The sequence below is a fragment of the Myxococcota bacterium genome (assembly GCA_041389495.1).
Taxonomy (GTDB): Bacteria; Myxococcota_A; UBA9160; order UBA9160; family UBA4427; genus JAWKRT01.
This window is the reverse complement of record JAWKRT010000001.1, coordinates 1943233-2171841: the sequence shown is the minus strand read 5'-3', so window position 1 is coordinate 2171841 and position 228609 is coordinate 1943233. Positions and strand designations below refer to the sequence as shown.

201 protein-coding genes, 6 tRNA genes and 1 pseudogene (2 of these 208 cut by a window edge) are annotated in these 228609 nt (G+C 74.9%); 116 read left to right on the top strand and 92 right to left on the bottom strand.

All coding sequences use genetic code 11. The features are described 5' to 3' along the window. Positions 1 to 123, bottom strand: the beginning of a protein-coding gene (locus tag R3E88_09615; protein ID MEZ4216719.1) for a VacB/RNase II family 3'-5' exoribonuclease. It extends 1968 nt beyond the left edge of the window; 123 of the gene's 2091 nt are visible here — the first part of the coding sequence; its start codon is at positions 121 to 123; its stop codon lies beyond the left edge, outside the window. Positions 124 to 386: 263 nt separating this feature from the next. Here R3E88_09615 and R3E88_09610 point away from each other — a divergent pair. From R3E88_09610 to R3E88_09600, 3 genes are all read left to right on the top strand, one after another. Beyond that, positions 387 to 473, top strand: a tRNA-Leu gene (locus R3E88_09610). A 249-nt stretch (positions 474 to 722) separates the two neighbouring features. Then, positions 723 to 3143, top strand: a complete 2421-nt coding sequence (lon, locus tag R3E88_09605) for an endopeptidase La (GenBank protein ID MEZ4216718.1) — start codon at positions 723 to 725, stop codon at positions 3141 to 3143. 43 nt (positions 3144 to 3186) lie between these two features. After that, positions 3187 to 4365 (top strand): glycosyltransferase, encoded by a 1179-nt coding sequence (locus R3E88_09600; protein ID MEZ4216717.1) that lies wholly within the window; start codon positions 3187 to 3189, stop codon positions 4363 to 4365. 15 nt (positions 4366 to 4380) lie between these two features. On the opposite strand, the gene R3E88_09595 is transcribed toward R3E88_09600, so the two are convergent. From R3E88_09595 to R3E88_09565, 7 genes are all read right to left on the bottom strand, one after another. After that, complete coding sequence (locus tag R3E88_09595; GenBank protein MEZ4216716.1) at positions 4381 to 4947, bottom strand: PEP-CTERM sorting domain-containing protein; 567 nt, start codon at positions 4945 to 4947, stop codon at positions 4381 to 4383. Positions 4948 to 5068: 121 nt separating this feature from the next. Beyond that, positions 5069 to 6469 (bottom strand): undecaprenyl-phosphate glucose phosphotransferase, encoded by a 1401-nt coding sequence (locus R3E88_09590; protein ID MEZ4216715.1) that lies wholly within the window; start codon positions 6467 to 6469, stop codon positions 5069 to 5071. Beyond that, entirely contained in the window at positions 6450 to 8204 is a 1755-nt protein-coding gene (locus R3E88_09585; protein ID MEZ4216714.1) for a glycosyltransferase family 39 protein, read from the bottom strand. The genes R3E88_09590 and R3E88_09585 overlap by 20 nt, the downstream gene beginning before the upstream one ends. Next, entirely contained in the window at positions 8198 to 9430 is a 1233-nt protein-coding gene (locus R3E88_09580; protein ID MEZ4216713.1) for a glycosyl transferase, read from the bottom strand. The genes R3E88_09585 and R3E88_09580 overlap by 7 nt, the downstream gene beginning before the upstream one ends. A gap of 30 nt (positions 9431 to 9460) precedes the next feature. Further along, positions 9461 to 9823, bottom strand: coding sequence for a PilZ domain-containing protein (locus R3E88_09575; GenBank protein MEZ4216712.1), 363 nt, complete (start codon positions 9821 to 9823; stop codon positions 9461 to 9463). 87 nt (positions 9824 to 9910) lie between these two features. Further along, positions 9911 to 11026 (bottom strand): DNA polymerase IV, encoded by a 1116-nt coding sequence (locus R3E88_09570; GenBank protein ID MEZ4216711.1) that lies wholly within the window; start codon positions 11024 to 11026, stop codon positions 9911 to 9913. Then, positions 11023 to 13518 (bottom strand): penicillin acylase family protein, encoded by a 2496-nt coding sequence (locus R3E88_09565; protein ID MEZ4216710.1) that lies wholly within the window; start codon positions 13516 to 13518, stop codon positions 11023 to 11025. Before R3E88_09565 ends, R3E88_09570 begins: the two co-directional genes overlap by 4 nt. Before the next feature lie 302 nt (positions 13519 to 13820). Here R3E88_09565 and gap point away from each other — a divergent pair, with 302 nt between their 5' ends. The 6 genes from gap to R3E88_09535 all read left to right on the top strand — a co-directional run bounded on the left by gap (position 13821) and on the right by R3E88_09535 (position 18479). Beyond that, on the top strand, positions 13821 to 14819 hold the full coding sequence (gene gap / locus R3E88_09560; protein MEZ4216709.1) for a type I glyceraldehyde-3-phosphate dehydrogenase: 999 nt from the start codon (positions 13821 to 13823) through the stop codon (positions 14817 to 14819). A gap of 7 nt (positions 14820 to 14826) precedes the next feature. Further along, on the top strand, positions 14827 to 16011 hold the full coding sequence (locus R3E88_09555) for a phosphoglycerate kinase (GenBank protein ID MEZ4216708.1): 1185 nt from the start codon (positions 14827 to 14829) through the stop codon (positions 16009 to 16011). 4 nt (positions 16012 to 16015) lie between these two features. Next, positions 16016 to 16792 (top strand): triose-phosphate isomerase, encoded by a 777-nt coding sequence (gene tpiA, locus R3E88_09550; GenBank protein MEZ4216707.1) that lies wholly within the window; start codon positions 16016 to 16018, stop codon positions 16790 to 16792. Positions 16793 to 16854: 62 nt separating this feature from the next. Continuing rightward, positions 16855 to 17247, top strand: a complete 393-nt coding sequence (gene secG / locus R3E88_09545; GenBank protein MEZ4216706.1) for a preprotein translocase subunit SecG — start codon at positions 16855 to 16857, stop codon at positions 17245 to 17247. Positions 17248 to 17329: 82 nt separating this feature from the next. Further along, positions 17330 to 17416: transfer RNA gene (locus R3E88_09540), tRNA-Leu, on the top strand. Positions 17417 to 17825: 409 nt separating this feature from the next. Continuing rightward, the gene (locus tag R3E88_09535) at positions 17826 to 18479 is read left to right on the top strand and encodes a PEP-CTERM sorting domain-containing protein (protein ID MEZ4216705.1); all 654 of its coding nucleotides are present in this window, start codon (positions 17826 to 17828) and stop codon (positions 18477 to 18479) included. A 171-nt stretch (positions 18480 to 18650) separates the two neighbouring features. On the opposite strand, the gene R3E88_09530 is transcribed toward R3E88_09535, so the two are convergent. Further along, on the bottom strand, positions 18651 to 19343 hold the full coding sequence (locus R3E88_09530) for a DsbA family protein (GenBank protein MEZ4216704.1): 693 nt from the start codon (positions 19341 to 19343) through the stop codon (positions 18651 to 18653). Further along, positions 19340 to 19855, bottom strand: a complete 516-nt coding sequence (locus R3E88_09525; protein MEZ4216703.1) for a flavin reductase family protein — start codon at positions 19853 to 19855, stop codon at positions 19340 to 19342. Before R3E88_09525 ends, R3E88_09530 begins: the two co-directional genes overlap by 4 nt. 356 nt (positions 19856 to 20211) lie before the next feature. On the opposite strand from R3E88_09525, the gene R3E88_09520 reads away from it, so the two are divergent. Next, positions 20212 to 21240 carry a class I fructose-bisphosphate aldolase gene (locus tag R3E88_09520; protein ID MEZ4216702.1) on the top strand — a complete coding sequence of 343 codons (1029 nt, stop codon included), beginning with the start codon at positions 20212 to 20214 and terminating at the stop codon, positions 21238 to 21240. A gap of 86 nt (positions 21241 to 21326) precedes the next feature. Here R3E88_09520 and R3E88_09515 read toward each other — a convergent pair whose 3' ends face one another. The 5 genes from R3E88_09515 to dnaK all read right to left on the bottom strand — a co-directional run bounded on the left by R3E88_09515 (position 21327) and on the right by dnaK (position 28208). Beyond that, positions 21327 to 22628 (bottom strand): DUF4147 domain-containing protein, encoded by a 1302-nt coding sequence (locus R3E88_09515; protein MEZ4216701.1) that lies wholly within the window; start codon positions 22626 to 22628, stop codon positions 21327 to 21329. Beyond that, entirely contained in the window at positions 22625 to 23386 is a 762-nt protein-coding gene (locus tag R3E88_09510) for an OmpA family protein (GenBank protein MEZ4216700.1), read from the bottom strand. Before R3E88_09510 ends, R3E88_09515 begins: the two co-directional genes overlap by 4 nt. A gap of 34 nt (positions 23387 to 23420) precedes the next feature. After that, a complete protein-coding gene (gene lon, locus R3E88_09505) occupies positions 23421 to 25889 on the bottom strand; it encodes an endopeptidase La (protein MEZ4216699.1) in 2469 nt (822 codons plus the stop codon). Beyond that, positions 25886 to 26218: an Hsp20/alpha crystallin family protein gene (locus tag R3E88_09500; GenBank protein MEZ4216698.1), complete on the bottom strand. Its 333-nt coding sequence runs from the start codon at positions 26216 to 26218 to the stop codon at positions 25886 to 25888. Before R3E88_09500 ends, lon (R3E88_09505) begins: the two co-directional genes overlap by 4 nt. A gap of 79 nt (positions 26219 to 26297) precedes the next feature. Continuing rightward, positions 26298 to 28208 carry a molecular chaperone DnaK gene (gene dnaK / locus R3E88_09495; protein ID MEZ4216697.1) on the bottom strand — a complete coding sequence of 637 codons (1911 nt, stop codon included), beginning with the start codon at positions 28206 to 28208 and terminating at the stop codon, positions 26298 to 26300. A gap of 519 nt (positions 28209 to 28727) precedes the next feature. On the opposite strand from dnaK, the gene R3E88_09490 reads away from it, so the two are divergent. From R3E88_09490 to R3E88_09380, 23 genes are all read left to right on the top strand, one after another. Next, positions 28728 to 29645, top strand: coding sequence for a type II secretion system protein N (locus tag R3E88_09490; protein MEZ4216696.1), 918 nt, complete (start codon positions 28728 to 28730; stop codon positions 29643 to 29645). After that, positions 29642 to 32155 carry a type II secretion system secretin GspD gene (gene gspD / locus R3E88_09485; protein ID MEZ4216695.1) on the top strand — a complete coding sequence of 838 codons (2514 nt, stop codon included), beginning with the start codon at positions 29642 to 29644 and terminating at the stop codon, positions 32153 to 32155. Before R3E88_09490 ends, gspD begins: the two co-directional genes overlap by 4 nt. Then, entirely contained in the window at positions 32152 to 33936 is a 1785-nt protein-coding gene (gspE, locus tag R3E88_09480; GenBank protein MEZ4216694.1) for a type II secretion system ATPase GspE, read from the top strand. Before gspD ends, gspE begins: the two co-directional genes overlap by 4 nt. Positions 33937 to 33967: 31 nt before the next feature. Continuing rightward, entirely contained in the window at positions 33968 to 35224 is a 1257-nt protein-coding gene (gene gspF, locus R3E88_09475; GenBank protein MEZ4216693.1) for a type II secretion system inner membrane protein GspF, read from the top strand. Positions 35225 to 35266: 42 nt separating this feature from the next. Beyond that, entirely contained in the window at positions 35267 to 35776 is a 510-nt protein-coding gene (gspG, locus tag R3E88_09470) for a type II secretion system major pseudopilin GspG (GenBank protein MEZ4216692.1), read from the top strand. A 28-nt stretch (positions 35777 to 35804) separates the two neighbouring features. Continuing rightward, the gene (locus tag R3E88_09465; protein MEZ4216691.1) at positions 35805 to 36407 is read left to right on the top strand and encodes a prepilin-type N-terminal cleavage/methylation domain-containing protein; all 603 of its coding nucleotides are present in this window, start codon (positions 35805 to 35807) and stop codon (positions 36405 to 36407) included. Then, the gene (locus tag R3E88_09460; protein MEZ4216690.1) at positions 36394 to 37053 is read left to right on the top strand and encodes a hypothetical protein; all 660 of its coding nucleotides are present in this window, start codon (positions 36394 to 36396) and stop codon (positions 37051 to 37053) included. The genes R3E88_09465 and R3E88_09460 overlap by 14 nt, the downstream gene beginning before the upstream one ends. Then, positions 37053 to 38021 carry a hypothetical protein gene (locus R3E88_09455; GenBank protein ID MEZ4216689.1) on the top strand — a complete coding sequence of 323 codons (969 nt, stop codon included), beginning with the start codon at positions 37053 to 37055 and terminating at the stop codon, positions 38019 to 38021. The genes R3E88_09460 and R3E88_09455 overlap by 1 nt, the downstream gene beginning before the upstream one ends. Then, a complete protein-coding gene (gspK, locus tag R3E88_09450; GenBank protein ID MEZ4216688.1) occupies positions 38018 to 39079 on the top strand; it encodes a type II secretion system minor pseudopilin GspK in 1062 nt (353 codons plus the stop codon). The genes R3E88_09455 and gspK overlap by 4 nt, the downstream gene beginning before the upstream one ends. A 136-nt stretch (positions 39080 to 39215) precedes the next feature. Next, positions 39216 to 40784, top strand: a complete 1569-nt coding sequence (gspL, locus tag R3E88_09445) for a type II secretion system protein GspL (protein ID MEZ4216687.1) — start codon at positions 39216 to 39218, stop codon at positions 40782 to 40784. Beyond that, positions 40781 to 41338, top strand: a complete 558-nt coding sequence (gene gspM, locus R3E88_09440; protein ID MEZ4216686.1) for a type II secretion system protein GspM — start codon at positions 40781 to 40783, stop codon at positions 41336 to 41338. Before gspL ends, gspM begins: the two co-directional genes overlap by 4 nt. Positions 41339 to 41340: 2 nt before the next feature. Further along, a complete protein-coding gene (gene gspN / locus R3E88_09435; GenBank protein ID MEZ4216685.1) occupies positions 41341 to 42213 on the top strand; it encodes a type II secretion system protein GspN in 873 nt (290 codons plus the stop codon). Between the two features lie 41 nt (positions 42214 to 42254). Further along, positions 42255 to 43205 carry a metalloregulator ArsR/SmtB family transcription factor gene (locus R3E88_09430; protein MEZ4216684.1) on the top strand — a complete coding sequence of 317 codons (951 nt, stop codon included), beginning with the start codon at positions 42255 to 42257 and terminating at the stop codon, positions 43203 to 43205. Beyond that, the gene (locus R3E88_09425; GenBank protein ID MEZ4216683.1) at positions 43202 to 43960 is read left to right on the top strand and encodes an HAD-IA family hydrolase; all 759 of its coding nucleotides are present in this window, start codon (positions 43202 to 43204) and stop codon (positions 43958 to 43960) included. The genes R3E88_09430 and R3E88_09425 overlap by 4 nt, the downstream gene beginning before the upstream one ends. A gap of 84 nt (positions 43961 to 44044) precedes the next feature. Beyond that, positions 44045 to 45520 carry a metalloprotease TldD gene (gene tldD / locus R3E88_09420; GenBank protein MEZ4216682.1) on the top strand — a complete coding sequence of 492 codons (1476 nt, stop codon included), beginning with the start codon at positions 44045 to 44047 and terminating at the stop codon, positions 45518 to 45520. Then, positions 45517 to 46914, top strand: coding sequence for a metallopeptidase TldD-related protein (locus tag R3E88_09415; protein ID MEZ4216681.1), 1398 nt, complete (start codon positions 45517 to 45519; stop codon positions 46912 to 46914). Before tldD ends, R3E88_09415 begins: the two co-directional genes overlap by 4 nt. Then, positions 46911 to 47795 carry an MBL fold metallo-hydrolase gene (locus R3E88_09410; protein MEZ4216680.1) on the top strand — a complete coding sequence of 295 codons (885 nt, stop codon included), beginning with the start codon at positions 46911 to 46913 and terminating at the stop codon, positions 47793 to 47795. The genes R3E88_09415 and R3E88_09410 overlap by 4 nt, the downstream gene beginning before the upstream one ends. A gap of 535 nt (positions 47796 to 48330) precedes the next feature. Beyond that, positions 48331 to 48702, top strand: a complete 372-nt coding sequence (locus R3E88_09405) for a hypothetical protein (GenBank protein MEZ4216679.1) — start codon at positions 48331 to 48333, stop codon at positions 48700 to 48702. Positions 48703 to 48791: 89 nt separating this feature from the next. Further along, positions 48792 to 49232, top strand: a complete 441-nt coding sequence (locus tag R3E88_09400; protein MEZ4216678.1) for a DoxX family protein — start codon at positions 48792 to 48794, stop codon at positions 49230 to 49232. Between the two features lie 148 nt (positions 49233 to 49380). Further along, entirely contained in the window at positions 49381 to 50865 is a 1485-nt protein-coding gene (locus R3E88_09395; protein ID MEZ4216677.1) for a sulfatase-like hydrolase/transferase, read from the top strand. 106 nt (positions 50866 to 50971) lie between these two features. Continuing rightward, on the top strand, positions 50972 to 51397 hold the full coding sequence (locus R3E88_09390) for a rubrerythrin family protein (protein ID MEZ4216676.1): 426 nt from the start codon (positions 50972 to 50974) through the stop codon (positions 51395 to 51397). A gap of 157 nt (positions 51398 to 51554) precedes the next feature. Then, positions 51555 to 52841, top strand: a complete 1287-nt coding sequence (locus tag R3E88_09385; protein MEZ4216675.1) for a heterodisulfide reductase-related iron-sulfur binding cluster — start codon at positions 51555 to 51557, stop codon at positions 52839 to 52841. Beyond that, complete coding sequence (locus tag R3E88_09380) at positions 52838 to 53782, top strand: DUF3501 family protein (GenBank protein ID MEZ4216674.1); 945 nt, start codon at positions 52838 to 52840, stop codon at positions 53780 to 53782. The genes R3E88_09385 and R3E88_09380 overlap by 4 nt, the downstream gene beginning before the upstream one ends. 25 nt (positions 53783 to 53807) lie before the next feature. Here R3E88_09380 and R3E88_09375 read toward each other — a convergent pair whose 3' ends face one another. The 5 genes from R3E88_09375 to R3E88_09355 are packed head-to-tail and all read right to left on the bottom strand — an operon-like array spanning position 53808 to position 57503. Further along, positions 53808 to 54233, bottom strand: coding sequence for a DUF2203 family protein (locus R3E88_09375; GenBank protein ID MEZ4216673.1), 426 nt, complete (start codon positions 54231 to 54233; stop codon positions 53808 to 53810). Beyond that, on the bottom strand, positions 54226 to 55167 hold the full coding sequence (locus R3E88_09370) for an MlaD family protein (protein ID MEZ4216672.1): 942 nt from the start codon (positions 55165 to 55167) through the stop codon (positions 54226 to 54228). Before R3E88_09370 ends, R3E88_09375 begins: the two co-directional genes overlap by 8 nt. After that, complete coding sequence (locus R3E88_09365) at positions 55157 to 56056, bottom strand: ABC transporter ATP-binding protein (GenBank protein MEZ4216671.1); 900 nt, start codon at positions 56054 to 56056, stop codon at positions 55157 to 55159. Before R3E88_09365 ends, R3E88_09370 begins: the two co-directional genes overlap by 11 nt. After that, the gene (locus R3E88_09360) at positions 56053 to 56886 is read right to left on the bottom strand and encodes an ABC transporter permease (protein MEZ4216670.1); all 834 of its coding nucleotides are present in this window, start codon (positions 56884 to 56886) and stop codon (positions 56053 to 56055) included. Before R3E88_09360 ends, R3E88_09365 begins: the two co-directional genes overlap by 4 nt. Further along, complete coding sequence (locus tag R3E88_09355) at positions 56883 to 57503, bottom strand: hypothetical protein (GenBank protein MEZ4216669.1); 621 nt, start codon at positions 57501 to 57503, stop codon at positions 56883 to 56885. The genes R3E88_09360 and R3E88_09355 overlap by 4 nt, the downstream gene beginning before the upstream one ends. A 95-nt stretch (positions 57504 to 57598) precedes the next feature. Here R3E88_09355 and R3E88_09350 point away from each other — a divergent pair, with 95 nt between their 5' ends. The 10 genes from R3E88_09350 (at position 57599) to gcvPB (ending at position 66595) form a co-directional block, all read left to right on the top strand. After that, a complete protein-coding gene (locus tag R3E88_09350) occupies positions 57599 to 58240 on the top strand; it encodes a Maf family protein (GenBank protein ID MEZ4216668.1) in 642 nt (213 codons plus the stop codon). Further along, positions 58237 to 59070, top strand: coding sequence for a YggS family pyridoxal phosphate-dependent enzyme (locus tag R3E88_09345; GenBank protein ID MEZ4216667.1), 834 nt, complete (start codon positions 58237 to 58239; stop codon positions 59068 to 59070). Before R3E88_09350 ends, R3E88_09345 begins: the two co-directional genes overlap by 4 nt. Next, entirely contained in the window at positions 59067 to 59939 is an 873-nt protein-coding gene (proC, locus tag R3E88_09340; GenBank protein ID MEZ4216666.1) for a pyrroline-5-carboxylate reductase, read from the top strand. Before R3E88_09345 ends, proC begins: the two co-directional genes overlap by 4 nt. 142 nt (positions 59940 to 60081) lie before the next feature. After that, positions 60082 to 60630 (top strand): DivIVA domain-containing protein, encoded by a 549-nt coding sequence (locus R3E88_09335; protein MEZ4216665.1) that lies wholly within the window; start codon positions 60082 to 60084, stop codon positions 60628 to 60630. 132 nt (positions 60631 to 60762) lie between these two features. After that, positions 60763 to 61134: a zinc ribbon domain-containing protein gene (locus R3E88_09330; protein ID MEZ4216664.1), complete on the top strand. Its 372-nt coding sequence runs from the start codon at positions 60763 to 60765 to the stop codon at positions 61132 to 61134. Between the two features lie 111 nt (positions 61135 to 61245). Then, positions 61246 to 62124 carry a bifunctional methylenetetrahydrofolate dehydrogenase/methenyltetrahydrofolate cyclohydrolase FolD gene (gene folD, locus R3E88_09325; protein MEZ4216663.1) on the top strand — a complete coding sequence of 293 codons (879 nt, stop codon included), beginning with the start codon at positions 61246 to 61248 and terminating at the stop codon, positions 62122 to 62124. A 6-nt stretch (positions 62125 to 62130) separates the two neighbouring features. Next, complete coding sequence (gene gcvT / locus R3E88_09320) at positions 62131 to 63255, top strand: glycine cleavage system aminomethyltransferase GcvT (GenBank protein MEZ4216662.1); 1125 nt, start codon at positions 62131 to 62133, stop codon at positions 63253 to 63255. 48 nt (positions 63256 to 63303) lie between these two features. Further along, positions 63304 to 63702, top strand: coding sequence for a glycine cleavage system protein GcvH (gcvH, locus tag R3E88_09315; protein ID MEZ4216661.1), 399 nt, complete (start codon positions 63304 to 63306; stop codon positions 63700 to 63702). Next, entirely contained in the window at positions 63699 to 65066 is a 1368-nt protein-coding gene (gcvPA, locus tag R3E88_09310) for an aminomethyl-transferring glycine dehydrogenase subunit GcvPA (GenBank protein MEZ4216660.1), read from the top strand. Before gcvH ends, gcvPA begins: the two co-directional genes overlap by 4 nt. After that, complete coding sequence (gene gcvPB, locus R3E88_09305) at positions 65063 to 66595, top strand: aminomethyl-transferring glycine dehydrogenase subunit GcvPB (protein MEZ4216659.1); 1533 nt, start codon at positions 65063 to 65065, stop codon at positions 66593 to 66595. Before gcvPA ends, gcvPB begins: the two co-directional genes overlap by 4 nt. A 15-nt stretch (positions 66596 to 66610) precedes the next feature. Here gcvPB and R3E88_09300 read toward each other — a convergent pair whose 3' ends face one another. From R3E88_09300 to R3E88_09290, 3 genes are read right to left on the bottom strand one after another with little or no spacing between them, the layout of a single operon-like run. After that, positions 66611 to 67129 (bottom strand): hypothetical protein, encoded by a 519-nt coding sequence (locus R3E88_09300; protein MEZ4216658.1) that lies wholly within the window; start codon positions 67127 to 67129, stop codon positions 66611 to 66613. 27 nt (positions 67130 to 67156) lie between these two features. Then, positions 67157 to 68074, bottom strand: coding sequence for a tetratricopeptide repeat protein (locus R3E88_09295; GenBank protein ID MEZ4216657.1), 918 nt, complete (start codon positions 68072 to 68074; stop codon positions 67157 to 67159). Then, positions 68071 to 69327: a hypothetical protein gene (locus R3E88_09290; protein MEZ4216656.1), complete on the bottom strand. Its 1257-nt coding sequence runs from the start codon at positions 69325 to 69327 to the stop codon at positions 68071 to 68073. The genes R3E88_09295 and R3E88_09290 overlap by 4 nt, the downstream gene beginning before the upstream one ends. A gap of 116 nt (positions 69328 to 69443) precedes the next feature. Here R3E88_09290 and R3E88_09285 point away from each other — a divergent pair. Together R3E88_09285 and R3E88_09280 are read left to right on the top strand one after the other, a co-directional pair. After that, positions 69444 to 69542: transfer RNA gene (locus tag R3E88_09285), tRNA-Sec, on the top strand. Positions 69543 to 69795: 253 nt separating this feature from the next. Next, entirely contained in the window at positions 69796 to 70146 is a 351-nt protein-coding gene (locus tag R3E88_09280; GenBank protein ID MEZ4216655.1) for an HPF/RaiA family ribosome-associated protein, read from the top strand. A gap of 36 nt (positions 70147 to 70182) precedes the next feature. Here the strand turns inward: R3E88_09280 and R3E88_09275 are convergent, their stop codons facing one another. The 5 genes from R3E88_09275 to R3E88_09255 form a co-directional block, all read right to left on the bottom strand. Further along, positions 70183 to 71445: an EAL domain-containing protein gene (locus R3E88_09275; protein MEZ4216654.1), complete on the bottom strand. Its 1263-nt coding sequence runs from the start codon at positions 71443 to 71445 to the stop codon at positions 70183 to 70185. 48 nt (positions 71446 to 71493) lie between these two features. Continuing rightward, complete coding sequence (uvrA, locus tag R3E88_09270) at positions 71494 to 74253, bottom strand: excinuclease ABC subunit UvrA (GenBank protein ID MEZ4216653.1); 2760 nt, start codon at positions 74251 to 74253, stop codon at positions 71494 to 71496. A gap of 20 nt (positions 74254 to 74273) precedes the next feature. Then, on the bottom strand, positions 74274 to 75431 hold the full coding sequence (gene moeB, locus R3E88_09265; GenBank protein ID MEZ4216652.1) for a molybdopterin-synthase adenylyltransferase MoeB: 1158 nt from the start codon (positions 75429 to 75431) through the stop codon (positions 74274 to 74276). Positions 75432 to 75448: 17 nt separating this feature from the next. Continuing rightward, complete coding sequence (locus R3E88_09260; protein ID MEZ4216651.1) at positions 75449 to 75781, bottom strand: hypothetical protein; 333 nt, start codon at positions 75779 to 75781, stop codon at positions 75449 to 75451. Positions 75782 to 75831: 50 nt separating this feature from the next. Continuing rightward, positions 75832 to 75918 (bottom strand) — tRNA-Leu (locus R3E88_09255). 210 nt (positions 75919 to 76128) lie between these two features. Here R3E88_09255 and R3E88_09250 point away from each other — a divergent pair. From R3E88_09250 to R3E88_09230, 5 genes and pseudogenes are all read left to right on the top strand, one after another. Beyond that, positions 76129 to 76204, top strand: a tRNA-Ala gene (locus R3E88_09250). A 115-nt stretch (positions 76205 to 76319) separates the two neighbouring features. After that, a pseudogene (locus R3E88_09245) lies at positions 76320 to 77281 on the top strand (OB-fold domain-containing protein). 11 nt (positions 77282 to 77292) lie between these two features. Then, positions 77293 to 78360 carry a lipid-transfer protein gene (locus R3E88_09240; protein ID MEZ4216650.1) on the top strand — a complete coding sequence of 356 codons (1068 nt, stop codon included), beginning with the start codon at positions 77293 to 77295 and terminating at the stop codon, positions 78358 to 78360. A 1-nt stretch (position 78361) separates the two neighbouring features. Beyond that, positions 78362 to 79519 carry a thiolase domain-containing protein gene (locus tag R3E88_09235; protein ID MEZ4216649.1) on the top strand — a complete coding sequence of 386 codons (1158 nt, stop codon included), beginning with the start codon at positions 78362 to 78364 and terminating at the stop codon, positions 79517 to 79519. Between the two features lie 13 nt (positions 79520 to 79532). Continuing rightward, a complete protein-coding gene (locus R3E88_09230) occupies positions 79533 to 80336 on the top strand; it encodes a glucose 1-dehydrogenase (protein MEZ4216648.1) in 804 nt (267 codons plus the stop codon). Here the strand turns inward: R3E88_09230 and R3E88_09225 are convergent. Further along, positions 80333 to 81184, bottom strand: coding sequence for an LLM class F420-dependent oxidoreductase (locus tag R3E88_09225; GenBank protein ID MEZ4216647.1), 852 nt, complete (start codon positions 81182 to 81184; stop codon positions 80333 to 80335). The genes R3E88_09230 and R3E88_09225 overlap by 4 nt on opposite strands. Positions 81185 to 81339: 155 nt before the next feature. Here R3E88_09225 and R3E88_09220 point away from each other — a divergent pair, with 155 nt between their 5' ends. Further along, positions 81340 to 82578 carry a CoA transferase gene (locus R3E88_09220; protein ID MEZ4216646.1) on the top strand — a complete coding sequence of 413 codons (1239 nt, stop codon included), beginning with the start codon at positions 81340 to 81342 and terminating at the stop codon, positions 82576 to 82578. A gap of 70 nt (positions 82579 to 82648) precedes the next feature. Here R3E88_09220 and R3E88_09215 read toward each other — a convergent pair whose 3' ends face one another. Then, positions 82649 to 83479 carry an SDR family NAD(P)-dependent oxidoreductase gene (locus R3E88_09215; protein MEZ4216645.1) on the bottom strand — a complete coding sequence of 277 codons (831 nt, stop codon included), beginning with the start codon at positions 83477 to 83479 and terminating at the stop codon, positions 82649 to 82651. Positions 83480 to 83671: 192 nt separating this feature from the next. Between R3E88_09215 and R3E88_09210 the strand changes: the two genes are divergently transcribed. The 4 genes from R3E88_09210 to R3E88_09195 all read left to right on the top strand — a co-directional run bounded on the left by R3E88_09210 (position 83672) and on the right by R3E88_09195 (position 89074). Next, positions 83672 to 85786: an ATP-binding cassette domain-containing protein gene (locus R3E88_09210; protein ID MEZ4216644.1), complete on the top strand. Its 2115-nt coding sequence runs from the start codon at positions 83672 to 83674 to the stop codon at positions 85784 to 85786. After that, the gene (locus tag R3E88_09205) at positions 85783 to 87102 is read left to right on the top strand and encodes an HlyD family efflux transporter periplasmic adaptor subunit (GenBank protein MEZ4216643.1); all 1320 of its coding nucleotides are present in this window, start codon (positions 85783 to 85785) and stop codon (positions 87100 to 87102) included. The genes R3E88_09210 and R3E88_09205 overlap by 4 nt, the downstream gene beginning before the upstream one ends. Beyond that, positions 87099 to 88637 carry a TolC family protein gene (locus tag R3E88_09200; protein ID MEZ4216642.1) on the top strand — a complete coding sequence of 513 codons (1539 nt, stop codon included), beginning with the start codon at positions 87099 to 87101 and terminating at the stop codon, positions 88635 to 88637. Before R3E88_09205 ends, R3E88_09200 begins: the two co-directional genes overlap by 4 nt. A gap of 116 nt (positions 88638 to 88753) precedes the next feature. Then, positions 88754 to 89074 carry a hypothetical protein gene (locus tag R3E88_09195; GenBank protein ID MEZ4216641.1) on the top strand — a complete coding sequence of 107 codons (321 nt, stop codon included), beginning with the start codon at positions 88754 to 88756 and terminating at the stop codon, positions 89072 to 89074. Positions 89075 to 89102: 28 nt separating this feature from the next. On the opposite strand, the gene nhaR is transcribed toward R3E88_09195, so the two are convergent. From nhaR to R3E88_09180, 3 genes are all read right to left on the bottom strand, one after another. Next, positions 89103 to 90002 (bottom strand): transcriptional activator NhaR, encoded by a 900-nt coding sequence (gene nhaR / locus R3E88_09190; protein ID MEZ4216640.1) that lies wholly within the window; start codon positions 90000 to 90002, stop codon positions 89103 to 89105. Positions 90003 to 90440: 438 nt separating this feature from the next. Continuing rightward, positions 90441 to 92123 (bottom strand): class I adenylate-forming enzyme family protein, encoded by a 1683-nt coding sequence (locus R3E88_09185; protein MEZ4216639.1) that lies wholly within the window; start codon positions 92121 to 92123, stop codon positions 90441 to 90443. Positions 92124 to 92133: 10 nt separating this feature from the next. Continuing rightward, positions 92134 to 93327 (bottom strand): MaoC family dehydratase N-terminal domain-containing protein, encoded by a 1194-nt coding sequence (locus tag R3E88_09180; GenBank protein MEZ4216638.1) that lies wholly within the window; start codon positions 93325 to 93327, stop codon positions 92134 to 92136. A gap of 132 nt (positions 93328 to 93459) precedes the next feature. Between R3E88_09180 and R3E88_09175 the strand changes: the two genes are divergently transcribed. Continuing rightward, a complete protein-coding gene (locus R3E88_09175; protein MEZ4216637.1) occupies positions 93460 to 95097 on the top strand; it encodes a class I adenylate-forming enzyme family protein in 1638 nt (545 codons plus the stop codon). 22 nt (positions 95098 to 95119) lie between these two features. Here the strand turns inward: R3E88_09175 and R3E88_09170 are convergent, their stop codons facing one another. The 6 genes from R3E88_09170 to R3E88_09145 form a co-directional block, all read right to left on the bottom strand. Then, positions 95120 to 97372 (bottom strand): CHASE2 domain-containing protein, encoded by a 2253-nt coding sequence (locus tag R3E88_09170; protein MEZ4216636.1) that lies wholly within the window; start codon positions 97370 to 97372, stop codon positions 95120 to 95122. 48 nt (positions 97373 to 97420) lie between these two features. Further along, the gene (locus tag R3E88_09165; protein ID MEZ4216635.1) at positions 97421 to 98422 is read right to left on the bottom strand and encodes a type II secretion system protein; all 1002 of its coding nucleotides are present in this window, start codon (positions 98420 to 98422) and stop codon (positions 97421 to 97423) included. Positions 98423 to 98675: 253 nt separating this feature from the next. After that, positions 98676 to 98867 carry a ferredoxin gene (locus R3E88_09160; protein MEZ4216634.1) on the bottom strand — a complete coding sequence of 64 codons (192 nt, stop codon included), beginning with the start codon at positions 98865 to 98867 and terminating at the stop codon, positions 98676 to 98678. 313 nt (positions 98868 to 99180) lie between these two features. Next, a complete protein-coding gene (locus R3E88_09155; GenBank protein MEZ4216633.1) occupies positions 99181 to 99759 on the bottom strand; it encodes a hypothetical protein in 579 nt (192 codons plus the stop codon). Beyond that, positions 99756 to 100583 carry a lysophospholipid acyltransferase family protein gene (locus R3E88_09150; protein MEZ4216632.1) on the bottom strand — a complete coding sequence of 276 codons (828 nt, stop codon included), beginning with the start codon at positions 100581 to 100583 and terminating at the stop codon, positions 99756 to 99758. The genes R3E88_09155 and R3E88_09150 overlap by 4 nt, the downstream gene beginning before the upstream one ends. After that, positions 100580 to 101431 (bottom strand): GNAT family N-acyltransferase, encoded by an 852-nt coding sequence (locus tag R3E88_09145; protein MEZ4216631.1) that lies wholly within the window; start codon positions 101429 to 101431, stop codon positions 100580 to 100582. The genes R3E88_09150 and R3E88_09145 overlap by 4 nt, the downstream gene beginning before the upstream one ends. A 320-nt stretch (positions 101432 to 101751) precedes the next feature. On the opposite strand from R3E88_09145, the gene R3E88_09140 reads away from it, so the two are divergent. The 5 genes from R3E88_09140 (at position 101752) to R3E88_09120 (ending at position 106945) form a co-directional block, all read left to right on the top strand. After that, on the top strand, positions 101752 to 102003 hold the full coding sequence (locus R3E88_09140; protein ID MEZ4216630.1) for a hypothetical protein: 252 nt from the start codon (positions 101752 to 101754) through the stop codon (positions 102001 to 102003). Continuing rightward, positions 102000 to 102506, top strand: a complete 507-nt coding sequence (locus R3E88_09135) for a hypothetical protein (protein MEZ4216629.1) — start codon at positions 102000 to 102002, stop codon at positions 102504 to 102506. Before R3E88_09140 ends, R3E88_09135 begins: the two co-directional genes overlap by 4 nt. Further along, on the top strand, positions 102503 to 104455 hold the full coding sequence (locus tag R3E88_09130) for a ferric reductase-like transmembrane domain-containing protein (protein MEZ4216628.1): 1953 nt from the start codon (positions 102503 to 102505) through the stop codon (positions 104453 to 104455). Before R3E88_09135 ends, R3E88_09130 begins: the two co-directional genes overlap by 4 nt. A 73-nt stretch (positions 104456 to 104528) precedes the next feature. Next, a complete protein-coding gene (locus R3E88_09125) occupies positions 104529 to 106316 on the top strand; it encodes a VTT domain-containing protein (protein ID MEZ4216627.1) in 1788 nt (595 codons plus the stop codon). 137 nt (positions 106317 to 106453) lie between these two features. Then, positions 106454 to 106945: a YHS domain-containing (seleno)protein gene (locus R3E88_09120; GenBank protein MEZ4216626.1), complete on the top strand. Its 492-nt coding sequence runs from the start codon at positions 106454 to 106456 to the stop codon at positions 106943 to 106945. On the opposite strand, the gene R3E88_09115 is transcribed toward R3E88_09120, so the two are convergent. Continuing rightward, the gene (locus R3E88_09115; GenBank protein ID MEZ4216625.1) at positions 106942 to 107955 is read right to left on the bottom strand and encodes a TIGR03617 family F420-dependent LLM class oxidoreductase; all 1014 of its coding nucleotides are present in this window, start codon (positions 107953 to 107955) and stop codon (positions 106942 to 106944) included. The genes R3E88_09120 and R3E88_09115 overlap by 4 nt on opposite strands. Positions 107956 to 108094: 139 nt before the next feature. Here R3E88_09115 and R3E88_09110 point away from each other — a divergent pair, with 139 nt between their 5' ends. Beyond that, on the top strand, positions 108095 to 109270 hold the full coding sequence (locus tag R3E88_09110) for an acyl-CoA dehydrogenase family protein (GenBank protein ID MEZ4216624.1): 1176 nt from the start codon (positions 108095 to 108097) through the stop codon (positions 109268 to 109270). A 50-nt stretch (positions 109271 to 109320) separates the two neighbouring features. Continuing rightward, positions 109321 to 110433 carry an acyl-CoA dehydrogenase family protein gene (locus R3E88_09105; GenBank protein MEZ4216623.1) on the top strand — a complete coding sequence of 371 codons (1113 nt, stop codon included), beginning with the start codon at positions 109321 to 109323 and terminating at the stop codon, positions 110431 to 110433. 22 nt (positions 110434 to 110455) lie between these two features. On the opposite strand, the gene R3E88_09100 is transcribed toward R3E88_09105, so the two are convergent. From R3E88_09100 to R3E88_09070, 7 genes are all read right to left on the bottom strand, one after another. Continuing rightward, on the bottom strand, positions 110456 to 111376 hold the full coding sequence (locus R3E88_09100; GenBank protein MEZ4216622.1) for an SDR family NAD(P)-dependent oxidoreductase: 921 nt from the start codon (positions 111374 to 111376) through the stop codon (positions 110456 to 110458). A 43-nt stretch (positions 111377 to 111419) separates the two neighbouring features. Further along, the gene (locus tag R3E88_09095) at positions 111420 to 112595 is read right to left on the bottom strand and encodes a steroid 3-ketoacyl-CoA thiolase (GenBank protein ID MEZ4216621.1); all 1176 of its coding nucleotides are present in this window, start codon (positions 112593 to 112595) and stop codon (positions 111420 to 111422) included. Between the two features lie 48 nt (positions 112596 to 112643). After that, positions 112644 to 113813: a lipid-transfer protein gene (locus R3E88_09090; GenBank protein MEZ4216620.1), complete on the bottom strand. Its 1170-nt coding sequence runs from the start codon at positions 113811 to 113813 to the stop codon at positions 112644 to 112646. Positions 113814 to 113851: 38 nt separating this feature from the next. Next, positions 113852 to 114259, bottom strand: a complete 408-nt coding sequence (locus R3E88_09085) for a MaoC/PaaZ C-terminal domain-containing protein (GenBank protein ID MEZ4216619.1) — start codon at positions 114257 to 114259, stop codon at positions 113852 to 113854. Positions 114260 to 114368: 109 nt separating this feature from the next. Next, positions 114369 to 115334, bottom strand: a complete 966-nt coding sequence (locus R3E88_09080) for an OB-fold domain-containing protein (protein MEZ4216618.1) — start codon at positions 115332 to 115334, stop codon at positions 114369 to 114371. 17 nt (positions 115335 to 115351) lie between these two features. Further along, entirely contained in the window at positions 115352 to 115954 is a 603-nt protein-coding gene (locus R3E88_09075) for a TetR/AcrR family transcriptional regulator (GenBank protein ID MEZ4216617.1), read from the bottom strand. Between the two features lie 73 nt (positions 115955 to 116027). After that, positions 116028 to 116489 (bottom strand): MarR family transcriptional regulator, encoded by a 462-nt coding sequence (locus tag R3E88_09070; protein ID MEZ4216616.1) that lies wholly within the window; start codon positions 116487 to 116489, stop codon positions 116028 to 116030. Positions 116490 to 116571: 82 nt separating this feature from the next. Here R3E88_09070 and R3E88_09065 point away from each other — a divergent pair, with 82 nt between their 5' ends. Further along, entirely contained in the window at positions 116572 to 117378 is an 807-nt protein-coding gene (locus tag R3E88_09065; protein MEZ4216615.1) for a class I SAM-dependent methyltransferase, read from the top strand. Positions 117379 to 117411: 33 nt separating this feature from the next. Here R3E88_09065 and R3E88_09060 read toward each other — a convergent pair whose 3' ends face one another. Both R3E88_09060 and R3E88_09055 read right to left on the bottom strand, forming a co-directional pair. Then, positions 117412 to 117708: a MoaD/ThiS family protein gene (locus R3E88_09060; GenBank protein ID MEZ4216614.1), complete on the bottom strand. Its 297-nt coding sequence runs from the start codon at positions 117706 to 117708 to the stop codon at positions 117412 to 117414. Further along, complete coding sequence (locus R3E88_09055; protein MEZ4216613.1) at positions 117705 to 118820, bottom strand: sialidase family protein; 1116 nt, start codon at positions 118818 to 118820, stop codon at positions 117705 to 117707. Before R3E88_09055 ends, R3E88_09060 begins: the two co-directional genes overlap by 4 nt. Positions 118821 to 118977: 157 nt before the next feature. Here R3E88_09055 and R3E88_09050 point away from each other — a divergent pair, with 157 nt between their 5' ends. From R3E88_09050 to R3E88_09035, 4 genes are read left to right on the top strand one after another with little or no spacing between them, the layout of a single operon-like run. Then, positions 118978 to 119832, top strand: coding sequence for a DUF455 family protein (locus R3E88_09050; GenBank protein MEZ4216612.1), 855 nt, complete (start codon positions 118978 to 118980; stop codon positions 119830 to 119832). Continuing rightward, positions 119829 to 121136, top strand: a complete 1308-nt coding sequence (locus R3E88_09045) for a hypothetical protein (protein MEZ4216611.1) — start codon at positions 119829 to 119831, stop codon at positions 121134 to 121136. Before R3E88_09050 ends, R3E88_09045 begins: the two co-directional genes overlap by 4 nt. A gap of 16 nt (positions 121137 to 121152) precedes the next feature. Continuing rightward, positions 121153 to 122301 (top strand): endonuclease/exonuclease/phosphatase family protein, encoded by a 1149-nt coding sequence (locus R3E88_09040; protein MEZ4216610.1) that lies wholly within the window; start codon positions 121153 to 121155, stop codon positions 122299 to 122301. Beyond that, positions 122298 to 122999, top strand: a complete 702-nt coding sequence (locus tag R3E88_09035; protein MEZ4216609.1) for an HAD family phosphatase — start codon at positions 122298 to 122300, stop codon at positions 122997 to 122999. Before R3E88_09040 ends, R3E88_09035 begins: the two co-directional genes overlap by 4 nt. Positions 123000 to 123017: 18 nt before the next feature. Here the strand turns inward: R3E88_09035 and R3E88_09030 are convergent, their stop codons facing one another. Continuing rightward, a complete protein-coding gene (locus R3E88_09030) occupies positions 123018 to 124097 on the bottom strand; it encodes a ferredoxin--NADP reductase (GenBank protein MEZ4216608.1) in 1080 nt (359 codons plus the stop codon). A 482-nt stretch (positions 124098 to 124579) separates the two neighbouring features. On the opposite strand from R3E88_09030, the gene R3E88_09025 reads away from it, so the two are divergent. The 3 genes from R3E88_09025 to R3E88_09015 are packed head-to-tail and all read left to right on the top strand — an operon-like array spanning position 124580 to position 128339. Then, positions 124580 to 125617, top strand: a complete 1038-nt coding sequence (locus R3E88_09025) for an exosortase/archaeosortase family protein (protein ID MEZ4216607.1) — start codon at positions 124580 to 124582, stop codon at positions 125615 to 125617. Further along, the gene (locus R3E88_09020; GenBank protein ID MEZ4216606.1) at positions 125614 to 126318 is read left to right on the top strand and encodes a hypothetical protein; all 705 of its coding nucleotides are present in this window, start codon (positions 125614 to 125616) and stop codon (positions 126316 to 126318) included. Before R3E88_09025 ends, R3E88_09020 begins: the two co-directional genes overlap by 4 nt. After that, on the top strand, positions 126315 to 128339 hold the full coding sequence (locus tag R3E88_09015) for a sulfatase-like hydrolase/transferase (GenBank protein ID MEZ4216605.1): 2025 nt from the start codon (positions 126315 to 126317) through the stop codon (positions 128337 to 128339). The genes R3E88_09020 and R3E88_09015 overlap by 4 nt, the downstream gene beginning before the upstream one ends. A gap of 6 nt (positions 128340 to 128345) precedes the next feature. Here R3E88_09015 and hemF read toward each other — a convergent pair whose 3' ends face one another. The 3 genes from hemF to R3E88_09000 all read right to left on the bottom strand — a co-directional run bounded on the left by hemF (position 128346) and on the right by R3E88_09000 (position 131719). Then, positions 128346 to 129314: an oxygen-dependent coproporphyrinogen oxidase gene (hemF, locus tag R3E88_09010; GenBank protein MEZ4216604.1), complete on the bottom strand. Its 969-nt coding sequence runs from the start codon at positions 129312 to 129314 to the stop codon at positions 128346 to 128348. A gap of 64 nt (positions 129315 to 129378) precedes the next feature. Beyond that, positions 129379 to 129660, bottom strand: a complete 282-nt coding sequence (locus tag R3E88_09005; protein ID MEZ4216603.1) for a hypothetical protein — start codon at positions 129658 to 129660, stop codon at positions 129379 to 129381. Between the two features lie 1777 nt (positions 129661 to 131437). Beyond that, positions 131438 to 131719, bottom strand: a complete 282-nt coding sequence (locus R3E88_09000) for a hypothetical protein (GenBank protein MEZ4216602.1) — start codon at positions 131717 to 131719, stop codon at positions 131438 to 131440. A 313-nt stretch (positions 131720 to 132032) separates the two neighbouring features. Between R3E88_09000 and R3E88_08995 the strand changes: the two genes are divergently transcribed. The 3 genes from R3E88_08995 to R3E88_08985 all read left to right on the top strand — a co-directional run bounded on the left by R3E88_08995 (position 132033) and on the right by R3E88_08985 (position 135805). After that, positions 132033 to 133157 carry a phosphoserine transaminase gene (locus tag R3E88_08995; protein MEZ4216601.1) on the top strand — a complete coding sequence of 375 codons (1125 nt, stop codon included), beginning with the start codon at positions 132033 to 132035 and terminating at the stop codon, positions 133155 to 133157. A 63-nt stretch (positions 133158 to 133220) separates the two neighbouring features. Then, positions 133221 to 135056 carry a hypothetical protein gene (locus R3E88_08990; GenBank protein MEZ4216600.1) on the top strand — a complete coding sequence of 612 codons (1836 nt, stop codon included), beginning with the start codon at positions 133221 to 133223 and terminating at the stop codon, positions 135054 to 135056. Beyond that, a complete protein-coding gene (locus tag R3E88_08985; protein MEZ4216599.1) occupies positions 135053 to 135805 on the top strand; it encodes a single-stranded DNA-binding protein in 753 nt (250 codons plus the stop codon). The genes R3E88_08990 and R3E88_08985 overlap by 4 nt, the downstream gene beginning before the upstream one ends. Here the strand turns inward: R3E88_08985 and R3E88_08980 are convergent. Then, positions 135802 to 137109, bottom strand: a complete 1308-nt coding sequence (locus R3E88_08980; protein ID MEZ4216598.1) for a sodium:proton antiporter — start codon at positions 137107 to 137109, stop codon at positions 135802 to 135804. The two genes, R3E88_08985 and R3E88_08980, sit on opposite strands and share 4 nt — an antisense overlap. 203 nt (positions 137110 to 137312) lie before the next feature. Between R3E88_08980 and R3E88_08975 the strand changes: the two genes are divergently transcribed. Further along, the gene (locus R3E88_08975) at positions 137313 to 138086 is read left to right on the top strand and encodes a peptidylprolyl isomerase (GenBank protein ID MEZ4216597.1); all 774 of its coding nucleotides are present in this window, start codon (positions 137313 to 137315) and stop codon (positions 138084 to 138086) included. Between the two features lie 72 nt (positions 138087 to 138158). Here R3E88_08975 and R3E88_08970 read toward each other — a convergent pair whose 3' ends face one another. Further along, positions 138159 to 138566: a hypothetical protein gene (locus R3E88_08970; protein ID MEZ4216596.1), complete on the bottom strand. Its 408-nt coding sequence runs from the start codon at positions 138564 to 138566 to the stop codon at positions 138159 to 138161. A 210-nt stretch (positions 138567 to 138776) separates the two neighbouring features. On the opposite strand from R3E88_08970, the gene R3E88_08965 reads away from it, so the two are divergent. Together R3E88_08965 and R3E88_08960 are read left to right on the top strand one after the other, a co-directional pair. Further along, positions 138777 to 140453, top strand: a complete 1677-nt coding sequence (locus tag R3E88_08965; protein MEZ4216595.1) for a hypothetical protein — start codon at positions 138777 to 138779, stop codon at positions 140451 to 140453. Between the two features lie 106 nt (positions 140454 to 140559). Beyond that, positions 140560 to 142212 (top strand): hypothetical protein, encoded by a 1653-nt coding sequence (locus R3E88_08960; GenBank protein MEZ4216594.1) that lies wholly within the window; start codon positions 140560 to 140562, stop codon positions 142210 to 142212. Here R3E88_08960 and R3E88_08955 read toward each other — a convergent pair. Beyond that, positions 142209 to 143060, bottom strand: coding sequence for an alpha/beta fold hydrolase (locus R3E88_08955; GenBank protein ID MEZ4216593.1), 852 nt, complete (start codon positions 143058 to 143060; stop codon positions 142209 to 142211). The two genes, R3E88_08960 and R3E88_08955, sit on opposite strands and share 4 nt — an antisense overlap. Before the next feature lie 418 nt (positions 143061 to 143478). On the opposite strand from R3E88_08955, the gene R3E88_08950 reads away from it, so the two are divergent. Continuing rightward, positions 143479 to 144288 (top strand): TrmH family RNA methyltransferase, encoded by an 810-nt coding sequence (locus R3E88_08950; GenBank protein ID MEZ4216592.1) that lies wholly within the window; start codon positions 143479 to 143481, stop codon positions 144286 to 144288. A gap of 312 nt (positions 144289 to 144600) precedes the next feature. On the opposite strand, the gene R3E88_08945 is transcribed toward R3E88_08950, so the two are convergent. Together R3E88_08945 and R3E88_08940 are read right to left on the bottom strand one after the other, a co-directional pair. Continuing rightward, positions 144601 to 145134, bottom strand: coding sequence for a YdcF family protein (locus R3E88_08945; GenBank protein ID MEZ4216591.1), 534 nt, complete (start codon positions 145132 to 145134; stop codon positions 144601 to 144603). After that, on the bottom strand, positions 145122 to 147245 hold the full coding sequence (locus R3E88_08940) for an ATP-dependent helicase (protein ID MEZ4216590.1): 2124 nt from the start codon (positions 147243 to 147245) through the stop codon (positions 145122 to 145124). Before R3E88_08940 ends, R3E88_08945 begins: the two co-directional genes overlap by 13 nt. 229 nt (positions 147246 to 147474) lie before the next feature. On the opposite strand from R3E88_08940, the gene R3E88_08935 reads away from it, so the two are divergent. The 10 genes from R3E88_08935 (at position 147475) to R3E88_08890 (ending at position 155592) form a co-directional block, all read left to right on the top strand. After that, positions 147475 to 148044 carry a hypothetical protein gene (locus R3E88_08935; protein ID MEZ4216589.1) on the top strand — a complete coding sequence of 190 codons (570 nt, stop codon included), beginning with the start codon at positions 147475 to 147477 and terminating at the stop codon, positions 148042 to 148044. A 203-nt stretch (positions 148045 to 148247) separates the two neighbouring features. After that, complete coding sequence (locus R3E88_08930; GenBank protein ID MEZ4216588.1) at positions 148248 to 148847, top strand: hypothetical protein; 600 nt, start codon at positions 148248 to 148250, stop codon at positions 148845 to 148847. A 591-nt stretch (positions 148848 to 149438) separates the two neighbouring features. Further along, positions 149439 to 150248, top strand: a complete 810-nt coding sequence (locus tag R3E88_08925) for a DUF3450 domain-containing protein (protein MEZ4216587.1) — start codon at positions 149439 to 149441, stop codon at positions 150246 to 150248. 2 nt (positions 150249 to 150250) lie between these two features. After that, complete coding sequence (locus tag R3E88_08920) at positions 150251 to 151687, top strand: MotA/TolQ/ExbB proton channel family protein (protein MEZ4216586.1); 1437 nt, start codon at positions 150251 to 150253, stop codon at positions 151685 to 151687. A 1-nt stretch (position 151688) separates the two neighbouring features. Further along, positions 151689 to 152204, top strand: coding sequence for a MotA/TolQ/ExbB proton channel family protein (locus R3E88_08915; protein MEZ4216585.1), 516 nt, complete (start codon positions 151689 to 151691; stop codon positions 152202 to 152204). Between the two features lie 62 nt (positions 152205 to 152266). Further along, a complete protein-coding gene (locus R3E88_08910; protein MEZ4216584.1) occupies positions 152267 to 152668 on the top strand; it encodes a biopolymer transporter ExbD in 402 nt (133 codons plus the stop codon). A gap of 16 nt (positions 152669 to 152684) precedes the next feature. Next, entirely contained in the window at positions 152685 to 153296 is a 612-nt protein-coding gene (locus R3E88_08905; GenBank protein MEZ4216583.1) for an energy transducer TonB, read from the top strand. A 70-nt stretch (positions 153297 to 153366) separates the two neighbouring features. Beyond that, positions 153367 to 154680, top strand: a complete 1314-nt coding sequence (locus R3E88_08900) for a tetratricopeptide repeat protein (protein ID MEZ4216582.1) — start codon at positions 153367 to 153369, stop codon at positions 154678 to 154680. A 14-nt stretch (positions 154681 to 154694) separates the two neighbouring features. Beyond that, the gene (locus R3E88_08895) at positions 154695 to 155177 is read left to right on the top strand and encodes a MaoC family dehydratase N-terminal domain-containing protein (protein ID MEZ4216581.1); all 483 of its coding nucleotides are present in this window, start codon (positions 154695 to 154697) and stop codon (positions 155175 to 155177) included. Between the two features lies 1 nt (position 155178). Next, the gene (locus R3E88_08890) at positions 155179 to 155592 is read left to right on the top strand and encodes a MaoC/PaaZ C-terminal domain-containing protein (GenBank protein ID MEZ4216580.1); all 414 of its coding nucleotides are present in this window, start codon (positions 155179 to 155181) and stop codon (positions 155590 to 155592) included. Positions 155593 to 155630: 38 nt separating this feature from the next. Here R3E88_08890 and R3E88_08885 read toward each other — a convergent pair whose 3' ends face one another. The 6 genes from R3E88_08885 to R3E88_08860 form a co-directional block, all read right to left on the bottom strand. Further along, positions 155631 to 157169: a succinic semialdehyde dehydrogenase gene (locus R3E88_08885; GenBank protein MEZ4216579.1), complete on the bottom strand. Its 1539-nt coding sequence runs from the start codon at positions 157167 to 157169 to the stop codon at positions 155631 to 155633. A gap of 121 nt (positions 157170 to 157290) precedes the next feature. After that, positions 157291 to 158424: a phosphotransferase gene (locus R3E88_08880; protein MEZ4216578.1), complete on the bottom strand. Its 1134-nt coding sequence runs from the start codon at positions 158422 to 158424 to the stop codon at positions 157291 to 157293. Then, positions 158417 to 159940 carry a hypothetical protein gene (locus tag R3E88_08875; protein ID MEZ4216577.1) on the bottom strand — a complete coding sequence of 508 codons (1524 nt, stop codon included), beginning with the start codon at positions 159938 to 159940 and terminating at the stop codon, positions 158417 to 158419. The genes R3E88_08880 and R3E88_08875 overlap by 8 nt, the downstream gene beginning before the upstream one ends. Then, positions 159937 to 160560, bottom strand: a complete 624-nt coding sequence (locus R3E88_08870; GenBank protein MEZ4216576.1) for a hypothetical protein — start codon at positions 160558 to 160560, stop codon at positions 159937 to 159939. The genes R3E88_08875 and R3E88_08870 overlap by 4 nt, the downstream gene beginning before the upstream one ends. Continuing rightward, entirely contained in the window at positions 160557 to 162254 is a 1698-nt protein-coding gene (locus R3E88_08865) for an AMP-binding protein (GenBank protein MEZ4216575.1), read from the bottom strand. The genes R3E88_08870 and R3E88_08865 overlap by 4 nt, the downstream gene beginning before the upstream one ends. A gap of 7 nt (positions 162255 to 162261) precedes the next feature. Next, positions 162262 to 163701, bottom strand: coding sequence for an FAD-dependent oxidoreductase (locus tag R3E88_08860; GenBank protein MEZ4216574.1), 1440 nt, complete (start codon positions 163699 to 163701; stop codon positions 162262 to 162264). Between the two features lie 126 nt (positions 163702 to 163827). Between R3E88_08860 and R3E88_08855 the strand changes: the two genes are divergently transcribed. Continuing rightward, on the top strand, positions 163828 to 164250 hold the full coding sequence (locus R3E88_08855; protein ID MEZ4216573.1) for a secondary thiamine-phosphate synthase enzyme YjbQ: 423 nt from the start codon (positions 163828 to 163830) through the stop codon (positions 164248 to 164250). Here the strand turns inward: R3E88_08855 and R3E88_08850 are convergent. Continuing rightward, on the bottom strand, positions 164237 to 164674 hold the full coding sequence (locus R3E88_08850; GenBank protein MEZ4216572.1) for a hypothetical protein: 438 nt from the start codon (positions 164672 to 164674) through the stop codon (positions 164237 to 164239). The genes R3E88_08855 and R3E88_08850 overlap by 14 nt on opposite strands. 222 nt (positions 164675 to 164896) lie before the next feature. On the opposite strand from R3E88_08850, the gene R3E88_08845 reads away from it, so the two are divergent. Both R3E88_08845 and R3E88_08840 read left to right on the top strand, forming a co-directional pair. Then, positions 164897 to 165652, top strand: a complete 756-nt coding sequence (locus R3E88_08845; protein MEZ4216571.1) for a hypothetical protein — start codon at positions 164897 to 164899, stop codon at positions 165650 to 165652. 1 nt (position 165653) lies between these two features. Continuing rightward, positions 165654 to 165956 carry a hypothetical protein gene (locus R3E88_08840; GenBank protein ID MEZ4216570.1) on the top strand — a complete coding sequence of 101 codons (303 nt, stop codon included), beginning with the start codon at positions 165654 to 165656 and terminating at the stop codon, positions 165954 to 165956. A 49-nt stretch (positions 165957 to 166005) separates the two neighbouring features. On the opposite strand, the gene R3E88_08835 is transcribed toward R3E88_08840, so the two are convergent. Then, positions 166006 to 166515 carry a cupin domain-containing protein gene (locus R3E88_08835; GenBank protein ID MEZ4216569.1) on the bottom strand — a complete coding sequence of 170 codons (510 nt, stop codon included), beginning with the start codon at positions 166513 to 166515 and terminating at the stop codon, positions 166006 to 166008. Between the two features lie 130 nt (positions 166516 to 166645). On the opposite strand from R3E88_08835, the gene R3E88_08830 reads away from it, so the two are divergent. Next, complete coding sequence (locus tag R3E88_08830; GenBank protein ID MEZ4216568.1) at positions 166646 to 166816, top strand: hypothetical protein; 171 nt, start codon at positions 166646 to 166648, stop codon at positions 166814 to 166816. Positions 166817 to 167253: 437 nt separating this feature from the next. Here R3E88_08830 and R3E88_08825 read toward each other — a convergent pair whose 3' ends face one another. From R3E88_08825 to serA, 7 genes are all read right to left on the bottom strand, one after another. Then, positions 167254 to 170520 carry a hypothetical protein gene (locus R3E88_08825; protein ID MEZ4216567.1) on the bottom strand — a complete coding sequence of 1089 codons (3267 nt, stop codon included), beginning with the start codon at positions 170518 to 170520 and terminating at the stop codon, positions 167254 to 167256. 710 nt (positions 170521 to 171230) lie between these two features. Beyond that, positions 171231 to 171306 (bottom strand) — tRNA-Lys (locus R3E88_08820). A gap of 74 nt (positions 171307 to 171380) precedes the next feature. Then, the gene (locus R3E88_08815) at positions 171381 to 175097 is read right to left on the bottom strand and encodes a hypothetical protein (protein ID MEZ4216566.1); all 3717 of its coding nucleotides are present in this window, start codon (positions 175095 to 175097) and stop codon (positions 171381 to 171383) included. Continuing rightward, positions 175094 to 177364, bottom strand: coding sequence for a hypothetical protein (locus R3E88_08810; GenBank protein MEZ4216565.1), 2271 nt, complete (start codon positions 177362 to 177364; stop codon positions 175094 to 175096). The genes R3E88_08815 and R3E88_08810 overlap by 4 nt, the downstream gene beginning before the upstream one ends. A gap of 245 nt (positions 177365 to 177609) precedes the next feature. Further along, positions 177610 to 178302, bottom strand: a complete 693-nt coding sequence (locus tag R3E88_08805) for an endonuclease/exonuclease/phosphatase family protein (protein MEZ4216564.1) — start codon at positions 178300 to 178302, stop codon at positions 177610 to 177612. Between the two features lie 98 nt (positions 178303 to 178400). Further along, the gene (locus R3E88_08800; GenBank protein MEZ4216563.1) at positions 178401 to 179696 is read right to left on the bottom strand and encodes an adenylosuccinate synthase; all 1296 of its coding nucleotides are present in this window, start codon (positions 179694 to 179696) and stop codon (positions 178401 to 178403) included. Continuing rightward, positions 179697 to 181268, bottom strand: a complete 1572-nt coding sequence (gene serA, locus R3E88_08795) for a phosphoglycerate dehydrogenase (GenBank protein MEZ4216562.1) — start codon at positions 181266 to 181268, stop codon at positions 179697 to 179699. A gap of 378 nt (positions 181269 to 181646) precedes the next feature. On the opposite strand from serA, the gene aroA reads away from it, so the two are divergent. From aroA to R3E88_08775, 4 genes are all read left to right on the top strand, one after another. Beyond that, the gene (gene aroA, locus R3E88_08790) at positions 181647 to 182957 is read left to right on the top strand and encodes a 3-phosphoshikimate 1-carboxyvinyltransferase (protein ID MEZ4216561.1); all 1311 of its coding nucleotides are present in this window, start codon (positions 181647 to 181649) and stop codon (positions 182955 to 182957) included. Positions 182958 to 183120: 163 nt separating this feature from the next. Further along, the gene (locus R3E88_08785) at positions 183121 to 183882 is read left to right on the top strand and encodes an ABC transporter ATP-binding protein (protein MEZ4216560.1); all 762 of its coding nucleotides are present in this window, start codon (positions 183121 to 183123) and stop codon (positions 183880 to 183882) included. After that, positions 183879 to 184670 (top strand): ABC transporter permease, encoded by a 792-nt coding sequence (locus tag R3E88_08780; protein MEZ4216559.1) that lies wholly within the window; start codon positions 183879 to 183881, stop codon positions 184668 to 184670. The genes R3E88_08785 and R3E88_08780 overlap by 4 nt, the downstream gene beginning before the upstream one ends. Beyond that, positions 184670 to 186226, top strand: coding sequence for a DUF4350 domain-containing protein (locus R3E88_08775; protein MEZ4216558.1), 1557 nt, complete (start codon positions 184670 to 184672; stop codon positions 186224 to 186226). The genes R3E88_08780 and R3E88_08775 overlap by 1 nt, the downstream gene beginning before the upstream one ends. Positions 186227 to 186242: 16 nt before the next feature. Here the strand turns inward: R3E88_08775 and R3E88_08770 are convergent, their stop codons facing one another. Then, positions 186243 to 186671, bottom strand: a complete 429-nt coding sequence (locus R3E88_08770; GenBank protein MEZ4216557.1) for a biopolymer transporter ExbD — start codon at positions 186669 to 186671, stop codon at positions 186243 to 186245. Beyond that, a complete protein-coding gene (locus R3E88_08765; GenBank protein MEZ4216556.1) occupies positions 186671 to 187318 on the bottom strand; it encodes a MotA/TolQ/ExbB proton channel family protein in 648 nt (215 codons plus the stop codon). The genes R3E88_08770 and R3E88_08765 overlap by 1 nt, the downstream gene beginning before the upstream one ends. 533 nt (positions 187319 to 187851) lie before the next feature. Between R3E88_08765 and R3E88_08760 the strand changes: the two genes are divergently transcribed. From R3E88_08760 to rpiA, 4 genes are all read left to right on the top strand, one after another. After that, positions 187852 to 188814 carry a TonB C-terminal domain-containing protein gene (locus R3E88_08760; protein ID MEZ4216555.1) on the top strand — a complete coding sequence of 321 codons (963 nt, stop codon included), beginning with the start codon at positions 187852 to 187854 and terminating at the stop codon, positions 188812 to 188814. Further along, the gene (locus R3E88_08755; protein ID MEZ4216554.1) at positions 188811 to 192161 is read left to right on the top strand and encodes a hypothetical protein; all 3351 of its coding nucleotides are present in this window, start codon (positions 188811 to 188813) and stop codon (positions 192159 to 192161) included. The genes R3E88_08760 and R3E88_08755 overlap by 4 nt, the downstream gene beginning before the upstream one ends. A gap of 68 nt (positions 192162 to 192229) precedes the next feature. Further along, on the top strand, positions 192230 to 193954 hold the full coding sequence (locus R3E88_08750) for a transaldolase (protein MEZ4216553.1): 1725 nt from the start codon (positions 192230 to 192232) through the stop codon (positions 193952 to 193954). An 84-nt stretch (positions 193955 to 194038) separates the two neighbouring features. Next, positions 194039 to 194713 carry a ribose-5-phosphate isomerase RpiA gene (gene rpiA, locus R3E88_08745; GenBank protein MEZ4216552.1) on the top strand — a complete coding sequence of 225 codons (675 nt, stop codon included), beginning with the start codon at positions 194039 to 194041 and terminating at the stop codon, positions 194711 to 194713. 46 nt (positions 194714 to 194759) lie between these two features. Here rpiA and R3E88_08740 read toward each other — a convergent pair whose 3' ends face one another. Further along, positions 194760 to 196157: an MFS transporter gene (locus R3E88_08740; GenBank protein MEZ4216551.1), complete on the bottom strand. Its 1398-nt coding sequence runs from the start codon at positions 196155 to 196157 to the stop codon at positions 194760 to 194762. 132 nt (positions 196158 to 196289) lie between these two features. Between R3E88_08740 and R3E88_08735 the strand changes: the two genes are divergently transcribed. Both R3E88_08735 and R3E88_08730 read left to right on the top strand, forming a co-directional pair. Then, positions 196290 to 197483 carry a sigma 54-interacting transcriptional regulator gene (locus R3E88_08735; GenBank protein MEZ4216550.1) on the top strand — a complete coding sequence of 398 codons (1194 nt, stop codon included), beginning with the start codon at positions 196290 to 196292 and terminating at the stop codon, positions 197481 to 197483. Between the two features lie 426 nt (positions 197484 to 197909). Further along, positions 197910 to 198728, top strand: coding sequence for a helix-turn-helix transcriptional regulator (locus R3E88_08730; GenBank protein ID MEZ4216549.1), 819 nt, complete (start codon positions 197910 to 197912; stop codon positions 198726 to 198728). A 34-nt stretch (positions 198729 to 198762) separates the two neighbouring features. On the opposite strand, the gene R3E88_08725 is transcribed toward R3E88_08730, so the two are convergent. Next, on the bottom strand, positions 198763 to 200598 hold the full coding sequence (locus tag R3E88_08725; protein MEZ4216548.1) for a cholesterol oxidase substrate-binding domain-containing protein: 1836 nt from the start codon (positions 200596 to 200598) through the stop codon (positions 198763 to 198765). Between the two features lie 213 nt (positions 200599 to 200811). Here R3E88_08725 and R3E88_08720 point away from each other — a divergent pair, with 213 nt between their 5' ends. Both R3E88_08720 and yghU read left to right on the top strand, forming a co-directional pair. Beyond that, positions 200812 to 201423 (top strand): glutathione S-transferase family protein, encoded by a 612-nt coding sequence (locus R3E88_08720; GenBank protein MEZ4216547.1) that lies wholly within the window; start codon positions 200812 to 200814, stop codon positions 201421 to 201423. 203 nt (positions 201424 to 201626) lie between these two features. After that, positions 201627 to 202475 carry a glutathione-dependent disulfide-bond oxidoreductase gene (gene yghU, locus R3E88_08715; protein ID MEZ4216546.1) on the top strand — a complete coding sequence of 283 codons (849 nt, stop codon included), beginning with the start codon at positions 201627 to 201629 and terminating at the stop codon, positions 202473 to 202475. A 10-nt stretch (positions 202476 to 202485) separates the two neighbouring features. Here yghU and R3E88_08710 read toward each other — a convergent pair whose 3' ends face one another. Continuing rightward, positions 202486 to 203178, bottom strand: a complete 693-nt coding sequence (locus R3E88_08710) for a hypothetical protein (protein ID MEZ4216545.1) — start codon at positions 203176 to 203178, stop codon at positions 202486 to 202488. A 245-nt stretch (positions 203179 to 203423) separates the two neighbouring features. Between R3E88_08710 and R3E88_08705 the strand changes: the two genes are divergently transcribed. Beyond that, positions 203424 to 204857 (top strand): aldehyde dehydrogenase family protein, encoded by a 1434-nt coding sequence (locus tag R3E88_08705; protein MEZ4216544.1) that lies wholly within the window; start codon positions 203424 to 203426, stop codon positions 204855 to 204857. A gap of 54 nt (positions 204858 to 204911) precedes the next feature. Here R3E88_08705 and R3E88_08700 read toward each other — a convergent pair whose 3' ends face one another. Genes R3E88_08700 through R3E88_08690 form a run of 3 tightly spaced genes read right to left on the bottom strand, consistent with a single transcriptional unit; the run spans position 204912 to position 207252 of the window. Further along, positions 204912 to 206030, bottom strand: a complete 1119-nt coding sequence (locus R3E88_08700; protein MEZ4216543.1) for a 4Fe-4S binding protein — start codon at positions 206028 to 206030, stop codon at positions 204912 to 204914. Further along, positions 206027 to 206677 carry a class I SAM-dependent methyltransferase gene (locus R3E88_08695; protein MEZ4216542.1) on the bottom strand — a complete coding sequence of 217 codons (651 nt, stop codon included), beginning with the start codon at positions 206675 to 206677 and terminating at the stop codon, positions 206027 to 206029. Before R3E88_08695 ends, R3E88_08700 begins: the two co-directional genes overlap by 4 nt. Further along, complete coding sequence (locus R3E88_08690; GenBank protein ID MEZ4216541.1) at positions 206674 to 207252, bottom strand: TetR/AcrR family transcriptional regulator; 579 nt, start codon at positions 207250 to 207252, stop codon at positions 206674 to 206676. Before R3E88_08690 ends, R3E88_08695 begins: the two co-directional genes overlap by 4 nt. 224 nt (positions 207253 to 207476) lie before the next feature. Between R3E88_08690 and R3E88_08685 the strand changes: the two genes are divergently transcribed. The 6 genes from R3E88_08685 (at position 207477) to R3E88_08660 (ending at position 212070) form a co-directional block, all read left to right on the top strand. Then, positions 207477 to 208280 carry an enoyl-CoA hydratase-related protein gene (locus R3E88_08685; GenBank protein MEZ4216540.1) on the top strand — a complete coding sequence of 268 codons (804 nt, stop codon included), beginning with the start codon at positions 207477 to 207479 and terminating at the stop codon, positions 208278 to 208280. Then, complete coding sequence (locus tag R3E88_08680) at positions 208277 to 209440, top strand: acetyl-CoA acetyltransferase (protein MEZ4216539.1); 1164 nt, start codon at positions 208277 to 208279, stop codon at positions 209438 to 209440. Before R3E88_08685 ends, R3E88_08680 begins: the two co-directional genes overlap by 4 nt. Positions 209441 to 209485: 45 nt before the next feature. Beyond that, entirely contained in the window at positions 209486 to 209968 is a 483-nt protein-coding gene (locus tag R3E88_08675; protein ID MEZ4216538.1) for a Zn-ribbon domain-containing OB-fold protein, read from the top strand. A gap of 2 nt (positions 209969 to 209970) precedes the next feature. Then, on the top strand, positions 209971 to 210357 hold the full coding sequence (locus tag R3E88_08670) for a DUF423 domain-containing protein (protein ID MEZ4216537.1): 387 nt from the start codon (positions 209971 to 209973) through the stop codon (positions 210355 to 210357). Between the two features lie 98 nt (positions 210358 to 210455). After that, a complete protein-coding gene (locus R3E88_08665; protein MEZ4216536.1) occupies positions 210456 to 211751 on the top strand; it encodes an aromatic ring-hydroxylating dioxygenase subunit alpha in 1296 nt (431 codons plus the stop codon). Then, the gene (locus tag R3E88_08660) at positions 211744 to 212070 is read left to right on the top strand and encodes a Rieske 2Fe-2S domain-containing protein (GenBank protein ID MEZ4216535.1); all 327 of its coding nucleotides are present in this window, start codon (positions 211744 to 211746) and stop codon (positions 212068 to 212070) included. The genes R3E88_08665 and R3E88_08660 overlap by 8 nt, the downstream gene beginning before the upstream one ends. Positions 212071 to 212142: 72 nt before the next feature. Here the strand turns inward: R3E88_08660 and R3E88_08655 are convergent, their stop codons facing one another. The 5 genes from R3E88_08655 to R3E88_08635 all read right to left on the bottom strand — a co-directional run bounded on the left by R3E88_08655 (position 212143) and on the right by R3E88_08635 (position 217928). Beyond that, positions 212143 to 212991: a hypothetical protein gene (locus tag R3E88_08655; GenBank protein MEZ4216534.1), complete on the bottom strand. Its 849-nt coding sequence runs from the start codon at positions 212989 to 212991 to the stop codon at positions 212143 to 212145. A gap of 44 nt (positions 212992 to 213035) precedes the next feature. Beyond that, a complete protein-coding gene (locus R3E88_08650; protein MEZ4216533.1) occupies positions 213036 to 214649 on the bottom strand; it encodes a hypothetical protein in 1614 nt (537 codons plus the stop codon). Next, positions 214646 to 215365 (bottom strand): PEP-CTERM sorting domain-containing protein, encoded by a 720-nt coding sequence (locus R3E88_08645; GenBank protein MEZ4216532.1) that lies wholly within the window; start codon positions 215363 to 215365, stop codon positions 214646 to 214648. Before R3E88_08645 ends, R3E88_08650 begins: the two co-directional genes overlap by 4 nt. 317 nt (positions 215366 to 215682) lie before the next feature. Beyond that, the gene (locus R3E88_08640) at positions 215683 to 216297 is read right to left on the bottom strand and encodes a L,D-transpeptidase (protein MEZ4216531.1); all 615 of its coding nucleotides are present in this window, start codon (positions 216295 to 216297) and stop codon (positions 215683 to 215685) included. 29 nt (positions 216298 to 216326) lie between these two features. Continuing rightward, entirely contained in the window at positions 216327 to 217928 is a 1602-nt protein-coding gene (locus R3E88_08635) for a class I SAM-dependent methyltransferase (GenBank protein ID MEZ4216530.1), read from the bottom strand. A gap of 844 nt (positions 217929 to 218772) precedes the next feature. Between R3E88_08635 and R3E88_08630 the strand changes: the two genes are divergently transcribed. After that, positions 218773 to 220080, top strand: a complete 1308-nt coding sequence (locus tag R3E88_08630) for a hypothetical protein (GenBank protein MEZ4216529.1) — start codon at positions 218773 to 218775, stop codon at positions 220078 to 220080. Between the two features lie 20 nt (positions 220081 to 220100). Next, entirely contained in the window at positions 220101 to 223091 is a 2991-nt protein-coding gene (locus R3E88_08625; protein MEZ4216528.1) for a DEAD/DEAH box helicase, read from the top strand. A gap of 27 nt (positions 223092 to 223118) precedes the next feature. Here the strand turns inward: R3E88_08625 and R3E88_08620 are convergent, their stop codons facing one another. Further along, positions 223119 to 223520, bottom strand: a complete 402-nt coding sequence (locus R3E88_08620) for a hypothetical protein (GenBank protein MEZ4216527.1) — start codon at positions 223518 to 223520, stop codon at positions 223119 to 223121. A 210-nt stretch (positions 223521 to 223730) separates the two neighbouring features. Here R3E88_08620 and R3E88_08615 point away from each other — a divergent pair, with 210 nt between their 5' ends. Beyond that, on the top strand, positions 223731 to 223895 hold the full coding sequence (locus R3E88_08615; GenBank protein ID MEZ4216526.1) for a hypothetical protein: 165 nt from the start codon (positions 223731 to 223733) through the stop codon (positions 223893 to 223895). 38 nt (positions 223896 to 223933) lie between these two features. On the opposite strand, the gene R3E88_08610 is transcribed toward R3E88_08615, so the two are convergent. Next, the gene (locus tag R3E88_08610) at positions 223934 to 224311 is read right to left on the bottom strand and encodes a PilZ domain-containing protein (protein ID MEZ4216525.1); all 378 of its coding nucleotides are present in this window, start codon (positions 224309 to 224311) and stop codon (positions 223934 to 223936) included. Positions 224312 to 224497: 186 nt separating this feature from the next. Here R3E88_08610 and R3E88_08605 point away from each other — a divergent pair, with 186 nt between their 5' ends. Together R3E88_08605 and R3E88_08600 are read left to right on the top strand one after the other, a co-directional pair. Further along, positions 224498 to 225235, top strand: coding sequence for a 3-hydroxyacyl-CoA dehydrogenase family protein (locus R3E88_08605; GenBank protein ID MEZ4216524.1), 738 nt, complete (start codon positions 224498 to 224500; stop codon positions 225233 to 225235). 10 nt (positions 225236 to 225245) lie between these two features. Beyond that, positions 225246 to 226049 (top strand): Sir2 family NAD-dependent protein deacetylase, encoded by an 804-nt coding sequence (locus R3E88_08600; GenBank protein MEZ4216523.1) that lies wholly within the window; start codon positions 225246 to 225248, stop codon positions 226047 to 226049. A gap of 33 nt (positions 226050 to 226082) precedes the next feature. Here the strand turns inward: R3E88_08600 and R3E88_08595 are convergent, their stop codons facing one another. From R3E88_08595 to R3E88_08580, 4 genes are all read right to left on the bottom strand, one after another. After that, a complete protein-coding gene (locus R3E88_08595; GenBank protein ID MEZ4216522.1) occupies positions 226083 to 226769 on the bottom strand; it encodes a hypothetical protein in 687 nt (228 codons plus the stop codon). Positions 226770 to 226810: 41 nt separating this feature from the next. Beyond that, positions 226811 to 227629, bottom strand: a complete 819-nt coding sequence (locus R3E88_08590; protein MEZ4216521.1) for a class I SAM-dependent methyltransferase — start codon at positions 227627 to 227629, stop codon at positions 226811 to 226813. Positions 227630 to 227721: 92 nt separating this feature from the next. Next, positions 227722 to 228552 (bottom strand): LUD domain-containing protein, encoded by an 831-nt coding sequence (locus R3E88_08585; protein ID MEZ4216520.1) that lies wholly within the window; start codon positions 228550 to 228552, stop codon positions 227722 to 227724. Further along, positions 228549 to 228609 carry the end of a lactate utilization protein B gene (locus R3E88_08580; GenBank protein MEZ4216519.1) on the bottom strand. The gene runs 1373 nt beyond the window's last position, so only the last 61 of its 1434 coding nucleotides appear in the window; its start codon lies beyond the right edge, outside the window; the stop codon is at positions 228549 to 228551. Before R3E88_08580 ends, R3E88_08585 begins: the two co-directional genes overlap by 4 nt.

The window sequence follows — 228609 nt, the reverse complement described above, 5'->3', positions numbered from 1 at the left end:
CTCGTCCTCGAGCTCGCGCAGGATGCGGCGGAGGCGCTTCATCTCGCTGTGCGCGCCGAGTCGGATCAGGAGCTTGCGCGGATTCCACGGCGCGCCACCGCCGCTCGCGAGCAGGCGCAGCACGTCGTCGCGTCCGAACGCGACCGGCGGCGATCGGCGACGCGACCGGCCGTCGCCGCGCGAATGCGTCGCGGACCGCCGCTTCGGGGCATCGCGTCCGTCGCGCTCGGCGCGACCTCGGCGGCCGCCGCCGCGCGCCTTCGGGCTCCGGGGATCGCGGGGCTTGCGGGGCATGCGCCGCCAGTTCAGCACAGCCCCGGCGCGCGCGCGCGGGCGCGCGGGCTTCGTTGACTCGCCCATGCCCCCCGCCTAGTCTCCCGCGCCCTGCCCGGGTGGCGGAATTGGCAGACGCGCCAGATTCAGGATCTGGTGTTCGCAAGGACGTGCTGGTTCGAATCCAGTCCCGGGCACCACCGCAGCCTCGAGTCGATCGACGCGGCCGCCCGTTCCTCGGCGGCCGCCCCGCTCCCCGATCCCAGATGCGCAACCCAGGATGCGCGACCCAGATGCGCAACCCAGGATGCGCGACCGCGGCCCCGCGCCGGCACCGGCCGGGTGCGCCGCCGTGCGTTGACCCTCCGCGATGTGGCCCTAGGGTTCGCCGCCATTGCGTCCAGACCGGGCGTGCGTCGCGCTGCGGCGCGCGCCGCGAGGAGGTGCGGTTGAGCGACCGGGAACGCGACCCGAACGAGGAAGGCCAGGAGGAGTCGGCACCGCAGGCGCGTCAGGCGATCGTCGACGCGAACGCCGAGCGCATCGAGGTGCCGGGCGTCCTGCCCGTCCTGCCGGTTCGCGACATCGTCCTCTATCCGGGCGGCACCATTCCGCTGCAGATCGGCCGCCCGCGCTCGCTCGCGGCGCTCGAGGCCGCGGCCCGCCCGGAGGCGGGCGGCCTGCTCGTGATCGCCACGCAGTACGACCCCGCGACCGAGGAACCTCTCCTCCACGATCTCTATCCCGTCGGCACCATCGCGCGCGTCGTGCGCGTCGTGGAGCCGCGCGAGGGCGGGCGCCAGGCGCTCGTGATCGGCGTCGCGCGCGCGCGGCTCGTCGACCTCGCGGGCTTCGAGCCGTCGCTGCGCGCCCGCATCGAGGCGGTTCCCGACGCGCCGATCGAGACGCCCGAGGGCCACGCCGTCTGGCGGCGCGTCGCCGCGCTCGCCGAGCGCGTGATCGAGCTCCGCGACGACATGCCCGACGAGTGGAAGCAGTTCCTGTCCGGCATCCCGAGCGGCGGGCTGCTCGCGGACCTCGTCGCCTCGAACCTGCCGCTGTCGCGCGACGACAAGGCGCAGCTCCTGACACAGACGGACCCGGTCGCGCGCCTGCGCCGCGTCGAGGCCGCGCTCGAGCGCGAGGTCACGATCGCCGAGACGCAGCGCGCGCTGCGCAGCGAGTCGGAGCTCGAAGGCGCCGACCCGCGCGAGCGCGAGCGCACGCTGCGCCGGCGGATGCGCGAGATCCAGGACGAGATCGGCGAGGGCGACGGCGGGCTGCGCGAGGTCGACCAGCTGCGCGAGAAGCTCGACGCGAAGGAGCTTCCCGACGACGTGCGCGCCGCGGCCGAGCGCGAGCTGAAACGACTGTCCGCGATGCCGCAGCAGGCGCCGGACCGCCACATGCTGCGCACCTATCTCGAGTGGATCGCGGACCTCCCGTGGCTCGACGAGACGGAGGACGCGATCGACCTCGCGCGCGCGCGGCAGGTGCTCGACGAGGACCATCACGGCCTCGACGAGGTGAAGCGACGCATCCTCGAGTTCCTCGCGGTGCGCAAGCTCGCGCCCGACACCAAGGCGCCGATCCTCTGCCTCGTCGGGCCGCCGGGCGTCGGCAAGACGTCGCTCGGCCGCTCGGTCGCGCGCACGATGGGGCGCAAGTTCGCGCGCGCCTCGCTCGGCGGCGTGCGCGACGAGGCCGAGATCCGCGGCCATCGCCGCACGTACGTCGGCGCGATGCCGGGGCGCATCGTGCAGAGCCTGCGGCGCGCCGGCTCGCGCAACCCGGTCTTCCTGCTCGACGAGATCGACAAGCTCGGCGCCGACTTCCGCGGCGACCCGTCGTCGGCGCTGCTCGAGGTGCTCGACCCGGAGCAGAACACGACGTTCAGCGACCACTACCTCGACCTGCCGTTCGACCTCTCGCGCGCGCTCTTCATCGCGACCGCGAACACGCTCGCGACGATCCCGGGGCCGCTGCTCGACCGCATGGAGGTGATCGAGATCCCCGGCTACACGGAGCGCGACAAGCTGCGCATCGCGCGCGACTTCCTCGTTCCGAAGCAGCGCGAGGACCACGGCCTCTCGCCCGAGCAGGTGTCGATCGACGACGCCGCGCTCGACCGCCTCGTGCGCGAGTACACGCGCGAGGCCGGCGTGCGGAACCTCGAGCGGCGGATCGCGACGCTGATGCGCAAGGCCGCGCACCGCATCGCCGCGAACGGGCCCACCGAGCGCGTCGCGATCGACGCGGCGTTCGTCGGCGAGGCGCTCGGCGCGCCGCCGCACCAGCCGGAGACCGCGGAGCGCACGACCGTTCCCGGCGTCGCGGTCGGGCTCGCGGCGACCGCGCACGGCGGCGACATCCTGTTCATCGAGTCGAGCTTCACGCCCGGCGGCAAGGGCCTGCGCCTGCGGCTCACGGGCCAGCTCGGCGACGTCATGCGCGAGTCGGCGGAGGCGGCGCTCTCCTGGGTGCGCGCGAACGCGCCCGCACTCGGCATCCCGGAGACGGCCCTCGAGCCGGGCGAGATCCACCTGCACGTGCCGGCCGGCGCGACGCCGAAGGACGGCCCGTCCGCCGGCGTCGCGCTCGTGACGTGCCTCGTGTCGCTGCTCAAGAAGCAGTGCGTGCGCGGGACGGTCGCCGCGACGGGCGAGATCTCGCTGCGCGGACGCGTGCTCCCGGTGGGCGGCATCAAGAGCAAGCTCCTCGCCGCCGCGCGCGCGGGCATCGACACGATCGTGATCCCGCGGCGCAACGAGAAGGATCTCGCGGAGATCCCGGCCGACGTGCTCGAGCGTCTCGAGATCCGGCCCGCCGACACGATCGAGGACGTGCTCGCGGTGACGCTCCCGGGCTAGGCGCGGCGCCCGGGGAGCGGCGCGCGGGCTACGTTGCGCGGTCGTGCGCGTCGCGCTCGTCCACGACTGGCTGACCGGGATGCGCGGGGGCGAGCGCTGCCTCGAGCGCATCGCGGGCCTGTACCCGGACGCCGATGTGTTCACGCTCGTGCACGTGCGCGGCGCGACCTCGCCCGCGATCGAACGTCACGCGATCCGCGCGAGCGGGCTGTCGCGGCTGCCGGGCGCCGCGCGGCACTACCGCAAGCTCCTGCCGCTCTTCCCCGCCGCGATCGAGCGCTTCGACCTGCGCGCCTACGACCTCGTCGTCTCGACGAGCCATGCGGTCGCGAAGGGCGTGCGCACGGAGCCCGACCAGCCGCACCTCTCCTACTGCCTCACGCCGATGCGGTACGTGTGGGACCAGGCCGACGCGTACCTCGGGCGCGGGCTGCGGCGCGCCCTCGCGGCGCCGCTCGTCGCGCGGCTGCGGCGCTTCGACGTCGCGACCTCGACCCCCGCGCGCGTGACGCGCTTCGTCGCGATCTCGACGTGCGTGGCCGAGCGCATCGCCACCCACTACGGGCGCTCGGCGCGCGTCGTCTTCCCGCCCGTCGAGGTCGGCCGCTTCGCAATGGGCCCTGCGGAGCGGGAGGACTTCGACCTGCTCGTCGGCGGCTTCGTGCCGTACAAGCGCGAGGCGCTCGCCGTCGAGGCGTACCGCGGCACCGCGCGCCGCCTCGTCGTCGCCGGAGACGGGCCGCTCCGCGACCGCGTCGCCGCCCGCGCGCCGCGCAACGTCCAGTTCGTGGGACGCGTCGCGGACGCCGCCCTCGCCGAGCTGATGCGGCGCGCGCGCTGCCTCGTGTATCCGCAGCTCGAGGACTTCGGGATCGCCGCCGTCGAGGCGCAGGCGAGCGGGACGCCGGTCGTCGCATTCCGCGCAGGCGGCGCCCTCGACACGGTGATCGAGGGGGAGACCGGCGTGTTCTTCGACGCGCCGACGCCGGCGTCGCTGCGCGATGCACTCGAGCGTCTCGATCGGCTGCGCGATCGCGGCGCCCTCGCGCCGGGCGCGATCCGTGCGCACGCGCTCGCCTTCGGGCCCGAGCGCTTCGAACGCGAGCTGCGCGCGGAGATCGCCTCGGCGATCGCGGATGCCCGGCCGGAGCGCGCGAAGGGGAGCGACGCCGGGAGCGACCCCGGGAACGGCCCCGGGCGCGACCCCGGGCGCGCTCGCTAGGCCGCGCCGCGGATGCTAGGCGCGCCTGCCGCGGCGGAGGCGCGCGGCGGCGACCGTCATCCCGAGCCCCATCAGGAGCGCGGCACTCGGCTCGGGCGCGGCGGGCGCGTGCAGCTCGAGGCGGCGGACGTCGACGCGAGCATCGGGCGAGAGCTTGAGCTTGAGACGCACGTGGTCGGTGCCCGCCCAGTCGAGGCCGCGCAGGTCGACCCAGCCGTCGCCGTCGCCGCCGAGGCGCACGCGGCCGAGCTTGTGGCCTTCGGCGTCGTAGCGGATCGCGACGAGCGTGAGCCGGCCGCGTTCGGAGAGCGCGTCGATCCGCGCGCGGGCGATGTCGGGCTCGAGGAACGAGCGCGAGAAGAGGACGTTGGCGCGCGCGTTCGGCGACGCCTCGAGGACGACGCAGTCGGCGCCGGCCTCGATGCGCGCTCCCGAGCGCTCCGGGCGGTGCCAGCCGCTCTCGAAATCGAACACGTCGGCCTCGAAGAGGGGCGACGCCGCCGCCGGCAGCGCGAGCAGCAGGGCCGCCGCCACCCCCGCCATCGTGGAGATCCGGTCGCACCGCTCGCTTCGCTTCCGCATGTCGCGCACCTCTGCGGAGGAAGTGCCGCGCGCACGGGCGAGGTAACGGGAATCTTCACGATTTCGAAAGACGGCCGAGGCGCCGCACGCCGCGTGCGCGGCCGCTGCGCGCGACCTGCGCTCAGTAGGCGTTGCGCTGCGACGACGCGCGCACGAGCGTGAGCAGCAGGATGCGCACGTCGAGCTCGAGCGACCAGTTCTGGATGTAGTAGAGGTCGTGCTCGATGCGCTCGTGGAGCGACGTGTTGCCGCGCCACCCGTGCACCTGCGCCCAGCCCGTGAGCCCGGCCTTCACCTTGTGGCGGAGCATGTAGCCCGGCACCTCGCGGCGGAACTCCTCGATGAACGCGAGCCGCTCGGGCCGCGGGCCGACCAGGCTCATGTCGCCGCGCACGACGTTCCACAGCTGCGGGAGCTCGTCGAGGCTCGTGCGCCGCAGCCAGCTCCCGAGCGCAGTGCGACGCGCGTCGTCCTCGGTCGCCCACACGGGCCCGGTCTCGCGCTCGGCGTCGCGCACCATCGTGCGCAGCTTCCACATGCGGAAGACGCGCCCGTCGAGGCCCATGCGGAGCTGCGAGTAGAAGACGGGCCGGCCGCTCGTCGCCCACACCGCGAGCGAGATCGCGGCGATCGCGGGCGCGGCGATGGCGAGCGCCGCGCCGCCCAGGACGAGGTCGAACGCCCGTTTGCGCACGGCCGCCCAGCCGACGAGCGGCGTGTCGCGCAGGTGGATGATCGGAATGCCGCCGAGGTCCTCGACGGAGCTGCGCACCGACATCACGTGGAGCAGGTCGGGCACGATCTTCACGCTCGCGATCTCGTCGTCGAGGTCGCCGATGACCTTGTCGAGCGCGCCGACCTCGGAGCGCGGAATGGCGACCCAGACCTGATCGATGCGCTCGCTGCGCAGCAGCGGCTTGAGCGCGGCATAGCCTCCGACGACGGGCACGCCCGCGAGGTCGGCGCGCCGTCCGGCCGCCTCGTTCGACAGCACGCCCACGACGCGCAGGCCCGCCTCCGGGTGCGAGTGGATGCGCTCGATCACCTCGCGCGCGAGGTCGACGCCGCCGACGACGACCGCGAACCGCAGGTTGTAGCCGCGGCGGCGCGCCGCGCGCAGCGCGACGCGCAGCGCGGTGCGCAGCGCGATCACGCCCGCCGGTGCGAGCAGCGCGAAGCCGACGACGACGCCGCGCGAGTAGGAGTGTGACCGCACGAAGAACGACAGCGCCAGCAGCGCGACGAGGCCCGTCGCGGTGGCGCGCACGATGGCCGCGGCCTCGCTCCACATCGAGCTCGTGCGGTGCGGCTCGTAGAGCCCGCGCGCGCGGAACAGCACCCCCCACAGCGGCAGGATCACGGCGAGCGGACGCACGTACAGCATCGGGTCGGGAACGCCGAGCGGCGCATCGATGGGGCCGTGGAAGCGCAGCGCGTAGGCGCCGAGCCAGGCGGCCGCGACGAGCGCGAGGTCGGCCGCGACGAGCAGCGACCGGAAGATCTCACTGTGCCGATAGAGCACTCGGCCGCCCCTCTTCCGCGCCCGCTCCGTCCACTCCGTCCAATCCGTCCAATCCGTCCGCGCCGACCGCGACGGCGCGCGGTGGCTCGGCGATCGCCAGGACCCAGGCCTCGCGCCCGTGCGCGCGGGCGACGTGGAGCCGTTGCATGCCGAGCGCGATCGCCTCGCGCAGCCCCGCGTGGTCGTCGACGCGCGCGGCATCGATGACCGCGTAGCGCGCCCCGCTGCGCCGGAGGTGCTCGAGCAGCGACGCGCCAGCATAGCCCTCGACCGGAATCGGAACGAAGCGGGCGCGCGCGTACCACGCGTCGCGAAGGCGGCGCGACGCGACCGGCGGGACCGGGCTGCCGACGGTCTCGGCGAGCCACTCCGCGGCCTCGCGCTCCGCGACGCGATCGGTGCGGCGCGGGCCGAGGTCGCGCGGAACGAAGAACGCCGCCGCCACCGCGACGGCCGCGAGCGCGCCCGCCGCGCGGGCGCGTCCGGGCGCGACCGGCCCGCGGCCCGCGGCCCGCGCGAGCCCGAACAGGGTCGCCGCGCCGAGCGCGCGGCCGCCGACGGCGAGGTAGCCGAAGGCGAGAAGCAGCGGCGGCAGCGCGTGGCGACTGCTCACGTAGCCGGCGCTCGCGCCGAGCCCGAACAGCACGACCGTGTAGAGCGCGACCGCCGCGCCGACGAACAGCGCGCGCCGCCCCGGGCGCCCCCGCGCGACGAGCAGCCCGACGAGCAGGAAGCTCGCGATCTCGACGCGCAGGGCCGAGAGCGCGGCCGTCCCGAGCTCGTAGAGGCCCTCGCCGATGCGCGACGCGGGCGGCGCGGGCTCGGCCGCGAGGGCGGCGAGCTCGGAGCCCGGCAGCGGACCGTTGCTCGGAATCGCGCGCGCCGCGACCGCGCCGGCGGGCGCCGGCGGCGCCGGCGGCGCCGACGGCGACGCGACCGGCTCCGCGGAGCCTCCGGCAGCCGCGTCGAACGCCGGAATGTCGATCCCGACGAGCGCGGTCAGCGACTTCTTCTGGGTGAGCGCGAGCCCGCCGCCCTGCGCCCGGAGCGCGGCGGCGTAGGGCCCGGCGACCGCCGCCGCCGCGACCGCGAACGCCGCGCACCACGCGAGCGCGCCGCGCCGCCCCCAGCTCCCGACGAGCCCGAGCCACGCGCCCCCCGCGATGCCGGCGAGCGCGATCCCGAGCCCCTCCGGCCGCACGAGGTACGCGCCGCCCGCCAGCGCGCCCGCCGCCGCCGCCCAGCCGATGCGCGCGTCGCGCAGCCCGCGCCACGCGGCGACGGCGCTCGCGAGGAAGAGCGCCGCGTAGAGGGCGTCGCTCTGCACGTCGCTCGAGAACTCGACGCTCGGCGGGTGGAGGGCGAGGAGCGCGGCCGCGATCCACGCCGCCCCCTCGTCGAACGTGTCGCGCACGAACACGAAGAGCAGCGCGACCGCCAGCGCGCCCGCGGCGATCGACACGGCGACGCCGGCCACCTCGAGCGACGGCGCGACGCCGCTCGCGTACACCGCCGCGACCGCGGCCGGATAGCCAGGGTGATAGGGGTGTCGCAGCACGGCGCCGACATCGCCGTCGAGGAGGGCCTGCGCGAGGTAGAGGAAGACCGGGCCGTCGTCGAAGATCGCGCCGCTGCGCGCCCACGCGACGATGCGCACGACGGCCGCGAGCGCGACGAGCGCCGCGAGCCCGAGCGCGCCGCGCCGCGCGGACGCGTCGCGCGCCGCGCCTAGCAAGCGTCGCGCGCGTCGAGGTCGACCGCGCAGCGCAGCTCGTCGAGGAAGCCCGGCAGCGCGGCCACGACCCGGCTCCAGTTCGGGATCTGCGGCCCGCCCATCGGATCGCGCACGAAGTCGAGGCCGGCCGCGCGCAGCGCGCGCGAGAACGTCTCGACCGCGACCTCCTCCGCGTGGCGGTCGAAGCGGAGGCCGTTGAGCGCCGCGTCGTCGCTGTAGCGCGCGATCGCGTCCTGCGCGGTGCGCACGTAGGCCGCGATCGTGGTGTTGAGGAAGCCCGCGTCGAACTCGATGCCGTAGCTCGCGAGGTTGCGGATCAGCGACGCGGCGATGTCGCGCACCATGCGGTGCAGGCCGCGCGTCGCGTCGTCCTCCGAGAGGTCCTGGTGCTTGTGGTCGTAGTTGTCGACGATGTCGACCTGGCAGACGCGCTTGACCGAGCAGTTGCGGTAGACCTCGGCCAGCACACCCACCTCGAGCCCCCAGTCGGCCGGGATGCGGTTCACGCGCGCGAGGTCGGTGGTCATCGCGCACTCGCCGGCGAGCGGGTAGCGGAACGAGTCGAGGTACTCGAGCAGCGGCTGCGCGCCGAGCACGCTCTTCAGCGCGCGCAGGAGCGGCGTCATGAACAGGCGCGTCACGCGCCCGTGGAGCTGGTCGGTGACGCGGCCGTAGTAGCCCTTCGCGAACTCGTAGCTGAGGTTCGGATTCGCGGTCGGGTAGACGAGGCGCGCGAGCATCTCGGCGCGGTAGTCGAGGATGTCGCAGTCGTGGACGGCGACGACGCGCGCGGCGTGCGTCGCGAGCACGTAGCCGTAGGCGAGCCAGGTCGCCCTCCCCTTGCCGTCGTCGCCGGGCTCGAGGCCCTCCTCTCGAAGGCGCGCGAGCAGCGCGGCGACGCGCGGGCCCTGGTTCCACACGATGGTCGGGGGCGTGCCGGCGAGCGTCGGCACGCGCGCGAACAGCCGCCGCATCTCCGCGTACTGCTCGGCCGAGGCCGCACCCGAGAGGCTCACCACCACCTGCCGCAGGTAGGGAACGCCTTCGAGCGTCTCGACGATGCCCTTCAGCGCGGGGCCGTGCAGCTCGGTGTAGAGGCAGGGGAGCACGAGCGCGATCGGACGCTCGTCGCTGTAGGCGAGCAGCTCGCGCTCGAGGCGCCGCAGGTTCGGAGGCCCGAGGCGGTGGAGGGTGGAGATGACGCCGGTCTGGTGGAAGTCGGCCACCGCCGGACGGTCGCACTCGGGCCTCGGGTGTCAAGCGGACGGAAACGGCGTTTGGCCCGAGCCCTCGACCTCGTCGTGCGCCTCGATCGCGGCCTGGAGCAGCTCGAGGCCTCGCGGATGGATGTCGATGAACTCGAGCCCGATGTCGGTCGTGATGGCGTCGACGTCGGTCGCCCAGACGACGCGCCCGACCGCGACCACGGTCTCGTCGTCGACGTTGAACGTGACGCGCAGCGTCTCGCCGACCTCGAGCTCGCACCCGACGGTCTCGAAGCGGATACCGCCCGTGGAGAGGTCGCGCCCGACGGCGAGGCGATCCCGGTCGTCGAGCATCGCGAACGAGATCACCTGGTCGGTGGCGATGCGCGGGTACTTGCGGCGATCCGACGACAACGAGCGGCACCTCGAGGAGACAACGCCCGCGTGCCATCGGTGAGCGGGCGCGGTCGCTTGAGGTGCCGATCTGCGCGCGAACGGGCGTCACGCCCCGTCCGCACGGCCTCCGTCGCGCGGGTCCGGGCCGCCCTGCGCCTCGAACAGGTCGAGCTGCCCGTCGTCGCGCCGGCCGCCGACGAGTGCGCCGAGGTGGAGCCCGACCGTGCGCACGGGCCGCGCGCCGGCGTGCGTGCGCGCGAGCAGCGAGCGCGCCGCGCCCGCGAGCTCCGCGGCGGAGGCGATCGGCGGGTCGACGGTGCGGGAGCGCGTCGCCGTCTCGTGATCGGCGAAGCGCAGCTTCACGGCGACGCGGCGCGCGCGCAGCCCCTGCCGCGCGAGCGCCGCCGCGAGGCCCGTCGCGAGCCGCGCCGCGCGATCCTCGATCGTCGCGAGGTCTTCCTGCGGCTCCTCGAACGTCGACTCCTGGCTGAGCGTGCTCGGCGCGCGCGCGGCGCGCAGCGGCTGCCCATCGTCGCCGCGCGCGAGCTCGAGGATGCGCAGGCCGTGGTTGCCGAGCGCGGTCTCGAGCGCGGCGCGATCGACGCGCGACAGGTCGCCGACGCACTTCACGCCGAGGTCGCGCAGCGCGGCGACCGTGCGCGGACCGACGCCCGGGAGCGCGGCGACGGGCAACGGGGCGAGGAAGCGTTCCTCCTCGCCGGCCGCGACCTCGACGACCTCGCCGTCGCCCGCGCGCTCCGCCGCGACGCGGGCGAGGAACTTGACCGGCGCGACGCCCGCGCGCGCGACGAGGCCGAGCTCGTCGCGGACGCGCGCGCACAGTGCGAGGGCGAGCGCGCGCGGCGAGCGCCCGATGCGGCCGACGTCCGCGAAGGCGCCCTCGAGACCGACGGGCTCGAGCTCGCCGAGCTCGTCGCGCAGCAGCGCGCGCACGCGGCCCGCCACCTCGCGGTAGTGCTTCATGTCCGTGCGCAGCGCGCGCGCGCGCGGGCAGCGCTCGAGCGCCTCGAGCATGGGCATGCCGATCGCGACGCCCGCGGCGAGCGCGTCCGCGCTCGCCGACTGCACCTGGCCGCGCTTGCGCGGGTCGCCGCCGACGACGAGCGGGCGCGCGGCGAGATCGGGATGACGGAGCCGCTCGACCTGCGCGTAGAAGCGCGGCACCTCGACGTACGCGAGCGCCCGCACGCCCGCGTTCACCGGGGCGCGGGCTCCAGCACGAGCACGCGGTCCTCGGCCGCGTCCTCGAGCCCGGGCGCCGTGCGCAACACCGAGGCGCGACCGGCGATCCACGCCTCGATCGCGGCGGCCTGCCCGCGGTCGGGCGCGTTCGCCTCGATCTGGCCCGGCACGAGCGACGACAGCATCTCGTCGTCGATCGCGAGATCGACCGCCATCCGATAGGTCGAGCCGCGCTCGACGCGGAAGCGCGCGTCGTGCACGGCGCCGACGAGCGCACCCTCACCTCCGCCGAGCGGGCGCGGGACGTCGAAGCCACCCGCCCCCTCGCCGCCGAGCGCGCCCGCGCCGAACGGCGCGAAGCGCGCCTGCTGGAGGCGTCCCCACACCCAGCGGTCCCGGCTCGGGCCGAGCTGCCAGGCGAGCCGCGCCCACGTCCGCCGCAGCGCCCTCCGCGCGAGCGGCCGCACGCGCTCGGGCTCCGACCAGCCGGCGGCCCGCGGCTCGCCCTCCGCGCGCGCGCCCGCGCTCCCGTCGCGCGCCGCCGCGGCGACGATCCCGCGCATGACGCCGCGGATCCGGCCGTTCGGCAGCGCGGAGTAGCGGGCGAAGAGGCTCGGCGTCATCGCGTCGGCGAAGAGCGCCGACGTCATCTCCTCGACGAAGACGGCGTAGACGGCGGCGCCGCGGCTCGTCGGCGCGAGGTCGCCGTCCCAGGCCCGCAGCACGCCCAGCATCTCGTCCTCCTCGGGCGCGAGCACCGCGCCGCGCAGGAGGTCGTCGAGCGAGCGGATCAGCGCGGGCCCGCTCGCCGAGACCGTGTCGACCTGGATCTTCGCGAGGTCGCGCAGGTCGACGCGGCCGCGCGCGACGAAGCGCCCGAGCAGGCGGTCGAGCCGCGCGGCGCGCGCGCCCGTGCGCCACAGCCACTCGGCGTCCGCGGCGCCGCCGTCCGAGGCGACGAGGCTCGCATCGGCGACCGCGATCCAGCCGCGGCTCGATCCGGCGAGCGCGCGCGCGGGCAGCTCGTCGAACGGGATGCGCACGCTCCAGTCGTACGTGCGCAGGCGCGCGGGAACGGGCTGCATCGAGGTCGGGAGCACGCGGCGCGGCAGCCAGCCCGCGACCTGGAAGCCCCCGCCCCCGCTCGCATCCGCGAACGCCACGCTGACGACCGGCTCGTGATGCGTGCGAAGCGCTTCGCGCAGCGCGGCGGCATCGCCGGCGCGCGCGAGCGCGAGCAGCGACGTGAGGCCGTCGCCCTCGACCGCGCCCGTCCAGGCGAGCGACAGCGGCGCGTGCTCGCCGGAGAAGAGCTCGTGGACGAGCGGGCCGTGTCGCGTCGTCCGGACGCGGAGCTCCTGCTCGCGAAACGCGCCGCCGCGCTCGCGGACGCGCAGCACCTCGACGCGTTCCGCCGCGGGCCGCCAGGCGTAGCCATCGTGATAGAGCGTGCCTGCGCTCCGCTCGCGCAGCGTCTCCTCGAAGAAGCCCGTCGTCACCGCGCGCGCCGGGAGCACGGCCCACGCGAGGGCCTCGCTCCGCCCGAGCCAGACGACCGGCACGCCGGGCACGAGCGCTCCCGCGATGCGCATGCCCGGCGCCTCGAGGTGCGCCTGGTGCAGGAGCGCGGGCGCCGTGAGCGCGACCTGCCAGTCGGCGGCGAGGAGCGGCTTGCCGCTCGCCGTGTGCGCGCCCGATACGACCCAGGCCGTGCCGTCGAGGAGCCGCGGAACGAAGGCGTCGGCCGCCGGCGCGGGCGGCGCCGACTCGTCGCCGGGCACGATCCCCGTGGTCGAGGGGACGGCGGCGGGCGGCGTGAAAGGCACGGTGACGGCCGGAAGCGACTCGTCCTGCGGCTCGAACGGACGGGCACCCACGCCGCCGAGCCGCTGCGTCAGGCCGTCGAGCACCGCGGGCGCCTCGATCGACGGCCCGGCGCCCCAGCAGAGGAGCTTGAAGACGGCGACGCTGTCGGCCGCCGTCCAGTCTTCGAGTGCCGCGCGCGCGACGCCGAGCGCGTCGAGCGACGCGGGCAGGCCGGCGTCGCCCGCGCGCACGCGCGCGATGCCCGCCGTCGCGCCCTCCGCGTACGCGTCGAGCACGTCGCGCGTCGCCTTCGGGAGCGCCGCCGTCGCCTCCGCCGCGAGGGACGCGAAGCCCACCGTGCGCGCGAAGCGATCGCTCGGGAGGCCGTCCTCGCCGATCCACTCTGCCGTGCGACCGAGCGCCACGGCGCGCAGCCACAGCATCTGGCCGAGGCGGTCCTGGGCGTGGACGAAGCCGAGCGCGCGCCACGCGTCGCGGCGCGAACGCGCGAGGACGTGCGCGACGCCGCCGGCGTCGCGCTGCACCTCGACGGGCTCGTCGAGCCCGTCGATCGCGATCGCGCCCGTGACCTGCGGCAGGCGCTCGCGCGCGCGCCCGCGCTCGCGCGCGACGAGCACCGCCGCCGCGAGCACGACCGCGCAGGCGCCGATCGCGATCGCGAGCGCCGGCGCCGGTCGCCACACACGCGCCCACGCCGAACGATCCGTCGCTGCGCTCACCCTGCCCCCCGGCTGCCGCCCGCGGCGCCGCGCGCCCGTGGCGCGCCTCTTCGGTCGTTGTCCCGTCCGCGTCGACTGCTACGCTGCGCGCCGCTCCAAGGCCCCGCCCGTCCGGACGGGATTCGCGAGCGAAACAGTAACGAAGTCGGGCGCTTGGATGCGCCCCATCGCAACCCATCCAGTGCGCTGCGAACGCGCGCCCGCCGACCCGCTCGTCCGACCGAGCGCCCGCCGGCCGCGCGGTCCGGGCGGAGGTTCACACGAGAATGGCGGTTCCGATCGGGATCAACGGGTTCGGGCGCATCGGGCGCATCGTCTTCCGCGCGACGCTCGGCAAGGGCGTCGACGTCGTCGGCATCAACGACCTGACCGATGCGAAGACGCTCGCGCACCTGCTCAAGTACGACTCCGTGCACGGCCATTTCCCGGGGACCGTCGAGGCGGAGAAGGACGCGCTCATCGTGAACGGCAAGCGCATCCCGGTGCTGTCGGAGCGCGACCCGGCCGCGCTTCCGTGGGGCAAGCTCGGTGCGAAGATCGTCGTCGAGTCGACCGGCATCTTCACGGCGCGCGACAAGGCGGCCAAGCACCTCGAGGGCGGCGCCGAGCGCGTGATCATCTCCGCGCCCGCGACGGAGCCCGACGCGACGTTCGTGATGGGCGTGAACAGCGACCAGTACGACCCGACGAAGCACTTCGTCGTCAGCAACGCCTCGTGCACGACCAACTGCCTCGCGCCGATCGCCAAGGTGCTGAACGACTCGTTCGGCCTCGAGTCCGGCTGGATGACGACGATCCACGCCTACACGAGCGACCAGCTGATCCAGGACGGCCCGCACAAGGACCTCCGCCGCGCGCGCGCGGCCGCCGCGTCGATGATCCCGACGAGCACCGGCGCCGCGAAGGCGATCGGCCTCGTGCTGCCCGCGCTCAAGGGCAAGCTCGACGGCTACGCGATGCGGGTGCCGACGACGGACGTCTCGATCGTCGACCTCTCGGCGAAGCTGAAGAAGAAGACCAGCGCCGAGGAGATCAACGCCGCAATGAAGGCGGCCGCGAACGGGCCGCTGAAGGGCATCCTGCAGTACTGCGAGGAGGAGCTCGTCTCGATCGACTTCGTCGGCAACGCGCACTCGTCGATCCTCGACGCGCCGAGCACGAAGGTCATGGACGGCGACTTCGCGAAGGTGCTGTCGTGGTACGACAACGAGGCGGGCTACTCGAACCGCGTCGTCGACCTCGCGCTGCACATGGGCAACGCCTAGCCGCGCGATGGCCATCGCCTCCCTCGACGACCTGCTCGCGAACGACGGCGTTCGGGGTCGGCGCGTGTTCCTGCGCGCCGACCTGAACGTCCCCCTCGACGGCGAGCGCGTCACGGACGACACGCGCATCCGCGCGTCGCTGCCCACGCTGCGGCGGCTGCTCGCGGGGGGCGCGCGCGTCGTGCTCGCGTCGCACCTCGGGCGGCCGAAGGGCGAACGCAAGCCCGCCCTGTCGCTCGCTCCGGTCGCGCGACGGCTCGGCGAGCTGCTCGGGCGCCCCGTCGCGTTCGCGGACGACTGCGTCGGCGCGAGCGCGCGCGACACCGCGACGGCGCTGCGCGACGGCGAGGTCGTGCTGCTCGAGAACCTGCGCTTCCACGCGGCCGAGACGAAGGGCGACGAGGCCTTCGCCCGCGAGCTCGCGAGCCTCGCGCAGGACTACGTGAACGACGCGTTCGGCGCGGCACACCGCGCGCACGCGTCCACCGCGACCATCGCGCGCTTCGCCGAGCGCGCGGCGGCCGGCGACCTGCTGAAGAGCGAGCTCGACCACCTGCGCGTGGTGCGCGAGCCGAAGCGGCCGCTGCTCTGCCTGCTCGGCGGCGCCAAGGTGTCCGACAAGCTCGCCGTGCTCGAGGCGCTCGCGCCCCACGCCGACGCACTCGCGATCGGTGGCGCCATGGCGTACACGTTCCTCGCCGCGCGCGGCGAGCCCGTCGGTCGCTCGCTCGTCGAGCACGACCGCCTCGACGACGCGCGCGGCGTCGAGCGCGCGGCCGCGGCGGCCGGCTGCGATCTCCTCCTCCCCTCCGACCACGTCGTCGTCGAGGCGCTCGCGCCGGACGCGCCGTCGCAGGTGGTCGCGCGGATCCCGGACGGCTGGATGGGCGTCGACATCGGCCCCGCGACGGCCGAACGCTATGCGGCCGCCGCGCGCTCGGCCGCGACCATCTTCTGGAACGGGCCGATGGGCGTCTTCGAGATGGACGCCTTCGCCAAGGGCACCGAGGCCGTGGCCGAGGCCGTGGCGTCGTCGAGCGCGGTCTCCGTCGTCGGCGGCGGCGACTCGCTCGCCGCCGTCAACAAGCTCGGCGTCGGGAGCCGCATCACCCACCTCTCAACCGGCGGCGGCGCCGCGCTCGAGTACGTGCAAGGGCTCGAGCTTCCCGGCGTCGCGGCCCTGGACCGCTGACACGATGAGCGAACGCACTCCGACCCCGGCCGCGCGGCGGCCGATCCTCGCCGCCAACTGGAAGATGCACAAGACGACGGGCGAGGCGCTCGCGTTCGTGGACGCCTTCCTGCCGCTCGTCGCGGGCGCCGACGTCGACGTCGTGCTCGCACCGACGTTCACGGCGCTGCACGCGGTGGGCAAGGCGATCGCGGGAAGCCGCGTCGCGCTCGCCGCGCAGAACGTGAGCGCCGAGCCGAAGGGCGCGTTCACCGGCGAGATCAGCACGGAGATGCTGCGCGACGTCGGCTGCGCGTACGCGATCGTCGGCCACAGCGAACGGCGCGCCCTCTACGGCGAGACGAGCGAGCTCGTGGCGCGCAAGGCGCAGGCCCTGCTCGCCGCGGGCATGCGCCCGATCGTGTGCGTCGGCGAGACGCTCGAGGAGCGCGAGGCCGGCCGCGTCGAGGCCGTCGTCGGCGAGCAGCTCGCGGGCAGTCTGGCCGGGATCGCGGACGACCGGGCCGCCGAGGTGGTCGTCGCCTACGAGCCGGTCTGGGCGATCGGCACCGGCCGGACGGCGACGCCCGAGATCGCGCAGGAGGTCCACGCGTTCGTCCGCACCCGGCTGCGCGAGCGGTTCGGCGCGGGCGGAGACGCGATCCGCATCCAGTACGGCGGCTCGGTCAAGCCGGACAACGTCGCGGAGCTGATGGCGCAGCCCGACATCGACGGCGGCCTCGTCGGCGGTGCGAGCCTCGAGCCCGAGAGCTTCGCTAGCATCGTGAACTTCCGACGCTAGGCGACCCGTCCTTCCGCTTCGCGCACACGGCGCGCGGCCCGGCGACGGCAGGAGTCGAACCGATGCGAACGTTCCTCTACACGCTCCACATCCTCACGTGCCTGTCGCTGATCGTGGTCGTGCTCATCCAGCGCGGCAAGGGCGCGGACATGGGCGCGATGCTCGGAGGCGGCGGGAGCCAGACGGTGTTCGGGCCGCGCGGCGCGGGCAACTTCCTCACGAAGCTCACGACCGGCGCGGCGATCGTGTTCATGGTCACGAGCCTGAGCCTGTCGTACCTCGCCGCACAGGATTCGAAGTCGACCATCTTCGACGACGACGCGAGCGACGCGGCGGTGGTCGCGCCCGCGGAGGAGGCGCAGCCGGCCGTCGACCCCTCGCTCCTCGAGGAGATCGAGACGCCGGCGGCGACGGGCGGCGACGCGGGTGCCGAGCCCGCGCCGGCGACGCCCTGACGGCGGAATCCGTCTGGCAGCGAGAAGGCGCTTCGGTATCGTTCGGCGCCCTCGAAGCCGCTCGCAGCGCGAGCGGCCCCACGCGGCGGTGGTGGAATTGGTAGACACGCCAGCTTGAGGGGCTGGTGGGGGCAACCCCGTGGAGGTTCGAATCCTCTCCGCCGCACCACCCGGTGCACCGCGGCGCCGCGCACCGGCGGCGCCGTCGCGATGACGCCTCGACGATGGCGAGCCACTCCGGCTCGCCATTCTTTTTTTGCGCCATCCGCCTGCCCGCTCGCGGCGCGCGCCGCGCGCGCGACCTCTCCTCCCACCGGCACGAGTCGCTTCCGCGGAAACGATTCTCTCTCCTTGGGGAATCTCGTTCCGTCGCAGGGCGGTCGCGCTCCCATCAGAACGCCGTGTGATTTCTCCAACGTGACGAGATCAAAGACGAATCCCGAATGGGGCCGCCGCCCTCCGACATTGGCGTAGGTCTTGCACCTCTGTGCGATGCCCTGCTGCTAATTCCTGGGAAGGAGGTACGACGGGTGAGGGCTACAGCTGTCTCTAGAACTCTACTTGCACTCGGAACCGGGTTGCTGCTGGCGTCGCCGGCGGCGGCCATCACCTCGCTGAGCCTGATCTGGGACTCGACGGGCACGAGCACCATCACGGTGACCGGCGCGTCGACCACCACGATCACGGCGAAGCTGCTGGTGACGCTCGAGGCGGGCGACACGCTCGGCGGCCTCGGCGTCAGCTTCGTGTTCGATCAGGACAACCAGAACGAGCTCGACTTCGTCAGCATGGTCGAGCACGTGTTCGTGCCGGCCGGCGGCGGGACGCAGTTCAGCCCGCTGGCGCCGGGTCCGAACGGCTCGCTCGTGCCGGGCGGCGTGCTCGACAGCTCGCCGTTCAACGCCGGCCTGGTCGAGGGCTTCGACTCGTTCGCAAGCCCGCTCGGCCAGTTCGCGTCGGGCCCGATCACGCTGACGCTCGGCTCGGTGACGTTCCAGACGAGCGGACTGCGCGCGCAGACGGACGGCATCGACGTCCAGATCGCCGTGCTGCTCAACGGCCTCGACGCCGTGATCGACGGCGCGGGCACGGCGAACTGCATCGGTCAGATGACGCGCAACGACTGCCCGGTCACGTTCGGCGGCGCCACCGTCAACGCGCCCGAGCCGACCACGGGCCTGCTCCTCGCCTTCGGGCTGGGGCTCGGCCTGTACTACCAGCGCCGCCGCTAGTCGCGGCAGCGCCGGAAGCTCCGCGCGAAGCGCCGCCGGCGCGGAGCGCGGACAGGTCCAACGAGGCGGGGAAGAGGCGAAGCCTCTTCCCCGCTTTCGCTTGCTGGGCCACGCCCGCGCCGCGGTCTCCGATCGACGAGATCGCGTTCGTGCTGCGGCCGGCGGCGGGAGTCAGCCCGAGGCCGGCCGCGCGCCGGCCGCGCCCGCTCCGCGCCGCGCGAGCGCGCGCTCGATCCACCGCCGATAGACCGCGAGGGGCTGCGCTCCGACGACTGCCACGTCGTCGTCGCCGAGCGCGACCGCGGGCACTGCCGTCGCTCCGATCTCGAGCGCGGCTCGATGGTCGGCGACCACCTCGGCGCGCAGCCCAGGACGGAGCGACTCCTCGAAGCGCGTCGCCGGGAGCCCGGCGCGCACCCACAGATCGCGCAGCGTCGCCGCGTCGGTCGTGTCGCGGTGCTCCGCGAAGTAGGCGCGGAAGAGCGCCTCGTGGAGGCGCGCGAAGCCCGCGCGGTCGATCCGGCGCGCCGCTCTGGCCACGAGGTGGGGCGGCATGCTGTGCGAGGGCGGCTCGCCGTCCTCCTCGTCGCTCCAGGGCCGCAGCTCCGCCGCGTCGGGCTCGGCGGCCGCGCGCGCCCACCCCTGCGTGTAGCGCCGGAAGCGCGCGCGCCGCTCCGCGGCCTCGAGCGGCGTGCGCACCGGAGGCCGCGGGTGCGGGCGCAGCAGGAAGCTCCGCCACTCGATCTCGATCGCGCCCGCGAGGTCGCGCTCGAGCGACGCCAGCCGGACGCTCGCGTTGGCGCACCACGGGCACAGGTAGTCCGACCAGGCGACGACCCGCAGCGGGGCGCCGCCGTCGCTCACGCGCCGCCGTCGAGCGGTGTCGCCCCGCAGTACCTGCCGCCGAGGTACACGAGAGGCGCGCGCTCCGAGATCGAGAGCGCCTCGACGCGCCCGACGAGCAGGACGTGGTCTCCCGCGTCGTGCTCGGCGGCGAGTGCGCAGTCGAACGTCGCCACGCAGCCGGCGAGCAGCGGCGCGCCCGTGACGGCGGTCTCGCAGTCGATTCCGTCGAAGCGCTGCCACTCGAGCTTCTTCGAGGCGAAGCGGTTCGACAGGTCCGCCTGGTCGCTCGCGAGCACGTTGAGCGCGAAGCAGCCGCCCTCGCGGACGACGCCGAGGGTGTTGCTCGCCTTGTCCGCGCACACGAGCACGAGCGGCGGCGAGAGCGAGACGCCCGTCCAGTCCGTGACGGTCATGCCGTGGCGCGTCTCGCCGCTGCGCGCGGTGACGATCGCGACGGCGCCCGCGCGCCGCGACATCCCCGCCTTGAAATCGTCCGCGCCGATCGACACGAAGCCCTCCCCGCGCGGCACCCACTGTCCGCGATGGCCGCTCCCGCTCGCGCGGGCGGCGAGTCTATCGCAGCGCGCCGGGGCGGACGGCCACGGCGCGTCGACCGGATCGGATCGAAGGTGCGCGCACGGGTTCGCGCCGGCGGGTGCTCGGCACTAGACTCGCGCGCCCCGACGGCGGGCCGCGTCGCACGAAGGCGTGCGGGCGACGCCGCGGGAGCGGTTCTCGACGGCAGGCCGCGCGGGCGACGCCGCCCCGCACTGCCGGCGGGCCCACACCCAACCGGCAGCGCGACGGCAGCGCGACGGGAAGGCGCCGTTCGCACCGGATCGAACTCCGCGAGCGCGGGCTACGCGGACACCCAAGGAGACGGAGCATGAGCAAGGCCGCCCAGCTGGAAGCGGTCGCGCGGGCCATGGTGGCGCCCGGCAAGGGCATCCTCGCCGCCGACGAGAGCTCGCCGACGATCAAGAAGCGGTTCGACGGCATCGGCGTCGAGTCGACCGAGGACAACCGCCGCGCCTATCGCGAGATGCTGTTCACGACGAAGGGCGCCGAGGAGTTCATCAGCGGCGTGATCCTGTTCGACGAGACGCTCCGCCAGAGCGCGTCGGACGGCACGCCGTTCGCGAAGCTCCTCGAGTCGAAGGGCATCCTTCCCGGCATCAAGGTCGACGCGGGCGCCAAGGATCTCGCGGGCGCGCCCGGCGAGAAGGTGACCGAGGGCCTCGACGGGCTGCGCGGCCGCGTGGCCGAGTACGTCGGGCTCGGCGCGAAGTTCGCGAAGTGGCGCGCCGTGATCGACATCGACGTCGAGCGCGACCTCCCGAGCGAGTACTGCCTCGACGTGAACGCGCACGCGCTCGCGCGCTATGCGGCGATCTGCGTCGAGGGCGGCCTCGTCCCGATCGTCGAGCCCGAGGTGCTGATGGACGGCGCGCACTCGATCGAGGTCTGCCGCGACGTCACCGAGCGCGCGCTCGCGAAGGTGTTCTACGAGCTCCACCGCCAGCGCGTCCCGCTCGAGCAGATCATCCTGAAGCCGAACATGGTGCTCGCCGGCAAGAAGTGCCCGACGCAGGCCAGCGTCGAGCAGGTGGCCGAGCAGACGGTCGCGTGCTTCCGCCGCGTCGTGCCGTCCGCGGTGGCGGGCTGCGTGTTCCTCTCCGGCGGCCAGAGCGACGAGCTCGCGAGCGCGCACCTGTCGGCGATGAACCGCCTCGGGCCGCACGCGTGGGAGCTCTCGTTCTCGTACGGGCGCGCGCTGCAGGCGCCGGCGCTCAAGGCGTGGGGCGGCAAGCAGGAGAACGTCGCGGCCGGCCAGCGCGCCTACTACCACCGCGCGAAGTGCAACAGCGCGGCGCGCACGGGCGCGTACACCGACGCGATGGAGAAGGCCGCCTAGCGAGGCCCGCGCTCCGGGTCGCGCATCGGATCGGACGAGCGGGGATGGCCGGACGGCCATCCCCGCTCCTTCGTCGGGCGCACGCCTCACTCCTCGAACGCGACGATCGCGAGATCCATCACGTTCGTGCCCGTCGGGCCGGTGCGCAGCGCCCCGCCCTCGCGCGCGAAGAACCGGTGCGCGTCGTTGCGCGCGAGCGACGCCTCGGCATCGACGCCGGCGCGCGCGCCGCGCGCGAGCGTCTCCCCGTCGGCGAACGCACCCGCGGCGTCGCTCGTCCCGTCGCCGCCGTCCGTGCCCGCCGCGAGGAGCACCCAGCCCGCGCGTCCCGCGCCCGCGAGCGCGGCCGCGAGCGCGAGCTCCTGATTGCGGCCGCCGCGGCCGTCGCCGCGCACGGTGACGGTCGTCTCGCCGCCGAACACCGCGACGCCCGCGCGCCCACCGAGCGCCTCGCGCGCCCGTTCGACGATGCCCGCGCCGGCCTCGCGCGCCTCGCCCGCGAGCGTCTCCCCCGCGTCGACGGCCGGGAGACCCGCGCGCGCCGCGGCCGCGACCACGGCCGCCCGCGCGTCCGCGTTGCGCGCGGTGATGCGCGCGCGCACGCGCGCGAGCGCGGCGTCGGTCGCGTCGAGGGTCTCGTCGCGCTCGCCCCGCGCGCCGGCCTCGAGCGCGCGCACGACCTCGGACGGCACGCGCTCGCGCAGTCCGCGCCGCGCGAGCACGGCGAGCGCATCGGCGAACGTGGACGGGTCCGCGGTGCACGGGCCCGACCCGATCACGTCGAGGCGGTCGCCCGGGACGTCGGAGATCGCGACGAGGGCCAGCCGGTGCGCGGCCGACGCGGCGGCGAGGCGCCCGCCGCCGATGCGCCCGAGGTGCTTGCGCACGCAGTTCGTCTCGTCGATCGCGGCGCCGCTCGCGAGCAGGGCCGCGTTCGTCGCGGCCAGCGCGTCGAGGCCGACGCCCTCGCACGGCGCGCCGACGAGCGCGCTCGCGCCCCCCGAGAGCAGCACGACGAGCGTGTCCCGCGGCGGGACGCCGGCCGCGAACCCGAGCGCGGCGTCCGCCGCGCTCACCGAGCGCGCGTCGGGGACGGGATGGGCCGCGAGCAGGACGCGGAAGTGCGCGAGCGCGCGCGCGTGGCCGTCCTTCGTGATGGCGAGGCCGCGCGCGATGCGGGCGCCGGCGCGGGTCTCGAAGCGGTGCGCCATCGCGCACGCCGCCTTGCCGATCGCGAGCACGTGCAGCGAGCGCCCGGGCGCGACGCGCTCGCCGAGGAGCGCGAGATCGCCTTCGCCTCCCTCGAGTGCGCGATCGACGGCCGCGTCCGCGCTCGCGGCCGCGAGGGCGCACGCGAACAGCTCGCGCAGCCGCGCGCGCGCCGTCACTCCGCGGCGGTCGGTTCCGCGGAGCCCTGCGCCCGCCCCTGCGGACGGAGGCGGATCTCGATGCGCCGGTTGAGCGCGCGGTTGGCGGGGGAGTCGTTCGGCGCGACGGGCTTGAACTCCGCATGCGAGACCGCGATCAGCCGCGTGCCCGCGATGCCCGCCTCCTGGAAGAGGCGCACGACGCTCGACGCGCGCGCACTCGCGAGCTCCCAGTTCGACGGGTAGCGCGCCGCGAGCGTGCCGCGGATCGGCACGTCGTCGGTGTGCCCGTCGACCTCGATCTCGTGCGGCAGCTTCGCGAGCTCGGTGGCCACCTTCCGCAGGACGGTGCGCCCGCCCGTCGAGAGCGCGGCCGAGCCCGACGGGAAGAGGATGTCCTCGGCGACGTTCACCTCGAGGCCCTCGGCGAGCTGGCGGATCTGGATCTGGCCGGCCGCGAGCTCCTTCTCGAGGTCGCTCACGAGCGCCTCGTAGGTGCCGCGCAGGCGCTCCACCTCCTGGTTCTGCTTCGCCAGCTCCGCCTCGCGCGCGGAGAGGTTCGTCGACAGGCTCTCCCTCTGCTGGCGCAGGTCGGCGACGTCGACCTCGAGCTGCTCGCGCTCGATGCGCAGGTCCTCGAGCTGGTCGGCCAGCGCGACGCGCTCGGCGGAGAGGGCGTCGTTCGACGCCTCGAGCAGCCGCACGCGCTCGGCGAGCCGGTCGCGCTCCGTGACCACTTCGTTGTGCGTGCCGAGGCCGACGCAGCCGAACGACGCCATCAGCACGAGCGACGCGCCGAGCCGCGCGCCGCGATCAGACCGAGGAAGGAGCCGGGTCGAGCGTGAGCCCGAGTGCATCGTCGATGGTCCCCACGTAGCGAAGGTCGAGTCCCTGGAGGAGCGCGGCCGGAATCTCGGCGACGTCCTTCTCGTTCGCGGCGGGGAGCACGACGCGCTCGATCCCCGCGCGCTTGGCGGCGAGCACCTTCTCCTTGATCCCGCCGACGGGCAGGATCTTACCGCGCAGCGTGATCTCGCCGGTCATCGCCGTGAGCGGCGCGGCGGGCCGGCCGGTGTACAGCGAGGCGAGCGACGTCACCATCGCGACGCCCGCCGAGGGGCCGTCCTTCGGGACCGCGCCGGACGGGACGTGCACGTGCAGGTCGCTGCCCGCGAACACCGCGTCGTCGACGCCGAGCTCCTCGGCGTGGCCGCGCAGCCACGTGCGCGCCGCCTCCGCCGATTCGCGCATCACGTCGCCGAGCGACCCGGTGAGCTTGAGCTCGCCCTGCCCCTTCATGCGCGTCGACTCTACGAACAGGATGTCGCCTCCGGCCGGCGTCCACGCGAGCCCGACCGCGACGCCGGGCTTCCCACCGCGCTCGGCGACCTCCGGCTCGAAGTCGTGCGGGCCGAGCAGCCCCTCGAGATCGGCCGGCGCGACCTTCACCGCACCGACCGACTCGCCCTCCGCGACGCGCAGCGCGAGCTTGCGGAAGACGGCGGCGATCCTGCGCTCGAGATTGCGCACGCCGGCCTCGCGCGTGTAGTGCTCGACGAGGGCCGAGATCGTCTCGTCGGGGAGATCGAGGTCGACGCCCGCGATGCCGTTGCGCTCGCGCTGACGCGGCACGAGGAAGCGCCGCGCGATCTCGCGCTTCTCCTCGAGCGTGTAGCCGGGGAGCTCGATCACCTCCATGCGATCGCGCAGCGCGGGCGGCACCGTGTCCATCCGGTTGGCGGTCGCGATGAAGAGCACGCGCGACAGGTCGAAGGGCACCTCGAGGTAGTGGTCGCTGAACTCCGCGTTCTGCTCCGGGTCGAGCACCTCGAGCAGCGCGGAGGACGGATCGCCGCGGAAGTCGGTGCCGACCTTGTCGATCTCGTCGAGCAGCAGCACGGGGTTCCGCGTCCCCGCGCGGCGCAGCGTCTGCACGATCCGCCCGGGCAGCGCGCCGACGTAGGTGCGCCGATGCCCACGGATCTCGGCCTCGTCGCGGACGCCGCCGAGCGAGATGCGCCCGAACTCGCGACCGAGCGCGCGCGCGATCGAACGCCCCAGCGACGTCTTGCCCGTGCCGGGTGGACCGACGAAGCAGAGGATCGGGCCCTTGATGTCGCGCTTCAGCGACAGCACCGCGATGTACTCGACGATGCGGTCCTTCACCTTCTCGAGCCCGTAGTGGTCCTCGTCGAGCACCTCGCGCGCGTGCACGACGTCGAGCCGGTCCTCCGACAGCTTCTTCCACGGGAGGTCGGCGAGCCATTCGAGATAGGTGCGGATGACGCCGTGCTCGGCGGCGGCGGGCGGCGTCTGCTCGAGCCGCTCGAGCTCGCGCATCGCCTGCTCGTGCGCGTCCTCCGGAAGGCCCGCGGCCTCGAGCCGTTCGCGGAGGTCCTCGACCTCCTGCTCGCCGTCCTCCGTCTCTCCGAGCTCGCGGCGGATCGCCTCGAGCTGCTGTCGCAGCACGTAGTCGCGCTGCGACTTGGTCATCTCGCTCTGGACCTTCTCCTTGATCTCGGTCTCGACGGCGAGCGCCTGCTGCTCCTTCGTGAGCTGCGCCTGCACGAGCTTGAGCCGCGCGGCGACGTCGGGCTCCTCGAGCACGGCCTGCTTGCCGGCCACGTCGAGCCCGAGATTCGAGGCCACGAGGTCCGCGAGGCGCGAGGGGTCCTCGACGTTCGCGGCGAGGGCCTGCACCTCCTGGCCGATGCGGCCGCCCGACTGCGCGAGCTCGAGGAAGGCCTGCGTCACGTTGCGCGTGAGCGCCTGCATCTCGACCGAGGTCGCGTCGCCCGACTCCTCCATCCGCCGCACGCGCGCGCGCAGGAACGGATCCTCGGCGGTGAAGGCGTCGATGTGGACGCGCGCGACGCCCTGCACGAGGAGGCGATAGGAGTCGTCCGGGAACTTGAGCATCTTGACGACGCGCAGCAGCGTGCCCGTGCGATGGACGTCGTCCGGACCCGGGCTGCCCTCGGTCTCGCGCCGCACGGCCGCGCACACCATGAGCCGATCGCCGCGCAGCAGCACCTCGTCGATCAGCTCCTGCGAGCGCGGCGTGTTCACGAGCAGCGGCGACAGGAGGAACGGGAAGAGCACGGTGTTCTTGAGCGGGAGCACGGGGAGCTCCGCCGGAATCTCGCGCATGGCGGCGGCGCTCTCGTCGAGCGGCCCTTCGTCGACGCGCACCTCGATACCGCCGCCCTCGTCGGACGCCAGCGCGACCGCGAGATCGCGCCGCTCGTCCGCGCCGAGCCCCTCTCGCACGTGCTCGCTCACCGGCCCTCCTCGCCGTCGCTCGCGCGCTCGATCTCGACCGTGCGCCGCACCGGCTTCTTCTTCGGGAGCACGACGCGCAGGAAGCCGTCCTCGAGGTGGGCGGTCACGCGCTCGCGCTCGAAGGCGACGTGCACGCGCACCGCGCGCTCGAACGGGCCGAACGCGATCTCCATGCGGTGGAGTCGGACGACGCCCTCCTCGCGCGGAACCGTGCGCACGCCGCGGATGTGCAGCAGGTCGCCGTCGATCCGCACGCTCAGGTCGTCGCTCTCGAGCCCCGGGAGCTCGGCGCGCACGACGAGGGCGTCGGCGGTCTCGACGACGTCGATCGCGGGCTGGAAGCGATCGCCCCGCAGCCGCTCCTCGACCTCGCCGAAGAGCTCCGACAGCGAGCCGCGGCGGAACGGATCAGGAATCGCCCTTCTCCTCGGTGTAGTCGGCGTCGATCACGTCGTCGTTCGGCCCGCCCGCGGACGCACCGCCGGGTGCGGCGCCGGGCGCGCCGGCGTCGCCGGAAGGCTGCTTGTAGAGCTGCTCGGCCACCTTGTGGAGCGCGGCCGTCAGCGCCTGCGTCGCCGCCTCGAGCTCCGCGACGCTCGTCGACTCGAGCTTGCCCTTGGCGTCGGCGATCGCCTGCTCGACCGCGGCCTTGTCGCCGGCCTCGAGCTTGTCGCCGCTCTCGCGCAGCTGCTTCTCCGCCTGGTAGACGAGCGAGTCGAGCTCGTTGCGCTTGTCGATCGACTGCCGCCGCTCCTTGTCGGCGCTCGCGTGCGACTTCGCGTCGTCGACCATGCGGTCGATCTCGTCCTTCGAGAGCCCGCCCGTGTTCTCGATGCGGATCGACTGCTCCTTGCCCGAGGCCTTGTCCTTCGCCCCCACCGACAGGATGCCGTTCGCATCGATGTCGAACGTCACCTCGATCTGCGGCAGGCCGCGCGGCGCGGGCGGGATCCCGTCCAGGATGAAGCGGCCGATCTCGCGGTTGTCGTTCGCCATCTCGCGCTCGCCCTGGAGCACGCGGATCTCGACCTGCGGCTGGTTGTCGGCGGCGGTCGAGAACACCTGGTTGGCGCGCGTCGGGATGGTCGTGTTGCGATCGATGAGCTTCGTCATCACGCCGCCGAGCGTCTCGATGCCGAGCGACAGCGGCGTGACGTCGAGCAGCAGCACGTCCTTGACGTCGCCGGCGAGCACGCCGCCCTGCACGGCCGCGCCGATCGCCACCACCTCGTCCGGGTTCACCGTGCGGTTCGGCTCCTTCCCGAAGAGCTCGGCGACCTTCTTCTGCACGAGCGGGATGCGCGTCGAGCCGCCGACGAGCACGACCTCGTCGATCTGCGACGGCTGGAGGCCCGCGTCCGCGAGCGCGCTGCGGCACGGAGCGAGCGTGCGATCGACGAGGTCCTCGATCAGCTGCTCGAACTTCGAGCGCGAGAGCTTCAGCGTCAGGTGCTTCGGGCCGGACTGGTCCGCCGTGATGTACGGCAGGTTGATGTCGGTCGTCGTCGCGGACGAGAGCTCGATCTTCGCCTTCTCCGCGGCCTCGCGAAGTCGCTGCATGGCCATCGGATCCTTCGTGAGGTCGATGCCCTGGTCCTTCTTGAACTCCGCAGCGAGGTACTCGATGACGCGCTGGTCGACGTTGTCGCCGCCGAGGTGCGTGTCGCCGTTGGTCGCCTTCACCTCGACGACGTTCTCCCCGACCTCGAGGATCGAGATGTCGAACGTGCCGCCGCCGAAGTCGTACACGGCGATCTTCTCGTCCTTCTCCTTGTCGAGCCCGTACGCGAGCGCGGCGGCCGTCGGCTCGTTGATGATCCGCTTGACGTCGAGGCCGGCGATCTTGCCGGCGTCCTTCGTGGCCTGGCGCTGCGCGTCGTTGAAGTAGGCGGGAACGGTGATGACCGCCGCGGTGACCTCGGTGCCCAGGTACGCCTCCGCGGCCGCCTTGAGCTTGGCGAGCACCATCGCGGAGATCTCGGGGGGCGTGTACGTCTTCCCGTCGACCTGCACCGCGGCGGCGCCGTTCTTGTCGATCACCTGATAGGGAACGAGCCGCGTCTCCTCGGGAACTTCGTCGAGACGCCGCCCCATGAACCGCTTGATGGAGTAGACGGTGCGCGTGGGGTTGGTGACGGCCTGTCGCTTCGCGATCGCGCCGACGAGGCGCTCGCCGTCGTCGGTGAAGCCCACGACGGACGGCGTCGTGCGGCCGCCCTCCTCGTTCGCGATCACGGTGGGCTGGCCGCCCTCGACCACGGCGACGACCGAGTTCGTCGTGCCGAGGTCGATCCCGATCACCTTGCCGCTCGCTGCCATCTGTCGCGTCTCCTCGTGGCGCCGCGTCGCGCCCGATCCTGTGGATGCCGCGCCTCTCGCGCGGCACCGGGTTCACGCCGAACGTCCCTGTCCGATGAGGTCCGGGCCGAAAAGCGGCGCAACCCTCGCGCCATGCTCCGCGCTGTCAACGCCGACGCGCGAACTCGCGCGAACGCGCGTCGACGATCCGCGGCCGCGCGCGGGCCGGTCGCGCGGGCGGACGCGCCGGAACGCGCGCGCGTGTGACGGGGTCCACAAGCCCGAGTCGGCGTTCGCCGATAGGCTCCGCCGCAAGGGACTCGTGGCTCGGCGACTAACCCTTCGGAATCGCGACGCTTTGCTTGGATCGCGCCGACGCGCGGGGTATAGTGCGGCCCCCCGTCGCCCCGGGTCGCACCGCGCGGCGCGAAGCGGCGAGCCGAGCCGAGGGTCCGGCGCGCCGAGGGGGCCTCGGCGGCCGCGGGAGTCCGCGGGTCTCGGTGGGGCGTCGCCGGGTCTCGGTCGGTAGAGGGACGGGCGATGCGCCGATGGGCCATCCGAGCCGCGAACGCGGCTCTCTTCACGCTCGGCTGCTTCCTGGCGGCTCGCATCGCCGTCGCGATCCTCGCGGAGGTCCTCCTGCCCGAGCGCGCCGAAGCCACCGTCGGGCGAGCCCTTCCCGTCGCGGGCGACGTCTCCCGGGCGGACACGCAGGTGATCCTCGCCCGCAACCTCTTCGGCGCCCAGATCGCGGGAGAGGCCGTCCCCACCCCCGACACGGCGACGCTCGAGGCCGTCGAGACGAAGCTCCCGCTCGAGCTGCTGGGCACGGTCGCGGGCGAGGACGCCTCGGTCTCGAGCGCCGCGATCCAGGACCTCGGCACCCGCAAGCACCAGGTCGTCTACGTCGGCGACGCGATCGCCGCGCACCCGTCGTACACGGTCGATCGCATCGACCGCGGCGTCGTGTATCTGCGCGGCCCCGACAAGCTCGAGAAGCTGCTCCTCAAGGAGGACGAGCCCGACGGCGCGAAGGTGGCCGCCGCTCCGCAGCGCCGGGGCCGGCGCGTGGCCGCACGCACCCGGGCGCAGGCCGCCCCCCCGAGCGACTCGATGGCCGAACGCCTCGCCGAGCTCCAGGAGGAGGTCGGCGCGCGCACGACGGCGGCCCTGTACTCGCAGGCCCGGATCATCCCGAAGTGGGAAGAGGGAAAGATGGTGGGCGTCCAGCTCAACCAGGTGAAGCCGGGCAGCCTCTACGACAAGATCGGCATCCGCAGCGGCGACGTCATCACGTCGCTCAACGGGATCGCGATCGACAGCCCCCAGGCCAGCTCGCGCCTGCTGTCCGAGTTCACGCAGGCCGAAGAGTTCGACATCGTGAAGCAGGACGGCAGCACGCTCCACGTCGGGACGAGCGAGCTCGAGGGAATGCTGTCGGGCGACGACGAGGGATGATGCGCACTCGCCAGACCGATGTTCGCGCGCTCGCCGGCGCGCGTCCCCACCTCGCCTTCGCGATCGCGGCAGTGTTGCTCGCGCTCGCCGCGATCGCGCCTTCGGCCGGCGCGCAGCGCACGCCGCCCGCGCGCGAGACGGTCGAGGACAACGGGGCGAAGCTCGTCCAGCTCGACTTCGACGACGTCGAGCTCGCCGCGGTGATCGAGGCGATCGCCAAGCTCACGAACAAGAACTTCATCTACGACGATCGCGTCCGCGGCCGCGTCACGATCGTCTCGCCGACGCAGGTCACGGTCGACCAGGCCTACGCGGTCTTCGAATCCGTGCTGCAGGTGAAGGGCTTCTCGACCGTGCCCGGGCCCGGCGGCGTGATCAAGGTCGTTCCGGTGCGCGAGGTGAAGGAGTCGAGCATCGAGACGGTGCGCGAGGGCGAGCCGAGCCCGAACCGCGACCACTTCGTCACGCGCCTCATCCCGCTCCGCTACATCGACGCGACCGAGATCTCGAACACGCTGAAGCCGCTCGTCTCGAAGGACGCCGCGCTGATCGCCTACGCGCCGACGAACACGCTGATCCTCACCGACTCGTCGTCGAACATCCGCCGCCTGCTCGACATCCTCGGGTCGATCGACATCTCGTCCTACCGCGAGGAGCTCGCGGTCATCCCGATCGAGTACGCCGACGCGACGACGCTCGGCGACCAGATCTCCGAGATCTACGGCGCCGAGGTGAGCGCCGTCGCCGGCAGCGTGCGGCGATCGACGCGCCGCGCGGTGAACCGCGGCGCGGAGCAGGCGAACCCGCAGCTCGCGCCGGGCATCCGCGTCCGCATCCTGCCCGACACGCGCACGAACTCGCTCATCGTGCTCGCGCCGCGCCAGCAGATCCAGGACGTCCGCGAGCTCGTCGAGAAGCTCGACGTGCGCGTCTCGGGGGCGGGCACCATCCACGTCTACTACCTGCGCCACGCCGACGCCGAGGAGCTCGCGCAGACCCTGAACTCGCTGCTCTCCGGGCAGAGCAACACGTCGACGCCCGGCGCCACCGGGGCGGCCGGCGCGCCGGGCGCGGGCAACCCGGCGCTGCGCTCGGTCGTGACCGAGCTCGCGGAGGGCATCACGGTCACGGCCGATCCGGGGACGAACTCGCTCGTCATCCAGGCGAGCCGCGAGGGCTACGAGACGCTCGTCAAGGTGATCGAGCAGCTCGACGTCCAGCGCCCGCAGGTGCTCGTCGAGGCGCTCATCATGGAGGTCGACGTCAGCGACGGCCTCGAGCTCGGTCTCAACGCGCTCGTCGAGGCCATGAGCAACAAATGGAACGTCGACCTGAAGCAGGTGACGAACGACGTGACCGCGGGGGCCATCGACGGAATGGCGGGCGCCGTCACCGGCGGCCCGCTCGCCGTCAACGCGGTCGGCACGTCCGGCAACACGAAGATCCAGGCGATCCTCCACGCCGCGGCGAGCGACGGCACGACGAACGTCATCTCCGCCCCGCACATCCTCACGTCCGACAACGAGGAGGCGGAGATCCGGATCGGCAACAACATCCCGATCGTCACGAGCCGGCTCGAGGGCGCGACGGGCGGCAACAACCTGTCGACGTCGGTCAACGTCGAGCGCCAGGACATCGGCGTCACGCTGCGCGTCACGCCGCAGATCAGCGAGGGCGACACGCTCCGCCTCAAGCTCTTCCAGGAGCTCTCGGACGTGAACACGGGACTGAGTGCATCCGCAGCGCTCACCGAGGACTCGGGCCCCGCCCTCACCAACACGCGCATCGAGAACACGCTCGTCGTCTCGAACGGCGAGACGGTCGTGATCGGCGGGCTCCTGAGCGACAACACCAAGGACGAGACGACGAAGATCCCCTTCCTCGGCGACATCCCGTTCCTCGGCTGGGCGTTCAAGACGACGTCGACGCAGAAGACGAAGCAGAACCTGCTCGTCTTCCTGACGCCCCACATCATCCGCTCGCGCGAGGACCTCGAGCGCGCGACGATCCGCAAGCGCGAGCAGTTCGGCGAGGCGGCCGGCCCGCCGCTCGCGCTCGAGAAGGACGACCGCGCGCGCGCCGAGGAGAGCGGCATCGACCTCGCGATGGCGCGCGGCCAGAACCCCGTGCTCGCCACCGTGCGCAGCCACCGCACGCGCTACCCGCTCGAACGCATGCAGGAGCTCGAGAGGTCGACGGGGCTCGCCGCCGGGAACCTCTCCATCGCACAGACCTCGCAGCGCTACGCCGTGCGCGCGGGAGTCTTCACGGACGAGGGCGCGGCGACCGACGCGCTCGCGCGCGTCGTCGATGCCGGCCACGACGCCGCGCTCGTGACGAGCGAGGCGAACGGCGCGCTGGTCTTCGAGCTGCGCGTGGGCCCCTACCCGTCGCTCGACGCCGCACAGACGGCGAGCGCGCTCCTGCGCGGCGGGCTCGGACTCGATGCGAGCGTCGAGATCCTTCCGCCCGACGGCGCGCGCGACCCGCTGCGGGAGGACGCGCCGTGAGCCAGGCGCCCACCGCGCTCGACGGCGCGCCGGGCGCGCGCGCGGGCCGACTCGACCTCGGCGACGTCCTGCTGCGCACGACGCGGCTCGACGCCGATCAGCTCGCCGAGGCGCGCCGTCTGCAGGCCGAGACGGGCGAACGTCTCGCCGACGTCCTGATCGAGGAAGGGATGGTGAGCGCGGACGAGCTGCTCGTCGCGTTCTCCGAGCAGCTCGGGCTCCCGCTGCGCACGTCGCTCGCGCCGGACGAGATCGACGACACCCTGCTGCAGCACGTCCCGATCGGATTCGCGAAGCAGCACAAGCTGCTCCCGATCGGCCGCAGCACGGGCGCGGGGCCGAGCGCGGTCGATGCGATCCGCGTCGTCGCCGCGAGCCCGCTCGACACTGCGCCGCTCGACGACCTCCGCATGCTGTTCGACGGCGCCGAGATCGACGTCGAGCTGGCCCCCGAACGCGTGATCGTCGACGCGATCAACACCGTCTACGACCGCGGCCCGAGCGCCACCGACCAGCTCGCCGAGGAGGCCGAGGACGACCTCGACGCGCTCGCGGGCGAGATCTCGAACGAGCCGACCGACCTGCTCGAGGCGACGGACGACGCGCCCATCATCCGGCTCGTGAACTCGATGCTCCAGCACGCGGTGAAGGAGCGCGCGAGCGACATCCACATCGAGCCGTTCGAGCGCGAGATCCGCGTGCGCTTCCGCATCGACGACGTGCTCTACGAGCCGATGAAGCCGCTCCCGCGCGCGCTGCAGGCGAGCATCGCGTCGCGCATCAAGATCATGGGCTCGCTCGACATCGCGGAGAAGCGGCTGCCGCAGGACGGCCGCATCCGGCTCAAGATCGCGGGGCGCGGCTACGACGTCCGCCTGTCGACCGTGCCCGTCACCTACGGCGAGCGTCTCGTGCTGCGCCTCCTGCCCGACACGCAGGAGCTCCTCGACCTCGAGAAGATCGGGTTCGCGCAGCACCAGCTCCAGGCGATCGAGCGCATCGTCAAGCGGCCGAACGGCATCTTCCTCGTCACCGGCCCCACCGGCTCGGGCAAGACGACGACGCTGCACGCGGCGCTCGCGAAGATCAACGACACCGACAAGAACATCATCACGATCGAGGACCCGGTCGAGATCCAGCAGCCGGGCGTCGGACAGATCGAGGTCAACCCGAAGATCGGCCTCACGTTCGCGGCCGGGCTGCGCTCGGTGCTCCGCCAGGACCCGAACGTCGTGCTCGTCGGCGAGATCCGCGACCTCGAGACCGCCGAGATCGCGATCCAGGCGTCGCTCACCGGCCACCTCGTGCTGTCGACGCTGCACACGAACGACGCGGCCAGCGCGATCACGCGCCTCGTCGACATGGGAGTCGAGCCGTTCCTCGTCGGGTCGTCGCTCGTCGGCGCGCTCGCGCAGCGTCTCGTGCGCGTGCTGTGCAACGAGTGCAAGGAGGCGTACGAGGCGACGCCCGAGGAGCTGAGCGAGATCGGCGTCCGCCACCCCGGCCGCCCCGTGAAGCTGTTCCGGCCCGTCGGCTGCGCGACCTGCAGCTACTCGGGCTACCGCGGCCGGCTCGGCATCTTCGAGCTGATGCTGATCGACGACGAGATCCGCGACATGGTCACGAAGAACGTCGACTCGAAGACGATCAAGCACAAGGCGGTGTCGAAGGGCATGGGCACCCTCCGCGGCGACGGCGCGCGCAAGGTCCTGCGCGGCATCACGTCCATCGCCGAAGTGCTGCGCGCGACCGAGGAGGAAGGCGCGGTCGCGCAGATCTGACGCGCTCGCGCGCGGACGTGGCAGGGGTGACGTGGCGATCTACGCGTACAAGGGCGTCCACGCCGACGGCAAGTCGGCCAAGGGCTCCGTCACGGCGGACAGCGCGCGCGCCGCCCGCGCCAAGATGCGCTCGCAGGGCGTGATCCTGACGGAGCTCGTCGAGGCCACCGAGGGCGCGCGCGGCGCCGCGCGCGAGGAGTCCGACGCCGAGGAGTCGCGCCTCGCGCGCGCCCTCTCGCTCGTCTCGGTGGGCCGCATCCCGCCGATGGAGAACGCGATCGCGACGCGCCAGCTGTCGACGCTCGTGCTGGCCGGCATCCCGCTCGTCGAGTCGCTCGGCGCGCTCGTCCAGCAGGTCGAACACGCGAAGCTGCGGTCGACCTTCGCGCAGGTCCGCGAGCGCGTGAACGAGGGCTCGTCGCTCGCCGACGCCCTCACCGCCACGCGGCAGTTCGACAACCTCTACGTCAGCATGGTGCGCGCCGGCGAGGCGAGCGGCGCGCTCGGCACCGTGCTCGCGCGCGTCGCCGACTACCAGGAGGACCAGCTGCGGCTGTCCAACAAGGTGCTGTCGATCATGCTCTACCCGGCCATCATGCTGGGCTTCTCGGTGCTCGTGATCGGCGCGCTCGTCACCTTCGTGCTGCCGCAGATCACGAGCCTGCTGGCCGACATGAACCAGGCGCTGCCGCTGCCGACGCGCATCATCCTCGGCACCTCCGCGTTCCTGCGCGGCTGGTGGTGGGCGCTCGCGCTCGCCCTGGCCGCAGGGCTCCTCGGCCTGCGCGCCTTCCGCCGCACCGAGCGCGGGCGCGAGGCCTGGGACCGCTTCCGCCTGCGCCTCCCCGTGCTCGGAAGGCTCACGCGCGTGCTCGCGATCGCGCGTCTCACGCGCACGCTCTCGACGCTGCTCGCGAGCGGCGTCGGCATCGTGAAGTCGCTCGACATCGCGAAGCACGTCGCCAACAACGCCGTGATCGCGCGCGCCGTCGACCAGGCGCGCACGAGCATCGTCGAGGGCACGCCGCTCGCCGTGCCGCTGCGCGCGAGCGGCGAGTTCCCGGCCATGGTGACGACCATGATCGAGGTCGGCGAGCACAGCGGCGAGCTCGAGGGCATGCTCGGCCGCGTCGCCGACACCTACGACGAGCAGGTCGAGAACACGATCACGCGGCTCACCGCACTGCTCGAGCCGGCGCTCATCCTCGTGATGGTGGGCATCGTGCTCGTCATCATCCTGGCTACCCTGCAGCCGCTCCTGCAGCTCACCAACTCGGTCACGCGCTAGGCGCGGCCCGCGACGGGCCGCCGCGAAGGAACGGACATGACGATGGAACCGACGATCGCCCCTCCGCCGACGGACTCCGCGGCGCGCCCGACCCGCCCTGCCCGCACCGCCGCGCGCGGGTTCACGCTGCTCGAGATGGTCGCCGTCGTCGCGATCATCGGGATCCTGATGGGACTGATCGGAACGCAGATCCTCGGGCGCGTCGGCGAAGCGCGGAAGACGGCCGCCGAGGCGCAGATGACGCAGCTCGTCCAGTCGCTCGAGCTCTACCGGCTCGACAACGGGCGCTACCCGACGACCGAGCAGGGCCTCGAGGCGCTCGTGACCGCGCCCACGACGCCCCCGGAGCCGCGCCGCTACCCGGTCGACGGCTACGTCAAGGAGCGCAAGAAGCTGCTCGACACCTGGAGCAACCCGTTCCAGTACGAGAGCCCCGGGCAGCACAACCCGCGCGGCTTCGACATCTGGTCGCTCGGGGCCGACGGACAGGCCGGCGGCGACGACCTCGACGCCGACTTCGGAAACTGGGAAGACGACGCCGCGGGCAACTAGCGTCGCGGGGCGGGGAGCACGGCGAGCGGTGAGCACGAACGGCCCGCGCAGCGCCCGCGCCTCGCACGACGGCTTCACGCTGCTCGAGATGGTCGCGGTCGTCGCGATCCTCGCGCTCGTGATGTCGCTGATCGCGCCGAGCTTCGGGCTCACGCGCCAGGGAGACCTGCGCGAGGCCGCGACCGCCGTCGCGAGCTCCCTCGAGTACGCGCGCCAGCGCGCCGTGATGACGGCGAGGCCGCACCGCCTGCGCCTCGGCCTCGAGGAGGGCACGTACCAGCTCGAGTGGTTCGTCACCGACGCCGACGAGGACCCGGATGCGCCGCCCCCTCCGCCCCTCGACCTGCGCGGCCCCATCCCGATGTCGCCGCCCACCCGCGACCTGCCGAGCTACCGCCCCGTGCCCGGCGACTTCGGGGACGCGCGTCGCCTCGACGAGGACGTGTACTTCGAGGGCGTGCAGATGGACGAGGGCTGGTTCGACACCGGCGAGTTCCAGATCGTCTTCGCCGCGGACGGCTCGACCGCGCCGGCGCAGGTCGTGCTCGGGAGCGAAGGCATCCAGGGCTACGTGCTCGACGTGAGCCCGCTGCTCGACTCCGTGAGGATCCTCGACGATGAGCCTCGTTAGGCCGGGCGGCGCCGCCGCCCGCGCGCGCGGCTTCACGATGCTCGAGGTCGTCGCGGCGATCGGCATCATCACGATCTGGTACTTCTTCCTCGTCACGCTCGCCGGCGACAGCACCGCGAGAGAGCGCGAGAGCAAGGAGTCGCTCGAGGCGTCGCTGATCGCGGACGAGGCGCTGGCCGACGCGGAGGCGGCGCTCGTCGCAGGTGGCGTGCCGCAGCCGTACGACTCGACCGCCCCCGCTGCCGAGTCGGCGCCGCGCTACGGCGACGGCTTCGGCGGCGATCTCTACGACGTGCGGGTCGCCGTCGAGCCGTTCGACGCGCTCGCGGCGCTCGGCGCGATCGAGGGCACGAGCGCGCCACCGCTCGACCTCTCGCTCGACGCGCTCCCGAAGGACGCGAAGGCCGCCGCCGCGACCGCCCTGCTGCGCGTGCGCGTCGAGGTGCGGCGCGTGACGGACGTCGAGGACGCACTCGCGACCGGCGCGATCGAGCCGCCGCCGCTCGCCGCGCGCACGACGTTCGCGATCGACCCGGCGCTCCTCGCGTCGCTCGAGAGCGCGGGCGCGAGCGCCCCGGCCCCCACCGGTCGCGACGAGTCCACCCGCGACCGCGACGCGGCGCGCGACGACGAGGACGCGGGCTGATGCGGCGGCGCACGAGCGGCTTCACGCTCTTCGAGGCGCTGTTCGTGATCTTCACGACGGCGATCGTGATCGGCATGATCACGACGATGTTCATGACCGTGACGCGCGGCTCGCAGGCCTCCGTCGCGAGCACGCGCGAGATCCGCCTCGCCACCGCCGTGCTCGACCGCATCGCGAACGACGTCGAGTCGGCGTTCCTCGTGTCGAAGGATCCCGAGGCCGACCCGCTCACGCACCCATGGGTCTTCATCGCCGAGGGAAGGCAGGGCCAGGACGGCGCGGATCGCCTGCTCTTCACGACGCTCGCGCACCGCAGCGACGCGCTCGCGGTCGACCCCGAGCAGCGCAAGAGCGCGGCCGGGCTCGCGACGTACGCCTACTTCCTCGAGCCCGACGACGCGCTCGGCGCGGGCGACGTCCCGCGCTTCGTGCTGATGCGCTGGGTGAACCCGTTCCTCGCCGAGGACCACGCCTTCCCGCGCCGCGACGACCCGGGCACGATCGCCGTCGCCGAGGACGTCGCGCGCTTCTCGCTGCACTTCCTCGCGGACGGGGGCTGGGTGGACGAGTGGGACTCGACGCTCATCGCCGACTCGAGCGAGCTGCCCGTCGCGGTCGAGATCCGACTCGCGCTCTGGCCCGACCTCACGCCCGAGGAGCTCGACGACTACGCGGATCGCGGCGAGGAGCCGCCCCTCACCGAGTACCGCCGGCGCGTCGTCCTCTACCAGCGCCCGCTCGCGGACGTCGGCGTCTCCGAAGCGGTGGCGAACCTCGCGAGCGACGGCGAGGAGGAAGAGGAGGAGTGCAAGATCACGTACGGCCAGTGCTTCGGGCAGCTCGGCGTCGCGGCGAACCCGCGCAACACCGGCTTCGCGGCGATCTGGAACAACTGCGTGCGGCCGGGTGACGAGACGATCTTCGACGCCAACGGCAACCCGATCGACGTGACGCCGTGCCTGCGATGACGCGCCTCCCCGCACCGTTCGCGAAGCCGCGCGCGCGGCGCGAGGCGGGCGTCGTGCTCGCGCTCGTGCTCGTGATCGGCCTCCTGCTGATGACGGTCGTGATCGGCTTCTCGCGCCGCGCGATCGTCGACTACCACATCGCGCGCAATCGCGACGCAGCCGCGCAGGCCGACGCGCTCGCACGCGGCGGCGTCCAGCTCGCGACCTTCCTGCTGCTCGCCGACTCCCTGGCGAGCGCGCAGGGCGGCCCGCCCGGCGACACCTACCTCGACGCCTGGGCCCAGGCCGAGCGCTACGAGATCGCGACCGACGACGGAGCCCGTCTGCGCGTGCGCATCCGCGACGAGGGCAGCCTCCTCGACCTCAACGCGATCGTGCCGGAGACCGCGACGGGCGAGGCGAGCGAGGAGGCGGTCGACTTCCTGATCGCGGTCCTCGAGAAGGTGATCGACGAGCTGCCCGTGGCTCCCGGAGAGCGCGCCTTCGACGCCCGCGAGCTCGCCTACAACCTGATCGACTACGTGGACGCCGACGAGGAGCGCCAGCGCGGGGGCCCCGAGAACGCCTGGTACGAACGCCAGTCGCCGCCCTACGAGGCCGCGAACGAGCCGCTGCGCAGCGTCGACGAGCTCGGCATGGTGGAGGGCTTCACGCCCGTGCTCGTGGACGGCCTCCGCCCCTACGTCACCGTCCACCCGCGCAAGGACGGCACCGGGATCAACCTCAACACCGCGCCGCCGCACGTGCTGGCGCTCGTCTACCACGGCAGCCAGGGGAGCCGGACCCTCGCGAGCGAGGACACGGTCCGCCGCATCCTGCGCGCGCGCGAGGAAGGCCGGATTCTCTGCACGACTACGGGCGCGGACGACCGATGTATCCTCGCCGCCGAGATCGTCGAGGGGTCGATCTTCCCCGATGCCAGCCTGCCTGCGCAGGCGACCCTGTTCCGGGTCGAGGCCGAGGCCACGGTGGGGGACGTGCGGCGGACGATCGCGGCGGTCGTGGATCGCACCGACCCGTCGAAGCCGACGGTGCTCGAGTGGCGGCACGGCTCGTGACGGTGGGCACCGTCACGCGGGCGCACCGCGCGCGCGGTCGACGAGCCGCGCGGCGCACGGCGACGCGGTCGACGGGGCGGACGCGGCCGACGCGGCCGAAGGAACGCGAGGGGCGGGAGAGTCGACGTTGCCGCTGATGAAGAACGTCCTCGGGCTCGATCTCGGCGCCCACACCATCAAGGCGGTCGAGCTGCGCCAGACGCTGAGCTCGCTCGAGCCCGCGCAGATGCGCATGCATCCGCGCGCCCTCCCCGACCACCCGCTCCCCGACCTGCTCCGCCGCTTCGCGGCCATGCACCAGCTCGCGACCGACCACGTCGTCGCCGCCGTTCCCGCCGAGCGCATCTCCGTGCGCTCGATGTCCTTCCCGTTCCGCGACCGCAAGCGCCTCGCCGCGGCGGTGCCGTTCGAGGTCGAGGGCGAGACGCCCTTCGACCTCGAGGACGTGATCGTCACGTGGGACTCCGTCGGCGGCGATCGCGCGCGCGCCGAGCTCGCGGTCGCGATCGCGCCGCGGCGCGCGGTCGCCGAGCGCCTCGACGTGCTGCGCGAGGCCGGCTGCGAGCCGCGCGTGCTCGAGGCGGAGGGGCTCGCGCTCGCGAACCTGCACGCCGTGCTCGGCTGGGACGGCGCGCGCCTCGTCGTCGACATGGGGCACGCGTCGACCAAGCTGTGCGTCGTGCGCGACGGGAAGGCGCTGCTCGCGCGCGCGATCCCGGTCGCCGGCCGCCACGTCACCGAGGCGATGGCGCGCGACCAGGGGCGCTCGCTCGACGACGCCGAGCACGCGAAGTGCGAGGACGGCGTCTTCCACCTCGGGTTCGACAGCGCGTCGCCGTCGGCCGTCGGCGTGCTCGACCGCATCGCGCGCGAGGCGGTGCGCCTGCTCGAGTCCGCCGAGCCGCTGCTCGGCGGCGCGGCCGCGACGCAGGTCGGCGGCGTCGTGCTGGTCGGCGGCTCGGCGCGCCTCCACCGGCTCGACGAGTACCTCGGCGAGCGGCTCGGCATCGCCACGGCGCGCCCGGCCGTGCCGCCCGAGGGCCTGGGCGCCGCGCTGCTCGCGGGCGGCGACCCCGCGCTCTTCGCCCCCGCCCTCGCGCTCGCGCTGCGCGGCACCTCGCGCGCGACGACGGCGACGGACTTCCGCCAGGACGACCTCGCGTACCGCACGGACTTCCGCAGCTACCTCGGGCGCGACCTGCGGCCGACGGCGGTGCTGGCGGGTGTCGTCGGCGCGCTCGGGCTCGCGACCGCGGTGACGTCGCTCTCGCTCGAGTCGCGCCGGGCCGACGCGATCCGCGGGCAGATCGCCGCCCTCTACGAAGAGGCGGTCGGCACCGCGCCGACGACGAACCCGGTGACGCAGCTCGGCAACGAGCTCTACGCGGCGCGCGAGCGCGCGGACTTCCTCGGCGTGTACGGCGGCAGCCTCTCCGCGCTCGACCTCCTGTCCGAGCTGTCGCGACGCATCCCGGCCGACCTCGAGGTCCGCCTGCTCGAGCTCAACATCACCGGACGCGTGATCCGTCTCAAGGTCGCCGGCAGCAACTTCGAGGCGGCCGAGCGGCTGACGCGCGTGCTGAGCGCCGAGCCGCCGTTCCGCAACGCCGAGGTCAAGGGCGGCATCGAGAGCACGAAGGACGGCACGCGCTTCACGGTCGCGATCAGCCTGACCGGCGGCACCGACGACGAGGAGACGTCGTGAACGAGCTGCTCGTCCGGCTCCAGACCGCGTGGGACGACCTCTCGCAGCGCGAGCGTCTGCTGCTCGGCACGGCCGGCGGGCTCGCCGCGCTCATGCTCGTGTGGTTCGTGGCGGTCGCGCCGCTCCTCGACCTCGCGGGGCGCGCGTCGGCCGGCGTCGTCGACGCCGAGCAGGACCTCTCCTCGATGAAGCGCCTGCGGCGCGAGTACGACGAGGTCAAGGCGCGGCTCGGGTCCGTCGAGCGCCGCATCCAGGCGAAGGGCCAGAGCCGCAACATCCTCACGCTGCTCGAGTCGCTCGCGGCGACGTCCGGCGTCAAGGTCGAGTCGCTCGACCCGCGCCAGGGCGCGAGCAACGAGGTCTATCGCGAGACGAAGGTCGAGGTCGAGCTGTCCGGCGTCACGCTCTCGCAGATCGTCGACTACCTGCACAACATCGAGTCCTCGCCGCAGCTGCTCAGCGTGAAGTCGCTGCGCATGAAGACCCGCGGCGAGGGCGGCCCGGATGCGCTGCTCGACGTGACGTTCGCCGTCTCGAGCTTCGAGCCGCTGTAGTGGTGGCGCGCGGTCTCGACCCGGGCGCGGGCCTGCTGCCGCGGAGCGTGCGCTGGCCGACGCTCGCGCTGCTCGCGGGCGTGCTGACGACGCTCTTCGCGATCTGGATCTTCCCCTACGGGCGGCTCGCGCGCGCGATCTCCGACCGCAGCGAGGCGCTCGTCGGCGTGCAGATCGAGCTCGACGATCTCGCGCCGCACCTCGGCCTCTCGGGCCTCGGTCTCGCGGCGACGAACGTGCGCGCGACGCTCCCGCGCGGCGATGCGCTGCTGCTCCCGCGCGTCTTCCTGCGGCCCGCCCTCTCGCTCGGCTGGCTGCGCGGCGAGCCTTCCTTCGCCGTCGACGTCGACGGCGGCGGGCTCGGCCGCGTCGCGGGCGAGATCGCGGTGGGGGCGCACGGCGGCTTCCGCGGCGACCTCGACGGGCTCGCGCTCGCGCTGCTGCCGCTCGACCAGGCCGTGCCCGGCCTCTCCATGGAAGGCCGCGTGACGGCCGCGGTCGACGTCGCGACGGGCGACGCGGGCCGGCCCGAGGGCACGCTCGTCTTCCACGCGACCGAGGGGAACCTGATGGGCCCGGGCCTGCCGATCGCCGTCCCGTTCGCGCGCTTCGAGGGCGATCTCGCGCTCGGCGGCGACGTCTTCGCACGCGTGGCGAAGCTCGAGCTCGACGGCCCGATGCTGTTCGCGAGCGCGACGGGCACGGTCGCGCTCGCCGAGGTCGCCGGCCAGGAAGCGCTCGACCTCGCGCTCGACGTGCGGCCGGCCGGTCGCGCGCTCGTGCCCGTCCTCCGCGACCTCGGCATCGACGCGCAGCCCGGACAGACGACCCGCCTCGCGATCACCGGGACGCTCGCGCGCCCGACCTTCCGCTAGGCGACGGGCCCCGCGCGCGAGTCGGTTAGGCTGTGCCCTCCATGAGCAGCGCGACCGACGAGCTCCAGAAGATCTTCAAGACGCTCTCCGACCCGACGCGCGTGCGCATCCTGCGGCTGCTCGAGTCCGAGGAGCTGATGGTGCAGGAGCTCATGGAGGTGCTCGGCATGGCGCAGTCGCGCGTGTCGCGGCACCTCGCGATCCTGCGCGAGGCGCGCCTGCTCGTCGACCGCCGCGACGGCACCTACGTCTTCTACCGCTTCGCGCCGCCCGCGTCGGGCGCCTGGCACGACACCTGGGAGGTCGTGCGCCGGAGCCTCGCGAACGACCCGACGGCGCGCCGCGACGAGGCCGCGCTCGAGCGTGTGATCGAGGCGCGCGGCGCGCGCGCCCGAAGCTTCTTCGACGCCGTCGGCCCCGAGTGGGACGCGCTGCGCAAGGTCTTCGACGACGACGTGCTGCGCGCGCGCGCGATCGCGCGCCTCGTCGACCCGGGGCTCCGCGTCGCCGACATCGGCACCGGCACGGGCGTGCTCGCGCTCGAGCTCGCGCGGCTCGGGCTCGACGTGGTCGGCGTCGATCGCTCGCGCCGCATGCTCGACACCGCGCGCGCGAAGATCGAGGCGGAGGGGCTCGCGCGCGTCGAGCTGCGCGAGGGCGACGCGAGCCGGCTCCCGATCGAGGACGCGAGCGTCGACGCGGCGCTCGCGCACATGGTGCTGCAGTACCTGCCGCAGCCCGCCGAGGCCGTGCGCGAGATGGCGCGCATCGTGCGCGCGGGCGGCGTCGTCGTGATCGTCGACTTCGTGCGGCACGACCAGGAGTGGATGCGCCACGAGCTCGGTGTGCAGTGGCAGGGCTTCTCGCCCGACGAGGTCGAGGGCTGGCTCGCGGCGAGCGGCCTCGCGCGCGCGAACGTGCAGGTCCACGACCCGCGCGCGCGCGGCCGCGACCTGCCCGCGACGTTCATCGCCTCCGCGCGCCGCGCATGACGGACGCGCCGCCGCCCGCGGACGCCGCGACGGGTGACGCCGCGACGGGCGACGGCGCGCCGCGCAGGTCGCGCGCGCCGCTCGAGGCCGTGCTGCTCGACGCGATGGGCACCCTGATCGAGCTCGCGGAGCCGCCGGGCGACACGTACGCGCGCATCGCGGCCGAGCACGGCGTCGCGCTCCCCGCGTGGCGCCTCGGCGACGCGTTCGAGCGCGTGCGCCGTCGCATGCCGCCCATGGTGTTCCCCGACGCGGACGCGCGCGACGTCCCGGCGCTCGAGCGCGCGTGGTGGCGCGATCTCGTGCGCCAGGTCTTCCTCGCGACCGACGGCACGGCGCACTTCGCCGACTTCGAGGCGTTCTTCGACGCGCTCTTCGCGCACTACGCGCGAGCGGCGGCCTGGCGGCTGCGGCCGGGCGCGCGCGACGCGCTCTCCGCCATGCGCGCCCGCGGCTGGCGGCTCGGCGTCGTCTCCAACTTCGACCATCGCCTCGCAGGAATCCTCGAAGACCTCGGGATTGCTAGCTTCTTCGACGTCGTCGCGACACCGGCGACGGCCCGGGCCGCGAAGCCCGACCCGGCCGCGCTCGCGGCCGCGCTCGCCGGCGTGCGCGCGCCCGCGGCCGCCTGCGCGTACGTGGGCGACGACGCGGCGCTCGACGCGCGCGCCGCCCGCGCCGCCGGGATGCGCTTCGTGGACGTCTCGGCGCTCGACGCGCTCGACGCGCTTCCGGCGCTCGTCGAGGCCGCCTAAGCTGGCCGACCGCCGCGCGGAGCCGCCCGCGCGCGCTCGCCGGGTGCGCCGCGCGCGCGCCCGGCCCGGGGAGGACGCAGCACCATGCCCGACGCCCGCAGCGACACCGCGGCCGACGCCCCGGCCGCGCAGCGCGCCGAGCGCTTCTTCCGCGAGCGCTTCGGCGTCGACGAGCGCGCGGCCGCGCGCGGCCTCGGCACGGCACTCGCGCGCGCCGTCGACGACGCCGACCTGTTCTTCGAGTACACGACGCAGGATGCGGTCTCGCTCGAGGAAGGCATCGTGAAGAGCGGCGACCGGCACGTCGCGCAGGGCGTGGGCGTGCGCGCGCGCCGCGGCGAGCGCCAGGGCTATGCGCACTCCGACGACATCACGCTCGAGAGCGTCGAGCTCGCCGCCGCGACGGCGCGCGCGATCTCGCAGTCGAGCGGCGAGGCCGGCTCCGTGGCGGTCGCGGGGCGCGCCCGCGCGCACGACCTCTACCCCGTCGCGACCGCGCCCACGGACGTCCCCGTCGAGCGCAAGATCGCGCTGCTCTCCGCCATCGACGCGCACGCGCGGGCGCGCGACCCGCGCGTCGTGCAGGTGATGGCGAGCGTCGTGTGCCAGCAGCGCTACGTGCTCGTCGCACGCGCCGACGGGTGCCTCTCGGGCGACGTGCTCCCGCTCGTGCGGCTCAACTGTCAGGTCATCGCCGCCGACGGCGGCCGTCGCGAGGTCGGCTACGAGGGCATGGGCGGACGCCATGCGCTCGACCGCCTGCTCGATCCCGCCGTCTGGCAGCCGCTCGTCGACGAGGCCGTGCGCACCGCGACGCTCAACCTCGAGGCCGCGCCCTGCCCGGCCGGCGAGATGGACGTCGTGCTCGGGCCGGGCTGGCCGGGCATCCTGCTGCACGAAGCCATCGGCCACGGCCTCGAAGGCGACTTCAACCGCAAGAAGACCTCGGCCTTCAGCGATCGCATCGGCGAGCGCGTCGCCGCCCCGGGCGTGACCGTCGTCGACGACGGAACGCTCCCCGGCCGCCGCGGCTCGCTCAACGTCGACGACGAAGGCACGCCGACGCAGCGCACGACGCTGATCGAGGACGGCGTGCTCACGGGCTACCTGCAGGATCGGCTGAACGCGCAGCTCATGGGCATGGCGCCGACGGGCAACGGCCGCCGCGAGAGCTACGCGCACCTGCCGCTCCCGCGCATGACCAACACGTTCATGCTCGCCGGCGACGACGCACCGGAGGACATCCTGCGCTCGGTGCGCAAGGGGCTCTACGCCGTCTCGTTCGGCGGCGGCCAGGTCGACATCACGAGCGGCAAGTTCGTGTTCAGCGCGAGCGAGGCCTACGAGATCGAGGACGGCCGGCTCGGCCGACCGGTCAAGGGAGCCACGCTGATCGGCAACGGGCCCGACGTGCTGCTGCGCGTCTCGCGCATCGGCAGCGACCTCGCGCTCGACCACGGCGTCGGCACCTGCGGCAAGGACGGCCAGGGCGTGCCGGTCGGCGTCGGCATGCCGACCGTGCGCATCGACGGCATCACGGTCGGCGGAACGCAGGGATGAGCGAGCCGACCCACGCCGACGCGGCCGAGATCGCCGCGCGCGCGATCGCGCGCGCGCGCGCCGCGGGCGCCGCCGCCTGCGACGTCGTGCTCGTCGCGTCGCGCTCGAGCGAGGCGCGCGTGCGCGACCGCGAGATCGACTTCGTGAAGCAGGCGCGCGAGCGCGGGCTCGGAATCCGCGTGCTCGTGCGCGACCCGAAGCGCGGCGCGGGCCTGTCGTCCGCCGTCACCTCGACGAGCGACCTCGCGCCCGCGGCCGTCGATCGCATGGCCGAGGAGACGGTCGCGCTCGCGCGCGCGACGGCGCCCGACCCGCACGCGGGCCTCCCCGAGGAAGGCTTCGCGCGCGACGCGGCCGGGCTCGACCTCGACCTGTACGAGGCCGCCGACGCGGACGTCCCGATCGAGGCGCGCATCGACGACGCCTTCGCGGCCGAGGCCGCGGCGCGCGCGACCGACCCGCGCATCGCGAACTCCGAGGGCACGCAGGTCGGCTCCGACGCGAGCTTCGTCACGTACGCGAACAGCGAGGGCTTCGTCGGGAGCTACGCGAGCGGCGCGCACTCGCTCTTCTGCGAGCCGCTCGCGCGCGACGCGCGCGGCATGCAGCGCGACTGGTGGATGACCGTCGCGCGGCGACTCGCCGCGCTCGAGCGCCCCGAGCGCGTCGGCCGCACCGCCGCCGAGCGCGCGCTGCGGCGGCTCGGCGCGCGCCGCGTCGCGACCTGCCGCGTCCCCGTGATCTTCGACGCCGTCACCGCGCCGAGCCTCGTGCGCCACGTGGCCGCGTGCGCGTCGGGCGGCGCCGTCTACCGGGAGTCGACCTTCCTCGCCGGCCGCCTCGGCGACGCGATCGCGAGCGAGCGCGTCACGATCGTCGACGACGGGAGGCTCCGCGGCGGGCTCGGCTCGAAGCCCTTCGACGGAGAGGGACTGCCGACGCGTCGCAACGTCCTCGTCGACGGAGGACGCCTGCGCACGTGGCTGCTCGACAGCTATGCGGCGCGCAAGCTCGGGATGGCCTCGACCGGCAACGCCTCGCGCGGCGTCGGCAGCGCGCCGGGCGTCGGCACCACGAACCTGTGGCTCGAGCCGGGCGACGGCGGCACGCTCGCCGACATCGTCGCCGCGACCGACCGCGGCCTGCTCGTGACCGAGCTCATCGGCATGGGCTTCAACCCCGTGACGGGCGACTACTCGCGCGGCGCGGCGGGCCTGTGGATCGAGAACGGCGAGATCGCGTATCCGGTCGAGGAGATCACGATCGCGGGCCACCTCGGCGACATGCTCGCGGCGATCGACCGGGTGGGCTCGGAGCTCGCGTGGCTCGGTGCGGCCGCGTCGCCACCGCTGCGCATCGCGGAGATGACGATCGCCGGCGAGGGAAGCGGATGACGACACCCCCCGTGATGCTCGGAATGCAGCTCCCCGACGTGGATGCGTGGAGCGAGCGCGTCCTCGTCGCGCTCGGCCAGAACCCGAGCGCCTTCACGGGCCCCGGCACGAACACCTACCTCGTCGGCACCGGCGCGGCGCGCATCCTCGTCGACCCCGGCCAGGGCCTCGACGCCTACCTCCCCGTGCTCGAGCGCGCGATCGAGCGCGCGGGCGGCGTCGCGATCGAGCGCATCGCGCTCACGCACGGCCACCCCGACCACATCGGCGGCTGCGAGCAGGTGATGCGGCGCTACGGCGAGGTGCCGGTGCACAAGTGCCCGTGGCCCGAGGTCGACGGCACCTACCCGTTCGCGATCGAGCCGCTCCGCGACGGCGAACGCGTCGCGACCGAGGGCGCGACGCTGCGCGCCGTGCACACGCCCGGCCACGCGCCCGACCACCTGTGCTTCGTGCTCGAGGAGGAAGGCGCGCTCTTCTCGGGCGACAACGTGCTCGGCGTCGGGACCACGGTGATCCCGTCGCAGAGCGGCGACCTCGGCGCCTACATGGCCTCGCTCGAGCGGCTGCTGGCCGAGGCGCCGACGCGCATCTACCCCGCGCACGGGCCGTGCATCGAGGACGGCGTCGCGAAGGTGCGCGAGTACATCGCGCACCGCCGCGAGCGCGACACGCAGATCCTCGCGGCGATCGAGGCCGGCGCGACGACGGTCGGCGAGATCGTGAAGATCGTCTACGCCGCGTATCCCGAGGCGCTCCACGCGGCCGCGGGCCAGTCGGTGACGTCGCACCTGCGCAAGCTCGAGCGCGAGGGGCGCGCGCGCCGCGCCGACCCGGACGAGGACGCGCTGGTCGCGCGCTGGACGTCGGCGCGGAGCTAGGCGGCGTGTCCGCGATCGCCGACGCGCTGCGGGACGGCGACGCCGCCGCGCGCAGCGACGCCTGCCGTCGCGCGTCGCGCGACCCGGCCGCCGCGTTCTTCGTCGAGGCGCTCGCGGCCGCGCTCGGCGACGCCGCGCCCGGCGTGCGGCGCGCCGCTGCGGACGCGCTCGTCGCCATCGCCGCGGCGGGCGGCGGTGCACCCCCAGCGGGCGACGCGACGCGACGCTCCGTCGAGCGCGCGCTCGCCGGGGCCCTGCGCGGTGCGCGCGGGCCCGCGCGCATCGCGGCCGTGCGCGCGCTCGCGCGCCTCGCGCCGCCCGATCCGGGGTGGCTTCCCGCCTGCGTCGACGCGCTCGGCGACGCCGACGGAGAGTCGCGCTGGCTCGCGGTGCGCACGATCGTCGCGATCGGACGCGCGGAGCCGTCGGCGACCGCCGTCGTCGCCGCGCTCGCGCGCGGCGACGACGCGAACGGCGTGGCGCGCGCCGCCGGGAACGCCGCGGCGGGGACGCGCCGAGCGCCGCGGCGCGGCGGATGGCGCTCTTCGCGTGGGCCGAGCTCGCGCCGGACGACGCGGCGCTGCCGGAGACCGTGCGCGCGCGCCTCGCCGCGCGCGCCGGCGACGCCGCCGAACGACGCGCGGCCGCGACCGTCGCCGCGCGCATCGACGACCCGCCCGCCGCGCTCATCGACGCGCTGCTCGCCGTCGCCGAGGAGCCGGGCGAGCGCGACGACGCGCTGCGCGCGCGCGCCGCCCTCGCGCTCGCCGCGATCGCGGCGCGGCGTGCGGAGCTGCGCCCGCACATCGCCGATCGCCTCGCGCGCGCGGCGTCGCGCGACCGCACGGGCGTCCTCGCGAGCGCCGCGGCCCGCGCGAAGGGCGTGACGCGCGGCACCGGCGCGTGATACCCAATGCGCGCCCGCTCACCGAAGGCCGCCCGCACGGAGCGCGCGCGCGCGCGTCGCGCCCGCGCCCTGCACGAGGAGAACCGCGCATGGACCTGTCGAGCCTGTTGACCGCGAGCAGCGACGGCGCCGTCGATCTCGCCCTGCTCGTCGTCCGCCTGTTCATCGGGCCCTGCTTCGTCGTGCACGCGCTCGGCAAGCTCGGCGTGGTCGGCAGCGGGAGCCTCGACGGGTTCGCCGCGTGGCTCGCCGACCTCGGCGTTCCGTTCGCGGCCCTGCAGGCGCGCATGGCGATGCTCTCCGAGCTCGTCGGCGGAGTGCTCCTCGCGGTCGGGCTCTTCACGCGCCCGGCGGCGCTGGTGCTGATCTTCACGATGCTCGTCGCGGGCACCGTCGGTCACCGCGGCGCGGGCTACCTGATCACGAACGACCCGCCCGGCGCGGAGTACACGATCAACCTGGCGGCGATCTGCGCGGCCGTCCTGATCGCGGGCCCCGGCGCGCTCTCGCTCGACGCCGCGCTCTTCTAGCGCCCGCGCTGCGGCAGCGGACCGGCAGGCCCGCCGCAGTCCGCGGGCCTCGCTTCGGGCCGGCTCGTGCGGGCGCGGCGCGCCCGTGCGATTCCTCTTGCCACCCGCCGGCCGCCGGCACACCCTCCCGCGCCGAGGAATCGGCTGCATGGGTCGGCGCTCGCTCGGCCTCGCGATGGCGTTCGGTCTGCTGCGCGCACTCGCGGCGCCGATTGCGCATGCCGACGCTCCGCCCAATCTGATCGTCGTCGTGCTCGACGACATCGGAATCGACCGCGTCGGCGCCTTCGGCAGCGCGACGTCCGGACCGACCCCCCACATCGACGCGCTCGCGGCGCAGGGCGTGCGCTTCGACCGCTTCTGGGCGCAGCCCGTCTGCTCGCCGTTCCGCGCGTCCGCACTCACGGGGCTCGAGCCATGGCAGCACGGCGTCGGGAGCGTGATCTTCCCCGACGGCGAGGCGCGCGCGATCGGGCTCGATCCGAACGCCGACACGATCGCGAAGCGGCTGCGCGCGGCGGGCTATCGCACCGAGGCGATCGGAAAGTGGCACCTGGCGGGCGACCCCGTGCCGACGGGGCTCCACCCGCTCCTGTCCGGCTTCGACCACCATCGCGGCACGCTCGGCAACCCGGCCGACAGCGGTGGCAACTACTCCCGTTACGTGAAGTGCAGGGACGGCTCCTGCTGGATGCGCGAGCACCGCCCCTACCTCACCACCGACACGACGAACGACGCGATCGACGTCCTGTACGGCAGCGAGCCCTTCTTCCTGTGGCTCGCCTTCAACGCAGCGCACGTCCCGCTCCACGTCCCGCCGCCCTACCTGCACTCGTTCGCCGTCTCGAACTGCTTCGCGACGCCGGCGACGAAGGTCGAGTGCTCGAAGGCGATCACCGAAGCCGTCGACCGCGAGCTCGGTCGGTTCCTCACCTACGTCGACTGGAGCACGACGACCGTCATCGTCGTCTCGGACAACGGGACCTCCGCGAACGTCCTCGAGCCGCCCGATCCCGACCGGGGAAAGGCGACGCTGTACGAATCGGGGATCCACACGCCGTTGATCGTGCGCGGGAGCGCCGTCGCTCCGGGTGCGGTGGGCGGCGTCTCGCACGCGCTCGTCCAGGCTTCGGACCTGTTTGCGACGGTGCTCGAGCTGGCCGGCCTCGGCGATGCGCCGCCGAGCTCGATCAGCTTCGCCGCGCAGCTCGTCGACCCGGCGGCGCCGTCCGCGCGCACGCACGCGTTCGCGGAGACGTTCACGCCGAACGGCGGCCCGCCCGACCCGTCGCGCAAGCACGGCCGCGCAGTGCGCGACGACCGATACAAGCTGATCGAATGGGCCCAGGACGACGAACGGCGCATCGAGATGTACGACCTCGGCGGGAGCGCGCCCGACGTCGACGAGACGAACGACCTGCTCGCCGGAGGCCCGCTCGACGCGAGCGAGTCCGCCGCACTCGCCACGCTCACGCGCGCGCTCGCGACGACGGGTGCCCTGCCCGTGCCGAGCGCGACGCTCGCGAGCCCATCCGGTGCGGCGGGCGCGGCCGCGCTGCTCGCGCTCGGCAGCGCGCTCGCGACCGCGCGCCGCGAGCGCGCGCGACGCGCACGGCGGCGCGCGCGCGATTGACACGAGCGTCGCCGCTTGGCCACCATGGCGCGCTCCCACGAGCCACCCGACGAGCGATGCCGCAGGAGCGGGCCCGTCGCTCGCGCACCACCACGCAGGAGACTCCATGGCGAAGCTCAACGGCACCAAGACGCACCAGAACCTGAAGGACGCGTTCGCCGGCGAATCGCAGGCCAACCGCCGCTACCTCTACTTCGCGAAGCAGGCCGACATCGAGGGCTACCCCGAGGTCGGGGGCCTGTTCCGCGACACGGCCGAGGCCGAGACGGGTCACGCGCACGGCCACCTCGACTTCCTCAAGGCCGCCGGCGACCCGGCGACGGGCAAGCCCATCGGCGACACGTCCGCGAACCTCGGCGCGGCGGTCGCCGGCGAGACCTACGAGTACACGGAGATGTACCCGGGCATGGCGAAGACCGCGCGCGACGAGGGCCTCGGCGACGTCGCCGACTGGTTCGAGACGCTGGCGAAGGCCGAGAAGTCTCACGCCGGCCGCTTCCAGAAGGCGCTCGACGGGCTCGAGGAGCTCTGAGCCGCGCGCGCTCGCGCGCGCCGCGGATGCGCGCGAGACCGCCGCGCACGCACGGCACGCGCGACGAGAGACGGAGGGGAGGTGGCGCGCGCCACCTCCCCTCTTCGCTTCGCGCGCGCGCCTTGGCCCCGCGACACCGCGGGCTAGAGTCGCGCGCATGAAGGTGGACCCGCCCGAGCTCCCGACGTCGCAGTGGTCGTACGACGACCCGGGCTTCTGGGACGAGGACGCGCTCTTCCGCGAGCTCCGCCGCGTCGGCGACATCTGCCACCAGTGCCGCCGCTGCCTGCCCCTCTGCCCGTCCTTCCCGAAGCTCTTCGAGCTCGTCGACGCGACCGACGACGAGATCGCCGGCGTCGCACGGGCGGGCTTCGACGAGGTGAACGAGCTCTGCTTCCACTGCAAGCAGTGCTTCAACCACTGTCCGTACACGCCGCCGCACGAATGGGACGTCGACTTCCCGCAGCTCATGCGCCGCCACCAGCTCGTGCGCACGAAGCGCGACGGCGTCCCGCTCTCCCGCCGCCTCGCGACGAACACGGATCTGCTCGGCAGGGTCGGCCGCGCGGCGCCGGCGCTCCTCAACCTCGCCAACACGAACCGGCTGTCGCGCGTCGCGATGGAGAAGACGGTCGGCATCCACCGCGACTGGGTGATGCCGTCGTACACGTCCGACACGGTCGATCGCTGGTTCGGCGCGCGCGGCCCGCGCGCCGAGGGCGCGAACGGGCGCGCCGTCCTGTTCACCACGTGCAGCGTGAACTACAGCGACCCGGCCGCGGGGCGCGCCGCCGTCCTCGTCCTCGAGCGCAGCGACGTGCGCGTCGACGTCTGCTACGAGCGCTGCTGCGGCATGCCGCACACCGACACGGGCGACCTCGACGCCGTGCGCGCGAACGCGCGCCGCAACGTCGACGACCTGCTCCCCCACGTCGAGGCGGGCGCCGCCGTCGTCGTGCCCGGGCCGTCCTGCTCGCTGCTGATCCGCAACGAGTACCCGAAGCTCCTCGGCACGGAGGCCGCGCGCCGCGTCGCCGACGCGACGATCGACCTGATGGAGTTCCTGCTCCGCCTCGGCAAGGAGAAGCGCCTGAACCGCGACTTCACGCGGCCGCTCGGACGCGTCGCCTACCACGCCCCGTGCCATCTGCGCGCGCAGAACGTCGGCTTCCCGTCGCGCGCGCTGCTCAAGGCCGCCGGCGCGGACGTCGTGCTCGTCGACGCCTGCTCGGGCGTCGACGGCACGTGGGGAATGCAGGCGCGCTTCCACGACGCGTCGATGCAGGTCGCGAGCCGCATGCTCGAACGCATCGAGGCGGCCGAGGCCGACCACGTCGCCACCGAGTGCCCGCTCTCCGCGCTGCGCATCGAGGAGGCGACCGGCCGCAAGGCGCTCCACCCGATCGTCCTGCTCCACCGCGCGTACGGCGGCGACGAAGCGTGAGCGCGCTCGCCGCGAGCGACCTCCTCGACCGCGCGCGCTACGAGCGCGTGCGCGACGCGTACCGCGCGCGCGTGATCGCGCACAAGCGCGATCGCCGCGTCGCCGTCGGCGAGCTCGTCTCGCTCGTCTTCGAGGATCGCGAGACCGTCCGCTACCAGATCCTCGAGATGGCGCGCGTCGAGCGCATCGACGACCCCGCGAAGCTCGCGCACGAGATCGAAGTGTACGGCGAGCTCCTCCCCACTTCGCACGAGCTCGCGGCGACGCTGTTCATCGAGATCCCGGAGATGGGCCGCATCCGCAGCGAGCTCGACCGCCTGCTCGGCATCGACGCGCACGTCGCGCTCGTCGTCGGCCGCGGCGACGGCGCCGCGCGCGTGCGCGCGCGCTTCGACGAGCGACAGATGGAGGCCGACCGCATCTCGGCCGTCCACTACCTCCGCTTCCCGCTCGACGACGGCGCGCGCGCGCGCTTCCTCGCGAGCGACGACGCGGAGCCCGCGCGCCTCGTGATCGACCACCCGGCCTACGCCTTCGAGACGGAGCTCGCGGGCGGAGTGCGCGAGAGCCTGCGGCGCGACCTGCGCGGCGAGACGCCGTCGCTGCTCGACCCGTCCTCGGTGCCCGCCGGCGCACCGACCGCTCCGGTGCGCGTGCTCGAGGAGGACGCCCTCGTGCGCGTCGTCGAGCCCGCGCTCCGGCGGCGCGTCGTGCACCTGCGCGTCGAGCCGCGCGCAGCCGTCGCCTCGCTCGCCGACTGCGAGCCCGCGGTGGCGGCCGCGCTGTTCGAGAAGGCGCGCGGGATCGCCGGCTCGCTCGCCGCGCGCGGAGTCGCGGCGCGCGTCGTCGGGGTGTTCCCGGCGGCGGACGGACGCGCAGCGCCCGCGGACGCCGGCGCCGCGCTCGAGGTCGTCTCGCTCGAGGCCTCGACCGACGCCTAGCGTCGCCGCGGGCGTGGCGCGCGCGTCACTGGATGCGCACGCGCGAAGCGAAGCCCTCGTCGTAGCCGTGGAAGTGCGCGACGTCGTGCTCCGGCCAGCGCCAGCAGTAGTACCCGCTGCCGTTGTCGAAGTCGACGAGCCACGCGCCCTTCACCTCGAGACCGAGCGCCTCCATCTCGCGCACCCAGCGGGAGATGCACGCGCGCAGGCGCGCCTCCACGCGCGCGCGCTCGTCGCCGGCATCGAACGCGTCCTCGTCGGCCGCGGGCGCCGCGTCGTCGCCCGCCTCGTCGGCGTCGTCGCCCGTCTCGGCCCCGGGCCGCTCCGCGAGCGCGCGCCGCTCGGCGTCGAGCGCCTCGAACTCGCGGACGGCGCGCTCGGTGCGCGCGCGCACCTCGGGCAGCAGCGCGCGCGCCGTCTCGAGGCTCCAGCGTCGCCGCTCGTCACTCACGCCCCGACTCCACCGACATGCGGATCAGCGAGCGCACGACGCCGCTCCGCTGCGCGCCGCCGACGAGGATCTTCAGGTCCTCGTAGAGCGTCGGGTCATTCAGCATGAGCCCGAACGTGCCCTCGCCGCGGTCGACCTTCGCGAGGATGGAGTTGAGGCGCGCACCCGCCTCGAGCACCTCGACGACGAGATCCTGCTCGTTCGTCTCCTTGTAGATCAGGTCGTGCAGGATGCCCTCGCCCGTGCGCACGGCGTTCAGGATGTGCTCGAGCGACGCGAGCGAGCGCTCGATGCTCTCGACGCCTCCGCCCGCGTAGTTGTCGTACACGAGGCTGTGCAGCAGGCCGTCGCCGTCGCGGACCTCGAGCGCGAGGTCGTTCAGCGCGTGCGCCGTCTCGGCGAGATTGCGCCCGAGCTCGCCGCTGCGCAGCTGTCCGACCACGCCGTCGACGTCCTCCGCGAGCGACGCGATCGAGTCGAGCGCGAGGCCCGCCTTCGAGATCAGCGCGCCGAGCCCGACGGGCGTCACGGTCGCGATCTCGTCGCCGTCGCGCAGCGGCCCGGCGGAGAGCGTGCCGATCCCGATCTCCACGTACGAGTCGCCGAGCACCCCGATCGTCCCGACGCTCGCCGTCGAGTCGCCGCGCACGAGCTCCTGCACGTCCATGTCGATGCGCAGCTCGACCTCGATCGGGTGCCGCCCGCCGAGCTCGCCGAAGCGCACGCTCTCGACGCGGCCGACCTCGCGGCCGGCGAGCCACACGGGCGCGTTCGCCTGCAGGCCGAGCACGTTCTCGAAGTGCGCGACGAGCCGGTAGCGCGGCCGGAAGAAGCCGCGCTCCGCCGAGAGCGACACGACGACGATCGCGAACGCCGCGAGACACGCGACGACGAAGCCCCCGACGATCACGCGCACCCGCCGCTCACCGTCCACGTTCCGCCTCCTTCCGGCTCTCGTCGCCCGGCCCGCCGTCGCCCGGACCGTCGTCGCCCGCCTCCGCGTGCGCGGCGGCCGCGTCGTCCTCGCCCTCGCCGTCGAGGAACTCGGCGACGGCCGGCAGCGCGCCGGCCCGCAGCTCCTCGATCGAGCCCTCCTCGCACACGACCCCGTGGCGCAGCAGCGCCACGCGGTCCGAGATCGTCTTGCACAGCTCGAGATCGTGCGTGACGACGACCGACGTCGCGTGCAGGCGCTGCTGCAGCGAGCGGATGAGCCGCCCGATGCGGCGCGAGTTGCCCGGGTCGAGGCCGGTCGTCGGCTCGTCGTAGAGGATGGCGCTCGGCTCGAGCGCGATCGCGCGCGCGACGCCGACGCGCTTGCGCATCCCGCCGGAGAGCGCGGCGGGCATGCGGCGCTCGACGCCCGCGAGCCCGACCGCCTCGAGGCACTGCGCGACGCGCCGCGCGATGCGCTCCTCGGGCCAGTCCTCGTGCTCGCGCAGCGGGTAGGCGAGGTTCTCGTAGACGTCAAGCGAATCGAACAGCGCGGCGCCCTGGAAGACGTAGCCGATGCGGCGGCGCACGGGGATCCACTCGGCCTCGCCGAACGCCGTCGCGTCGACGCCGTCGACGACGACGCGTCCCGCGTCGGGGCGCAGCAGTCCGACCAGGTGCTTGAGCAGCACGCTCTTGCCCGAGCCCGAGCCGCCGAGGATCGTGAACACGCTGCCGCGCGGGACGACGAGGTCGACGCCGCGCAGCACGCGGTTCGCGCCGAACCGCTTGTGCAGCCCGCGGATCTCGACGAACGGAAGCGCGCCGTCGTCGGTGCGCGCCGCCGTCCCGTCCGTCGCCGCCGTCGTGCCGACCGCGCTCCCGCTCATAGCATCAGCAGCAGCTTGCTCAGGAAGAAGTCCGAGACGAAGACGGCGATCGACGAGACGACGACCGCGCGCGTCGTCGCCTTCCCCACGCCGACCGTGCCGCCGCGCGTGTGCACGCCCGTGTAGCAGGCGACCGACGCGACGATCCATCCGAACACGAACGTCTTCCCGATGCCCTGGAGGAAGTTCTCGAGCGTCACCGTCGTGGTCACGGTGCTCATGTAGAAGTCGGCGCCGATGCCGTTCTGGCCCGCGATCAGGCCGCCGCCGAGCACGCCGAGCACGTCGGCGACGACGGTCAGCAGCGGCAGGCCGAACGTGCACGCGAGGACGCGCGGCAGCACGAGCTTCTGCACGGGGTCGGCACCGAGCGCGCGGATCGCGTCGATCTGCTCCGTCACCGCCATCGACCCGAGCTCGGCGGCGATGCCCGCACCGACGCGGCCCGAGACCATCAGCGCCGTCAGCACGGGCCCGAGCTCGAGCGCGATCGCGAGCCCGACGAAGCTGCCCGTGTACGGCTTCGCGCCGAAGCGCGAGAGCGACACGACCGTTTGCAGCGCGAGCACCATCCCGGTGAAGAGCGCGGTGACGCCGACGATCGCGAGCGAGCGCACCGCGAGCGACTCGAACTGCGCGACGACGTCGCGCGCCGGGAAGCGCGGCGCGAGCACCGTGCGCCAGGTGCGCGCGCCGAGGAGCAGGAAGTCGCCGAAGGCGTCGAGCCCGTCGAGCACGCGGTCGCCGAGGCGCTCGAGCGCGAGCTCGCGCGCACCGTCGCCGCCCGGCGCGCCGCCCGCGCCTTCGTCCCCCCGCGACGCGGCCGTCACGACGCGCCTCCGCGCGACGGCTCGAAGCTCTGCCACCAGCGCTCGAACGCGGCATCGACGGCCGGGTCGCTCGCGTCGACGAGCACCCAGTCCATCGTGCATCCGCCGCCGCGCAGCGTCACGCTGCGCACGAGCACGGCGCGACTTCCTTCGTAGGCGCGGAAGAGCTGCTGCCAGCCGTCGTCGCCGCGCAGCGTGACGGCGCGCGACTCGATCACCTCCTCGTCCGCGCCGCGGATCCCGATCCGCAGCTGGCGCGCGAGGACGGCGGCCGGCGCATCGCCGCGCCCGCACTCCCGCAGCATCGTGAGCGTCGCACCCGTCGAGGCGCGGTACGCGAGCACCGCGCCGGCCACCCGGATGCGTTCGAAGGCCGGCGTCGACGGCGTCGGCGCGCTGTCGGCGGCGCGCGACGACACGCGCGCGAGGTCGGCGATCGCGAAGCGCCCGTCGGCGTCGTGCCAGCGGCCGTCGTCGCCGCGCTCGACCCCGTCCGCGCCACGCCAGGGCCACGGGAGGCCGCCGCTCGCGCAGCCCGCGCTCGCGAGCGCCGCCGCGAGCGCGAGCGCGATTCCGAGCGAGCGCACGGCGCGCCGGACGGACGGCGATCGTTGCATGCGCGAACGCTACCGCATCGCCTCGCCGTCGAGCGCCGCGCGCGCGACGCCGCGCGCGCTTGACGCTAGGCGGGGCCGGGGGTACTCCCGCCGCCGTGCCTGCCCGCGTCGCCGCCGCCGCTCCCGCCCCCCGCCTCGTGCTCGCGAGCGCCTCGCCGCGCCGGCGCGAGCTGCTGGCGCGCGCCGGCTTCGCCTTCGAGGTCGAGCCCGCCGACATCCCGGAGGAGCGCGCCCCCGAAGAGGCGCCCGAGGCGTTCGCGCGGCGCCTCGCGCGCGAGAAGGTGCTCGCCGTCGCGGCGCGCGCGCCCGGGGCCGTCGTGCTCGGCGCCGACACGATCGTCGTGCTCGGCGGCGACGTGCTCGGCAAGCCGCGCGACCCGGAGCACGCGGTCGCCCTGCTCTCGCGCCTGGTCGGCCGCGCGCACGTCGTCGTCACCGCGGTCGCCGTGTGCGCGGGAGGCGTCGCGCGCGAGGTCGCGGTCGCGAGCGAGGTGCGGATGCGCGACGCGACGCGCGACGAGATCCGCGCCTACGTCGCGACCGGCGAGCCGCTCGACAAGGCCGGGGCCTACGGACTCCAGGGCGAGGGGCGCCGCTTCGTCGTCGCCGTCGCCGGGAGCGAGACGAACGTGATCGGCCTGCCCGTCGCCGAGACGGTCGCCCTGCTGCGCGCGGCGGGTGTCGCGCCGTCCGCGCCCGCTGCGCGCGACCGCGGCGCGACGGCGGATCGCGCGTGAGCGGGCGCGCCGAAGCCGCGCTCCGCGACGCGGCGCGCGCGCTCGCGCCCGAGCTCGGCGAGCGGCTCGCGGCCGTGCGCGCGCGCATCGCGGCGGCCGCGCGCCGCGCCGGGCGCGCGCCCGACGAGGTGCGGCTCGTCGCCGTGTCGAAGCGCCAGCCCCTCGAGCGCATCGCGGCCGCCGTGCTCGCCGGCGCGCGGGACCTCGGCGAGAACTACGTGCAGGAGGCGCGCGACAAGCGCGATGCCGTGCTCGCCGCGGTGGCGGGCGACGCACCGCCGCCGCGCTGGCACCTGATCGGGCCGCTCCAGCGCAACAAGGCGGCCGCGGCCGTCGCGCTCTTCGACACGGTCGAGACCGTCGACCGCGCGGCGCTCGCCGACGAGCTCGCGCGCCGCGCGGCGGCGGCGGGCCGCGTGCTGCCGGTGCTCCTGCAGGTGAACGTCGACGGCGACGACCGCAAGAGCGGCGTCGCGCCCGAGGGCGCGGAGGCCCTCCTCGCCGCGTGCGCGCGCCACGGCGCCCTGCGCATCGAGGGGCTGATGACGATCCCGCGCGCCGCCGGTCCGGACGCGGCGCGGGCCGCCTTCGCGCGGCTGCGCGCGCTGCGCGATAGGCTCCGCAGCGCGCCGGGCGGCGCCGGGCTGCGCGAGCTCTCGATGGGCATGTCGGGCGACTTCGAGATCGCGGTCGAGGAAGGCGCGACGTCGGTGCGCGTCGGCACCGCGATCTTCGGCGAGCGCGAGGACGCGCCGCGGCCCGCCCCCGGCGGAAGCGACGGCGATGCGAGCGGCGGCCCGGGCGCGGCGAGCGACGGAGGACGGACGTGACGGCAGCGACGGATGCGACGGAGTCGACCGCGGCGGTGCGCGGGAGCGACGCGCTCGGCGCGCTCCGGATCGGCTTCACCGGCTGCGGGGCGATGGCGCGCGCGCTGGCGGGCGGCCTCGTCGCGGCGGGGGTCCGCCGCGACCACCTGTGCGCGAGCGACCCGGTCGCGGCGGCGCGCGAGGCGTTCGGCGCGCACGTCGGCGCCGAGGCGCTCGAGGACAACGCGCGCGTCGTCGAGCGGAGCGACGTCGTCGTGCTCGCCGTCAAGCCGGGCGTCGTCGACCCGGCGCTCGCGGCACTCGCGGGCCGGCCGGGCCTCGATGCGAAGCTGTGGGTCTCGATCGCGGCGGGCGTGCCGATCCACGCGATCGCGGCGCGCCTCCCGGCCGGCGCCCGCATCGTCCGCGCGATGCCCAACACGCCGGCGCTCGCGCGGAGCGGCGCGACGGCGTTCGTGGCGAACGCGCACGCGACGCAGGCCGATCGCACCGCGGCGCGCGCGCTCTTCGAGGCCGTCGGCTACGCGTGGGAGGCGCCGAGCGAGGCGCTCCTCGACGCGGTCACGGGGCTCTCGGGAAGCGGGCCGGCCTACGTGTTCCTGTTCCTCGAGGCGCTCGGCGACGCCGGCGTCCGAGCCGGCCTGCCGCGCGACGCGGCCTACGCCCTCGCCTTCCACACGGTGCGCGGCGCCGCGCAGCTCGCGATCGAGTCGGGCCTCCACCCGGCCGCCCTGAAGGACCAGGTGACCTCGCCCGGCGGCACGACCATCGCCGGCCTCGAGCGCCTCGAGGCGGGCGGCGTCCGCGCCGCCCTGCACGAGGCGGTCGCCGCGGCGACGCGCCGCTCGCGCGAGCTCGGCGGCAGCTGAGCGGGCGCCGGGCGCAGCCGGCCAACCGCTAAAGCCCGCGCCGGCTTGCGCCGATCGGCTGCCGCAGCGCGAAGCGGAGTTGCCGCCTCGCGAGCCCGGCCCGATCGACGCCGGGCGATTCCGCCGCCCGCTGGGAGTGCGCATGCGCCTGACGCCGCTCGACATTCGTGGCCACAAGTTCCGGTCGGCGTGGCGCGGCCTCGACGCGGTCGAGGTCGAGACGTTCCTCGCGGGCGTCGCCGAGGACTACGAGGCCGTCGTGCGCGAGTCGGAGTCGCGGGCCGACCAGATCCGTCGGCTCGAAGCGAGGCTCGAGGAGCTCTCGCTCAACGAGGCGCTCCTCAAGGAGACCCTCGTGACGGCCCAGAACCTGGGCGACGAGCTGCGCAAGACGGCCCAGACGCAGGCCGACGTGCTGCTCGCCGAGGCCGAGGTGAAGGCGGAGAAGATCCTCGACGCCGCCCATCGCCGGGCCGCGCGGCTCTCGGAGGAGATCCGAAGCCTGCGCGGGCTCCGCAGCCGGCTCGCGAGCGCGCTGCGGACCTCGATCGGAACGCACCTGTCGCTCGTCGACGCGCTCGCGGCCGATCCGGATGCCGACGAGGCCGTGCTCGAAGGCGAGCTGCTCGACGGCGACGCGCCGCTCGGCGGGCCGCGCGCGAGCGCGACGCGGGGCCCGACGTCGACGTAGCGGCCCCCTCGACCGCGTCCGCGCGGCGGCCGGTCGTCGCGCGGCGGGGTTGCCATCGGCGGTGGAGCGCGCATTCTCGGGCGCCCGTCGAGCGGATGCCGACGCGACCCGACCCGTCCCTGGAGGCCCTGCATGCCGGTCTACGAGTACCTCTGCGCGAAGTGCGAGCACGAGTTCGAGCGCGAGCAGCGCATCACCGACGCCCCGGTGAAGACGTGCCCGAAGTGCAAGTCGCGCCGCGTCAAGCGCCTGATCTCCCAAACATCGTTCGTGCTGAAGGGCGGCGGCTGGTACGCGGACGGCTACGGCAGCAAGAAGGACGGCAAGAAGTCGGACGACGGCGGCGCGTCGAGCGGCGACGCGGGCGCGAGCAAGAGCGAAGCCGCGAGCACCTCGAACGAGTCGACCTCCGAGTCCGCTCCGAAGAAGGACAAGGACGCGAAGGGCTCGGCCACGAAGAAGTCGAAGTCGGGCGCGGGCAAGTCGAAGGCGAAGGCCGCGTAGCGCGCTCCTCGGCCCGCATCGCACACGGAACGGCGAACGCGCCCGCGCGCCTCACGGCGCGCGGGCGCGTCGTTATACTGGCGCCCGCTCATTCGGAGGGGGTGCCGCCACATGGGTCAGGCCGCGTCCGGCCACATCGAAACGCGCATCGTCGACGGGCTCGCGCTCGCGAAGGCGATTCGCAAGGAGCTCGCCGAGGAGATCGGCGCGCTCGTCGCGAAGGGCCATCGCGCGCCGAAGCTCGCCGTCGTGCTCGTCGGCGACGACCCCGCGAGCCTCTCGTACATCAAGGGCAAGCAGCGCGCGTGCGCGAACATCGGGATGGACTCGGTCGAGCACCTGCTCCCCGAGCGCACGACGCAGGCCGAGCTGCTCGCGCTGCTCGCCGCGCTCAACGAAGACGACGCGGTCGACGGCATCCTCGTACAGCTCCCGCTCCCGAAGCACATCGACCCCAACGTCGTCGCCGAGGCGATCGACCCCGAGAAGGACGCCGACGCGCTGCATCCGACGACGGCCGGCCGCATGCTGAAGGGGACGGCCGAGCTCGTCTCGTGCACGCCGCTCGGCGTGCTCGCCGTGCTCGACCACTACCAGGTGCCGCTCGAGGGCGCGCACGCCGTCGTGATCGGACGCAGCGAGATCGTCGGCAAGCCCGTCTCGTTCCTGCTCCAGCAGCGCAACGCGACCGTCACGATGTGCCACTCGCGCACGCGCGACCTGCCCGGCCTGTGCCGCACGGCCGACGTGATCGTCGCGGCCGCGGGCGTGCCGCGCATGGTGAAGGCCGACTGGATCCGACCGGGCGCGGCGGTGATGGACGTCGGCGTCTCCGAGGTCGACGGCGCGCTCGTCGGCGACGTCGACTTCGAGAACGCGATCGGCGTGGCCGGCATCCTCACGCCGTCGCGCCGCGGCATCGGCCCGATGACGATCACGATGCTGCTGCGCAACACCGTGCGCGCGTACCGCAAGCGCAAGGGCGTGTAGGCCGGCATGGGACTCCGCCGCACCCCTCTCCACGCCGTGCACGCCGCGCTCGGTGCGAGGCTCGTCGAGTTCGGCGGCTTCGAGATGCCCGTGCAGTACGCGGGCATCAAGCACGAGCACGCCGCCGTGCGCGAGCGCGCGGGCGTCTTCGACGTGTCGCACATGGGCCAGATCCACTTCTCGGGCCCGGCCGCCGCGGCGACGCTCGAGCGGCTGCTCACCTGCCCGGTCGACACGCTCGCGCACGGCGCCGTCCGCTACGGGCTCCTGTGCAACGACGGCGGCGGCGTGGTCGACGACGTCACCGTCTACCGCGTCGCCGACGACGTCTTCTTCCTGTGCGTGAACGCCGCCAACATCGAGAAGGACCTGGCGTGGATCCTCGCGCACGCGCCCGAGGACGCGGGCGTGCGCGACCGGAGCGCCGAGACGGGGCTGCTCGCCGTGCAGGGGCCCGAGGCGCCGCAGAAGCTCGTCGCGATCGGCGCGACCGACGCGCCCGGCATCCGCCGCTTCCGCTTCGCGCCGGCGCTCGTCGTGGGCGGCATCGAGGCCATCGTCTCGCGCACCGGCTACACGGGCTCCGACGGCTACGAGGTCTACGTCGGCGCGGGCGACGTCGCGCGCGTCTTCGAGGCGCTCGTCGAGGCGGGCGCCGAGCCCTGCGGCCTCGGCGCCCGCGACACGCTGCGGCTCGAGGCGGCGCTCCCGCTCTACGGCCACGAGCTCGACGACGAGACCTCGCCGCTCGAGGCCGGGCTCGACCGCTTCGTGAAGCGCGAGCGCGGCGGGTTCCTCGGCGCCGAGGCGATCGAGAAGCGCGCGGCCGAGGGGCATGCGCGCCGGCTCGTCGGCTTCGAGCTGGTCGGCCGCGGCGTCGCGCGGGCCGGCTACCCGCTGCTCGCGCCGGCCTCCGCCGGCGGCGGTGCGATCGGCGCCGTCACGTCGGGCGCGCCCTCGCCCACCCTCGGCAAAGCCATCGGACTCGGCTACATCCGTCGCGAGTTCGCCGAGGCCGGCACCGCGATCCAGGTCGAGATCCGCGGGAACGGCGTCGAGGCGCGCGTCGTGCCGACTCCCTTCGTGCGCGCGCGACAGGATGCACGGGCCCCGCGAGGCAGGGCCCGGTAGGAGCGGAGCACGCGCGTCGCGAGCGCGCGCGCCGCAGGAGGATTCCGCGTGGCCGACTACGAGCTCCCCGACGAGAACTTCTACAGCAGCGAGGACGAGTGGGTGCGCGTCGAGGGGAAGCGCGCCTACGTCGGCATCACCGACTACGCACAGGACCAGCTCGGCGACATCGTGTTCGTCGAGCTGCCGACGGTCGGCACGACGCTCCAGCAGGGCGACACGTTCGGCGTCGTCGAGTCGGTGAAGGCGGTCTCCGACCTCTACGCGCCGATCTCGGGCGAGGTCGTGGAAGTGAACGAGGACCTCGCCGATTCGCCCGAGGCGATCAACGAGTCATGCTACGGGGACGGCTGGATGATCGTGATCGAGCCGTCGGACACGGGCGAGTTCGACTCGCTGATGAACTCGGCCGACTACCTCCAGTACATCAAGGATCGCCAGGAGTGAGCTTCCGCTACATCCCCCACACCGACGAGGACGTCGCCCGCATGCTCGAGGCGATCGACGTCGCGAGCGTCGAGGCCCTGTTCGCGCCGATCCCCGAGAAGCACCGCCTCGCGCGGCCGCTCGACCTGCCCGTCGCCGCGAGCGAGCTCGAGGTGACGCGCGAGCTCTCGCGGCTCGCCGCGCGCAACGCGAACCTCGAGACGCACGACTGGTTCCTCGGCGCGGGCACCTACGCGCACTGGATCCCGAGCGCGATCGACGCGCTCGTCTCGCGCGCCGAGTTCACCACCGCGTACACGCCCTACCAGGCCGAGATCAGCCAGGGAACGCTGCAGACCATCTTCGAGTGGCAGACGATGATGTCGTCGCTCACCGGGATGGAGGTGTCGAACGCGTCGATGTACGACGGCGCGTCGGCGACCGCCGAGGCCGCGCTGATGGCGATGCGCTCGACGCGGCGCTCCCGCGTCGTCGTGAGCGAAGGTCTCCACCCGCGCTACCGCGCCGTGCTCGAGACCTACCTCGACGGCCTCGAGACCGAGATCGCGACGCTCCCGCTCGGCGCGGACGGCCGCACGCTCGCCTCCGCCGTCGACGACGCGACGGCCTGCGTGATCGCGCAGCAGCCGAACTTCTTCGGCTGCGTCGAGGCGCTGCCCGCGCTCGCCGAGGCCGCGCACGCGGCGGGCGCGCTGCTCGTCACGTCCGTCGCGGAAGCGCTCTCGCTCGCGCTGCTCGTCCCGCCCGGCGCGCAGGGCGCCGACGTCGTGTGCGGCGAGGCGCAGAGCTTCGGCGTCCCCATGGGCTTCGGCGGCCCGCACCTCGGCTTCATGACGACGACGCAGAAGCGCGTGCGACAGATGCCGGGCCGGCTCGTCGGCGAGACGGTGGATGCGCGCGGCCGCCGCGGCTTCGTGCTCACGCTCTCGACGCGCGAGCAGCACATCCGGCGCGAGCGCGCGACGAGCAACATCTGCACGAACCAGGGCCTGTGCCTGACGATGGCGACGATCTACCTGACGCTGATGGGCCGCCGCGGCCTGCGCGAGCTCGCGGAGCAGAACCTCGCGAAGGCCGCGTACGCGAAGGCGCGCGTCGCCGACACGCCGGGCGTCGAGCTCGTGCACGCGGCGCCCTCGTTCAACGAGTTCGCGGTGCGCGTCGCGGGCGGCGCCGGGCCGGCGCTCGCGCGCGCGCTCGACGCGGGATGCGTCGGCGGCCTCGACCTCTCCGAGCGCCCGCGCGGCGAGGGCGGCCTCGACGACGCGGTGCTCGTCGCCGCGACCGAGCTCGCGAGCCGCGACGCCATCGACCGCCTCGTCGACGCGCTCGCCGGCCGCGCGCGGGCCGGAGGACGCGCATGAGCCCCGCGCCGCAGTCGCCCGCTCCCGCCCTGCCCTCGTTCGACAACGTCGCCGGCGGCACGACCTACGAGGAGCCGCTCTCGTTCGAGCTCTCGCGCGAGGGCCGACGCGGCGTGCAGCTGCCGCCGCTCGACGTGCCGGCCGTCGACGCGGCCACCGTGCTCGGCGCGGAGGCCGTGCGCGACGACGTGCTCGACCTGCCCGAGATGTCGGAGGTCGACGTCGTCCGCCACTTCACGCGCATGTCGACCTGGAACGCGGCCGTCGACTTCGGGCTCTACCCGCTCGGGTCGTGCACGATGAAGTACAACCCGAAGATCAACGAGCGCATGGCGCGGCTGCCGGGCTTCGCGCACGCGCACCCGCTCCAGCCCGAGGCGCTGTCGCAGGGCTTCCTCGAGCTCGCCTGGCGCCTCGAGCGCCACCTCGCCGAGGTGAGCGGAATGGACCGCGTGAGCCTGCAGCCGGCCGCCGGCGCGCAGGGCGAGCTCGCCGGCATCATGATGATCCGCGCCTATCACGAGAAGCGCGGCGAACGGCGCACGAAGGTCCTGATCCCGGACACCGCGCACGGCACGAACCCCGCGAGCGCCGCGCTCAACTCCTACGAGTGCGTCGAGATCCCGTCCGGCCCCGACGGCATCCTGCACCCCGACGCGGTCGCGGCCGCGATGAGCGACGACGTCGCCGCGATCATGATCACGAACCCGAACACGCTCGGGCTCTTCGAGAAGCACATCGCGCGCATCTGCGAGATCGTGCACGCGGGCGGCGGGCTCGTGTACGGCGACGGCGCGAACCTGAACGCCACGCTCGGCATCGCGCGCCCGGGCGACCTCGGCATCGACGTGATGCACTTCAACCTGCACAAGACGTTCTCGACGCCGCACGGCGGGGGCGGCCCGGGCGCGGGCCCGGTCGGCGTGAAGAACGTGCTCGCGCCCTACCTGCCCGTGCCCGTCGTCGCGCGCGACGAGGGAGCCGAGGGCGAGCGGTTCCGGCTCGACTGGGACCTGCCGCGCTCGATCGGCAAGCTGCACGGCTACTTCGGCAACGTCGGCATGTTCGTGCGGGCCTACACGTACCTGCGCAGCCTCGGGCCCGACGGCCTGCGGCGCTGCGCCGAGATGGCCGTGCTCAACGCCAACTACGTGCTCGCGCGGCTGCGCGACGTCTACCACGTCCCGTACGACGAGCCGGTGATGCACGAGTGCGTGCTGTCGGACCGCAGGCTCGAGGACACGGGCGTCACGACGCTCGACGTCGCGAAGCGACTGATCGACTACGGCTACCACCCGCCGACGACCTACTTCCCGCTCATCGTGCACGGCGCGCTGATGATCGAGCCGACGGAGAGCGAGAGCCTCGAGGGGCTCGACCGCTTCGTCGCGACGCTGCGCGCGATCGAGCGCGAGGCCCGCGAGGAGCCGGAGCTCGTGAAGTCCGCGCCCGTGCGCGCCCGCCACGCGCGCCTCGACGAGACGCGCGCGGCCCGCCACCCCGTCCTGCGCTGGCAGCGCCCCGCCTAACGACGCGTCGCGCGTCTAGACGCCCTTCTGCTTGGTCTTCGCGATCAGGTTGAGCGGCCAGACGAAGTTCGGCGGGCTGTTCGTGCGGTCGATGTTCGCCGCCGAGCAGGTGATCTTCGTCGACGTCGAGAGCACCCGGAAGCTCCCCTGGAAGACGTTTCCGACGCTCGGGATCGACACGTCGCCGAAGGTGTAGGCGATGCCGCCGCCGTCGTTCTTCACCTCCCACGTGATCGTCCTGCCCGGCGCCGTCATGAGAGACACTCCGATACCCGTGGCGACGTCGTTGAGCACCGTCGCGTCCCACTGGTAGACCTCGACGGCCATCATGACGTCCTTCGACTTCTCGAGCGACGTGCACAGGACCACGAGACCCGTGTTGGCGTCGATCCGGACGCCGGAGCCGGTGAAGACGTGCGTCGCGCGCGTCGTGCCGTTCAGCAGCGGCACCGGGTCGGCCGGGCCGGCCTGCGCAGCGCGCGCGAACGCGAAGGCGACGGCGAACGCCGCCGCGAGGGACATCACTCGTGCCACGATGGATTCCTCCTGGGACGGGGCGGGTCACCGCCCCTCCCGCAGACGCTGCCGCGCGATCTCGGAGAGCGCGCCGTCGGGCTCGACCTGCAGATAGCGCCGCCAGTGCTCGAGGCCCTTCGCCGCGCGGCCGAGCTTCTCGTACAGCAGCGCCAGGTTGATGTGGAGATCGGCGTAGAACGGATCGCGCTCGAGCGCGCGCAGGTAGTGCTGGAGGGCGCGCGCCGAGTCGTCCTCCTCCTCGAGCAGGTTCGCGAGGTTGAAGTGGCCCTCGACGTGCTCGGGGCGCAGCTCGAGGCAGCGCTCGAAGCAGCGACGCGCCTCCTTGCGCTCGCCCTTGTTGTAGAGCGCCGCGCCGAGGTTGCAGTGCGCATCGGCGAACTCGGGGTCGAGCGCGATGGCGTTGCGATAGGCGGCGATCGCCTTGTCGTACGTCTTCGGCTCCGCGTCGAGCCCGCAGCCCACCTCGAACCAGTCGAGCGGCCCGAGCGACGCGGGCGACTCGACCCCCGCGTCGTGGAGCGCGGGACGCGCCGCGGACGCCTCGCGCGGGAACGGCGCGACGCCGCTCTCGGCGTCGCCCTCCGCGGGCTCGCCCGCGAACTCGAGCACGAGCTGGCCGTCGGGCTCGAGCAGCCGCCCGTCGTGACGCACCACCACGCGCCGCGGCGCCTGCCCCCACACGCGCAGCGCGGACAGCGGCTCGTCGAGCTCGGGAACGTGCTCGCGCAGGATGTCGATGCTCTGGCGGATGCGCTGCAGCGGAACGCCGTGCTCGAGCAGCGCGAGCACCGCCTTCACGCTCACGAGATCCTGGAAGTCGAAGCCGCTCGCGTCGGCGTCACCGTCGCGCGAGCGCACGAGCCGCGTGCGCTTCCAGTAGCGGAGCCGCGAAGGCTTCACCTTGAGGATGCGCGCAGCGTCGCGAAGGGAGTAGGCGCTCACCGGGACGGGAGACTACCGCGAACGCGCACGCGCGCGCGCGCCGATCGCACGCGGCGACGCGCGCGCGCGACCCACGCGAGCGCTCCGATCGCGGCGACCGCACCGCGCGCGGCCGCGGGCTCGGGCAGGTCGAACGCGCGCACCGCGTTGACGCCTCCCTGGAACGGGATCGCGGCGACGATGTAGGTCGCGACCGCGACGTCGCCCTCGAGCTCGACGCCCCACACGCCCCGACCGTTGCCGGGCGCGCCCACGGCGTCGACGAGCGCGGGGTTCGCGGGATCGGAGACGTCGACGACGAGCACCTCGCTGTCGCCGGCCGAGAGCACGACGCGCCGCCGCGCGGCGTCGAGCGCGATCTCGTTCGCGTGCCCGGGGCTGTCGAACCAGACGTTGGCCGGCGTCTCGCAGCCCCACGGGTTCCACCATCCGATCGGGGCGATCGCCGCGGGATCGGCGACGTCGAGGATCTCGAGCCCGCAGTAGTCGACCGCCGCGTAGGCGAGCGCGCCGTCGACGACGACGTGGTTGTAGGCCTGCGGCTTGCCGCCGAGAGCGGGGTTCGCGTACGCGCCGATCTCCACCGGCGCGGTCGGTGCGCTCGCGTCGAGGACGACGAGGCCGCCACCGTCGTTGCCGACGTAGAGGCGGTCGCCCGCGAGGAACAGCCCGCGCACGTTCGGCGCGAGGAAGCCGCACGACGGCGTGCCTCCCCCCGGAACGACGGTCGTCTCCTCGCGGAGCGCGACGCCGTCGAACGTCAGGACGACGACGCCGAGGCCCATCGCGCCGAGATAGATCGCGGCGTCCGACACCTCGACGTCCGACGCGCCGCAGACGACGCCGCTCGACGTCCACTGGTCGAGGTGCGCCGGCGCGGCGGGGTCGGCGACGTCGACGACCGCGAGGCCCGCGCGCGAGCCGGCGAGCGCGAACGGGTCGCCGAGCGCGACGAAGAGCCGGTCGCCGCGCTGCGCGAGGTGCACGACGTGGAGGCCGCCGAACGCGGACGCGGCGAGCCGCGCGACCTCGACGGGCGGGGAGACCGCGAGCGACCACACGGCGAGGCCACCGGCCTTGTGGGCGATGAAGAGCGCATCGCTGCCGGCGCGCTCGTCGCGCAGCGTGGCGAGGGGGAGCGTCGACCCGGTCGGCACGTCCCACACGAGCGGCGGCGCGGCCGGCGCCTCCCGCGCGACGCACAGCGCGGCCCACGTCGCGACCACGAGCGCGGCGGCGCAGCGGTGCGGCATGCGACGAGCCTAGCGCTCGCGCGAAGACGGGCGCGCCGCGCGCCGCATCGGGGAAGGCTTGAGCCGAGGCTCTGCATGCGGGACGATGCGCGCGCGGCGTCCCGCGCCGCGCGCGCGGAAGCGTTCGTCGTGCTGGTGCCGGCCCCGGACTTCAAATCCGGTGGAGGACGCGGCGACGCGCCCTCGGCGGGTTCGATTCCCGTCCGCTTCCGCCACGCGCGCGCACTGCGCGCGTCGAAGGCACGCGACGTGCGACGAGTCGGCACACTGCAGCGCGACGGCGCGCACGTCGACGACACGCGGACGCACCGATAGACTGCCGTCGACGATGCGCTTCGAACGTTCGGCTCTTCGTCTCCCTTCGACCCACCGCACCGCGGGCCGCCGGCGGTGCACCACGAAGGACGCGGCCGCGCACACGGTCGGCCCGCGTCGGATCCCGCACGGGGCCGCGTCCGCGGAGGACGCATGACCCAGGTTCCGACGCTCACGATCCGCTTCAAGGACATCGAGCACGACGCGAAGGTCGAGGAGCTGCTCGAAGCCCGTCTCCGCCACCTCGCCGAGACGTTTCACGAGGCCACGCACTGCGAGCTCACGCTCGCCGTCGACGCACTCGACGTGACGGCACACGCGCTCGTGCGCGGACGCGGCATCGACCTCGCGTCGCACGCCGCCGCGCGCGACGCGCGCGCGGCCGGCGACGCCGCGATCGACAAGCTCGAGCGCGAGCTCCGCAAGGTCCACGACAAGCGCATCTTCACGCAGCGCCGCGCGGCGCGGAGCGCGGACACGCGGCGGCGCGTCGAGCCGTCCTGAGGGGCGGCGCCGGCGCGCGCGGGACGCGCGGCCGCGTCAGTGGTTGCGGCGGAGCGGAGCGGGCCGGCCGAAGAGGTAGCCCTGCCCGTACGGGATGCCGAGGCGCGCGATCGCGGCGAGCTCGTCCGCCGTCTCGATGCCCTCGGCGATGATCGCCGCGTCGATCTTCGACGCGACGGCGTGCAGCGCGCGCAGCAGCTCCTCGCGCGCCGGGTCGGTGTCGACGCCGCGCACGAGCGACATGTCCACCTTGATGAAGTTGGGCGACAGCTCCATCACCGCCTCGAGGCTCCCGTAGGCGACGCCCGTGTCGTCGAGCGCGATCTGGAAGCCGAGCTCGCCGTAGTAGTCGCGCGCCTCGCGGAAGATCGAGAAGTTCGCGATCGACTCCTTCTCGGAGATCTCGAACACGACGTCGCTCGGGCGCAGCCGCAGGTCCTCGAGCGTGCGGCGCAGCACGTCGCCGCGGAAGGCGGGGTCGTGGATGGCGGTCGGCAGGCAGTTCAGGAAGAGCTTCCGGCCCGGCTCGAGGCCGCGCGCCGAGCGCAGCGCGACGCGCCGGCACAGGCAGTCGAGCTCGAACAGCAGGCCCGTCTCCTCGGCGCGCTGGAAGAGCGCGCCCGGGGAGTGGAGGTCGCTGTCCCACGGCCCGCGCACGAGCGCCTCGTAGCCGAGCACCTCGCGCGTCTCGACGCTCACGATCGGCTCGTAGAGGATGGTGACGTCCTCGCCGAGCAGCAGGTCGAGGAAGCGGCGGTCGCGCGCGCGCACCGCGACGCGCTGGTCGAGCTGCGCGTCGGCGCGCGCGCGGTCGACGGCGACGCGCACCTGGCGCTCCTCGCGCAGGCCCGGGTGGTAGAGCGCGATCGAGTAGCCGACCGGCACGTCGAGGGGCTCGCGGATGTAGGGGTACGTCACCTGCGCGCCGTTCTTCGCGATCGCCTCGCGCAGCTTCTCGCACAACGCGGGCAGGCGCTCGGCGTGCAGGTTCGCGTGGTCGCTCGAGCCGAGCAGCAGCACGACGATCTCGTCGTTCGAGCCCTCGCCCATCGCGACGAGATCCTGCGGGCCGAGCTCGCGCGAGCACGCCTCGAGCACGAGCTTCGCGAGCTTCGAAGTGGCCTTGCGGTGCGCGAACGCGCCGTAGCCGCGCTCGACGCGCTCGAGCGCGGAGGCGTCGGCGACGACGACACCGACCGCGCCGCGTTCGCGGAAGCGGGCCGCGATGTCGGGCATCTGCTCGGCGTAGCTCCCGAGCAGGAGGAGGTCGTTCCCGGAGTGCGACGCCTCGTTCGACACGGGCCGGACCATCGGCGCGGCAACGAGCCGGGTTGAGGCGCGAGACCGCTACGAAATCAGCCTCGCGAGGGCGGCTCCCGTGTGAGAGCGGTCGGCCGCGCGCGCGACCTCCTCCGGCGTCCCCTGGGCCACGATCTTCCCGCCTCCCGGCCCGCCCTCTGGCCCGATATCGATCACGTGGTCGGCCTGCGCGATCAGCTCGAGGTTGTGCTCGACCACGATCACCGAGCCCCCGGCGTCGAGCAGCTCGTCGAGGCACCCGACGAGGCGCGCGACGTCGACGGCGTGCAGGCCCGTCGTCGGCTCGTCGAGCACGTAGAGCGCCCCCGGCGCTCCGGCGCGCAGCGCGAGCCCGAGCCGCAGCCGCTGGTTCTCGCCGCCCGAGAGCGTGGAGAGCGGCTGGCCGAGCGCGACGTAGCCGAGGCCGACGCGCGCGAGCGGCTCCAGCCGCTCGGCGATCGTCCGGTGGGATGCGAACTCGGCGAGCGCCTCGTCGACCGACATCGCGAGCACGTCGACGATGTGCCGGCCGCCGACCCGGACGTCGAGCACCTCGCGCCGGTAGCGGAGGCCGCCGCACGCCTCGCACGGCACGCGCACGTCGTCGAGGAACTGCATGTCGATGACGACCTCGCCCGCGCCCTCGCACGTCTCGCAGCGGCCGCCCTTCACGTTGAAGGAGAACCAGCCGGGGCCGACGCCGAGGCGCTTGGCCTCGCGCGTCGCCGCGAAGAGCTGCCGGATGCCGTCGAAGGCCTTGGTGACGGTCGCGGGGTTCGAGCGCGGGCTCCGCGCCGCCGGCGTCTGGTCGACGACGACCACCTCGCGCACGCGCTCGGCCCCCTCGATGCGCTCGCACGCGCCGCGATCGGGGTCGCGCGTGAGCTGCCCGACGAGCACCGCCCGCACGAGCGTCGACTTGCCCGCCCCCGACACGCCCGTCACGGCGACGAGCCGGCCGAGCGGGATGTCGACGTCGAGGCCGTCGAGGTTGTGGGCGCGCGCGCCGACGATGCGCAGCTGCCCGCGGCCGGAGCCGCGCGCGGGGCGGCGGGCGCGCGGCGGGAGCTCGCCGCGCAGCGCACGGCCCGTCAGCGACTCCGCGCTCGCCGCGACGTCGGCGACGCTCCCCTGTGCGACGAGCCGCCCGCCCGCGCGGCCCGCGCGCGGACCGAGGTCGAGCACGTGGTCGGCCGCGCGCACGACCTCGAGCGCGTGCTCGACGACGACGACCGTGTTGCCGTGATCGCGGATGCGGGCGAGCACCTCGAGCAGGCGCGCGACGTCGCGCGCGTGCAGCCCGATCGAAGGCTCGTCGAGCACGTAGAGCGTGCTCGTCAGCGCGCCCGAGAGCGCCGTCGCGAGCTGGATGCGCTGCGCCTCGCCGCCCGACAGCGTGCGCACCTGCCGGTCGACGCCGAGATAGCCGAGCCCGACCTCGGCCGCGGTGGCGACGCGCGCCACGAGCTCGGGCCGAAGCCGCGCGACGCGCTCGGCGGTGGCGGCGTCGAGCTCGAGCGCGTCGAGCCACGCGCGCAGCTCGGCGATCGTCCGGCGCGTGAGCGCGGCGATCGTCGCGCCGCCGACGCGCACGGCGAGCGCATCGGGGCAGAGCCGCGCGCCGCCGCAGTCCGGACACGGGTCGAAGCGCCGGTAGCGCGCGATCAGCACGCGCGCCTGCACCTTGTAGCGGCGCGCGTCGAGCCAGTCGAAGTAGCCCTGCACGCCGTACCAGTCGCCGCCCTCGTCCTCGTCGCCGTCGCGCACGAACGCGCGCTGCGCGTCGTCGAGCGCGCTCCACGCGACGTCGACCGGCACCTTCGCGCGGCGGCACGCGCGCAGCAGGTCGCGCTTCATCTCGCGCCCCATCGGCGTCGCGAAGGGCGCGATCGCGTCGTCGCGGAGCGAACGCGCGGGGTCGGGAACGACGCGCTCCCAGTCGAGGCCCGCGGTGCGGCCGAAGCCCTGGCAGGTCGGGCAGGCGCCGAGCGGATGGTTGAAGGAGAACAGCGCGGGCTCGGGCGCGCGGAACGCGCGCCCGCAGCCCGCACACGCGAAGCCTTCGACGATGCGCTCGCGCACCCCGTCGGCGTCGATCGCGACGAGCGCGCCCTCGCCGCGCGCGAAGCCCGCCGCGACGGCCTCGGCGAGCCGCGCGCGCTCGCCCTCGCGCACGACGAGCCGATCGATCAGCACGAGCGCGCTGCGGCGCAGCTCGCCGAGCGCGCGCAGCGAGAGCTCGGTCGCGTCGACGATCGCGCCGTCCTCGCCGACGAGCCGCGCATAGCCTTCGCGCACGAGCCGCTCGCGCAGGTCGCCGGGCTTCTCGCCGCGCCGCGCGACGAGCGGCGCCGCCAGCACGAGGCGCGCGCCGTCGCGCGCGGCGAGCAGCGACTCGACCGTCGAGGCGACCGTCGTGGCCTCGACGTCGCGGTCGCAGTCGGGGCAGCGCGTGCGCCCGGCGCGCGCGAAGAGCAGGCGCAGGAAGTCGAGGATCTCGGTCGCCGTGCCGACGGTCGAGCGCGCGTTCGTGACGCGGTTGTGCTGCTCGATCGCGATCGCGGGCGGGAGGTTCGAGACGGAGTCGACCTCGGGGCGCGGCAGCCGCTCGAGGAACTGGCGCGCGTAGGTCGACAGCGACGTCACGTAGCGACGCTGCCCCTCGGCGTAGAGCGTGTCGAAGGCGAGCGTCGACTTGCCCGAGCCCGACACGCCCGTGACGGCGGTGATGCGGCCGAGCGGGACGTCGCAGTCGACGCCCTGCAGGTTGTGCGAGCGCGCACCGCGGATCTCGATCGCGTCGGCCATCCGCCCGCCCCGCCCGCGGCCTAATAACGGGGCACGGACGGGTCGACGGTGACCGACCACGCCTCGATCCCGCCGTCGAGGTTCTCGACGCGCTCGAAGCCCGCGGCGCGCAGCAGCCGGCAGGCCTTCTCGCTGCGCCCGCCGTGGTGGCAGTGCACGACGACCGGCCGCGCGCGGAACGCGGCGAGCTCACCGAGCCGCTCGCCGAGCTCGCCGAGTGGAACGAGCTGCGCGCCCGCGATGTGCGCGCGGGCGTGCTCGTCGGGCTCGCGCACGTCGAGCAGCAGCGCGTCGTCGCCGCGCGCGCGCCGCGCCGCGAACGCGGCGGCCGACACCTGCGCGACGGGCGGCTCGGCGTCGCCCGCGCTCGGCAGGCCGCAGAAGCCCTCGTAGTCGACGAGCCGCGTCAGCGTCGGGTGCGCGCCGCAGGCCGGGCAGTCGGGATCCTTCGCGAGCTTGAACTCGCTGAACTCCATCGCGAGCGCGTCGTACAGGAGGAGCCTCCCGACCAGCGTGCGTCCCGCGCCGAGCAGCAGCTTCACGGTCTCGGTCGCCTGGATCGACGCGACGATCGCGGGCAGCACGCCGAGCACGCCGCCCTCGGCGCACGACGGCACGGCGCCCGGCGGCGGCGGCTCCGGATAGAGGCAGCGGTAGCAGGGGCCCGAGCGCGCATCGAACACGCTCGCCTGCCCTTCGAAGCGGAAGATCGAGCCGTACACGTTGGGCACGCCGAGCAGCACGCACGCGTCGTTGCTCAGGTACCGCGTCGGGAAGTTGTCGGTGCCGTCGACGACGACGTCGTAGCCGCCGAGCACGTCGAGCGCGTTCGCGGACGTGAGGCGCAGCGCGTGCGGCACGACCTCGACGTCCGGATTCAGCGCGCGCAGTCGCTCGGCCGCGACCTCGACCTTCGGGCGGCCGACGTCGCGCGTGGCGTAGAGGATCTGGCGCTGCAGGTTCGAGACGTCGACGACGTCGGCGTCGACGAGGCCGATGCGGCCGACGCCGGCGGCGGCGAGGTACAGCGCGAGCGGGCTGCCGAGCCCGCCCGCGCCGATCAGCAGCACGCTCGCGTCGAGCAGCCGCCGCTGCCCCTCGAGCCCGACCTCGGGCAGCGTCAGGTGGCGCCGATAGCGTTCGAACTGCTCGGGGCGCAGCGGCGGGGCTTCCTGCATCGCGACCCTCGCGCGCGTCAGTCGTCGTCGCGCGGCGGGAGGACGCGCACCTCGTACGCCTTCGCGGGCTTGTCGACGAACTTCCAGGCGACGCTCACCCAGTCGCCCTTCGCGAGCGCGTCCCACCCATTCTTGAGACCGACGACGCGCGTGGCCTCGGTGCGCGCGAAGGAGAGCTCGTCGCCCATGCGGTTGTCGACGGTGACGGTCGAGCCGCTCACGCGCACGATGCGTCCGGTGAACGCGCGCGTGTCGGCCGCGGCGGGCGCCGCGCTCGCGAACGCGACGAGCACCGCCAGCGCGAGAGCGCGCGCGGTGCGGCGGCGGGCGGCGGACGGCGGCATCGTCATCGCAAGGGGGTACTCCAGGAGCCGGACGGCGTCGCGGTCGGTCGCGCACGTGGTGCCGGAGGCGGGAATCGAACCCGCACGGCCTCGCGGCCGGGGGATTTTGAGTCCCCTGCGTCTGCCAGTTCCGCCACTCCGGCCGGCCCGCGCCGCGATGGCGGCCGCGCGATCATCGCGAATCGGCCCAACGATGACCAGCGCGCCAGCCGCGCGCGTCGCGCGGCGCGACGCATCGCCGGGCCGGCTGCGCGCGCATCCGTCGACGCGCACGCGCGCCGCGACGCGGCCCGATCCGCGCCCCGCGATGCTTTGACAGTGTCACCCCCCGGAGGTAGGTTCCGCGCCTCCGTGGGGCCGTAGCTCAGTTGGGAGAGCGCGTGAATGGCATTCACGAGGTCGTGGGTTCGACCCCCATCGGCTCCACCACTCCGCACCGATCGAACGCTTCCCTGATCCTTCCATCCCGCCCGCTCCGTTCCGTCCGCCGACGCGCTCGTCGCGGCCCGCGCACCGCGAGCGACGCGGGCGAACGGAGTCCTCGATGACGCAGCTCGGCGACGACGGGATCCTCTCCGCCCCGCACGTGATGGAGTACCCGTACCGGCGCTCGCTCGGGCCCGTGCTGAGCCGCTTCTTCACGGGCCTGCGCGACGGCGTGATCGAGGGCAACCGGACGGCCTCGGGCCGCGTGCTCGTTCCGCCCATGGAGTACGACCCGCTGACGGGCGACGACGCGCTCGACGAGTGGGTCGCCGTCGGCCCGGGCGGCACCGTCGAGGGCTTCACGTGGATCGCCGCGCCGCGGGCCTCGCACCCGTGCCGCGAGCCCTTCGCCTTCGCGCTCGTGAAGCTCGACGGCGCCGACGTCGCCTTCCTGCACGTCGTGCGCGCGGCGCGCGAGAGCGACGTGCGCACGGGCATGCGCGTGACGGTCGAGTGGGCCGCCGAGCGCGTCGGGAGCATCCGCGACATCGCGGGCTTCGTGCCCGCCGAGGGAGGCGCGCGATGAGCGACGCGAACGAGCCGGTCAAGAGCATCGTGACGCCGTCGCGCGTCGCCTATCACTACACGCCGGGCCGGGCGACCAGCCGCTTCCTGCGCAACCTCGCGAAGGGCAAGATCGTCGGCCAGGAGTGCCCGAAGTGCCGGATGGTCTACGTGCCGCCGCGCGGCGCGTGCCCGCGCTGCGGCGTCGCGACCGAGCGCGACGTCCCGGTCGCCGACACCGGCACGCTGGTCACCTACTCCGTGATCCGCGTGCCGTCGGCCAACATCCAGATCGAGCTCCCCTACGTGGGCGGGCAGGTGCTGCTCGACGGCTCGCACATCGCGTTCCACTGCCTCATCCGCAACGTCGACGTCGCGACCGTGCGCATGGGCATGCGCGTGCGCGCCGTCTGGAAGCCCGAGAGCGAGTGGACGACGAGCTTCGAGAACATCGAGTACTTCGAGCCGACGGGCGAGCCCGACGTCCCCTACGAAAAGTACAAGGACCTCTTCTGATGCCGAGCGCACTGCGCGACGTCGCCGTCGTCGCCTACACCCAGTCGTCGCCCTTCCTCGCGAACGCGCGGCTCAACGACGCGGAGATGCTGATCCCGCTGGTCGGCGAGCTGTACGAGACGTCCGGCCTCGCGAAGGAGGAGATCGGCTTCACGTGCTCGGGGAGCACGGACTACATCGCCGGCCAGTCGTTCGCGTTCGTGCACGCGGTCGACGCGCTCGGCGCCTGGCCGCCGATCAGCGAGTCGCACGTCGAGATGGACGGCGCGTGGGCGCTCTACGAGGCGTGGGTCAAGATCCAGACGGGCGAAGTCGACTCGGCGCTCTGCTTCTGCTTCGGGCGCGCGTCGATGGGCACGATCGAAGAAGTGCTGACGCTGCAGCTCGACCCGTACACGGTCGGGCCGCTCGCGCCCGACGCGCACAGCCTCGCCGCACTGCAGGCGCGCGCGCTGATCGACTCCGGCAAGGCGAGCGAACGCGACGTCGCCGCCGTCGTCGCCAAGAACCTCGCCGCGGCGAAGGCGAACCCGGACGCGCTCGTCACGGGCGACGTCGACATCGACGCGCTGCTCGCGGAGCCGTGCGTCGCGTCGCCGCTGCGCGCGCACGCGCTGCCGCCGGTGACGGACGGCGCGGCGGCGATCGTGATCGCCGCCGGCGACACGGCGCGGCGCGCGTGCGCGAAGTCGGGGCAGGCACCGGTGTGGATCCGCGGCATCGAGCACCGCTGCGAGCCGATGGGCCTCGGGCTGCGCGACCTCGCGACGTCGGCGTCGACGAAGGCGGCAGCCGACGCCGCCGGCGTGCACGACGGGCCGGTCGACCTCGCCGAGCTGCACGCGCCCTACGCACACCAGGAGCTCATCCTGCGCGAGGCGCTCGGGATCGGTGACCCGGCGATCGTGAACCGCTCGGGCGGCGCGACGGCGGCGAACCCGATGATGGTCGCGGGGCTCGCGCGCATCGGCGAAGCCGTGCGCCAGATCCGCGCGGGCCGCGGGCGGCGCGCGGTCGCGCACGCGACCCAGGGCCCGTGCCTGCAGCAGAACCTCGTCTGCGTCCTGGAGGGCGAATAGCATGGCCGTGCGCAGCGCCGTGATCGGCGTCGGGCAGACGAAGCTCGACGCCAAGCGCCTCGACGTCTCGCAGGTCGGGCTCGTGCGCGAGGCCGCGAAGCGCGCGCTCGAGGACGCGGAGCTCGACTGGAAGGACATCGACGCCGTCGTGATCGGGAAGGCCCCCGACATGTTCGAGGGCGTCATGATGCCGGAGCTGTTCCTCGTCGACGCGCTCGGCGGCGCGCACAAGCCGATGCTGCGCGTGCACACCGCGGGCTCGGTCGGTGGCAGCACGGCGATCGTCGCCAACAGCCTCGTGAAGGCCGGCATCCACCGCACCGTGCTCACCGTCGCGTACGAGAAGCAGAGCGAGTCGAACGCGATGTGGGCGCTCTCGATCGGCCTGCCCTTCCAGCAGAGCGTCGTCGCGGGCGCGGGCGGCTTCTTCGCGCCGCTGATCCGCGGCTACATCCAGCGCTCGGGCGCGCCCGAGGACACGGGCATCCGCGTCGCGCTGAAGGATCGCAGGAACGCGCTCAAGAACCCCTACGCGCACCTGAAGATCCCGGACATCTCCTTCGAGATGATCCAGAACTCGCCCATGCTGTGGGACCCGATCCGCTTCCTCGAGTCGTGCCCGTCGTCGGACGGCGCGTGCGCGATGGTGATCGGCGACGAAGAGCGCGCGCGGGCGAGCAGGAAGCCCGCCGCGTGGGTGCACGCGACGGCGATGCGCACCGAGCCGACGATGTTCGCGGGCCGCGACCAGGTGAACCCGCGGGCCGCGAACGACGCGGCGGCCGCCGTCTACAAGGCGGCCGGCATCGCGAACCCGCGCAAGGAGATCGACTGCGCGGAGATCTACGTGCCCTTCAGCTGGTTCGAGCCCATGTGGATGGAGAGCTTCGGCATCGCCGAGCCGGGCCAGGGCTGGAAGATGACGTACGAGGGCGCGACCGAGATCGGCGGCGACTTCCCGGTGAACATGTCGGGCGGCGTGCTGTCGTCGAACCCGATCGGCGCGTCGGGCATGCTGCGCTTCGCGGAGGCGGCGCTGCAGGTGCGCGGCATGGCGGGCGAGCATCAGGTCGACGGCGCGCGGAAGGCGCTCGGCAACGCCTACGGCGGTGGCTCGCAGTACTTCTCCAACTGGATCGTCGCGAGCGACCCGCTCTAGCGCGACGCGCGGCATGACGGCGACCCCGGCGCTCTTCGATCTCTCGGGCCGCGCGGCGATCGTCACCGGCGCGAGCCGCGGCATCGGGCGGTGGATCGCCGAAGGGCTCGCCGAGGCGGGCGCCGACGTCGTCGTCGCGGCGCGCGGGGCGGACGGCGCCGCGCGCGCCGCGGAGGAGATCGCGCGGGCCACGGGCCGCCGCGCCCTCCCCTTCGCCTTCGACGTCGCGAGCGCGGACGACGTCGTCGCGCTCGTCGCGTTCGCGCGGCGCGAGCTCGGCGCCGTCGACGCGCTCGTCAACAACGCCGCCGTGATCGTCGCGGCGCCCACGTTCGACTACCCGCTCGACGGCTGGGACGAGGTGTTCGCCGTGAACGCGCGCGGCGCCTTCCACCTGGCGCAGCAGTGTGCGCGCGCGATGCGCGAGCGCGGCGGCGGGAGCATCGTGAACGTGTCGTCCATCAACGCGCGACTCGGCGCGAAGGAGGAGCACCAGCCGGTCGTGGCCTACTCCGCGAGCAAGGGCGCGCTCGAGGCGATGACACGCGACCTCGCCGCCAAGTGGATCCCGCACGGCATCCGGGTGAACGCGCTCGCGCTCGGGAGCTTCGACACCGACATGGCGCGCTTCCTGAAGAAGAGCGACGAGCGCCTCGCGCGCTACCTCACGACGATCCCGATCGGTCGCCTCGGTGTCGCGGAGGACGTGAAGGGCGCGGCCGTCTTCCTCGCGAGCGACGCGGCGCGCTACGTGACGGGCGCGACGCTCGTCGTCGACGGCGGCTGCGCGGCGCAGGGCGGCCCGCACGTCGCCTAGCGATCGGCGAAGCGCTCCGCGAAGGGGACGAACGAATCGAGCGCCGCGAGCACCGCGTCCCGCCCCGCCGCGGGCAGGCGCAGCACGGCCTCGGTGACGCCCAGCTCGCGGTAGTAGGCGAGCTTCTCGTCGCTCGGGAGCACGCCGAACGGCACGACGTGCATCGCGGCCGGGTCGCGGCCGTTCGCGTCGAAGCGCTTGCGGAGGTCCTCGAGCGCGGCGGCCATGCCCGCGCCGCCGATCGGCATCCAGCCGTCGGCATACTCGGCGATCTGCGCGAAGAGCTTCGGCCCGGGCGCGCCGCCGATCAGCGTGCGCGGCCCCGGCTGCTGCACGGGCTTCGGCCAGGCGTAGCTCGGCTCGAAGCGCACGAGGTCGCCGTGATAGGCGGCCACCTCCTTCGTCCACAGCTCGCGCATCGCGAGCATCTTCTCGCGCACGAGCTCGCGACGCCGCTTCACGTCGATGCCGTGGTTCTCCATCTCCTCGTGGTTCCAGCCGAAGCCGATCCCGAGCACGAGCCGGCCCTGCGTGACGCGATCGAGCGTCGCGAGCTGCTTCGCGAAGGTGAGGTGATCGTGCTGTGCGACGAGGCCGATCCCGGTGCCGAGCCGGATGTGCCGCGTGCGCGCGCCGGCGGCCGCGATCACGATGTACGGGTCGAGCGTGCGGTAGTACTCGACGGCGAGCTCGGCGTCGCCCGTCGGCGCGGGCGTGCGTCGGCTCGCGGGGATGTGCGTGTGCTCGGGGACGTAGAACGAGTGGAAGCCGCGCGCCTCCGCTTCGACCGCGACCTCGACCGGGTCCATCGTCTGGTCGGTCGCGTGGATCGTGACTCCGACGTGCATGCGCGCGCGTCCTCCTCGGGCGGGGGCGCATCCTACCCCGGGCGCACGGCGCGCGCCGTCGGCTATGCTGCGCGGCCTCTCACCCAGGATGCGTTCGAGTCGACGAGGCGAAGCCCGCGCCCTCGCGTCTCGACCGGAACGACAGGAGCCCCGCCGTGAACGACGCCCCCCAGAAGCCGCTCTCCGGCCTTCGCGTGATCGAGTCGAGCCTGCTCGGCCCCGGCCACGTCGCCACCTTCTTCGCCGACCTCGGCGCCGACGTCATCAAGGTCGAGCCGCCCTCCGGCGACTACATCCGCCAGATGACGTGGCCCATCGTGAAGGGCGTCTCGCTGCTCCACCTGCACACGCACCGCGGCAAGAAGAGCATCTGCCTGAACCTCAAGAGCGACGAGGGCAAGCAGCTCTACAAGGACCTGGTCGCGAAGGCGGACGTCGTCGTCGAGGCGATGCGGCCGGGCTCGCTCGCGAAGCTCGGCCTCGGCTACGAGGACCTGAAGAAGGTCAACCCGAAGATCGTGTTCGCGACGCTCTCGGGCTACGGCGCGACCGGCCCGTACAAGGACATGCCGAGCCACGGCATCGCCTACGACACGTGGAGCGGCATCGTGCAGCCCGTCGAGGACGACAAGGGCTTCAAGCGCATCCCGCCGACGATGCCGAACGTGGGCATCAACGTCGGCCCGATGCTCGGCGCGATCGCCATCCTCGCCGGCGTCATCCAGGCGCGCGCGACGGGCCAGGGCTGCGAGATGGAGATGGCCCAGTCGGACGCGGCCGCCTACATGGACTGGTACCGGATCGAGTCGGAGCGCGCGTACCTGCGCCCCGAGGACGAGGTCACGGGCAACCCGTCCGACGACTACGAGCGCCGCCCGGCCGGCCTCGCCGGCATGTGGGAGGGCGTCCGCTACCAGGCCTACGAGTGCAAGGACGGCCACGTCCTCTTCATGGCCTCGGAGCAGGCGTTCTGGAAGAACTTCTGCGCCGGCGTCGGCCGCACGGACCTCTTCGAGAAGTGGCCGGGGAGCAAGTACGCCGACCACGCGCGCGGCAACCTCGAGCTGCAGGCCGAGCTCAAGACGATCTTCCTCGGGAAGACCGTGAAGGAGTGGCTCGCGTTCGGGAACGAGCAGAACACGCCGATCGCGCCGTTCAACACGGCGCGCTCGCTCGGCGACGATCCGCAGTTCCAGGCGCGCATGGGCTTCCTGCCGATCGAGGCCGTCGGCTGCGAGCAGCTGCCGCTGCCGGTCTTCGTGAACGGCGCGCCGCTGCCCGTCCCGACGATGGCGCCCGAGGTCGGCGAGCACACCGACCAGGTGCTCGCGAGCGTGCTCGGCCTCTCGGCCGACGCGATCGCGAGCAAGCGCGCCGCGGGCGCGCTCGGCTGACGGCGCGGAGCGGCGGCGCGCGCGCGCGCGCCGCCGCTCCGCGACCTCCGCGACGCCCGCGACGCCCGCGTCAGACCGTCGCGTCGCCGCCGTCGACGGCGAGCACCGCGCCGTTCACGAAGCTCGCCGCCTCGCTCGCGAGGAACAGGATCGCGCGCGCCACCTCGTCGGCGCGCCCCGTGCGGCCGAGCAGCACGCGCGCGCCGACGGCGCGATCGATCGCGGCGACATCGGTGTCCGCGCCCGCGCGCTCGCGCTGCAGACGGCGCGCGGCGGCCGTGTCCGCGATCGGCCCGGGCGCGACCGCGTTGACGCGCACGCGCGGCGCGAGCTCGACGGCGAGCGCACTCGTGAGTGCGGCGACGCCCGCCTTCGACGTGGCGTAGGCGAGCATTCCGCGCGGCGGCCTCGTGGCCGTGCGCGAGCCGATCAGGACGATCGCGCTCGGGCGCACCGCGCTCCCCGATTCGAGGAGCAGCGGAGCGCACGCGCGCGCCATGCACAGCGCGCCGCGCAGGTTCACCGCGTGCACGCGATCCCACTCCGCGAGGTCGAGCTCGAGCAGCGACGCGTGCGGGAAGATGCCGGCCGCGTGGACGAGCACGTCGAGCCGCTCGTACCGCGCGCGCGCCTGCGCGGCGACCTCCTCGCCGGCCGCGGGCTCGGCGACGTCGACGACCACCGCGCGCGCCCGCGCGCCCGCGCGCGCGAGGTCTTCCGCGACCGCCCGCGCCGCGTCGCCGTCGCGGTCGACGACGAGCACCGCGGCGCCGGCCTCGGCGAGCCGGCGCGCGCACGCGCGGCCGATCCCGTTCGCCGCGCCGGTCACCGCGGCGACGCGCCCCGCGAAGCCCCAGTGCTCCCCGATCGATCGCGCGTCCGCCGCACCGCCCGTCGTCATCCGCCCGCTCCTCCTTCGGCCCGCTCGTTCGCGCCGCGCGCCGCACTCTACTGTGCCGCGACGCGCGCCGCGTGCGCGCCGGGAGCCGCGAGCGCGGCTCCGGCACCGGTACTCATCCTTCGTTCTCCTCGATGAATTGCGATCTGATTATCTATTTTTCAGATTCGCGATCGCCTTCGATACTGCCGCGCCATGGAGCACGGCCCTTCCCGTTCGACCCACGACGTCGCGTCCCCCGGAACGCTTCCGGCCGCGCTCGCCGCCGTGCTCCGCACCGAGCTCGGCGTGCGGCCGGGCGGGGACGATGCGATCGCGCGGAGCGCCGACACCGCGCCCTTCGGCCCGGAGGAGCGCCTCGAGGACTTCGCGCGCCGCGCCGGGCTGCGCGCGCGCACGCTCTCCTCGACGACCGCCGACGCCGTCGCCGCGCTCCATCGCGGCGCGGCCGCGGCCACGTGGGACCCGCGCATCGGCTGGCTGGCGCTGCTCGAGGCCGACCGGCACCGCGTGCGCGTCGCGACGCAGGCGACGCCGCCGCATTGGCGCGCGCTCGCGGACCTCGAGCGCGAGCTCGGTGATCCGGGTCCCGACGGCCGGCGCACCTTCACCTGGCTCGAGGCCGGGCTCGACGCGGCGCGCGGGCGCGGCGCAGTCGCGCCCGCCCCGCACGTGCGCCTCCTCGAGCTCGTCCGCCCCGACCGCGGCGACGTCGTCGCGATCGTGCTGTACGCGGGCTTCATCGGCGCGCTCTCGCTCGCGATCCCGGTCGCCGTGCAGCAGCTCGTCAACACGGTCGCCTTCGGCGGGCTCGTGCAGCCGGTCGTCGTGGTCGCGCTCCTGCTGCTCGTCGGGCTCGCACTCGCCGCGTCGCTCACCACCTTCCAGACGGTGCTCGCGGAGCTCCTGCAGCGCCGCGTCTTCGTGCGCGCCTGCCTCGACCTGGCCCACCGCCTCCCGCGCGTTCCTCTCGGCGCGTTCGGCGCGAAGCGCGGGCCGGAGCTCGTGAACCGCTTCTTCGATCTCGTGACGATCCAGAAGTCCGGCGCCGCGATCCTCCTCGAGGGCAGCGCGGTCGCGCTCCAGACGGTGACGGGCCTCGTGCTGCTGTCGCTCTACCACCCGCTGCTGCTCGCCCTGTCCGCGCTGCTGCTCGGCGCGATCGCGGTCGTGCTGCTCGGCCTCGGGCGCGGTGCGGTGCGCACGGCCATCGCGGAGTCGAACGCCAAGTACGCGCTCGCCGCCTGGATGGAGGAGCTCGCCCTGCACGCGACGGCCTTTCGCGACGCGACCCGCCGGGTCCACGCGGCCGAGCGCGCCGACGCGCTCGCCGCGGACTGGGTGCTCGCGCGGGCCGCGCACTACCGGATCGTGCTGCGTCAGCTCGTCGGCTCGTTCGCGGTGCAGGTGCTCGCGAACAGTCTCGTGCTCGGGCTCGGCGGCGCGCTCGTCGTCGCCGGCGAGCTGACGCTCGGCCAGCTCGTGGCGGCGGAGATCGTCGTCGCGGCCGTGCTCGCCGCGCTCGTCCGGCTGGGCAAGAAGCTCGAGGGCTTCTACGACCTGCTGGCCGCGGTCGACAAGATCGGCATCCTGCTCGACCTCCCGCTCGAACGCGGCGACGGGCGCGCGCCGCGCGCGCCCGCACGCGGCGATCGCGGCCTCGCGCTGCGCGCCGTGGGCGTGGCGACGAGCGCGGGGCGCGTCGCCGACCTGCGCGTCGCGCCGGGCGAGCGCATCGCGCTGACGGGGCCGCCCGCGTCCGGGAAGAGCGCGTTCGCCGAGATGCTGTGCGGCCTGCGCGCGCCGCTCGCCGGCCGCGTCGAGCACGACGGCGAGGACCTGCGCGAGCTGCGCCTCGACCTCGTGCGCGAGCGCGCCGTCTGTCTTCGCGACGGCGACGTGCTCGCGGGCGACGTGCTCGCGAACGTGCGCGCGGGCCGCCCGCACGTCGACGCCGCGCGCGCGACCGAGGCGCTCGCGAGCGCGGGCCTGCTCGACGCGGCGCGCGCGCTGCCCGGCGGCCTCGCGACGGCACTCGCGCCGAGCGGGGATCCGCTGAGTCACGGCCAGGTCGCCCAGCTCGCGCTGGCCCGCGCGATCGCGGGGTGCCCGCGCCTGCTCGTCGTCGACGGGCTGCTCGCGCGCCTTCCCCGCCCGCTGCGCGACGTCGCGCTCGAGGCGCTCTTCGATCGCCGCGCACCCTGGACGCTCGTCGTCGTGACGGACGACCCGGACGTGCTCGCGCGCTGCGATCGCACCGTCGCGATCGACGACGCGTGCGAGCCCGCCGGCCCGGAGGCGCCGCGATGACGCTCCCTCCGCACACGCCGCGCGGTCCGCGCCCGGCCGTGTCGTCGCTCCAGCTCGTGCCGAGCCCGCGCGGGCTGCGCGCGCTCGCGCGCGCACTCGGCCTCGCGCTCGGCGTCGCCGCCGCCGCGCTCGTCGTCGTTCCCTGGCAGCAGAACGTGCCGGCGAGCGGCCGGGTCGCGGCGTTCGCACCGTTCGATCGCGTGCAGACGATCGCAGCGCCGGTGGCGGGTCGCGTGCGACAGGCGTGGGTCGCCGAAGGCTCGCGCGTCGAGGCGGGCGACCCGCTGCTCGAGATCGTCGACAACGACCCGTCGATCCTCGAGCGGCTCGACGCGCAGCGCGCGGCGCTCGAGAGCCAGCTCGCCGCGGCGGAGGAGCGCGTGTCGGTCTTCGCATCGCAGGTCGACGCGCTCGAGCGGGCGCGGTCGCTCGCCGTCGAGGCCGCGACGAGCCAGCTCGACGTCGCGACGACGTCGATCCGCTCGGCGCGCCACGCGATCGCGGCGGCGCGCGCCGCCGCCGCCCAGGCCGAGCTCGACTTCGCGCGGAAGCGGGAGCTCGTCGAGGGCGGGCTCGTTTCGGGGCTCGAGTTCGAGCTCGCCGAGCGCGCGCACCGCGAGGCGTCCGCGCGCGTCGAGCAGGCGCGCGAGTCGCTGGCCGCCGCCGAGAACGACGCGCGCGCGCGGCGCGCCGACCTCGGGCGCATCGACACCGAGGCCGCCGCCGGCGTCGCGTCGGCGCGCGCGAGTCGCGAGGCCGCGCTCGCCGACGCGGCCGGCCTGCGCCAGCGCATCGCCGACCTCGCCACCCGCATCGCGCGACAGGAGACGCAGCTCGTGACCGCGCCGCGCGCCGGCACGGTCGTCCGCCTCCTCGCCGCGCCCGGTGCCGAGCTCGTCGAGGCGGGCGCTCCGCTCGTGTCGCTCGTGCCCGACGCCGAGCGGGTGGCCGTCGAGCTCTGGGTCGACGGGAACGACGTCCCGCTCGTGCACGAGGGGCGGCGCGTGCGCCTGCAGTTCGAGGGCTTCCCCGCCGTGCAGTTCGCGGGCTGGCCGTCGGTCGCGATCGGAACCTTCGGTGGACGCGTCGCGCTCGTCGACTCGGTGGACGACGGGCGCGGGCGCTTCCGTCTGCTCGTCGTTCCCGACGAGGACGAGCCCGCGTGGCCCGACGCGCGCTTCCTGCGCCAGGGCATGCGTGCCAACGGGTTCGTCCTCCTCGACCGGGTCCGCCTCGGGTACGAGCTCTGGCGACGCGCGAACGCGTTTCCTCCCGTCCTCGCGATGGAGCCGAGCGCGGAGGCGCGCGGGTCGTGAAGGTGCGGCTGCGAGGCTCGTACGCGAGCGCGATCGGCGTCGCCCTCGCTCTCGCCGCGTCGACGAGCGCGCCGCTCGCGCGGGCGGGCGCGCCCCCGGAGCGCGACGTGCGCGCCGTGGCCGCCGACGCGCTCGACGCGGCGAGCGGCTCCGGCGGAGTCGATACCGCGCGCGTCGAGCCGCTCGCGCTCGACGAGGTGCTTCGCTCGACCGACGCGCACTTCCCGCTGCTCGCCGCCGCCCGCGCGGAACGGCGCGCGCGCGCCGCGCGACTCGAAGGAGCGCACGGCGCGTTCGACCTGTCCCTGTCGGCGAGCGGCGACGTCCGCGCCGACGGCTACTACGACGGCTACGCGGGCGAGGTCGCCCTCGACCAGCCCACGCGCGTGCTCGGCGCGCGGCTGTTCGCCGGCTACCGGTACGGCGGCGGCGCCTTCCCGTCCTACGAAGGCGGGCGACTGACGAACGACGCGGGCGAGGCGCGTGCCGGCGTGCGCATCCCCGTGCTCCGCGATCGCGCCATCGACGCCGCGCGCGGCGCCGTCGCCCGCGCAGAGGCGGAGCTCGCGCGCGCGACGCCGGAGGTCGAGCTCGAGGTGCTCGCCGCACGCGCGGACGCCGCCGTCGCCTACTGGGACTGGGTCGCCGCCGGCCACCGCCTGCGCATCGCGCAGCGCCTGCTCGACGTGGCCGAGCGGCGCCAGGTGCAGATCGCGCGGCGCGTCGAGGCCGGCGCCGAGCCGCGCATCCACGTCACCGACAACCGGCGCCTGATCGTCGAGCGCAGCGGCGCGGTGCGCGCGGCCGAGCGCGACGTCGCTCGCGCGGCGCTCGCGCTGTCGCTGTTCCTGCGCGACGAGTCGGGTCGACCGCTCCGGCCGTCGGCAGCGCGCCTTCCGGACGCGTTCCCCGCGACCGCGCCGCTCACCGTCGAGCGGGCCCGCACGGAGGTCGAGCGCGCCGCGGCGCTCCACCCGTCGATCCGACGCCTCGAACACGAGCGTGCGGCGCTGCAGGTCGACCGCGATCTCGCGCGCAACGCGCTGCTCCCGGCGCTCGACGTCCGCCTCGACGCGTCGCGCGACTTCGGTGGCGCGCGGCCGGGCATCGACGCGGCCGGCCGCTTCGCGGCCGACCCGCGCGGAGAGAACGAGGTGAAGGCCTCCGTCGAGCTCCGTCTCCCCTTCCAGCGGCGCGACGCGCGCGGTCGGCTCGGCGCGGCGGAAGCGGCCCTCGAGCGCCTCGAGCGCCGCCTCCAGCTCGAGCGCGAGCGGCTCGTCGCGTCGGCACTGGCGGCGCTCGAGACGCTCGAGGCCTCGCACGAGCGCGCGGTGCTCGCGCGCGAGAACGTCGAGCTGGCCGAGTCGTTGTGGGAGGCCGAGCGGCGGCGGCTCGCGCTCGGGGCGAGCGACCTGATCGACCTCACGCTGCGCGAGGCCATGCTCGCGAGCGCCGAGCTCGAGCTCGTCGACGCGCACCACGCCTACTTCCGCGCGCGCGCCGAGTGGGTCGCGCGCGTCGCGCGCCCCTCGTGAGCCCTCGACTCACATCGTCCTCGACGATGCTTCGTCTCGTCATTTCCTATTTTTCGATGGCCTCGCGATTGCCGACACTGACGACACGCGCCGCGGCCACACACGAGGAGGCTCCCATGGAGATCCGGATCGACGCCCGCGACCTCGACTTCGAGCTCGACGCACTCGCGCGCTCGTTCGTCGGTGCGACGGTGGCTCACGCCGTCCGGCACCACGAAGAGCCCATCGCGCGCGTGCGGGTCGTGCTGTCCCGCACCGACGGTGGCGTCCGCTGCGCGGTGGGAGTGCGGCTTCGCTCGGGGGCGTGGGTCTGCGACTTCGCCCGCGCCGGCGATCTCTCGGAGGCGGTGCAGACCGCGAGCGATCGCGTCGAGGTCGCCCTCCACCGGCACGGCGCGCACCCCGCGCCGCGCCCGCACGCGTCGCGCGCGGCCTGAGGCCCCGGTGTCCCGCCCGCCCGCTCGCTCAGCCGAGCACGCCGCTCCGCGCCGCCTCGGCGATCGCCGCGACCGCCGGGTGCATGATCCGGCGCTCGACGGTGATCGCGTAGAAGTGCTCCTGCACTTCCTCCGTGCGACCCACGAGTCGCACGCCGTGCGAGCGCCGGATGTCCTCGGCCACGACGATCGGTGCGGGAAAGATCCCGGCCCCGTGCTGCCCGAAGACCTTCAGCAGGGCGCTGTCCTCCACCTCGGCCACGAACTCCGGACGGATGCCCAACCCCTCGAACCAGCGATCGAGCGAGTGGCGGAGCGCGGTGTTGGGCGTCGGCACGAGCAGCGGCGCGCCGTCGAGCGAGGCCGGAAAGCGGCGCCGGTGGCGCTCGGCGACGTCGGGCGTCGCGAAGAAGCCGACGCCGCAGCTCCCGAGCGGATGGTTGAACGCCTTCACGCGCACCTGCGGGCCGAGCGGGACGTCGGTGAGCACCATGTCGTACCGCTGCAGCCCGAGCCCCGCGATCAGCTCGTCCGCCTTGCCCTCGTGCACCACGAGCTGGACGGGCTCCTCGAGCTCGAGCGCGACCTGCAGGAGCCGGTAGGCGACGAGCTTCGGAACCACGTCGGCGACGCCCACGAGGAGCCGGGCCGGACGGTTCGAAGGGCGGCCGCGCAACGCGTCGAGCAGCTCGCGCCCTGTCGAGAAGATCTCGTCCGCATAGCGATAGACGATGCGACCCGCCTCGGTGAGCACCAGGCGTCGCCCTTCGCGCACGAAGAGGGCCTCGTCGAGCGACTCCTCGAGCTTGCGGATCTGCCCGCTCAACGTCGGCTGCGCGAGGCGCAGCGTCTCCGCCGCGCGCGTGACGCTGCCCTCGCGCGCGACCGTGTAGAAGTAGAGGAGATGGTGGTAGTTGAGCCACTCCACGGCGAGCCTCCCATCGCTTTCCTCGAATCATAGATCGAAGAGCGCGGCTTTCTCGATGGCCTTCCAGGCCCGCCGCGCCCGGAGGAAGGAGCGACCGACCGCCATGCGCCTCTCCATGCCGGACACCCACCGAGGACTCGCCCGCGACGAACGCGCGCGACTCGAGCGCGCGATCCGCCTCGCCCTCGGCCCCTCCGCGGCCGGCGTCGTCGCCGTGCGCGCGCACGTCGCGCTCGCCGCCGCGCCGGGCGCGCGCGCCCCGGTGTGGCGGTGCGCGCTGACCGCGCGCTGCGCCGACGGCGCGCGGATCGAGGTCGCCGACGCGGGCATCGAGCTCGAGGACGCGGTGCGAGCGGCCGCGTGGAGGCTCGCGCGGCGGGCGCGTCGCGAGAGCGCGGCCGGCCGTGCGCGGGGCGGCGGTCGGGCGGCGCGCGGCGCTCACGCTCCGTAGACGTGCCCGGCGATCTCCGCGCGCTCGGCCTCGAGCCGCGCGCGCGCGAGCTCGCGGAACGCGTCGGCGCGCAGCTTCTGCGTGCCGGTGCGCGGCGCCTCGGCCTCTCCGAAGAACAGCACGCGCCGGGGGACCTTGTAGACGGCGACGCGCGCGCGGAGCGCGGCGACGACCGCGCCCTCGTCGGGCGCCGCCGCGCCCGGCGCGACCACCGCGCACAGCACGAGCGCCTCGCCGAGCGTCGGGTGGGGAACGCCGACCGCGACGGTCGCGACGAGCCCCGGGAAGCGATCGACCGCCGCCTCGACCTCGAGCGGCGAGACGTTCGCGCCGCCCGTCTTCACGAGCGACGAGAGCCGGCCCGTCCAGTGCAGGCGTCCCGCCTCGTCGAGGAACCCGCCGTCCTGCGTGCGGAAGAAGCCGTCGGCGTCGAACACGAGCTCGGGCGCCACCCTCGCATAGCCTCGCATCAGCGTGAGGCCGCGCACGGCGATCTCGCCCTTCGCCCCGCGCGGGAGCGGCGCACCGCTCTCCGGGTCGACGATGCGCACCTCCATTCCGGGCAGCGGCTCGCCGCTCGTCGCCGCGCGGTCGGCGGCGGGCGCCCAGGCGGGGAGCGCCGTGCAGATCGTGAAGGTCTCGGAGAGCCCGTAGGAGCCGTACGTGCCCCACTCGTCGCGCTCGAGCCCGGCGAGCGGCGCGAGGGCGTTCGCGAACTCGACCTTGCGCAGGCTCGTGAGGTCGCGTGCGCGCGCCGTCGGGTGCTCGGCCATCTCCTTCTCCTGGTGCGGCCACGCGTGAAGCGCGGTCGGCCGCTCGCGCTCGACCGCCTCGAGCATCTCCTCGGCACGGAAGCGCGCGTGCACGAGAAGCTCCGCCCCCGAAGCGAGCGACGCCCCGAGCGACATCGCGATGCCCGCGGTCCAGAAGAACGGCTGCACGCTCAGCACGCGGTCGCTCGGCGCGAGCGCCATGTATTCCGCGAAGCGGAAGCTCTGGATCACGGGCGCGCGCTGGCGGTGCAGCACGCCCTTCGGGCGCGCGCTCGTTCCCGACGTGTAGATGAGCATCCCGTCGTCGCCGGGGTCGACCGACGCGACGAGCGCGTCGAGCAGCGCGTCGTCGACGCGCGCGCCCGCGCGCACGACGTCGCCGAGCGGGACGACCGCGCCGCGCCGCGCGTCGAGGTCCGTCGCGATCACGCGGCGCAGCGCGGGGAGCGCCGCGCACGCGACGGCCCCCGGCGCGCCCTCCGCGATCGCGGGATGGCGCGCGAGCAGGTCGTCGAGGAAGCGGTGCGAGAGGAACTCCGGGGCGAGGACGAGCGTCGCGACGTCGCCGTGCGCGAGCACGAAGTCGAGCTCGTCGGCGGTCGCGAACGTGCTGAGCGGAACGACGACGCCGCCCGCCGTGGCGGCGCCGAACGCCACCGTCGCCCACGCGCACGAGCTCGGCAGCAGCACGCCGATGCGCTCGCCCTTCGCGACGCCGGCGGCGACGAGCCCGCGCGCCACCGCGCGCGCGCCCGCGAGCAGCTCGTCGAAGCGCAGCGCCGCGCCCGTGTCGTCGCGCAGCGCGGGGCGCGCGCCGTGGCGCGCCGCGACGTCCTCGACGAAGCGCGGCAGCGTGAGACGGCGCGCGTCGGGCTGGAGCGCGAGGCCGGCGTCCACGGCGCGCGGCCTACGCGGCGGGGCGGTCTTCGGTCGGGAGGCGGGCCTCGGCGCGCCCGCTCGCCATCACCTCGCCGCGCTGGTTCGTCATCGTCACGTCGATCGCGCACACCGGCTGCCCGCTGCGGTCCGCGTAGTCGATCTCGGCGACGCGAGCGTTCAGGAAGGTCGCGTCGCCGACGAGCGCCGGCGCCCGATACGACATGCGGCTGTGCAGGAGGTCGCCCCACTCGCCGAGCCAGTTCGAGAGGTAGTCGAGGATCCACGCCCCCATCGTCGCGCCGTAGCCGTAGCCGCGCGGCATCCCGATGAGCTGCGCATAGCGTTGCTGCACGTGCCCGCGCGACGGCCCGTGGTAGAGGCCGTCGGCCAGCGACGGGTCGATCTTCGCGCCCTCGTGGTCGCGATCCATCTCGGGAAGCCAGCCCGCCTCCCACAGCGAGGACGGGCCGCCGCCGAAGTCGAACGCGCCCCACACGCTCTGCAGGAAGGCGCGCCACTCCGACGTGAAGCTCGCCGTCGAGTGCGGGCCGATCACGCGCTCCGGCAGCACGTCGCCCTCCTTGACGAAGAGCCGCCGGCCGTGACCGAGCTCGCGGACGCTCTGGTAGTACTCGAACGTGCGCTTCTCGAGCCCCGCCAGCTCCTCGTCGCTCCATTCCTTCTCGGGAACGTCGAGGAACTCGCCGCGCTCGCGCGCGTCCTTCGCGCGGTAGCGGATCGACGTCGAGCGCTGCTTGCAGACGATCTCGCCGCGCTGGTTCACGTACGTGGTGTCGCCGCGCGAGAACATCGTCGGCCCCGCGAACTTCGTCGTCGTGACCTTGTAGTCGAACAGCATGCGGTCGTGGCGGAACGAGTCGCCCGGAAAGATCCGCGGCCCGAGGAACCACCACTCGTCGCCGCCGAAGAGCATGTGCGTGCCGTCGATGTGCCCCTGGATGGCGGGCCCGGCGCCGTGGCTGTCGTCCGTGCACACCGCGAACGAGTACGGCGCGACGAGTCGGCCGAACCGGCTCTCGCTCGCGTGGCGCTCGTCGTAGTGCAGCGGGTTCGCGTTCTGCATGCCCTGGACCCAGCGCCGCACGTCCGTCGCGCCGACGGGCTCCTTGAGCACGCCGCCGCCGAGCGGCACGCCGATCCAGCGGTCGACCTCGGTGGTGTCGAGCCCGAGCGCGTCCTCGGGCCTCGCCTCGCTCGCCATGGCACCTCCCGCGCACGAGCGCGTCGCCGCGGGACGGGCCCCGCCGGCGCGCGCATCCTGCGACCGCGGCTCCGATGCGGTCAAGCGCGCGGGCGATTGACGGCGCGGGCGGCGCGGAGGTAGACGGGGCCGATGCCGTTCCCGGCCTTCGCCCCCGCGATGCCCGACTTCCTGCGCGAGCTCGTGGCGCGCCACGGCGACAGGACGGGATTCGTCCACGGCGACGAGCGCCTGCGCCATGCCGAGCTCGACGCGCGCTCGCGCGCGCTCGCGCGCGCGCTCCTCGCGGACGGCGTCGGCAAGGGCACGCGCGTCGGGCTGCTGCTCCCGAACGGGCCGCGCTGGGTCGCCGCGTGGACGGCGATCACGCGCGTGGGCGCGGTCGCCGTTCCGCTCAACACGTTCCTGCAGGCGCGCGAGCTGCACTGGATGCTGCGACATGCGGACGTCGACACGCTGCTCGCGTGCGATCGCTTCCTGTCGCACGACTACCTCGAGCGCCTCGAGCGAGCGGCGCCGGGCCTCGCGTCGGGCGCGGCCGGCGCGCGCCGGCTGCTCGCGCCCGAGCTCCCCTTCCTGCGCCGCGTGGTCGTCGCCGGCTCCGGCGCGCGGGCGTGGGCCACGGCGTGGGACGACTTCGTCGCGGCGGGCGCGGCGGTGCCCGACGCGCACCTCGAGGAGCTCGAGCGCGAGGTCGTGCCCGCCGACGTCGCCGTCGTCCTCTACTCGTCGGGAAGCACGGCCGACCCGAAGGGCGCCGTGCACACCCACGGCGCCCTGCTGCGACACGCCTCCAACCTCGGCGCGCTGCGCGACCTGCGCGCGACGGACGTCGTCTACTCGCCGATGCCGTTCTTCTGGGTCGGCGGGCTCGTCTTCGTGCTCACGTCGGCGATGCTCGCGGGCGCGTGCCTCGTCACCGAGGACGTGTTCGAGCCGGGTGCCACGCTCGCGCTGCTCGAACGCGAGCGCGTGACCGTCGCGCTCGGATGGCCGCACTTCGCGAAGGCGATGGCCGAGCACGCGAGCTTCGCCGCGCGCGACCTCTCCGCGCTCCGCACCGGCAACCTCTACGACATCCTTCCCGGGGCCGCGAAGCCCGCCGACCCGGGTCTGCGCGCGAACTCGCTCGGCATGACCGAGACCTGCGGCCCGCACACGTTCGACCGGATGGACGTCGAGCTGCCGGAGTCGCTGCGCGGCTCGTTCGGGCGCGCCGTCCCGGGCGTCGCGCACCGCGTCGTCGACCCGCAGACGCGCGCGCCGCTCCCGCCCGGCGCGTCGGGCGAGATCTGCGTGCGCGGCTACAACGTGCTGCAGGGGCTCCACAAGCGCGAACGCGAGGACGTGTTCGACGCGGACGGCTACTACCCGACCGGCGACGGCGGCCGCTTCACCGAGGATGGGCACCTCTTCTTCGAGGGCCGCCTCGGCGACGCGATCAAGACCGCCGGGGCGAACGTCGCGCCGCGCGACGTCGAGCTCGCGCTCGAGGCGCTGCCCGCGGTGAAGGCGGCGTTCGTCGTCGGCGTGACCCACGCCGAGCGCGGCGAGAACGTGGCGGCCGCGGTCGTGCCCGCACCCGGTGCGCGCGCGACGCCCGACCTGCTGCGCGCGGCGCTCAAGGCCGAGCTCTCCGCGTACATGATCCCGCGCCACGTGTGGATCGCGGACGACGCGGCGCTCCCGATGACCGACTCCGGAAAGATCGACAAGAAGCGGTTGCGCGCCGCGCTCGAGGAGCGGATCGCGCGCGGCGAGATCGACTAGCGACGCGCGGCGCGCGGCACGGTCACACGAAGTCGGTGATCGCGATCGGCCCCTCGAGCATCGCGAGCAGCTCCTCGCCCTCGTCGTCGAGCACCCGGAGGAAGACGTCGAGGACGGCGGGGTCGAACTCCGTGCCGCGACCCTTCTCGAGGATCGCCCGCACCTTGTCGGCGGGATAGGCGGGCTTGTAGGGGCGCTCGCTCGAGAGCGCGTCCCAGACGTCGACGACGGTGACGATGCGCGCGCCGAGCGGGATGGCCTCGCACTCGAGGCCGAGCGGATAGCCGCCGCCGTCCCAGCGCTCGTGGTGGTGGCGCACGCAGGCGAGCGTCTCGGGCTCGAGGCCGTGGATCGGCGCCACGATGCGGTGGCCGACCTCGGCGTGCGACTGCATCTGCTCGCGCTCCTCCGGCGTGAAGCGCCCGCGCTTGAGGAGCAGCGCGTCGGGAATGCCGATCTTGCCGACGTCGTGCAGCATCGCGCCGAGCCGCACGTCGCGCGTCTCCTTCGCGCCGAGTCCGAGCCGCTCGGCGACGACGCCCGACAACACGGAGAGCCGTCGGCAGTGCATCTCGGTGTAGCCGTCGCGCGACTCGATCGCCGTCGCGAGCGAGACGATCGTCGCCTCGGCCATGCGACGCAGGTCGTCGATCAGGTTCAGGTTCTCGGCGGTGAGCGAGAGCTGCGACGCGACCGAGCCGATCGTGCGCATCGCGAGCGCGTCGAGCGGAGACTGCTGCTCGCGCTCGACCACGAGGACGCCGAGCACGCGCTCGCGCGCGCGCAGCGGCACGTAGACGGCGCGGCCGCGCGAGGCGTCGACGCACGTGCGCGTCGCGCCCGCGGCGAGCGCGCGCGCGGCTTCGGCGTCGCTGCCGATGCCCTCGTTCGTGCGGCGCCGCCACTCGATGCGACGCCCGTCGAGGCCGCCCGCGCGCGACGCGCGCAGCAGCGCCACTCCGCTCGCGTCGACGACGTCGGCGAGCAGGCCGAGCGCGACCTCGAGGCTCGGCTCGCCGCCCGAGCCCGCCGCGACCTCACCCACGTGCACGAGCGCGCCGAGCGACTGGTCCTGCGCCTCGACGCGCTCCCCGAACACGCGCCGCACCTGCTCGAGATCGAGCACGTACAGCACGCCGACGAGGAGGAGCGGCGCCACGACGTCGACGAGGAGGCCGAGCGCCACGGCGGCCGCGACCGCCCCCGCGCACCCCGCGGCGCCGAGGGCCACGAGCGCCGCGCGCCGCGCGCCGCCCGCAAAGGACGTCGCGAGCGACGCGACCAGCGCGATCGCCGCGAGGACGCCGAGCCGCACGCCCACCGAGGCCACGCGCAGCACGTCGACGCCGGCCGCGGACGCGGCGAGCGAGCGGTAGATGCGCGCCTGCACGACGACGCCCGGCTCGAGCGCGTCGAGCGGAGTCGTCCACATGTCCTGCAGCAGCGGCGCGGTGGCGCCCACGAACACGACGCGATCGCGGAGCTCGCGGGCGTCGAAGCGCCCCTCGAGCACGTCGACCGCCGACACGACGGGCATGGGCGTCCAGCGCCCGCGGTGATCGATGCGCAGCGCGGTGTCGAGCGCGGGGCGCGCATCGGGCCGCACCGCCCACAGCGCCGCGAGCGCGAGCGGCGGGAGCGCGTCCGCGCCCGCGTCGCGGGAGTCCGCCGGCTCGCGCGCGGAGGAAGGCGCCGAGGGCACGGACGGAAGGGGAACGCGGCGGATCACGCCGTCGGCGTCGATCGGCAGCATCGCGCTGCCGATCGCCGCGGCCGGGCGCGCGAGCGACGCGAGCGGGAGGCGCGTCGCACCGCCGGCGGCTTCGCCGTCCGGCGCGTCGGCGCTCTCGCCCACCTGGTCGATGCTCGCGAGCACGACGCGCCCGGAGCGCTCGATCGCGCGCGCGAAGAGCGCATCGCCCTCGGCATCGCGCGCGGGCGCGAAGTCGATGTCGAACACGACCGCGCGCGCGCCCGCGTCCTCGAGGGCGTCGACGAGCCGCGCGTGCAGGGCGCGCGACCACGGCCACGCCCACAGGTGGATGCTGCGCGGATCGATGCCGACGACGGCGGCGTCGGGCACCTCGGCCGGGAACGCCTCGACCTCGACGCGCCGCGAGGCGGCGCGCAGGACGGCATCGCTGGCCACGAGCTCGAACGGCTCGAGCACGCCCGACAGCGACGTCGAGGCGGCGAGCGCGAGCGCGGCCGCGGCGATCGCGAGCCGGGCGCGTCCGTCCCCCGCGAGCGCGCCCTCCCCGCGCTCGCCCGTCACGCGCGGACGCCCGTCATGCGGGGCCGACCGGCGCTCGCGCGTCGCGCGTCACTTCCAGTCGCCCGTCGATGCGTCGAACGCGCGAACGACGACGCGGCCGAGCGGCTGCACGACCGCGGCGTAGACCGCGCGCTCGTTGTCGGTCACGTAGATCGCGCCCGCGCCCGAGCCCGCGACGCCGGGCGTGCTCGGCTCGACGGCCCAGCCCGCCGGCGTGAACGCCGCGACCGGGAGCCCGTCGTCGCCGACCGGAAGCGTCGACCCGTGCGTCATGCCGCCCGCCACCGACCCCGACCCGCCCGAGCCGCCGAGAGCGGAGACCGTCGCGCCCACCGTCGAGGCCACGGTCGACACCGTCGAACCCACGGTGGAGCCGACGCCGCCGAGCAGCGAGCCCGAGCCGCTTCCGCTCGACCCGGAGCCCGAGTTGCTGCCGCTCGACCCCGAGCCCGAGTTGCTGCCGCTCGACCCCGAGCCCGAGTTGCTGCCGCTCGAGCCGGAGCCCGAGTTGCTGCCGCTGCCGCCGGCGAGCAACCCGGCCACGCCTCCGGCGAGCGTGTGCGCGAGGGTGCTCGCGACCGAGCCGACGTCCTCCTGCGGGAGCGGGAGGCTCGGGAACGGCGGCGCGTCCGCGCTCTCGCCGTAGAGGGCGACGGTGCACGTGTCGAAGCCGTCGATCGGCTGGTCGGCGACCGTGTCGCCGGGCGTCACCGAGTAGGAGCTGTCGTTGTCGCGGACGACCTGGAGATGGGCGGGCTGCTGGCCGGCCGGGCAGCTCCCGCCGCCGCCTCCGCCCCCGCCCGCGGCCGAGGGCTTCACGACCACGAGGTGCGGAACGCCGTCCTTGATCGCCTGCTCACGCGCTCGCTGCAGCACGCCCGCGACGGCGGCGACCGCGTTGCGCGTGTCCTGGCGCGAGCCGACGCCGCGCAGGCGCGGCATCGCGAGCGCCACCAGCACGCCGATCACCGCGAGCACGATCACGATCTCGAAGAGATGGAAGCCGCGCCGTCGGTCGGCCGCCTTCCGCACGCCGTTCGGCATCGCCATGCGCACCTCCGCTACGAGGGCGCCGATGCATCCGACGGTCGCGTCGACCCGATGGGCGCCGACGGGCCCCATCGTCGCGAGAGCGATCGAGTATGAGTGTCACACCGGGTTTTCCCGGCGTGGAGGCAGGCCGCGAGCACGCGGTGCGCAGCGCGGCGGCCGGGAGGGACGGTCCCGAGCGGAGATCGGCACAAACGAAGAGCGGCGCCTGCCTCCCGGCAAGCGCCGCCTCGAAGATCGAGCCGTGCGGAGGTCAGCCCTCGACGGAGATCGCCTGACGCGGGCAGAGTCGGACCGCGTCCTCGACCTTCGCGCGAAGGCTCTCGGGCGGGTTCTCCATGAGGAGGGTGAGCGTGTCGTCCTCCTCCACGCGGAACACCTCCGGGCAGCAATCCATGCACAGCGCATTCGCTTCACAGAGGTCGTAGTCGACGACGACCTTCATTCCCTTCTCCTCCGCATCCCTCTGCGCGGCCAGGCGAGGTGGCTCGCGGTGACGCCGCAGCGACGAGCGACGTCCTCGCGGCGGCTCGCAGCCTACCCCAGCGCGCTCCGCGGACGCCAGCCCCGCAACGGGCCTCCGACGCGCTTTCGACGCGCGACGGCGCGCACGGGTCGGCCGCGTGGGGCGGCGCGCCGCGTTCGCGGCGCGGGCTCGGCCGCGCCGCCGCCTCGGCCCGCGCCCCCGGTGCGCGCTTCCCGCGCGCGCTTCCCGCGCGCGGAGTCGGGCCTCGCCCGCGCGCCCGCTCGATGTTAGTTCAGCGCGCCCGCGCCCCTCGCCGCGGCGTCGACGGCGCGATGCCGAGCCCGCGCGACGGCGCGCCCGCGACGCCCTGCGCGTGCAGGAGCAGCTCGACGACGGCGAGGTGGTGCACGGTGTGGCTCGCGAGCGCGCGCAGCTCGCGCCCGATGCTCGAGCGCGTGAAGCCGCCGCGCGCACACCCGCGCGCTCCGGGCTCGTCCTGTCGCACGGCGAGCGGCGCGTCCTCGTCGAGCGCGGCGAGAGTCGCGAGCCGGCGCGCCGCGCGACCGAGCGCGCGCGCGATCGCCGCGCCGTCGCACTCCCAGGCGAGGTCGCGCGCGCGGGCGTCGTAGTCGACGCGGCCGATCCGCGCTCCGCTCGCGAGCTCGTCGGCGAAGACCACGACGTGGCGCAGCTGTGCGCCGACGCCGCCGTACCCGAGCGCCGGCGCGGTCCATGCGAGCTGTGCCGGCGTGAGGCGCGCGGCGAGCGCGGCCGCGCGCGCGAACAGCGCGCGACACTCCTCGACCCGGCGCGCGGCCGCCGCGCGCCCGGACGGCGCGCCGCCGTCGCTCGCGACCTCCGCCGCGCTCACGCCCGGAGGCGCTCCGCCGTCCGCGACGCGCTCGCCGACGCGACGGCCACGGGCTCGAACGATGCCTCGACGAGTGCGCGACTCGCGCGCGCGAGCTCCTTGCGATCCTGCGATCGCAGCGGCTCGGGCGCGAAGTGCACGTGCGTCTCGAACCCGCGCACGCCGAGCAGCGCGTAGAGGTGGTCGGCGAACGTCATGTCTCCCCACCAGCAGATGCGGTCGGTGGGATGATCGGCGGGGTCGTCGGTCACGAAGCGCAGCGTCGCGCAGACGACGGGCGCCCCCGTCCGCGCGGCCGCCTCGAAGAGCGACGACTTGAAGGGCGCGACGTCACGCCCGCTCGTCGTGGTCGCCTCCGGGAAGAACGCGACGGGGTCGCCGCGCTCGAGCGCGTCGCGCATGCCGTCGACGATGCGCAGGATGTCGCGCACGCGGGCGCGCTCGATGAAGAGCGTCCCGATCCGCCGCGCGATCCAGCCGATGCCCGGCCAGCCCGCGACCTCGGACTTGGCGACGAAGACCGCCGGGCACTGCGTCATCAGCGCGACGATGTCGACGTAGCTCATGTGGTTGGCGACGAGGACGACCGGCCCGCGCGGCGGCGCGCCGCTCGCGACGACGCGCATGCCGATGATGCGCGACGCGGCGCGCGCCCACGCGCGACGCACTCGCGCGCGCCGCACCGCCGCGCCCGCGACCGGCGCGAGGCCGACCGCAAGCTCGGCGGCCACCCACGCGGCGAGCGATGCGCCGAGCACGGCCAGGCGCACGACCGCGCGGCCGTGCCGTGCGATGCGCGCGCGGCGCCACGCCCCGTCGATCACGCGCGCGCCATCCCGGGCGCGCCGAGCCGGCGCGCGAACGACTTCCGCGTCGCGCCGGGCTCCGCGCGCTCGGCGTCGCGTGCGAGCCCGAGCGTGTCGAGCACCACGAGCAGGTCGGTGCAGCCGAACGCGAGGTCGTAGGCGGGCTCGCTGCACACGCGCGCGCCGAGCTGCACGTAGCGCTCGAGCAGCGACGGGACGAGCGCGCCCGCACCGCCGCACGTCGCGCGCGCCGGCGCGCGGCGCATCGTCGCGCGCGCACGCGCGAGCATGTCGCCCGCGATCGCCCCGCGCGCCGCGAGCTCGCGCAGCGTCGCGGCGACCTCCTCCGCGTCGAGCGTCGGCAGCGACGCGCAGCCGAAGAGGAAGCGCTTGCCCGCGTGCGCGACGTACTGCGCGACGCCCGCGAGGAGGAGCGCGAGTGCGATGCCGCCGCGTCGGTCGCGCGCCACGCACGCGCGCCCGAGCTCGACGCCGTCCTCCGCGATGCAGCGCGGGAGGTCGTCGAGCGCGAACTCCGATGCGGAGTAGAACCCCGGCCCGCGGCGCGCCGCCTCCGCGGTCAGCAGGCGGTAGGTTCCGATCACGCGCGCGCCGCCCGATGCCCCTTCGTCGACGGCGACGAGGTGGTCGGCAAAGGCGTCGAAGTCGTCGCGGTCGCGCCCGGCCTCGCCGGGCGTCGCGCAGCCCTTCTCGCGCGCGAAGACGGCGTAGCGAAGCCGGAGTGCGGCATCGACCTCGCCGTCGTCGCGCGCGAGGCGCACGACGAGCGGCCCGCGCCGCACACACACCGCTTCGCCCGGCCCGCGCCACGTCGCGACGTGCGAACCGGGAGTCGTCGCTGCCATCGTCGCTCCCCCCGCGACGGGATCGCATCGCCGCCGCCGCGCCCGGCCCGTGCCGAGCCCCGCGTCCCTCGGATGCGCGCCCGCGCCCGCGGTCGCCGGCGCGGCGCGATCCCGGCCCCGATCCCGTCACCGCGGACCGTAGGATGCATCCGAGCGGGGTCGTCGACGAGCGTGCGACGTTCGCTCCTCGATTTCGCGACGCGCCCTCGGCTCTGCCACTCTTCGCGCGCCGCGGTCGGGTGGCGGACGCGGCGGCGGCGTGGAAACGGGGTCGGCCGACGCCACGATCCGCGCGCGGCGAAGGGCCGGAGGACGAACCGGTGGAAACGGCGGCGATCGCGGTCGCGCGGGCGATCGAGGCCTACCTCGCCATCGGATTCGTGTTCGGCGTCGCGTTCGCCGCGCGCGGCGCCGCGGCGATCGACGCGACCGCGCGCGGCGCGACGCGCGGCTTCCGCGCCCTGCTCGTCCCGGGCGCGGCCGCGCTGTGGCCGTGGCTCCTCGCGCGCTGGTGGCGCGCCGCGGCGGCGGCGCGCTCCGACGACGCGCGCGGGCCGGAGTGCGCGCGATGATCGCCCCGCTGCGGCGCGCGCACGCGCGCGCCTGGCTCGCCGTCGCCGCGATCGCGCCGGCGGTGCTCGCGGCGGCGCTCCTCGCACGGCCGTCCACGCCCGTCGTGCCCGGACTCCCGCCCGAGCTCGCGCGCTTCGTCGGCGGCCCCGCGAGCCCGCGCTCGACGCCCTCGTTCACGAGCGACGACGCGTGGGCGCCGCTGCCGCTGCGCATGCGCCTGTTCGGCGCACCCCGCGGCTCGCGCGCGATCGAGCTCGCGCCGCGCGCGCCGCTGCGCGCGCCCGACCTCCTGCTCTACGCATCGCCCGCGCCCGCCGAGGCGCGCCCAGCGCCGGGCGACCCGCTCCCCGCCGGCGCCGTGCTCGTCGGCCACGTCGCCGGGACGCGGACGCAGCAGATGGGCGGCGTGCCGGCCGGCTTCCCGACGCTCGTCCTGTACAGCCTCGCGCGCGGCGAGGTGGTCGGGAGCGCGGCGATCCCGTTCGAGGAGCCCGAGGAATGAGCGCCGGCTACCGCGCCGTGCAGTGGAACGCGCAGAAGCGGCGCTACGACCTCGTGCTCGGCGCGGGCATCGCCCTCTACCTCGCCGCCTTCGTCGGCACGTCGGCGGCGCTCCATCCCGATGCGACGGCCGAGACGCTCGTGATCCGCGGCTTCGGCACGTGCGCGTTCGCGCTGCTGCACGTCGTGCTGTGCATCGGGCCGCTGTGTCGGCTCGACCCGCGCTTCCTCCCCCTGCTCTACAACCGGCGCCACCTCGGCGTCGCGACGTTCGCCGTCGCGCTCGTGCACGGCGCGTTCGCGCTCGTGCAGTTCCACGCGCTCGGCGACCTCGACCCGATCGCGAGCGCGCTCGCGAGCCACCCGCGCCTCGACGACATCGCGCAGCTCGCGTTCGAGCCGTTCGGCATGGCGGCGCTCGGCATCCTGTTCGCGATGGCCGCGACGAGCCACGACTACTGGCTCGCGAACCTCTCGCCGCGCGTCTGGAAGTCGCTCCACATGGGCGTGTACGCGGCCTACGCGCTGCTCGTCGCGCACGTCGCGCTCGGCGCCCTGCAATCCGAGACGAGCCCCGTGCTCGCGGGCCTCGTCGCGCTCGGCGTCGCGGTCGTCGCCGCGCTCCACCTCGCGGCCGCGCGTCGCGAGCGCGCGGTCGACGGCGCGCGCGGCGGCCGCGAACGCGGCGACGGGCGCGTGCGCGTCGGGCACGTCGACGACATTCCGGAAGGGCGTGCGCGCGTCGTCCCGATCGGCGGCGAGCGCGTCGCGATCTTCCGCTACGACGGGCTCGTGTCCGCCGTCTCCAACGTGTGTGCGCACCAGAACGGACCGCTCGGCGAGGGCGCCGTGATCGACGGCTGCATCACGTGCCCGTGGCACGGCTTCCAGTACGACCCCGCGAGCGGGCGCGCGCCGGCGCCGTTCGACGAGCGCATCGCGACCTACGGCGTCGTCGTCGAGGACGGCGTCGTGTGGGTCGATCCGCGACCGAACCCGCCCGGCACGCGCGTCGAGCCCGCGCGCATCGCCGGCGCGCGCATCGACGGCGCGCGCGCACACCGCGTCGACCGCGACGACGACCGCGAGGTCGACGCGACCTCGGGCGGGCTCTACGTCGGGTGGGCCGCGCGCGCGCCGGAGGCGCTGCGCGCGCACCTGCGGCGGACGAGCGCGGCGCTGCTCGCGCTCGCGGCCGCCCTCGGCGCGACGCTCGCGTCGCAGCAGGGCGCGTTCGTGCCTTCGTCGTTCGAGTTCGGAACCGAGCGCGCGCTCACGGGATGGATCCGCGAGGCGCCCGTGCCCGCGCTCGTCGTCGCGGCGCCGGGCGGCCACGGGCTCCCCTTCTCGCTGTCGACGTACCTGCTCGTCGCGCGCGGCAAGCACGGTGCCGCCGACGCCGTGCGCGGGCTCGACGGGCGTCGCGTGCGCGTGCGCGGCACGCTCGCGCACCTCGACGGCTCGACGCTCCTCGAGCTGTCGGACGGCGGGATCGCGGATCTCGAAGCGGAGGCCGGCGCACTCGCGCGCTCGCCCGCGAACGCGCCGCTGCCCGTGTCCGCCGACGAGCTCGTGCTGCGCGGCGAGATCGTCGACTCGAAGTGCCACTTCGGCGTGATGAACCCGGGCACCGGCAAGGTGCACCGCGCGTGTGCGACGCGCTGCATCGAAGGCGGCATCCCCGCCGTCTTCCTGCTGCGCGACGCGGCCGGCGCGCGCGTCCACCTCCTGCTCACGGGGAGCGACGGACGCTCGCTCGCGCGCGAGCTCGCCCCGTGGATCGCCGAGCCGATCGAGGTGCGCGGCCGCGTCGAGCGCGCCGACGGCGTGCTCGTGCTGCGCGCGGAGCCATCGTCGTTCCGCCGGCTCGCGGGACGCGACGCGGAACGCGGCGGCGCCGTCGAGGCCGAGGTCGGGGTCGCGACCGCCGCGCCCGGTGGCGCCGGCTGACGTGAGGCCCGGCTCGCGATCGCAGGCGCAATCGCAGTCGCACGCGCACTCGCAGTCGCGCGACCGAGGTGGCGTGCGCCGCCGCGGCGCGGCCGTCGTCGGAGCCAGTGGGGTCATCGCGTTCGCAGCGCTCGCGCCCGCCGCGTTCGCGTGGCTCGGCGGCGCGGCCGCGGAGAGCGCGGACGCGCCCGCGCTCGAGGGCCTGCTCGCGCGCGCGGGGACGCCCGACGACGCGCCGACGTGGGCCGCGTTCGCCGCGCTCGTCTTCGCCGCATCGATGGTGAGCGAGGACCTCGCGTGCATCGGCGTCGGCGTGCTCGTCGGACGGGGCAGCGTCGGGCTCGTGGGGGGCTCGCTCGCGTGCGCGGGCGCGCTGGTCGCGGGCGACCTGCTGCTCTACGCAGCGGGGCGCGGGCTCGGGCGCTCGCGCATCGGCCGCGCGATCCGCCGCCGCGCGCGGCGCGCCGCGGGAGACGCGCGCGCACTGCGCCCGACGCGCCTCGACGTCGCCATCGTCGCGAGCCGCTTCGTTCCGGGTGCGCGACTCCCGACCTACGTCACGGCCGGCGCGCTGCGCGTCCCGGTCGCGCGCTTCACCGCGTTGCTCGCGCTCGCCGTCGCGGTCTGGGCGCCCGCGGTCGTCGGCTTCTCGGCGGCCGGCTGGCTCGCCGCCGGCTCGCTCCCCGTGCTGCGCGAGCGCGCGGCCGCCGCGCTCGTCGCCGTCGTGCTCGCCGCGCTCGCGATCGAGCGCGTCGCCCTCCCCGCCCTCACGCGCGGCGGACGGCGGCGTCTCGCGTCGCGCTGGCAGCGCGTGCGCCGCTGGGAGTTCTGGCCGATCCCGGTCGTCTACGCGCCGCTCGCGCCGTACATCGCGTGGCTCGCGCTGCGCCACGGCGGCCTCCGGCAGGTGCTGCTCGCGAACCCCGGCATCCCGCTCGGCGGGCTCGCCGGCGAATCGAAGCGCGCCATCCTCGACGCACTCGACCTCCCGGACGACGCGCGCCTCGCGACGCTCGCCCTCCCCGCGCTCGATGCGCGCGCCCCGCTCGCGCCGCAGCGCGCGGCGCGCCGCGCGCGCGTGCAGGCCTTCCTCGAACGCGAGGGCCTCGCGCTGCCGGTCGTCGTCAAGCCCGACGCCGGCGAGCGCGGCGCCGACGTCGCGATCGCGCGCGACGCGGCGGCGCTCGCGCGCGAGCTCGATGCGCGGCTCGACGCGACGCTCGTGCAGGAGCGCGCGACCGGCGACGAGTACGGCCTCTACTACGCGCGCCTGCCGGGCGAGCCGCGCGGGCGGCTGCTGTCGATCACCGCGAAGCGCATGCCCGTCGCGACCGGCGACGGCGAGCGCACGCTCGAGGAGCTGATCCTCGCGCACGAGCGCGGGCTGCCGATGGCGCGCGTGCTCCTCGCCGCGCACGCGGGCGCGCTCGACCGCGTTCCCGCCGCGGGCGAGCGCGTGCCGCTGGTCGAGATCGGAACGCACTCGCGCGGCTGCGAGTTCCTCGACGCGTCGTCGCTGTGGACGCCCGAGCTCGAAACGCGCGTCGACGCGCTGAGCCGGCGCTTCCCGGGCTTCTTCCTCGGGCGCTACGACGTGCGCGTGCCCGACGCCGAGGCGCTCCGGCGCGGCGAGGGCCTGCGCGTCGTGGAGCTCAACGGGCTCACGACCGAGCCCACGCACATGTACGACCCGCGGCACTCCTATGCGTTCGCGCTGCGCGAGCTCGCTGCGCACTGGCGGCGCGCGTTCGCGATCGGCCGCGCGCAGCGCGTTGCGGGCGCGCCACTGCCCGCCTGGCGCGAGATCGCGCGCGCGCTCGCGCGCTACCGCCGGCTCGGCGCGCGGGCGGAGGACGGCTGAGGACGCCGCGCGCCGCGGGAGAGCGAGCGTTCGTGCGCGTGCGACGCGGAGCGGCGGCGCGCATCCAACGCTCCCGCCCGGCGGCGCGCACCCGGTGGCGCGCGCCCCGCGGCGCGCCAAGGGCGAAGGAGGATGGGATGCAGGCCGCTTTCCGATCGGGCTCCTCTCTCGGGCACGCGAAGCGCGGCGCGCTCGGCGCGGTCGCGCTCGCGCTCGCCGTGCTCGCGCCGACCGCGGCCCGCGCGCTCGACCCCGTCTACGAGAGCTGGTGGGGGCTCGCGATCCGCGGCACCGACCCGGTCGCGTACTTCACCGACGGACGGCCGGTCGAGGGGAGCGCGGAGTTCGAGCTCGAGTGGAACGGCGCCACGTGGCGCTTCTCGAGCGCCGCGCACCGCGATCTCTTCCGCGCCGACCCGCAGCGCTACGCGCCGCAGTACGGCGGCTACTGCGCGTGGGCCGTCTCGCAGGGCTACACGGCGAGCACCGATCCCGAGGCGTGGAGGATCGTCGACGGCAAGCTGTATCTGAACTACAGCGCCGACGTGCAGCGCAAGTGGGAGCGGGACGTGGCGGGCTTCATCGCGAAGGCCGACGCGGCCTGGCCGCGCCTCCTCGCCGGCGACTAACGAGCGCGCAGCGCGGCGATCGCGCGTCGCGCGGCGTCGTCGTTCGCCGGGTCGTCGGGCACGGGGAACAGGATGCGGTCCGCGACGCCGTCGTAGAGCCCGGCGAGGACGTCCGCGATCTCGTCGTACGTCGCGGCCGGCACGAACGCGCGCACGACCTCGTCGGGCAGCGCGGCGTCCATCTCCTGCCAGCGCCCCTCGCGCGTGCACTGCAGCAGGCGCTCGCCGACCCCGCGCCAGCCGTGGTGCTCGAGTGCGGGCCAGTAGGCGGGCGTGCTGAGGGTGAAGACGAGCGTCTCGCGCGCCTTGCGGAGCTCGGCCTCGACCGCGGCAGCGTCGGGCCCGGTCGCGACGAGGGGGCCGGCCGCGATCTCGACGTGCGCCGTGCGGCCCGCGCGACGCCGCCCTTCGTCGATGCGCGGACGCATCACCTCGCGCAGGTAGCGCGGCTCGCTGTTCGTCGGGTGCGTCTGCACGGCGTCGGCCACCTCGCCGACGACGCGCGTCATGATCGGGCCGATCGCGCCCATCAGGATCGGGACGTCGGGGTGGGCGATCGGGCCCGGGTTGAAGAAGGGCTGCATGCGGTTCAGCGTGTACGACTCGCTGCGGAAGTCGAGCGGCGCGCCGTTCTGGAAGGTGTCGAAGCAGGCGCGCACGGCCCCGATGTAGTCGCGCAGGCGGGCGGCCGGCGCGCTCCACGGCATGCCGAAGCGGCCGACCACGTTGCCCTTCACCTGCGTGCCGAGCCCGAGCTCGAAGCGGCCGTTCGAGAGGGACTGCAGGTCCCACGCCGCCTGCGCGGCGAGCATCGGGCTGCGCGCGAACGCGACGAGCACGCCCGTCCCGACCCGCAGCCGCGTCGTGTGCTCGAGCGCGAGCAGCGCGGTGAGCACGCCCTCGTGGCGCGCCTCGGGAACCGAGAGCGCGTCGTAGCCCAGGGCCTCGACGCGCTTCGCGTAGGCGGGAATCTCGGCGAGCGGGACGTCCGCCCCCATCGTGGCCGTCACCTGCACTGCACGCTCCCCCCGCCCTGCGCGCCGCCGTTCGCCGGCGGCGTTCCCGGTGTTACTGTAGAGGGCCGCTGAAACACGTTCTAGCCCCGGGTGCGCGGCGTCCGCGCGCGCACCGACGCGGTCGGAGACACGCATGCATCTCGACTTCACCCCCGAGCAGCAGGCGCTTCGCGACGAGCTGCGCGCCTACTTCTCGAAGCTCATGACGCCCGAGGTCCGCAAGAAGACGCGCGGGCTCGAGGGCGGCGAGGCCTACAAGTCGCTCATCCGGCAGATGGGCGAGGACGGCTGGCTCGGCGTCGGCTGGCCGCGCGAGTACGGCGGCCAGGGCAAGACGGAGATCGAGCAGTTCATCTTCTTCGAGGAGGCGCGGCGCTTCGGCGCGCCGCTCCCGTTCGTCACGCTCAACACCGTCGGACCGGCGCTCATGACGCTCGGCTCCGACGAGCACAAGAAGCAGTACCTGCCCGGCATCCTCACGGGCGAGGTGCACTTCGCGATCGGCTACTCGGAGCCCGACGCGGGCACGGACCTCGCCTCGCTCAAGACGGCCGCCGTGCGCGACGGCGACGACTGGGTCATCAACGGCACGAAGATCTGGACGAGCAGTGCGAGCGACGCCGACTACATCTGGCTCGCGGCCCGCACCGACCCCGACGCGCCCAAGCACAAGGGCATCACGATCTTCATCGTGCCGACGACGACGCCCGGGTTCAGCTGCTCGCCGATCGACGTGCTGAGCGGCGGGCACACGTACATGTCCTACTACGAGAACGTGCGCGTTCCCGACGCGAACGTCGTGGGGCGCGTGAACGGCGGCTGGGCGCTGATCACGGCCCAGCTCAACCACGAGCGCATCGGCCTCGCCGCCTTCAGCAGCTACGGCTGCCACCTCGTCGACCGCACCGTCGAGTGGGCGCGCTCGACCAAGGACGCCGACGGACGCGCGATCGCCGACCGGCCCTGGGTGCGCGCGAACCTCGCCGAGGCGTTCGCGCTCGTCGACGCCATGAAGATCCTGAACTGGCGCATGGCGTGGCAGCTCGAGCGGGGCCACCTGAACCCGGCGGACGCCTCGGCGGCGAAGGTCTTCGGCACGGAGTGCCTGCTCGACGCCTACCGGCTCCTGATCGAGGTCGTCGGGCCGGAGGCCGCGATCCGCGGCGACGCATCGACCGGCGACCTCGCCGCGACGCTCGAGAACGAGTACCGCGCGGCGACCATCAACACCTTCGGCGGCGGCGTGAACGAGGTGCAGCGCGAGCTCGTCGCGATGCTCGGCCTCGGCCTTCCGCGCGCCGCTCGTTAGGCCGCCCCACCCCACTCCGCACCGAAGCCACGAAGCGAAGAGAGCACCCCATGGACTTCTCCCTCTCCGAAGAGCAGACCGCCATCCAGGAGCTCGCGCGGCAGATCTTCTCGGACGCCGTGAGCGACGAGAGCCTGCGCACGGTCGACAAGAGCGAGGCGGTCTTCGACACCGCGCTCTGGAAGCAGCTCGCCGAGGCCAACCTGCTGGGCATCGCCGTCGACGAGGCGCAGGACGGCATGGGCATGGGCCTGCTCGAGCTCTGCCTCCTGCTCGAGGAGCAGGGCCGCCACCTCGCACCCGTGCCGCTCGTTCCCGCGCTCGCGCAGGCGGGCCTCGCGATCGCGCGCTTCGGCAGCGACGCGCAGAAGCGCGCGCTCCTGCCGGGGCTCGTCGCGGGCGACCACTGGCTGACGGCCGCGCTGCAGGAGGGCACGCAGCCCGCCGAGGCGCCCGGCACGACGGCCACGCGCAAGGGTGCGGGGGTCGTGCTGAACGGCGTGAAGAGCACGGTCGCCGCCGCCGACGGCGCGCGCGCGATCGTCGTCTCCGCGCGCCGCGAGGACGGCACACCGGGCCTCTTCGTGCTCGACCCGACGAGCGGCGGCGTCGCACTCGAGCCGCGCCGCGCCACGCACCACGCGCACGTCGCGACGCTGCGGCTCGCCGACGCGGCCGCCGAGCCGCTCGGCGCCGGCACGGGCGACGCGCTCGCCTTCACGCTCGCGCGCGCGCGCGTCGCGACGTGCGCCGTGATGCTCGGCGTCGCGGCCGAGGCGCTGCGGCGCACGGCCGAGTACGTCGGCAGCCGCAAGCAGTTCGGGAAGCCGATCGGCACCTTCCAGGGCGTCGCTCTGCGCACGGCCGACGCCTACATCGACGTCGAGTGCATCCGCTCGACGCTGTGGCAGGCGATCTACCAGCTCGACAGCGGCGCCCCCACGGCCGGCCGCGCCGTCGCGCTCGCGAAGTGGTGGGCGTGCCGGGCCGGCCAGCGCGTCGTCCACTCCGCGCAGCACCTGCACGGCGGCATCGGCTCGGACGTCGAGTACCCGATCCACCGCTTCTTCCTGTGGGCCAAGGCGCACGAGACCGAGCTCGGCGGCGCGAGCCACCACCTCGCGCTCCTCGGCGACGCGCTCGCGAGCGGCGCGGCGGCCTGAGCCGCCGCGCCGCGCTCGCCGGCTAGACCGGCGGCAGCGCGTACCCGCCGCCGATCACGCCCGGGCGGCCCTTCATGAAGGGCTGCACGACGGCGTCGATCGAGTCGAGCGTCCAGCGCGCGTCCGAGGTCCACTCCTCGCCGGGCGTCGGCGGGTGCAGCACGCGCAGCGACCGTCCCCAGACGATGAAGACGTAGCCGTTCACGTTCGCGGCGCGCGGGGATGCGAGGTACGCGACGAGCGGCGCCGTGTTCTCGGGCGCGAAGTTGTCGAAGCCCTCCTCGGGCTTCGCGAACATCGCCGCGAACACGCCATCCTCGTTCATGCGCGTGCGCGCGCGCGGGATGAACACGTTGGCCGTGATGCCGTACTTGTCCATCAGCTGCGCGGCCCCGATCGTCAGCGGGACGATGCCGGCCTTCGCCGGGCCGTAGTTCGGCTGCCCGGGCTGGCAGAACAGGAACGACTCGGACGCCGTGCTGATGATGCGGCCGTACGGCGGCTTCCCGTCCGTCTGTGCCTTGTTGCGCCAGTACTCGACGGCGTGGCGGATGCCGCAGAAGTGGCCCTTGAGATGCACGCGCACGACGCTGTCGAAGTCCTGCTCGGTCATCTTGTGCAGGATCACGTCGCGGCAGAAGCCCGCGTTGTTGACGAGGATGTTCATCTCGCCGAACGCCTCGACGGCGGTCCGGATCATCGACTTCGAGTCGTTCCAGTCGGCGACGTCGCCGAAGTGCGGCACGGCCTCGCCGCCCATCGCCTCGATCTCGTCGCACACCGCGCGCGCCGGACCTTCGTCGCGGCCCGTTCCGTCCGACGCGACACCGAGATCGTTCACGACGACGCGACAGCCCTGCGCCGCGAGCGCGAGCGCCTCGACGCGCCCGAGCCCGCGCGCCGCGCCCGTCACGACGGCGACCTTGCCTTCCATCTCTCCCATGGCGTCTCTCCCGATTCCGCGCGCGCGGCGCGCGCGCCGCGCGCTACAGGCGCTCGATGATGGTTCCCGTGCCGAGCGCCGAGCCGCAGCACATGCTGATGTACGCGGTCTGCTTGTCCTGGCGCTCGAGCTCGTGCAGCGCGCTGACGATCAGCCGCGACCCCGTCGCGCCGACCGGGTGGCCGAGCGCGATCGCGCCGCCATTGACGTTCAGGCGGTCGATGTCGGCGCCCGTCACCTGGAGCCACGAGAGCACGACCGCCGCGAACGCCTCGTTGACCTCGTAGAGGTCGATGTCCGAGAGCTTCATGCCCGACTTGCGGAGGATCTTCTCCGTGGCGTCGATCGGGCCGTCGAGCAGGTAGTACGGGTCGCAGCCGACGACGACGTCCCACAGGATGCGCGCGCGCGGCTTGAGCCCGAGCTCCTTCGCCTTCGCCGGCGACATCCACAGCACGCCCGCCGCGCCGTCGCTGATCTGCGACGAGTTGCCGGCCGTGTGGATGCCGCCCTCGACGACGGGCTTGAGCGAGGCCAGGCCCTCGAGCGTCGTCGGGCGGATGCCCTGGTCGTGCACGACGAGCTTCGTCTGGCCCGTCGGCTGGCCGTCGTCGCCGAGGATCGGCGCGTCGATGGGCAGGATCTCGCGATCGAAGTGCCCGGCGTCGCGCGCCGCGGCGGCGCGCTCCTGCGAGCGCAGCGCGAACGCGTCGGCCTGCTCGCGCGTGATGCCGCGCTTCTTCACGATGCGCTCGACCGTCGTGAACTGGTCGGGCGTCGCGTCCCACGGCCAGTCCGGCGTCTGGAAGTAGCCGGGGCCGTGGTAGACGTTCTGGCCGAGCCCGACGTGGCTCATCACCTCGACGCCGCACGCGATGCCGCAGTCGAGCGCGCCCGCGCGCACGAACGCCGAGATCATGTGGTTCGCCTGCTGCGCGGAGCCGCACTGCGCGTCGACCGTCGTGCCGGCGACGTGGTAGTGGTCGCCGCGCGTGAGCCAGGCGTTGCGCGCGATGTTGTTGCTCTGCTCGCCGGCCTGCGTGACGCAGCCCCCGACGATCTGCTCGAGCTCCTTCGGGTCGACGCCCGCGGACTCGAGCAGGCCCGTCTGCACCTTCTGCAGCAGGTGCGCCGGGTGGATGCCGGACAGGTCGCCCTTGATCGCCTTGCCCCGGCCGATCGGCGTCCGCTTCGCTTCGATGATCCAGGCTTCGGGCATGTCGTGCTCCTTCGCGAGCGGCCGCCGCGCGGCGCTCGCCGTTCTCCGTCAGTCGCGCCCCAGGATCATCGCGCTCGTGGGAACGCCGAGACCCGAGGTGACGAGGGTGTGATCGTGCTTCCTGGGCTGGTTGGTCGACGTGCCGCGCACCTGGCGCACGCCCTCGACGATGCCGTTCATCCCGTGGATGTAGGCCTCCGAGAGCTGGCCGCCGTGCGTGTTGGTCGGCAGCCGTCCGCCGACCGAGATGTTGCCGTTCTTCACGAAGTCCTTCGCCTCGCCGAACTTGCAGAAGCCGTAGGCCTCGAGCTGCTGCAGCACGATCACGGTGAAGGCGTCGTACAGGATGGCGCAGTCGATGTCGTCGGGGCGCATGCCGCTCTTCTCCCAGAGCTGCTTCGCCACGAGCTCGACCTCGGGCATGCGCGCGACGCTCTCGCGATAGAAGCTCGTCATCTGCTCCTGGTCGTCGGCCGAGGCGTGCGCGATGCCGCGCACGACGGCGGGCGTCTGCTTCAGGTCCTTGGCGCGCTCGGGCGTCGTGAGCACGACCGCCGCGCCGCCGTCCGTCTCCTGGCAGCAGTCGTACAGGCGCAGCGGGTCGACGATCATGCGCGCCGCCTGGTGCTCCTGCATCGTGAGCGGGCGCTGGTAGAAGAACGCCGCCGGGTTGTTCACCGCGTGCGAGCGCGTCTGCACCGCGACCTCGCCGAGCGCCTCCGACGTCGTGCCCGTCTCGTACATGTACCGGCGCGCGAACATCGCGACCCAGCTCGCCGGCGTGACGAGTCCCGACGGCATGTACCAGCCGTAGTGGATCGTGTCCGACGTGATCATCTGGCCCGACACGCCCATGCTGTAGCGGTGGCCCGAGCGCCCGTTCAGCGCGCGGTAGCAGACGACGTACTTCGCGGCGCCGGTCGCGAGCGCCATCGTCGCGTGCAGGATGGTGCCGATGCACGCGCCGCCGCCGTAGGGCATGCGGCTCTCGAACGTCAGGTCGCCCAGGCCGACGGCGCGCGCGACCTCGATGCCGTCCGACATGTCCATCTCGTACGTGACGATGCCGTCGACGTCGCGCGGGTCGACCCCGCAGTCCGCGATCGCCTTCGACACCGCCTCGGTCGCGAGGTGGAGATCCGAGACGCCGGAGTTCTTCGTGTACTTCGTCTCGCCGATTCCGACGATCGCCGCTTCGTTCTTCAACCCGGTCGGCATGGGCCGGCCTCCTGTCGTTGTGCTGTGCGCGCCGCTCGCTAGGGCAGCGCGAGATGGACCCGGCCCTCGACGTGGTTGCCCCAGCCGTTCTTGCCGACGACCGACACCTCGAGCTCGCGCTTCGCGTCGTCCTTCGCGGACACGGAGCCCACGAGCTTCATCGTGTCGCCCGGGTGGTTGGGCGCGCCGAGCTTGATGCCGACGTGCGTGACGCGCGCGTCGGGGCCCGCCCAGTCGGTGACATAACGTCCGACGAGCCCGTTCGTCGTCAGGATGTTCATGAAGATGTCCTGTGCGCCCGTCGCCTTCGCCGCCGGCGTGTCGTGGTGCACGGGCGTGTAGTCGCGCGAGGCGAGCGCGCCGCCCACGATCAGCGCCGCGGTGATCGGGATCTCGAGCGTCGGCAGCGCGTCGCCCACCTTCACGCGGTCGTACTGGAGGCCCATGTCGGTCGTGTCTCCCTTCCCGTTCCCCGTTTTCTGTTCCGCGTTCCCGTTCCGCGTTCCGCGTTCCGCGTTGCCGTTCCGCGTTGCCGTCGCGCGGCGCGCGGCGCGCCTAGGCCGCCGGCCGGAAGACGGGAACCTTGAACCCGCTCTCGTCCGCCACCTCGATCGAGCAGCGCAGCGGCATGCCGATCTCGATGTCCTCGAACGCGACGCCGCCGAGCTCGGCGACGACGCGCGTGCCCTCCTCGAGGTCGACGAGACCGATCGCCATCGGGAGCTCGTAGCCCGGGAGCGGCGGGTGGTGCATGACGACGTAGCTGTGCAGCGTGCCCTTCCCGCTCGCCTCGACGTACGACCAGTCGAACGACTGGCAGCGGTGGCAGAGCGGGCGCGTCGGATGCCGCAGCGTGCCGCACGCGTCGCACTTCTGGATCAGCAGGCGATCCTTCTCGATGCCTTCCTTCCACCACCACTCGACGTCCTGCGAGAGCGGCGGGCGGATGCGCCCGGGCTTGGGCGGCGCGGCGCCGGCCTCGGCCGGTGCGCTCGCCGCGCGCTCCTGGGGCTTGAACTTGAGCACGCGGAAGGTCATCCAGCCGACCTCCTCGTCCCGCTCGTCGCGGAACGACGTGCGCGTCTCGATGAAGTGGCCGATGCCGACGGCGGTCGCCTTCTCCTCCGAGATCGACTCGATCGTCATCTGCGCGCGGATGCGCTCGCCGGGCCGCAGGTAGCGCGTGTAGCCCTGGTCGCAGTTCGTGGCGACGACGCCGGTGTAGCCGTGCGCGTTGAACACGGCGTGGAGCGCTTCCTGCAGGTCGGAGGGCTCGGTGTCGAGCGCCATCTCGTAGCCCTTGAGGATCCACGCCTGCATCATCGTCGGCGGCGCGACGATGCCGCCGTGCACCGACTTCGCCGCGGCGTCCGCGTCCGTGTAGACCGGGTTCGCGTCGCCCATCGCCTCGCACCAGTGGCGGATCATCGGCTCGTTCACCGGGTCGCGCGCGACCTCGGGCGGGCCGACCGCCTTCCCGACGTACTTCGCGAACTCGGCCTCGAGGGCTGCGTTTCCCATGCCCCGTGCTCTCCTCGTCAGTTCCCGTTCGGGATTCCGTTCCAGCCTTCGATCATGAGGCGCGCCGCTTCGCGCGTCTCGTCGATCACCGCCGCCTGCGTGCGCACGCCGCTCGACCAGCTGATGAGCAGCGCGTACCACACGAGATCGAGATGCCAGGCGAGCCGCCGCTCCGCCTCCGTCGGCGCGCTCGCGTCCGCGCCCTCTTCGCCGCGCACCGCGGCGACGATCAGCCGCTCGAGCCGCGCGTGGAAGCCGGCCACCTGCTGCGCGAGCTCGGGCTGCCCGCAGACGAGCGCCTTGAGCAGCGCGCGCGCGAGGTTCGGCTTGCGGCAGAAGTTGCGCGTCACGAGCGTGAACAGCGCCTCGAGACGATCGAGCTCGCTGTCGCCCGACGGCAGCTTCGCCAGCACGCGCCGCTCGAGCGCCGTCATCTCGCGGTCGAGCGCCGCGACCAGCAGGTCCTCCTTGCTGCGGAACCGCCGGTAGAGCGTCCCGAGCGCGACGCCCGCGTGCGAGGCGACGTCGCGCAGGCGGACGGCCTCGAAGCCGCCCTGCTCCGCGAGCACGACCGCCGACTCGACGATCCGCTGCGAACGATCCTCGAGCTCGGCCGCCATGGGGCGCGTATTGAAACACGTTTCACTTTCGGATCCAAGCGCCGATCGCCCGGCGGCGATGGGCGCACGCGCGTCAGTCGCGCGCGTCCGCGCGCGCGGACAGCGCCTCGAGCCGCCCGGCCAGCTCGTGGGCGAACGCCGCGAAGCGCTCGAGATCGGCGCTCGCGAGGTCGGCCCAGGCGGTGGCGAGCGCCTCCGCGCGCTCCGCGCGCAGCCGCTCGATGGCGCGGCGCCCGCGCGCGGTGGTCCGGAAGCGGCGCTGGCGCGCATCGCCCGCGTCGATCGACGCCCGCACGAGCCCCTGCGCCTCGAGCTCGCGCAGCGTCCGCGACACGGCCGCGGGCGACGTCTCGTTCCCCCGCGCGAAGAGCGACGGCATGAAGTGCTCGGTGTGGATCTCCTCGAGCACGCGCCACTGCTGGTCGGTGAGGCCCGCGCCGCGCGCGAGCTGGCGCCGGCGGCGCAGCGCCACCTCCGCGAGCCGCATCAGCGCCTCGACCGCCCCGTGGACCCGTTCCTCCCGCGACCTCGCCATGCGCTGGCTCCTGTATTTCACATATGATAACTATTCGCCGCCGATCGAAGTCGGCGCGCCCACTCTGCCGGAGGAGACGACCGTGCGCGACCCCCGCCCCCACGCCGACGAGGACGCCGCGCGCGGCGTCAAGGACTCCGTCCGCCACCAGTTCTCGGCCGCCGCCGAAGGCTACGCGGCGAGCTGGCCGCACGCCGACGGGCCCGACCTGCGGGCGCTGTGCGGCGCGGTCGCCGCGCGCCCGGGCGAGCGCGCGCTCGACATCGGCTGCGGCGCGGGCCACACGACGTTCGCGCTCGCCGCCGCCGGCGCCGACGTCACGGCGCTCGACCTCACCGACGCGATGCTCGCGCAGACGCGCGCGGGCGCGCGCGAACGCGGCCTCGCGCGCGTCCGCGTCGAGCGCGGCGACGCCGAGGCGCTCCCCTTCCCCGACGCGAGCTTCGACGTCGTCGTCTCGCGGCTCGCCGCGCACCACTTCCCGCGCGCCGCGGTGTTCGCGCGCGAGGCGGCGCGCGTGCTGCGGCCGGGCGGCCGCTTCGCGCTCTCCGACAGCGTCGCCCCCGACGACGCCGCCGAGGACACCTGGCTCAACGCGATCGAGCTGCTCCGCGACCCGTCGCACGTCCGCAACCACCGCGTCGGCGAGTGGCGCGCGATGCTCGAGTCCGCCGGCCTCGCCGACGTGCGGCGGGCGGGCAGCTTCCCCTGCCCGCTCGACTTCGACGTCTGGACCGACCGCATGCACACGCCGGCCGCGGCGCGCGAGGGACTGCGCGCCCTCTTCCGCGCGGCGCCGGACGGCGTGCGCCGCGCGTTCGCGCTCGACCCCGACGCGCGCTCGTGGCAGCTCGACATCGCCGTCGTCGCCGCCGCGAAGCCTCGCTAGGCGAGCGGCCCGACGGGCGCCCGCGCCGCCCGCTCAGCCGCCCGCGAGCGCACCGACGACGAGCAGCGGCTCGCGCCCGCTGCGCACGCCCTCGGGAAGCGGCGCGTCGCGCGCGTCGAACGTGCGGTCCTCGCGGCAGGCGAAGAAGCGGATGAACGGCCGGCGCTCGCCGGTGGTGCGATCGCGGATCGTTCCGCACAGCATCGGGTAGCGCGCCTCGAGCGCGTCGAGCACGGCGTCGCGCGTCGCCGGGTCGGCGACCTCGAGCGCGACCTCGCCCGCGACGCCCGCGAGCGTGCGCAGGTGCGGCGGCAGCACGACGCGGATCACGGGAGCGTCTGGACCTCGACGGAGAGGACGGGCGGAAGGTGCTCGGCGATCGCCGTCCAGTGGTCACCGCCGTCGGGCGAGACGAAGACCTGCCCTCCCGTCGTCCCGACGTACACGCCGCACGGGTCGAGCCGGTCGACCGCCATCGCGTCGCGCAGCACGTTCACGTAGCAGTGCGCCTGCGGGAGCCCCTTCGAGAGCGGCTCCCACTCGCCACCGCCCGTGCGGCTGCGGAAGACGCGCAGCTTCCCGTCCGGCGGGTAGTGGAGGGAGTCGCTCGTGATCGGCACGACGTAGACCGTGTCGGGCTCGTGCGCGTGCACGTCGATCGGGAACCCGAAGTCGGTCGGCAGGTCGCCGCTCACCTCGCGCCAGGTGTCGCCGGCGTCGTCGCTGCGCATCACGTCCCAGTGCTTCTGCATGAAGAGCACGTTCGGGCGCGCGGGGTGCATCGCGATGCGGTGCACGCAGTGGCCGACCTCGGCCGTCGGGTCGGGGATCTGCTCGGACACGAGCCCGCGGTTGATCGCGCGCCACGTCGCGCCGCCGTCGTCGCTGCGGAAGGCCCCGGCCGCGGAGATCGCGGTGTAGATGCGCTTCGCATCCGTCGGGTCGAGCACGATCGTGTGCAGGCACAGCCCGCCCGCCCCCGGCTGCCACGCCGAGCCCGAGCCGTGCCGGCGCAGCCCCGCGAGCTCGTGCCAGCTCGCGCCGCCGTCGGTCGAGCGGAAGAGCGCCGCGTCCTCGACGCCCGCGTACACGGTGTCGGGATCGTCGAGCGAGGGCTCGAGATGCCACACGCGCGCGAGCTCCCACGGATGCGGCGTGCCGTCGTACCACTGGTGCGTGCCCGCGACGCCGTCGTAGACGAGCTCGTTCGACACGGGCGACCACGTCGCGCCGCCGTCGTCGCTGCGCTGCACGAGCTGGCCGAACCAGCCCGACGACTGCGACGCATAGATGCGGTTCGGATCCACGGGCGACCCTTTGAGGTGGTACATCTCCCAGCCCGCGAAGTGCGGGCCGTCGATCTGCCAGCGGTCGCGCGTGCCGTCCGACGTCATCACGAACGCGCCCTTGCGGGTCCCGACGAGAACGCGAGCTCGAGCCATCGTGTCCCTCCTCCGGCCGCGCACGGCGCGGCGCGCGTGCGCGGAAGCAGCGAGTCCGGCCGATCGCCGCCCGACCCTGCCCGCGGCCGCGGGGCGACGCGGTGCGGAGCATCGCCCGGATCGAGGCGACGCGCCCCACGCCGCTACCCTGCGCGCGATGTCCGACCCCGACACGAGCCTGCGCGCGCGCTGCCTGGCGATCCTCGCGAGCGGCGAGCTCGACGCGAAGCTCGCGCCGCTGCCCGCCGACCTCGACGACGCGCAGCCGGGCCCCGCGGTCGACGTCGACGGCCCCGAGCGCGCCCCGGCGATCGCCTTCGCCGCGCGCGCGCCACGCCTCCCGCTCCCTCGCGAGCTCGGCCGGCCCGAGGCGCGCATCGCGTGCCTCGCGCGCTTCGCGCACCACGAGCTGATGGCGGTCGAGCTCTTCGCGTGGGCGCTGCTGCGCTTCCCCGACGCACCCGCCGCGCTGCGCAGAGGCCTCGCGCGCGTGATCGGCGAGGAGCAGCTCCACTGCCGCCTCTACCTCGCGCGCCTCGACGCGCACGGGGCGCGCCTCGAGGGCCACGCCCACGTGCCCTACTTCTGGAACCAGGTGCCCGCGCTGCGCGCCTCGCCGCACGGGATCGCCGCCTTCCTCGCCGGCATGGGACTCACGCTCGAGCAGGCGAACCTCGACTTCACGCTGCTGTGGCGCGACGCGTTCCGCGCGGCCGGCGACGAGCCGAGCGCGCGCGTCTGCCAGCGCGTCCACGACGACGAGGTGGGACACGTGCGCTTCGCCGCGGAGTGGCTGCGGCGCCTCGCACCGGGCGCCGACGACGCCGAACGCTATGCGCGCTGCGCGCCCTTCCCGCTCGGCGCGAACCGCGCCAAGGGACGGCGCTTCGCCGTGGCCCCGCGCGAGCGCGCGGGGCTCGACCGCGCGCTGATCGAGCACGTCCGCCGGGCGCGCGCCCGTCCGGGCGCGCGGCGCGCACCGCGCGCCGACGACGGCCCGACGCCCGCGTGACCCGCCTGCTCGTGCTCGCGAACCTCGGCGCCGAGGAGGGCGAGGCGTGGAGGGAGGCGGCGCGCACGCCGCGCGTCGCCGCCGCGCGCGCGCTGTTCGGCGCGCTCTTCGGCGAAGGCGCGGAGCTCGTCGCCGAAGACGGAGTGCGACGCGCCTCGCCGCACGCCGAGCCCGCCTTCCCGTGGTGCGCGGCCGCGGACGCGCCGACCGGCGCGGGTGCCGCGCGGCCTTCGACGACCGCGACCGCGACCGACGACGCGCCGGCCGCCGCCGACGCGAGCGACGACGCGCCCGGCGGCATCGCCTGGCTCGGCGACGAGGCCGCGCGCGAGACGCTCGCCCGCCTCGGTGCGCGCTGGCGCGGCGCGCCGCCCGCGACCGCGATGGCGCTCCACGACAAGGCCTTCGCGGCGCCGGCGAGCGGGCCCGCCGTCGCGCCGCGGATCACATGCTATGCGGCCGAAGCGCTCGCCCCGGGCGCTCCGCGGAGCGCGACGCTCTCCGACGTGCAGGCGCGCATCGACGCGTGGCCCGCGTGGATGCGCGCGCACGCGTGCCTCAAGCCGCGCCTCGGGACGAGCGGGCGCGGGCGCCTCCACCTGCGCGGCGGGCGCGTCGCCGACGCGGCACCGCGCGCCGCGCTCGAGCGCGCGCTCGACCGGCTCGCCGCGCGCGGCGGCGCCGTGCTCGAGCCGTGGCTCGAGCGCACCGTCGACCTCTCGGTCGCCTTCCACGCCGGCGCGCGCGGCGCGGGCGGGGGTGCGCTCGCCCTGCTCGGGAGCCTGCGCGCGATCACGAGCGCGAGCGGCGCGCCGCGCGGCCACCGCGGCGAGATCGACGCGCGCGGTCGCGTGTTCTCCGGCACCTCGTGGGACGATGCGGCGCGGGGAGCGGCGGCCGAGCTGGTCGCCGCCGCGAGCGCCGCGGGCTACGGGGGCCCGTGCGCGGTCGACGCGTTCGCGTACCTCGACCGCGGTGGCGCGGCGCCCGTCGAGCGGCTGCGCCCCGTCGTCGAGCTGAACGCGCGCTTCACGACCGGCATCGCGGCGCTCGGCGCGCTCCGCCGCTCGCGCGTCGCGATCCGCCACGCCCTCGGGCTCGCTCCGGGCGAGCGCGTCGCGTTCGTCGTCGCGTCCTGCGCGCCCGAGGGTGGATGGCACGAGCACGTGGCCGCGATGCGCGCGCGAGGGTCGGCCCCCGCGCTCGTCCCGGTTCCCACGTGCGCGGAAGCCGGCAGCGCCGACGCCGCGATCGTCGCCGCGCGCGAGGCCGCCGCGCTCGACGAGCTGTGCGCGGCGCTGTGATACGGTCGCGCGCCCGATGCGCCTGCGTCTGCTCACGCTGAACGTCTGGGGTCTCCCCGCACCGCTCAGCCACGCGCCCGAGGCGCGCGCGCGCGCGATCGGCGAGCGGCTCGCGTCGCTGTCGCTCGACGTCGCCGCGTTCCAGGAGGTCTGGAGCACCGAGCAGGCCGCGTTGCTCGCGGAGCACGGCGCGCGCGCGGGGCTCGTGCACGCGTGGAGCGAGGGCGCCGGCATCGGGAACGGCGGCCTCGTCCTGCTCTCGCGCTGGCCGATCGAGCGCGCGCACTTCGAGCCGTTCCTGCTGTGCGGCCTCCCGCAGCGCGTCGCGCAGATGGACTACTGGGGAAACAAGGGCTTCCTGACGACGCGGCTCGCGACGCCGGCCGGCGCGCTCGACGTGATCGCGACGCACCTGCACGCCGCCTACGGCTACTCGGGCTATGCGGACGAGTTCGTCGGGCACCGCATGGCGGAGATCGTGCAGATCGCGGCGGCGGTCGCCGCCACGCCGCTGCCGATCGCGGTCGCGGGCGACCTCAACGCCTACTCGTACCGCTCCGAGCTCACCGTCGCGCGCGGCGCGACGGGGCTCGTCGACGTCGCTCGCGCGCTCGGGAAGGCGGAGGCCTCGGTCGTCCCGCAGTCCGCCTATCGTCCTCGCGAGAACGCGCCCGGCCCGCGCATCGACTACGTGCTCGTGCGACCGGGCGCGTCGCTCGGGCTCGCGCCCGTCGACGTCGCGCGCGTGCTCGACGAGGAGATCGTGATCGAGGGGCGGCGCGCGGCCTACTCCGACCACGCCGGCATCCTCGCCGAGCTCGAGCTGGGCGGCCCCGGGACGCCGCTCCCGGCGCCCGACGAGCGCGCGCTCGCGCGCGCGCGCCGGACGCTCGCCTACGGTCGCCGCATCGCGGCCGCGCGGCGCCGCAAGCAGCAGGTCGCGGCGCTCGGCGGCGGCGCGATCGGCACCGCTTGCGTGCTCGCCGCGCGCACGCGGCGCCGCGGCGCGCAGCGCGCGCTCGGGCTCGGGCACGCGGCCGCCGCCTTCGCCCCGAGCGCGCTCGCGCTCGGCCTCGCCGAAGGCTTCACGCCGCGCGAGCTGCGCGCCTACGACCGCGTCGACGAGATCCTGGCGCACCTCGAAGCGCTCGGCGCGGCGCGATGAGCGAGCCGACGGCGCGCACACCGCGGGCCCGCTCGCACCTGCGGGCGGTCGTCTTCGACCTCGGCGGCGTCGTGCTCGGGTCACCGCTGCACGCGATCGCGCGCTACGAGCGCGCGAACGGGCTGCCCGCGAACGCCGTGAACCGGGTCGTCGCGCAGACCGCGCCGCACGGCGCGTGGTCGCGCCTCGAGCGCGGCGAGCTCGCGCGCGACGCGTTCTTCGCCGAGTTCGAACGCGAGTGCCGCGCGGCGGGGCACGCGGTCGATGCGCGCGCGATGTTCGCGGAGATGGAGCGCGAGGCGCAGCCGCGCCCCGCGATGCTCGACGCGATCTCGCGCCTTCGCGCGCACGGGCTCGCGGTCGCGGCGCTCACGAACGACTGGTCGACCGACGGTGCGCGCGGCGCCGCGGCGGCGGGCACGCCGGAGCCCGTCGCGAGCGCGCCCGCGCACGCCCTCGCCGCCCACTTCGACGTCTTCGTCGCATCGAGCGTGGTCGGGCTCCGGAAGCCCGACCCGCGCATCTACGCGCTCGCGTGCGAGCGGCTCGGCGTCGCGCCGCCCGCGGTGGCCTTCCTCGACGACATCGGCGCCAACCTCAAGCCCGCGCGCGCGATGGGCATGACGACGATCCGCGTCGTCGAGCCCCTCGCCGCGCTCGCCGAGCTCGAGGCGGCGGTGGGATTCCCGCTTCGTTAGGTGGGCGGGCGCGGCGCGTCAGTCGGGGTACTCGACCTCGACCTCGTCGCTCGTCGGCACGGACTGGCACGTCAGCACCCAGCCCTCGGCGAGCTGCTTGGCGTCGAGTGCGTCGTTCGCGGCCATGCGGACCGAGCCGCGCACGAGCTTCGCCATGCAGCAGCTGCAGTAGCCCTCCTCGCACGCGAACGGCGGCTCGAGGCCGGCCTCGCGCGCCGCGGCGAGCAGCGTCTTGCCGGCCGCGTAGGGGACGTCGTGGTCCTGACCGTCGAGGCGGACGCGCACGGTGGCCGGCGCCGCGTCGCCCGCCTTCGATTCGGGCGACGCGTGCACGGCGCCGTGCGGATCGCCGATCGACACGAAGCGCTCGACGAAGATCTGCCCGTCCGGGACGCCGAGCGCGCCGAGCGTCGACTCCACCGTGTCCATGAACGGCGTCGGGCCGCACACGTAGAAGTCGGCGTCGAGGTCGGCGCCCACGTAGGCGCGAACGCCCGCGGCGTCGAGGAAGCCGTGGTCGACGTCGAGGCGGTGGACGACCTCGAGCCGGTCGCCGTGCGCGGCCGCGAGCGCGTCGAGCTCGTCGCGGAAGATGATCGAGCCCGCGTCGCGGTTCGCGTAGACGAGGCGGACGCGCCGGGACGTGCGCGCGAGCGCGGACTTCACGATCGAGATGACGGGCGTGATGCCGCTGCCGGCGCCGAAGAGGACGAGCGGCGTCGCGCGGTCCTGCAGCACGAAGACGCCCGCCGGCCGCATCGTCTCGAGCACGTCGCCCGCGCGCACGCGGTCGTTCATCCAGTTCGACACGCGCCCGTCGGCGACGCGCTTGACGGTCACCTTGTGCTCGGTGTCCGTGTCGGGCGAGCTCGCGAGCGAGTAGCAGCGCACGAGCCGTTCGCCGGCGACCTCGAGGCGGAACGTCAGGAACTGGCCCGCCTCGTAGCCGAACTGCGCGCGCAGGTCGGCGGGGACGTCGATCACGAACGAGCGCGCGTCGGCCGTCTCCTCGATCACGCGCGCGACGCGCAGGGCGTGATAGGGGCCCGCGCCGCTGCTGCCGTGCGCGGGCGCGGGCGAATCGGGTGCTTCGGGCACGGCGGTCATGCTCGTCTCCACGGAGGACGTCCGGGCGTCCGCGGCGGTCGGGTGCGCGGTCGGATGCGGCGCCGCGCGCGAGGCGCGCGGCGTGCGCGCGCTCCGGCCGCGCGCGAGGCGCGAGCCCGGGCACGCGAGCGGCGCGCAACCTACCACCGAGGGGAGGGAGCGCCAACCGCGCGCGCGCGGCCGGTTGCCGCTGCGGTGCGCGTCTGCGACGTTCCTGCGCTCGCGCACGCTCCTCGCGCCGCCGGTGTCCGTGCATCCCGTGCGGCGACCGCGCGGCATCGGCGGGCGGTCGCACCTCGGGGCGAAGGTCGAGGCGAAGGTCGAGGCGAAGGTCGGGGTGCCGATCCGGCGGCACACCGCTCGCGACGCAGGGCCCGGCCGAGCGCTCGCGGCAAAGGCGGTGCCTCCCGCGATCCGATGCGGCGGTCGTCGGCTCGACGGCCGGACGAGCAGCGAGGCGGGATCGGCGATCGATGGCACGCAGGTACCACCCCGTACGCTGGCTCGACGTCGCCGTCGCCGCCGTCGTCGGCTTCCTCGTCGCCGACAGTCCGCTCATGCCCCGCTCGACCGGGCCGAAGCTCGCGATCGGGACGATCACGGCGGCGCTCTTCCTCTGGTTCCGCTCCACGCACCCCGACCAGGGCGTCGCCGCGACGACGCGCGGCCTGGGCTCCGGGCTGCGCGACTTCGCGCGCGCGCTGCCGGTGCCCGTCTGGCTCTGCGTCGGCGCGTGGCTCGCGCTGTTCGGGCCCACGCTCGCGTGGATGTACGAGAAGTGGACGGGCAGCTTCTGGTCCAACAACCACAGCCTGATCGTCGCGGTGCTGATCGTGCTGCTCGCCCGCGCGCGGCTGCGCCGGTTCAGCGGGCCGCCGCAGGACGCGTCGCTGCTCGGGCTCCCCTTCCTCGTCGCGGGCCTCGTGCTGCTCGTCGGCGACTACGGCATGCGCAGCCAGCAGATCGCCTCGATCGGCCTCGTCGCGACGCTCCCCGGCATGTCGCTCCTTCTGCTCGGGCGCGCGCGCACGCGCGCCCTGTGGCTGCCGCTCGCGATGAGCGTCTTCCTCGTCCCGCTCCCGAGCCTCGTCTCCAACCACATGTACCTGCGCACGATCACCGCCGACTGGACGGTCGCCGTGCTGCAGGCGCTCGGCGTGCGCGCGAGCCTGTTCCACTCGCTGATCGAGATCCCGGACACGGTGTTCGTGGTGTCCGAGGCGTGCAGCGGGTTCTCGACCTTCGTCGCGGCGATCGCGCTGAGCCTCTTCCTCGTCGCCGCGACGCGCTCGACCGCGCGCCGCATCGCGATCGTCGCCGCGATCGTCCCGCTCACGCTCGTCGCGAACACCGTGCGCGTGGTGCTGCTCGTGTTCCTCACGCGGATCGCGGGCACCCAGATCCTCGACACGATGGCGCACGAGGGCTCGGGCGTGGCGACGTTCATCGTCGTGATCGGCACGCTGTTCTGGATCGCCGACCGCCCGCACCTCTCCGAGGCGTTCCGGTGAGCGTCGCGTCGGGACGCCATGCGCCGATCGTGCTGGCGACGCTCGTCGCCGCGGGCGCGGCGATCGCGGCGATCGTCGCGAAGCCGCGCATGGCGGAGACGTGCGCCGACCCGGGCGCCTTCCTCTCGGTCGAGAGGCTCGCGGCGCTCGAGGTGCCGGGCTACGCCGTCGCGGACCTCGGCGCATCCCGCGCAGACGATGGCGACGGCGACGCGGGCGGCGGGGGTGCGCCGTCGCCGCGCGCCGAGCGCCGCTCGCGCCGCTCGCTCGACGGCGTGCTCCGGCCCGCCGTGGCCGCCGACGGCGAGCTGTTCGTCACGGTGCGGCGGACCTTCCTGCTGCCCGTCTGGCTGCTGCGGCCGACGTATGCACTGCCCGGCCCGGGCGAGCCCGACGCCTTCGAGCGCGTCGATCTCGACGTCGACGGCGAGCGCGTCCCCGTGCAGATCGTCACGCAGTACCTGCGCGGCGAGCAGCGCTTCGCCGCCTACGCCCTCGCGTACGACGGCGCCCCCGCGACGTCGGGCTTCTGGACGCGCGTCGCCGAGACGCCCTCGTCGCTGCTGCACGGCACGAAGCCGATCGCGTTCATCGGCGCGTCGAGCGTGACGAGCCCCGTCAGGGTCGCGCGCCAGCGCGAGACGGCGCTCGCGTTCGTGCGCGCCGCATGGCGGCACTACCGGGAGACGTGCACCCCGTGAGCGCGCGCCGCGCCCCGCTCGCCTGGTGGGCCTGGGGTCTCGCGTGCGCCGCGGTCGCGACCGCGCTCGACGCCGCGCTGCTCGAGGCGACGCGCGGCGGCTTCGGCAACGGCTTCGGCGGGATCCTGCTCGACACCGCCCCGCTGCGCGCTCGTTATGCGGGAACGGCTCTCGTCGCGAACGGCTTCGCGGTCGCGCTCGTCTTCGCCTGCGTCGCGCCGCTCGCGCGCGCGCTCACGACGCGCCCGCACCGCGTCCTCGCCGCGAGCGTGCTCGCCGCGCTCGGCGCCGCCGCCTGGGCCGACGTCTTCCTCTACCAGCTGCACGCGACGATCGGCGCTCTGATCACGCCCGGCGTCGCGATGGAGCTCGCGGGCCACGACGTCTCGTCGTTCGACGAGGCGGGCGCGATCGCGGGCGCCGTGCTCGGCGTCGGCGGCGTCGCGAGCTCGATCGCGCTCGTCGCGGGCATGCGATTCGCCGACCGGCTCGCGGCCCGCTCCGGCCGCGCCGCATCGCGCGGCGTCGGCGCGGCGCCCGCGCGGCCGCGCGCGCGGGGGCTCGCGCTCGTCGCGCTCGCGCTCGCCTTCGCGACGGCCTTCGCGCTCGGCGGCGCGAGCCGCGGGGCGCGCACCGTGCGCGAAGCGCTCGAACTCCAGCCCGCGTCCGCGCTCCTCGTCGCGGCGGTCGAGCGCGCGACCGACGTCGACCGCGACGGCGCGGGCTGGCTGTCGCGACCGCCCGACGCCGCGCCGTTCGACGCGGCGCTGCACCCGCGCGCGCTCGACCTCCCCGGCAACGGCATCGACGAGGACGGCGTCGCGGGCGACCTCCCGCGCGGAGCCGCGCCGCCCGCTCCCACGCCGGCTCCCGAGGCGCCGGCGCACGCCGCCGCGCGCACGCGACCGCACGTGCTCGTCGTCTACCTCGAGAGCTTCCGCTACGACGTGCTCGGCCGCTCGCTCGACGGCCGCCCCGTCACACCCTTCCTCGACGCGCTCGCGCGCGAGGGCGCGAGCACGGCGCACGCGTGGGTGCACAGCCCGTACACGACGCGCTCGCGCGCGCAGCTGTTCGGCGGGACGCTCGCGCCGCATCCCGGCCAGCGCACGTGGATCGACGACTTCGCCGCGCGCGGCTACCGCACCGCGCACTTCTCCGGGCAGGACGACTCGTTCGGCGACAGCGAGCCGCTCCTCGGCACCGCTCGCGCCGACCGCTTCTACGATGCGCGCAGCGACACGGCGCAGCGCACGTCGCGCTCGACCGCGCCCGCGAGCCTGCAGGTGTCGTGGAAGCTCCTGCTCGCGCGCGTGCGCGCGTTCCTCGCCGAGGTGCGCTCGAGCGACCCGCTCTTCCTCTACGTGAACGTCGTCGACACGCACTACCCGTACTGGCACGAAGATCTCGATCGCGTGCTCGACGTCGACCCCGTCGACCGCAGCGAGATCCGCGCCTGGAACCGGGAGGCGGTCTGGCGCACGTACCTCGCAGCGGCCGCCAACGTCGACCGCGCGGTCGAGGCGCTCGTCGGGAGCTTCCGCGAGGCGGTCGGCAACACGCCGCACGCGATCGTCGTGACGGCCGACCACGGCCAGTCCATCTACGACGACGGCTCGCTCGGGCACGGCCGCCGGCTCGATCGGCTGCAGACGCACGTTCCGCTCGTCGTCGCGGGGCTCGGCGGCGACTGGCCCGAGCCGATCGGCGCGGCGGACCTGCGCGGCCTCGTGCTGCGCGCCGTCGACGCGAACGCGCGCGGCGGCGTGCGCTTCGTGCCCGACCCGGAGCGGCGCGTGTTCCAGTACCTGCCGACGCTCGAGGCGCCGAGCCTGCTCGGGTGGCGCTCGCTCGACGACGCGTGGATCTACGACTTCGCGCGCGGACGAGCGACGCACGAGGACGGGAGCGAGGTCGCGCCGGACGACCCGGAGCTCGTCGGACTGCTCCACGCGTGGGAGGCCCTGCGCGTCGCGACCGAGGGAGACGCGCCGACCGCACACGCCGCGATCGATCGCTAGGCGACGCTAGGCGAGCTCCGCGAGATGCGCTTCGTAGGGGTGGCCCGGCGACATCGGCTCGTCCGCCCAGTCGCGCGGGCGCAGGAAGTCCGTGTAGAGGCGGTCCTCGTCCGAGCGCGGCGCCGGGCGGTGGTCGTAGTGCCAGGCGACGAGGGGCGGAAGCGACGCGAGCACCGACTCCGTGCGCGCCCCGGCCTGCAGGCCGAAGCGCGTGCCGCGGTCGTACAGCAGGTTGAACTCCACGTAGCGCCCGCGCCGGAAGAGCTGGAAGGCGCGCTCGCGCTCGCCGTGGGGCGTCGCCTTGCGCTCGGCGAGGATCGGCAGGTACGCGCGCACGAACGCGTCGCCGACGCTGCGCACGAAGCGCAGCCCGTGCGCGGCGCCCCCCTCGTCGAGGTCGTCGAAGAAGATCCCCCCGATGCCCCGCGGCTCGCCGCGGTGCGGCAGGAAGAAGTACTCGTCGCACTGCTTCTTGAAGCGCGCATAGCCGTCGGGGCCGAAGTGCGGCACGACGGCGGCGCGCGCGACGCGGTGCCAGTAGCGGGCGTCGTCCTCGAACCCGTAGTAGGGCGTCAGATCGAAGCCGCCGCCGAACCACGCGACGGGCTCGCGGCCCGGCGCGAGCGCCTCGAACATGCGGAAGTTCGCGTGGCAGGTCGGCGCGTACGGGTTGCGCGGGTGCACGATCAGCGAGACCGAGACGGCCTCGTAGCGCCGGCCCGCGAGCTCGGGGCGACGCTCGGTCGCCGTCGCCGGCAGGCTCACGCCCTGCGTGTGCGTGAAGTTCACGGCCGCCTTCTCGATCACCGCGCCGTCGACGAGGACGCGCGGGCGCGACAGCCCGCCGCCCGGCCGCGCGAGATCCTCGCGCACGAAGTGGGCGCTCGCGTCCTCGGCTTCGAGCGCGGCGCAGATGCGCTCCTGCAGGTCGAGCAGGTACGCGCGCATCGCCGCACTCGCCGTCGCTTCCGCCATCGCCCCTCCCGCTCGCCGGCCCCGGCACGCGCCCGGGCCCGGTGCGCCCGCGCCGCGGCCGAGCTTAGCGATCGCCGGCGCTCGCGAGGTCGACGCGGCGGTGCGCATCGTCGACGCGGGCCACCACCTCGCGCTCCTCGCCCGACGGCGACCGCGCCGAGAAGCGGTGCTCGCCCGGCGCGAGTGCGACCTCGGCGATCGGCGCGCGCCCGAACAGCGCGCCGTCGATGCGCACCTCGTCGCCCTCCCGCGCGACGATCCGGACGAGCACGGGCGCGCCGCGCTCGATCGCGATCTCGGCGGGCGGCCGGCGCCCCGCCACGGCGCGGAGCGCGGGCGGGATCACCTCGCTCTCGACGTCCGCCTGCGCGCCGGTCGCGCTCCGCTCGGGAGCGCGCGCCGCGGGCTCGGCCGCGGGCGGTCGCGCCGCCGGGATCGCGGCGGTGGACGCGGACGACGGTGCGGGCGCGGGCGCGGGCGCGGCCTCGGCGGGCGGCTCGACGGCGAGCGCGGCCCCGGTCCCGGCGGGCAGCTCGACTTCGCGCCTCGGCGGCCCTCGGTCTCGGCGGGCGGCTCGACTTCGCGGGCGGCCTCGGTCCCGGCGGGCGGCTCGACGGCGAGCGCGGCCGCGTCGCCGCGATCGCGCGCGGCAGCGTCCGATGCGGCGCGCGCTTGCGCGGACGCGCCGTCCGCCGCCGCCGGTTCCGGCGCAGCGCCGGCCGCCTCGCGCAGCGCCGCCGCGCGAGCGGGAGCGGCCGGCTCGGGCGGCGGCGACGGCGCGGCGTCGAGATCGACGAAGCGAGCGGTGTGGGCGGGCGCGGAGGCGGCGCGTCGGCGATCGGTCGCCCACAGGAACGCCGCGGCGAGCGCGAGCGCGACGGCGAGGGCACCGAGCAGGTACGGGAGCGCATCGCCCGCGCGACGCGGTGCCGCCGCTCCCGCCGCCTGCCGGTCGGCGCGCGCGGCCCGCACGCGGCGACCCGCCGCGCGCTCGGCGCTCGGGGCACGCGCGGCAGGCACCGCCCGCGCGACAGGCGTCGCTCGCGCGGCGGATGCCGGGCGCGCATCGGTCGCGGGCGAGACGCCCGCGCGGCCCGCATCCCGTCCGGACTCGCGAGCGGCGTCGCGCGCCGAGTCGCGAGCCGCGTCGAGGCCGCGTCGCGAGCCGCGTCGCGAGCCGCGTCGCGAGCCGCGTCGCGCGCGTCCGCACTGCGCGCGGCCGAGCGCCGCCGCGCGACGGCGAGCGCGAGGTCTTCGTCGGGCAGGTCGACGAGGCGCTCGACGAGCTCGCCGCTCCGCTGCGCGATGCCGCGCGCGACCGCATCCGGGCGGAGCGCGCGCGCGTGCTCGTGGGCGCGCGCGGCCTCTTCGGGCTGGAGCAGCACGTCGGCGAGCTCGTGCACGCGGGCCGGCACTCCCTCCGACAGCGCGTGCACGCGCGCGAGCGCCGCGTCGTCGAAGCGCGCGAGCACGTCGCCCGCGAGCGCGCCGCGCGCGGCCGCGACGCGCGCGGCGACGTAGGCGGCGGTCTCGTCGCGCGTCATCGGCTCGCGCAGCCAGACCTCGCGCGCGCCGACTCCGAGCGCGGCGACGAGCGCGTCGCCTCGCTCGTCGTCGCCCGCGACGAGCAGCAGGCGCAGCGCGCCCTCGCCGAGCGCATCGACGAGGCTCGCGAGCGACGCAGCGGGGAGCAGCTCGGCGTCGTCGACGACGACGAGCAGCGGGCGATCGGCAGAGGCGCGCGCGAGCGCGGCCGCGCGCGCGTCGCCCGGCGCGGAGGCATCGACGCCGAGCGCACCCGCGATCCACGCCCACAGATCGCGCGGCGCGAGCGACGGAACCGGCACGTGCACGACGGCGTGCTCGCGGCGGAGGCGCGCGGCGACGGCGTGCGCGACGAGCGTCTTGCCGATGCCCGCCGGCCCGCGCAGCAGGGCCGGGGAGTCGCCGCGCCGAAGCGCCTGCTCGAGCGCGGTGAGCGCGGCCTCGGTGGCGGGCCGCGGGACGTAGGCGTCGACGTCCGGCGTCGCGCGGAAGGGGTCGAGAGCGGGCATGGTCGTGGGTGTCCGAAAATGCTTCGTGGTGACTCGATGGTTCCGCCGCAAGTGCTCGTGTCGACGAGGTTACTCCGCTCCCGTCGCGTCCTCGTCGCGGATCTCCACCTCGCGCTCGCCGGCGCGCGGCCGCAGACGCACGCGGACGGCGTCGGGCGCGAGCGCATCGCGTCCGTCGACGCGCCGCGTCTCGAGCACGACCAGCGCGGGCGTGTAGCCGTCGCGCTTCACGAAGACCTTGTGGTCGCGGTCGGCGCGCAGCTCGAGCTCGCGCGGCGCGCCTTCCGCGCGCGCGCCGTCGACGTACACCTCGACCGCGCCCGGCCCGACGTCGAGCGGGACGACCTGCATCGGCGCACACGCGAGCGCGGCGAGCGCGGCGCCCGCGGCGAACGCGACGCACTTCCCGGAGCCCCGACCCGATCGCCCTTCGCCGCGCCGTCCGCGTCGTCCGCGTCGTCGGCATCGCCCGCGCATGCACGCACCTCCCCTGCCCGTCGCGCGCGGTCGGCCGCGCGTCGCGCGCGCCGTTCGCCGCGCGCGGCAGAACGTAGACGCTCGCGGCGCGCGCATCCCGCCGACGCGCGGCCGCGATAGACTCCGCCGCCCCGCGTCCCCGCCGCCCGCGCCCGGCCTCCGCCGCGCGCGAACCGGAGCGATCCCCATGAAGCCCCCGTCGCTGCCCGCGCGCCCGCAGTTCTCGTCGGGGCCGTGCGCGAAGCGCCCCGGCTGGACGACCGCCGCGCTCGACGCGGCGCTCGTCGGCCGCTCGCACCGCAGCAAGCCCGGCAAGGCGCGCATCGCCGAGGTGATCGAGCGCTCGAAGGCGCTGCTCGGCATTCCCGGCGACTACCGCGTCGCGGTCGTGCCGGCCTCCGACACGGGCGCGGTCGAGATGGCGCTCTGGTCGCTGCTCGGAGAGCGCGGCGTCGACGTGCTCGCGTGGGAGAGCTTCGGCAGCGGCTGGCTCTCGGACGTGCGGGGCGAGCTCGGCATCGCCGACGCGCGCGCGCTCGTCGCCGACTACGGCGCACTGCCCGACCTCGCCGCCGCCGACTTCGCGCGCGACGTCGTGTTCACCTGGAACGGCACCACGTCGGGCGTGTGCGTGCCGGACGCGCGCTGGATCCCGCACGACCGCGAGGGCCTCGCGATCTGCGACGCGACGTCGGCGGTGTTCGCGATGGAGGTCGAGTTCGCGAAGCTCGACGTGGTCACGTGGTCGTGGCAGAAGGTGCTCGGCGGCGAGGCGGCGCACGGCATGATCGCGCTGTCGCCGCGCGCGGTGGAGCGACTCGAGCGCTACACGCCGCCGCGGCCGCTCCCCAAGATCTTCCGCATGGCGAAGAAGGGCGTGCTCGACGAGGCGCTGTTCGACGGCTCGACCATCAACACGCCGTCGATGCTGTGCGTCGAGGACGCGCTCGACGGGCTGCGCTGGGCGGAGTCGATCGGCGGCCTTCCCGCGCTCGTCGCGCGCTCGCGGAGCAACCTCGCGGCCGTGACGGGCTGGGTCGAGCGCAGCCCGTGGGTGCGCTTCCTCGCCGCGCGCCCCGAGACGCGCTCGTCGACCTCGATCTGCCTCGCGCTCGCGGCCGACGGCGTCGACCCCGACAAGGCGGCGAAGGCGATCGCGAGCCTGCTCGAGAGCGAGCGCGCGGCCTACGACATCGGCTCGTATCGCGACGCACCGCCCGGCCTGCGGCTGTGGGGCGGCGCGACGGTCGAATCGAGCGATCTCGAGGCGCTCTTCCCGTGGCTCGACTGGGCCTGGGAGCAGGTGCGCTGAGCGCGCCGGGCGGCAGCGCACGGAGCGCTTGCCCGCGCGCGCCCGGGCGGTGAAGCTCCGCCCGTGACGTCGTCCACTCTCGCGCTCTTCGCGCTCACGACGCCGCTCGCGATCGCGGCGCTGCTCGCCGCGGTCGCCGCCGTGCGCGACCGCGACGGCCGGCACCTCGCGCCCCTCGCGCTCGCCGCGCTACTCGCGGGCGCCACGCTCGTCGCGCCGCCGCCCGCGCCGACGTCGCTCGAGGCCGCGCTCGGCGGCGCGTCGACGGCGTTCCTGCTGCGTCTCGGCGCGCACCTCGCCGCGCTCTGGGCCGCGCTCCTCGCGACGCGCTCCGTGCACGAGCGCAACCGCGCCGAGCACGTCCAGTGGACGAGCATGGAGGCCCTGCGCGCGCTCTCCGACCAGCTTCGCGCGGCGAGCACGGGCCCCGCGGAGAGCGCGCTCGCGGAGGCCGACCGCCTGATCGCACTCGGCTGCGAGCGGCTCGGCTTCGAGGGCGGGCTCCTCGTCGCGCGCACGGGCGGCGCGCTCGAGATCCTGTGTGCGCGCGCGCCCGACGACGTGCCGGAGCTCGCACCCGGACCGCGCCCGGAGCTCGCGCGCACGCTCGTCGCGCGCTGCCTCGACGCGGCCGACGCCGTCGCGGTCGACCGCGCGAGTGATGGCCACTGGACCACGCACCCCGAGCACGCGCCGTTCGCGTGGGAGCGCTTCCTCGGCGTGCGCGTGCTGGCCGCGGGCGGCGCCGCGCCCGCGCGCGATGTGGGCGAGCCGGCGCGCGACGCGGTCGCCCTCGCCTTCTTCGATCGCGCGCCCGCCGCGGAGCGGCTCGGCGCGACCGAGAAGTCGCTGCTCCACGTGATGGCGTCGTGGCTCGCCGAGCGCGCGGCGAGCGAGCAGGCCGCGGGCGAGCTCGCCGCGCGGGTCGCGCGCGAGAGCGACAAGCCGCTCGCGCCCGCCGCCGACGCGGCGCCGAGCCCGGCGAGCCGGGCGGCGCTCCCGGATCTTCCGGCGCGCCCGGCTCGCGAGTCGACGAGCGAGGGGGCGCGCGAGGCGGCCGCGCCGCCCGCGCCGGATGCGTCCGGCGCGGAGGCCGCGCCGCCCGGGCCGGCTGCGTCCAACGCGCCGCCCTCACGGCTTCCGAGCGACGCGCCCGGCGCGAGCGGCGCCGAGGTGCGCGCCGACGCGCGGCCCGACGTCGCGGAAGCCGGCGCGCCTCCGGCGATCGAGCTCGACCGCGCCGCGGACGGGCTCGCCGACGAGCTCGCACGCGCGCACGCCGTCGCGATCGCGCGGCACGCGGGCGCGCGCGCGGCGCGCGTCGCGATCGAGCCCGGCGCCCTCGAGCGCATCGCGGCGAGCCTCGTCGCGCACGCCGCCGACGTCGCGCCGCGCGGGCGCCGCGGCGCGCCCGCGCTCGAGCTCTTCACGGGGCTCGTCGCCGCGCTCGACGACGACGCGCCGGCGTTCGCGACCCTCGCCGTGCGCGCGCGCGGCGCCGCGCTCGACGCCGACGCGCTCGCCGCGATCTACGAGTCGGGGACGGCCGCCGCGCCGGAGGCGCCTCGGCGGCTGCCGCTCGCGCGCGTGGTGCGACTCCTGCGCGCGGCCGGCGGCGATCTCTCGCTCGAGTCGGAAGAAGGCGTCGGCACGACGTTCACCGCGTTCCTGCCCGTGGCCCGCCCGAGAGGCGACGGCGATGCCCGCACGAGTGGCCGCGAGGCGGACGCACGAGCGAGAGCGAGCGCCAATGGCGCGGGCGCAGGCGATGCGAGCGGAGGCGGCGCGGGCGCACCCGATGCGAGCGGACCCGATGCGAGCGGACGCGACGGCGAGCGCGCGCCGGGCGCCGGGCCGCGCGCGGGCGCTCCGCGGACCGACGGCGCGCTCGGCGCATGAGCGGCGCGTCCGGCGTCGCGCGCCGCCTCGAGCGCGCGGCGCGATCGCTTCGCGACGAGGTCGACGCCCTGCGCTTCGCCGCGCCCGTCACGCACGTCTACGACCCCCTCGCCTACGCGTGGCGCGCGCACCGCGCGTACCTCCAGCGCTTCGGCGCGGCGCGCAAGCGCGTCGTGTTCGTCGGCATGAACCCGGGCCCGTTCGGCATGGCGCAGACGGGCGTGCCGTTCGGCGAGGTCGCGCACGTGCGCGACTGGCTCGGGATCGAAGCGCGCATCGATCGGCCTGCGCGCGAGCACCCGAAGCGCCCGGTCGAGGGCTTCGCGTGCGCGCGCAGCGAGGTGAGCGGCGCGCGCCTGTGGGGCGCCGTCGCCGCCCACTGGGAGCGCCCCGAGCGCTTCTTCGCCGACCACTTCGTCGCGAACTACTGCCCGCTCGTGTTCATGGAGGAGAGCGGGCGCAACCGCACCCCCGACAAGCTCCCGGCGCGCGAGCGCGAGCCGCTCTACGCGGCCTGCGACCGGCACCTCGCGGCCGTCGTCGACGCGCTCGAGCCCGAGTGGGTGATCGGCATCGGCGCGTTCGCCGCGGCGCGCGCGGAATGCGTGCTCGGCGACCGCGTGCGGCGCGGGAGCGTGCTGCACCCGAGCCCGGCCAGCCCGCGCGCGAACCGCGACTGGGCGGGCGAGGCGCGCGCGCAGCTGCGCGCCCTCGGCGTGTGCGGCGCGGGCGGGCGGGCCGCTCGTTAGTCGGTAACGACCGCGTGCGCGTGCGACGCGCCGGGCGCGTTCGCGAGGCCGAGCCGCCGCAAGAGCGGCGCCATCGTCGCGCCCTGCACCGCGATCGAGAACACGACCACGACGTACGTCGCGAGCACGATCCCTTCGTAGGTGGCGAGGTCGCGCGCGCCCAGCGTCTCGCGCAGCGACAGCGCGAGCGCGACGGAGATGCCGCCGCGCAGGCCGCCCCACGTCATCACCTTGATCGCGTGCGGCGTGAACGGGCGGAAGCGACGCAGCGCCTGCACCGGCAGCGCGACCGCGAGGAAGCGGGCGAGCAGCACGATCGGCACGGCCGCGACGCCGACGGCGAGCCACGCGGGCGCGAAGTCGATCACGAGCACCTCGAGCCCGATCAGCACGAAGAGCACCGCGTTCAGCATCTCGTCGACGAGGTGCCAGAAGGTGTCGAGGTGCTCGCGCGTCTTCGGCCCCATCGCGAAGCGGCGCCCGGTGTTCCCGATGAACACGCCCGCCACGACCATCGCGAGCGGCCCCGACACGTGCAGCGCCATCGCGAGCGAGTAGCCGCCGGCGACGAGCGCGAGCGAGAGCAGCACCTCGACCTGGTAGTCCTCGATGCTCTTCATCATCGCGTAGCCGACGCCCCCGATCGCGAGGCCGTAGGCGACGCCGCCGATCGCCTCCATGGCGAAGAGCTGCGCGATGCCCGCGGCGTCGGGCGCGTGGCCGTGCGCGTCGCCGCCGACCGCGATCGCGACGAGCGCGAGGAAGACGACGACCGCGACGCCGTCGTTGAAGAGCGACTCGCCCGCGATCTTCGTCGCGAGCGTGCGCGGCGCACCGAGCGACTTCAGGATGGCGAGCACGGCGATCGGATCGGTCGGCGAGATCAGCGCGCCGAACACGAGGCAGACGGCGAACGAGACGTCGAGGCCGAGCGCGCCCGCGACCGCATGGAGCAGCGCGCCGACGATCGCCGTCGACAGCAGGAGGCCGAGCGTCGCCGTCAGCGCGATGACGCCCTTCTGCTCGAAGAGGTCGTCGAGGTCGACGTGGAGCGCGCCCGCGAAGAGCAGGAAGCCGAGCATCCCCTCCATCAGCGCGCGGTCGAACGAGACGGCCTCGAGCACCTTCACCGCGCGCTCGCTGACGCCCGGCCAGACGGCGCCCGCCGCGATCACGACCAGCGACGCGGCGAGCCCGAGCGCCATCAGCCCGATCGACGACGGGAGGCCGAGGAAGCGATGGTTCACGTAGCTGAAGGCGGCCGCGATCGTGATCAGCAGCGCGGCGAGCTGGAACGGATCCATCGCATCGCGTGGTAGTCGAGGCCACCGGGCGTCGCAAGGCGCGCGGCGCGCGCGGCGCGCGGCTGGCCGTCGGCGCGGGCGCCGTTACCCTTCGCGCCCCGTCGGCGCCCCGCGCCCGACGCGACGAGGACGCCATGCACCGAGCCCTCTCCACGTTCCGTTCCCCGCGCGGCGCCGCGCGCCGCACTGCCGCGCGAAGCGCGGTGGCGATCGCGAGCGCACTGCCGCTGCTCGTCGCGCTCGCGTGCGGCGACGGCGACGCCGTCGCCGCGTCCGGCGCGCACGCCGAGCACGACGGGCACGCACACGAAGGCGCCGCGCACGAGGGCGCGGCCACTCCCACCCCGGCGCCGAGCGCCGAGCAACCCGCGGCGCCCGGCGCCGCACGACCGGAGGCGCGCAACGCCGTGCAGCAGATCGACGACTTCATCGCGAGCCAGGACATCGACAAGACGAACCCGAGCTGGCGGCTCTCGCTCCCGAAGCCGCCGAAGGCGACGTTCGACGCCGGTCACACCTACTCGTGGCTGCTCGAGACGAACCACGGCCAGATCAAGGCGAAGCTCTTCACCGACACCGCGCCCATGCACGCGTCGAGCACGATCTACCTGACGCGCCTCGGCTTCTACGACGGCCTCGGCTTCCACCGCGTGATCCCGGGATTCATGGCGCAGGGTGGCGACCCGATCGGCAACGGCACGGGCGGGCCCGGCTACAAGTACGAGGGCGAGTTCGCGGGCGGCCGCTCCCACGACGGGCCGGGCAAGCTCAGCATGGCGAACGCGGGCCCGGGCACGGACGGCAGCCAGTTCTTCCTGACCTTCACCGAGACCGCGTATCTCGACGGCAAGCACACCGTGTTCGGCGAGGTCACCGAGGGCATGGCGACGCTCGGCGAGCTCGAGAAGCGCGGCTCGCGGAGCGGGCGGACGAGCGAGCCGCTCGAGATCCGCCGCGCGACGATCGTCGTCGAGTAGGCGGCGGGCGCGCCGGGTCGGCCGCGCCTCGCGCGCGCGTCGACCCGGCGGAGCGGACCGCGAGAGTCCGACCTAGCGAAGCTGGATCTTGCCGCCGGGGCCGAGCGGGCCGCCGGTGAGGTCGGGCGTCGGCACCACGATGCGCGACGCCTCGCGGCGCTGCATCTCGCGCGCCTCCTCGACCATGCGATCGACGGCCTTCTGGATCGCGTTCGGGAACTCGTCGAGCGCGGCGGCGAGCGTCGTCGACTCGAGCCGCGCCTGCACGGGCAGCAGGCCGGCCTGGGTGAGCAGCTGCGTCTCGGCCAGGAAGAGCGTCTCGCGCGACGGGTCGTCGCTGCCGTCGGCGCGGATCGGGACGAGGCGGCGGATCGTCGCGGCGCGCAGGTCGGTCACGACGTCCTCGCGGTAGAGGTTGTCGCGGTCGACCGCGAGCTCGGCCATCGACCGGGGATCGTTGGGGCTCTCGGACTCGCTCATGGCTTCCCTCTCGTTGCGTTCCGCCGGCGCGTCGTCGCGCTCCACCGGCAGACCGTCGTGTTCCGGCGGCGGCCGCCGGCGGTGCACGGCGGCGCGCGGCGCCGCGATGCGGAGCGCGCCGCGGGCGCGCGCCGGTGCGGGCGAAGGGCGGAGACTACCCCGCGCATCCGGGCCGCGCGAACGCGCGCGTCGGTTACCCTCGCCGCGCGCATGGCGACCTCGAGCGCGACGCAGCCGACCGATCGGCCTCCGCGGTGGCTCTGGCTGCTTCCCGGCACGATCGCCGCGTTGCGCGCGCTCCCGTGGATCGCGACGTACGCGAGCGATCCGGGCGCGGGGTCGGCGCTGCTCCACGTCGGCTACATCCCGAAGGATCTCCTGCAGTACGTCGCGTTCGCGCGCGAGAGCGCGGCGACGGGCGCGCTGTTCGTCGCCGATCCGTTCACGACCGAGCCCCAGGACGGGCGCTTCGCGCTGCCGCTGCTCGCCCTCGTCGGCGCCGTGCACGCGCTCGCCGGCGGCGCCCTCACGACGTGGCTCGAGCTCGCGCGCGTGCCGCTCCTCTTCGCGTGGTTCGCCGCGCTGTGGCGCGTGCTCGCGCTCTTCGTCGCCGCGCCGCGCGAGCGCGCGCTCGCGTGCGTGCTCGTCGCGTTCTCGGGCGGGCTCGAAGTGCTGGCCCGCCCACTCGGCGCGGCCCTCCCCGTCGAGGCGCGCGCGGAGCTCGCGCAGGCCACGTGGCAGATGAACGGGTGGACGAGCTTCGCGGCCGCCTACAACCCGCTCTGGCTCGCGGGCGGCGCACTCGCCCTCTCCCTGCTCGCGCTCGCGTGGCGGACGGACGGCGCCGCTGCGCGCACCGCCGCCGCGCGCGGAGCCGCGCTCGCCGCGGGCCTGCCCGCGCTCTACCTGCTCCACCCGTACTCGGCCGTCGCGCTCGGCGCCGTGCTGCTCGCGCACCTGCTCGTCGAGCTCGCGCGAGGGGACGCGGCGCGCGACGTGCGGACGGGGCTGCGCGCGCCCGCGATCGCCGCCGGCGCCGCGGCCGGTGCGCTCGCGGTCGCCGCGCTCGCCGGCTGGCAACGCCGCGACCCCGTGTTCGCGACGACCGCCGCCGCGGCGCTCGGCGACCAGCAGCTGTCGCCGTTCTGGTACCCGCTCGTCTACGGCGGCCTCTGCGTGCTCGCGCTGCGCGGCGCGCGCGACTGGGTGCGCGGCGCGCATCCGCTCCGCTTCGCGCTGCTCGCGTGGATCGGCGCCGCGATCTGGCTGCACACCTCGTCGCTGCTGAACGGCTACCACTTCGCCGCGCAGCTCCACGTCCCGCTGTGCATCCTGGCCGCGCCCGCCTTCGCGCGCGCGTGGAGCGACGCGCGCGCGCTCCGCCCCGGTGCGCTCGCGCTCTGCGCGGCGACGCTCGCCGCGCCCGTGCTCCACACGGCCGAGTCCGTCGTCGACGCGCGCGACGGCGCGCACCGCGTTCCCGCCGAGTACGCGGCGATCGCCGACGCGCTCGCCGCGCGCCCGCCCGGAAACGCGCTCACCGGGCCGCGGCTCGGCAACGTGCTGCCCGCCTTCACACCGCACCGCGTCTACGTCGGCCATCACTTCCTGACGCCGCGCTACCGCGAGCGGAGCGAGCAGGTGGCCGACTGGACGACGCGCGACGACGACGCGGCGCGCGACGCGCTGCTCGCGCTCGTGCGCGACGCGCGCATCCGCTACGCGGTGCTCCCGACCGGGCGCGCCGCGCCCGGCATCGCGACGCTCGCCGCCCGCGCCGTCCACGCGCAGGAGATCGGCCGCTACACCGTGCTCGAGCTCGCGTGCGAGGCGTGCGAAGGGAACGCGCGCGGTGAGGAGGAGGCCCGTGGCGCGGGCGGCGAGTGAGCGCGGGCCTGCGACGGAGGACCGCGCGGGCAGCGACCGAGCGGGCGGCGACCGCGCGGGCGGCGACCGAGCGGGCGGCGACCGAGCGGGTGCGGACCGCGCGGCGGTGCGGCGCGCGGCGGCGCTCGCCGCGCTCGCCGCCGCGATCGCGGCCGCCTACCCGCCGCTCCTCGTGTACGCGCGCGCGGGCCTCGCCGGCGCCTTCCGCATGCTCGCCGCCGACTCCTTCTACTACCTCGCGATCGCCGATCGCTCGCGCGCCTTCCCGGGCTTCACGTTCGACGGCGAGCGCGCGACGAACGGATTCCACCCGCTCTGGGAGTGGGCGCTCGCGCTCGCCACCTCGGCCTTCGACCTCACGCGCGCGCAGCAGATCGACGTCGCGTTCCTCGCGAGCGTGGCGCTCGTGTCGCTCGGCGCCGCGGCCTTCGCCGCGGCGTTCGCGCTCGCGACCGGGCGCGCCGCGCTCGCCGTGGTCGCCGTCGCGCCCGGGCTCTACGCGCTCGTCGTTCCGGCGTTCAACCCGCACTACGGCTCGATCTGGTCGTTCGCGAACGGGATGGAGACGCCGCTCTCGCTCGCGCTCGGCGGCGCGCTCGTGCTGTTCGCGTCGGGCGGCCCGCGCGGGGCGCCGCTCGATCGCCGCCTCGCGCACCCGTTCGCCGCCGCGCTCGCGACCGCGCTCGTGCTCGCGCGGCTCGACGACGCGCTGCTCGTCGTCGCAGCGGCGGCGTGCACGGCCGCGTCGGCGCGCGACGTGCGCGGCGCGATCGCGCGCGCGGTGCGCGTCGCGTGGGCACCCGCGCTCGGCGTCGGTGCGCTGCTCGCGTACAACGCGAGCTACTCGGGCATGGCGATGCCGGTGAGCGGCGCGGCGAAGTTCGGCGGGGAGGTGCCCGCCCTGCTCCGCAACGGCTACGCGCTCCTCACGACGCTGCTCCCCTTCGCCGACCCGCTCGGGCGCGGGGCCGTGCTGTGGAGCGAGCAGGCGTACCGCGTCGCGCAGATGGTCGTGCCGTGTGGCGTCGCGCTCGCGTGGCTCGTCCGCGAGCGCCGCGCGCGGCACGCGGACCTCGACGCGCGCGTGCGCGCCATCGCGACCTGGCTCGCCGTCTACGTCCTGCTCAAGGGAGGCTACGGCTTCGCGGCCGTGCACCTCTGGCACCAGGGACACTGGTACTACCCGCTGTCGATCCTCGCCGCGAGCGGCATCGGCGCCCTGTGGATCTCGCGCGCGCTCGCGCGCGTGGCCGCGCCCGCGCGCGCGGCGGCGATCGCACTCGCCGCGCTCTTCGTGCTCGCCCGCGCGAACGCCTTCGCCGAGACGAAGCTCGAGAGCTCCGTGCACGACGTCTACCTCGCGTTCTGGACGCGCGGGCCGATCGTCGACGCCGCGCTCGACGCGGCGTGTCCCGGCTGCGGCGTGCTCGAGATCGACGACGGCATCGTCGCGCACGCGCTCGCGCGCCCCGTCATGAACGGGACGGGCCTCGCGCTCGACCGGGAGGCGGACGCCGCGCGCCGGCGCGGCGAGCTCCTCGCGATCGCGCGGGCGCGCGGCTTCACGCTGCTCGCGACCGTCGGCTACCCGCTCGAGGTCGACGCCGCGCTCCCGCCGTCGGACGCGCTGCGCGCCGCCTACGGCCGCCTCTCCTTCCTGCGCGCGCAGCCGCTCGACGCCTGGTCGTTCGAGGAGGTCCACCGCGACCCGGCGACCGGCGTCCGCTTCGTGCGCTTCACGCCCCGCGGCGCTCGCTAGGCGTCGCCGCCGACCTCCTCGACGAAGGCGCGGACCGCCGCGAAGTAGGCGTCGGGCGCGTCCTGGAAGATCCCGTGCCCGCAGCCCGGAAAGCGCACGAGCCGCGCGCCTGGGATGCCCGCCGCGAGGTCCTCGGCGTCGGCGATGGGCGTGATCGGGTCCTCCTCGCCGCCGAGCACGAGCGCGGGGCACGCGATGCGCGCGAGCGCGTCGCGATAGTCGAAGCGCCCGTCCTCGCGCGCGCCGTAGTGCATCAGGACCTCGGGGTGGACCACCTGGCGCGCGAGCACGTCCGGGTCGCGCGGCGCGCGCGCATAGCAAGGCCAGCAGTGGCGGGCGTAGTCGGCGAGGGCTTCCGCGTCGGGCGCCGTCCAGAAGCGCTCCGCCGCGTCGCGCGCGCGCGGCCCGCCGAGCCGCTCGAACGCGGCGAGCACGCGCGGCAGCGTGACCGTCGCCTGCGTGCTCGACAGCACGAGCGCGCGCGCGTGCCCGGGGTGTCGCGTCGCATAGGCGAGCGCGACGATCCCGCCGAACGACACGCCGAGCACGATGGGGCGCTCGATGCCGAGCGCGTCGCAGAACGCGCGCACGTCGTCGCCCCACTGCGCGAGGTGCCAGTGGTCGGTCGCGCCGCGCTCGCTGCGCCCGTTGGCGCGGTGGTCGAGGTACACGAGCTGGGCGACGTCGCGAAGCCGCCCGAACGCGGGCTTGAAGTACGAATGGTCGGCGCCCGGCCCGCCGTGCAGCAGCACGAGCGTCGGCTTCGCGCGCATGCGCGCCCCGTCGACCGCGAGCGCCTCGCCATCGACGTCGAAGTAGAGCCGCACTCCGTTCACCGTCGCGTACACGGCGCGGCAGCCTAACGAACAGAACGGGCGAGCGGAGCGGGCGCGGTTGGGGGGCGCCCGGGAGGAGGTCACCCTCTCCTCCCGGGCGCCGGTCCGTCCAATCGTCGCGCGGTTCCCTGCCGTCGCGCGGCGTGACGTGCGCGGTCGCCTCCTCGCGCAGTCGGCGCCCCACCGATGGGTGGGTGAGCCGCCGCGCGGTCGGCACTGGCGATGCTCGCGCTCCGCCTCGAACGAGCCGGACGGTTGGCCCGTGCAATTCGCACCCTACGCGCGGCGCGGGCGCGCGGTCAAGCGGGATGTGCGCCGCGGCGGCGTTCGCCGCGCGCGAGTTCGCGCGCGGCCGCGCCGCGCTGCGCGACCTATCTTCGCCGCGCCGCGCATCTCCCTTCCGAGGAAGCCGAGCGAGGAAGTCGCCCCCGTGCCCCCGCTGCATCCGCCTCCGAGCTCGAGCGCTCCCCCTTCGCGCGACGCGCGCGTCGCGCTGTTCGGGCGCCGCAGCGTGCTCGATGCGCTCGCGTGCGAGGGCGTGCGCGTCGACGAGGTGCGCGTCGCGCGCGGCGCGCCGGCCGCGGCGCGGCGCGAGGTCGAGGCGGCGTGTCGCGAGCGCGGTGTGCGCTGTGCGATCACCTCGGTGGCGCGCGTGCACGAGCTCTCGCGCGACGCGCGCCACGACCAGGGCATCGCGGCGCGCGCGGAGCTGCTCGGCGTCCACGAGCTCGACGCGCTCGAGGAGCTGCGCGGCGCGCCGCCCGCGCGGGCGCGCTGGCTCGCGCTCGACGGCGTCACGAACGCGCAGAACGCGGGCATGATCGTGCGCTCGGCGGTCGCGGCGGGCATCGACGGCATCCTGTGGCCGCGCCACGGGACGCCCTGGATCCAGGGCCTCGTCGTGAAGGCGTCGGCGGGCGCCGTGCTGCGGGCGCGCATCGCGCGCTGCGACGCGCTCGCGGACGCGCTCGCCGCCTTTCGCGCCGCGGGCTTCCAGACCGTCGGCCTCGACGCGCGCGGAGCGGTCGACGTCTTCGCCGCTCCGCTCGGCGCCCGCTCCGTGCACGTCGTGGGAGGCGAGACCGTGGGGATCTCGGAACGCGTCCGCGACCAGCTCGACGAGACCGTGCGGATCCCGATGGCGGCGGGCAGCGAGTCGCTCAACGCGGCGGTCGCGGCCGCGATCGTCGCCTTTCACGTGTGTCGATCACCCCAGACGCAAGACATCCGATCGATGTGACCGCTCCAGACACATCGACCTGCGACCGATCGGGGCGCGTCGTGACCCGGGTCACGGACGCGCGCCGCCCGTAGGCGGATGTAGTCGGGCATTCGCGAGCGGGCGGCGGCGGACGCCGGTCGCGAGCGGACGCGCGGAGGGGGTGATCATGAGCGATGTCGGCTTCGTGCTGGCGGTCGGGCTTCTCGTCCTCACGTGGCTCAACATGCGGGACATGGGCGAGCTGCCGAGGCGCCGCCGCCAGCGACGTTAGGCGCGCCGGGCCCCGGCCGGCCCCGCGCTGACGCTCCCCGGGCCGCGCGCGCTCGCGCGCTAGCCGCGGAACGTGAGCGCGTACCAGGCGAGCCCGATCCACTCGCGCAGCGCGCGCACCGCGCGCGTGCGAAGCGCGCCTCCCACCCCGCCCTCCGGACTGCTGCTCTCGAGCACCACACCGTCGCGCGCCCCGAGGCGCATGCGCCGGAACGCGAGCCGCGCGCGCCGCTGGTGCCACGCATCCGTCACGATCACGACGCGTCCGCCGGGCGGCGCGCCCGGCCCGGCCACCCCGCGCTCGCGCAGCAGTCGCGCGCACAGGCGCGCGCTCTCCCCGGTGTTCGTCGCATGCCGCTCGCGCAGCACGCGCTCCGCCGCGATGCCGGCGGCGAGCGCGTGCGCGGCCATCACGTCGGCCTCGGGCGGCCCGTGGACGCCCCTCCCGCCCGTCGCGACGAGCAGCGCGCGGGGCCGCGCGCGCGCGAGCTCGACCGCGTGCGCGATCCGGCGCGCGAGCGCCGCGCTCGGCGTGCCGTCCGGCCGGACCGCCGCGCCGAGCACGACGATCACCTCGCCGCTCAGCCGCTCCACATCGATCGCATGCGCGCCGCGACGTCGATGCGCGCGAGCGCGCGGCGCCGGCCGGCCGCGTCCGCCTCGATCGCGGCGGGGCGGTGGACGACGCGCTCGAAGCGCCCGAGCAGCGCGTCGGGCAGGAAGCGCGAACGCGCCGCGTAGACGTGTCGGTCGCCGCGCCGCGGCTGGTGGTGCACGTAGAAGCGCTGCGGCACGACGAGCGCGAGATCGTCGCGCGCGCGCGTCATCGCGACGTAGAGCAGACGGCGCTCCTCCTCGATCTGCGCCTCGTCCTTCGTGGCCATGTCGGACGGGATGCAGCCGTCGACGACGTCGAGCACGGTCACGGCATCCCACTCCTGCCCCTTCGCCGAGTGGATGGTCGAGAGCACGAGGAAGTCGTCGTCGAGGCGCGGCTCGCCCGCTTCGTCGCTCGTCGCGTCCGGGGGGTCGAGCGCGAGCTCCGACAGGAAGCGCTCGCGCGTCGGGTAGGTGGTCGCGATGCGCTCGAGCTGGTCGATGTCGGCGGCGCGCGCGGGCGCCGCGTCGTGGAGGCGCTCGAGCGCCGTCGCGTACCACGCGCTCACGCGCTCGACCTGCCCCTCCCACGGCGCACCGGGTGCGCCGAGCTCCTCGAGCAGGTCGCAGAGCGCGACGAACTCGTCGGCGGCCGCGCCCGGGATGCGCTGCGCGCGCAGCCGCTCGACGCGGAAGCCGCCGGCCTCGAGCTGCGCGAAGAGCCTCCGCGCGCTCGCGGGCCCGACGCCCGGCAGGAGCTTGAGCACGCGGTGCGCGGCCACGATGTCGCGCCGGTTCTCGACCCAGCGCAGCACGCACAGCACGTCCTTCACGTGCGCGGCCTCGAGGAACTTGAGGCCGCCGTACTTCACGTACGGGATGCGGCGGCGCCCGAGCTCGACCTCGAGCGCATCGGAGTGGTGGCCGCTGCGGAAGAGCACGGCCTGGCGTCGGAGGGCGACGCCCTCCTCGCGCAGCGCGAGCACGCGGCCGACGACGTAGTCGACCTGCGCGAGCTCGTCCTCGACTGCGACGAGCCGGGGCTTGCGCGCGGACGCGCGCGTCGAACGGAGGTTCTTCGTGAAGCGCTCGCGCGCGAGACCGATCACCGCGTTGCACGCGTCGAGGATCGGCTGCGTCGAGCGGTAGCTCTGCTCGAGCGTGACGACGCGCGCGGGGCGCGCGAACGCGTGCGGGAAGTCGAGGATGTTGCGCACGTCGGCGGCGCGGAACGAGTAGATCGCCTGGGCGTCGTCGCCGACGGCGGTGAGCCCGGCGCCGTCGGGCTTCATCGCGAGCAGGATCTCGAGCTGGAGCCGGTTCGTGTCCTGGAACTCGTCGACGAGCACGTGATCGAAGCGCCCGCCGATGTCGTGTGCGATCGCCGGGTCGTCCATGAGCGCGCGCCAGTAGAGCAGCAGGTCGTCGTAGTCGAGCACGCTGCGCGCCTGCTTCGCCTCGACGTAGGCCGCGAACAGCGCGCGCAGCTCGTCCTCCCAGCCCGCGCACCACGGAAACGCGCGCTCGAGCGCGAGTGCGAGCTCGCAGCGCGCGTTCACGACGTGCGAGTAGATCGCGAGGCACGTTCCCTTGCGCGGGAAGCGACGGTCGCGCGTCGCGAGCCCGAGCTCGGTGCGCAGCCAGTCGAGCAGGTCGGCGGCGTCGGAGCGGTCGAGCACGGTGAAGGCCGGATCGAGCCCGGCGACGTCGGCGTAGAGGCGCAGCAGGCGGTTCCCGACGGCGTGGAACGTGCCCGACCAGGCGAGCCGGCCGTCGCGCGCGCGCGCGGGCGCGTCCCAGTCGAGCTCCGCCCGCTCGCGCTCCGCGCGGGCCGCCGCGACGAGCTGCTGCGCGCGCCGCGTCATCTCGAGCGCGGCGCGGCGCGTGAACGTGAGCAGCAGGATGCGCCGCGGGTCGACGCCGCCGTCGATCAGGTGCGCGACGCGATGGGCGAGCGTCGCCGTCTTGCCGGAGCCCGCGCCGGCGATCACGAGCAGCGGCGCCGCCGGCGTCGCCGTTCCGGGCGCGCCGTGGAGCACGGCCTCGCGCTGCGCATCGTTGAGCCCGGCTGCGGCGGCCGCGGCCGCATCGGCGACGTCTCGACCCATCCTCGTCGGCCCCCGACCCTCGCGCGCCCGGCGGGCGCGAAGCGCGCCGCGCATCGACGGCCGATGCGCTTCGCGTGTGGACGGCGCGCGCGACGGCGCGCGCGCTCGCGGTGCGCCGAGCCCCCCGCGCGTCGGCCGCGCGGCGCGCTCGGCAGGAGGGGGGCCGCCAACCCTAGGCGAAAGTCGCGCGAAAGCAACGGCGCCGCGCCGAGCGATACTCGCGCGCCCGATGCGTCGCGCCTCCGACACGCTTCGCGCGCTCGCGCGCGGCGCGCTTCGCGCGCTCGCTCTCCCCCTCGCGATCGCCGCGCTCTCCGGCTGCCCGGCGCTCGCGCCCCGCGTCGCGCCGGACGACGGCCCGCCCTCCCCCGTCTTCGAGACACCCGGCCCCGACGGCGCGGTCGTCCACTGGCGCTACGTCCCGCTCGACGCGCGCGGCACGCGCCGGCCGACCGAGGCCGAGTTCCGAGCGGCCCGCGAGCGCTGCGCGGCGCTCGCGGACGACGGCGGCGACGCGACCGCGTGCCTCGCCGAGCGCGGCTTCTACCCGGCGCAGTGCAGCAACGGCCGCGACGACGATGGCGACGGGCTCGTCGACTTCCCCGCCGACCCGGGCTGCGCGGACGCCTACGCCGTGACCGAGTCGCCCGCGTGCGACGACGGCGTCGACGACGACGGCGACGGGCTCGTCGACTGGGACGGCGGCGGCATCGCGCACCCCGACCCCGACTGCGCGGACGACCCGTCGGGCGCGAGCGAGGCGCCGCCTCCGCCGCGCTCGTGGCTCCATCCCTTCTGAGCCCGTCCGGGCGTCGGCGCGCGCGCCTGCGCGCGGCACCGCGCCCCGCGGCCGGCCGCGGCGCCGCGCGCCGTCTATCCTTCGCCCCCCTCTCGCGCGCGCCGTCCGCGCGCCGAGCCGGGATGCGAGGTGCCATGCGACGCGCGCGACGAGAGCGAGGCCGCGAGCGCTGCGTACGAAGTGCCCTGTGCGTCGCCGTCGCGATGGCGACGGTCGCTACCGCCGCGGATGCGCTCCCGATCCTCGAGCTCCCGGACGCCGCGCCGGACCCGATCGCCACGTCCGACATCTCGCTCGACACGTGCCCGCCCCGCTGCGCGGCCGTCGTCTACGCGCGCGCCAACCCGAGCGTCGTGTTCCGGCCCGTCGAGCCCGACGAGATCGTCTTCGAGGGCGACACGGAGCTCGTGTGGGGCGACGCCGAAGGGGAGCGCTGGACGATCTGGGGGCGGCGGAGCGGGCCGCTCGTCACCGTCTGGGACGACTCGATGTGGATCGAGGACGACGGCATCGTCGTCCTCGACGTGCCGGTGCGGCCGAAGTCGCTCTACTCGGTCTCGGCCGAGAACCGCATCCTGCCGCCGAGCGGCGGCGAGGCCCGCGGCGTGCGCGTGCGCACGGAGGGCCTCCGCGCCGCGGCGCCGACGGAGCTCTCGCAGCTCGACGACATCCCGGCCGAGCTGCTCACGCCCGCGCCGCGCAGCGCCTTCGCCGAGGTGCTCGAGCGCGTGTCGAAGAGTCGTTATGCGGTCGGCGCCGTCACGCTGCTCGTCGTCGTGCTGATGGCGCGGCTCGCGCGCTAGCGCCCACCTTCCCCCGTCCTGGGGATGCACGCCGGCGCGCGGGTCGCGGATGCTGCCCGCGCGATGGCGCTCCCCGATCCGACCGTGTCGACCGCGAGGCCCGGTGCGTCGCCGCGCGACGCGATCTCCCGCGGGCGCCGGTCGCGCACTGACGATCGTCAACGCGGGACGGCGCTCGTCGCGAGCCGGTCGAACTCCCCGAAGAAAAATGGCTTCTCGTATGACGGCGGGTCACGCTAGAGTGCGCCGGCCGTTGGGGGCGGCGGTGCTCGCGACGTCGTGCGCGAGTTCGCGCTGCACAGCCGAGGTAGCCGACCGACGACCGATCCTCGACGACGTCCGCGGAATCGGGAACGTACCGACATCGCGAGCCAGGACGGGAAGCGCCGTCGCCCAGCGCGAGGCCGCCCCCATCGACTCCCGTCGCTCTCGCCTAACGATGCACGGCCTCGCTCGCTCCGTCGCGGCGCAGCACGTCACGACACGGCCGAGCCGTCGCGTGGGACGTCCCGGCAGCGGAAGCGGCGGGACGGAACCGGGCACGGGGTCGACGGCGTCGACACGACGGAACACCGGAGAGAAGGAACCTTCATGCGCTCTTGGCAACGCTCTTGCTCCTGGGATGGTCGCCGTGCGGCCGGACGGCCCCTCGTCGCGGCGATCGCCGCGCTCGCGGCGGCCGGCGTCGTGTGCCCCGCGGACGCGAACAGCTTCGACGAGGCGCTCGAGACACGCCTCGCCGCCAACGCCGAGACGCAGCAGTCGCAGAAGCGGATCGACGCCCTCGCCGACGAGGCCGACCAGCTCCTGCTCGCCTACACCAACACGATGACGCAGCTCGACGCGCTGAAGGTGTTCAACCGGCAGTACGCGAAGCTGATCGACCAGCAGAGCGAGCAGATCGCGCAGCTCACCGAGGAGATCGACAACGTCGAGCTCGTCGGGCGCCAGATCACGCCGCTGATGCTCAAGATGATCGACGGCCTCGAGCGCTTCGTCGAGCTCGACGTGCCCTTCCTGCGGCGCGAGCGCGCGCAGCGCGTGCACAACCTGCGCGACGCGATGGCGAAGGCGGACGTGACCGACGCCGAGAAGTACCGCGCGATCATGGAGGCCTACTCGATCGAGAACGAGTACGGCCGCACGATCGAGTCCTACGTCGACCGCATCGAGATCGACGGCACGATGCGCGAGGCCGACTTCCTGCGCATCGGACGCGTCGCGCTCGTCTACATGACGCCCGACGGCGAGTACATCGGCGCGTGGGACCAGAACGCGCGCAGCTGGGTGCCGCTCGACCGCAGCTACCAGGACTCCGTGAAGGAAGGCCTCCGCATGGCGCGCAAGCAGGCCGCGCCGTCGCTCATCCTCGTCCCCGTCACCGCTCCGGAGAACCTGTAGCCATGAAGATGCTCGAGCTCGATGCCCGATGGATCGCGGCCACCGTGGCCGCCGCGCTCTGCATCGCCGGAGCCGCGCCCGCGCAGGACGCCCAGGACGCCCCCGCCGAGCCGGCCGCCGCCGCCGCCGCCCCGAACGCCAGCGCCGAGGTGAAGCCCGAGGCCAAGAGCCTCGAGGAGCTGCTCGAGGAGGTCCGCCTCGGCTGGAAGGCCGAGCAGCAGACCAACAAGCAGCGCGAGGCCGAGTTCAAGTCGCGCCGCGACGAGCAGGCGCGGCTCGTCAAGGAGGCCGAGGCCGCGGTGGCCGCCGCCGAGGCGCGCAGCCAGCAGCTCGAGGCGACGTACAACGAGAACGAGAAGCAGCTCGCCGTGCTCGAGGAGCAGAAGGCCCAGCGCATGGGCAACCTCGGCGAGCTGTTCGGCGTCGTCCGCCAGGTCGCCGGCGAGTCGCGCACGGCGATCGAGGAGTCGATCACGAGCACGCAGCTCGGGCGCGATCGCGCCGACTTCCTGCTCGAGCTCGGCAAGAGCAAGAAGCTGCCCGCGATCCGCGAGCTCCAGCGCCTGTGGTACGAGCTCCATCGCGAGATGACCGAGTCCGGTCGCGTCGTGCGCTTCGACGCGAAGGTGACGACGCCCGACGGGCAGGAGTCCACGCGCTCGGTCGTCCGCGTCGGCACCTTCAACGCCGTGTCGGACGGCAAGTACATCGTCTACGACTCGGAGACGCAGGGGCTCAAGGAGCTCGCGAAGCAGCCGCCGGCCCGGTACACCTCGGTGCTGCCCGCCTTCGAGGCCGCGACGTCGGGGCTCGCGACCGTCGCGCTCGACCCGTCGCGCGGCCAGATCCTGAGCCTGCTCGTCAACACGCGCTCGCTCGCCGACCAGATCCCGTTCGGCGGCGCGATCGGCTACACGACGATCGCGCTGGGCGTCTTCGCCGCCCTGATCGCCATCTGGCGCTGGACGGTGCTGTTCGCCACGAGCCGCCGCGTCGCCGCGACGCAGCGCAGCGCGCAGGCGAGCGACGGCGACCCGCTCGGCCGCGTGCTGCAGGTGTACGAGGCGAACGCCGGCGCCGACCCGGAGACCCTCGAGCTGCGCCTCGACGAGGCGATCATGAAGGAGACGGGGCGCCTCGAGCGCTTCATCTGGCTGATCAAGGTGGTGTCGGTGGTGGCGCCGCTGCTCGGGCTGCTCGGCACCGTCACCGGCATGATCGCGACCTTCCAGATCATCACGCTGTTCGGCACCGGCGACCCGAAGATGATGGCGAGCGGCATCTCCGAGGCGCTCGTCACGACGATGATCGGCCTCATGACGGCGATCCCGCTCGTGCTGCTGCACGCCTTCGTGTCGGCGAGCAGCAAGCGCATCGTCGACGTGCTCGAGGAGCAGAGCACCGGCCTCGTCGCCGCGCGCGCCGAGGGGAGCAACTAGCGTGTTCGAGGCCTTCTACCTCGTCCGCGACTTCCTCGAGGCGGGTGGACGCGTCCTCGTGTTCATCCTGGTCACGACGTTCCTGATGTGGAGCTTCATCCTCGAGCGGCTCTGGTACTTCCGCCTCGTGCACCCGAAGCAGGCGGAGCGGACGATCGAGCGGTGGGAGTCGCGGAGCGACCACTCGTCGTGGAACGCGCACCAGATCCGCCGCATGCTGATCAGCCGCGTCACCGAGGACCTGAACCAGAACGTCTCGATGATCAAGACGCTCGTCGCCCTCTGCCCGCTGCTCGGCCTGCTCGGAACGGTGACCGGCATGATCGAGGTCTTCGACGTGATGGCCATCGCCGGCAGCGGCAACGCGCGCGCACTCGCATCGGGCGTGTCGCGCGCGACGGTGCCGACGATGGCCGGGATGGTCGCGGCGATCTCCGGGCTGATCTTCAGCGTGCAGATCGAGCGCTATGCGAACAACGAGGCCGAGCGCATCGCCGACGAGATGACGATCGTCTGACGACCCCGGGCCCGGAGCCGGGCTCCTCCCGCGCGCGGCGCGGCAACGAGAGCGAGCGAGACATGCGAAAGCGACACAGCGCAGCCGACGACGAAGCCGGAGTGGACCTCACGCCGATGCTCGACGTCGTGTTCATCATGCTCATCTTCTTCATCGTGACGGCGTCGTTCGTGAAGGAGGCGGGCATCGACGTGAACCGCCCGGACGCCCAGACCGCCGAGCAGAAGCAGGCCGGGAACATCCTCGTCGCCATCAGCGAGAACGGCCAGCTGTGGATCGACGGCCGCCAGGTCGACCCGCGCGCGCTGCGCGCCAACATCGAGCGCCTCCACGCCGAGAACCCGCAGGGCTCGGTGGTCGTGCAGGCGGACAAGAACTCGAAGAACGGCCTGCTCGTCACGGTGATGGACGCAGCGCGGCAGGTCGGCATCGACGTCTCGATCGCCGCGAATCAAGTGAACTGACCGCGGAGGGGCCTGCATGATCCCGCGCTATCTCGGCACCGCCGCCCTCGGCGCCCTCGTCACGTTCGGCCTCTTCTTCGTGATGCAGGCGCTCATCGCGATGGGCGACAACCGCCCGGACGAAGCGTCGCACGGCAAGGTGATCGACTTCGTGCGCCTCAAGCGCGAGGAGCAGATCGCGGAGAAGGAGCGCGAGAAGCCCGAGCTCGAGCGGCCGGACGACGCGCCGCCGCCGCCGCCGATGAGCATGTCGAAGGCCGACCCCACCGAGAGCGGAGGCTCCGGGCTCATGGGCGGCCTCGATCTCGGCGGGCCCGAGGGCATCGGCGGCATGGGGCTCGGCGCGGCCGTCGACTCCGAGGCCATCCCGCTCGTGCGCATCGAGCCCACCTACCCTCCGCGCGCACAGGAGCGCGGCACCGAGGGCTGGGTCGAGGTCGAGTTCACGATCACGCCGCGCGGCACGGTCGAGGAGCCGGTCGTCGTCGCCTACTACCCGAGCACGATCTTCAACAACGCCGCGCTGCGGGCCGTGCGGCGCTGGAAGTACAACCCCAAGGTCGTCGACGGCAAGCCCGTCGCCTTCAAGACCAAGGTCCACCTCGACTTCGAGCTCGAGAAGTCGTAGCCGGCGCGCACGCAGCGCGCCCGACCGCGCGGCGCCCGCCGGCCGCACCTGCAACGGAGCCCCTCGAATCATGCGCCGATGGATCCACGCCCTGCTCGTCACCGCTGCCTGCGTCGCGCTCGTCGCGCCGGCGCTCGCCCAGAGCGGAGACGCGGGCGGCGGCGACGACAAGGGGGGCAACACGGCCGAGGAGGAGGCGAACCGCCCGCGCGGCGGCCTGCCCGGCCCGCAGGTCGCGAAGAAGCTCCAGGAAGTCCAGCTCGCGATGACGGACGAGCGCATGGCCGACGCGCGCAAGCTGCTCGACGAGCTCGCCCGCCGCCGCGGTCTGAAGGAGATCGAGCAGGCGACGATCTACATGTTCTACGGCTACGTCGCGAACGGGCTCGAGGACTACCCGAAGGCGATCGCCTACTTCGAGAAGGCGATCAGCCTCGACGTGCTGACGTGGAGCCAGCAGTACAACCTCGAGTGGAGCGTCGGCCAGCTGTACGCGATGCAGGGGCAGTACGAGAAGGCGCTCGAGGTGCAGCGCGAGTGGCTGCGCAAGGCGAGCCGGCCGAACGCGCCGGTGCGGCCGCAGCCGCACAACTTCTACGTGTTCGCGCTCTCCTACATGCAGACCGACCCGCCGAACCCGAAGGCCGCGCGACGGCCCGCGGAGATCGCGGTCGAGATGTCCGACGAGCCGCAGGAGAACTGGCTCCGCCTGCTCGGCCAGATCTACTACATGCTCGGCGACTACACCAAGATGGCCGAGGTGCTCGAGCAGCTCCTCGTCCGCTTCAACAAGCCCGAGTACTACACGCAGCTGTCGGGCGCGTACGCGGAGGCGGGCAAGGAGAAGAAGGCGCTCGGCGTGCTCCAGCTCGCCTACACGAGCGGGCTCCTCCAGAAGGATCGCGAGGTCGTGCAGCTCGCGCGTCTCTACCTCTTCCACGAGATGCCCGAACGGGCCGGCGCGGTGCTCGAGAAGGCCATCGCCGACGGCATCCTCGAGCGCGACAAGACGACGAACGAGCTGCTCTCGGAGGCCTACATCTTCTCGCGCGAGCCGCACAAGGCGTTCGAGCCGCTCGCCGCCGCCGCGCGCGAGGCGTCGGACGGCGAGCTCTACATGCGGCTCGGTCAGATCATGATCAACACGCAGGTCTGGCCGCAGGCGGACGACGCGCTCGGGAAGGCGCTCGCGAAGGGCGGCCTGCGCGACCCGGGCAGCGCGCACATCCTGCGCGGCATCGCGCGCATGAACCAGAACCACTGGAACGATGCGCTCGCGTCGTTCCGCGCGGCCACGGGCTTCGACACCTCGAAGCAGGACGCCGAGGCGTACATCAAGTTCCTCGACTACCGGCGCCGCCAGGTCGAGGCGCTGCAGGGCTAGGCGCCCGCCCCGCCATGGCGCGGACCTTCCGCTTCCCCGTCGAGGCCGGGCACGTCGCGCTCTTCGCGCGCGCGCTCGGCGACGCGAGCGCCGTCTACGCGGACGCGGGCTCGCCCGAGGCGCGCGCGTGCGGCGGCGTCGTCGCGCCGCCGACGTTCGCGCAGGCCGCCGACCACTTCGATCCCGAGTACGACCGCCGCCCGCGCCCGGGCGAGCCCTGGTTCGGCTCGGGGCGCGAGGACGTGGGCGCGGGCGTCATGCCGGCGGGCGGCGTGAAGGGCTTCCACGCCGAGCAGGAGTTCGCGTACCACCGGCCGATGCGGCCCGGCGAGACGCTCGTCGCGACGGTGCGGCCCGGGCGCACGTGGGAGAAGCAGGGTCGCCGCGGCGGCGCGCTCGTCTTCACCGAGACCGTGACCGAGCTTCGCGACGAGAGCGGCGAGCTCGTGCTCACCGCGCGCTTCGTCGGCGTCGGCACCGAGCGACAGGTCACCTGAGGTGGCGCTCTCGGCGCGCGCCGTGCGCGTGGGCGACGCGCGCGAGGAGGTGGTCGTCGACGACCTCTCGCGCACGCAGATCGTGATGTACGCGGGCGCGTCGGGCGACTTCCAGCCGCTGCACACCGACGAGCCGTTCGCGCGCGCGATGGGCTTCCGCGGCACGTTCGCGCACGGGATGCTGACGATGGGCCTCGCCGGCAAGCCGCTCGCGGCCTGGGTCGGCCACGACCGGCTGCTGCGCTACCGCGCGCGCTTCCTCGCGCAGGTCTGGCCGGGCGACACGCTCACGACGCGGCTCACGCTGACGGCCGTGCGCGCGGACGCCCTCGAGGCGGACGTCGCGATCGAGACGCGCAACCAGGACGGGGTCGCCGTGCTCGCGGGCGACGCGACGGCGCGCCTCGACCCCTGACGCGAGCGGCGCGGCCGTGCGCCGCGCGCGTCGGCGCTTCAGCCGAGCCAGCGCCGCAGCGTCGCGTTGCCGAACAGGAACTTCGCGAAGCCGAGCGTCCCGTCCTCGCCCTTGCGCGTGTACGGATAGCCGCCCTGGACGTCCTTGCCGCCGCGGCGGTCGAGGATCACGGGCAGCTCGTGCGTGTAGCCGCGAATGCCCTTCTTGCCGTTCACCTGGCCGACGCCGCTCGCCTTGCGTCCGCCGAAGGGCGCCTCGGGCACGCCGTAGGTGAGCGCCATGTCGTTCACGCACACGCCGCCCGTGTGCATGCGCTGCGCGATCTCGAACCCCTTGTCCTTGTCCTGGGTCCAGACGTTGCCGTTGAGGCCGTACTCCGAGTCGTTCGCGAGGCGCAGCGCCTCCTCCTCGTCCGCCACCCGCATGATCGCGACCACCGGCCCGAAGGTCTCGTGCTTCATGATGTCCATCGAGTGGTCGACGTCGACGATCACGGTGGGCTCGTAGTAGAGGCCCTGCAGATTCGGGTTGCGGCGCCCGCCGACGAGCACCGTCGCGCCGCGCTGCTTCGCGTCCTCGACGTGGCGCTCGACGATGTCGAGCTGGCGGTCCCAGAAGAGCGCGCCGACGTCGTACTCGCCCTCGGCGCCCTGGCGCAGGTCGCGCGCCTTGTCGACCACCTTCGCGACGAACGCGTCGTACAGCTCGTCGACGACGTAGATGCGCTCGGTGCCGCAGCAGTACTGCCCCGTGTTCATGCACGAGCCGATCAGCGCGCCGTTCACGGCGCGCTCGAGGTCGGCGTCGCGGCACACGATCATCGCGTCCTTGCCGCCGAGCTCGAGCGTGCACGGCACGAGCAGCCGCCCGCACGCCTCGGCCACCTTGCGGCCCGTCGCGACGCTGCCCGTGAACGAGATCTTGTCGACGCCGCTCTCGACGAGCGCGGCGCCCGTGCGGCCGTCGCCGACGAGCACCTGCAGCACGCCCTCGGGCAGGCCCGCCTGCTGGAACATCTCGACGACGAGCTGGCTCGAGAACGGCGTCACCTCGGACGGCTTCAGCAGCACGGCGTTGCCCGCCATGAGCGCCTGCACGATCGGGTTCACCGCGAGCGCGACCGGGCCGTTCCACGGCGTGATGATGCCCACGACGCCGAGCGGCACGTAGGCGACGCGGAGCTGCTTCATGAGCCCCATCATCCCCGCGATGCGCCGCCGCCGCGGCTTGAGGAAGCGCTCCGCGCGCTTCGCGTAGTAGGCCGCCGACGAGAGCGGCGCGAAGATCTCCATCGAGATCGCCTCGCTGCGCGCCTTGCCCGTCTCCTTGTGGATGACGTCGAGGATCTCCTCGTGCCGTTCGAGGAAGACGTCCATGAAGCGGTAGACGTAGCGCGCGCGCTCGCGGAACGAGAGCGCCGCCCACTCCGGCTGCGCCTTGCGCGCGCGCTCGAGCGCCGCGCGCACGTCCTCTGCGGTGGCGCACTCGATCTCGCCGATGGGCGCGAGGTCGACCGGGCTGCGCAGGCGCAGCCGCGTGCGCGGGCCGTCGGACGCGATGGGTTCGTAGATCGCCATGGGGCCTCCTCGCCGTCTCGGCGCGAGCGGACGCTCCCGCCGCGCGGCGGCCGCATCCTAGCAAGCGCGCGACCCGCCGCGCGCCGGACGCCGCCGAGCGGCGCGCGCGCGCCGCACTCGCCTAGCGCCCGGCTCGCGCGCCCTTCCCCGCCGCGCGCGCGAGCGTCTCCCGCAGCGCGTCGCGCGAGCGCCAGAGCTGCTCGGCGAGGTGCAGCTGCGCGCGCGTGCGGTGCAGGTTGTGGTCGGGCCGGCGCGGCCGGAAGTAGCGGTCGCCGTCGAGGTGGTCGGCCAGGAAGCGGACCGCGTTCTCGAGCGCCATCCACGGGCCGCCGAGCCACAGCGCGTCGCGCTCGCCGTCGCTCGCCGCGCCGCCGAGCCCCTCGACGTAGCCGCGCGCGAGCGCGTCGAAGCGCGCCGCGTCGAAGTCGACGAGCGCGAGGTCGCGCTCGTCCTCGGCGGCCCGGCAGGTGGCCGTCCGCACGAGCTCGCCGAAGTCCGCGAGCAGCGTGCCCGGCATGACGGTGTCGAGGTCGACCACGCACACGGGCTCGCGCGTCGCCTCGTCGAACAGCAGGTTGTTGATCTTGCAGTCGTTGTGCACGGGGCGCGCGGGGAGTGCGAGCGCGCCGCTCGCGTCGAGCGCCGCCCCGACCTCGGCGCCGAGAGAGCGCGCGCGGGCCAGCTCTTCGCCGACGTCGCGGAGGCGACCGACGCGGTCGGCCGCGACCGCGCGCTCGAGCTGGGCGAGCCGGCCGGCGAGGTCGTGGAAGCCCGGAATCGGGAGTGCGAGCGAGGCCGGGTCGAGGTCGGCGAGCGCGGCCGCGAAGGCGCCGAACGCGCGCGCCGTGCGGAACGCCAGCTCGTCGGTCGGCACGACGTCGATCGCGAACGTCCCGCGCGCGTAGACGAACGCGCGCCAGGCCGTGCCGGCCGCGTCGCGCGCGACGAGCGCGCCGTCGGCCGCGCGCACGACCCGCAGCACCGCGCGCTCGTCGCCGTCGCGCGGCGCGCGCGCGCGCAGGTGCGCGGTGACGCGCTCGACGTTCGCCATCAGCGCGCCCACGTCGGGGAAGACGTGCTCGTTCAGGCTCTGCAGCACGAGGTCGGGGCCCGCCCCCGCGAGCGCGACCCGCAGCGTCGCGTGGATGTGCCCGGAGCCGAGCGGCGCGACGGCGCGCACCTCGCGCCCGGGCGCGAACGCGGGCGCGACCTCGCGCGCGCGCTCCGCGAGCGCCGCGAGCTCGTCGTCACGCATCGAGCGCCGCCTCGACGTCGGGCGCGAGCGCGGGCGGCGGCTCGACGAGCGAGATCCCGAGGAAGAGCGCGAGCGACACGAGCATCGCGACGATGCCGCCCTCGATGCCGAGCGGCAGCCGCACGTCGCCGAGCTCCATCCCGACGTTGATCGCGAGGCTCGCGGCGATCGCGCAGTTCGCCGCGCGCGGCGTCGCGCGACGCCAGTTGAAGCCGATCGCCACGACGGGCACGAGCGCCGCCGCGAACGTGGCGCTCCCGAAGATGCCGAGGAAGGCGATCAGCTCCTGGTTCACGCGGTGCGAGTAGAGCGCGAACGCGGTGCCGAGCAGCGCGAGCGCGACGCTCGCGACGCGCGCGAGCGCGAGCTCGTCGCGGCCCGGCGACGGCGGCGCCCCGCCGCGCCACCAGCGCGGGAGGTCGTGCACGAGCGCGGCGGCCCCGATGTTGAGGAACGCGTCGGCGGTGGACATGATCGCCGCGAGGAGCCCCGCGAACACGAGCCCGGCGAGCACGGGGTGCGCGTAGTGCTGCAGGAAGACCGGCGCCGCGGCGTTCGACGTCGCGAGCGGCGCGTGCGCGCCGCCGACGACGAGCGCGCGCATCGCGAGCCCGACCGACAGCCACAGGAGCGCCGACAGCGTGTAGCCCGCGAGCGAGAGCGGCAGCATGCGGCGCGCATCGCTCGGCCGCTCGGTCATCATGAGCTTCGTGATCACGTGCGGCTGGCCGGCCGTGCCGAGCATGAAGAGCGCGAACAGCGAGAGGCTCCCGAACATCCCGAGCGTGCCCCACGGCCCGATCGCCTCGGGGTCGTCGAGCGCGAGCGCCGCGGCCATCGCCGGGAACCCGCCCTCCATCGACGCGTTCGCCGCCAGGCAGACGAGCACGCCCGCGCCGATCATGAGCGCGCCCTGCACGAGGTCGGTGTAGACGGAGGCGATGATGCCGCCGGTCGTGCAGTAGAGGACGAGCACGGCACACGAGACGGCCGCGCACGCCTCGAGCCCGAGCACGCCCGGCCCGAGCGCGCTCGCGAGCACGTCCTGCAGCACGGTCGCCATCGCGAGGATCTGCGTCGCGAGGTAGCCGAGCACCCCGAGCACGATCGCGAGCGCGACGAGCGCGCCCGTGCGCGCGTCGCCGTAGCGCGCGGCGACGACGTCGGGGAGCGAGAGCGCATCGCGCGCCTCGGACAGCAGGCGCAGCCGCTTCGCCAGCAGCACGAACGTCAGCACGTAGCCGGTGACGGACGTGACGATCATCCAGACCGACGTCACGCCCATCGCGTAGATCATCCCGGGCCCGCCGACGAAGCCGAAGCCCGAGAGCGTGGTCGAGAAGACGGCGATGCTCGTGACCCAGGTGCCGAGCCGCCGCCCCGCGACGAAGAAGTCGCGCGCCGAGTGCGTGCGCCGCATCGCCCAGAAGCCGATCGCGATGCACGCGACGAGGTAGAGCGCGACGAGCGCGAGCGTGATCTCGGCGCGCACGGGCTCGAGCGACGACGCCGTCATTCGCGCGCCTCGCCATCGCGTCCGCCCTGCGCGTCGCGCGCCGCGAGCGCTTCGAGTCGCGCGCGGAAGCGCGCGAAGTCGTCGTCCGTGAGGACGTGGCGCTCGAAGCCGCGCAGGTAGAGCGCGGCGAACCACAGCGGGAAGGGCCAGAGCGCGAAGAGCAGCAGCGCGGTCGGCAGCGGGAGCCCGAGCCAGCGCGGGCTCGCCATGGGCGCGGCCGCGTACTGCGCGTAGGCAGCGACGAGCGCGCCCCAGACGGCGAGGTAGAGCGCGACGCCGATCGCGAGCGGCCGCGCGAGCCGCCCGAGCGCGCCGCCCCGCCGCATGCCGAGCGCGAAGCACAGCCCGAAGAACACGATCTGGAGCGCGCCGAACACGGCGCCCGCCGCGAGCACGGCGCCGTCGCGATCGCCGCTCGCGCCGCCCGCGAACATCGCCGGAATGCGCGCGTGCGGAACGCCCGCCGCGCCCGGACCGGCGCCGAGCCACGCCCCGAGCGCGAGGGCGAGCGCGCTCGCGAGCACCACGAGCAGGAGCGCGACGCCGAGCGCGGTGTCGCCGGCCGCGGCGGCCGCGGTGTGGCCGCGGGGCGGAGGCGCCGCGGAAGGACGAGCGCTCACGTGCCGCGCTCCGCCGCACCGCCCTTGGCACCGCCCGCCGCGCCGCCCTTCGCGCCGCCCTTGGCGCCGTCCGCCGCGCCGCCCGCCGCGCCGCCGCCGGGCGCCTCCTGCGCGAGTCGCTCGTCGCGGATGCGCCGGCGCAGCACCTTGCCGGCCTCGCTGCGCGGGACGCGCTCGACGAACGCGATGCGCCGCGGGATCTTGATCGTCGGGAGCCGCTCGCGGCAGTGCGCGCGCAGCGCCTCGGCGAGCGCGTCGCCCGGCGACGCGTCCGGCGCGAGCGCGACGATGGCCTCGATCTCCTCGCCCCACTCGGCGCTCGGCACGCCGAACGCCGCCGCGTCCTCGACCGCGTCGTGCAGCAGCAGCACGTCGTCGATCTCGGCCGGGTACACGTTCGTGCCGCCGACGATCGCGAGCTCGGCGCTGCGCCCGGTCAGGAACAGGTAGCCCTCGTCGTCGAGGTAGCCGACGTCGCCCACCGTGTAGAAGCCGTCGCGCTGCGCGGCGCGCGTCTTCTCCGCGTCCTTGAAGTACTCGAACGAAGCGCCCGGCGCGGCGCGCAGGTGCACGACGCCGACCTCGCCCGGCGGCAGCTCGGCGCCGCGCTCGTCGAGGATGCGCACCGCGCCCGGCGCCGGCCGCCCGACGGTGCCCGGCCGCGCGAGCCACTCCTGCGAGCTCACGAACGTTCCCGGCCCCTCCGTCGACGCGAAGATCTCGGTGAGGATCGGGCCCAGCCACTCGATCATCCGCCGCTTGTCCTCGACCGGCGTCGGCGCCGCGCCGTGGATCACGAAGCGCAGTCGCGACGTGTCGCACGCGCGGCGCTCGCCTTCGGGCAGCGCGAGCAGGCGGTGGAACATCGTGGGGACGCAGAACGTGTGCGTGACGCCGTGCCGTTCGAGGAGCGCGAGCATCCGCCGCGCGTCCCACTTGTCCATCAGCACGACGGGCACGCCCGCCGAGAGCGGCGCGTTCAGGCAGAGGTTGAGTGGGCCCGAGTGGTAGAGCGGGCCGGTCGCGAGCGACACGTCGCCCGCGTCCGCCCGGAAGTCGAAGACGCCGATCAGGAGCTGCAGGCCGACGGCGGCCGTGTCGGGCTCGGGCGGCGCGCGGCGCACGCCCTTCGGACGCCCCGTCGTGCCCGACGTGTAGAGCATCGTGTCGCCGAGCGACGCGTCCTCGACGTCGTCGCCGCTCTCGGGCGCGAGCGCGTCCTCGAACGGCTCGAACGCGTCGAGCGCCCCGCCGACCGCGAGTCGCACGTCGAGCCGCGCGCCGGCGGCTTCGCGCGCGCGCGCGGCCGCCGGTGCGAACGCCGCGTCGCACACGAGCGCGCGCGCCTCGCAGTCGGCGACGACGTACGCGATCTCGTCCTCGCTGCCGTGCCAGTTCACGGGCGTGAAACGCAGGCCGCCGCGCAGGCAGGCGAAGAACGCCTCGGCGAACTCCGGCCGGTTGCGCGACACGATCGCGACGCCGTCGCCCGCGCGCAGCCCGCGCGCGCGCAGCGCGCGCAGCAGCCGGTTCGCGCGCGCGTTCAGCGCCGCGAACGTGCGGTCGCCGTGCTCGCAGCGGATCGCGTCGCGCTCGGGGTGGAGCGAGGCGCGGTGCGAGAGGCTCATGCCGACGCGCGCCGCGGCCGTCGCATCGGCGAACGCGAGGCGCTGCGACGCGCCGGCGTCCTCCACGCGCGCGCTACCGGCGCGCGGCGGCCGAGCGGCCCGCCGCGCGCCCGAAGAACGTGCCGTCGCCGAGCGAGATGCCGCTCGCATAGCCCGACGCCGCGATGCCCGACGTCGTGCGCCCGGCGGCGAAGAGGCCTGCGACCGGCTCCCCCGCGATCGTGAGCACGCGCCCCTCGACGTCCGTGTGCAGGCCGCCGAGCGTGAAGCCCGCGTAGAGCGCCTCGCCCGTCGCCACGCGGATCGCGCCGAACGGCGGACGCTCGAGCGGGACGACGAACTCGGCGCCCTTGTGGAAGACGGGGTCGCGGCCCGCGCGCGCGTGGCGGTTGTAGAGCTCCATCGTCGCGACGAGCGCGCCGTCGGGCAGGCCGAGCTCGCCTTCGAGCTCCTCGATCGTCTCGGCGACGACGTCCACCTGCATGCCCGCGCGGTTCACCTCGTAGGTCGACTCGTCGTGGATCCAGTAGAAGAGGCCGCCCTGGCGGAAGAGCGCCTCCTGTCCGACGCGCCCGTAGTAGGTGTCCTCGTTGATGAAGCGCTGGCCGAAGCGGTTCACGATGACGCCGCGCACGAGCCGGCGCGGCGGCGTGAGCGGAATGGCGCACTCGCCCGCGTCCATGCGCACGACGGCGCCGCCCGCGCCCTGCCCCATGCGGATGCCGCTGCCGTCGTCGCCGCCCGCGCTGAGGCGCCAGGTGCACGACGCGAGCACGGGCACGTGCGCGGCGAGCATCGCGTCGTTCAGCACGAAGCCGCCCGCCGCGAGCACGACGCCGCGGCGCGCGCGCACCGCGAGCCGCGCGCCGTCGCGCGTCGCGACGACGCCGACGACGGCGCCCGCCGCATCGACGACGAGCGCGCGCGCGAGCGCGTCGACCTCGACGCGCGCGCCGCTCTTCGCGACCGCGTCGACGAGGCAGCGCATCAGGAAGCCGCCCGCGGCGTCCTCGTGCTGCGGCTTGTGTCCGCGCGGCGCGGGCTTCGCGATCTCGGTGAACGGCCACGTGTCCTCGCCGCCCGAGAACACGAGGCAGTCGTCGGTCGGCGCCTCCATGCTCGGCTCGGGGAAGAAGCTGCGCTTGAACGGAACGCCGTGTGCCTCGAGCCAGTGGAAGTGCGCGACCGAGCCGTCGCAGTAGGCGCGCACCTTCGCGGCGTCCGCGTGCGGGCCGCACGCCTCCATGAGGAACGCGTACATCGCATCGGGCGTGTCGTCGTAGCCGCACGCCTGCTGCACGGGCGTGCCGCCGCCGAGGTAGACGAGCCCGCCCGACTGCGCCGACGTCCCGCCCCCGCCGCTCGCGCGCTCGAGCACGACGACGTCGGCACCCGCCTCGCGCGCCTCGATCGCCGCGCACGCACCCGCGCAGCCGAGCCCGACGACGGCGACGTCGGTCTCGAGATCCCAGCTTCCGACGTCGGCCTCGGCGATCGGCTTCTCTTCGTGCATGCGCGCTCCCGGCAGATCGCCGTTGGGTAGCGCGCCGTCGCGGGCGCCGCGACGGGCGCCGCGGCTCGGGCGCCGCTTTCCCGGCCGACGCGCGTCTGCCACGCTCGGCCGCCGGGAGGTGCCGACGTGAAGAGCCACCGGGAGACCCTCACGCTCGAGGTTCCGGCGCGCATGGACTTCGTGAACATCACGCCCGAGGTCGAGCGCGCGGTCGCCGCGAGCGGGGTGCGCGAGGGGCTGTGCCTCGTGAACGCCATGCACATCACCGCGAGCGTCTTCGTGAACGACGACGAGCCCGGGCTGCACGCGGACTACAAGGAGTGGCTCGAGCGGCTCGCGCCCTTCGATCCGAGCCCCGATCGCTACCGCCACAACCGCACCGGCGAGGACAACGGCGACGCGCACCACAAGCGCCAGGTGATGGGCCGCGAGGTGGTCGTCGCGATCACGGACGGCCGGCTCGACTTCGGACCGTGGGAGCAGGTGTTCTACGGCGAGTTCGACGGACGGCGCGCGAAGCGCGTGCTCATCAAGATCATCGGAGAGTGACGGGCGCCTCGCCCGCGACCGCGGTCGCGAGCTCGCCGGCCATGCGGCAGTCCTCGTCGCCGAACAGCCACTCGGCGAGGCCCTCGCCCGAGCGGAAGACGCGCACCTCCCCCGGCCACTGCGCGAGCGAGGCGAGCGAGTCGAACATCCTCGCCATCCCGAAGCCGAGCGCGGACGGGGCGAGGATGGCCGCGCGCGCGGCGAGGTCGCGCCGCCCGCGCATCTGGTGCACGAAGCGGCGGATCGCCTCCGGCGACACCGGGATGGTGACCACGGCGCGGCAGTCCACGAGCTCGACGTAGCCGTCCGGGCTCGGAGCGCGCGGATGGTCGCGCAGGACGACCAGGTCGTCGGTCGTCACCGCGCCGCTGCAGCGCGTGATCGCGAGGCGTCCGTCGCAGTGGAAGACCTTCTCGATGGGCATCGGATCGTCGACTCCTCGGAACGCCGGACGCGCGGCGCAGCTTCGCGAGCGCGCGCCTAGCGTGCCACCTCGCGCGCCGCGGATCGAGCGATCGCACGCCTCGCGTCGGAGCGGGCGCGCCACCGATTCGCATGCCTGGCCCGGAACGGGGCATGTCCCGACCCGGGCGTCCTGCCGAACGGGCGTCGCCGGGACGCCGCATGCACGCATTGGGGGGAAGGCATGATCGGATTGCTCGCACTCGCGATGTTCGTCCTCGTCGGGTCCGCCGTCGGCATCCGGCTCGTCCACACCGCGGCGCTGCGCGGCGGCGGCTCGCCCGCCTGGGCGTGCGGCCTCGGCTTCCTGTTCATCTGCCTCGTCGGCTATCCGCTCTCGGCGGTCTCGGGTGTGGGACTGCGCGCGTGCGGCGACGTCGACCTCGCGCTCGGCGCGGCGGGCCTCGTCTTCACCGCGGCGGGGCTCGCCTCCTTCTACGTCTTCACGCTCGTCGTCTTCCGCCCGCGCGCGCGCTGGGCCTGGGCCTTCGCGCTCGCGGCCATCGCCGGCCTCGGCGCGAGCGCGTTCGGGCAGGTGGGCGCGATCGCCGCCGCACCGCCCGCGATGCCGTCCGGCGAGGCGAGCCAGCTCTGGACGCGCGTGACCGCGGCCCTCTCGCTCACCTGTTATGCGTGGTCGGGCTTCGAGAGCCTGCTCGAGTGGTCGAAGGCGCGCCGCCGCGTCGCGCTCGGCCTCGCCGACCCCGTGGTCGCGAACCGCATCCTGCTCTGGGGCGTGCACGGCGTCGCCGTCACGGCGCTCAACGTCTTCCTGATCGGCCTCAACGTCGCGACCGGCGAGCACATGAGCGAGCACGTCGGGCCCCAGGTGGTGATGGCCGTGTTCGGCCTCGTGTCGAGCGCGACCATCACGCTCGCGTTCTTCCCCACCGAGGCGTGGAAGGCGCGCGTGCGCGCCCGCGTCGCGAGGCCCGCCTGACATGGCCGACTCACCCGCCTTCGAGCTCGTCTGCCGCGAGATCGAGGAGAACAGCTCGCTCGACCGCCTCGAGGCGCGCGGCACCGTGCGCCTCGCGCTGAAGGACGCCGGCCTCGCGGCCGCCACCGTCTCACCCCAGCACATGGAGATCGTCGTCGAGCGCCTGCTGCCCGCCGCGCTCGAAGCGCGCGGCATCGACCGCGCCGACGCGCTCTGCGCGCGGCTCCGCAGCTGCCTGCGCAACGCCGCCGATGCGAGCCGCGCCGCGACGCCGGACGCGATCTTCGAGCGGCTCGGAGGCTAGGCGCGCGAGCGCCGATGCGGCGCGCGGGTCGGCGCCCCGCCGGCCCGCGTCAGCGCGAGGCCGGCGTTCCCAGCATGAGCACCGCCATCACGAGCGGCTCCGCGCCGCGCGGGATCCAGCGGTGCCGCGTCGCGCGCTGCACGAACGCGTCGCCCGCGCGCAGCACGCGCTTCTCGCCGCGGTCGAGCTCGAGCTCGACCTCGCCCGCGAGCACGATGCCGAAGTCGATCGAGTCGGTCGTGTGCATGCCCGGTGCGTCGGCCTCGAGCACGTCGGCGCCCGTGTCGGCCCCCGACGCCGCGCCGCCCTCGCCCGCCGCCGCGCGCTCGAGGTAGCCCGGCACGAGCCGCACGATGCGGAAGCGCGTGTCGCCCGCGCCCGGGAAGAACGGAAAGCCGTCGACGATCGCATCCGCATCCCCGAGCGGCGCACCCGCGCGCGTCACCCACAGCTCCTCGAACCCGCCGCCATCGGGGAACGCCGTGCTCCGGAGCGGCGCGCCGTCGCGCGCGAAGACGGCCTCGCCGTCGGCATCGTTCGCGGTGACGTAGAGCTTCATCGTGCGACCTCCCTCTGCGCGCGCGACGGCGCGGCCCGGCTTCGGTAGCCGCCCGCGCGCCGGTCGTCGAGCGGGCGCGCGAGAGCGGCCCCGCTAAGGAGTTCGCGGCCACCCGCCGACACGGGCCGCCATGCCCACCATCGCCGCCATGCTCGCCGCTTCGCTGATCGGCTGGCTCGTCGAGCCGCCCGTCCGCGCGGTCGCGGGCCCCGGCGCCTCCATCGCGACGAGTCTGCTCGTGAGCGCCGTCGCGTTCGCCATCGCGAAACGCTGGCTCTCCGATCTCCGCGGCGGGCTGTAGGTTCCGCGGCCGGCACGCATCACGTCGACTCGTGCGCGCGATGCGCGCGGGTCGCGCGCAGCATCGCCCCACTCCTCTCTGCGCCATGCAGCGACCCTCTTCTCCCTGGCGGGCCCGCTCGGAGGGGCGCGCTGCGGGGACCTAACGGTCCAGGGAATGGGAGCGGGTCACCGCTGGGTCGCACGCGTCTCCCCCCGGCCGAGATTCTGGGAGCGATCGTGTAGTCGAGATCCGCCCCTCTCGCTCCCGGGACGTGACTCGCCTCTACGGCGAGCCCGCTCGGGTCGATCGCGTGGTCGATGCAATCGCGGCCAAGAACCTCGACTCGTTCACGCATTGCGAGGGGTGTGAGCCGCGACCCACGATGCGAAGCGAAGAGCGAAGAACCCAAGGCCGAGGAAACTCGCGGTTCGAGATGACCGTGGTTGGAGCTGAGGTCACGCCCCCTTCGGACGTCTACAACGTGAATGCGCGGCGAGCGACGCGAGCCCGATCGCCACGAGCATCGATGTCCCCGGCTCGGGCACGATCCGAAGTCGGAAGATGGAATCCGCGCCCCGATCCACGACCTGCGCGAGCCACGCGAGATCCGCCGGAAGCTCGGGTAGGTGTGCGGTCATGGGATCGAACCCGACGAACGTGCTCGCCACGATGAGGTCGAACTCGTCGCCCAGTGCGGGTGCGAATGGATCTGATTCACCCTCGTTCGAGATGAAGTCGACCGTCACGTCGGCAGACGAGAGCGTCGCCACGCCGAGGACTGTCAGCAAATCGCTCTCGACTCCGGGCACAGTACCCCCGAGTTCGAGGACGATCCGGCCCGAGTACGCAACGCTTAGATCACCTTCGATGGTGAGCACGCCGACTCCACCAACGGGGCCGATGGAGAGTGAACCGCCATAGACCAGGAGCTCGTCCGTGAGCATTGCGGTGCCCGCGAGTTCGGCGTCGGCACCATCGAGCCATAGTCGCCTTCCATCGATCGCTCCACCGTCGAGCCGAAACGCGCCACCTATGACGTCGAGGAAGGATCCCGCCCATAGCCCACCCGCACCGACGTGAATCGAAGCCTCCTGCGTTCCGTATTGGCTGATACTGCCCGTCCACGTGGCGCCATCGACGATCTCGATCGTTCCCTCGTTCCGCACGAAGCTGGAGTTCGCAATGCGGCTTCCCTGACCCGAGGCGAGGATCGTCCCTCGGTTTGGGCCGAATCCGCCGAACGAGATGGATCCGCCGTCGCGTGCCTCGAGTCGTCCCGAATTCGTGAATGAGCTGCCGAGCAGGAGGTGCCCCGCCCCGTCTGCTCGCATTGTTCCGAAGTTGTCGACTGCCCCCTGAACTACCGCGATTCCCGGAGCGGCGTCTGCGACGACGACGCCATCGTTGCGGAACGTGCCGACCGTCGTGCTGAATTCCGTGCCGGTCCGCCCAGGGTCGATGCGGAGCGCGCCGCGAAGCGTATGGCTCGCCCCATTCACGATGGCGCCGGTGAGCGAGCTGATCTCATTCCCGCCGACACTCGACGCGACGAGCGCGCCCGTTCCCGCAAGCACGATATCCCCCTCGGTGTGCACCGCGCCGGGCGAGAACGCATCGCCGAGAACGATCGTGCCGTCGTTGTGCACGACACCTGACCCCGGACGCGCAGAACGCACGCCGAACCCGGCGCCGCGCACGTCGAGTGATGCGCCGGAGACCGAGAACACGTCGTTCGCGCCGACGTAGAGCGACTCGACGGCGGCATCGCGATCGAGCGCAACCCGTGCGTCGTCCCCATCACCGCCCTCGATCACGACGTGATAAAGCGTTGCGCCGTCCTCGGTCGGGATCGAACCCTGTGTCGCGCCGCCTGGCGCGTCGAATCGCCAGTGGTCGGCATCGACGAAGTTCCCGGCGCCTCCCGTCCAGCTCGCAGTGACAGGTGCCTTGGCGATGAGCGAGAGCACTTCGCCGGCGGACGTCGAGAGAAGCTCGGGCATCAGGAAGAGGCTGCCGTCGGGGGTCGATGGGGCCTCGATCGCGAGCACGAGCGGCAAGGCCGATGAGATGTGAGGCGCATCGATGAGGTCGAAGACCTGGCCGCGTGCTGCTACGAGATCGGGCGCAACGTGCGCCGCGATGGTTGCACCCGCCGAAAGAGTGACGTTGCCCGTGGCGGCAATGTGGTCGGCTCCAGCGACCGCGATGTCGAACTTCGCCGTCGACTTGTCGCGCAGCGAGAGTGTCCCCAGCACATCGATGCGACCCAGTTCGCCGGGCGCATTCCCAGGTGAGATCGCAGCGGTCCGAGAGAGCACGACGCCGGCCGGTGACGGGAGCATGCTCGGTGTGAAGTCGAGTACGCCACTGCCGGAGATGATGGTCGTAGGCTTGGTCCCCTCGAGCCACAGAAAGCCGCCCGCAACCACGCGACCACCGTCGAGCGCGATCGCGTTCCGCGCCCGCGTCACGCCGTAGGTCAGGTCGAGCACGCCACCATTGCTCAGCGTGATCGTCCCATCTCCAGCGGGCGAAAGACCCGCGACAGTGAGCACTGCGCTGTCGGCGATCTCGACGTCTCCGTCCGCAAAGAGCAAGTAGGCGCGCGCGAGCGTGTCGGCTCCCGTCGCGACGAAGCGGCCGAAGCGCTCGACCGCAAGGGAGCGGGTATCGAGCGTGCCACCCGCTTCGACGGAGACGAATCCGGAAGAGGTCGAGGTGATGTCGTCGGCTATGAGCACCGCAGCCTGGTCGACGGCCAAGAGCCCGCGATTCGTGACGGCGCCACGCAGAACGAGGGGCGCGCCCACGCTGGCGCGAATCGTCCCGAAGTTGTTCAGTGAGAGCGTGCCGACGTCGAGGAACCCACTACCTTGAATCGTGTGTCCACTCGCGTTCGTTATCGCGAGGTCGTCTCCCGAGCCGATGCGCGACGAGCCATCGTTCGAGAGTGCGAGCGTACCCGACCCGAGCAACGCGAGCGTGCCGTCACCGACGATGGAGCCACCGCCTTCGAGCCGTACGACGCCGTCGTTGGTGAGCTCTCGACCGCCCGGACGCCCGGCCCCGCGCAGATCGAGGTCGCCACCTGCGCCGATTGCGAGCTCACTGCCCATTCCGACGAACAGGCTGTCGACCGCGGCTCTCGAGCCGAGCGCGACATACGCGGTGGTGTCGATCGACGCAGCAAAGAGTGTGGAATCGTCTTCGGACGGACTCCCCGAACTTCCCGGACCGGCCACGCCGCCGAAAAGCCAGAGGCTTGCATCCTCCCACGCGCCGGCACCACCCTTCCAGTTCGCGGCGATTCGGTCTTTCACGCGAACGACGAGACGCTCAGCTCCCGTAGCAGTGCCCGCGCTCGGCTCGATAGTGGGGACGAAGAAGCGATTGGCGGAAGGAGTGAAGCTGCGCAGCACATTGGCGAGAGGACCATCAACTACGATTCCGCCGTCTGCCTGGAGCAACTCGTAGGCGTCGCCGCGCGCAACCGTGGCGCCGGGCTCGAACGACAGGTCGAAGATTGCTCCCTTCAAGATCTCGGCGATGCCCGTCGCTGTGATGCGATCGACGGCTGGTGGCGACGCACCGAAAATCTCGCTCTCGACGCGCGAATTCACCGCAATCAGGAGGTCGCCGGTGATCGCGATCTCACCCAGCGCGTCGCTTCCGCCTGGGCGGATAACACCACTCAGCGTCGTCGTCGCCGGTGCGGTGCTCACGAGAGCAACGATCGCGATCTGAACGTACGCGCAGACGACGAAGGTCCGAGACGCTCGCGTCATGTCGTGATCGCCCCACCCCTGTGCCACCGCGTCCGGCGACTATCCGCTCGGTGCAGTAGCCCTCGGTCGGGAAGTGGTCGGGAGGCGACACATGTGGCAGAGAATCGACGTGGAGCGGGAGTTTGGATTCTGACGCCAGCTCGCCGAGTCTGCTAAGCGCGAGAGCATCGACTTCGACAGCCGCTAGGGAATCGACCGGCGCTCACGTCTCGTCGCTAGGCAGTTCTGGATTCCGGTGACCCCAACCACAAGTCCGCTCGTCTCGGAGCGAGAGTTTGCTCGGTCTTGGGCTCTTCCGTCGTCTGTTCCGTTCGTGAGCTGCTACCGCCTAGGCCGCGAGCCGCTCTTGCGCGGATGTATCCGACGTAGGGCCTACGAACCAACTATGCGGGCACACTCCCGGAGGTGCATCTTCGCGTCGCTTCACATAGCGCGCGGCACGAACATCCTATGGATGCAGCGAACGGGCGGATGGAAGTCAGCGAAGGTCTTGCTCGACGTGTACGCGCACTTCGTTCCGAACGAGCCCGTCGACTGCGCGGCCGACATCTCGGCCGGCGACGGCCCGAAACGGCCCGCTGCCCGCTCGGCCATCGGCCACGTGGGGAGCCACAACCTGGAAAGGCGAGGAATCCCGCTCTCTTCGATGGTGGGCCCACGGGGAGTCGAACCCCGGACCGATGGATTAAAAGTCCACTGCTCTACCAGCTGAGCTATGGGCCCGCGAGTCAGGTACCACCGGGCCCTGTCGGTGTCCACCGCGCGCGCGGGCCTTGCGGTCGCGTGTGCGGCGCGCGCTAGTCGCGGGCGGCGCTCGCGGCGGGCGGTGGTGCGAGGGCGTCGCGCGCCCAGTCGAGCTGCTTCCACTGCTCTTCGGCGTCGCGGGGGAAGAGGCGGTAGTCGGTCGGGCGGGTGCGGAGCGCGGCGTCGCCGATGCGGCCGACGAGGTCGCGGCGCTCGGGCAGGTTGTGCTCGTCTTCGAAGGCCTTGTGGAAGCGCGCCTCGAGGAGCGCGTCGCCGCTCGCGGCGAGCGCGTCGAAGCCGGCGGCGTCGAGGAGGGCGACGACGACCACGGGGTCGAACGTGCCGTCGTGGGTGCGCGTGGCGCGGAAGAGCACGTCGGCGATGCGGCGGACGCGCGCGGTGTCGTCGCGGGACGCGCAGCCGCGGGCGAGCGCGCGGAGTGCGGCGTCGAGCGCGCGGATGCGCTCGCGCTCGCCCGAGACGTGCGCGCGCCGCGCGACCATGCGGCGCTTCGGGTCGGCGTCGTGGAGGCGCGCGCGCGCGTGGCGGACGGCGCGCGCGTCGGCGCCGAGCGCGCGGCCGAGCGAGGCGAACGCGGCGTCGGCGTCCGCGGTGCAGAGCGCGTCGAGCGCGCGCGCGTCGAGGTGGAGGTCGGCCGTCGCCTTCATGCGGCCCCAGATGCCGTCGCGCTCGCCCGACACCTCCCAGTCCTCGGCGCGGAAGCCGGGCGCGACGAAGTCGCGGCCGGGAGCGAGCGCGCGCAGGAATCCGTAGGCGGCGTCGAGCTCGTCGCTGTGCGCGAGCAGGTCGTCGATGCGCCACTCGAGCGCGACGTGCGGCGCGCGCAGCGCGCCGCCCTCGCCCCGGCGGGCCGCGCCGCGCGCGTCCCCGTCGCCGTCGGCGGGCGCGCGCTCGGCCGACGCGCGCACCTCGAGGACGCGCTCCTCGCCGTTGTCGAGGAAGGCCCAGCTCGTCGCGCGCCGGCGCTCGTGCGACCACTGCGCGCGCGGGCCGCGGGGCCCGTCGACGGCGACGTCGGCCGCGCGCGCCTGCGCGTCGACGCTCGCGACGAGGAAGCCGAGCCAGCCGCGGCGCGTGCTCGCGCGCGCGCCGAGGCGGGCCGGTGGGCCGGCGGCGATGCGCTCGATCTCGGCGAGGTCGTTCGCGCGCACGATGCGGTCGAGGACGCTCGCGCGCGCATCGCGCGCGGAGGGCGTCGCGAGCTTCGCGGGGTCGAGCCGCCAGGCGCGGCCCTCGACGCCGCCCGCGCGCCGGTCGAGCTTCGCGAACGGGATGTCGAGCACGCCGAGCCGCGCGAAGGCGCGCGCGCTCGTCTCCCACGTGCGCGGGCTCTCGCGGTACACGATCGGCGCCGCGTCGCGCGCATCGACGACGGTGCGCTCGCGCGCGACCCACGCGTGCGCGGCGTCGCCACCGCCCGTGAGCTCGATGTCGTCGGCGCTGCGCACGCGCGCGCCGACGCGCCAGGCGTGCTCGCGCACGAGCACGTAGTGCTCGGGCAGCGCGCCGCGCGCGGCGTCGCGCCAGACGAGCAACGGCAGCAGGCACGGCGGCGCGTCGATCCCCTCGCGCCGCGAGGGCACGGGAAACGCGATCGAGACGGTGCGCTCGAAGCCGCCCTCGGCGAAGCCCGTGTGCCCGGCGCCCGCGCGGAAGCCGAGCCGCAGCGTGTCCTGCACGAGGTACTGGTCGAAGCGGCCCTCGGGCGCGGGGTTCGCCATCACGCGCCGCGCGACCTTCAGCACGAGCTCGGGCGCGATGCGCCACTCGTCGCGGATCTCGAACGTCCCCGGGTCGATCTCGTCGACCGCGGCGACGCCCGCCTGCAGTGCGCGCTTCGCCGCGTCGCCGAGGTACTGGAAGACGGGCACGAACACGTCGCGGTGGTGGTGGAGGTAGTCGTTCGGCGTCTCGTCGGGGAAGCGGCCCTGCACGACGTGCCCGTCGACGACGCTGCCGTCCCCGGTCGTGAGGTGGCGGTCGACGGGGAGCATCGGGAACTCGTCCTCGAGGCCGAACACGCGCACGAACTGGTTGCGGCGGCTCACGAGCTTCTCGACGTAGAGGTCGCCGATGCCGCCCGGGTAGCGCCCGAGCGCGACGGCCGCCTCGATCTGCGCGCGCGAGAGGCGCGCGATGCGGCGCGCCATCCACTTCGCGTCCGCCCACGTCGTCATCCACTCGAGACCGGCCTGCTGGAGGTTCATGTAGTTGAGCTCGGTGCGACCGCGCACGAAGCCGAAGAGGCGCGACCACCAGCTCGACTCGATGGCCTCCCAGGGAAACACCTCGGGCCGCTCGGGCAGCACGATGCCGAACGCGTGCCCGATGTCCTGCTGCGTCAGGTACGTGTGCGTCGCGCCGCTCTCGTCGGTGCGCAGCGAGAGCTTGTTGTTCTCCTCGTCCTTCATGTCCGCGTTCGCGATCCAGACGTTGAAGAGCCCGAGCCCGCGCGCCTCGCGCGCCGTCGACGCCATGCCCTCGCTGAACGGCCACATGCCGATGCGGTCGATGTCCTTCGGCTTGTACTCGGCGACGGCGGCCTGGAACACGACGTACTCGCCGCGCTCGTCGCGGCCGTGCCCGGCCGCGCCGGGGAGCAGCACCGAGCGCAGCGGGATGAACGTGTGCAGGCGCTGGAGGTCGAAGTAGGCCGTCCACTCCTTGTCGAGCTCCTCGAACGGGAAGTCGCCGAGGTCGACGCGCACGTGGCGCAGGTGCTCGGCGAGGTCGGCGTTGTAGCCGAGCCCGGCGAGCAGCGCGTTCGCGACCGGGTCGGCGTGCGTCTCCATGCCGAACTTGAGCTTGTAGTCGCGCGCGCAGTCGCCCTGCTCCTTCGCCGGGCGCGCGCGGCACGCGGCGTCCTTCCACGTGACGTCGATCTTCGGCTTGCTCTGCGTGAGGTGCATGCCGTCGAAGTCGAACGTCGCGCCGTCGCCGGGGAAGACGGCGCGCTCGCCGTGCAGCACGGGCGGGCCGCCGCCGAGGTAGTGGTCGACGATGTCGAGGCCGGCCGGATCGAGCGCGCGCCAGAACGGCGACTCCGCGGGCGGGTCGAGCGTCGAGAGGTCGACGCCCTCGCGCACGAGCCGCGCGAGGCCCTCCGGCGTGTAGAAGCGGCCGGTCGCCGGGTCGACGAGGTTGCCGGCCTCGCTCGCGGCCTCGCGCGCACGCTGCCCCGTCGGCAGGCTCCAGTCGAACGCGATGTTCCAGAGATGGATCGGGATCTCGATGCTGCCGAGCGACTCGGCGTACGAGCGCGTCGCGTAGTCGACCATGTAGAGCTCGGCGGCGAGCGCGTACTGGCGCGGCCGGTCGGGCTCGCGCGCGAGCGCATCGAGGAGCGCGCGCGCGTGGCGCAGCGCGACGGCCGTGTCGCGCGACGCGGCGCGCTTGCGCGCGGACTTCGCGCTGCGACCGCCGTCGAGCTCCTCGTAGCGCGCGACGTGCACGAGCGCGAAGCGCAGCTTGCGCTCGAGCGTCTCGCGCCAGGTCGCGAGCTTCGCCGGGTCGGGCGCGCCGGTCTCGGGGTCGAAGAAGAGCGCGTCGAGCTCGGCGCGGAACGGCGGGCCGTACGGGATCGCGCTCGTCGCGGCGAGCGCGTGCGGCGGCGACGCGCCCGCCGGATCGGCCGCGGCGGCCGCCGCGGCGCGCGGCGCCATCGCGCCGAACGCCGCCAGGGCGAGCGCGAGCCCCGCGCACGCGGCGAGCGCCGCGCCGACCCGGACGCCGCTCCCGACGCCCGTCACTTCCGCATGTATCCGTGCTTGTAGAGCTTCTCGACGTCGACGTCCTCGGCCGCCTGCACGTCGCCGTCGATCACGACGCGGCTGCCGAGCTGCGCCACCGCGGGGCGCCCGATCTTCTCCATCGCGACGCCGCGCGCCTCGAGCTGCGCGCCGCCGTACTCCGCCTTCTTCGTGTAGGCCATGAGCGCGACGTGCGTGACGCGCGAGACGCGCGAGTCCTCGATCAGCGCGATCGAGCCGTCCTTGCTCGCGACCGCGGTGCCGACCGAGTCGATCGCGACGTCGCGCGCGACGAGCTTGCTGCGCTCGCCGACGGAGATCGCCTTGTCGCGCACGTTCGCGATGCCCGTGCCCTCGACGCTGATCTCGGCGCCGCTCACGTCGATCGCGTCGCCCCCGATGCCCGCGAAGCGCCCGCCGGCGATCGAGCCCGAGGCGAAGTCGCAGTCGAGCGCGTCCGAGCGCGTATCGATCACCTCGACGTCGTCGAGCGCGAAGCGCGTGCGGATCAGGTTGATCGCGTCCTCGGCGACGGTCCCGATCACGCGCACGTGCGCGGCGCGCAGCTCGGCGGCCCGCACCGTGAACCCGCCCGTCAGCACCCAGCCCGCGCGGTCGATGCCCTTCGTGTTGCGCACGACGACGTGCTCGAGCTCGTGCGGGCGCGGCGATGCGAGCGCGACGACGCCCTGCCACGTCCCGGCCGTGCCGTCCCTGCGGATGCGGCCCTCGAGCACGACCGGCGCCTCGGCGCTCCCGCGCAGCTCGAGCGGGCCGCGCGCGACGAGCAGCCCGCGCTCCTCGAAGCGCAGCGTCGTGCCCGGCCCCGCGCGCAGGCCGGCGCCGTCGGGCAGCACGAGCGCGTCCTTCACGTCGTGCGCGCCGGGCGCGACATCGAACGCCTGCGCGGCCTCGTTCCAGGCGAGGAAGGGATGGGCGGCGAGCGCCTCGGCGCGCGTCGCGCGCGGGACGGGGCTGCGCACCGGCGGGCGCCCGACCGCGGCCGCCACCTGCGCCCCGACCTCCATCGCCTCGGCCGCCGGCCGCTCGACGCGCGCCTGCACGAGCGCGCGCGCGCGCGTCGCGATCGGCTCGAGCGCGAGCGGCGCGGCCTCGGCGCGATCCGCGCGGAGCGCGCGCACGAGCGGCCCCTCCTCGGCGCGCAGCCAGCCGGCGAGCGCGCCGCTGCGCGCCTCGCCGGCGATGCGATGCAGGTGCGCCTCGAACGCGGCGCGCAGCTCGTCGTCGCGCAGCAGCGCGCGCGGCCACGCCTCGGACGTCGCGACGAGCCCGTCCTCGAGGAAGAGCGCGGGCGGGCTCACTGCGTTCGCGACGGGCTCGAGCCGCATCGTGACGGGGTTCAGGTAGAAGCGCAGGTTCGGCCAGCGCACGGTGTCGACGGCGCGCCACAGCTCGCAGACCGCGAGGAAGCGCGCGGCGAGGTCGACGTCGAACACCTCGCGCGCGTCGAGCGCGCCGGCGAGGAAGCCGTCGAGGAGCCCCACCGCGAGCGCGCGCTGCTGGTCGCGCGTCTTCGACGACTTGCCGCTCCCCGGCTCGAGCACGAGCGAGCGCGCGAGGAAGTCGTCGGGCAGGCGCGCGAGCCCGGGTGCGTCGGAGGCGTCGTCGCCGCCGTCCTCGAAGCGCAGGATGGCGCCTTCGCGGCGCTCCTGCGCCTCGATCATCTTCTTGCCGAGCTGCTCCTGCAGCTTCATGAGCCCCAGGCTCTCGCCGTTCAGCGCGACGCGCACGAAGAAGACGCGCGGCGCGACGATGCCCTCGCGGCGCAGGTGCTCGGCCATCAGGATCTCGGCCTGGTAGCCGTTGATCGCGGGCGCGCGCAGCGAGAAGCGATCGACGCCGAACAGGTACTCGTCGCCGCGCACGTCGACGCGCAGCGGCCAGTGGCTGCCCTCGAGACGCTCGCTCCAGTCGTCGAGCATCTCGACGCGCACGTCGACCGTGTGCCCGAGCGCGGTCGCGCGGCCGGACGCGCGCACGCGCTTCGCCTCGTCCGGCGCGGCCGCGGCCGCCGCACCCGCCGTGCTGCGCCGCGCGAGCTCGCGCTGCAGGGCGTCGACGTCCTCCTTCGCGAGCTCGAGCTCGAGGAGGGGCGCCGGGCCGAGCGGCGAGAGCGCGGCGGCGGCCGGGGCCGCCGGCGCCGCGACCGGCGCCTGCGCGACGGCGATGCTCGGCGCCACCACGGCCCGCCAGCCGAGGGCGAGCGCGAACGGCGCGAGCGCGAGCGCGACGGCGGCCGCGCGCATGCGCGCGGTGCGAGACGGGCTTCGGGACATGGGCTCGGGAGCGCTCTCGTCCTTGCGGCTGCCGCCGCGTGGGCCCCGTCCGTTGGGGGAGGCAGGGGCCGATTCGAGGAGGCGCGCAGTCTATCCCGCACACGCGCGGCAGTCAGGCGACCGCGTGCCCCGGCGCCCCGTGCCCGGTTGCATTCGCCTTGTTTTCGCCTACCGTGCCCCCGCTCGCAGGCCGCCAGGCACTCGAAGGTCGAGGATCAAAGAGAAAGGGAGAGCTCGATGACGATGGCGTCGTGGTCGGATCCGGGGATGGGAACCGTGCGGAACGCGACCGGCGCGAGCCCGCCGACGAAGGCGTGGTCGATGCGCAGCAGCCTCGGCGAGCCCGCCCACGGCCCCCAGGTCGGGCGCGGCGCGCGGCCCTCGGTCTGGGCGACCGCAACCGCGGCGTCCGTCAGGTGGGACGCCATCCGCCGGTACACGGGCCACACGGGCGTCGCGTTGAAGTCGCCGACGAGCACGCGCCGCTCGGCGGGCCGCTCGCGCAGGTAGCGCTCGAGAGCGCGCATCTGCGCGCGGCGCCGCAGCGGGCCGACGCCGTAGGGGCGGATGTGCGGTGCGGCGACGTGGACGGAGGCGAGCTCGAGCGGCCCGGGAAGGCCCGGCCAGTCGGCGGGTGCGAGCCGCGCGACGCGCAGGTCGCGGTAGGGCATGGCGACCGACTCGAACGCAGCCGGGCTGCGCAGCGCGATGCCGGTGCCGTCCGCGCCGGCGGACGGGGCGAGCAGGCCGTGCGGCAGCACCTCGGCGATCGCCTCGGCCTGCTCGAACCCGAGCTCCTGACAGCCGATCGCGTCGATCTCGAGGTGGCGCAGCGTCGCGACCAGTGCGTCGGGGTCCGCCCTTCCCCACCACAGGTTCGCGGACATCACGCGCAGCCGGTCGCCCACTCGAACCCCTCCGTCCGTGTCCGCCGCCCGCGCGGGCGCGCCCGCGGCGCGGCTCCGATCGACGCCCGCGCGCGGCGACTTGAACGGCGCGCCGCGCGCTAGCGACCGAACGGGTCGACGAGCGTGATCGTCGCGTCGCGGCCCGGCCCCACGGACAGGAACGAGACCTGGACGTCGACGAGGCGCTCGATCGCCTCGACGTAGCGCCGCGCGTTGTCCGGGAGCTCGGCGAACGACGTCGCGCGCGAGAGGTCTTCCGTCCAGCCTGGAAAGGTCTCGTACACGGGCTCGGCGCGCTCGACCTCGTCGAGCGTCATCGGGAAGTGGCGCACGAGCTTGCCGTCGATGCGGTACTGCGTGGCGACGGCGACCTCGTCGAAGCCCGAGAGCACGTCGATCTTCATCACCGCGAGGTCGGTGATGCCGTTCACGATCACGGCCTCGCGCAGCATCACGACGTCGAGCCAGCCGCAGCGGCGCGGGCGGCCCGTCGTGGCGCCGAACTCGGCGCCCACCGTGCGCAGCCGGTCGCCCGTCGCGTCCGTCAGCTCCGTCGGGAACGGGCCGCCGCCGACGCGCGTCGTGTAGGCCTTCGTGATACCGAGGACGCGGTCGATCTTCGTCGGCCCGATGCCCGAGCCCGCGCACACCGCGCCCGCCACGCAGTTCGACGAGGTGACGTACGGGTACGTGCCGTGGTCGATGTCGAGGAACGTGCCCTGCGCGCCCTCGAAGAGCACGCTCTTCCCGGCGCGCAGCGCCTCGTCGAGGATGTGCGCGGTGTGGTCGACGTACGGCTCGAGCCGCCGGCCGAGCTCGACGCACGTGTCGAAGAGCCGGCCCACGTCGACGGGCGGCCAGCCGTAGATGCGCTCGAGCTCGAAGTTCTTGAGCTCGGCGATGTCGGCGAGCTTGTCGCGCAGCGACGACGGGTGGAGGAGGTCGGCGACGCGCACGCCGCGCCGTGCCACCTTGTCCTCGTAGGTCGGGCCGATGCCGCGCCCGGTCGTCCCGATCGCCTTGCCCTTCGCGCGCTCCTCGCGCGCCTTGTCGAGCGCGGTGTGCCACTCGAGGATGACGTGCGCACGGCCCGAGAGGCGCAGGCGCGCCGGGTCCTGGAGCACGCCGCGCTCGGTGAGCCGGTCGATCTCGCCGAGCAGCACGACCGGGTCGACGACGACGCCCGGGCCGATCAGGTTCACCTTGCCCGGGTGCAGGATGCCCGAGGGCACCACGTGCAGGACCGTCTGCTCGCCGTTCACGACGAGCGTGTGGCCGGCGTTGTTGCCGCCCTGGAAGCGCGCGACGAGGTCGGCGCGCGGGGCGAGCCAGTCGATGATCTTGCCCTTGCCCTCGTCGCCCCACTGCGCACCGACGCCGACGACGGTCGCCATCTAGAGCTCCACGAGCTGCGCGGAGATGACGTGCGGCAGCGCGCGCAGCTGCTCGAGCACGCTCTCGGGCGGGCTCTGGTCGACGTTGACGAGCATCGCGGCCTCTTGGCGCTCGCGCACGAGCGCGAGCTGCATGCGCGAGATGTTGATGCCCGCCTCGCCGAGCATCGTGCCGACGGTGCCGACGACGCCGGGCTGGTCGTGGTTGAACACGAGCAGCGTCGAGCCCTCCGGAATCGCCTCGAGCATGAAGTCGTCGATGCGCACGATGCGCGGCTGCCCGCCGTGGAAGACGGCGCCCGCGATCAGCCGATCGAGGCAGCCCTTCACGCGGACGGTCACCGTGCTCGCGAAGTCCTGGCGACGGCTCGCCTTGCTCTCGAGCACCTTGATACCGCGGTCCTGCGCGAGCAGCGGCGCGTTCACCATGTTGACGCGGTCGGTCGCCTTCTCGAGCACGCCCTTCAGCACCGCGATCGTGATCGGCGCGACGTCGAGCTCGGCGACGTCGCCCGCGTACTCGACCTCGATCTGGTCGATCGGGCCGGGGCAGAGCTGCCCCTGGAAGCGGCCGAGCTTCTCGGCGAGCTGGAGGTACGGCCGCATCTCGTGCAGCAGGTCCGCCGAGATCGACGGCACGTTCACCGCGTTGCGCACGAGCCCGAGCAGCAGGTAGTCGCGCACCTGCTCGGCGACCGCGATCGACACGTTCACCTGCGCCTGCTCCGTCGACGCGCCGAGGTGCGGCGTGCAGATGACCCTCGGATGCGCGACGAGCGGGTGCCCGGCCGGCGGCGGCTCCTCGACGAACACGTCGAGCGCGGCGCCGCCCACCTGCCCCGACTCGAGCGCCTCGAGCAGCGCGGCCTCGTCGACGATCCCGCCGCGCGCGGCGTTGATCACGAGCACGCCGGGCCGGCACTTCGCGAAGGCGGCGCGGCCGAGCAGGTTCGTCGTGTCCTTCGTCTTCGGGACGTGCACGGTGATCGCGTCGGCGCGCGAGAGCAGCTCGCCGAGGTCGACGAGCTCGATGTCGAAGCGCGCCGCGGCCTCGGCCGACACGAACGGGTCGAACGCGACGACCTTCATGCCGAGCCCCTTGGCCCGCTGCGCGACGATGCGCCCGATGTTCCCGATGCCGAGCACGCCGAGCGTGCGGTTGTAGAGCTCCATGCCCTCGAAGCGCTTCTTCTCCCACTTCCCCGCCTTCATCGAGGCGGTGGCCTGCGGGATGTGGCGCGCGAGCGAGACGAGCAGCGCGATCGCGTGCTCGGCCGTCGTGATGTTGTTGCCCTCGGGCGTGTTCACGACGACGATGCCGCGCTCGGTCGCCGCGGGGACGTCGACGTTGTCGACGCCGATCCCCGCGCGGCCGATCACGCGCAGCTGCGGCGCGGCGGCGATGACCTGCTTCGTCACCTTCGTGCCGCTGCGGACGACGAGCCCCTCCGCGTCGGCGATCGCCGTCAGGACATCGGACGGCTCGGCGACGACGACCTCGAGCCCCGACGACGCGCGGAGCACGTCGAGGCCCTGCTGGGCGAGCGGATCCGTCACGAGAACCTTGGCCACGCTTCGACACCTCGCTTCGGGCACGCGCGCGACGAGCCGCGCCGCGGACGGGCGCGGCCGCGCGCGCGATCGTTCGTCGTGCTCGTCGACCCTGGACGCTCCGACCCGCCTCGGCCGGCCCGCGCGACGGCGACCGCGCGCCCCTCGCCGCCGCCCGGCGGCGCGCGCGCTGCGTTCGCGCCGCCCGCGCGGCGTCCGCCGCGCATGCGGAGATGGCGCGCTAACTGACTGGCCTACCAAGGGAAATCGAACGCGGGGCGGGAGTGTCGCGAACCGCTTCCCGGGTGTCAACGAAGCGCGCGCGCACCGCCGCGCGGCGCCGGGAGCGCGCGGGCGGGGTGCTAGCGTGCGCGCGCCGCGAGGCCCGGAGGAGCGCGCATGTCCCGCACCGCGCCGCACAGCGACGTCCTGCCGATCGCGCCGCGCGGCGGGGTCGACGCCGTCGTCGCGGTGCCCGGCTCGAAGAGCCTGACCAACCGCGCGCTGCTCGTCGCCGCGCTCGCCGACGGACAGAGCCACCTCGAGGGCGCGCTCGACAGCGACGACACGGTGGCCATGCGCCGCGCCCTCGCCGCGATGGGCGTCGCGGTCGAGACCGACGGCAGCGACTGGACGGTGCGCGGAACGGGCGGGCGCCTCGCCGCGCCGAGCGCGCCGATCCACGTCGGCAACGCCGGCACGGCGATGCGCTTCCTGGCGGCGGCGGCGACGCTCGCGAGCGGCGAGACGGTGCTCGACGGCACCGACCGCATGCGCGAGCGGCCGATCGGCGACCTCGTCGACGCGCTGCGCGCGCTCGGCGCCCGCGTCGCCTACGAGCGCGCGGCGGGCTTCCCTCCCGTGCGCGTCCTCGGCGGCGGCCTGCCCGGCGGCGCGGCCGAGATCGACGCGCGCCGCTCGAGCCAGTTCGTGTCGGCCGTCCTGCTCGCCGCGCCCTACGCCGCGCGCGACGTCGAGCTCGCCGCGAAGGACGGCGCGATCGTCTCGCGCCCCTACGTCGACCTCACCCTCGAGCTGATGGAGGCGTTCGGCGCCGAGGCGCGCTTCACGACCCAGGACGACGAGGCCGCGCCCGGCCGGCTGTTCGTGCGCGCCGGCCGTCCGTACCGCGCGCGACGCTATGCGATCGAGCCCGACGCGTCGTCGGCCGTGTATCCCCTCTGCGCGGCCGCGATCGCGGGCGGGCGCGCGCGCGTGGTCGGCATCCCGCCCGGCTCGCGCCAGTCCGACCTGCGCATCGTCGACCTGCTCGAGCGGATGGGCTGCAGCGTGGTCCGCGGCGACGCGTTCGTCGAGGTCGAGGGTCCGGCCTCGGGCCTGCACTCGCTCGGGCGCGTCGACATGAACGACCTGCCGGACGCCGCCCTCGCCTACGCCGTCGTCGCGCTCTTCGCGGACGGCCCGACCACGATCGAGAACGTCGCCAACCTGCGCATCAAGGAGACCGACCGCCTGCACGCGCTCGAGACCGAGCTCCGCCGGCTCGGCGCGCGCGCGACGGCGAGCGCCGATGCGCTCGAGGTGCGCCCCGGGCCGCTCCACGGCGCCACCATCGAGACCTACGACGACCACCGCATGGCGATGTCGTTCGCGCTCGCGGGCCTGCGCGTCCCGGGCGTCGCGATCCGCGACCCGGGCTGCGTCGCGAAGACCTGGCCCGACTACTTCGCCTCCTTCGCGTCCTGGTAGGCGCCGCGCGCGCGGGCCTAACAAGGCGGCGGCGCCGCCGCGGGCGCGGCGGCCGGCGGGCGGTTGTCAGCCGCGCGCCGGCGCTGCACCCTGTGCGCATGGGAGCCTCGCGAGTCCGTCCGGTGCGTCGCGCGCGCACGGCCCGCCCCGAGCGCGCCGGCCGATGAGCGGCGACGCCGCGTTCGCGGCCGCGCCGGCGGGCGGCTCGCGCGTCGTCGCCGACCGCCTCTCGCGCGACTTCGGCGGCCGCCCCGCCCTGCGCGACGTGAGCCTCGCGATCGAGCCCGGCGAGTCGTTCGGCCTGCTCGGCGCGAACGGCGCCGGGAAGACCACCTTCATCCGCATCGTCACCGGCTACCTCGAGCCGACGGCCGGCGCGGTCGCCGTCGACGGGCTCTCGCCCACCGTCGACGCGGCCGCCGTGCAGGCGCGCATCGGCTACGCGCCCGAGAACGCGCGCCTCCACCCCGAGCTCGGCGTCGCGAGCTACCTCGCGTTCGCGGCGGGCATCCGCGGGCTCGCGGGCGCGCCGCGACGCCGCGCGGTCGAGGCGGCACTCGCGCGCTTCCACCTCGAGGCCGTCGCGCGCCGCCCGATCGGCAACCTCTCGAAGGGCTACCAGCAGCGCGTGTCGCTCGCGCAGGCCTTCCTGCACGAGCCTTCGCTCCTGATCGTCGACGAGCCGACGAGCGGGCTCGACCCGCTGCAGCAGGACGACGTGCGCGCGGCGCTCGCCGCGCTGCGCGGCCGCTGCACGGTGCTCCTGTGCACGCACGACCTCGCCGAGGCGCGCGCGCTCGCCGCGCGCGTCGCGGTGCTCGCGCAGGGCCGGCTCGTCGCCTGCGGGCCGGCCGACGACGTGCTCGCGGGCGGCGACCCGCTCGCCCTCTTCCGCGCCGACGCGGCGCGCGCGGTGCCCGCGTGACGCGCTTCCGCGCGCTCCTGCGCAAGGAGCTCGTCGTGCTGTTCGGCTCGCCGATCGCCTACGGCGTGCTGACGATGGTCGCCTTCGTCACCGCGTTCACGTTCTTCGAGCACCTGCGCGTCTACAACCAGATCCTGTTCCTGTACGCGACGACGACGATGGGCGGCTTCGAGTCCGGAACGGTTCCCGCGCACGTGAACGTGCGCGACACCGTCTTCTATCCGGTGATGGACCAGCTCTCGCTGCTGCTCGTGATCCCGCTCCCGCTCGTCACGATGCGGGTCTTCGCGGAGGAGCGCGCGCGCGGCACCGAGGAGCTCCTGCTCACGAGCGGCCTCGCACCGCGCGCGATCGTCGCGGCCAAGTACGCGGCCACCTTCGCGTTCGTCGTCGCGATGATGGCGGCCGCGTTCGTCTACCCGGTGACCGCCGTCGCGCAGGGCGGGCTCGGCGCCGAGCACCTGCTCGCGTCCTTCGTCGGCCTCTGCGCGCTCGCGATCGGCATCGCGTCGATCGGGCTCGCGTGCTCGAGCGCCACGTCGAGCCAGATCCTCGCCGCGGCCGCGACCGTCGCCCTGGCCTTCCTGCTCTACGACTTCGGCTGGACGAACGCCTTCGTGTCCGAGCCCGTCGCGCGCGCGCTCGACGCAGTCGCGCTGCGGCCGCACTTCACGCGCTTCGCGGAGGGCGTCGTCGCGCTCGCCGACCTCGCCTACTTCGCGTCGCTCGCGGCCGCGGCCGCGGCCGCCTCGCACCTCGCGCTCGTGCTGCGCCGGGTGACGGGGTGATGCGCGAGCTCGTCTTCGTCGGCTGCGTGTGCCTGTGCGCGGCGCTCGCCGCGCAGCAGCTCGGCGGCGGCGCGTCCGGGTTCGCGCGCGCCGAGCTCGCGGCGGCCGCCGTCGCGCTCGGCGCCGCCGCCGTGCTCGCGCTGCGGCGCGTGCGACACCGGCGCGTCGCCGCGTCCGGGGCGCACGCGAGCACGGCCGTCGCGGACGCCCTCCTCGCGCTCGTCGCCGCGGCCTGGCTCGGCGCGCTCGCCACCTCGGCCGCCGAGCTCTCGGGCGCGCGCGCCGACCTCACGTTCGAGCGGCGCTACGAGCTCGCCGACGCCACGCGGCACGCGCTCGCCGCGCTCGGAGCCGACCTCTCGATGACCGTCTACGCCGACCCGGGCGACCCGCGCATCCGGCGCACGCGCATGCTGCTCGAGGAGATGGCGCGCGTCGCCGGCGCGCGCGTCGAGGAGCGCGCGCTCGACGACGCGCTCGAGGACGTGGACCGGTTCGGCATCGCGCGCTCGAACGCGGTCGTGCTCGAGCGCGCGAACGCGCCGCGCGCGCAGCGCCACACGTGGGAGCTCGTCGAGCAGCCGACCGAGGGCCCCCTGTTCGAGGCGCTCGCACGGCTCGCGAACGCGGAGGCGACGCACCTCTACGCGCTCGTCGGCGAGGGCGAGGGCGACCTCGCGAGCACGGAGCCCGGCGGCTTCTCCGGGCTCGCGGAGGCGCTCGCGACCGAGGGCTACGACCTGCGCGTGCTTCCGAGCGCGTTCGCGCGCGACGTCCCGGACGACGCCGCGGCCGTGCTCGCGATCGCGCCCGAGCGCGCGCTCGCGCCGGCGGCGCTCGCCGCGCTGCGCGCCTACCTCGCGCGCGGCGGCCGCCTCGTCGCGTGGCTCGAGCCGGGCGCCGCGACCGGGCTCGACGCGCTGCTCGCCGAGTGGGGCATCGCGGCGCTCGACGGCGTCGTCGTCGACCCCGCGTCGGCCGACCTCGAGGGCGCGGCGCCGGGCCTCGCGCCCGTCGCGTTCCACTACGCCGAGCACCCCGTCACGCGCGGGCTCGACCGCAACCGCGTCACGTTCTTCCCCGGCGCGCGCGCGTTCGCGCTGCGCAAGCCCGACGTCGACGACCGGCTCGCGGCCGTCGTGACGACGAGCGGCGACGCGTGGGTCGCGCCGGACGTGTCCCTGCTGCGCGGCCGCGGCACGCGCGCGCCCGCCCCGCCGCCGGGCACGCGCACCGACTACCTCCCGCTCGTCGTCGCCGGCGAGTACGCGCGCGGCGGCGCGCGCGCGACGCGCATCGTCGCGTTCGGCGACGCCGACCTCGCGAGCAACCGCTACCTGCGCGCGCTCTACGACCTCGACCTGGTGATGAACGCCGTGCACTGGGCCGCGCAGCGGGAGGCGGCGATCGCGCTGCGCCCGAAGATCGCGGCGACGATCCAGTTCCCCGTGCCGATCCAGAACTCGCTGCGCGCGTTCTACGGCGTCGGCATGCTGGTGCCGCAGCTGCTGCTCGTCGCGGGCGGCCTCGTCTGGCTGCGCCGGCGAGGCGCCTGACGCCGCCGCGCTCGCGTCACTCCGGCGGCTGCGTCGCGAGCGCGATGCCCTTCGCGCCCGCGCGCTGTGCGGTGTCGAGGATGTCGACGGCCTGTCCGAGCAGCACGCTCTTGTCGCCGCGCAGGATCACGACTTTCGACTTCGCACCGGCGAGCGCCGTCTCGATCGCGCCGGCGAGCTCCCCCGGCTCGACGCGCCGGTCGTTCACGAGCAGCACGCCCGTGTCGTCGACCGCGACGGTCACGCCCTCGGGCGTCTCGTCGCTCTCGCTCGCGGTCGGGAGGTCGATGTTCTTGCTCTCGTCCTGCAGCACGGTCGTCGTCACCATGAAGATGATCAGCAGCACGAGGAAGATGTCGGTGAGCGGCGTGATGTTGATCTCGGCGACGATGCCGGGGCCGCCCTCGTCGACGTCGTCGCCCGTCGGGAGCGAGGAGGCGCCCATCAGTCGCGCCCGCCCGCGGCGCTCGACTCGACGTAGAGCAGCGCCTGCACGACGCGCTCCGACGCGCGCGCGAAGACCGCCGACAGCGCCTGCACGCGCACCTGCAGGTAGTTGAACAGCAGCAGCGCGACGATCGCGACGCCGAGGCCGGCCGCGGTCGCGACGAGGGCCTCGGCGATGCCGTTGGCGACGATCGCGAACCCGCCCGTGCCGTGCTCGGCCATGTCGGCGAACGCGCGGATGATGCCGACGACCGTGCCGAAGAGGCCGACGAACGGCGCCAGCGACCCGACGGTGCCGATCACCCAGATGCCGCGGCGAAGCCCGGCCGTGAGCTCGGCGCGCTCGGTCGCGAGGATGCGCGAGAGGTCGTCGAGGTCGACGTTCTCCCAGCGGAGCCCGGCGCGCAGCATGGCGCCGACGGGCGACGCGTCCTCCTCGCAGACCGCGCGCGCCCCGCCGAGGTCGCGCTCGACGAGCCGGTCGATCACGCGCGCCGCGACGTCGCGCGAGCGCGCGTCGAGGCCGCGGAACGTCCAGAGCCGCTCGAAGAAGATGGCGAGCGTCGCGATCGAGCCGACGAGGAGCGGGATGTTCGTCATCCAGCCCATCTTCATCAGCTCGAGCAGGTGCTCCGCGGTGAACATCGCGCCCGTCCCCCCGTCTCGCGCCGCCGCACCGGCTGCGCGCGCGGCCGGCGAGAGTACCCGACGCGTTCTCGGCGAACACCGCGCCGGGCGGCGCGCGGGTGGCGGGGTTGTGCGCGCTCGACCCCCTCTCTTACGTTTGGCGTTCGCGCCGAACGCGCGCGCGGCGCACGGGGTCGGAGTGGCCCGGGACGAGCGCCCGCGCCGCGGGGACGCGCACGGGCGCCGATCGGATCGCGGGGGGAACGGAGCGCGATGACGACGCCGGACGGAGCCCGCCCCGCCGCCGCGCCCTTCGCGCGCCGCCGCCGCTCGCGCCATCGCGCGCGCGCGGCGCGCCTTCGGCCCGGCGTTCGCCACCGCCGGGCCTGCCGGGCCCGCCGGGCCCGCCGGCTTCGCCGCCGCCGCCGCTCGCGCTCGCGCTGCGCGCGCCGGCCTCCCGCGGCCGGGCGCTCGCGTCGGGCTCGCTCTCGCTCGCGCTCCACGCGGGCCTCGTCGCGGCGCTGCTCGTCTCGGCGTGGACGGCGCCCGACGTGGTCGAGGAGATCATCCCCGTGCGCATCCTGCGCGACACGGCGCCGGTGCCCGAGCCCGCGCCGGCGCGGCGCGTCGTCGCGCCCCGCCGCACGCTCGCCGCGCCCGCGCGCCGCGTCGTCGCCGCACCGCGGCCCGCGGCGGCGGCGCCGTCCACCGTCGCACCGCGCGTCGCACCCGCGCCCTCGCCCGCCGCGACGATCGAGGCGGCCGCGGCGCCGCGCCCGGTGGCCGCGCCCGCACGGCTCGAGGCGCCGCGCGTCGTCGCGCCGCGCGCACTCGTCGCGACGAGCCCGCAGGCGGTCGCCGTCGCGCGCTTCGAGACGCCTAGCGTCGCGCCCGCCGAGAGGGTCGCACCCGTCGCCGCGACGTCGGGGCCGCGCGTCGTCGCGCCGACCGCGCCCGTCGCCGTCACCGCGCCGCGCGGCTTCGCCGACACCGCGCCCGCGAGCGACGTCGACTACGGGGCGCGCGCATCGGTCGAGGGCGTCGCGTCGGGCGAGGCGCTCGCGGGCGGCGCGAGCGCCGTCGCCATCGACGCGGGCACCGAGGACGCCGCGCACGGCACGGCGGTCGCGGCGCGCGCGGTCGACGCGGGCGGCGGCGGTGCGGGCGGCATCGGCACGGCGGCCGGTGGCATCCCGTGCAGCGAGCGCGCGTCCGTGCACGACTACATGACCGAGATCGAGTCGCGCGTGAAGGGCGAGTGGAAGCGCTTCGAGCTCCCGCCCGACCTGCCGCCGAACGCGAAGGTCGTGCTCTCGTTCGTGCTCGACGAGTCGGGCACGGCGCGCGACATCGAGGTGCGCTCGGCGCCGAGTGCCGCGCTCGGCGAGTCGTGCCGCCGCGCGCTCGTCGCGGCCTCGCCGTTCCCGCCGCTGCAGGGCAACGAGCGCTGCCTGGCGGGCCGCCGCCGCATCGCGACGTTCACCGTCCCCGTCGACGAGTCGTTCCGCCCGTGACGACGCCGGCCGTCGCGCGCGGGGGGCGCGCGCTCCTCGTCGCGTCCGCCGTGCTCGCGGCGCTCGCGGCGCCCGCGCGCGCGCTCGAGCCGCTCGAGTGCCCCGCGGTCGTCTTCCTGTACGACGACGCCGAGCAGGTGCGCGAGAAGCAGAGCGACACGAACGGCGACTGCGCGCTCGACGAGAAGATCGTCTACGAGGCCGGCGTTCCCGAGCGCGCCGAGAGCGACCGCGACCACGACGGACGCGTCGACGCGTGGCTCGCGCTCGCTCCCGACGGAACGACGGAGCGCGAGGACCTCGACGAGGACGGCGACGGCCGGGTCGATCGCCGCACGTCGCTCGCGAACGGCGTGCCCGCGACGCGCGAGGAGGACCTCGACGGCGACGGCCGCTTCGAGGTGCTCGTCGTGTACGAGGACGGCGCGCCGACGAGCCGCGAGGAGGACCGCAGCGGCGACGGCGCCCCCGACCACATCACCACGTACGAGGACGGCGTCGCCGTGCACGTCGACGAGGACCGCGACTTCGACGGCCGCATCGACCTGCGCGCCGAGCTCGGCCCGGGCGGCGAGACGCTGCGCGAGCAGCAGGACCGCGACGGCGACGGCCGCTTCGACCTCGAGATCGTCTTCCAGGACGGCGTGCGGGTGCGCGTCGAGGACGACTCGGACTCCGACGGGAAGGTCGACGTCGTCACGACGTACGAGGGCGGCGACACCATCCTGCTGCGCGAGACCGACGCCGACGGCGACGGCCGGTTCGAGACCGTCGCGACCTACGACGGCGGCGTCGAGCGCAAGCGCGAGCTCGACGCCAACGCCAACGGCTACCCCGAGCTCGTCGCGTGGCGCCTCCCGAACGGCGACCTCGAGCGCGAGGAGATCGACACGCGCGACCGCGGGCGCCCCGACGTCGTCCGCACGTACGAAGGCGGGAAGCTCGTCCGCGAGGAGCGCGACCAGGACCGCGACGGGCGCGTCGACTTCGTGGCCGAGATCGCGGGCGACGGCGCGCCGAAGGAGCAGCGGATCGACGCCAACGGCGACGGGCGACTCGACACGACCGTGTCGTTCGAGAACGGCGTGAAGCGGCGCCAGGAGGAGGACCGCGACGGAGACGGCCGCGTCGACGCGCGCTTCGCGTTCGACGCGCAGGAGCGCGTCGCGCTCGAGGAGATCGACGCCGACTCCGACGGCCACTTCGAGCTGCGCGCCGAGTACGAGGACGGCGCACTCGCACGGCGCACGACGACGAGCGCGCCGGGCGCCCCGCCCTCGCGCATCGAGCGCTTCGAGGCGGGCGCGCTCGCCGCCGTAGAGCTCGACGAGGACGGCGACGGGCGGATCGACACGTGGAATCGCTATGCGGCGAGCGAGGGCGGCGGCGAGCCGCGGCTCGCGCACCAGGAGCGCGACGCCGACGGCGACGGCGCGGTCGATCGCTGGATCGACCTCGACCCGGCGACCGGCGCGGCCGTCGCCTCCGAGCTCGACACGAACGGCGACGGCGAGGCCGACCGCTTCGAACGCAACGCGCCCGACGGCACGCCGCTCGAGCTGCGCGAGGACCGCGACGGCGACGGGCGCGTCGACCGCACCGTCGCCTTCGAAGCGGGCGTGCCCGCGCGCTTCGAGGAGGACGCCGACGGCGACGGGCGGCCCGAGGCGCGCGGGCGGCTCGCGGCCGACGGCGCGGCCACCGAGGTCGAGCGCGACACGACGGGCGACGGCCGATTCGACCTCCACACCTGGTTCGAAGCCGGCGCGCCGACGCGCGAGGAGCGCGACACCGACGCCGACGGGCGCGTCGACGCGACGACGACCTACCGCGCCGGCGTCCCCGCGCTCCAGGAGCTCGACACGACGGGCGACGGGCGCGTCGACACGCGCGTCGTCTACGACGCGGCGAGCGAGCGGCCCGTGCGCCAGGAGCGCGACACGAACGGCGACGGCGCCTTCGACGCCGTCGCGCACTTCGATCCGAACGCGGCCCCGGCCGCGGACGGCGAGCCCGTGCCGCTGCGCGACGAGCTCGACGCGAACGGCGACGGCAAGGCCGACCGCATCCAGCACTACGAGCAGGGCGTGCTCGTGCGACAGGCCGTCGACGACGACTTCGACGGCCGCTTCGAGACGACGACCGCCTACGACGCGAGCGGCGCGCCCGTGCGCACCGCCGTCGACCGCGACGGCGATGGCCGGCCCGAGGTGACGACGACCTTCGAGGCCGGAAGGCCCGCCGCGCAGGAGGAGGACCGCGACGGCGACGGGCGCGTCGACGTCGCGACGCGCTTCGACGCGCAGGGGCGGCCCGCCCGCATCGAGGAGGACGCCGACGGCGACGGGGTGCGCGAGACGGTGCAGGTGTTCGACGCGGGCGTGCTCGCGCGCCGCGAGCAGGACCGCAACGGCGACGGGCGCGCCGACCTCGTGCAGGAGTTCGCGAACGGCGAGCTCGCGCGCACGCGCGACGACGCGAACTTCGACGGCGAGTTCGAGAACGTCGCCGAGGTGACGGCGGGCGGCCTCCGCACGCAGGCGCAGGACACCGACGGCGACGGGCGCGCCGACGTCTGGGTCGAGAGCGACGCCGCCGGCACCGTGCTCGCACAGCGCGAGGACCGCAGCGGCGACGGAACACCCGACTTCACGGCGTTCTTCGCGAACGGGCGCGCAGCGCGCATCGAGGCCGACACGCAGGGCCACGGCTGCATCGACCTGCGCCAGACGCTCGACGCCGAGGGACGCGCGACCGCGGAGGAGACCGACACCGACGGCGACTGCCGCATCGACACCTGGAACGAGTTCTCGCCGAGCGGGAAGCTCCTGCGCCAGGCGCGCGACGGCTCGGGCGACGGCCGCCCCGACGCGCTCTCGCTCCTCGACGACGAGGGCCGCGTCGTCGTGCAGGAGCTCGCGACGAAGGGCGCGCCGCCGCCGAACGAGCGGATCGAGCTGCGCGCCGACGGCAGCGTGCTGCGCCACTGCGTCGACGGCGACGGCGACCGCCGCCTCGAGACCGAGGTCGTCTTCGACGGCGAGACGCTCGTGCTCGCGCGCGTCGACACCGACGGCGACGGTCGCGTCGACTCGCGCGAGCACTACGTGGGTGGCGTGCGCGCGCGCACCGAGGTGGACACGAACGGCGACGGCACGCCCGACGTGGTGCAGCACTGGAAGGGCGACGCGGTCGTGCGCCAGGACGAGGACGCGGACTACGACGGCGCGCTCGACCGCAGCTTCGTCGGCGACGCGCCGGCGCCGCTGCCGGCGGGCACGGCGCGCCTCGCGCCGTTCGAGAAGCTCGCGTGCGGACGCTTCCACGCGTTCTGGAAGGGTCGTTAGGCGCGGCGGGCGCGGGCGCGGCACGGCACCGCGCGTCGGTGCGTCCGCCGGGGAGGAGAGCCGGAGCGATGGCGAGGATCGGGCGACAGACGTTCGCGCTCGGCGCCGCGGGCGCGGCGGCGGACCGCGCGCTCGCGGAGCTCGCGCGCGCCGATGCGGGCCGCCGCCTCTGGCAGCGCGACGCGTCGCTGTGGACGGCATCGGGCGAGGAGCGCTGGCTCGGCTGGCTCGCGCTCGCCGAGGACTCGCCGGCCACGCGGGCGACGGTCGCCGCGTGCGAGCGCGTCGCCTCGCGCGCGCGCGAGCTCGGGCTCGCGCACACGCTGCTCATGGGAATGGGCGGCTCGAGCCTGTGCCCCGACGTGCTCGCGCGCTCCTTCCCCGCGGCCGCCGGGCACCCGTCGACCCTCGTGCTCGACTCGACCGTGCCCGCCGCGGTCGAGGCCGCCGCCGCGCGCATCGACCCCGCGCGCACCGCGTTCGTCGTCGCCTCGAAGTCGGGCGGCACGATCGAGCCGAACGCGTTCTGCGCCTTCTTCTGGGAGCGCGCGGTGCGCGCGCTCGGCGAGCGCGCGGCCGGCGAGCGCTTCGTCGCGATCACCGACCCGGGCTCGAGCCTCGAGCGGCTCGCGCGCGAGCGCGGCTTCGGCGCCGTCGTCGCGGGCCTCCCCGACGTCGGCGGCCGCTTCTCGGCGCTCTCCGCGTTCGGGCTCGTGCCGGCCGCGCTCCAGGGCCTCGACCTCGCGGACTGGCTCGCGCGGGCGCGCGCCATGGCGCGCGCGTGCGGGCCCGACGTCGCCGCCGACGCGAACCCCGGCCTGCGCCTCGGCGCGGCGATCGGCGCGCTCGCCGCCGCCGGCCGCGACAAGCTCACGCTCGCGATCTCGCCGGCGATCGCCTCGTTCGGCGGCTGGCTCGAGCAGCTCGTCGCCGAGTCGACGGGCAAGCGCGGGCGCGGCGTCGTGCCGATCGACGGCGAGCCGCTCCCCGCGCCCGACCGCGCGGGCGACGACCGCCTGTTCGTCGCCCTCCGCCTCGCGAGCGCACCCGACGCTGCGCAGGACGCCGCACTCGACGCCCTCGAGGCCGCCGGCCAGCCCGTCGTGCGCATCGAGCTCGACGACGCGCGCGACCTCGCCGGCGAGATCTTCCGCTTCGAGGTCGCGACCGCGATCGCGGGCGCCGTGCTCGGCGTCGACCCGTTCGACCAGCCCGACGTCGAGAGCGCGAAGGTCGAGGCGCGCGCGCTGATGGCCGCCTACGAGCGCGACGGCGCCCTTCCCTCGCCGGCGCCGCTCGTCCGCGACGGCGAGCTCGCGGCCTTCGCCGACCCCGCGCTCGGCGAGGTGCGCACCCTCGACGATGCGCTCGCGCGCCACCTCGCCCGCGCCGCGCGCGGCGACTACGTCGCGATCAACGCCTGGGTCGCGATGGACGCCGCCCACGGCGCGGCGCTCGCGCGCCTGCGCGACGCCGTCGCGCGCGCGACGCGCGTCCCCACGACGCTCGGCTACGGGCCGCGCTTCCTCCACTCGACGGGGCAGCTCCACAAGGGCGGGCCCGACCGCGCCGTCGTGCTGCAGGTCGGCGCCGCGTGCGCGCGCGACCTCGCCGTCCCCGGCGCCGCGTACTCGTTCGGCGTGCTCGCGCGCGCCCAGGCGCAGGGCGACTTCGCGGTGCTCGTCGAGCGCGGGCGCCGCGCGCTGCGCGTCGAGCTCCCCGGGCGGGAGTCGCCGAGCGGCGACATCGACGATCTCGCGCTACGCATCGCGCGCATCGCGGCGCGCACCTAGCGACGGCCGCCCACCCCCCACGGCGCGCGCCGCGCGCCCAGCGCCCGCGCCGCGCGGCGGCGGCGAGGCAAGGCGACCTGCACGATGAGCGACGGACCGGAGGGGAGCGCGCGCGCCGCGCTCGAGTTCGTGGAGGACGGACAGACGCTCGGGCTCGGCACGGGGCGCGCGGCGACGGCGTTCGTGCGCGCGCTCGGCGCGCGCGTGGCCGCGGGGCTGCGCGTGCGCGGCGTCCCGACGTCGGAGGCGACGGCCGCGGTCGCGCGCGAGGTCGGCATCCCGCTGCTCACCCTGGCCGAGGCCGGCCGCCTCGACACGACGTTCGACGGCGCCGACGAGGTCGACCCGCAGCTCGACGTGATCAAGGGCTACGGCGGCGCGCTCGTGCGCGAGAAGATCGTCGCCGCGTCCTCGGACCGGCTCGTCATCCTCGTCGGCGCCGAGAAGCTCGTCGGCACGCTCGGCGAGCGCGGCAAGCTGCCCGTCGAGGTGCTCGAGTTCGGACGCGCGCTGTGCGAGCGGCGGCTCGCCGAGCTCGGGTGCCCGGGCCTCCTGCGCACGAACGCCGACGGCTCGCCCTACCGCACCGACAACGGCAACCCGATCCTCGACGCGAAGGTCGGCGGCATCGACGACCCGGCCGCGTTCGAGGCCGCGATCCTCGCCATCCCGGGCGTCGTCGGCACGGGCCTCTTCGTCGGCATGGCCGACGCCGTCGTCGTGCAGGACGGCGACCGCGTCGAGGTGAGGCGACGCTAGGCGGCCGCGGGGCGCGGCGCGGCCCGGCCCGCTCTCGACGACGGCGCTAGCTCGCGGCCGCCGCGAGCCGCTCGCGGTCGCGCTCCTCGATCGCCGCGCGGATGCGCGCGTGCTCGGCCTCGGTGAGCCGGAAGCGCGTCAGCACGAGCGCGCCGAGCAGCGCGCCGATCGCGGGCATCACGCCGATCAGGACGCGCATGCCCAGGATGGCGCCCTCGGTCACCACCTCCGCGCCGTCCGAGCCCGTCGCGTGGAACACGACGCCGAGCGTCAGCGGGCCGAAGCCGTAGGCGACCTTCAGGAAGAAGTTGCGCGTCGCGAAGTACGCGCCCTCCTTGCGCTCGCCCGTCGCGAGCTCGTCCCAGTCGACGACGTCGCTCTGCACCGACGGCGCGAGCACCTGCCCGGCCGTCGCCCCGACGCTCAGGAACGCGACGAAGGCGCAGGCGATCCAGAAGTCGCCGGCCGACAGCGTCGCGAGTGCGAGGAAGGCGACCGCCTGCAGGCAGAGCGACGCCTGCCAGGCGCGCACCTTGCCGACCCGGCGCGACACGCGCAGCACGAGCGGGATGAGCGCGAGCCCCGGCACGACGTAGAAGGCGAGGAAGAACGGCAGGTAGGACGCCGCCTGCAGCACGTGGTCGGTGTAGTAGGCCGCGACCGACCCGATCGCGGCCGTGCCCGCCGTCTCGATCACGTACGTGAGGTACAGGAGCCGCGCGTGCGGGTTCGCGAAGACGTCGCGCATCGCGCGCACGAGGCGGCGCTCGGCGCGCGGCGCGAGCGCGGCGCGCTCGCGCACGCGCCCGACGCAGACGGCGATCGTCCCCGCCATGAGGAGCGCGACGCCGACGGCCATCGCGCGCGCCGCGGCGCGCGGGTCGTCGGCCCACTCGAGCACGCCGCTCGCGAGCACGCCCGCGAGCAGCGTCGCCGCGATCATGAAGCCCTGCTGGAAGGCGAAGACGCGGCTGCGCTCGTGATAGTCGGGGCTCAGCTCGGCGCCGAGCGAGTAGTACGGGACGCTGAAGATCGTGATCGCCGTGTAGAAGACGAGGATCGCGGCGGCCATCCAGGCCGTGAGCGCCGAGCCCTCGAGCGCAGCCGGCGGCGACCAGATCATCGCGATGCCGACGGCGATCGGGAGCACGGAGGCGACGAGCCAGGGACGCCTGCGCCCGAAGCGCGAGCGCGTGCGGTCGGACAGGTTGCCGACGATCGGGTCCGACACGGCGTCCCACACGCGCGCGCCGAGCAGGATGGCGCCGATCGCGACCGGCGCGACGTGCAGCACCTCGGTCGCGAACTTCATCAGCAGGAGCGCGTTCAGCAGGAACGAGATCCCGAGGCCGAACGACGGCAGCGCGAACGCGACGATCTCGGACGCGGCGAGACGCGGCCCCACCGGCGCGGGCGCGCCAGCATCGACGTGCGGTGCGGGCATGGGGACGGGCCGACCTCCGCGCGCGGGGCGCCGCGCCGGCCGACCCTACGCAAGCCGCGCGGCGCGGGGAAGCGCGATCGCGCGCCGCCCGCGCGGTGCGCGCTCGGGCGGACGTGAACGAGGGGGCGACTAGTGACGGCCGCGATCGGAGGAGCGCGTACCGGCGCGGGTGCGGGCGCCGGTGCGCGCGACGCGGCCGCGCCGCGAGGGCGCGCGGACGACGCGCTGCGCGGGTCGCCCGATGCCGAGCGGATCGCGCGCGCGAAGCGCGCGCGCGCGGTCGCGGGGCGCGGCGCGGCGGAGCGGCTCGGCGTCGTCGCGCGCTCGGGCGCGATGCTGCGCGCGCTCGGTCTCGCCGAGCGCGCCGCGCGCTCGAGCGCGACGGTGCTGCTCGCGGGCGAGACCGGCGCGGGCAAGGAGGTGCTCGCGCGCGCGGTCCACGCGCTCGGCCCGCGCGCGCGCGGGCCCTTCGTCGCCGTCAGCTGCGCGGCCTTCCCCGACACGCTGCTCGAGAGCGAGCTCTTCGGCCACGTGCGCGGCGCGTTCACGGGCGCCGACCGCGACCGGCGCGGCCTCTTCGAGGAGGCGTCCGGCGGAACGCTCTTCCTCGACGAGGTGGGCGAGACCTCGCCGCTGCTGCAGGCGAAGCTCCTGCGCGTGCTGCAGGAGCGCGAGGTGCGCCCGGTCGGGAGCGCGCAGTCGCGGCGCATCGACGTGCGCGTCGTCGCCGCGACGCACCGCGACCTGCAGCGCGAGATCGCGCGCGGCGGCTTCCGCGTAGACCTCTACTACCGGCTCGCCGTCCTCCGCATCGACGTGCCACCGCTGCGCGAGCGCTCGCGCGACGTCGTGCCGCTCGCCCTGCACTTCCTCGCGCTCCACGGCGCGCGCGAGGGCGTCGAGGGCTGCACGCTCGGCGAGGCCGCGACGGCGCGCCTGCTCGCGCACCCCTGGCCCGGCAACGTGCGCGAGCTCGAGAACGCGATCTGGCGCGCGCTCGCGCTCGCCGAGCCGGGCGACGAGCTCGCGCTCGAGGAGCTCGACGCCGCGAGCGCGTCCAGCGCCGCGCGCGATGCCGCCGATGCGCGCGAGCCCACCGCTGCGCGCGACGACGATGCGCGCGACGACGACGCGCCGCGGGGCGCGCGCGACACGCTCTCCCCCACCGCGCCAGCGACCCTCGCGGAGCAGCTCGCGCGCTGCGAGGCCCGCTGCATCCGCGACGCGCTCGCCCGTCACGGCGGCGTGCGCGCGGCCGCCGCGCGCGAGCTCGGCGTCACGCGCGAGGGGCTGCACAAGAAGATGAAGCGGCTCGGGGTCGGGTGATGCCGCACGCACCGACGCCTCCGGCCGCTCCCACGCGGGCACAGCCGGAGACGGCGAACTCGCGCGCTTCGCGCGGAGGCGCGCGAGCACGGCCATCGCATCGCGCGTCCACCTCGCGACGAGCGCGGCATGCGCCCGGTGCGTCGCCGGACGTCCTGCCGCCTCGTCTCGTCGAGGGTCGCGCGCTCGACGCGACGCCGCGCTCGCGTGCGGAGGGGGTCCCGACACCGGCGCGGCGGGCGACCGCGTCGCGGATGCCGCCGGCCGCGCGGCGCGGCGACGACGCGCGCGTCGAAGCGCCGCGCGCACGCCGGCGCCTTCCCCGCCGGCGGGGCGCGATTCGTGGTAGAAGCGATCGGTGCCGCGGAAGGCGTTCGTCGACGGGCGCGCCGCCTGGCGGAGCCCAGCGTCGGGAGACGATCGAGCATGAGCGAGCGCGAGTCCGACTCGGCGTTCGGCCTGCGGCTCCGCGCGTGGCGCCGGGCGCGGGGCTTCTCGCAGCTCGACCTCTCGATCGAATCCGGCATCTCGCCGCGCCACCTGAGCTTCCTCGAGACGGGACGCTGTGGTCCGAGCCGGGAGACGGTCGTCTCGCTGTGCACGGTGCTCGGCCTGCCCGGGGTCGAAACGCGGCGCATGCTGATCCTCGCAGGTCTCTCGGCCGACTGGGGCGAGCCGCGGATCGCTCCCGCGGACGGCTGCCAGCGGCTCGCGCGCATGGGCCACCTGCTCGCCGCCCACGACCCGTTGCCCGCGCTCCTGACCGCGCCCGACTGGAGCATCGCGACGCTGAATCGCTCGTGCGACGCACTGCTGCGGCGCTGCGATCGCCTCGCGGGCGGCGACGGCTCGCGCGCCTACGAGATCCCCCTGCTCGTCTCGGACGCCGCGCGCCTGCCGCGCGTCGTGGCCAACTGGGAGTCGGTCGTCCTCGACATCACCGTCGGCATCTACTCGAGCGAGCCCGACCCGGACACGACGATCCACACCTCGGAGATGCTCGCGACGCTCGGACAGCGGGGGGACGGCGTGCTCGCGACCGCGGCGACGTCCTGGGAGCCCCGACTCCAGGTGCGCGACGATGGACACGAGTTCGAGCTCGACCTCGTCGTGATGCCGTTCGCCGGTGCGTGGTCGGGCTACGCGCTCACGCTCGGAGTCGCGAGCGACGCGACGGAGACCTCCGCGTTCGCGTACTTCCGCGATCGGATCGACGACGAGCGGGCGCGCGCCTCCTCGGCCTAGCGCGCCGGCGGCCCAGCGCGCCGGCGGCCCAGGCCTAGCGTTTGGCGAGGTCGTCGAGGAACGCGTTCGTGAACACGCGATGCGGGTCGAGCGCGTCGAGCCGCGTGATGGCATCGTCCCAGTCCTGCCCCGGCGGCCGGCCGATGCGCAGCGACTCCGGCACGATGTCGTCGATCATGGCGGCGCTGGTCCACGGGCCCGCGCTCGTGTAGCCCCACCCCTTCGACCACTCGACGCGCACCGCCGCGTAGTTCCCCGAGTAGTTCTGGTACATCCACGCCTCGAGCTCGGCGTAGAAGGCGCCCGCGTCGGGCGTCCCGGGCACGGTCAACAGGTCGAGCCACACCGCGACGTCCCACTCGGGGTGGTCGGTGCGCTCGACGAGCGCCGACAGCGCCGGCGGCTGCGGGCTCGCGTGCTGGACCTCGCCGGGCTCGTCGAGCCCGGTGACGCGGATCTCCATCGGCCCGTTGATCGGGTACTTGCCCTGCGCCATGTAGGACGAGAGCTGCTGCTGGTATCGCTGCACGAACTCGTGCACCACGCGTTGGATGTCCGCGCGCCGTGTCAGGATCGCGTAGCCGTTCGCATTGACACGCAGCGTCGTCGGCTTGATGTACAGCAGCAGGTTCTTCGACGCGCCCCACAGGTCGAAGCCCCACGTGAGCACGATGCCGCTCGCGACGATGTCGTAGTTGAGCTGACCGAACGCGGGAGTCAGCCACGGGCTCCCCGTCAGGATCTGCTCCAGGAGCGCAGACGCGTCACTCGTGATGTTGTCGGAGAACGGATAGTTGTAGGGAGCGGTGACCTTCTTCGAGAACAGGGGCTTCGTCTTCCTGACGGTCCACACCTTGAGCCAGGGCTTCTGCGTGAACGGGAACCAGATCGCCTCGACGCGTCCCGACGACGCGACGTAGCTCGCGAACGTCCGCCCTCCCGAGCCCTGCGGCGCGAACATCTCGCTCGCCGGGATGTCGATCCAGCTCTGGCAGCGGAGGTTGTGGTTCGCTTCGACCTGGAGCGTCACCTCCGTGACGATCGTGCGGCCGAGCGATGCGAGCAGCGCGCGCGCGTCGGGACTCCCGCGATCGACGTTGCGAACGACGTACTGGCTCGCCGCGCCATCCCACACGACCGCGCGCAGCGAGAGCACGCGGTTGCTGAACGACCCGTACGTCTGGCCCGTCTTGCGCGACTCGCCGTTCGCGGGCACCGCCGTTCCGTGCCCGTCGATCGCGAGGACGCCGCCGACCGTGAGATCGCCCGGAGCCGGACAGGACGTGATGCCGTAGCCGCGGCCCTCGAGGAACGCGAGCAGGCTCTCCATCGAGGCACCGGCCTGGACCGTCACCGTCGGCGGCGACGTCGACGAGACGGACATCGACGCGAAGTGCGACGTCATGTCGAGCAGCACGACGCGCGTGTTGCACGTGGTGTCGCTCGTGACGTGGATGGGCGACCAGTTGTGCATGAAGCCGCGCGCGCGCAACGTGAAGCCCTGGCTCGCGGCCCAGTTCGCGAGCTGCGCCACTTGCGCGGGTGTCGAGGGCTCGCACGTCCAGAGATCGTCGATCGCGATCTCGCCGCTCCAGTTCTCGAAGGCCTGCTGATAGAGCGGGATGCCCGACGGGAAGCCCGGCGGGACGGCGCATCCCGACCCGGCATTCGCCGCTCGCACGCGGAAGACCGGTGTCCAGACGGCGGCGGCGGCGCACGCCGCCGTCGACGCGAGAAAACGCCGACGCGACAGAGGCGCCCCCTCGCGCGGCTCGTCGCCGCGCGTCGCGGCCGCGGTGGGTGCGCCTCCGGTCGGGATCGTGGTGGTGCGGTCGGCTTCGGCCTCGCTCGTGCGCGCATCTTCGATCATCGCTCGCCTCCTTCGTCGCAGGGGACCCGAGCCTGACCGCGCGGCGCGGCCAACGCGATTACCAGGCTGGTAGGCGGGACGGGTTCGGGAGGGCGTCCGTCGCGTCGCGGTTGATCCGGCCCGCATCGGTCGGCCAGGATGCCGGCGGCGCAGTGCGCGAAGGCCCATGCCCGCCCGTGCACACCGCTTCGCTCCGCGCCGAGAGGGGAACGCGTGATCACGATCCACCACTCCCCGCAGTCGCGCTCGATGCGCGTCGTCTGGCTCTGCGAGGAGCTCGGGCTCGACTACCGGCTCGAGCGCGTCGAGATGTTCAGCGACGCGATGAAGCGACCCGCCTATCTCGCGATCCACCCGCTCGGCAAGGTGCCTGCGATCGAGGACGACGGCTTCGCGCTGTGGGAGACGAGCGCGATCCTGCAGTACCTCGATTCGAGGTACGGCGGCGGCGCGCTGATCCCGCCGCGCGACACGCGCGAGGGCGCGCTCGCGATCCAGTGGATGGAGTACGGCGAGAACCCGCTCACCGTGATCATGGGCGAGATCGCCGCGCATTCGGGGCCGATGCCGGAAGAGCGCCGCATTCCCGCGCTCGTCGACCGCGGCCGCGCGATCGCGCCGTCGCTCGTCGACGTCGTCGAGCGCGGGCTCGGCGACCGGCCGTGGATCGGCGGCGACGCATTCGGCGCGGCGGACATCATGCTCGCCTTCGGGCTCGGCATCGCGGCGCACCTCGGGTACGTGACCGCCGCGACGCCGCGCGTGCGCGCCTTCCTCGCGCGCGCGACGGCGCGGCCGGCCTGGTCGCGCGCCGCCGCCGCCTGACCGCACCCGCGAGCCTGCCGGCGAGCCCGCCCGCACCGCCGCCACCGCGGGCCGCGGCCGGCATCCGAGCCCGCGGCGCGCGCGGCACGCCCCGCCTCGCGCACCGCCTCCGCGCCCGATCGCGCGTGCGTTCGGGCGGCGTTCCCGCCAAGCTACGCGCTCGCCCGCAGCGCCCGCGCACCGCGCACCGAAGGAGACACCGCATGGCCGACGCCCCCGAGTACACGCCGCCGCGCATCTGGACCTGGGACAAGGAGAGCGGCGGCCGCTTCGCGAAGATCAACCGGCCGATCGCCGGGCCGACGCACGAGAAGGAGCTGCCCGTCGGGAAGCACCCGCTCCAGCTCTACTCGCTCGGCACGCCGAACGGCGTGAAGGTGACGGTGCTGCTCGAGGAGCTGCTCGCGGCGGGTCACGCCGGCGCCGAGTACGACGCGTGGCTCATCAACATCGGCGAGGGCGACCAGTTCGGGAGCGGCTTCGTCGCGGTCAACCCGAACTCGAAGATCCCCGCCCTCCTCGACCGCAGCGGGCCGCAGCCCATCCGCGTCTTCGAATCCGGCGCGATCCTGCTCTACCTCGCCGAGAAGTTCGGCGCGTTCCTGCCGCGCGACGCCGCGCGGCGCGCCGAGTGCCTGTCGTGGCTCTTCTGGCAGATGGGCTCGACGCCCTACCTCGGCGGCGGCTTCGGCCACTTCTACGCCTATGCGCCGACGAAGATCGAGTACGCGATCGACCGCTTCGCGATGGAGGCGAAGCGCCAGCTCGACGTGCTCGACCGGCGGCTCGCCGAGAGCGAGTACGTCGCGGGCGACGACTACACGATCGCCGACATGGCGATCTGGCCCTGGTACGGCGCGCTCGCGAAGGGACAGGTCTACGAGGCGGGCGAGTTCCTGCAGGTGGACTCGTACACGAACGTGCAGCGCTGGACCGACCAGGTCGCGAAGCGCCCGGCCGTCGAGCGCGGGCGCCGCGTGAACCGGCCCTGGGGCGAGCACCCGGTCGGCGAGCGCCACGACGCGAGCGACCTCGACGTGAAGCCGGCCTAGCGGCCAGCGCCTAGCGCCCGAGCGCGGCCGCCGGGCGCGACGCGCGCAGCTCGAGCGCGTCGAGCGCGCGACACGTCGCGAGCATCCCGGCGGCCATGCCGACGCCCATCGCCGCGAAGCTCGCGACGACGCGCAGCGCCGGGTCGGCGACCGGCGCCGAAGCGAGCAGCCCGGCCGCGCCGAGCATGCCGGCCAGCATGCCGACCGGGCAGAGCGCGACGTGCGCGGCCCAGCGCGCCCGCGCCGACGGCGATGCCTCGAGGTGCGCGCGCGCGGGCCGCACGGCGACGAGCGCGGGGATGCACGCCGCGAGCATGCCCGCGTGCATCCAGCGCGCCCCCGCCACGAGCCCGCGCCCGACGACCGAGTCGGCGCAGCCGCACAGGCAGAGGCCCTCGCGCACGAGCGGGCCGAAGCCGAAGTCGGCCATCCAGCCGAGCAGCATGCCGAGGTTGCCGAGCGCGAGCATCGCGACCGTGCAGAGGCCGGCGTAGCCGCCCGGCGCCGCGAGCGCGCGCGCGACGAGCCCCGCCGCGAGCGTCGCGGCCGCGACGAGCGCGACGGCGAGCGGCGCGTCCGCCGCCACGAGGTAGGCGAGGAGCGGACCCTGCACCCAGGTGGCCCCGACGGCGACGCCGCGGAAGCTCGGCGAGAGCCCGGCGACGCACGCGCGCCCGGTGACCGACGGCGGTTCGTGCTGCATGCCCGCGCGCGGAGTGCAGGAAGCGCGCCAGCGAGCGCGCAGCGCGAGGTCGCGCTGCGCGCGTCGCCGCGCGCGGGCCGCGCAGGGAGGTGCGCCCGCACGCCGCGCCCGCGAGACGCGCCGCCCCAGACGCGCCGCCCCAGACGCGCACGCGTGGCCTCGCGCCGGGCGCGTTGTGCGCGCGTGCGGCGAGCGACTAGGATCGGGTGCCCCGCCATCCCGCCCATCCATCGAGGAGGAGCCCCGTGCAGGATCGACTTCAGTTCTACATCGACGGACGCTGGGTCGACCCGGTCGAGGCGCGCACGCTCGACGTGATCGATCCCTCGACCGAGCAGCCCATCGCGAAGGTCGCGCTCGGGAGCGCGAAGGACGTCGACGCCGCGGCCCAGGCCGCGCGCAAGGCCTTCGACGGCTTCGCGCGCACGACGCGCGAGGAGCGCATCGCGCTGCTCGAGGCCGTCGTCGCCTCCTACCAGAAGCGCTACGACGAGCTCGCCGAGACGATCTCGCGCGAGATGGGCGCGCCGGCGTGGCTCTCGAAGGCGGCGCAGGCCGGCACCGGCATGGCGCACCTCACGAAGGCGATCGAGGTGCTGCGCGGCTATGCGTTCGAGGAGGCGCTCGGCACGACGATGATCCTGCGCGAGCCGGTCGGCGTGTGCGGGCTCATCACGCCGTGGAACTGGCCCGTCAACCAGATCATGTGCAAGGTCGCGCCGGCGCTCGCCGCCGGCTGCACGATGGTGCTGAAGCCGACGGAGGTCGCGCCGCTCAACGCCGCGATCATCGCCGAGATCCTGCACGACGCGGGCGTCCCGGCCGGCGTCTTCAACCTCGTGAACGGCGACGGCCCGACGGTCGGCGCCGCCATCTCCGCGCACCCCGAGATCGACATGGTCTCGTTCACCGGCTCGACGCGCGCGGGCATCGAGGTCGCGCGCGCGGCCGCCCCGACCGTGAAGCGCGTGACGCAGGAGCTCGGCGGCAAGTCGGCGAACATCGTGCTCGACGACGCCGACTTCGCGGCCGCGATCGGCGGCGGCACGTTCAGCTGCGTGATGAACAGCGGCCAGTCGTGCAACTCGCCGACGCGCATGCTGGTGCCCGCCTCGCGCCACGACGAGGCGGTCGCGATCGCGAAGGCGACGGCCGAGTCGCTCGTCGTCGGCGACCCGTTCGCCGAGGGCACGCGCCTCGGCCCGGTCGTGAGCGAGGCGCAGTGGAACAAGATCCAGCGCCTCATCCAGGCCGGCATCGACGAGGGCGCGACGCTCGTCACGGGCGGGCCCGGCCGCCCCGACGGCCTCGCGCGCGGCTACTACGTGCGCCCGACCGTCTTCGCGAACGTGCGCAACGACATGACCATCGCGCGCGAGGAGATCTTCGGGCCGGTGCTGTCGATCCTCCCGTACCGGGACGAGGAGGAGGCGGTCGCGATCGCGAACGAGACGTCGTACGGCCTCGCCGGCTACGTGCAGTCCGGGAGCCTCGACCGCGCGCGCGCGATCGCGCGCCGCATCCGCGCCGGCCAGATCTCGCTCAACGGCACGACGCCCGACTTCGGCGCGCCCTTCGGCGGCTACAAGCAGTCGGGCAACGGGCGCGAGTGGGGCGTCTTCGGCTTCGAGGAGTTCCTCGAGGTGAAGGCCGTCCTCGGCTGGGGCCCGAGCGCCTAACGAGCCGCGGCGCCTTCGCGGCGCCGCGGCCGCCACCCCGCCGGCGCGCGTCGCTCAGTGCGGCGCGCGCCGGTCTCCTTCGGCGCCCTCGCCGCCCGGCGTGCCGACGGTGCGCCGGCCGAGCAGGTTCAGCTTGAAGCGCCGGATCGTCTCCGGCGCGATGCGGTCGCCCTCGCCGTCGATGAAGTAGAGCGCGTCCTTCGGGCACTGCACGACGCACGCGCCGCAGCGCACGCAGCGCTCGTCGTGCGCGAGCACGGCCTTGCGCGCCGCGTCGTCGCGCTCGAAGCACGCCTCGGGACAGACTTCCCAGCAGCGGAAGATCCCGGCGCAGCGTTCGGTGTCGAGCTCGATCTTCCAGCTGCGGGAGTCGAAGTGGCTCCCGCCCTCGAGCGGCGTGCTGCCCGCGTAGTCGAAGGTGAGGAGCGCGGTGAGGAGCGGCGGCGCGGCGAGCGCGGCCGCGAGCGCGCCCGCTCCGCCGCCCGCCGCCGCCACGAGCGCGACCGCGACGGCGGTCGCCGCCGCGCCGAGCGCGAGCGGCGCGCGCGCGGGGATGCGATCGAGCAGTGTGAAGGTCGCGAGGGAGAGCGCCGCACAGAGCGCGGCCAGCGGCAGCGCCCACGCGGGCCGCAGCGCGAGCGCGGCGCCCCCGACGACGAGCGCCGACGGCGCGCCCCACGCGACCGCCATCTCGAGCCGGTCGCGAGGCCCGAACGCGACGCGCCGCATCGCGTCCGTCTTCTCGCCGCCCGCGGCGAGGTAGGCGGGCAGGTCCTCCGCGCGCACGGGCCCGAAGCGCACGCGCCAGTGCGCGCGGCGATGCACGTCGAGGCCCTCGACGCCCGTCGCCGCGAGCTGCGGCAGCACGAGCTCGCGGTGGTCGACGCGCTCGGCGATGCCCGACGTGCGCAGCGCGCTCACGACCTGGTGCGTCGTCAGGTGGCCGCCCGCCGCGGCGCACCACACGTTGATGCCCTTCGCCGGCGCCACGAGCAGCCACGCGTCGAGCCCGCGGAGCGCGCGCTCGACGCGGCGCACGGTGAGGTCGTAGTTCGCGGTGAGCAGCACGGGGCTGCGCCGACCCGGGTTGCCGATCGCGCGCAGCCCGGGCTCGGTCGGCCACGGGAGCATGCGGAAGACCGTCTGCAGCACGTCCTTCGCGAACGCGATCACGGCGCGGGCTCCGCGCAGTAGAGCGCGAGCGTGTCGGCGAGCCACCGGCGCTCGCCGCGCACGACGAGCCGCGCGGCCTCGATCTCGCCGCGCAGGTCGCCGAGCACGCGCGACACGCTGCCGACGAGCACCCAGGCGACGAGTGCCTGCGGCGCGCGCGCGACGAGCTGGAGCGCGCGGAGCGGCCCGCGCGCGCGCACCTCGTCCGCGACGACGACGCGCCCGCCGGGCGCGAGGCGCGCACGCGCCGCCGCGAGCGCGTAGCGGCGCTCGTCGCGCGACATCTCGGACAGCGAGAGCGAGAACACGACGGCGTCGTACGCGCCGGGCGGGAGCGCGTCGATCTCGGACGCGGTGCGCTCGAGCCACTCGACGCCCGCGCCCTCGCCGACGCGCGCGCGCGCCCGCTCCATCATCTCGGCGCTCGCGTCGAGCGCGGTGACGACGGCGCCCCGCGCCAGCAGCCGCTCGGTGACCGCGCCCGTCCCGCATCCCACCTCGAGCACGCGCGCGCCCGGCGCGGGCGCGGCCGCCTCGGCCACCGCAGCGTGCAGCGCGTCGACGCGACCGAACGTGAGGGCGCGCATGCCCGCGTCGTAGCGGGCGGGCGTGCCCTCGAGCCAGCGCATGAAGGCGAGCGTGCTCACGGCGCGATCGCCCGCTCCGCGATGCGGCGCAGCGCCGCGCGGAGGCGTTCGGGGTCGAGGGCGCGCCGGTCGAAGTAGTGCTGCACGAGCAGGCCGTCGATCGCGCCGATCAGCGCCGCCGCGACCATCGGGGCGTCGAGGTCGGGGGCGACCTCGCCGGTCGCCTTGCCTTCCTCGAGCACGCGCGCGACGTCGCTCCGCACGTCGCGGAAGAAGCGCCGGAAGCGCGGGCCGTCGAGCTGGCGCAGGTCGAGGAAGAAGCGGCCGAGCGCGGCCCAGGCGTCGAAGAGCTCCACGCACGCGTCGATCAGCGCGTCGAGGCGCGCGCGCACGCTGCCCTCGGCCCGCAGGTGCGCGCGGAAGAGCGCGCGCTCGCCGTCGAGCGTCTCGGCGACGAGGTCGCGCAGCAGCGACTGCTTGTCCGGGTAGTAGTGATAGAGGCTCGAGCGGCCCATGCCGGCGACGCGCGCGACGTGCTCGAGCCCGGTGCCGGCGATGCCGTTGCGCGCGAACGCCCGCCGCGCCGCGGCGCGGATCTCCGATTTCAGGGCCCCGGCGTCGACCTGCTTCGGCATCCGGCCTCCCGCTTCGCTCTCCGGCCTTCGCTCTCCGGCCTTCGCTCTCCGGCCTCGGGTCTCCGGAGGCGGCGCCATTCTCGACGGCTTCGTCGATATCGACAGTATTGTCGAAATAGAGCGGCGCGTCCAGCCGGCCGCGCGCGCGCACGACGTCATTGATTCCGGCGCCCCGGATCGCGCAGGATCGGCGCGCGCCTGCTCCACCCGTCACCCGAGGCTCCATGACCGCCCTGCCCGACTGCATCCGCACGTCGCTCGACGACGACGGCGTCCTGCTCGTCACGCTCGACCGCCCCGCCAGGAAGAACGCCTTCCACGACGAGCAGTGGGACGGCCTCGCCGCGTGTCTCGGCGGTGCGCGCGAGGACGCGCGCGTGGCCGCGGTCGTGCTCACCGGCGAGGGCGGCCACTTCTCGTCGGGCGTCGACCTGTCGTCGTTCGCGGGCGGGCGACCGGCCCCGCGCAGCGACGGGTTCGCGAGCGCATTCCACGCCTGCGAGCACGCGGTGCTCGCGTTCGACAAGCCGCTGCTCGCGGCCGTCTGCGGCGTCGCCGTCGGCGGCGGGGCGACGATCGCGATCGCGTGCGACATCACCTACGTCGGCGAGAGCCTCCGCATGCGGCTCCCGTTCGCGAACCTCGGCCTCGTGCCCGAGATCGCGAGCAGCTACACGCTGCAGACGATCGTCGGCCGCCAGCGCGCGGCCGAGCTGATGTTCACCGCGGAGTGGATCGACGCCGCGCGCGCCGTCGAGCTCGGCCTCGCGGCGCGGCGCCTCCCCGACGACGAGGTCCTCCCCGCCGCGCTCGCGAAGGCGCGCGAGATCGCGCAGTGGCCCGTGTCGGCGCTGCGCGCGATCAAGCGCACGCTGATGGCCGCGCACCGCGACGGCATCGAGCGCGCGCTCGCCATCGAGCACGACGAGATGGCGAAGCAGGCGGGGTCGCCCGAGAACGTCGAGGCCGTGACCGCGTTCATGCAGAAGCGCGCCCCCGACTTCAAGCAGTTCCGGACGAAGCCGTGAGCGACCGCACGCCCGTCCTCGTCGGCATCGGGCTCTCGGATCTGCCGAAGGCCCCGCACCTCTCGGCGCTCGAGCACCACGCGCTCGCGGCGCGCCGCGCGCTCGAGGACGCGGGCGTCGCGAAGCGCGACGTCGACGGCTTCTGCACCGCGGGGAGCATGTCGGGCGACACGCCCGTCGAGATCGCGGAGTACCTCGGCATCGAGCACCGCGTCATCGACGGCACGATGGTCGGCGGCTCGTCGTTCGAGTTCCACGTGCAGCACGCCGCCGCCCTGCTGCGCGACGGCGCGTGCGAGACCGTGCTGATCACCGACGGCTCGGACTACCTCTCGCGCATGGGCCGCACGCTCGGCACCGGCGGCTTCCGGCGCTCGGACCGCGTCGCGGGCCCGTCGCAGTTCGAGGCGCCGTACGGCAACTCGCTCGTCGGCGCCTACGCGATGGTCGCGCGCCGCCATATGCACGAGTACGGCACGACGTCCGCGCAGCTCGCCGAGATCGCCGTCGGCGTGCGCGAGTTCGCGTCGTACAACCCGGCCGCGATGTACCGCGACCCGATCACGGTCGACGACGTGCTCGCCTCGCGCCCGATCGCCGACCCGCTCCACAAGCTCGACTGCTGCGTGGTGAGCGACGGCGGCGGCGCGGTCGTGATGACGACGGCCGAGCGCGCGCGCGACCTGCCCCGCAAGCCCGTGTACGTGCTCTCCGCCGCGAACGGGCGCACGCACTGGAACATCTCGCAGATGCCCGACTTCACGCGTTCGGCCGCGGCGGCGTTCGCGCCCGAGCTGTTCGCGCGCGCCGGGCTCGCTCCGGCCGACATCGACACGCTGCAGCTGTACGACAGCTTCACGATCACGGTGCTCGTGATGCTCGAGGATCTCGGCTTCTGCGCGAAGGGCGAAGGCGGCGCGTTCGTCGCGGAGGGCCACCTGCGCAAGGGCGGCCGCTTCCCGATGAACACCGACGGCGGCGGGCTCTCGGCCTGCCACCCCGGCATGCGCGGCATCTTCCTGCTGATCGAGGCCGTGCGGCAGCTGCGCGGCGACGCCGGCCCCGTGCAGGTGCCCGGCGCGCGCACCGCGCTCTGCTGCGGCTCGGGCGGGTGGCTCTCGGCGATCGGCGGCGTGATCCTCGGCAACGAGGCGCCGTAGGCGCCGGCGCGCGCTCGCGGCCCGCGACGGAGACGGGAGGTTCCCATGGCCTTCGAGGTGGAGCGCGACGTCGCGTGGACGAAGCCCGTCCCCGCGCCCGACGCGACGAGCGCCGAGTTCTGGCGCGGCGCGGCGCGCGGCGAGCTGCGCATCCAGCGCTGCCCGCGCTGCGGACATCGCCAGCACTATCCGCGCGCGCTGTGCACGGCCTGCGGCGCCGTCCCCGAGTTCGAGACCGCGCGCGGCACGGGCCGCGTCCACACGTTCACCGTGATCCGCCAGTACGGCATGCCGCCCTTCGCGAAGGAGCTCCCCTACGTCGTCGCGATGATCGAGCTCGACGAGGGCGTGCGCCTGATGGCGAACGTGACCGGGTGCGCGGTCGACGACGTGCACGTCGGCATGCGCGTCGAGGCCTACGCCGTCGCGATCGACGACGAGCTCGCCGTCCCGTACTTCCGCCCCGCGCGCGACGGCGACGGGACGCAGGCCTCGGGCGGCGCGGCCGCGCCGGGCGCGGGACGCTAGGCGTGCGCGCGCTCTCGGCGTGGACGCACGTCGCCGCGGTGCTCGGCGCGACGGGCATCGCGCTCGGCGCCTTCGGCGCGCACGCGCTGCGCGCGCGGCTCGAGGCACGCCAGCTCGAGGTCTGGGGCACGGCCGTCGACTACCACCTGCTGCACGCCGTCGCGCTGCTCGCGCTCGCGCTCTACGCGAGCGCCACCGGGCGCCCCGTCGCCGCGCCGGCCGCGCTGTGGACGGCGGGCGTCGCGCTCTTCTCGGGCTCGCTCTACGCGCTCGCGCTCGGCGCGCCGCGCTGGCTCGGGCCCGTGACGCCGCTCGGCGGCCTCTGCCTCGTCGCCGGCTGGGTCGCGCTGCTCGCGCTCGCGCGCGATCCGGGCGGCGCGCCGCGGTAGGATCGGCCCGCCACGAAGGCGGCGCGCCCACCGCGCGTGTCGGCGCCCCGCGCCGGCGCCGCGCGCGGCGCGCCGCCCGACGAACGAGGAGCTGCCGCATGCCGACGCCGATGGAGCGCGCGCCCGCGCCCGACCTCGCCTACGTCCCGATCCCGAAGGAGCGCTACACGAGCGCCGCGTTCGCCGAGCTCGAGTGGGAGCACATGTGGACGAAGGTGTGGCTGTGTGCGGGGCGCGCGTCCGACGCCCCGTCGCCCGGCGACTACTTCACGTTCGAGATCGGCCCCGAGTCGCTGCTCGTCGTGCGCCAGCGCGACGGCTCGCTCGCCGCCCGCCACAACGTCTGCATGCACCGCGGCAACCGCCTGCGCGAGCCGGGGCGCGGACACGCCGAGCGCTTCCACTGCCTGTTCCACGGCTGGGAGTACGGCATCGACGGCGCGCTCGAGAAGGCGCTCGACGCGCACTGCTTCCCACAGGGCGTCGACGCGGCGCAGCTGTCGCTGCGGCCCGTGCGCTGCGAGACGTGGGCCGGCTTCGTGTTCGTCTGCCTCGACCCGGACGCGCCGCCGCTGCGCGACTACCTCGGCGTCGTGCCCGGGCACCTCGACCCCTACGGCTTCGAGCGCTGGAAGGTCGCCTACGACTGCACGATCGAGATCGAGTGCAACTGGAAGACGTGCGTCGACGCCTTCAACGAGGCGTACCACCTGTCGGCGACGCACGCCTGGACGACCGAGTTCAGCGACGACGTCAACACGCTCTACGACTGCTACGACCACCACACGCGCATGATCTTCCCGGAGGTGCAGGCGAGCCCGCGCCACCCGGGCGCGGGCACCGTCACGCCCGCGATCAAGGAGATGTTCCTCGCGCGCGTCGGCGTCGACCCGAAGACGTTCACCGGCGGGCCCGCGGAGGCGCGCGCCGCCTACGCGGAGGCGATCCGGAAGATCGCGCCGACGCTCGGCGCCGACGTGTCCGAGCTCAACGAGTCGCAGCTCTGCGACGACTTCCACTACACGGTGTTCCCGAACATGACCTTCAACACCCACTCGCTCTTCACGTGGGTGTTCACGCACCGCCCGCACCCCGACGACCCGAACCGCATGTACTTCGACTTCCTCAGCCTGATGAACGCGCCGGGCGTCGACGTGCCGCGCCCCGAGAAGGAGCACTACTCGACGGCCAACGGCGACACGCTCGACGGGAAGTGCGACGGCGGCGGGCTGATCGACGAGGACCTGTACAACCTGCCGCGCATCCAGGCGGGCATGCGCTCGGCCGCGTTCCGCGCGCTGCACCTGTGCACGCAGGAGGTCCGCATCCTCCACCACCACGACACGCTCATGGGCTACATCGAGCGCGGGCGGGCCCGGGCGGCGCGTGGCTGACCCGGAGCGCTGGGTCGAGCTGCCGGGCGACGTTCCACCGCCCGGCGAGAGCCGCGTGGTGGAGATCGAGGGGCGGCGGCTCCTCGTCGCGAACGCCGGGGGCACGCCCTACGCCGTGCTCGACCAGTGCCCGCACGTGCGCGTCTCGCTCGCGGGTGGCGTCGTGCGCGGCACGACCTACGAGTGCCCGCTGCACGGCGGGCGCTTCGACCTGCGCAACGGCGCGCCGCTCGCGCTCCCGATCCGCAAGCCGGCGACGTGCTTCGCGGTGCGGCGCGCGGGCGACCGCTGGCAGGTGGCGCTGCCGGCGCCCGCCTAGCCTCCGACGACGAGCGCCGGGGAGGTCGTGGACGCGGGCGGCGCACGGAAGCGCGCGCCGCCCGCGCGCGACTCACGGAAGCGGCGGGCCGCCGGGCGGGCCGCCCGGCATCGGCGGGTTCACGGGCGGGTTCGGCGGCGCCGGCGGCGTCACCGCGGCCGCGCACTGGGCCGGCGAGTCGCACGGCAGGCGCGGGTCGCCGCCGAACGGGTCGACGCTCGTCGCGAGCGTCGTCGTCGGCCCGAGGCCGAGCGCGACCGGCGGCAGCGGCCGCCCGAGCATCGCGACCGGGCTCGTCGCCGGGTCGAAGCCGTCGAGCTGCGCGAGCAGCTCGAGCGGGTCGTGCCCGGCCTTCGCGGGGTAGAGCGGCTCGCCCGCCTTCGCGACCGCGCAGTCGCCCGGCCCGGGCGTCAGCGCCTCGCCGCCGCGCGCGGCCGTCACCGGCCCCTCGGTCGGGCAGATCATCGAGACGAGCCCGCCCTTCTCGGCGAACGCGAACGCGTCGGTGTCGCCGCCGGCGTTCGCCGCGAGGAGCGCGCCCGCGCCGAGCCGCGCCGGCGCGCCGTCGCCCGAGTCGAGCACGCGCGCGCGGCCGGTCGCGACCTGTACCTCGGGCGCGCCGTTCGCGGCGCGCCCGATCGTCGCGGTCGTGCCCTCGTCGAGCCCGACGTAGTGGCTGCCCGCGAGCAGCCCGACGCCCGCGCCGGCCGACGTCGCGACCGTGTCGCCGTCGCGCACGACGCCGTCGTAGCCGAGCGGCCGCGCCGCCTCGCCGGGCGACTGCACCGACACCGCGCCGCGGATGCCCACGACGCGGGCCACCTCGGCGCCGTCCGCCGCGAGCGCCTGCTGCGCGAGCACGATCAGCGCCCCGATCAACACCAGAACGAAGGAGACGACACCCGTCCGATCGACCTGCATTGGGATCCTCCCTTCACGCTTCCATGGCCCCGCAGCGCCGCGCGCTACGGGAGCCGGACCGTCACGTACGCACCGACGACGTGGCGGTCGTAGTCGAAGTAGCCCGCGTTCGAACGCGAGTGCGTGTACGAATAACGAGTGGACACCGCGACCTGCTCGGTGACGGCCTTCTCGAGCGAGGCGCCGGCCGTCCAGATGCGGTCGCGCCGGTCGGCCGCGGACGCCGCCGGGATCGCGAAGAGCGCCGGCGGGTCGGTGAACGAGCTCGGGTAGCGGTGCGCGTGGAACGCGAACGCGCCCTCGACGTCGAGCAGCAGGCTCCACGGCAGGACGGCCGAGCCGCCGACGTGGGCGCGGTGGCTGTCGTGGTCCCACTCGCGGCCGTCCGCCCAGTAGCGCGAGTAGGTGTAGCCCGCGCGCGCCGTCGCACCGAGCGCGCCGAGCGGGACGCTGTGCTCGACGCCCGTCGAGACGCGCTCGCCGTCGCGGTCCTGGTAGGCGATCACCGCCGGCGCCGCCGCGGGCAGCGCGTGGATCGCGCGGCGGCTGAACAGGTACTCCTCGTTCGCGCCCTCGACGAAGACCTCGGTCGTGCCCGGGCCCGCCCAGTCGTGGAGCAGCGACACCCGCCCGCTGTGCACCGCGAGGAACGGGTCGTAGTCGATCCACGCGTATCCGAAGTCGTACCGGAAGCGCAGCAGCGTGTCGGCGCCGAGCTCGCGGTCGAGCCACGCGCCGATCGTCGGGTAGTGGAGGTCGAAGTCGCTCTGGTCGAAGTGCGCCCAGCCCGTGTACGAGCCCGTGACGCCGCCCGACCAGCCCTCGGCCTCGAGCAGGCGCACGCCCCACCCGAGCAGCGCCACCGCGCGGAAGTCGTCCTCGTCGCGCTGCGTGTCGCCGGTGGCGCGCAGCACGACGTTGTCGTCGTACTCGACGCCGAGCGTCAGCGCGGCCCACCACGGGTCGGTCCCTGTCTCCGTGCGCAGCGCCTGCTGCGCCTGCTCGGCCCACGGGCCGTCGGGGTCGAGGTCGCGCACGCGCGCGAGCGCGGAGCGCGCGCGTTCGCGCTCGCGCTCCGCGTGCCACGCGAGCGCCGCGTAGTACGAGGCGACGGGCTCGACCTTGTCCGGGTCCGCCCGGCGCGCGCGCTCGAGCGCGAGCGCCGCCTCGCGCGTCTGCGAGCTGCGCAGCAGCACGAGACCGCGGTAGAGCTCGAGCTCGGCCTCGCGCTGCGTGTGGCCGGCGGCGGCGTCGAGCGCGGCGCGCGCGCCCGCGAGATCGTCCGTGTGATAGAGCGCGATGCCGAGCATCAGGTCGGTGTCGGCGAGCGTCGCGTCCGCGTCGCGCGCGGCGCGCAGCGATGCGGCCGCGCCCGCGAAGTCGCGCAGCTCGATCTGGCACTGGCCGCGAAGCCGCAGGTGGGCCGCCGAGGCGCGCGCCTCGGCGGGCGCGCCGTCGAGCAGCGCGATCGCCTCGTCGCACTTCCCCGCATTGGCGAGGCGCTCGGCGCGCAGCTGGAGAACGGTCGCGCGGTCGTCGGCGCGCGACGCGGGCGCCGCCAGCATCGCGGCGGCGAGCACCGCGACGAGCGCGCCGCACGCGCGCACCGCCCGGGCTCGCTCGCCCGGGCGCGAGAGGGCGCCGCCGTGCATCGTCATGCGCTCCGGCGCGCGCGCCCGAGCCAGGAGAGACCGCCGAGGCCGAACGTCAGCAGCAGCGACGTCGACGGCTCCGGCACCACGTTGAAGGCCGAGTTCACGAGCAATTTGGGCGTTCCTCCCGCCAGCTGCTGCGCGTCGACCTCGTACGTGAACGTCACCGGCTGGCTGAAGTCGGCGATCTCGAACCCGAGGTAGAAGTAGTCCGTCGAGCCCACGCTGTACTGCACGACCTTGGCGACGGCGGGGTCGACGATGATGCGGATCTGGGTCGGGTCGTACGAGGCGGAGACGCTCGGGTCGAACATCGCAACGCCCGAGAAGAAGAGCAACGCGGGGCCGGACAGACCCGAGTTGTTCGTGAGATTCCACGTCACGTCCGACGCGAACGGCCCGGCGCCGAGCGGCAGCGACATGTTGCACGTTCCGATCGGGTCGCTCTGCAGGCGCAGGCACTGCACCTCCGCGATCTCGATCGCGAGGCCCGGCATCGCGCCGGCCGACATCCAGTCCGCGAACGCGATCGTGTGCGTCGGCGTGAGCATCAGCGACGTGTTGTCGAAGCCCGTGCTGCCGGCCGCATCCGAGCGGAACGACACCGTGGTCGCGCGCGCGACGTCGGGCGCGACGAGCCCGACGGCGAGCGCGACGAGGCAGGCGAGCGCCGTGCCCGTCGAGAGTGAGAGCGATCGCGAGAACGAGAGCCGCGAGAGCATCCGAATCCGCATTTCCACCACTCCGGCGAGCGCGCCGCACGCGTTCGTCGCCGCCGCTCGGGGAGCGCGCGGAGACGTCGCGCACGTGCGCGGAGCCGCCGCGCAGGGCGGCCCGTTCGCTGCTGGGTGGTCCGGCGGGGGCGATTGTGTTCGAGAATTCCGCACTGCGCGGACCGCGCACCCAGAAACCCCAGCGATTCCAGAAGCCTGGGCGTTCGTCTCTCGAAGGAGCTGGAGGCAGGGGACGCGCGGGAGATCGGCACCTTCTTCCGCTGCCGGCCCGCGCGCGCCGCGCGCCGCGACGGCCCGCGCGCGATCTACTCGACGCGCAGCCGCGCGGGCCGCGCGAAGCCCCGGTGGAGCTCGCCGTCGGCGCGCTCGATCGCCGGCCCGAGGCCGCCGCGCAGGTGCAGCCACACGATCAGCCGCAGCAGGTCGGCGTCGGACGCGCGCACGCAGCCGCTCGACACGGGCTTGCCGAGCACGTCGGGGTCGCCGCCGCCGTGCAGGGCGATCGAGCCGCCCTCGGCGAACGGGATCTTCGCGACGCCCATCGGCGAGCCGAGCGAGGCGTCCTCGGGCTCGGCGCCGTTCGCGAGCGCCGCCGCGCCGGGGGTCCACGTCGGCCGCAGGATCACGCGCCCGAGCTTGAACGAGCCGCGCGGGGTCGGGTGCGCGGGCGAGCCGACGGCGACGCGGATCTCGTCCGCCTCCTCGCCCGTGCGCGCATCGCGCACGCGAAGGCGCTGCTCGGCGAGGTCGAGCTCGAACGCGAAGCCCGGGTCGCGCGCGAACGCGGGGGCCGCGCCGAGCGCGAGGCCGACGGCGAGCGCGAGCGCGGCGACTGCGCGCACGCCCGGCCGCGCGCGCGACGAGCGCGCGCCCCGCGAGCCGGCGGCGAACACGAACGGGCGGAGCGCGAAGGCGGGCACCGCGCGAGGGTAGCGGCGGCCGCGCGCGCTCACGGCGCGCGCTCGAGCAGCACGCCCCGGAACGGGTCGCCCTCCGGAAACCCCGGGAGCGACGGGAAGTCGGGCCCGGGCGGTGCCGCGTCGAGGCGCGCGAGCCGCACTCCGGCCGCGCGCGCCGCCGCCTCGCACGCGTCCCCGAGCGACGGCCCGCGGCGCGCGCGGTCGTTGCGGCACACGAGCAGCCGGCCGCCCGGCTCGAGATGCTCGAGTGCCTTCTCGACGAGTGGCTGCAAGTCCTTGCGAATGGACCAGTGTTTGCGCCCAGCGGCTGCCGCGGTCGGCGGGTCGAGGACGATTCCGCGGAAGCGCTCGCGCGCGCCGAGCACCTCGAGGAAGCGGCGCCCGTCGCGGCGCGCGGCGACGTGGCGGCGCGCGTCGACGCCGCGCGCGCGGTTGCGCGCGAGGTTGTCGTCGAGCCAGCGCAGGTAGCGCGCCGAGAGGTCGACGCTCGTCACCTCGGCCGCGCCCGCCGCGAGCAGCGCCACGCTGAACGCGCCGGTGTGCGCGAAGAGGTTGAGCCAGCGCCCCCCGCCCGTCGCGCGCGCGAAGCGCGCGAGGCGCTCGCGGTTGTCGCGCTGGTCGAGGAAGAGCCCGACGCCGGGCATCGCGCGCGTCGGGTCGGCGAGGCCCGGCTCGACGCCGAAGGCGAGCCCGCGCTCGCGCACCTCGAACCGCCCTTCCCCGTCGCGCGCGAGCCACGCGGCGTCGCCGCGCACGACGCTCGCCTGCACGAGCGCGGCGCCGCGCGCCGCGGCCGGCGCGCGCACGTGGACGACCTCGATCGCGACGCACGCGCAGCCGAGCTCGGCCTCGAGCCGCTCGGCCGCGCGCGCGAGCGCGACGCGCGCGATCCCGAGCCCGGCCCGCCCGACGACGAGCGCGCGCAGCGCCGGCCCGAGCCGGTCGATCGCGAGCCCGGGAAGCGCGTCCGCCTCGCCGTGCACGAGGCGCACGGCGTCGGTCGCGTCGCGTCCGCCGCCGGGGGCGCGTCGCGTCGCCGGGCTCGTCCGCGTCCCGCGATCCGTCCGCGCGGCCGCGGTCGCCCGCGCGGGCGGGAACGCGAGCGCGCCGCGGCGCGCGATCGCCGCGTCGACGCGCTGCTCGATCGACGCCCCGGCCGCGCCGCGCGGCAGGCAGCGCGCCACGCACGTCCCGTCGCCGTCGGCGAGGGCGAGTGCAATCGCGCGGTCGCCCCGCTCGCGGTCGCGCAGCTCGACGAGCGCGCCCGGGCGATGGGCGAGCGCGTCGTCGCAGCCCGGATCGCGCAGCACCCAGGGATGGCCGCGCGCGAGCGCGCGCGCCGCGGCGTGCGAGATGCGCAGTGGCACGGGCGGCGCGCCGCGCTCGGAGGCCGGCGCGCCGAGCCCGGCCGCCGCGCGCGCGAGCGCCGGCGCGATCGCGGGCACCCGGGCCACGCTTCCGTCCGCGCCGATCGCCGCGCGCCGCCACTGCGCGCGGTGCGCACCGCCGCGCGCGAGCGCCGCGCCGCCCGGCGACCCGGGCGCGTCGTCGTCGACCAGCACGCCACCGGCCAGCCGGTCGCCCACGACGGGCATCCCGAGCGCGGCGAGCGCATCGAGCACGTCGCGCACCGAGATCGGGAGAGCGTCGGCGCGGGCTCCCGGTGCGGCGGCCCGGTCCGGCGCAGCCCGCTCTTCCGGCTCGATGCGGAGCCAGGCGAGACCGCCGCCCTCGCGCTCGACGGCGAACGCGATCCGCCGCGATGCACCGGGGCGCCGTCCCGCTCGCGGCCGCGGCCCGCGGCGCGCGGCGCGCGCGGGACTGCGAGCGACCCGCGCGGCCAGGGCGGCGTCGCGACGAGCGCGAGCAGCGCCGCGCGCTCCGCCGCGCGCGGCGCGCCGCCCGACGCGAAGGCGATCTCGTCGCGCTCGCCCGACGCGAGTGCGTCGCGCTCGCCGCGCGCGAGCGCGACGCGCACCTCGGCGCCCGGCGGAACGAGCTCGTCGCTCGCGCGGAGGACGCGCTCGACGCCGCCCTCGAGCCGCGCGGCGCCACCGGCGGCGAGGCGCGCGCGCGCGCAGCGGGCGTCCACTCGGCGAGCGCGCGCGAGGAGCGCGCCGGCCGACGTCCCGGGCGCACTCGCCGGCGCGCGGAAGCAGAGCCTCTCGGGCCACTGCGCGGACGCGCGCCCGCGCTCGCGCCCGTCGCCCTCGCGCCGCTCGCCTTCGCGCCCCGCGCGATCGCGCCCGCCCTCGCGCCGCTCGCCTTCGCGCCCCGCGCGATCGCGCCCGTCGCTTTCTCGCCCGTCGGCGCCGTCGCGGCGCTCGCCGCCCGACCGCGCTTCGGCGCGCGGGCGGCCGACGGGCCGGCCACCGCTCGCTCCGCGCCGCGCGTTCCTCTGCTTGCGCCTCGCCGCCACGGCCGCGTTGTATCGCGCGCGGGCGACCTTGTCCCCGCCGCCTACACTCGCGCGCCATGTCCGAGAACGCCGGATCCACGACGGCGCCGCGCGCCGACGGCGCGCTCGGCATCGCCGCGCAGCGCGCGCTCCGCGGCCTGTGCGAGCGCGGCCGCGACGCGTGGCTCGCGGGCGAGCCGCTCGCGCGCGAGCGCGACCGGGCCGACGGCCTCGGCGCGGACGACGGCCCGGCCGCGGGCCGCGCCCTGCCCTCGGCGCTGGCGCTCACCGACGCGTCGCCCCAGGAAGTGCTCGAGCACTTCCCGCGCGGCGTCCCGATCGCGACGGCCCCCGGCGTCGTCGTCGCGGTCGCGCTGTCGGGCGAGACGGGGCGCGACCGGCCGCTCGGCACGCTCGACGTGCACTGCGGCGTCGCGCTCGGGCCCGACGCGCTCGCGCGCGCGGCGTTCACCGCGCACGCCGTCGCGCTCGACGCCGCGACCGGGCGCGCGATCGACCCGTTCGGGGGCGAACGCGATCGGCGCGCGCGCGTGCTGCGGTGCGCGGGCGATGCGCGCGCGGCCCTCGCCGCGTCGCCGTGCGCCGCGCTGCGCGCGCTGCGGCTCGTCGGCGAGGACGGCTACGCGGCCGACGAGGCGCTCGAGAAGGCGCTCGCCGAGGCGGCACCGCGTTTCTCGCTCGCGCAGCGCGCGCACGGGCGCGGCGAGCTCGCGCGCATGCTCACGGGGCGCTTCGCGGGCCGCGCGCTCGCGCTGGCCGAGCGGACGGGCCTCGCCGCGCGCATCGCGCCGACGCGGCCCGGCGCGGCCGCGTGGATCGACGCGCTCCCGCGCGCGCTCGAGCCGCGCCTCGCCGCGTGGCTCGAGGGCGACGCGGCCGCCTGGCTGCGCGACTGGCGCTTCGGCATCGAGCGCTCGCAGCGCGTGCTCGACTGGATCGCCCACCACCCGCTCGAGCGCGCCGTCGACCCGCGGCGCGACGCGCAGGTGGCGCGCCTCGAGCGCCGCCTCGGGAGCGACGGCCTCGCGGTCGCGTTCGCGCTGCGGCGCGCCGAGCTCGCGAGCGGCGTCGTGCCCGAGGCGAACGCCGCGCGCGCGCGCGCGGCGCTCGGCGCGCTCGAGGCGGCGCTCGCGCGCGTGGCCGCCGCGCGCGCCCGCACCGCACAGCGCAGGGCGCTCGCGCTCTCGGGCGAGGAGGTGATGGAGGCGCTCGGCTGCGGGCCCGGGCGCCGCGTCGGCGAGGCGCTCCGCCACCTCGGCGCCTTCACCGCCGCCGACCCCTCGCGCAACACGCCCGAGCGCCTGCGCGCCGAGCTCGCCGCCTGGGACGCCGCGTCCGCGCGCGCGGCCGACGGGCGACGTTAGGCGAGCGCCCGGGCGGCCGCGTGCAGGAGCTCTTCGAGGCCATCCGCGCGGCGTGCGGCGCGAACGCGTGGTCGCGCGGCGTCGAGCTCGCGCGCGCGGGCTGCGTGGCCGGCGACGCGGGCCGCGACGGCGACGGCAGCGACGAGCTGCGCCTCTCCGTGCGCGTCCCCGGACACACCGTCGCGGCGAGCGTCGCGCTCTACCCCGACGACGAGGACTGGGACTGCGACTGCGGGAGCCAGGCGGACGCCTGCGAGCACGCCGCCGCGGCGGTGATCGCCGTGCGGCGCGCGCGGCAGCGCGGCGAGCCGCTCGCCGCCGCGAGCGCGGCGCCGCCGCCCGGGCGCCTGCGCTACCGCCTCGCGCGCGCGCCCGGCGGCGGGCTCGAGCTCGAGCGCGAGATCGCGACCCCCGCCGACGGCGGCGAGCGCGTGCACCGCCTCGAGAGCACGCTCGACGCGCTCGCGAAGGGGCGCGTCGAAGGGCCGCCGTTCGCGGCGACGCAGGCCGACGTGGCCGTCGAGCTCGCGCTCGGCGCGCGCCGGCGCGGCGCGCTCGACGAGCCGTCGCTGCGCAGGCTCGTCGAGCCGCTGTCGCGCTGCGAGGACGTGCGGCTCGACGGCGCGCCCGTGCGCTTCGACCCCGAGCCCGTGCGTCCGCTCGTCGTCGTCGAGGACGCGGGCCCGGGCTTCCGCGCGCGGCTCGCCGAGCCGGCCGGCATCGACGAGCGCTTCCGCGTCGGCCTCGTGCGCTGCGGCGACGTGCTGCGCCCGGTCGGCGCGGCGGGGCTCACGGGACGCGAGCTGCACGACCTCGGGCCGGGCCTCGCGTTCGCCGCCGACGATGCGCTGCGCCTCGCGACCGAGGTGATCCCGTCGCTCGCGGAGCGCATCGAGGTCGACGTGCGCACGCGGCGCCTGCCGCGCACGACGGACGTCGCCACCCCGCGCGTGCGCGTCGAGACCGAGCGGCGCGGCGACGCGCTCTCGGCGCTCGCGACGCTCGTCTACGGCGACCCGCCCGTCGCGCGCGTCGACGCGGGGAAGCTCGTGGCGCTCGGCGGGAGCGCGGTTCCCGTGCGCGACCTCGAGGCCGAGCGCGTCGCGGCCGAGCGCGTCGCGCGCGAGCTCGGGCTCGCGCCCGGGCGGCGCGTCGAGCTGGCCGGCGAGGACGCGATCGAGCTCGCCGGGAGGCTCGCGACGTGGCGAGGCGCGGTCGCGGGCCGCGCGCACGAGGCGTTCCACCGGACGGCGCCGCTCGAGGCGCGGATCGCCGTCGACGGCGGGCGCTTCGACGTCGCGTTCGTCGCGGGCGGCGGCGACGACGACGGAGGCGAGCGAGGTGCGGGCGCCGCGCGCGGCGGCGCGCGGAGCGCGGACGCGCGCGCGGTGATCGACGCGTGGCAGCGCGGCGAGTCGCTCGTCGCGCTCGCCGGCGGCGGCTTCGCGCCGCTGCCGCGCGACTTCCTCGCGCGCCACGGCGCGCGCGTCGCCGACCTGCTCGCCGCGCGCGACGCGCGCGGCGAGGTGGCCGCCTGCGCGCTGCCCGACCTCGCGCGCCTGTGCGCCGACCTCGACCTCCCGCCGCCGCCCGCCTTCGAGCGCCTGCGCCCGCTCGTCGACGACTTCCGCGGCATCCCGCCGGCGGCGCTCCCCGCCGACCTCGCGGCCGAGCTGCGCGCCTATCAACGCGCGGGCGTCGACTGGCTCGCGTTCCTGCGCGACGCCGGGCTCGGCGCGCTCCTCGCCGACGACATGGGCCTCGGCAAGACGCTGCAGACGCTCTGCGCGCTGCGCGGCCGCGCGCTCGTCGTCGCGCCGACGAGCGTGCTCGGCAACTGGCGCGACGAGGCGGCGCGCTTCCGGCCCGGGCTGCGCGTCGCGCTCTACCACGGGCCGGCGCGCGCGCTCGACCCGGCGGCCGACGTCACGCTCACGAGCTACGCGCTGCTGCGGCTCGACGCCGACGCGCTCGCCGCCGTGGCGTGGGACGCGGTCGTGCTCGACGAGGCGCAGCAGATCAAGAACCCGGAGAGCCAGGCCGCGCAGGCCGCGTTCCGCCTGCGCGCGCAGCAGCGCGTCGCGCTCACGGGCACGCCGGTCGAGAACCGCCTCGAGGAGCTGTGGAGCCTGCTCCACTTCCTGAACCCGGGCCTGCTCGGCGGGCGCGCCGACTTCCGCGAGCGCGTCGCGCGGCCGGTCGCGAACGGCGACGCGGAGGCGGCGGCGCGGCTGCGCGAGCGCATCGCGCCGTTCGTGCTGCGGCGACTCAAGCGCGACGTCGCGCGCGAGCTGCCGCCGCGCACGGACGTGGTGCTGCGCTTCGCGCTCTCCGACGAGGAGCGCGCCGTGTACGACGCCGTGCGCGCGGCCGGCCTCGCCGCGGCGCTCGACGCGCTGCGCGCCGGCGGCAGCCTGATGCCCGCGCTCGAGGTGCTGCTGCGCCTGCGCCAGGCGGCGTGCGACGCGGCGCTCGTCCCGGGCGTCGGCGCGCCGCCCGCGTCGTCGAAGCTCGAGCTGCTCGTCGCGCGGCTCGAGGAGGCGCGCGACGACGATCACCGCGCGCTCGTGTTCTCGCAGTGGACGTCGCTGCTCGATCGCATCGCGGCCGCGCTCGACGCCGCTGGCATCCCGTGGGTTCGCCTCGACGGCGCGACGCGCGACCGCGACGCCGTGGTCGCGCGCTTCCAGGCGGGCGAGGTGCCGGTGATGCTCGTGTCGCTGCGCGCCGGCGGGACGGGGCTCAACCTCACCGCCGCCGACCACGTCTTCCTCGTCGACCCGTGGTGGAACCCGGCCGTCGAGCAGCAGGCGGCCGACCGCGCGCACCGCATCGGACAGACGCGCCCGGTCGTCGTGCACCGGCTCGTCGCACAGGACACGGTCGAGGAGCGCATCCTCGCGCTGCACGAGAGCAAGCGCGCGCTCGCACTGGCCGCGCTCGGCGAGGGCGGCGACGACGCCACCGCAGCGGGGCTGACGCGCGAGGACCTGCTGGCGCTCCTCGACTGAGCGCGGCGCGCGCGTGCGGCGCGCCGCTCAGACCTCGTCGGTCCCGAAGATCGTGCGCTCGAAGTGGTCGGCCGTCTCGGCGAGGTAGCGGAGCACGGCCTCGATCTCCTCGCGGTCCGGGTCGTCGGCCATCAGCGTGTCGACGAGGACGAGCTGGTCGCCGCGCAGCGCGAGCGCGCCGTGCGGAAGGCCGTAGTTGAGGCGCAGGGCGGTGTTGAGGTGGAGCGGGTCGATGTGCTCGGTCGGCCCGATCCCCGAGGCGAGACGCACGAGCGGCTCGTCGTCGAACTCGAACGCGTCGAGCGTCACGATCTGGCGGCGGCCGCCGTCGATCGGCACCTCGATCTCGTCGCGCGTCCGCTTCCAGCCCTGCTCGTCGCACACGGCGTCGATGGCCCGCTCGAACTCCTTCGACAGCGCGTCGCTCATGGCCGCTCCTCGGTGCGCGCGTCGGGCGCGCGGGAGCGCGCAGGCTATCAGCAGCGCGCGCGCAGCGCGACGCGCCGGTGCGCGGGCGCGTCACCTGCCCGGGCGGCCCGTCCACTCACGCGGCGACGATGCTCCGCGCGGAAGCGGAAGCCCCGACGTCGCCCCGGTGCGGGCGGCCGCGCGGGTGCGGCGGAGGGACAGGAGTCGGAGATGGGCATGTTCGCCGAGTCGCCGTTCGCGCTGAACGGCTTCGAGCTCAACATCCAGGACGCGCTGACCGCGATCGACCGCGTGCTGCGCGACGGGCAGGTGGCCGACAGCACGCGCGTGATGCTCGAGGCGGCCCGCCGCGCGCTGCGCGACGAGACCGACTAGCGCGCCCGCCCGGGCGCGAGCGCGGCCGCGGCCGCGCGCTACGCGTCGCCGTCCGCGTCGCCGTCCGTCATGAGCGGAACGAGCAGCCGGTAGTAGGCCTCGGGCGCCCACACGATCTCGAGCCCGATGCCGCCCGCGCCGGCCGAGACGAGCTCGCGCCGCACCACCTGCGTGCGCGCGAGCACTGCGCGCAGCTCCATGTCGTCGAAGCCCGCGCCCTGCAGCACGACGCGCAGCTCGGTGCCGGCGGGCGGCGTCGTCCCGGTTCCCGTGCGCACGAAGAGCCCGCGCGGCGACACGTCGACGACGACGCCGTTCGTCTTGCGCCCCTCCGCGTGGAGCTCGCACGTGAGCCGGTGGCGCAGACGCTCGAAGCGCCGCCGCTCCTGCTCGGACTCGCCCCGCCGCGCCGCCATCGGCCCTCCTCGTCGCCGCCCGCGTCGCGCGCGAGCGCTCGGCGCCCCGCCTCGCGCGCAGGGACCCGGGCCCCATCGGCCGATGCGCCCCGCGCCTCGAGCACCGGGACGGGTAGACTGCGGCCTCCGCGCGCCGCCGTCCGACATCCACGGCCGCCGCTGCGCGGGGAAGGAGTGCACGAGGGAATGGCGCTGCGAATCGGCGTGATCGGCGCGGGCGTGATGGGGAGCGGGATCGCGCAGACGACCGCGACGTTCGGCTTCGAGACGGTCTGCTGCGACGTCGCGCCGGCGGCGCTCGAGAAGGCGCGCGAGAGCGTCGCGACCGGGCGGTTCGGGCTCGAGCGCGCCGTCGAGCGCGGCAAGCTCACGCGCGAGCAGGCGGAGGCCGCACACGCGCGGCTCACCTTCACCGGCGAGTTCGAGGCCGCCGCGAGCTGCGACCTCGTCCTCGAGTGCGTGCCCGAGCGCCTCGACCTCAAGGTGCGCACGCTGCGCCAGCTCGACGAAGCGGCGCCCGAGCGCGCCGTGCTCGCGTCGAACACGTCGGGCTTCCCGATCGCGGCGCTCGCCGCGGCGACCGGCCGGCCCGACCGCGTGATCGGCTGGCACTGGGCGTCGCCGCCCGTCGTCATGAAGTTCGCCGAGATCGTCGTCACCGACGCCACGAGCGAGGAGACGCGCCGCATCGTGTGCGAGACGGCGGAGGCCTGCGGCAAGCACCCCGTCGTCGTGAAGGACGCCCCGATGGCGTGGGGCTTCGTCGCGAACCGCATCTACGCGGCGATGCTGCGCGAGGCGGCGCGCGTCGTCGAGGAAGGCGTCGCGACGCACGAGCAGGTCAACCAGCTGATGGTCGAATGCTATGCGTGGCCCGTCGGCCCCTTCGCGATGGTGAAGGGCGCCGGCAGCGGCTGGCAGTAGCGGGCGCTCCGTGACGACGGCGGGCCCCGAGGCGATCGGCGCGACGCTCGACGACGTGCGCGGCTGGATCGACGCCGCGTCGCGCGTCGTCGCGCTGACGGGCGCGGGCATCTCGACCGAGTCCGGCATTCCCGACTTCCGCGGCAGGAACGGACTCTGGACGAAGAACCCGGCCGCGGAGAAGATGGCGACGATCCAGCACTACATGGCCGACGCGGAGGTGCGGCGCGCGGCCTGGCGCCACCGCGCCGACCCCGCGAACTGGCGCGCCGAGCCGAACGCCGGCCACGCCGCGCTCGTCGAGCTCGAGCGCCGCGGCAAGCTGCACACGCTGATCACGCAGAACGTCGACGGCCTGCACCAGAAGGCCGGCACGGCACCCGAGCGCGTCGTCGAGATCCACGGGACGATGCGCGAATCCGTGTGCATGACGTGCGGCGACCGCGGACCGATCGAGCGCGTCGTCGAGCGCGTGCGCGCGGGCGACGACGACCCGGCCTGCGAGCGCTGCGGCGGCATCCTCAAGTCGGCGACGATCTCGTTCGGCCAGTCGCTCGTCGAGCGCGACCTCGAGCGTGCCTTCGCCGCGGCCGAGCGCTGCGACCTGCTGCTCGCCATCGGGTCGACGCTCGCCGTCTACCCGATCGCCGGCGTCGTGCCGACGGCGCGCGCGGCGGGCGCGCGCATCGTGATCGTGAACGGCGACCCGACGGAGATGGACGCGATCGCCGACGCGATCGTGCGCGGTGCGATCGGCGAGGTGCTGCCGCGCCTCGTGACGCCGCTCGCCGCCGACCGGGCGCGCGCGGGCTGAGCGCGCGCCGGTGGAGCGCGCGCGGGCGCGCGCTCAGGCCACGCCCGCGAACGCGCTCCGCAAGGCCTCGCGCCCGTCGCGCTCGACGAGGTCGCCGTGCGTCACGACGATGCGTTCCGGGTCGAATGCCAGCAGGCGGTCGAGGCTCGCGCGCAGGGCGCGCCGATCCCGGATCATCGAGCGCGCGAGGCGGCTCGGCCCGAAGCGATCCCAGGCGCCGGCGACGCGCAGGAAGAGCTTCGTGCGCGCGTTCGCGGCGCGCCGCACGTGGAAGCACAGGTCGGTGAGCACGAGCGTCCGCGACGCGGGGTGGAAGAAGACGGTCTCGTCCATCCGCGGCATGCCGTCGACGTGCACCTGCTCGAGCACGCCGGCCCAGCGCGGCGCGGGCGTCGCCGCGAGCGGAGCCAGCCCGAGTGCGGGGTACTTCGCGCACACGGCCTTCGCCGCGTGGCGCTCGGCGTCCGGGAAGGCGGCGACGGCGGCGGCGAGGAACAGGTGGTGGAAGGCGTTCGGCGCCACGATCGCGCGCACGGGCCCGCGCGCGCGCAGCGCCGCCACGTCGTCGTCGCCGAGCGGGCCGGGTGCGAGCAGCGCGAGCGCGCCGTCCGCGAGCCGCACGACCGTCGTGCGCGTCCCCATCTCGATGCCGCCCGGCATCGCGAGCGGGTGGTCGATCGTCCACAGTCCGGCGTCGTCGCCGGCGATCGGTCGCAGCACGTCGGCCCCTCCCCTCCGTTCGCCCGCGCCGCGCGCGGCGTTCAGCGCGCGCGCGGCACGCCGATGCACGCGATGCCCGGCACGGGCGACGGCGGCAGCGCGATCTTCCGGATCTCCCAGTCGTAGCGGTCCGCGCCGTCGACGGCGTCGATCAGCGCGCGCAGCTCGCCCTCGTCGTACACGCGCAGGCACGAGACGACGCCGTCCCACAGCACGAGCAGCGGAATCGCCGGCACGACCCACGCGAGCGCGAGCCAGCTCCAGCGGAACGGGCGCAGGAGCGGAACCGACAGCGCGGCGGCGAGCGCGGCGAAGGGCATCGACGCGAGGAACAGCGGGTGGCGCGACACGCCCTCGAAGACGGCGATCGCCTCGCCCGCGTCGACGGCGCTCTGCAGCACGCCGCGCGCCGCGTCGGGCGGGAAGTGGTGGAAGGCGTTGAAGAGCGTGCGCACGCCGCGAAGACGCGGGGGAACGCGCGTCGCGTCGACCGGCTCGCGCTCGCCGTCGATCGCGAGCGCGACGGCGCCCCCGTCGGGCGCGGCCTCGTCGCGCGCGCGCGCCGCGAGCCACGCGAATGCCGCGGCGTTCGGGTGCAGGTCGGTCAGCGTGACGTGCACGGGGCGCCCCGCGCGCGCGAGCTCGCGCGCGACCGCGCACACCGGCCCGCCGCTGCCCGAGCCGAGGTCGACGATGCGCGAGCCGCCGCTGCGCTCGAGAACCTCGCGCAGCACGGGCGCGAGCGCGCGCTCCTGGTGCGAGACCTCCTGCGAGAAGCGCAGATAGGCGGTGCCGGCGTCGCGCAGGACGGCCGGGAGCCAGGGCTGATCCTCGAGCTCGACGAGCTGCCGCCGGCGCACGGCGCGCAGTATGGCCGAGCGCCCGCGGCGCGACGTGCAGCGGTTCGCTGCGCGCGGCCGGCGCGGGCAGCCCCGGGGCGCGCGGCGCGCGCCTAGCGAGCGCGGAGCGGAGTCGCGCGCTCGACCGCGACGAGCAGCGAGCGCGGGCCGTGCGCGCCGGTGACGAGCGCCTGCTCGATGTCGGCCGTCTTCGACGGGCCGGCGACGAAGCCGCGCCAGCAGGCGCCCCCCGCGGCTGCCGACTGCGCGCGCGCGCCGGCGTCGGCGCCGGCATCGGCGTCGGCGTCGGCGTCGGCGTCGGCGTCCAGGAGGTCCTCGATCGGCGCGATCGCCGCGAGCCGCGCGTACGCCGCGTGCATGTCCGCGACGAGGTCGTCCGCGCGGACGACGAGCACGAGGTGCTGGCAGAGGAGGAGCGCCCCGCGCAGTGCGCGTCCGCGCTCCGCGAGCGCGACCGCGCCGTTCTCGGCGACGCCGAACGCGCCGCGCACGACCGCGACGTCGACGTCGGCGAACGCGTGCGGGGCGGCGGCGCGCGCGAGGGCCTCGAGCCGCGCGCCGGGTGCGAGCGCGGCCGCGAGCACCGCGTGCTCTCCGCGCGCACCGGCGAGGGCGACGCCCGCGGCGACGACCCGCCGCGCATCGCGCAGCGGCGCGTGCGCCGCGAGCGCGCGCGCGAGCGCCGCCTCCGCTCCTCCGCCGTCGACCGCGACGCACGCACCGCCCGCGGCGCGCACCGCGTCCGCGAAGGCGTCGACCGCGGCCTCCGCCGCTCGCGCGGTGTTCGGGTCGCGCGCGTCGGCGCGGTCGAAGCGCGCGAGGTCGGGCCGCGCGACCGCCGGCGCCGCGTGCGCGCGCACGGCGGCGAGCACGCGCGCGCGCGCGTCGCCCCGCGCAGCCGGTTCGCGGCCTGCGCGCGTCACGGTCGTCGCCCTCGTCCGTCGCCCGTCCGCTCGGCGCGCGCGCCCGTGCCGCGCTCG

What these genes read in the sequence shown, in the direction of transcription:
- R3E88_09595 (MEZ4216716.1), bottom strand. Translation starts at nt 4,947, where the DNA reads ATGCGGAAGCGAAGCGAGCGGTGCGACCGGATCTCCACGATGGCGGGG.
- gap (MEZ4216709.1), top strand. Translation starts at nt 13,821, where the DNA reads ATGGCGGTTCCGATCGGGATCAACGGGTTCGGGCGCATCGGGCGCATC.
- R3E88_09555 (MEZ4216708.1), top strand. Translation starts at nt 14,827, where the DNA reads ATGGCCATCGCCTCCCTCGACGACCTGCTCGCGAACGACGGCGTTCGG.
- tpiA (MEZ4216707.1), top strand. Translation starts at nt 16,016, where the DNA reads ATGAGCGAACGCACTCCGACCCCGGCCGCGCGGCGGCCGATCCTCGCC.
- secG (MEZ4216706.1), top strand. Translation starts at nt 16,855, where the DNA reads ATGCGAACGTTCCTCTACACGCTCCACATCCTCACGTGCCTGTCGCTG.
- R3E88_09520 (MEZ4216702.1), top strand. Translation starts at nt 20,212, where the DNA reads ATGAGCAAGGCCGCCCAGCTGGAAGCGGTCGCGCGGGCCATGGTGGCG.
- R3E88_09510 (MEZ4216700.1), bottom strand. Translation starts at nt 23,386, where the DNA reads ATGGCGTCGTTCGGCTGCGTCGGCCTCGGCACGCACAACGAAGTGGTC.
- dnaK (MEZ4216697.1), bottom strand. Translation starts at nt 28,208, where the DNA reads ATGGCAGCGAGCGGCAAGGTGATCGGGATCGACCTCGGCACGACGAAC.
- R3E88_09490 (MEZ4216696.1), top strand. Translation starts at nt 28,728, where the DNA reads ATGCGCCGATGGGCCATCCGAGCCGCGAACGCGGCTCTCTTCACGCTC.
- gspD (MEZ4216695.1), top strand. Translation starts at nt 29,642, where the DNA reads ATGATGCGCACTCGCCAGACCGATGTTCGCGCGCTCGCCGGCGCGCGT.
- gspG (MEZ4216692.1), top strand. Translation starts at nt 35,267, where the DNA reads ATGGAACCGACGATCGCCCCTCCGCCGACGGACTCCGCGGCGCGCCCG.
- R3E88_09460 (MEZ4216690.1), top strand. Translation starts at nt 36,394, where the DNA reads ATGAGCCTCGTTAGGCCGGGCGGCGCCGCCGCCCGCGCGCGCGGCTTC.
- R3E88_09455 (MEZ4216689.1), top strand. Translation starts at nt 37,053, where the DNA reads ATGCGGCGGCGCACGAGCGGCTTCACGCTCTTCGAGGCGCTGTTCGTG.
- gspK (MEZ4216688.1), top strand. Translation starts at nt 38,018, where the DNA reads ATGACGCGCCTCCCCGCACCGTTCGCGAAGCCGCGCGCGCGGCGCGAG.
- gspL (MEZ4216687.1), top strand. Translation starts at nt 39,216, where the DNA reads ATGAAGAACGTCCTCGGGCTCGATCTCGGCGCCCACACCATCAAGGCG.
- R3E88_09430 (MEZ4216684.1), top strand. Translation starts at nt 42,255, where the DNA reads ATGAGCAGCGCGACCGACGAGCTCCAGAAGATCTTCAAGACGCTCTCC.
- R3E88_09425 (MEZ4216683.1), top strand. Translation starts at nt 43,202, where the DNA reads ATGACGGACGCGCCGCCGCCCGCGGACGCCGCGACGGGTGACGCCGCG.
- tldD (MEZ4216682.1), top strand. Translation starts at nt 44,045, where the DNA reads ATGCCCGACGCCCGCAGCGACACCGCGGCCGACGCCCCGGCCGCGCAG.
- R3E88_09415 (MEZ4216681.1), top strand. Translation starts at nt 45,517, where the DNA reads ATGAGCGAGCCGACCCACGCCGACGCGGCCGAGATCGCCGCGCGCGCG.
- R3E88_09410 (MEZ4216680.1), top strand. Translation starts at nt 46,911, where the DNA reads ATGACGACACCCCCCGTGATGCTCGGAATGCAGCTCCCCGACGTGGAT.
- R3E88_09405 (MEZ4216679.1), top strand. Translation starts at nt 48,331, where the DNA reads ATGGCGCTCTTCGCGTGGGCCGAGCTCGCGCCGGACGACGCGGCGCTG.
- R3E88_09400 (MEZ4216678.1), top strand. Translation starts at nt 48,792, where the DNA reads ATGGACCTGTCGAGCCTGTTGACCGCGAGCAGCGACGGCGCCGTCGAT.
- R3E88_09395 (MEZ4216677.1), top strand. Translation starts at nt 49,381, where the DNA reads ATGGGTCGGCGCTCGCTCGGCCTCGCGATGGCGTTCGGTCTGCTGCGC.
- R3E88_09390 (MEZ4216676.1), top strand. Translation starts at nt 50,972, where the DNA reads ATGGCGAAGCTCAACGGCACCAAGACGCACCAGAACCTGAAGGACGCG.
- R3E88_09385 (MEZ4216675.1), top strand. Translation starts at nt 51,555, where the DNA reads ATGAAGGTGGACCCGCCCGAGCTCCCGACGTCGCAGTGGTCGTACGAC.
- R3E88_09365 (MEZ4216671.1), bottom strand. Translation starts at nt 56,056, where the DNA reads ATGAGCGGGAGCGCGGTCGGCACGACGGCGGCGACGGACGGGACGGCG.
- R3E88_09355 (MEZ4216669.1), bottom strand. Translation starts at nt 57,503, where the DNA reads ATGCAACGATCGCCGTCCGTCCGGCGCGCCGTGCGCTCGCTCGGAATC.
- R3E88_09335 (MEZ4216665.1), top strand. Translation starts at nt 60,082, where the DNA reads ATGCGCCTGACGCCGCTCGACATTCGTGGCCACAAGTTCCGGTCGGCG.
- R3E88_09330 (MEZ4216664.1), top strand. Translation starts at nt 60,763, where the DNA reads ATGCCGGTCTACGAGTACCTCTGCGCGAAGTGCGAGCACGAGTTCGAG.
- folD (MEZ4216663.1), top strand. Translation starts at nt 61,246, where the DNA reads ATGGGTCAGGCCGCGTCCGGCCACATCGAAACGCGCATCGTCGACGGG.
- gcvT (MEZ4216662.1), top strand. Translation starts at nt 62,131, where the DNA reads ATGGGACTCCGCCGCACCCCTCTCCACGCCGTGCACGCCGCGCTCGGT.
- gcvPB (MEZ4216659.1), top strand. Translation starts at nt 65,063, where the DNA reads ATGAGCCCCGCGCCGCAGTCGCCCGCTCCCGCCCTGCCCTCGTTCGAC.
- R3E88_09290 (MEZ4216656.1), bottom strand. Translation starts at nt 69,327, where the DNA reads ATGCCGCACCGCTGCGCCGCCGCGCTCGTGGTCGCGACGTGGGCCGCG.
- R3E88_09280 (MEZ4216655.1), top strand. Translation starts at nt 69,796, where the DNA reads ATGACCCAGGTTCCGACGCTCACGATCCGCTTCAAGGACATCGAGCAC.
- uvrA (MEZ4216653.1), bottom strand. Translation starts at nt 74,253, where the DNA reads ATGGCCGACGCGATCGAGATCCGCGGTGCGCGCTCGCACAACCTGCAG.
- moeB (MEZ4216652.1), bottom strand. Translation starts at nt 75,431, where the DNA reads ATGCAGGAAGCCCCGCCGCTGCGCCCCGAGCAGTTCGAACGCTATCGG.
- R3E88_09260 (MEZ4216651.1), bottom strand. Translation starts at nt 75,781, where the DNA reads ATGACGATGCCGCCGTCCGCCGCCCGCCGCCGCACCGCGCGCGCTCTC.
- R3E88_09235 (MEZ4216649.1), top strand. Translation starts at nt 78,362, where the DNA reads ATGGCCGTGCGCAGCGCCGTGATCGGCGTCGGGCAGACGAAGCTCGAC.
- R3E88_09230 (MEZ4216648.1), top strand. Translation starts at nt 79,533, where the DNA reads ATGACGGCGACCCCGGCGCTCTTCGATCTCTCGGGCCGCGCGGCGATC.
- R3E88_09225 (MEZ4216647.1), bottom strand. Translation starts at nt 81,184, where the DNA reads ATGCACGTCGGAGTCACGATCCACGCGACCGACCAGACGATGGACCCG.
- R3E88_09215 (MEZ4216645.1), bottom strand. Translation starts at nt 83,479, where the DNA reads ATGACGACGGGCGGTGCGGCGGACGCGCGATCGATCGGGGAGCACTGG.
- R3E88_09210 (MEZ4216644.1), top strand. Translation starts at nt 83,672, where the DNA reads ATGGAGCACGGCCCTTCCCGTTCGACCCACGACGTCGCGTCCCCCGGA.
- R3E88_09205 (MEZ4216643.1), top strand. Translation starts at nt 85,783, where the DNA reads ATGACGCTCCCTCCGCACACGCCGCGCGGTCCGCGCCCGGCCGTGTCG.
- R3E88_09195 (MEZ4216641.1), top strand. Translation starts at nt 88,754, where the DNA reads ATGGAGATCCGGATCGACGCCCGCGACCTCGACTTCGAGCTCGACGCA.
- R3E88_09180 (MEZ4216638.1), bottom strand. Translation starts at nt 93,327, where the DNA reads ATGGCGAGCGAGGCGAGGCCCGAGGACGCGCTCGGGCTCGACACCACC.
- R3E88_09175 (MEZ4216637.1), top strand. Translation starts at nt 93,460, where the DNA reads ATGCCGTTCCCGGCCTTCGCCCCCGCGATGCCCGACTTCCTGCGCGAG.
- R3E88_09165 (MEZ4216635.1), bottom strand. Translation starts at nt 98,422, where the DNA reads ATGGCGATGCCGAACGGCGTGCGGAAGGCGGCCGACCGACGGCGCGGC.
- R3E88_09160 (MEZ4216634.1), bottom strand. Translation starts at nt 98,867, where the DNA reads ATGAAGGTCGTCGTCGACTACGACCTCTGTGAAGCGAATGCGCTGTGC.
- R3E88_09145 (MEZ4216631.1), bottom strand. Translation starts at nt 101,431, where the DNA reads ATGGCAGCGACGACTCCCGGTTCGCACGTCGCGACGTGGCGCGGGCCG.
- R3E88_09135 (MEZ4216629.1), top strand. Translation starts at nt 102,000, where the DNA reads ATGATCGCCCCGCTGCGGCGCGCGCACGCGCGCGCCTGGCTCGCCGTC.
- R3E88_09130 (MEZ4216628.1), top strand. Translation starts at nt 102,503, where the DNA reads ATGAGCGCCGGCTACCGCGCCGTGCAGTGGAACGCGCAGAAGCGGCGC.
- R3E88_09120 (MEZ4216626.1), top strand. Translation starts at nt 106,454, where the DNA reads ATGCAGGCCGCTTTCCGATCGGGCTCCTCTCTCGGGCACGCGAAGCGC.
- R3E88_09110 (MEZ4216624.1), top strand. Translation starts at nt 108,095, where the DNA reads ATGCATCTCGACTTCACCCCCGAGCAGCAGGCGCTTCGCGACGAGCTG.
- R3E88_09105 (MEZ4216623.1), top strand. Translation starts at nt 109,321, where the DNA reads ATGGACTTCTCCCTCTCCGAAGAGCAGACCGCCATCCAGGAGCTCGCG.
- R3E88_09100 (MEZ4216622.1), bottom strand. Translation starts at nt 111,376, where the DNA reads ATGGGAGAGATGGAAGGCAAGGTCGCCGTCGTGACGGGCGCGGCGCGC.
- R3E88_09095 (MEZ4216621.1), bottom strand. Translation starts at nt 112,595, where the DNA reads ATGCCCGAAGCCTGGATCATCGAAGCGAAGCGGACGCCGATCGGCCGG.
- R3E88_09090 (MEZ4216620.1), bottom strand. Translation starts at nt 113,813, where the DNA reads ATGCCGACCGGGTTGAAGAACGAAGCGGCGATCGTCGGAATCGGCGAG.
- R3E88_09085 (MEZ4216619.1), bottom strand. Translation starts at nt 114,259, where the DNA reads ATGGGCCTCCAGTACGACCGCGTGAAGGTGGGCGACGCGCTGCCGACG.
- R3E88_09080 (MEZ4216618.1), bottom strand. Translation starts at nt 115,334, where the DNA reads ATGGGAAACGCAGCCCTCGAGGCCGAGTTCGCGAAGTACGTCGGGAAG.
- R3E88_09075 (MEZ4216617.1), bottom strand. Translation starts at nt 115,954, where the DNA reads ATGGCGGCCGAGCTCGAGGATCGTTCGCAGCGGATCGTCGAGTCGGCG.
- R3E88_09070 (MEZ4216616.1), bottom strand. Translation starts at nt 116,489, where the DNA reads ATGGCGAGGTCGCGGGAGGAACGGGTCCACGGGGCGGTCGAGGCGCTG.
- R3E88_09055 (MEZ4216613.1), bottom strand. Translation starts at nt 118,820, where the DNA reads ATGGCTCGAGCTCGCGTTCTCGTCGGGACCCGCAAGGGCGCGTTCGTG.
- R3E88_09050 (MEZ4216612.1), top strand. Translation starts at nt 118,978, where the DNA reads ATGTCCGACCCCGACACGAGCCTGCGCGCGCGCTGCCTGGCGATCCTC.
- R3E88_09040 (MEZ4216610.1), top strand. Translation starts at nt 121,153, where the DNA reads ATGCGCCTGCGTCTGCTCACGCTGAACGTCTGGGGTCTCCCCGCACCG.
- R3E88_09035 (MEZ4216609.1), top strand. Translation starts at nt 122,298, where the DNA reads ATGAGCGAGCCGACGGCGCGCACACCGCGGGCCCGCTCGCACCTGCGG.
- R3E88_09025 (MEZ4216607.1), top strand. Translation starts at nt 124,580, where the DNA reads ATGGCACGCAGGTACCACCCCGTACGCTGGCTCGACGTCGCCGTCGCC.
- hemF (MEZ4216604.1), bottom strand. Translation starts at nt 129,314, where the DNA reads ATGGCGGAAGCGACGGCGAGTGCGGCGATGCGCGCGTACCTGCTCGAC.
- R3E88_09000 (MEZ4216602.1), bottom strand. Translation starts at nt 131,719, where the DNA reads ATGCAGGTCGTCCCGCTCGACGTCGGGCCGGGCGCGGTCGAGGTGTAC.
- R3E88_08995 (MEZ4216601.1), top strand. Translation starts at nt 132,033, where the DNA reads ATGAAGCCCCCGTCGCTGCCCGCGCGCCCGCAGTTCTCGTCGGGGCCG.
- R3E88_08985 (MEZ4216599.1), top strand. Translation starts at nt 135,053, where the DNA reads ATGAGCGGCGCGTCCGGCGTCGCGCGCCGCCTCGAGCGCGCGGCGCGA.
- R3E88_08980 (MEZ4216598.1), bottom strand. Translation starts at nt 137,109, where the DNA reads ATGGATCCGTTCCAGCTCGCCGCGCTGCTGATCACGATCGCGGCCGCC.
- R3E88_08970 (MEZ4216596.1), bottom strand. Translation starts at nt 138,566, where the DNA reads ATGAGCGAGTCCGAGAGCCCCAACGATCCCCGGTCGATGGCCGAGCTC.
- R3E88_08965 (MEZ4216595.1), top strand. Translation starts at nt 138,777, where the DNA reads ATGGCGACCTCGAGCGCGACGCAGCCGACCGATCGGCCTCCGCGGTGG.
- R3E88_08940 (MEZ4216590.1), bottom strand. Translation starts at nt 147,245, where the DNA reads ATGGGTCGAGACGTCGCCGATGCGGCCGCGGCCGCCGCAGCCGGGCTC.
- R3E88_08935 (MEZ4216589.1), top strand. Translation starts at nt 147,475, where the DNA reads ATGCGTCGCGCCTCCGACACGCTTCGCGCGCTCGCGCGCGGCGCGCTT.
- R3E88_08930 (MEZ4216588.1), top strand. Translation starts at nt 148,248, where the DNA reads ATGGCGACGGTCGCTACCGCCGCGGATGCGCTCCCGATCCTCGAGCTC.
- R3E88_08925 (MEZ4216587.1), top strand. Translation starts at nt 149,439, where the DNA reads ATGCGCTCTTGGCAACGCTCTTGCTCCTGGGATGGTCGCCGTGCGGCC.
- R3E88_08920 (MEZ4216586.1), top strand. Translation starts at nt 150,251, where the DNA reads ATGAAGATGCTCGAGCTCGATGCCCGATGGATCGCGGCCACCGTGGCC.
- R3E88_08910 (MEZ4216584.1), top strand. Translation starts at nt 152,267, where the DNA reads ATGCGAAAGCGACACAGCGCAGCCGACGACGAAGCCGGAGTGGACCTC.
- R3E88_08905 (MEZ4216583.1), top strand. Translation starts at nt 152,685, where the DNA reads ATGATCCCGCGCTATCTCGGCACCGCCGCCCTCGGCGCCCTCGTCACG.
- R3E88_08900 (MEZ4216582.1), top strand. Translation starts at nt 153,367, where the DNA reads ATGCGCCGATGGATCCACGCCCTGCTCGTCACCGCTGCCTGCGTCGCG.
- R3E88_08895 (MEZ4216581.1), top strand. Translation starts at nt 154,695, where the DNA reads ATGGCGCGGACCTTCCGCTTCCCCGTCGAGGCCGGGCACGTCGCGCTC.
- R3E88_08885 (MEZ4216579.1), bottom strand. Translation starts at nt 157,169, where the DNA reads ATGGCGATCTACGAACCCATCGCGTCCGACGGCCCGCGCACGCGGCTG.
- R3E88_08880 (MEZ4216578.1), bottom strand. Translation starts at nt 158,424, where the DNA reads ATGCGTGACGACGAGCTCGCGGCGCTCGCGGAGCGCGCGCGCGAGGTC.
- R3E88_08875 (MEZ4216577.1), bottom strand. Translation starts at nt 159,940, where the DNA reads ATGACGGCGTCGTCGCTCGAGCCCGTGCGCGCCGAGATCACGCTCGCG.
- R3E88_08860 (MEZ4216574.1), bottom strand. Translation starts at nt 163,701, where the DNA reads ATGCACGAAGAGAAGCCGATCGCCGAGGCCGACGTCGGAAGCTGGGAT.
- R3E88_08850 (MEZ4216572.1), bottom strand. Translation starts at nt 164,674, where the DNA reads ATGCCCATCGAGAAGGTCTTCCACTGCGACGGACGCCTCGCGATCACG.
- R3E88_08845 (MEZ4216571.1), top strand. Translation starts at nt 164,897, where the DNA reads ATGATCGGATTGCTCGCACTCGCGATGTTCGTCCTCGTCGGGTCCGCC.
- R3E88_08840 (MEZ4216570.1), top strand. Translation starts at nt 165,654, where the DNA reads ATGGCCGACTCACCCGCCTTCGAGCTCGTCTGCCGCGAGATCGAGGAG.
- R3E88_08835 (MEZ4216569.1), bottom strand. Translation starts at nt 166,515, where the DNA reads ATGAAGCTCTACGTCACCGCGAACGATGCCGACGGCGAGGCCGTCTTC.
- R3E88_08830 (MEZ4216568.1), top strand. Translation starts at nt 166,646, where the DNA reads ATGCCCACCATCGCCGCCATGCTCGCCGCTTCGCTGATCGGCTGGCTC.
- R3E88_08810 (MEZ4216565.1), bottom strand. Translation starts at nt 177,364, where the DNA reads ATGCGCGCGGCCGCCGTCGCGCTCGCGCTCGCGCCGTTCGCGCTCGCC.
- R3E88_08800 (MEZ4216563.1), bottom strand. Translation starts at nt 179,696, where the DNA reads ATGGCGACCGTCGTCGGCGTCGGTGCGCAGTGGGGCGACGAGGGCAAG.
- aroA (MEZ4216561.1), top strand. Translation starts at nt 181,647, where the DNA reads ATGTCCCGCACCGCGCCGCACAGCGACGTCCTGCCGATCGCGCCGCGC.
- R3E88_08785 (MEZ4216560.1), top strand. Translation starts at nt 183,121, where the DNA reads ATGAGCGGCGACGCCGCGTTCGCGGCCGCGCCGGCGGGCGGCTCGCGC.
- R3E88_08775 (MEZ4216558.1), top strand. Translation starts at nt 184,670, where the DNA reads ATGCGCGAGCTCGTCTTCGTCGGCTGCGTGTGCCTGTGCGCGGCGCTC.
- R3E88_08770 (MEZ4216557.1), bottom strand. Translation starts at nt 186,671, where the DNA reads ATGGGCGCCTCCTCGCTCCCGACGGGCGACGACGTCGACGAGGGCGGC.
- R3E88_08765 (MEZ4216556.1), bottom strand. Translation starts at nt 187,318, where the DNA reads ATGTTCACCGCGGAGCACCTGCTCGAGCTGATGAAGATGGGCTGGATG.
- R3E88_08750 (MEZ4216553.1), top strand. Translation starts at nt 192,230, where the DNA reads ATGGCGAGGATCGGGCGACAGACGTTCGCGCTCGGCGCCGCGGGCGCG.
- rpiA (MEZ4216552.1), top strand. Translation starts at nt 194,039, where the DNA reads ATGAGCGACGGACCGGAGGGGAGCGCGCGCGCCGCGCTCGAGTTCGTG.
- R3E88_08740 (MEZ4216551.1), bottom strand. Translation starts at nt 196,157, where the DNA reads ATGCCCGCACCGCACGTCGATGCTGGCGCGCCCGCGCCGGTGGGGCCG.
- R3E88_08730 (MEZ4216549.1), top strand. Translation starts at nt 197,910, where the DNA reads ATGAGCGAGCGCGAGTCCGACTCGGCGTTCGGCCTGCGGCTCCGCGCG.
- R3E88_08725 (MEZ4216548.1), bottom strand. Translation starts at nt 200,598, where the DNA reads ATGATCGAAGATGCGCGCACGAGCGAGGCCGAAGCCGACCGCACCACC.
- yghU (MEZ4216546.1), top strand. Translation starts at nt 201,627, where the DNA reads ATGGCCGACGCCCCCGAGTACACGCCGCCGCGCATCTGGACCTGGGAC.
- R3E88_08710 (MEZ4216545.1), bottom strand. Translation starts at nt 203,178, where the DNA reads ATGCAGCACGAACCGCCGTCGGTCACCGGGCGCGCGTGCGTCGCCGGG.
- R3E88_08690 (MEZ4216541.1), bottom strand. Translation starts at nt 207,252, where the DNA reads ATGCCGAAGCAGGTCGACGCCGGGGCCCTGAAATCGGAGATCCGCGCC.
- R3E88_08685 (MEZ4216540.1), top strand. Translation starts at nt 207,477, where the DNA reads ATGACCGCCCTGCCCGACTGCATCCGCACGTCGCTCGACGACGACGGC.
- R3E88_08675 (MEZ4216538.1), top strand. Translation starts at nt 209,486, where the DNA reads ATGGCCTTCGAGGTGGAGCGCGACGTCGCGTGGACGAAGCCCGTCCCC.
- R3E88_08665 (MEZ4216536.1), top strand. Translation starts at nt 210,456, where the DNA reads ATGCCGACGCCGATGGAGCGCGCGCCCGCGCCCGACCTCGCCTACGTC.
- R3E88_08655 (MEZ4216534.1), bottom strand. Translation starts at nt 212,991, where the DNA reads ATGCAGGTCGATCGGACGGGTGTCGTCTCCTTCGTTCTGGTGTTGATC.
- R3E88_08650 (MEZ4216533.1), bottom strand. Translation starts at nt 214,649, where the DNA reads ATGACGATGCACGGCGGCGCCCTCTCGCGCCCGGGCGAGCGAGCCCGG.
- R3E88_08645 (MEZ4216532.1), bottom strand. Translation starts at nt 215,365, where the DNA reads ATGCTCTCGCGGCTCTCGTTCTCGCGATCGCTCTCACTCTCGACGGGC.
- R3E88_08630 (MEZ4216529.1), top strand. Translation starts at nt 218,773, where the DNA reads ATGTCCGAGAACGCCGGATCCACGACGGCGCCGCGCGCCGACGGCGCG.
- R3E88_08620 (MEZ4216527.1), bottom strand. Translation starts at nt 223,520, where the DNA reads ATGAGCGACGCGCTGTCGAAGGAGTTCGAGCGGGCCATCGACGCCGTG.
- R3E88_08615 (MEZ4216526.1), top strand. Translation starts at nt 223,731, where the DNA reads ATGGGCATGTTCGCCGAGTCGCCGTTCGCGCTGAACGGCTTCGAGCTC.
- R3E88_08610 (MEZ4216525.1), bottom strand. Translation starts at nt 224,311, where the DNA reads ATGGCGGCGCGGCGGGGCGAGTCCGAGCAGGAGCGGCGGCGCTTCGAG.
- R3E88_08605 (MEZ4216524.1), top strand. Translation starts at nt 224,498, where the DNA reads ATGGCGCTGCGAATCGGCGTGATCGGCGCGGGCGTGATGGGGAGCGGG.